This is a genomic window from Rhizobium sp. TAL182 (genome assembly GCF_002117725.1).
GTDB lineage: Bacteria > Pseudomonadota > Alphaproteobacteria > Rhizobiales > Rhizobiaceae > Rhizobium > Rhizobium esperanzae.
Window position 1 is genome coordinate 290,180 of sequence record NZ_CP021024.1, and the last position, 223,033, is coordinate 513,212.

223 protein-coding genes, 1 tRNA gene and 4 pseudogenes (2 of these 228 cut by a window edge) are annotated in these 223,033 nt (G+C 62.3%); 100 read left to right on the top strand and 128 right to left on the bottom strand.

Annotated elements, in window-relative coordinates:
* The 3 genes from Tal182_RS01455 to Tal182_RS01465 form a co-directional block, all read left to right on the top strand.
* On the top strand, positions 1-750 hold the 3' portion of the coding sequence (locus Tal182_RS01455) for a histone deacetylase family protein (protein ID WP_085857838.1). It extends 276 nt beyond the left edge of the window; 750 of the gene's 1,026 nt are visible here — the last part of the coding sequence; its start codon lies off the left edge, out of view; its stop codon occupies positions 748-750.
* A gap of 9 nt (positions 751-759) precedes the next feature.
* Complete coding sequence (gene recX / locus Tal182_RS01460) at positions 760-1,311, top strand: recombination regulator RecX (RefSeq protein ID WP_064800338.1); 552 nt, start codon at positions 760-762, stop codon at positions 1,309-1,311.
* A 93-nt stretch (positions 1,312-1,404) separates the two neighbouring features.
* Positions 1,405-2,295 (top strand): EamA family transporter, encoded by an 891-nt coding sequence (locus tag Tal182_RS01465; protein WP_085857839.1) that lies wholly within the window; start codon positions 1,405-1,407, stop codon positions 2,293-2,295.
* Between the two features lie 3 nt (positions 2,296-2,298).
* On the opposite strand, the gene Tal182_RS01470 is transcribed toward Tal182_RS01465, so the two are convergent.
* Positions 2,299-2,766 carry a truncated hemoglobin gene (locus tag Tal182_RS01470; RefSeq protein ID WP_064805834.1) on the bottom strand — a complete coding sequence of 156 codons (468 nt, stop codon included), beginning with the start codon at positions 2,764-2,766 and terminating at the stop codon, positions 2,299-2,301.
* A 171-nt stretch (positions 2,767-2,937) separates the two neighbouring features.
* On the opposite strand from Tal182_RS01470, the gene mbfA reads away from it, so the two are divergent.
* Complete coding sequence (gene mbfA / locus Tal182_RS01475; RefSeq protein WP_064800340.1) at positions 2,938-3,921, top strand: iron exporter MbfA; 984 nt, start codon at positions 2,938-2,940, stop codon at positions 3,919-3,921.
* A 493-nt stretch (positions 3,922-4,414) separates the two neighbouring features.
* Here the strand turns inward: mbfA and Tal182_RS01480 are convergent, their stop codons facing one another.
* Together Tal182_RS01480 and Tal182_RS01485 are read right to left on the bottom strand one after the other, a co-directional pair.
* Positions 4,415-5,014, bottom strand: a complete 600-nt coding sequence (locus tag Tal182_RS01480) for a transglutaminase-like cysteine peptidase (RefSeq protein WP_041678522.1) — start codon at positions 5,012-5,014, stop codon at positions 4,415-4,417.
* A gap of 146 nt (positions 5,015-5,160) precedes the next feature.
* Positions 5,161-5,976, bottom strand: coding sequence for an alpha/beta hydrolase (locus Tal182_RS01485; protein ID WP_085857840.1), 816 nt, complete (start codon positions 5,974-5,976; stop codon positions 5,161-5,163).
* Positions 5,977-6,154: 178 nt separating this feature from the next.
* On the opposite strand from Tal182_RS01485, the gene infC reads away from it, so the two are divergent.
* From infC to pheT, 5 genes are all read left to right on the top strand, one after another.
* Positions 6,155-6,691 carry a translation initiation factor IF-3 gene (gene infC / locus Tal182_RS01490; protein WP_082240342.1) on the top strand — a complete coding sequence of 179 codons (537 nt, stop codon included), beginning with the start codon at positions 6,155-6,157 and terminating at the stop codon, positions 6,689-6,691.
* Positions 6,692-7,057: 366 nt separating this feature from the next.
* Positions 7,058-7,261, top strand: coding sequence for a 50S ribosomal protein L35 (gene rpmI / locus Tal182_RS01495; RefSeq protein ID WP_011423646.1), 204 nt, complete (start codon positions 7,058-7,060; stop codon positions 7,259-7,261).
* Between the two features lie 39 nt (positions 7,262-7,300).
* Positions 7,301-7,705, top strand: coding sequence for a 50S ribosomal protein L20 (gene rplT, locus Tal182_RS01500; protein ID WP_064809305.1), 405 nt, complete (start codon positions 7,301-7,303; stop codon positions 7,703-7,705).
* Between the two features lie 151 nt (positions 7,706-7,856).
* Positions 7,857-8,939, top strand: a complete 1,083-nt coding sequence (pheS, locus tag Tal182_RS01505; RefSeq protein ID WP_064809306.1) for a phenylalanine--tRNA ligase subunit alpha — start codon at positions 7,857-7,859, stop codon at positions 8,937-8,939.
* 16 nt (positions 8,940-8,955) lie between these two features.
* The gene (gene pheT, locus Tal182_RS01510) at positions 8,956-11,379 is read left to right on the top strand and encodes a phenylalanine--tRNA ligase subunit beta (protein ID WP_085857841.1); all 2,424 of its coding nucleotides are present in this window, start codon (positions 8,956-8,958) and stop codon (positions 11,377-11,379) included.
* 51 nt (positions 11,380-11,430) lie between these two features.
* On the opposite strand, the gene Tal182_RS01515 is transcribed toward pheT, so the two are convergent.
* Together Tal182_RS01515 and Tal182_RS01520 are read right to left on the bottom strand one after the other, a co-directional pair.
* Positions 11,431-11,790, bottom strand: coding sequence for a nuclear transport factor 2 family protein (locus Tal182_RS01515; RefSeq protein ID WP_011423650.1), 360 nt, complete (start codon positions 11,788-11,790; stop codon positions 11,431-11,433).
* A 91-nt stretch (positions 11,791-11,881) separates the two neighbouring features.
* Positions 11,882-12,877, bottom strand: a complete 996-nt coding sequence (locus tag Tal182_RS01520; protein WP_085857842.1) for an aldo/keto reductase — start codon at positions 12,875-12,877, stop codon at positions 11,882-11,884.
* Positions 12,878-13,006: 129 nt separating this feature from the next.
* Between Tal182_RS01520 and Tal182_RS01525 the strand changes: the two genes are divergently transcribed.
* Entirely contained in the window at positions 13,007-13,915 is a 909-nt protein-coding gene (locus Tal182_RS01525; RefSeq protein ID WP_064800345.1) for a LysR family transcriptional regulator, read from the top strand.
* 28 nt (positions 13,916-13,943) lie between these two features.
* Here Tal182_RS01525 and Tal182_RS01530 read toward each other — a convergent pair whose 3' ends face one another.
* On the bottom strand, positions 13,944-14,441 hold the full coding sequence (locus Tal182_RS01530) for a ferritin-like domain-containing protein (RefSeq protein ID WP_064800346.1): 498 nt from the start codon (positions 14,439-14,441) through the stop codon (positions 13,944-13,946).
* 148 nt (positions 14,442-14,589) lie between these two features.
* Here Tal182_RS01530 and Tal182_RS01535 point away from each other — a divergent pair, with 148 nt between their 5' ends.
* Positions 14,590-15,207 (top strand): hypothetical protein, encoded by a 618-nt coding sequence (locus tag Tal182_RS01535; protein WP_170965892.1) that lies wholly within the window; start codon positions 14,590-14,592, stop codon positions 15,205-15,207.
* Here the strand turns inward: Tal182_RS01535 and Tal182_RS01540 are convergent.
* Both Tal182_RS01540 and Tal182_RS01545 read right to left on the bottom strand, forming a co-directional pair.
* Complete coding sequence (locus tag Tal182_RS01540) at positions 15,197-15,640, bottom strand: GNAT family N-acetyltransferase (protein WP_064800347.1); 444 nt, start codon at positions 15,638-15,640, stop codon at positions 15,197-15,199. The two genes, Tal182_RS01535 and Tal182_RS01540, sit on opposite strands and share 11 nt — an antisense overlap.
* On the bottom strand, positions 15,637-16,599 hold the full coding sequence (locus Tal182_RS01545; RefSeq protein WP_085857843.1) for an aldo/keto reductase: 963 nt from the start codon (positions 16,597-16,599) through the stop codon (positions 15,637-15,639). Before Tal182_RS01545 ends, Tal182_RS01540 begins: the two co-directional genes overlap by 4 nt.
* Before the next feature lie 187 nt (positions 16,600-16,786).
* Here Tal182_RS01545 and Tal182_RS01550 point away from each other — a divergent pair, with 187 nt between their 5' ends.
* Complete coding sequence (locus Tal182_RS01550) at positions 16,787-17,773, top strand: Gfo/Idh/MocA family oxidoreductase (protein WP_085857844.1); 987 nt, start codon at positions 16,787-16,789, stop codon at positions 17,771-17,773.
* A gap of 3 nt (positions 17,774-17,776) precedes the next feature.
* Here the strand turns inward: Tal182_RS01550 and Tal182_RS01555 are convergent, their stop codons facing one another.
* Together Tal182_RS01555 and Tal182_RS01560 are read right to left on the bottom strand one after the other, a co-directional pair.
* Positions 17,777-18,151, bottom strand: a complete 375-nt coding sequence (locus Tal182_RS01555; protein ID WP_085857845.1) for a GtrA family protein — start codon at positions 18,149-18,151, stop codon at positions 17,777-17,779.
* Positions 18,148-19,161, bottom strand: a complete 1,014-nt coding sequence (locus tag Tal182_RS01560) for a glycosyltransferase (RefSeq protein ID WP_085857846.1) — start codon at positions 19,159-19,161, stop codon at positions 18,148-18,150. Before Tal182_RS01560 ends, Tal182_RS01555 begins: the two co-directional genes overlap by 4 nt.
* Before the next feature lie 162 nt (positions 19,162-19,323).
* Between Tal182_RS01560 and Tal182_RS01565 the strand changes: the two genes are divergently transcribed.
* Positions 19,324-21,168, top strand: coding sequence for a hypothetical protein (locus Tal182_RS01565; RefSeq protein WP_085857847.1), 1,845 nt, complete (start codon positions 19,324-19,326; stop codon positions 21,166-21,168).
* 26 nt (positions 21,169-21,194) lie between these two features.
* On the opposite strand, the gene Tal182_RS01570 is transcribed toward Tal182_RS01565, so the two are convergent.
* Positions 21,195-21,437 (bottom strand): hypothetical protein, encoded by a 243-nt coding sequence (locus tag Tal182_RS01570; protein WP_064800352.1) that lies wholly within the window; start codon positions 21,435-21,437, stop codon positions 21,195-21,197.
* Positions 21,438-21,775: 338 nt separating this feature from the next.
* On the opposite strand from Tal182_RS01570, the gene xseA reads away from it, so the two are divergent.
* Together xseA and Tal182_RS01580 are read left to right on the top strand one after the other, a co-directional pair.
* The gene (gene xseA, locus Tal182_RS01575) at positions 21,776-23,356 is read left to right on the top strand and encodes an exodeoxyribonuclease VII large subunit (RefSeq protein ID WP_085857848.1); all 1,581 of its coding nucleotides are present in this window, start codon (positions 21,776-21,778) and stop codon (positions 23,354-23,356) included.
* A gap of 2 nt (positions 23,357-23,358) precedes the next feature.
* Positions 23,359-23,949: an NAD(P)H-dependent oxidoreductase gene (locus Tal182_RS01580; RefSeq protein ID WP_085857849.1), complete on the top strand. Its 591-nt coding sequence runs from the start codon at positions 23,359-23,361 to the stop codon at positions 23,947-23,949.
* On the opposite strand, the gene Tal182_RS01585 is transcribed toward Tal182_RS01580, so the two are convergent.
* Positions 23,950-24,447 carry a MarR family transcriptional regulator gene (locus Tal182_RS01585; RefSeq protein WP_085857850.1) on the bottom strand — a complete coding sequence of 166 codons (498 nt, stop codon included), beginning with the start codon at positions 24,445-24,447 and terminating at the stop codon, positions 23,950-23,952.
* A gap of 82 nt (positions 24,448-24,529) precedes the next feature.
* On the opposite strand from Tal182_RS01585, the gene Tal182_RS01590 reads away from it, so the two are divergent.
* Positions 24,530-25,441 carry an EamA family transporter gene (locus Tal182_RS01590; protein ID WP_085857851.1) on the top strand — a complete coding sequence of 304 codons (912 nt, stop codon included), beginning with the start codon at positions 24,530-24,532 and terminating at the stop codon, positions 25,439-25,441.
* Here the strand turns inward: Tal182_RS01590 and Tal182_RS01595 are convergent.
* Together Tal182_RS01595 and Tal182_RS01600 are read right to left on the bottom strand one after the other, a co-directional pair.
* Positions 25,389-26,642, bottom strand: a complete 1,254-nt coding sequence (locus Tal182_RS01595; protein WP_085857852.1) for an aminopeptidase — start codon at positions 26,640-26,642, stop codon at positions 25,389-25,391. The two genes, Tal182_RS01590 and Tal182_RS01595, sit on opposite strands and share 53 nt — an antisense overlap.
* 132 nt (positions 26,643-26,774) lie before the next feature.
* On the bottom strand, positions 26,775-27,458 hold the full coding sequence (locus Tal182_RS01600; protein ID WP_085857853.1) for a glutathione S-transferase family protein: 684 nt from the start codon (positions 27,456-27,458) through the stop codon (positions 26,775-26,777).
* Between the two features lie 81 nt (positions 27,459-27,539).
* Here Tal182_RS01600 and Tal182_RS01605 point away from each other — a divergent pair, with 81 nt between their 5' ends.
* Entirely contained in the window at positions 27,540-27,983 is a 444-nt protein-coding gene (locus Tal182_RS01605; protein WP_085857854.1) for a helix-turn-helix domain-containing protein, read from the top strand.
* Here the strand turns inward: Tal182_RS01605 and ybaK are convergent, their stop codons facing one another.
* The 3 genes from ybaK to Tal182_RS01620 form a co-directional block, all read right to left on the bottom strand.
* Complete coding sequence (gene ybaK / locus Tal182_RS01610; RefSeq protein ID WP_085857855.1) at positions 27,984-28,457, bottom strand: Cys-tRNA(Pro) deacylase; 474 nt, start codon at positions 28,455-28,457, stop codon at positions 27,984-27,986. It abuts the gene before it with no gap.
* 3 nt (positions 28,458-28,460) lie between these two features.
* Positions 28,461-28,811, bottom strand: coding sequence for an ArsC family reductase (locus Tal182_RS01615; RefSeq protein WP_064800360.1), 351 nt, complete (start codon positions 28,809-28,811; stop codon positions 28,461-28,463).
* Between the two features lie 90 nt (positions 28,812-28,901).
* Positions 28,902-29,963 (bottom strand): succinylglutamate desuccinylase/aspartoacylase family protein, encoded by a 1,062-nt coding sequence (locus Tal182_RS01620; protein WP_085857856.1) that lies wholly within the window; start codon positions 29,961-29,963, stop codon positions 28,902-28,904.
* Between Tal182_RS01620 and Tal182_RS01625 the strand changes: the two genes are divergently transcribed.
* Together Tal182_RS01625 and Tal182_RS01630 are read left to right on the top strand one after the other, a co-directional pair.
* On the top strand, positions 29,962-30,222 hold the full coding sequence (locus Tal182_RS01625; RefSeq protein WP_064800362.1) for a hypothetical protein: 261 nt from the start codon (positions 29,962-29,964) through the stop codon (positions 30,220-30,222). The genes Tal182_RS01620 and Tal182_RS01625 overlap by 2 nt on opposite strands.
* A gap of 55 nt (positions 30,223-30,277) precedes the next feature.
* On the top strand, positions 30,278-30,838 hold the full coding sequence (locus Tal182_RS01630; protein ID WP_085857857.1) for a methylated-DNA--[protein]-cysteine S-methyltransferase: 561 nt from the start codon (positions 30,278-30,280) through the stop codon (positions 30,836-30,838).
* Positions 30,839-30,854: 16 nt separating this feature from the next.
* Here the strand turns inward: Tal182_RS01630 and Tal182_RS01635 are convergent, their stop codons facing one another.
* Genes Tal182_RS01635 through Tal182_RS01645 form a run of 3 tightly spaced genes read right to left on the bottom strand, consistent with a single transcriptional unit; the run spans position 30,855 to position 32,897 of the window.
* Complete coding sequence (locus Tal182_RS01635) at positions 30,855-31,589, bottom strand: SDR family oxidoreductase (RefSeq protein ID WP_085857858.1); 735 nt, start codon at positions 31,587-31,589, stop codon at positions 30,855-30,857.
* 38 nt (positions 31,590-31,627) lie between these two features.
* The gene (locus tag Tal182_RS01640) at positions 31,628-32,479 is read right to left on the bottom strand and encodes an oxidoreductase (protein ID WP_170965891.1); all 852 of its coding nucleotides are present in this window, start codon (positions 32,477-32,479) and stop codon (positions 31,628-31,630) included.
* 43 nt (positions 32,480-32,522) lie between these two features.
* Complete coding sequence (locus Tal182_RS01645; protein WP_085857859.1) at positions 32,523-32,897, bottom strand: Atu4866 domain-containing protein; 375 nt, start codon at positions 32,895-32,897, stop codon at positions 32,523-32,525.
* A gap of 128 nt (positions 32,898-33,025) precedes the next feature.
* On the opposite strand from Tal182_RS01645, the gene Tal182_RS01650 reads away from it, so the two are divergent.
* From Tal182_RS01650 to Tal182_RS01660, 3 genes are all read left to right on the top strand, one after another.
* The gene (locus tag Tal182_RS01650; protein ID WP_064800364.1) at positions 33,026-33,922 is read left to right on the top strand and encodes a LysR family transcriptional regulator; all 897 of its coding nucleotides are present in this window, start codon (positions 33,026-33,028) and stop codon (positions 33,920-33,922) included.
* Positions 33,923-34,119: 197 nt separating this feature from the next.
* A complete protein-coding gene (locus tag Tal182_RS01655) occupies positions 34,120-34,971 on the top strand; it encodes a helix-turn-helix domain-containing protein (RefSeq protein WP_085857860.1) in 852 nt (283 codons plus the stop codon).
* Positions 34,972-35,012: 41 nt separating this feature from the next.
* Complete coding sequence (locus tag Tal182_RS01660; protein ID WP_085857861.1) at positions 35,013-35,558, top strand: YbhB/YbcL family Raf kinase inhibitor-like protein; 546 nt, start codon at positions 35,013-35,015, stop codon at positions 35,556-35,558.
* Positions 35,559-35,642: 84 nt separating this feature from the next.
* On the opposite strand, the gene Tal182_RS01665 is transcribed toward Tal182_RS01660, so the two are convergent.
* Both Tal182_RS01665 and Tal182_RS01670 read right to left on the bottom strand, forming a co-directional pair.
* The gene (locus Tal182_RS01665) at positions 35,643-36,134 is read right to left on the bottom strand and encodes a GNAT family protein (protein WP_170965890.1); all 492 of its coding nucleotides are present in this window, start codon (positions 36,132-36,134) and stop codon (positions 35,643-35,645) included.
* A 198-nt stretch (positions 36,135-36,332) separates the two neighbouring features.
* On the bottom strand, positions 36,333-36,863 hold the full coding sequence (locus Tal182_RS01670; protein ID WP_085857863.1) for a dihydrofolate reductase family protein: 531 nt from the start codon (positions 36,861-36,863) through the stop codon (positions 36,333-36,335).
* A 286-nt stretch (positions 36,864-37,149) separates the two neighbouring features.
* Here Tal182_RS01670 and Tal182_RS01675 point away from each other — a divergent pair, with 286 nt between their 5' ends.
* Positions 37,150-38,040: a hypothetical protein gene (locus tag Tal182_RS01675; protein WP_085857864.1), complete on the top strand. Its 891-nt coding sequence runs from the start codon at positions 37,150-37,152 to the stop codon at positions 38,038-38,040.
* 106 nt (positions 38,041-38,146) lie between these two features.
* On the opposite strand, the gene guaA is transcribed toward Tal182_RS01675, so the two are convergent.
* From guaA to Tal182_RS01690, 3 genes are all read right to left on the bottom strand, one after another.
* On the bottom strand, positions 38,147-39,709 hold the full coding sequence (guaA, locus tag Tal182_RS01680) for a glutamine-hydrolyzing GMP synthase (RefSeq protein WP_085857865.1): 1,563 nt from the start codon (positions 39,707-39,709) through the stop codon (positions 38,147-38,149).
* A gap of 115 nt (positions 39,710-39,824) precedes the next feature.
* Complete coding sequence (locus tag Tal182_RS01685) at positions 39,825-40,463, bottom strand: 5'-methylthioadenosine/S-adenosylhomocysteine nucleosidase (protein WP_004673906.1); 639 nt, start codon at positions 40,461-40,463, stop codon at positions 39,825-39,827.
* On the bottom strand, positions 40,460-40,909 hold the full coding sequence (locus Tal182_RS01690; protein ID WP_010028223.1) for a PaaI family thioesterase: 450 nt from the start codon (positions 40,907-40,909) through the stop codon (positions 40,460-40,462). Before Tal182_RS01690 ends, Tal182_RS01685 begins: the two co-directional genes overlap by 4 nt.
* Positions 40,910-41,141: 232 nt before the next feature.
* Between Tal182_RS01690 and Tal182_RS01695 the strand changes: the two genes are divergently transcribed.
* Positions 41,142-42,218, top strand: a complete 1,077-nt coding sequence (locus Tal182_RS01695) for a DUF2252 family protein (RefSeq protein ID WP_085857866.1) — start codon at positions 41,142-41,144, stop codon at positions 42,216-42,218.
* Here the strand turns inward: Tal182_RS01695 and Tal182_RS01700 are convergent.
* From Tal182_RS01700 to Tal182_RS01725, 6 genes are all read right to left on the bottom strand, one after another.
* A complete protein-coding gene (locus Tal182_RS01700; protein WP_012482350.1) occupies positions 42,200-43,297 on the bottom strand; it encodes a DUF1513 domain-containing protein in 1,098 nt (365 codons plus the stop codon). The genes Tal182_RS01695 and Tal182_RS01700 overlap by 19 nt on opposite strands.
* A 4-nt stretch (positions 43,298-43,301) precedes the next feature.
* Positions 43,302-44,402, bottom strand: a complete 1,101-nt coding sequence (locus tag Tal182_RS01705) for an imelysin family protein (protein ID WP_085857867.1) — start codon at positions 44,400-44,402, stop codon at positions 43,302-43,304.
* Positions 44,402-45,940 carry a di-heme oxidoredictase family protein gene (locus Tal182_RS01710; protein WP_085857868.1) on the bottom strand — a complete coding sequence of 513 codons (1,539 nt, stop codon included), beginning with the start codon at positions 45,938-45,940 and terminating at the stop codon, positions 44,402-44,404. The genes Tal182_RS01705 and Tal182_RS01710 overlap by 1 nt, the downstream gene beginning before the upstream one ends.
* Before the next feature lie 45 nt (positions 45,941-45,985).
* Positions 45,986-47,260: an imelysin family protein gene (locus Tal182_RS01715; RefSeq protein ID WP_085857869.1), complete on the bottom strand. Its 1,275-nt coding sequence runs from the start codon at positions 47,258-47,260 to the stop codon at positions 45,986-45,988.
* 202 nt (positions 47,261-47,462) lie between these two features.
* Positions 47,463-48,752, bottom strand: coding sequence for an RsmB/NOP family class I SAM-dependent RNA methyltransferase (locus Tal182_RS01720; RefSeq protein ID WP_085857870.1), 1,290 nt, complete (start codon positions 48,750-48,752; stop codon positions 47,463-47,465).
* 150 nt (positions 48,753-48,902) lie between these two features.
* Positions 48,903-49,265, bottom strand: a complete 363-nt coding sequence (locus Tal182_RS01725) for a septal ring lytic transglycosylase RlpA family protein (RefSeq protein ID WP_064800378.1) — start codon at positions 49,263-49,265, stop codon at positions 48,903-48,905.
* Here Tal182_RS01725 and Tal182_RS32070 point away from each other — a divergent pair.
* The gene (locus tag Tal182_RS32070) at positions 49,207-49,488 is read left to right on the top strand and encodes a hypothetical protein (protein WP_164517739.1); all 282 of its coding nucleotides are present in this window, start codon (positions 49,207-49,209) and stop codon (positions 49,486-49,488) included. The genes Tal182_RS01725 and Tal182_RS32070 overlap by 59 nt on opposite strands.
* A gap of 175 nt (positions 49,489-49,663) precedes the next feature.
* On the opposite strand, the gene Tal182_RS01730 is transcribed toward Tal182_RS32070, so the two are convergent.
* Genes Tal182_RS01730 through Tal182_RS01740 form a run of 3 tightly spaced genes read right to left on the bottom strand, consistent with a single transcriptional unit; the run spans position 49,664 to position 52,395 of the window.
* Positions 49,664-50,533 (bottom strand): SDR family oxidoreductase, encoded by an 870-nt coding sequence (locus Tal182_RS01730; RefSeq protein ID WP_085857871.1) that lies wholly within the window; start codon positions 50,531-50,533, stop codon positions 49,664-49,666.
* Positions 50,533-51,690, bottom strand: a complete 1,158-nt coding sequence (gene queG / locus Tal182_RS01735; protein ID WP_085857872.1) for a tRNA epoxyqueuosine(34) reductase QueG — start codon at positions 51,688-51,690, stop codon at positions 50,533-50,535. The genes Tal182_RS01730 and queG overlap by 1 nt, the downstream gene beginning before the upstream one ends.
* A 12-nt stretch (positions 51,691-51,702) precedes the next feature.
* Positions 51,703-52,395, bottom strand: a complete 693-nt coding sequence (locus tag Tal182_RS01740; RefSeq protein WP_064800381.1) for a glutathione S-transferase family protein — start codon at positions 52,393-52,395, stop codon at positions 51,703-51,705.
* 258 nt (positions 52,396-52,653) lie between these two features.
* On the opposite strand from Tal182_RS01740, the gene Tal182_RS01745 reads away from it, so the two are divergent.
* Positions 52,654-53,451, top strand: a complete 798-nt coding sequence (locus Tal182_RS01745; RefSeq protein WP_064800382.1) for an undecaprenyl-diphosphate phosphatase — start codon at positions 52,654-52,656, stop codon at positions 53,449-53,451.
* A 118-nt stretch (positions 53,452-53,569) separates the two neighbouring features.
* Here Tal182_RS01745 and Tal182_RS01750 read toward each other — a convergent pair.
* The 9 genes and pseudogenes from Tal182_RS01750 to dnaN form a co-directional block, all read right to left on the bottom strand.
* Positions 53,570-53,668: pseudogene (locus Tal182_RS01750) on the bottom strand (type II toxin-antitoxin system VapC family toxin); the annotation flags it as partial.
* Between the two features lie 44 nt (positions 53,669-53,712).
* Positions 53,713-53,958: a type II toxin-antitoxin system VapB family antitoxin gene (locus Tal182_RS01755; RefSeq protein WP_085857873.1), complete on the bottom strand. Its 246-nt coding sequence runs from the start codon at positions 53,956-53,958 to the stop codon at positions 53,713-53,715.
* 642 nt (positions 53,959-54,600) lie between these two features.
* Positions 54,601-55,581 carry a complex I NDUFA9 subunit family protein gene (locus Tal182_RS01760; RefSeq protein WP_085857874.1) on the bottom strand — a complete coding sequence of 327 codons (981 nt, stop codon included), beginning with the start codon at positions 55,579-55,581 and terminating at the stop codon, positions 54,601-54,603.
* Positions 55,582-55,691: 110 nt separating this feature from the next.
* Positions 55,692-55,979 (bottom strand): DUF1330 domain-containing protein, encoded by a 288-nt coding sequence (locus Tal182_RS01765; protein WP_064800384.1) that lies wholly within the window; start codon positions 55,977-55,979, stop codon positions 55,692-55,694.
* 25 nt (positions 55,980-56,004) lie between these two features.
* Positions 56,005-56,712 (bottom strand): orotidine-5'-phosphate decarboxylase, encoded by a 708-nt coding sequence (pyrF, locus tag Tal182_RS01770; RefSeq protein ID WP_085857875.1) that lies wholly within the window; start codon positions 56,710-56,712, stop codon positions 56,005-56,007.
* Between the two features lie 6 nt (positions 56,713-56,718).
* A complete protein-coding gene (locus Tal182_RS01775) occupies positions 56,719-57,300 on the bottom strand; it encodes a histidine phosphatase family protein (RefSeq protein WP_085857876.1) in 582 nt (193 codons plus the stop codon).
* A gap of 1 nt (position 57,301) precedes the next feature.
* The gene (gene pmtA, locus Tal182_RS01780) at positions 57,302-57,901 is read right to left on the bottom strand and encodes a phospholipid N-methyltransferase PmtA (RefSeq protein WP_064809338.1); all 600 of its coding nucleotides are present in this window, start codon (positions 57,899-57,901) and stop codon (positions 57,302-57,304) included.
* 95 nt (positions 57,902-57,996) lie between these two features.
* Entirely contained in the window at positions 57,997-58,902 is a 906-nt protein-coding gene (locus tag Tal182_RS01785; protein WP_085857877.1) for a DUF72 domain-containing protein, read from the bottom strand.
* A 54-nt stretch (positions 58,903-58,956) separates the two neighbouring features.
* Positions 58,957-60,075 carry a DNA polymerase III subunit beta gene (gene dnaN / locus Tal182_RS01790; RefSeq protein WP_085857878.1) on the bottom strand — a complete coding sequence of 373 codons (1,119 nt, stop codon included), beginning with the start codon at positions 60,073-60,075 and terminating at the stop codon, positions 58,957-58,959.
* Between the two features lie 259 nt (positions 60,076-60,334).
* Between dnaN and rsmI the strand changes: the two genes are divergently transcribed.
* The 10 genes and pseudogenes from rsmI (at position 60,335) to Tal182_RS01840 (ending at position 69,804) form a co-directional block, all read left to right on the top strand.
* Positions 60,335-61,252 carry a 16S rRNA (cytidine(1402)-2'-O)-methyltransferase gene (gene rsmI, locus Tal182_RS01800; RefSeq protein WP_085857879.1) on the top strand — a complete coding sequence of 306 codons (918 nt, stop codon included), beginning with the start codon at positions 60,335-60,337 and terminating at the stop codon, positions 61,250-61,252.
* A complete protein-coding gene (locus tag Tal182_RS01805; protein WP_085857880.1) occupies positions 61,242-61,610 on the top strand; it encodes a YraN family protein in 369 nt (122 codons plus the stop codon). Before rsmI ends, Tal182_RS01805 begins: the two co-directional genes overlap by 11 nt.
* 119 nt (positions 61,611-61,729) lie before the next feature.
* Positions 61,730-62,233 (top strand): cupin domain-containing protein, encoded by a 504-nt coding sequence (locus Tal182_RS01810; protein ID WP_085857881.1) that lies wholly within the window; start codon positions 61,730-61,732, stop codon positions 62,231-62,233.
* Between the two features lie 87 nt (positions 62,234-62,320).
* Positions 62,321-63,268 carry a glutathione synthase gene (gene gshB, locus Tal182_RS01815; RefSeq protein ID WP_064800393.1) on the top strand — a complete coding sequence of 316 codons (948 nt, stop codon included), beginning with the start codon at positions 62,321-62,323 and terminating at the stop codon, positions 63,266-63,268.
* Positions 63,269-63,422: 154 nt separating this feature from the next.
* Positions 63,423-64,955 (top strand): YifB family Mg chelatase-like AAA ATPase, encoded by a 1,533-nt coding sequence (locus tag Tal182_RS01820; RefSeq protein WP_085857882.1) that lies wholly within the window; start codon positions 63,423-63,425, stop codon positions 64,953-64,955.
* A gap of 30 nt (positions 64,956-64,985) precedes the next feature.
* Positions 64,986-65,485 (top strand): annotated as a pseudogene (locus Tal182_RS01825) (magnesium chelatase domain-containing protein); the annotation flags it as partial.
* Positions 65,486-65,614: 129 nt separating this feature from the next.
* Positions 65,615-66,889, top strand: a complete 1,275-nt coding sequence (locus Tal182_RS32075) for a hypothetical protein (RefSeq protein WP_164517740.1) — start codon at positions 65,615-65,617, stop codon at positions 66,887-66,889.
* Positions 66,890-67,990 (top strand): hypothetical protein, encoded by a 1,101-nt coding sequence (locus tag Tal182_RS01830; protein WP_085857883.1) that lies wholly within the window; start codon positions 66,890-66,892, stop codon positions 67,988-67,990. It begins immediately after the preceding gene.
* A gap of 207 nt (positions 67,991-68,197) precedes the next feature.
* Positions 68,198-68,908 (top strand): hypothetical protein, encoded by a 711-nt coding sequence (locus Tal182_RS01835; protein ID WP_085857884.1) that lies wholly within the window; start codon positions 68,198-68,200, stop codon positions 68,906-68,908.
* 128 nt (positions 68,909-69,036) lie between these two features.
* The gene (locus Tal182_RS01840) at positions 69,037-69,804 is read left to right on the top strand and encodes a hypothetical protein (RefSeq protein ID WP_125461452.1); all 768 of its coding nucleotides are present in this window, start codon (positions 69,037-69,039) and stop codon (positions 69,802-69,804) included.
* 332 nt (positions 69,805-70,136) lie between these two features.
* On the opposite strand, the gene cysK is transcribed toward Tal182_RS01840, so the two are convergent.
* From cysK to Tal182_RS01855, 3 genes are all read right to left on the bottom strand, one after another.
* Positions 70,137-71,099: a cysteine synthase A gene (gene cysK, locus Tal182_RS01845; protein ID WP_085857886.1), complete on the bottom strand. Its 963-nt coding sequence runs from the start codon at positions 71,097-71,099 to the stop codon at positions 70,137-70,139.
* A 145-nt stretch (positions 71,100-71,244) separates the two neighbouring features.
* Positions 71,245-71,862, bottom strand: a complete 618-nt coding sequence (locus Tal182_RS01850; RefSeq protein WP_064800396.1) for a LysE family translocator — start codon at positions 71,860-71,862, stop codon at positions 71,245-71,247.
* A 118-nt stretch (positions 71,863-71,980) separates the two neighbouring features.
* Positions 71,981-72,883, bottom strand: coding sequence for a DMT family transporter (locus Tal182_RS01855; RefSeq protein ID WP_085857887.1), 903 nt, complete (start codon positions 72,881-72,883; stop codon positions 71,981-71,983).
* A gap of 112 nt (positions 72,884-72,995) precedes the next feature.
* Here Tal182_RS01855 and Tal182_RS01860 point away from each other — a divergent pair, with 112 nt between their 5' ends.
* Positions 72,996-73,460, top strand: a complete 465-nt coding sequence (locus Tal182_RS01860) for an Lrp/AsnC family transcriptional regulator (RefSeq protein ID WP_085857888.1) — start codon at positions 72,996-72,998, stop codon at positions 73,458-73,460.
* Positions 73,461-73,539: 79 nt separating this feature from the next.
* Here Tal182_RS01860 and Tal182_RS01865 read toward each other — a convergent pair whose 3' ends face one another.
* Positions 73,540-74,310 carry a hypothetical protein gene (locus Tal182_RS01865; protein ID WP_085860769.1) on the bottom strand — a complete coding sequence of 257 codons (771 nt, stop codon included), beginning with the start codon at positions 74,308-74,310 and terminating at the stop codon, positions 73,540-73,542.
* 59 nt (positions 74,311-74,369) lie between these two features.
* Complete coding sequence (gene dut / locus Tal182_RS01870) at positions 74,370-74,840, bottom strand: dUTP diphosphatase (protein WP_085857889.1); 471 nt, start codon at positions 74,838-74,840, stop codon at positions 74,370-74,372.
* A 90-nt stretch (positions 74,841-74,930) separates the two neighbouring features.
* On the opposite strand from dut, the gene Tal182_RS01875 reads away from it, so the two are divergent.
* The gene (locus tag Tal182_RS01875; protein WP_085857890.1) at positions 74,931-76,514 is read left to right on the top strand and encodes a peptide chain release factor 3; all 1,584 of its coding nucleotides are present in this window, start codon (positions 74,931-74,933) and stop codon (positions 76,512-76,514) included.
* A 12-nt stretch (positions 76,515-76,526) separates the two neighbouring features.
* On the opposite strand, the gene Tal182_RS01880 is transcribed toward Tal182_RS01875, so the two are convergent.
* From Tal182_RS01880 to Tal182_RS01890, 3 genes are all read right to left on the bottom strand, one after another.
* Positions 76,527-77,861: an HlyD family type I secretion periplasmic adaptor subunit gene (locus Tal182_RS01880; RefSeq protein ID WP_085857891.1), complete on the bottom strand. Its 1,335-nt coding sequence runs from the start codon at positions 77,859-77,861 to the stop codon at positions 76,527-76,529.
* Entirely contained in the window at positions 77,858-79,603 is a 1,746-nt protein-coding gene (locus tag Tal182_RS01885; protein ID WP_085857892.1) for a type I secretion system permease/ATPase, read from the bottom strand. Before Tal182_RS01885 ends, Tal182_RS01880 begins: the two co-directional genes overlap by 4 nt.
* Positions 79,604-79,684: 81 nt before the next feature.
* A complete protein-coding gene (locus Tal182_RS01890) occupies positions 79,685-83,242 on the bottom strand; it encodes a DUF5801 repeats-in-toxin domain-containing protein (protein ID WP_085857893.1) in 3,558 nt (1,185 codons plus the stop codon).
* A gap of 679 nt (positions 83,243-83,921) precedes the next feature.
* On the opposite strand from Tal182_RS01890, the gene Tal182_RS01895 reads away from it, so the two are divergent.
* On the top strand, positions 83,922-84,209 hold the full coding sequence (locus Tal182_RS01895; protein WP_085857894.1) for a DUF1236 domain-containing protein: 288 nt from the start codon (positions 83,922-83,924) through the stop codon (positions 84,207-84,209).
* A 487-nt stretch (positions 84,210-84,696) separates the two neighbouring features.
* On the opposite strand, the gene Tal182_RS01905 is transcribed toward Tal182_RS01895, so the two are convergent.
* The 4 genes from Tal182_RS01905 to Tal182_RS01920 all read right to left on the bottom strand — a co-directional run bounded on the left by Tal182_RS01905 (position 84,697) and on the right by Tal182_RS01920 (position 88,693).
* Positions 84,697-85,098 carry a GFA family protein gene (locus tag Tal182_RS01905; RefSeq protein ID WP_085857896.1) on the bottom strand — a complete coding sequence of 134 codons (402 nt, stop codon included), beginning with the start codon at positions 85,096-85,098 and terminating at the stop codon, positions 84,697-84,699.
* Between the two features lie 10 nt (positions 85,099-85,108).
* A complete protein-coding gene (locus Tal182_RS01910) occupies positions 85,109-86,641 on the bottom strand; it encodes a carboxypeptidase (RefSeq protein ID WP_085857897.1) in 1,533 nt (510 codons plus the stop codon).
* 88 nt (positions 86,642-86,729) lie between these two features.
* The gene (locus Tal182_RS01915; protein ID WP_085857898.1) at positions 86,730-88,019 is read right to left on the bottom strand and encodes an MFS transporter; all 1,290 of its coding nucleotides are present in this window, start codon (positions 88,017-88,019) and stop codon (positions 86,730-86,732) included.
* On the bottom strand, positions 88,016-88,693 hold the full coding sequence (locus tag Tal182_RS01920; protein WP_085857899.1) for a FadR/GntR family transcriptional regulator: 678 nt from the start codon (positions 88,691-88,693) through the stop codon (positions 88,016-88,018). The genes Tal182_RS01915 and Tal182_RS01920 overlap by 4 nt, the downstream gene beginning before the upstream one ends.
* A gap of 507 nt (positions 88,694-89,200) precedes the next feature.
* On the opposite strand from Tal182_RS01920, the gene Tal182_RS01925 reads away from it, so the two are divergent.
* Positions 89,201-90,013, top strand: coding sequence for a class II glutamine amidotransferase (locus Tal182_RS01925; protein ID WP_085857900.1), 813 nt, complete (start codon positions 89,201-89,203; stop codon positions 90,011-90,013).
* Positions 90,014-90,048: 35 nt separating this feature from the next.
* Here Tal182_RS01925 and coaBC read toward each other — a convergent pair whose 3' ends face one another.
* Together coaBC and Tal182_RS01935 are read right to left on the bottom strand one after the other, a co-directional pair.
* The gene (coaBC, locus tag Tal182_RS01930) at positions 90,049-91,257 is read right to left on the bottom strand and encodes a bifunctional phosphopantothenoylcysteine decarboxylase/phosphopantothenate--cysteine ligase CoaBC (RefSeq protein ID WP_064800408.1); all 1,209 of its coding nucleotides are present in this window, start codon (positions 91,255-91,257) and stop codon (positions 90,049-90,051) included.
* Between the two features lie 330 nt (positions 91,258-91,587).
* Complete coding sequence (locus tag Tal182_RS01935) at positions 91,588-92,352, bottom strand: SDR family oxidoreductase (protein ID WP_085857901.1); 765 nt, start codon at positions 92,350-92,352, stop codon at positions 91,588-91,590.
* A gap of 125 nt (positions 92,353-92,477) precedes the next feature.
* On the opposite strand from Tal182_RS01935, the gene Tal182_RS01940 reads away from it, so the two are divergent.
* Both Tal182_RS01940 and Tal182_RS01945 read left to right on the top strand, forming a co-directional pair.
* Positions 92,478-93,404 (top strand): LysR family transcriptional regulator, encoded by a 927-nt coding sequence (locus tag Tal182_RS01940; protein ID WP_004673976.1) that lies wholly within the window; start codon positions 92,478-92,480, stop codon positions 93,402-93,404.
* A gap of 4 nt (positions 93,405-93,408) precedes the next feature.
* Positions 93,409-94,652: pseudogene (locus tag Tal182_RS01945) on the top strand (MFS transporter).
* Positions 94,653-94,668: 16 nt separating this feature from the next.
* Here Tal182_RS01945 and Tal182_RS01950 read toward each other — a convergent pair.
* The 10 genes from Tal182_RS01950 to ubiE form a co-directional block, all read right to left on the bottom strand.
* Complete coding sequence (locus Tal182_RS01950) at positions 94,669-95,061, bottom strand: type II toxin-antitoxin system VapC family toxin (protein ID WP_085857902.1); 393 nt, start codon at positions 95,059-95,061, stop codon at positions 94,669-94,671.
* Positions 95,058-95,300 (bottom strand): type II toxin-antitoxin system VapB family antitoxin, encoded by a 243-nt coding sequence (vapB, locus tag Tal182_RS01955; protein WP_085857903.1) that lies wholly within the window; start codon positions 95,298-95,300, stop codon positions 95,058-95,060. Before vapB ends, Tal182_RS01950 begins: the two co-directional genes overlap by 4 nt.
* 52 nt (positions 95,301-95,352) lie before the next feature.
* Positions 95,353-97,014 (bottom strand): urocanate hydratase, encoded by a 1,662-nt coding sequence (locus tag Tal182_RS01960; protein ID WP_085857904.1) that lies wholly within the window; start codon positions 97,012-97,014, stop codon positions 95,353-95,355.
* Positions 97,015-97,286: 272 nt separating this feature from the next.
* A complete protein-coding gene (locus Tal182_RS01965) occupies positions 97,287-97,616 on the bottom strand; it encodes a TfoX/Sxy family protein (RefSeq protein WP_064800414.1) in 330 nt (109 codons plus the stop codon).
* 3 nt (positions 97,617-97,619) lie between these two features.
* Positions 97,620-98,717: a DUF917 family protein gene (locus tag Tal182_RS01970; protein ID WP_085857905.1), complete on the bottom strand. Its 1,098-nt coding sequence runs from the start codon at positions 98,715-98,717 to the stop codon at positions 97,620-97,622.
* Positions 98,698-99,978 (bottom strand): Zn-dependent hydrolase, encoded by a 1,281-nt coding sequence (locus Tal182_RS01975; protein WP_085857906.1) that lies wholly within the window; start codon positions 99,976-99,978, stop codon positions 98,698-98,700. Before Tal182_RS01975 ends, Tal182_RS01970 begins: the two co-directional genes overlap by 20 nt.
* Positions 99,975-101,354, bottom strand: coding sequence for an amidohydrolase family protein (locus Tal182_RS01980; protein WP_085857907.1), 1,380 nt, complete (start codon positions 101,352-101,354; stop codon positions 99,975-99,977). Before Tal182_RS01980 ends, Tal182_RS01975 begins: the two co-directional genes overlap by 4 nt.
* A gap of 137 nt (positions 101,355-101,491) precedes the next feature.
* Complete coding sequence (locus Tal182_RS01985) at positions 101,492-103,060, bottom strand: aromatic amino acid lyase (protein WP_085857908.1); 1,569 nt, start codon at positions 103,058-103,060, stop codon at positions 101,492-101,494.
* Between the two features lie 88 nt (positions 103,061-103,148).
* Positions 103,149-104,723, bottom strand: a complete 1,575-nt coding sequence (gene ubiB, locus Tal182_RS01990; RefSeq protein ID WP_085860770.1) for a 2-polyprenylphenol 6-hydroxylase — start codon at positions 104,721-104,723, stop codon at positions 103,149-103,151.
* 48 nt (positions 104,724-104,771) lie between these two features.
* Entirely contained in the window at positions 104,772-105,548 is a 777-nt protein-coding gene (gene ubiE / locus Tal182_RS01995; protein ID WP_085860771.1) for a bifunctional demethylmenaquinone methyltransferase/2-methoxy-6-polyprenyl-1,4-benzoquinol methylase UbiE, read from the bottom strand.
* A 148-nt stretch (positions 105,549-105,696) separates the two neighbouring features.
* Here ubiE and mutM point away from each other — a divergent pair, with 148 nt between their 5' ends.
* The 5 genes from mutM to Tal182_RS02020 all read left to right on the top strand — a co-directional run bounded on the left by mutM (position 105,697) and on the right by Tal182_RS02020 (position 111,484).
* A complete protein-coding gene (gene mutM, locus Tal182_RS02000; RefSeq protein ID WP_085857909.1) occupies positions 105,697-106,587 on the top strand; it encodes a bifunctional DNA-formamidopyrimidine glycosylase/DNA-(apurinic or apyrimidinic site) lyase in 891 nt (296 codons plus the stop codon).
* A 20-nt stretch (positions 106,588-106,607) separates the two neighbouring features.
* Positions 106,608-107,381, top strand: a complete 774-nt coding sequence (locus Tal182_RS02005; protein ID WP_085857910.1) for an enoyl-CoA hydratase — start codon at positions 106,608-106,610, stop codon at positions 107,379-107,381.
* Positions 107,382-107,572: 191 nt separating this feature from the next.
* Complete coding sequence (gene rpsT / locus Tal182_RS02010) at positions 107,573-107,851, top strand: 30S ribosomal protein S20 (RefSeq protein ID WP_064800423.1); 279 nt, start codon at positions 107,573-107,575, stop codon at positions 107,849-107,851.
* A gap of 837 nt (positions 107,852-108,688) precedes the next feature.
* Positions 108,689-110,239, top strand: coding sequence for a chromosomal replication initiator protein DnaA (gene dnaA / locus Tal182_RS02015; RefSeq protein WP_085857911.1), 1,551 nt, complete (start codon positions 108,689-108,691; stop codon positions 110,237-110,239).
* Positions 110,240-110,401: 162 nt separating this feature from the next.
* On the top strand, positions 110,402-111,484 hold the full coding sequence (locus Tal182_RS02020) for a saccharopine dehydrogenase C-terminal domain-containing protein (RefSeq protein WP_085857912.1): 1,083 nt from the start codon (positions 110,402-110,404) through the stop codon (positions 111,482-111,484).
* 61 nt (positions 111,485-111,545) lie between these two features.
* Here Tal182_RS02020 and hemW read toward each other — a convergent pair whose 3' ends face one another.
* From hemW to rph, 4 genes are read right to left on the bottom strand one after another with little or no spacing between them, the layout of a single operon-like run.
* Positions 111,546-112,748: a radical SAM family heme chaperone HemW gene (hemW, locus tag Tal182_RS02025; protein ID WP_085857913.1), complete on the bottom strand. Its 1,203-nt coding sequence runs from the start codon at positions 112,746-112,748 to the stop codon at positions 111,546-111,548.
* A gap of 9 nt (positions 112,749-112,757) precedes the next feature.
* The gene (gene rdgB, locus Tal182_RS02030; RefSeq protein WP_064800426.1) at positions 112,758-113,402 is read right to left on the bottom strand and encodes an RdgB/HAM1 family non-canonical purine NTP pyrophosphatase; all 645 of its coding nucleotides are present in this window, start codon (positions 113,400-113,402) and stop codon (positions 112,758-112,760) included.
* A complete protein-coding gene (locus tag Tal182_RS02035; protein ID WP_085857914.1) occupies positions 113,403-113,828 on the bottom strand; it encodes a VOC family protein in 426 nt (141 codons plus the stop codon).
* On the bottom strand, positions 113,825-114,544 hold the full coding sequence (rph, locus tag Tal182_RS02040) for a ribonuclease PH (RefSeq protein ID WP_064809389.1): 720 nt from the start codon (positions 114,542-114,544) through the stop codon (positions 113,825-113,827). The genes Tal182_RS02035 and rph overlap by 4 nt, the downstream gene beginning before the upstream one ends.
* A 126-nt stretch (positions 114,545-114,670) precedes the next feature.
* On the opposite strand from rph, the gene hrcA reads away from it, so the two are divergent.
* Positions 114,671-115,759: a heat-inducible transcriptional repressor HrcA gene (hrcA, locus tag Tal182_RS02045; protein ID WP_064800429.1), complete on the top strand. Its 1,089-nt coding sequence runs from the start codon at positions 114,671-114,673 to the stop codon at positions 115,757-115,759.
* A gap of 111 nt (positions 115,760-115,870) precedes the next feature.
* Complete coding sequence (grpE, locus tag Tal182_RS02050; protein ID WP_064800430.1) at positions 115,871-116,506, top strand: nucleotide exchange factor GrpE; 636 nt, start codon at positions 115,871-115,873, stop codon at positions 116,504-116,506.
* Between the two features lie 38 nt (positions 116,507-116,544).
* On the opposite strand, the gene Tal182_RS02055 is transcribed toward grpE, so the two are convergent.
* Complete coding sequence (locus tag Tal182_RS02055; RefSeq protein ID WP_085860772.1) at positions 116,545-117,489, bottom strand: nucleoside hydrolase; 945 nt, start codon at positions 117,487-117,489, stop codon at positions 116,545-116,547.
* A gap of 280 nt (positions 117,490-117,769) precedes the next feature.
* On the opposite strand from Tal182_RS02055, the gene Tal182_RS02060 reads away from it, so the two are divergent.
* Both Tal182_RS02060 and Tal182_RS02065 read left to right on the top strand, forming a co-directional pair.
* Positions 117,770-118,195 (top strand): Hsp20 family protein, encoded by a 426-nt coding sequence (locus Tal182_RS02060; protein WP_010032703.1) that lies wholly within the window; start codon positions 117,770-117,772, stop codon positions 118,193-118,195.
* Between the two features lie 47 nt (positions 118,196-118,242).
* Positions 118,243-118,500, top strand: coding sequence for a DUF1150 family protein (locus tag Tal182_RS02065; protein ID WP_008524631.1), 258 nt, complete (start codon positions 118,243-118,245; stop codon positions 118,498-118,500).
* Between the two features lie 87 nt (positions 118,501-118,587).
* On the opposite strand, the gene Tal182_RS02070 is transcribed toward Tal182_RS02065, so the two are convergent.
* Complete coding sequence (locus Tal182_RS02070; protein ID WP_064800432.1) at positions 118,588-119,142, bottom strand: isoprenylcysteine carboxylmethyltransferase family protein; 555 nt, start codon at positions 119,140-119,142, stop codon at positions 118,588-118,590.
* A 213-nt stretch (positions 119,143-119,355) separates the two neighbouring features.
* On the opposite strand from Tal182_RS02070, the gene Tal182_RS02075 reads away from it, so the two are divergent.
* Entirely contained in the window at positions 119,356-120,234 is an 879-nt protein-coding gene (locus Tal182_RS02075; RefSeq protein ID WP_064800433.1) for an alpha/beta hydrolase, read from the top strand.
* A 293-nt stretch (positions 120,235-120,527) separates the two neighbouring features.
* Here the strand turns inward: Tal182_RS02075 and Tal182_RS02080 are convergent.
* From Tal182_RS02080 to Tal182_RS02160, 17 genes and pseudogenes are all read right to left on the bottom strand, one after another.
* Positions 120,528-120,789 (bottom strand): annotated as a pseudogene (locus tag Tal182_RS02080) (DUF2277 domain-containing protein).
* Positions 120,790-120,981: 192 nt separating this feature from the next.
* Complete coding sequence (locus tag Tal182_RS02085) at positions 120,982-121,683, bottom strand: tRNA (guanosine(46)-N(7))-methyltransferase TrmB (protein ID WP_085857915.1); 702 nt, start codon at positions 121,681-121,683, stop codon at positions 120,982-120,984.
* Complete coding sequence (gene metK, locus Tal182_RS02090) at positions 121,680-122,933, bottom strand: methionine adenosyltransferase (protein WP_064800435.1); 1,254 nt, start codon at positions 122,931-122,933, stop codon at positions 121,680-121,682. The genes Tal182_RS02085 and metK overlap by 4 nt, the downstream gene beginning before the upstream one ends.
* Before the next feature lie 178 nt (positions 122,934-123,111).
* Positions 123,112-123,531 carry a helix-turn-helix domain-containing protein gene (locus Tal182_RS02095; protein ID WP_011423753.1) on the bottom strand — a complete coding sequence of 140 codons (420 nt, stop codon included), beginning with the start codon at positions 123,529-123,531 and terminating at the stop codon, positions 123,112-123,114.
* Between the two features lie 147 nt (positions 123,532-123,678).
* The gene (lnt, locus tag Tal182_RS02100) at positions 123,679-125,283 is read right to left on the bottom strand and encodes an apolipoprotein N-acyltransferase (RefSeq protein ID WP_085857916.1); all 1,605 of its coding nucleotides are present in this window, start codon (positions 125,281-125,283) and stop codon (positions 123,679-123,681) included.
* A 110-nt stretch (positions 125,284-125,393) separates the two neighbouring features.
* Entirely contained in the window at positions 125,394-126,539 is a 1,146-nt protein-coding gene (locus tag Tal182_RS02105) for a hemolysin family protein (protein ID WP_085857917.1), read from the bottom strand.
* Positions 126,536-127,051, bottom strand: a complete 516-nt coding sequence (gene ybeY, locus Tal182_RS02110) for an rRNA maturation RNase YbeY (RefSeq protein ID WP_085857918.1) — start codon at positions 127,049-127,051, stop codon at positions 126,536-126,538. Before ybeY ends, Tal182_RS02105 begins: the two co-directional genes overlap by 4 nt.
* Entirely contained in the window at positions 127,051-128,103 is a 1,053-nt protein-coding gene (locus tag Tal182_RS02115) for a PhoH family protein (RefSeq protein WP_064800439.1), read from the bottom strand. The genes ybeY and Tal182_RS02115 overlap by 1 nt, the downstream gene beginning before the upstream one ends.
* A gap of 18 nt (positions 128,104-128,121) precedes the next feature.
* Complete coding sequence (gene miaB, locus Tal182_RS02120; protein WP_085860773.1) at positions 128,122-129,531, bottom strand: tRNA (N6-isopentenyl adenosine(37)-C2)-methylthiotransferase MiaB; 1,410 nt, start codon at positions 129,529-129,531, stop codon at positions 128,122-128,124.
* A gap of 149 nt (positions 129,532-129,680) precedes the next feature.
* Positions 129,681-130,478 (bottom strand): lysophospholipid acyltransferase family protein, encoded by a 798-nt coding sequence (locus tag Tal182_RS02125; RefSeq protein ID WP_085860774.1) that lies wholly within the window; start codon positions 130,476-130,478, stop codon positions 129,681-129,683.
* Positions 130,479-130,505: 27 nt separating this feature from the next.
* A complete protein-coding gene (locus Tal182_RS02130; RefSeq protein WP_085776722.1) occupies positions 130,506-130,934 on the bottom strand; it encodes a Fur family transcriptional regulator in 429 nt (142 codons plus the stop codon).
* A gap of 81 nt (positions 130,935-131,015) precedes the next feature.
* Positions 131,016-131,510, bottom strand: coding sequence for an N-acetyltransferase (locus Tal182_RS02135; RefSeq protein ID WP_085857919.1), 495 nt, complete (start codon positions 131,508-131,510; stop codon positions 131,016-131,018).
* Positions 131,511-131,512: 2 nt separating this feature from the next.
* Positions 131,513-132,175 carry a tRNA (adenosine(37)-N6)-threonylcarbamoyltransferase complex dimerization subunit type 1 TsaB gene (gene tsaB, locus Tal182_RS02140; protein WP_085857920.1) on the bottom strand — a complete coding sequence of 221 codons (663 nt, stop codon included), beginning with the start codon at positions 132,173-132,175 and terminating at the stop codon, positions 131,513-131,515.
* Positions 132,176-132,264: 89 nt separating this feature from the next.
* On the bottom strand, positions 132,265-132,831 hold the full coding sequence (locus Tal182_RS02145; protein WP_085857921.1) for a NifU family protein: 567 nt from the start codon (positions 132,829-132,831) through the stop codon (positions 132,265-132,267).
* Between the two features lie 109 nt (positions 132,832-132,940).
* Positions 132,941-133,432 carry a universal stress protein gene (locus Tal182_RS02150; protein ID WP_011423764.1) on the bottom strand — a complete coding sequence of 164 codons (492 nt, stop codon included), beginning with the start codon at positions 133,430-133,432 and terminating at the stop codon, positions 132,941-132,943.
* A gap of 111 nt (positions 133,433-133,543) precedes the next feature.
* Entirely contained in the window at positions 133,544-134,608 is a 1,065-nt protein-coding gene (gene trpS, locus Tal182_RS02155) for a tryptophan--tRNA ligase (RefSeq protein WP_085857922.1), read from the bottom strand.
* Between the two features lie 87 nt (positions 134,609-134,695).
* The gene (locus tag Tal182_RS02160) at positions 134,696-135,103 is read right to left on the bottom strand and encodes a VOC family protein (RefSeq protein WP_085857923.1); all 408 of its coding nucleotides are present in this window, start codon (positions 135,101-135,103) and stop codon (positions 134,696-134,698) included.
* A gap of 186 nt (positions 135,104-135,289) precedes the next feature.
* Here Tal182_RS02160 and Tal182_RS02165 point away from each other — a divergent pair, with 186 nt between their 5' ends.
* A complete protein-coding gene (locus tag Tal182_RS02165; RefSeq protein ID WP_085857924.1) occupies positions 135,290-135,718 on the top strand; it encodes a D-Ala-D-Ala carboxypeptidase family metallohydrolase in 429 nt (142 codons plus the stop codon).
* Positions 135,719-135,926: 208 nt separating this feature from the next.
* Here the strand turns inward: Tal182_RS02165 and murJ are convergent, their stop codons facing one another.
* From murJ to mutS, 4 genes are all read right to left on the bottom strand, one after another.
* Positions 135,927-137,507 carry a murein biosynthesis integral membrane protein MurJ gene (gene murJ / locus Tal182_RS02170; RefSeq protein ID WP_085857925.1) on the bottom strand — a complete coding sequence of 527 codons (1,581 nt, stop codon included), beginning with the start codon at positions 137,505-137,507 and terminating at the stop codon, positions 135,927-135,929.
* 10 nt (positions 137,508-137,517) lie between these two features.
* Complete coding sequence (locus tag Tal182_RS02175) at positions 137,518-140,421, bottom strand: [protein-PII] uridylyltransferase (protein ID WP_085857926.1); 2,904 nt, start codon at positions 140,419-140,421, stop codon at positions 137,518-137,520.
* Positions 140,422-140,556: 135 nt separating this feature from the next.
* On the bottom strand, positions 140,557-140,832 hold the full coding sequence (locus Tal182_RS02180) for a hypothetical protein (RefSeq protein WP_010013594.1): 276 nt from the start codon (positions 140,830-140,832) through the stop codon (positions 140,557-140,559).
* A gap of 11 nt (positions 140,833-140,843) precedes the next feature.
* Positions 140,844-143,570, bottom strand: a complete 2,727-nt coding sequence (mutS, locus tag Tal182_RS02185; RefSeq protein ID WP_085857927.1) for a DNA mismatch repair protein MutS — start codon at positions 143,568-143,570, stop codon at positions 140,844-140,846.
* A gap of 113 nt (positions 143,571-143,683) precedes the next feature.
* Between mutS and Tal182_RS02190 the strand changes: the two genes are divergently transcribed.
* The gene (locus Tal182_RS02190; RefSeq protein WP_085857928.1) at positions 143,684-145,966 is read left to right on the top strand and encodes an NADP-dependent malic enzyme; all 2,283 of its coding nucleotides are present in this window, start codon (positions 143,684-143,686) and stop codon (positions 145,964-145,966) included.
* A gap of 234 nt (positions 145,967-146,200) precedes the next feature.
* Here Tal182_RS02190 and Tal182_RS02195 read toward each other — a convergent pair whose 3' ends face one another.
* The 6 genes from Tal182_RS02195 to Tal182_RS02220 all read right to left on the bottom strand — a co-directional run bounded on the left by Tal182_RS02195 (position 146,201) and on the right by Tal182_RS02220 (position 152,702).
* The gene (locus Tal182_RS02195) at positions 146,201-147,076 is read right to left on the bottom strand and encodes a GNAT family N-acetyltransferase (RefSeq protein ID WP_064809412.1); all 876 of its coding nucleotides are present in this window, start codon (positions 147,074-147,076) and stop codon (positions 146,201-146,203) included.
* A gap of 110 nt (positions 147,077-147,186) precedes the next feature.
* Positions 147,187-149,469, bottom strand: a complete 2,283-nt coding sequence (locus Tal182_RS02200; protein ID WP_085857929.1) for an ATP-binding protein — start codon at positions 149,467-149,469, stop codon at positions 147,187-147,189.
* 55 nt (positions 149,470-149,524) lie between these two features.
* On the bottom strand, positions 149,525-150,028 hold the full coding sequence (gene lspA / locus Tal182_RS02205; RefSeq protein ID WP_064800454.1) for a signal peptidase II: 504 nt from the start codon (positions 150,026-150,028) through the stop codon (positions 149,525-149,527).
* Entirely contained in the window at positions 150,025-150,885 is an 861-nt protein-coding gene (locus Tal182_RS02210; RefSeq protein WP_064809416.1) for an RNA methyltransferase, read from the bottom strand. Before Tal182_RS02210 ends, lspA begins: the two co-directional genes overlap by 4 nt.
* Positions 150,882-151,976, bottom strand: coding sequence for a class I SAM-dependent methyltransferase (locus Tal182_RS02215; protein ID WP_064800456.1), 1,095 nt, complete (start codon positions 151,974-151,976; stop codon positions 150,882-150,884). Before Tal182_RS02215 ends, Tal182_RS02210 begins: the two co-directional genes overlap by 4 nt.
* A 126-nt stretch (positions 151,977-152,102) precedes the next feature.
* The gene (locus Tal182_RS02220) at positions 152,103-152,702 is read right to left on the bottom strand and encodes an NUDIX hydrolase (protein ID WP_123876168.1); all 600 of its coding nucleotides are present in this window, start codon (positions 152,700-152,702) and stop codon (positions 152,103-152,105) included.
* A gap of 106 nt (positions 152,703-152,808) precedes the next feature.
* Here Tal182_RS02220 and Tal182_RS02225 point away from each other — a divergent pair, with 106 nt between their 5' ends.
* Entirely contained in the window at positions 152,809-153,264 is a 456-nt protein-coding gene (locus Tal182_RS02225; protein ID WP_064800458.1) for a carbon monoxide dehydrogenase subunit G, read from the top strand.
* A 59-nt stretch (positions 153,265-153,323) separates the two neighbouring features.
* Positions 153,324-153,770, top strand: coding sequence for a GNAT family N-acetyltransferase (locus Tal182_RS02230; protein ID WP_064805854.1), 447 nt, complete (start codon positions 153,324-153,326; stop codon positions 153,768-153,770).
* Positions 153,771-153,777: 7 nt separating this feature from the next.
* Here Tal182_RS02230 and Tal182_RS02235 read toward each other — a convergent pair whose 3' ends face one another.
* The 3 genes from Tal182_RS02235 to sppA form a co-directional block, all read right to left on the bottom strand.
* Entirely contained in the window at positions 153,778-154,110 is a 333-nt protein-coding gene (locus tag Tal182_RS02235; protein WP_064800459.1) for a LapA family protein, read from the bottom strand.
* 129 nt (positions 154,111-154,239) lie between these two features.
* Positions 154,240-154,539 (bottom strand): integration host factor subunit beta, encoded by a 300-nt coding sequence (locus Tal182_RS02240; protein ID WP_003544934.1) that lies wholly within the window; start codon positions 154,537-154,539, stop codon positions 154,240-154,242.
* A 29-nt stretch (positions 154,540-154,568) separates the two neighbouring features.
* On the bottom strand, positions 154,569-155,519 hold the full coding sequence (sppA, locus tag Tal182_RS02245; protein ID WP_064800460.1) for a signal peptide peptidase SppA: 951 nt from the start codon (positions 155,517-155,519) through the stop codon (positions 154,569-154,571).
* Positions 155,520-155,742: 223 nt separating this feature from the next.
* Here sppA and lptC point away from each other — a divergent pair, with 223 nt between their 5' ends.
* The 7 genes from lptC to ptsN all read left to right on the top strand — a co-directional run bounded on the left by lptC (position 155,743) and on the right by ptsN (position 161,969).
* Entirely contained in the window at positions 155,743-156,408 is a 666-nt protein-coding gene (lptC, locus tag Tal182_RS02250; RefSeq protein WP_011423782.1) for an LPS export ABC transporter periplasmic protein LptC, read from the top strand.
* Between the two features lie 15 nt (positions 156,409-156,423).
* Positions 156,424-157,056 carry an LptA/OstA family protein gene (locus Tal182_RS02255; RefSeq protein WP_085857931.1) on the top strand — a complete coding sequence of 211 codons (633 nt, stop codon included), beginning with the start codon at positions 156,424-156,426 and terminating at the stop codon, positions 157,054-157,056.
* Positions 157,057-157,093: 37 nt separating this feature from the next.
* Complete coding sequence (gene lptB / locus Tal182_RS02260; RefSeq protein WP_064800463.1) at positions 157,094-157,870, top strand: LPS export ABC transporter ATP-binding protein; 777 nt, start codon at positions 157,094-157,096, stop codon at positions 157,868-157,870.
* Between the two features lie 141 nt (positions 157,871-158,011).
* A complete protein-coding gene (gene rpoN / locus Tal182_RS02265; RefSeq protein ID WP_085857932.1) occupies positions 158,012-159,571 on the top strand; it encodes an RNA polymerase factor sigma-54 in 1,560 nt (519 codons plus the stop codon).
* 82 nt (positions 159,572-159,653) lie between these two features.
* Entirely contained in the window at positions 159,654-160,565 is a 912-nt protein-coding gene (locus Tal182_RS02270) for an EamA family transporter (RefSeq protein WP_245344801.1), read from the top strand.
* 290 nt (positions 160,566-160,855) lie between these two features.
* Positions 160,856-161,431, top strand: a complete 576-nt coding sequence (gene raiA, locus Tal182_RS02275) for a ribosome-associated translation inhibitor RaiA (protein ID WP_064800465.1) — start codon at positions 160,856-160,858, stop codon at positions 161,429-161,431.
* A gap of 73 nt (positions 161,432-161,504) precedes the next feature.
* Entirely contained in the window at positions 161,505-161,969 is a 465-nt protein-coding gene (gene ptsN, locus Tal182_RS02280; protein WP_011423788.1) for a PTS IIA-like nitrogen regulatory protein PtsN, read from the top strand.
* A gap of 72 nt (positions 161,970-162,041) precedes the next feature.
* Here the strand turns inward: ptsN and Tal182_RS02285 are convergent, their stop codons facing one another.
* From Tal182_RS02285 to Tal182_RS02295, 3 genes are all read right to left on the bottom strand, one after another.
* A complete protein-coding gene (locus tag Tal182_RS02285; protein WP_085857934.1) occupies positions 162,042-164,396 on the bottom strand; it encodes a methyl-accepting chemotaxis protein in 2,355 nt (784 codons plus the stop codon).
* Positions 164,397-164,637: 241 nt separating this feature from the next.
* Positions 164,638-165,537 (bottom strand): ribokinase, encoded by a 900-nt coding sequence (locus tag Tal182_RS02290; RefSeq protein WP_085860775.1) that lies wholly within the window; start codon positions 165,535-165,537, stop codon positions 164,638-164,640.
* Positions 165,538-165,616: 79 nt separating this feature from the next.
* On the bottom strand, positions 165,617-166,840 hold the full coding sequence (locus Tal182_RS02295) for a DNA recombination protein RmuC (RefSeq protein ID WP_085857935.1): 1,224 nt from the start codon (positions 166,838-166,840) through the stop codon (positions 165,617-165,619).
* Between the two features lie 198 nt (positions 166,841-167,038).
* Between Tal182_RS02295 and Tal182_RS02300 the strand changes: the two genes are divergently transcribed.
* From Tal182_RS02300 to truA, 6 genes are all read left to right on the top strand, one after another.
* Positions 167,039-168,535, top strand: a complete 1,497-nt coding sequence (locus Tal182_RS02300) for a globin-coupled sensor protein (RefSeq protein ID WP_085857936.1) — start codon at positions 167,039-167,041, stop codon at positions 168,533-168,535.
* 452 nt (positions 168,536-168,987) lie between these two features.
* Positions 168,988-169,503: a peptide deformylase gene (def, locus tag Tal182_RS02310; protein ID WP_085860776.1), complete on the top strand. Its 516-nt coding sequence runs from the start codon at positions 168,988-168,990 to the stop codon at positions 169,501-169,503.
* A gap of 65 nt (positions 169,504-169,568) precedes the next feature.
* Complete coding sequence (locus Tal182_RS02315; RefSeq protein WP_085857937.1) at positions 169,569-169,853, top strand: plasmid stabilization protein; 285 nt, start codon at positions 169,569-169,571, stop codon at positions 169,851-169,853.
* Positions 169,850-170,272, top strand: a complete 423-nt coding sequence (locus Tal182_RS02320) for a type II toxin-antitoxin system VapC family toxin (protein WP_085857938.1) — start codon at positions 169,850-169,852, stop codon at positions 170,270-170,272. Before Tal182_RS02315 ends, Tal182_RS02320 begins: the two co-directional genes overlap by 4 nt.
* Before the next feature lie 20 nt (positions 170,273-170,292).
* Positions 170,293-171,228 (top strand): methionyl-tRNA formyltransferase, encoded by a 936-nt coding sequence (fmt, locus tag Tal182_RS02325; RefSeq protein ID WP_085857939.1) that lies wholly within the window; start codon positions 170,293-170,295, stop codon positions 171,226-171,228.
* A complete protein-coding gene (truA, locus tag Tal182_RS02330; protein ID WP_085857940.1) occupies positions 171,228-172,025 on the top strand; it encodes a tRNA pseudouridine(38-40) synthase TruA in 798 nt (265 codons plus the stop codon). Before fmt ends, truA begins: the two co-directional genes overlap by 1 nt.
* Before the next feature lie 20 nt (positions 172,026-172,045).
* Here truA and Tal182_RS02335 read toward each other — a convergent pair whose 3' ends face one another.
* From Tal182_RS02335 to dapD, 3 genes are all read right to left on the bottom strand, one after another.
* A complete protein-coding gene (locus tag Tal182_RS02335) occupies positions 172,046-172,642 on the bottom strand; it encodes a hypothetical protein (protein WP_085857941.1) in 597 nt (198 codons plus the stop codon).
* Complete coding sequence (gene dapE, locus Tal182_RS02340) at positions 172,629-173,822, bottom strand: succinyl-diaminopimelate desuccinylase (protein WP_085857942.1); 1,194 nt, start codon at positions 173,820-173,822, stop codon at positions 172,629-172,631. The genes Tal182_RS02335 and dapE overlap by 14 nt, the downstream gene beginning before the upstream one ends.
* 101 nt (positions 173,823-173,923) lie before the next feature.
* The gene (gene dapD, locus Tal182_RS02345; protein ID WP_064800473.1) at positions 173,924-174,784 is read right to left on the bottom strand and encodes a 2,3,4,5-tetrahydropyridine-2,6-dicarboxylate N-succinyltransferase; all 861 of its coding nucleotides are present in this window, start codon (positions 174,782-174,784) and stop codon (positions 173,924-173,926) included.
* A gap of 194 nt (positions 174,785-174,978) precedes the next feature.
* Between dapD and Tal182_RS02350 the strand changes: the two genes are divergently transcribed.
* On the top strand, positions 174,979-175,845 hold the full coding sequence (locus tag Tal182_RS02350; protein ID WP_064800474.1) for an LOG family protein: 867 nt from the start codon (positions 174,979-174,981) through the stop codon (positions 175,843-175,845).
* Positions 175,846-175,928: 83 nt separating this feature from the next.
* On the opposite strand, the gene Tal182_RS02355 is transcribed toward Tal182_RS02350, so the two are convergent.
* A complete protein-coding gene (locus Tal182_RS02355; RefSeq protein WP_085857943.1) occupies positions 175,929-176,558 on the bottom strand; it encodes an EF-hand domain-containing protein in 630 nt (209 codons plus the stop codon).
* Positions 176,559-176,666: 108 nt separating this feature from the next.
* A complete protein-coding gene (locus Tal182_RS02360) occupies positions 176,667-177,383 on the bottom strand; it encodes a pyrimidine 5'-nucleotidase (RefSeq protein ID WP_064800476.1) in 717 nt (238 codons plus the stop codon).
* A 103-nt stretch (positions 177,384-177,486) separates the two neighbouring features.
* On the opposite strand from Tal182_RS02360, the gene Tal182_RS02365 reads away from it, so the two are divergent.
* Together Tal182_RS02365 and Tal182_RS02370 are read left to right on the top strand one after the other, a co-directional pair.
* On the top strand, positions 177,487-178,560 hold the full coding sequence (locus tag Tal182_RS02365) for a trifunctional transcriptional activator/DNA repair protein Ada/methylated-DNA--[protein]-cysteine S-methyltransferase (RefSeq protein ID WP_085857944.1): 1,074 nt from the start codon (positions 177,487-177,489) through the stop codon (positions 178,558-178,560).
* Positions 178,557-179,327 carry an isocitrate lyase/phosphoenolpyruvate mutase family protein gene (locus Tal182_RS02370; protein WP_085857945.1) on the top strand — a complete coding sequence of 257 codons (771 nt, stop codon included), beginning with the start codon at positions 178,557-178,559 and terminating at the stop codon, positions 179,325-179,327. The genes Tal182_RS02365 and Tal182_RS02370 overlap by 4 nt, the downstream gene beginning before the upstream one ends.
* 66 nt (positions 179,328-179,393) lie before the next feature.
* Here Tal182_RS02370 and Tal182_RS02375 read toward each other — a convergent pair whose 3' ends face one another.
* Positions 179,394-180,542 (bottom strand): alpha-hydroxy acid oxidase, encoded by a 1,149-nt coding sequence (locus Tal182_RS02375; RefSeq protein ID WP_085857946.1) that lies wholly within the window; start codon positions 180,540-180,542, stop codon positions 179,394-179,396.
* Between the two features lie 349 nt (positions 180,543-180,891).
* Here Tal182_RS02375 and Tal182_RS02380 point away from each other — a divergent pair, with 349 nt between their 5' ends.
* Entirely contained in the window at positions 180,892-181,839 is a 948-nt protein-coding gene (locus tag Tal182_RS02380) for an IS110 family transposase (RefSeq protein WP_085857947.1), read from the top strand.
* Between the two features lie 179 nt (positions 181,840-182,018).
* On the opposite strand, the gene Tal182_RS02385 is transcribed toward Tal182_RS02380, so the two are convergent.
* Both Tal182_RS02385 and argB read right to left on the bottom strand, forming a co-directional pair.
* Positions 182,019-182,390: a VOC family protein gene (locus Tal182_RS02385; protein ID WP_085857948.1), complete on the bottom strand. Its 372-nt coding sequence runs from the start codon at positions 182,388-182,390 to the stop codon at positions 182,019-182,021.
* A 486-nt stretch (positions 182,391-182,876) separates the two neighbouring features.
* The gene (gene argB / locus Tal182_RS02395; protein ID WP_011423809.1) at positions 182,877-183,764 is read right to left on the bottom strand and encodes an acetylglutamate kinase; all 888 of its coding nucleotides are present in this window, start codon (positions 183,762-183,764) and stop codon (positions 182,877-182,879) included.
* Positions 183,765-183,909: 145 nt separating this feature from the next.
* Between argB and Tal182_RS02400 the strand changes: the two genes are divergently transcribed.
* The 3 genes from Tal182_RS02400 (at position 183,910) to Tal182_RS02410 (ending at position 185,829) form a co-directional block, all read left to right on the top strand.
* A complete protein-coding gene (locus Tal182_RS02400; protein ID WP_085857949.1) occupies positions 183,910-184,449 on the top strand; it encodes a sigma-70 family RNA polymerase sigma factor in 540 nt (179 codons plus the stop codon).
* On the top strand, positions 184,446-185,165 hold the full coding sequence (locus tag Tal182_RS02405) for an anti-sigma factor (RefSeq protein WP_064800482.1): 720 nt from the start codon (positions 184,446-184,448) through the stop codon (positions 185,163-185,165). The genes Tal182_RS02400 and Tal182_RS02405 overlap by 4 nt, the downstream gene beginning before the upstream one ends.
* Before the next feature lie 109 nt (positions 185,166-185,274).
* Positions 185,275-185,829, top strand: coding sequence for a fasciclin domain-containing protein (locus Tal182_RS02410; RefSeq protein WP_085860778.1), 555 nt, complete (start codon positions 185,275-185,277; stop codon positions 185,827-185,829).
* Between the two features lie 45 nt (positions 185,830-185,874).
* On the opposite strand, the gene yihA is transcribed toward Tal182_RS02410, so the two are convergent.
* From yihA to rpmH, 4 genes are all read right to left on the bottom strand, one after another.
* On the bottom strand, positions 185,875-186,528 hold the full coding sequence (yihA, locus tag Tal182_RS02415) for a ribosome biogenesis GTP-binding protein YihA/YsxC (RefSeq protein ID WP_064800483.1): 654 nt from the start codon (positions 186,526-186,528) through the stop codon (positions 185,875-185,877).
* A gap of 139 nt (positions 186,529-186,667) precedes the next feature.
* Positions 186,668-188,458: a membrane protein insertase YidC gene (yidC, locus tag Tal182_RS02420; RefSeq protein WP_085857950.1), complete on the bottom strand. Its 1,791-nt coding sequence runs from the start codon at positions 188,456-188,458 to the stop codon at positions 186,668-186,670.
* Positions 188,458-188,859, bottom strand: coding sequence for a ribonuclease P protein component (gene rnpA, locus Tal182_RS02425; RefSeq protein WP_004673114.1), 402 nt, complete (start codon positions 188,857-188,859; stop codon positions 188,458-188,460). The genes yidC and rnpA overlap by 1 nt, the downstream gene beginning before the upstream one ends.
* A gap of 21 nt (positions 188,860-188,880) precedes the next feature.
* Entirely contained in the window at positions 188,881-189,015 is a 135-nt protein-coding gene (gene rpmH, locus Tal182_RS02430) for a 50S ribosomal protein L34 (RefSeq protein ID WP_008524438.1), read from the bottom strand.
* 419 nt (positions 189,016-189,434) lie between these two features.
* Here rpmH and Tal182_RS02435 point away from each other — a divergent pair, with 419 nt between their 5' ends.
* The 4 genes from Tal182_RS02435 to Tal182_RS02455 all read left to right on the top strand — a co-directional run bounded on the left by Tal182_RS02435 (position 189,435) and on the right by Tal182_RS02455 (position 195,402).
* Positions 189,435-191,435, top strand: a complete 2,001-nt coding sequence (locus tag Tal182_RS02435) for a methyl-accepting chemotaxis protein (protein WP_085857951.1) — start codon at positions 189,435-189,437, stop codon at positions 191,433-191,435.
* Between the two features lie 356 nt (positions 191,436-191,791).
* Complete coding sequence (locus Tal182_RS02440; RefSeq protein ID WP_064805866.1) at positions 191,792-193,309, top strand: HAMP domain-containing sensor histidine kinase; 1,518 nt, start codon at positions 191,792-191,794, stop codon at positions 193,307-193,309.
* A 123-nt stretch (positions 193,310-193,432) separates the two neighbouring features.
* Positions 193,433-193,509, top strand: a tRNA-Arg gene (locus tag Tal182_RS02445).
* A 669-nt stretch (positions 193,510-194,178) separates the two neighbouring features.
* A complete protein-coding gene (locus Tal182_RS02455; RefSeq protein ID WP_097585771.1) occupies positions 194,179-195,402 on the top strand; it encodes an SH3 domain-containing protein in 1,224 nt (407 codons plus the stop codon).
* A 957-nt stretch (positions 195,403-196,359) separates the two neighbouring features.
* Here the strand turns inward: Tal182_RS02455 and Tal182_RS02460 are convergent.
* Both Tal182_RS02460 and Tal182_RS02465 read right to left on the bottom strand, forming a co-directional pair.
* Entirely contained in the window at positions 196,360-196,605 is a 246-nt protein-coding gene (locus Tal182_RS02460; protein WP_085857954.1) for a DUF982 domain-containing protein, read from the bottom strand.
* A gap of 217 nt (positions 196,606-196,822) precedes the next feature.
* Positions 196,823-197,239 carry a hypothetical protein gene (locus Tal182_RS02465; protein WP_064800488.1) on the bottom strand — a complete coding sequence of 139 codons (417 nt, stop codon included), beginning with the start codon at positions 197,237-197,239 and terminating at the stop codon, positions 196,823-196,825.
* 246 nt (positions 197,240-197,485) lie between these two features.
* Between Tal182_RS02465 and Tal182_RS02470 the strand changes: the two genes are divergently transcribed.
* From Tal182_RS02470 to Tal182_RS02510, 9 genes are all read left to right on the top strand, one after another.
* A complete protein-coding gene (locus Tal182_RS02470) occupies positions 197,486-198,073 on the top strand; it encodes a hypothetical protein (RefSeq protein WP_085857955.1) in 588 nt (195 codons plus the stop codon).
* Positions 198,074-198,295: 222 nt separating this feature from the next.
* On the top strand, positions 198,296-198,616 hold the full coding sequence (locus tag Tal182_RS02475) for a hypothetical protein (RefSeq protein ID WP_085857956.1): 321 nt from the start codon (positions 198,296-198,298) through the stop codon (positions 198,614-198,616).
* 191 nt (positions 198,617-198,807) lie between these two features.
* Complete coding sequence (locus Tal182_RS02480; protein WP_085857957.1) at positions 198,808-199,179, top strand: cell surface protein; 372 nt, start codon at positions 198,808-198,810, stop codon at positions 199,177-199,179.
* A 156-nt stretch (positions 199,180-199,335) separates the two neighbouring features.
* Positions 199,336-199,635 carry a hypothetical protein gene (locus Tal182_RS02485; protein ID WP_085857958.1) on the top strand — a complete coding sequence of 100 codons (300 nt, stop codon included), beginning with the start codon at positions 199,336-199,338 and terminating at the stop codon, positions 199,633-199,635.
* A gap of 220 nt (positions 199,636-199,855) precedes the next feature.
* Positions 199,856-200,524, top strand: coding sequence for a methyltransferase domain-containing protein (locus Tal182_RS02490; protein ID WP_004672365.1), 669 nt, complete (start codon positions 199,856-199,858; stop codon positions 200,522-200,524).
* Positions 200,525-200,771: 247 nt separating this feature from the next.
* Positions 200,772-201,653, top strand: coding sequence for an aldo/keto reductase (locus tag Tal182_RS02495; protein ID WP_004672366.1), 882 nt, complete (start codon positions 200,772-200,774; stop codon positions 201,651-201,653).
* A gap of 588 nt (positions 201,654-202,241) precedes the next feature.
* A complete protein-coding gene (locus Tal182_RS02500) occupies positions 202,242-203,519 on the top strand; it encodes an alpha/beta hydrolase (RefSeq protein WP_012482497.1) in 1,278 nt (425 codons plus the stop codon).
* 87 nt (positions 203,520-203,606) lie between these two features.
* Entirely contained in the window at positions 203,607-204,857 is a 1,251-nt protein-coding gene (locus Tal182_RS02505; protein WP_085857959.1) for an FAD-dependent oxidoreductase, read from the top strand.
* Positions 204,858-204,892: 35 nt separating this feature from the next.
* Positions 204,893-205,930 (top strand): proline racemase family protein, encoded by a 1,038-nt coding sequence (locus Tal182_RS02510; RefSeq protein ID WP_085857960.1) that lies wholly within the window; start codon positions 204,893-204,895, stop codon positions 205,928-205,930.
* Positions 205,931-205,967: 37 nt separating this feature from the next.
* On the opposite strand, the gene Tal182_RS02515 is transcribed toward Tal182_RS02510, so the two are convergent.
* The 4 genes from Tal182_RS02515 to Tal182_RS02530 all read right to left on the bottom strand — a co-directional run bounded on the left by Tal182_RS02515 (position 205,968) and on the right by Tal182_RS02530 (position 208,988).
* Positions 205,968-206,348, bottom strand: a complete 381-nt coding sequence (locus Tal182_RS02515; RefSeq protein WP_085857961.1) for a TfoX/Sxy family protein — start codon at positions 206,346-206,348, stop codon at positions 205,968-205,970.
* On the bottom strand, positions 206,341-206,703 hold the full coding sequence (locus Tal182_RS02520) for a nuclear transport factor 2 family protein (protein ID WP_085857962.1): 363 nt from the start codon (positions 206,701-206,703) through the stop codon (positions 206,341-206,343). The genes Tal182_RS02515 and Tal182_RS02520 overlap by 8 nt, the downstream gene beginning before the upstream one ends.
* Positions 206,700-207,281, bottom strand: a complete 582-nt coding sequence (locus tag Tal182_RS02525; RefSeq protein WP_085857963.1) for a TetR/AcrR family transcriptional regulator — start codon at positions 207,279-207,281, stop codon at positions 206,700-206,702. The genes Tal182_RS02520 and Tal182_RS02525 overlap by 4 nt, the downstream gene beginning before the upstream one ends.
* 174 nt (positions 207,282-207,455) lie before the next feature.
* Positions 207,456-208,988, bottom strand: a complete 1,533-nt coding sequence (locus Tal182_RS02530; protein WP_085857964.1) for a winged helix-turn-helix domain-containing protein — start codon at positions 208,986-208,988, stop codon at positions 207,456-207,458.
* A gap of 118 nt (positions 208,989-209,106) precedes the next feature.
* Between Tal182_RS02530 and Tal182_RS02535 the strand changes: the two genes are divergently transcribed.
* A complete protein-coding gene (locus Tal182_RS02535; RefSeq protein ID WP_085860779.1) occupies positions 209,107-209,541 on the top strand; it encodes a cupin domain-containing protein in 435 nt (144 codons plus the stop codon).
* A 65-nt stretch (positions 209,542-209,606) separates the two neighbouring features.
* The gene (locus Tal182_RS02540; protein WP_085857965.1) at positions 209,607-210,089 is read left to right on the top strand and encodes a RidA family protein; all 483 of its coding nucleotides are present in this window, start codon (positions 209,607-209,609) and stop codon (positions 210,087-210,089) included.
* A gap of 166 nt (positions 210,090-210,255) precedes the next feature.
* On the opposite strand, the gene Tal182_RS02545 is transcribed toward Tal182_RS02540, so the two are convergent.
* The gene (locus Tal182_RS02545) at positions 210,256-210,723 is read right to left on the bottom strand and encodes an RbsD/FucU domain-containing protein (protein ID WP_085857966.1); all 468 of its coding nucleotides are present in this window, start codon (positions 210,721-210,723) and stop codon (positions 210,256-210,258) included.
* Entirely contained in the window at positions 210,707-211,954 is a 1,248-nt protein-coding gene (locus Tal182_RS02550; RefSeq protein ID WP_085857967.1) for an ROK family transcriptional regulator, read from the bottom strand. Before Tal182_RS02550 ends, Tal182_RS02545 begins: the two co-directional genes overlap by 17 nt.
* A gap of 321 nt (positions 211,955-212,275) precedes the next feature.
* Here Tal182_RS02550 and Tal182_RS02555 point away from each other — a divergent pair, with 321 nt between their 5' ends.
* The 6 genes from Tal182_RS02555 to Tal182_RS02580 all read left to right on the top strand — a co-directional run bounded on the left by Tal182_RS02555 (position 212,276) and on the right by Tal182_RS02580 (position 218,468).
* A complete protein-coding gene (locus tag Tal182_RS02555) occupies positions 212,276-213,295 on the top strand; it encodes a sugar ABC transporter substrate-binding protein (protein ID WP_064800508.1) in 1,020 nt (339 codons plus the stop codon).
* A gap of 152 nt (positions 213,296-213,447) precedes the next feature.
* Positions 213,448-214,512, top strand: a complete 1,065-nt coding sequence (locus Tal182_RS02560) for an ABC transporter permease (protein WP_085857968.1) — start codon at positions 213,448-213,450, stop codon at positions 214,510-214,512.
* 2 nt (positions 214,513-214,514) lie between these two features.
* Positions 214,515-215,297: an ATP-binding cassette domain-containing protein gene (locus Tal182_RS02565; RefSeq protein WP_016734905.1), complete on the top strand. Its 783-nt coding sequence runs from the start codon at positions 214,515-214,517 to the stop codon at positions 215,295-215,297.
* Positions 215,294-215,926, top strand: coding sequence for a nucleoside triphosphate hydrolase (locus tag Tal182_RS02570; RefSeq protein ID WP_064817356.1), 633 nt, complete (start codon positions 215,294-215,296; stop codon positions 215,924-215,926). The genes Tal182_RS02565 and Tal182_RS02570 overlap by 4 nt, the downstream gene beginning before the upstream one ends.
* A 144-nt stretch (positions 215,927-216,070) precedes the next feature.
* On the top strand, positions 216,071-217,117 hold the full coding sequence (gene pyrC / locus Tal182_RS02575) for a dihydroorotase (protein WP_085857969.1): 1,047 nt from the start codon (positions 216,071-216,073) through the stop codon (positions 217,115-217,117).
* Between the two features lie 172 nt (positions 217,118-217,289).
* Positions 217,290-218,468, top strand: coding sequence for a GGDEF domain-containing protein (locus tag Tal182_RS02580; RefSeq protein ID WP_085857970.1), 1,179 nt, complete (start codon positions 217,290-217,292; stop codon positions 218,466-218,468).
* Positions 218,469-218,842: 374 nt separating this feature from the next.
* On the opposite strand, the gene Tal182_RS02585 is transcribed toward Tal182_RS02580, so the two are convergent.
* Positions 218,843-219,325, bottom strand: a complete 483-nt coding sequence (locus tag Tal182_RS02585) for an anthrone oxygenase family protein (RefSeq protein WP_064809479.1) — start codon at positions 219,323-219,325, stop codon at positions 218,843-218,845.
* 95 nt (positions 219,326-219,420) lie between these two features.
* On the opposite strand from Tal182_RS02585, the gene Tal182_RS02590 reads away from it, so the two are divergent.
* The 3 genes from Tal182_RS02590 to Tal182_RS02600 all read left to right on the top strand — a co-directional run bounded on the left by Tal182_RS02590 (position 219,421) and on the right by Tal182_RS02600 (position 221,822).
* A complete protein-coding gene (locus Tal182_RS02590; RefSeq protein ID WP_085857971.1) occupies positions 219,421-220,071 on the top strand; it encodes a TetR/AcrR family transcriptional regulator in 651 nt (216 codons plus the stop codon).
* A 74-nt stretch (positions 220,072-220,145) separates the two neighbouring features.
* Positions 220,146-220,835 (top strand): orotate phosphoribosyltransferase, encoded by a 690-nt coding sequence (locus Tal182_RS02595; RefSeq protein ID WP_085857972.1) that lies wholly within the window; start codon positions 220,146-220,148, stop codon positions 220,833-220,835.
* Positions 220,836-220,895: 60 nt separating this feature from the next.
* Positions 220,896-221,822, top strand: a complete 927-nt coding sequence (locus Tal182_RS02600) for a carbohydrate kinase (protein WP_085857973.1) — start codon at positions 220,896-220,898, stop codon at positions 221,820-221,822.
* 199 nt (positions 221,823-222,021) lie between these two features.
* On the opposite strand, the gene otsA is transcribed toward Tal182_RS02600, so the two are convergent.
* A protein-coding gene (otsA, locus tag Tal182_RS02605; RefSeq protein WP_085857974.1) for an alpha,alpha-trehalose-phosphate synthase (UDP-forming) crosses the window boundary here: on the bottom strand, positions 222,022-223,033 show its 3' portion. Its footprint extends 392 nt past the window's final position; only the last 1,012 of its 1,404 coding nucleotides appear in the window; its start codon lies beyond the right edge, outside the window; it ends in the stop codon at positions 222,022-222,024.

The following is a 223,033-nucleotide window of genomic DNA, read 5'->3' on the forward strand; positions in this document are numbered from 1 at the left end:
CCGGTCCGCCGCACCAGCCAGCGCGTGCCCGACAATATCGTCGGCGCGATCGGCCATTACGCCAATGCCGCCGACACCTCCATCACCAAAGGCTCCTACGAAGCGGCGATCGCCTCGATGCGTTGCGCCGTCACAGCCGCGGATTGGCTGAATGCCGGCAACCGTTTCGCCTTTGCGCTCTGCCGTCCGCCCGGCCATCATGCCGGCATCGATCTCTTCGGCGGCTATTGTTTCATCAACAATGCGGGCGTCGCGGCCCAGGGGCTCATCGATCACGGTGCGAAGAAGGTCGCCGTGCTCGATGTCGATTTCCACCATGGCAACGGCACGCAGGATCTCTTCTATCACAGAGGCGATGTCTTCACCGCCTCGCTGCATGGCGATCCCCTGTTCGCCTTTCCCTATTTCCTCGGTCATGCCGATGAGGAAGGGGAGGGGGAGGGCGCCGGTGCCAACCGCAACTATCCGATGCCGCCGCACACGCCCTGGCAGGTCTGGTCTTCGGCCCTTGCCGATGCTCTCGCTCGCATCAAGGCCTTCGGCGCCGAGGCGATCGTCGTGGCCCTCGGCGTCGATACCTTCGAGCGCGACCCGATTTCCTTCTTCCAGCTGAAATCCGAAGATTTCATTCGCATGGGAGAGATGATCTCCGCCGCCGGCCTGCCCGTCGTCACCTGCATGGAGGGCGGTTACGGCGTGCCGGAAATCGGCCTCAACGTCGCCAATGTCCTCAAGGGCCTGGAAGCCTGATCGCTTGATATGACCGACGAGACTGTCTCCTCCGATACACCGACACCACGCATGCTGAGCTGGGCGCGCAACTCCGCCATTTATCGCTTGGAGCGGCGGATGATGACCGAAAAGCAGCTGTTTGATGCCATCACTCGCAAGGCGAAAGAGAAGTTCGAGAATATCGGCGCGGCGCAACTCAAAGCCCTTGCCGATTTCGCCGTCAGGTTCGCCTATGACAACAAGGCGCTCGATGATGGCGCCTATGCCGAGATCAGCACGCGTTCCCAGCTGCGCGGCGGCAAATCGAAGCGCGCCATCGCCCGGAAACTTGCGGCCAAGGGCGTCTCCGGCGACAAGGTCGAGGCCGCCCTCGAGCAGGCTGACGATCTCTATGCCGCGACGATCTTCGCCCGCAAACGCGCCTTCGGCCCCTTCCGCCGCGTCGAGCTTGATGAAAAGCGAAAGGCCAAAGAGCTTTCGGCCTTCGCCCGCAACGGCTTCAGCTTCGACATCGGCAGGAAGGTGTTCGACATGAGTTTGGAGGATGCCGAAGACGTCATCCTGGTCGGCCATCTTTGATATCGCATAAGGCCTTTTGCTGGCCGGATCAGAAGTTTGAATTTGTCGCTCGCAAGCCGTCTTCGTAAGAAGAGCGCACAATCGGGGACGAGCATGGAAGAAAGAGCAAATGCCGGCGCGGGCACGCTGACCGCAGAGGCGTCAACAGCATTTGGCGGAGTAGCGACCGGTGGCCTGATGTGCCTCCTGTCCATGTCGTCGATCCAGTTCGGCGCCGCACTCTCATCCTCAGTCATCTCAACCTATGGACCGGCCGGCGCGAGCTGGCTGCGCCTGGCTTTTGCGGCCATCATTCTTGCCCTTGTCGTGCGGCCGCGCATCGTCAGCTACAACAGGGCGCAATGGACGAGCGCACTGGTTCTCGGCGCGACGACAGCGCTGATGACCATAAGCTTCTTCGCGTCGATCGAGCGCATTCCGCTCGGTCTTGCCGTGGCGATCGATTTTCTCGGTCCGCTGTCCGTAGCGACCATTGGCTATGGCCTCAGCCGGCGCCTCATCTGGCCGCTCATTGCGGCACTTGGCGTTCTGGCCCTCGCCCATGACGGTGAAGGCTGGGTGGGCGATATCGGGGGCATTCTCTTTGCGCTCGGCGCGGGAACCGGTTGGGCGATCTATATCGTCCTAACAAAAAAGATCGGCGCGAGCTTCAAGGGGCTGGAAGGGCTGTCCATGTCGTTGATGGTCGCCGCTCTTGTCGCGACACCCTTCGGCTTTGCCGGCGCCATGCCGAAGCTCGATGCTTACGGCCTGATTGAAATGGCGGGCCTTGCCATTCTTGTGCCGCTGCTGCCCTACACGCTGGAACTGATTGCCCTGCGGCGCATGCCGACAGCCTCCTTCGGCATTCTCATGAGCCTCGAGCCGGCCATTGCGGCACTCGCAGGTTTCGTCATTCTGGCGCAGCCGATGACGCTGCTGCAGATGGCCGGAACTGCCTTGGTGGTCGCCGCAAGTGCCGGCGCGACCTTTTCCGCAAGATAGTGATCAGCCCACCTTTTTCGCGGGATCGTCGAGAGCGGGATTGTAGAACAGCGACAGCGTCAGGCTTTTGGCGATCCGCTCGGCGGTTGCCATGAACCAGGCCTTGGCTTCCGGCGAGGGGGCGACATCGTCGAGCGTTGCGGCAAACAGCGACAGCCACTTCGGAAAAAGATCGGGCGTTACGTTCTGAACGCCCGTATGCGCCTGCACCGGCTTGCCGCCATAGGCGCCGGTGCGGAAGGCGACGGCCGACCAGAAGCTCTTCATCTTCTCCATATGCTCCGGCCAGCGGCCGGAAAGCCGCGCATCGAACACCGGCCCGAGATCGGGATGCTCCAGCACGCGCCCGTAAAACGTTTCGACCAGTCTGCCGATAAAGGCCTCGTCGACCCCCATCGCCCGCATCTCGGCCTCCGCCTTTTCGCGGATCGCCGCGACATGGGCAGGGCGGCCCTGAATGTCATTGTTCATCATAAACCCCGGCGCCGCTTGATGCGGCAGCCTCCATATAGGTCTTTACCTCAGCGAACCAAAGCCGCTCGTGCGGATTGCGGCAATCTGTCAGCCGGTCCGCCCCCGCCACTTGACCACCATCGCTTCCTTGCTTAGGTTTAGAATTATTCTAAATTGTTGGAGAAGTTTATGCTGGCGCGTTTTTTCAGGTCGCCGAAACGATCCTTTGACTCGCTCTCCGAGCAGGAGATTCTCGCCCTTGCGATTGCCTCCGAGGAAGATGACGCCCGCATCTATCTCGCCTATGCCGATAGGCTGCGCCCTGAATTTCCGGCTTCGGCCAAGGTCTTTGAAGATATGGCCGAGGTCGAGGACACGCACCGCAAATCGCTGTTCGAAATCCATCGCCAGCGTTTCGGCGAGCGTATTCCGCTGATCCGGCGCGAGCATGTGCAAGGTTTTTACGAGCGCAAGCCGGACTGGCTGAGAGCCAACCTGTCACTCGACGCGATGCGGCAGGAAACCGAGGCGATGGAGGAGCAGGCCTATCGTTTTTATGTCGAAGCGGCAAAGCGCACCACCGACGCCTCGACGCGTGAACTGCTCGGCGACCTTGCACTCGCCGAACAAGGGCACGAAGACATCGCCCGCATGCTTGGCGACAAACATACGCCTGAGGATATCAGGCGCGACGAGGACGAGACGGCGCACAGGCAATTCGTGCTGACCTATGTGCAGCCGGGTCTGGCCGGCTTGATGGATGGCTCGGTCTCGACGCTGGCGCCGATCTTTGCCGCCGCCTTCGCCACCCAGGATACATGGCAGACCTTCCTGGTCGGCCTTTCCGCCTCCGTCGGCGCCGGCATCTCGATGGGCTTCACCGAAGCCGCCCATGACGACGGCAAGATCTCGGGCCGGGGCTCGCCGGTCAAACGTGGCCTTGCCTGCGGCATCATGACGGCGCTCGGCGGCCTCGGCCACGCGCTGCCCTATCTGATCCCGCATTTCTGGACCGCGACGATCACCGCCGCCATCATCGTCTTCTTCGAACTCTGGGCAATCGCCTTCATCCAGAACCGCTACATGGAAACGCCGTTCCTGCGCGCCGCCTTCCAGGTCGTGCTCGGCGGCGGCCTGGTCCTCGCCGCCGGCATCCTGATCGGGAATGGGTGAGGAGCGGTCGGCGAAGCCGAGCAATCGATCCAGTGAATCGATTGCAGCGACGAACGCCCTGAGCCGAAGCGAAGGGCCGGGAAACGGTGCGGCATATTAACACCCCATCTCAGGCGGCACGCACCACGATCAGCCCTCATCCTTGTACCCCGCAAGGGCCCTCGAAGGACGAGGGCGGGTGGCTGAACGCCGCTCATCAGCATTTGCCGGGACCGGTGGCCAGCCCCGCCCTTCGAGGCTTCGCCTATGGGCAACGTACAAGGATGAGGCTGGAGAGAGGGCGTGCCGGCATTCTTGCCCCTCGCTCACGCTCAGTGGATTCGCTTCTATCATCCTCACTCCTCACTGCTCGTCAGGCCAGATGAGGGGGCGAGCAGCGCCAGCGACGAATACCTTGAGACCGCGAAAGGTATTGGCGACGCGTCCCCAATTTCCCCAAAAAGCAAAAGGCCGGCTTTCGCCGGCCTTTTCCCCCGCATCCCCTCGGAAATTCTTAGCGAAGAGCGCCGACCAGAAGGTCGCGGCCGTTCTCGATGGTGACCCAGCGGCCTGCATTGTAGCTCGACTGGCGCTTGACGAAAGTATAGGCCGTCGCAAACCAGGGCTTCACGTCGGCAGCGAGATTGTCGAGTACGAAATCGCCCCCGGCGGTGCGCAGCGTCAGCACGGCATGGCCTTCACCGTCGGGCTTGCGCACGACGGTCATCAGCAGGTCGGCGGCCGAAAAGCCGCGCTGAATCAGCATGCGGCGCTTTAAGAGCGCGAAATCCTCGCAGTCGCCGGCAGTCGTCGGATAGGCCCAGACCTCGTCCTTGCCGTAGATTTCCTTGTCGGTCATCGGCTTGATCGTGCTGTTGACCGTGGCGTTGACCGAACGGACCAGCGACCACTTCGCCGGCGTCATTTCGACCGGCCCCGCGTTGCGGTTGGCGCCGCATTCACTGCTGTGGATCTGACAGAAATCGTAATGGCCGATCGGTTGCGAGGTGGCATTGCCTGTTACCATGGAAGCATTTCTGCTTGGAGCTGGGATGGCGGCAGGCGCCATCGCAAACACGGCCATCATGGCCACAAAGATACCTTTGAATCGCACGCCCGCTCTTTCCTCGATCGCCCCTTAATTATTAACAAATTGTTAATGGAGAGGGCCGAGAAGAGTCAATCGTTACTTCTTGGGAGAGCCTTGCGACTCGCCGACATGGTTAAAATGCAACAGGATTCGCAGCCGGCTTCGGGAGATTATTGCCCGTTTGCGGATGCGCGGATGATGCCTTTGACGGCGCCGAGCAGAAGGGCGATATCGCCGGGGCGGGAAAGCCGGTGGTCGCCGTCGCGGATGAAGGTCAGCACCACGTCGTCGGCGGGAAGGTGCTCCAGAAGCTTCATCGCGTGCGCATGCGGCACGTCGGGATCCTTCATGCCCTGGAGGATATGCACCGGGCAACCCGTCTCGATCATGCCGTCGAGCACCCGGTTCCTGCGCCCGTCCTCGATCAGTGCCCGCGTATAAATGTTCGGTTCCGGGCTGTATTGCGAGCGCTCTTCGAAATAACCGCGCTCCGCCAGCGACTTGCGCTCCCTGGCCTTAAGGTTCGGCTCGATCAGTTCGGAGGTGAAATCGGGCGCCGGGGCAATCAGCACCATGCCGGCGAGCTTCGGACCACCTTGCCCTGCGAGTTCCTGCGCCAGCCGGAGCGCAATCCAGCCTCCCATCGACGAGCCGACGAGAATGATGCGCTCGGGCGCAACATGGCGGATGACGGCAAGCGCTTCCTCCAGCCAGCGCGAGATCGTGCCGTCGCGAAAACTGCCGCCGGAAAGCCCGTGGCCGGAATAGTCGAGGCGGATGCAGGCGACACCGAGTTCGGCCGCCAGCCCATCGATCTCCACCGCCTTGGTGCCGCTCATGTCGGAACGGTAGCCGGATAGCCAAACGAGCGATGGGGCAGCATTGCCGGCCTGCGCCGGACGCAGGAGCATGGCGATCTCCCGTGCCGCCTCGCCTTCGCCGACAGTCAGGAACTGCGGTAGGGCATTGCTGATCTGATCGGACATCGGCGAAACCTCCTGTTGTTTCGGCCTATAAAACAGATTCTTGGCAGGCTGACAGCTGGTGATTTTTCCGCTAAAGGATGATATTGACTCCGTTGCAGCGATAACGAGATAGGTTTGTGCACCCTGATTGGGCGTGCGCCGCTGCAACGTTCCGAAACAACGCGAGGAGAATACGACCATTCGCAGACCTTTTAAGACCGATGCGCCCGTGAAGGACGGACCGCGCTCGAATCGTGAAATCCGCATTCCCAAAATTCAGCTGATCGCGGCTGACGGACAGAATATGGGCGTCGTGCCTACCGACCAGGCCTTGAGAATGGCGGAAGAAGCCGGCCTCGATCTTGTCGAAATTTCCCCCAATGCTGAACCGCCGGTGTGCAAGATCCTCGATCTGGGCAAGCTGAAATATGCCAACCAGAAGAAGGCTGCCGAGGCGCGCAAGAAGCAGAAGATCGTCGAAGTCAAAGAAATCAAGATGCGCCCGAACATCGACACCCATGATTATGAGGTGAAGATGAAGGCGATGGGCCGCTTCTTCGACGAGGGCGACAAGGTCAAGGTGACGCTGAAATTCCGCGGCCGTGAGATGGCCCACCAGGAACTCGGCATGAAGCTTCTGCAGCAGGTCAAGGCCGATACGACCGAGATCGCCAAGGTGGAAGCCGAGCCCAAGCTCGAAGGCCGCCAGATGATGATGGTGCTGGCGCCGAAGTAAGCGCCAGACACTTTTTGCCCAAGGCCGTCCGCAAGGGCGGCTTTCGTGCTTTCGGCCACCGTATCTTCTGCCTTCGTTTTATGCATGTCGTTATCCCGGAACCGCCGCACACTTCCGGGCGACATGCATAGCCGAAGATTCCTCCGCGGCCCCGTTGCACTTTCGCGAGGCTGCGGTTATAAGCGCGCGTCCGAACTGACCGGCAGGGCATGCCGTGGCAGTTTCGAATGCTTGCGGAACGGTTCGTCGCCGACGCCGCAGATCAACAACAAACGCTCCCGCACCTTGTTGCGACGACCGGAGAACCGGACTTCGCAAGGAGGGCTTTTTGATGAAGCGCGCAGGGAGGACAGAAGGAGTAGCAAAATGCCCAAGATGAAGACGAAGTCCGCTGCCAAGAAGCGGTTCAAGATCACCGCATCCGGCAAGGTCAAGGCGGCTGCTGCTGGCAAGCGCCATGGCATGATCAAGCGCACGAACAAGTTCATTCGCGATGCACGCGGCACGATGGTTCTCGCAGAACCCGATGGCCGCAAGGTCGTGAAGAACTATCTGCCGAACGGTCTCTGAGACTATTCCGGTAACGCGTTAGATTAAGGAGATCATGATATGGCACGTGTAAAAAGAGGCGTCACCGCCCACGCCAAGCATAAGAAGGTTCTGAAGGCCGCGAAGGGCTTTTACGGCCGCCGCAAGAACACCATCCGGACCGCCAAGGCTGCTGTCGATCGTTCGAAGCAGTACGCCTACCGCGACCGCAAGGTCAACAAGCGCAACTTCCGTGCGCTCTGGATCCAGCGCATCAACGCTGCCGTCCGCGAATTCGGCCTGACCTATGGCCGCTTCATCGACGGCCTGAACAAGGCCGGCATCGAAGTCGACCGCAAGGTTCTCTCCGACATGGCGATCCACGAGCCGGAAGCATTCGGCGCCCTGGTGGCTGCCGCCAAGAAGGCCCTTGAATATCTCAAGGAAACCGGCACGGCTAACGAGTTTGAAGGCGCGGTTCGGTAACCAGCGCTTCCCAAGCTTGACGCTTTTTTGAATTTTGGGAAACCCGCGCTGGTTTGGGCTAGCGCGGGTTTTTCTTTCTTTATATTCCTTGCGCCCGTCGGCGCCGCCTGCCTCCCGATCCCCGCCTGATACTGGACGGAAAGAAGTGACAATGTCAGATATCGACCAGCTCAACTCATCGCTGCTCGCGGAAATCGCCGCCGCCAATGACGAGGCAGCCCTGGAAGCCGTGCGCGTGTCCGCGCTTGGCAAGAAGGGCTCTGTCTCCGAACTCCTGAAGACGCTCGGCGCCATGACGCCGGAGGAACGCCAGACCCGGGGGGCTGCGATCAACGCCCTGAAGAATGCGGTGACGGACGCCATTGCCGAGCGCAAGTCGGTCCTGAAGGTTGCGGCGGTCAATGCGCGGCTGAAGGCCGAGACGGTCGATGTCAGCCTGCCGGTGCGATCCTCGCCTGCCGAGCGCGGCCGCATCCATCCGATCAGCCAGATCGTCGACGAGATCACCGCGATCTTCGCCGACATGGGCTTCTCGATCGCCGAAGGTCCCGATATCGAGACCGACTACTACAATTTCACCGCGCTGAATTTCCCCGAAGGCCATCCGGCCCGCGAGATGCACGACACCTTCTTCTTCAATCCGGATGAGAATGGTGAGCGCAAGGTCCTGCGCACCCATACCTCGCCGGTGCAGGTGCGCACCATGGAAGCGCAGCAGCCGCCGATCCGCATCATCATTCCCGGCAAGACCTACCGACAGGATAGCGACGCCACGCATTCGCCGATGTTCCATCAGGTCGAGGGATTGGTCATCGACAAGAAGGCCAATGTCGCCAACATCCGCTGGGTGCTCGAGGAGTTCTGCAAGACCTTCTTCGAGGTCGACAGCGTGACGATGCGCTTTCGCCCGTCCTTCTTCCCCTTCACCGAGCCCTCCTTCGAGGTCGATATTCAGTGCGACCGCTCCGGTCCGATCGTCAAATTCGGCGAAGGCACCGACTGGATGGAGATCCTTGGCTGCGGCATGGTCCACCCGAACGTGCTGCGTTATGGCGGCCTCGATCCGGATGAATATCAGGGTTTTGCCTGGGGCATGGGCCTCGACCGCATCGCCATGCTGAAATACGGCATGCCCGACCTGCGCGACTTCTTCAACGCCGACGTCCGCTGGATGACGCATTACGGCTTCCGCCCGCTCGACATGCCGACGCTGTTCGGCGGTCTGAGCGCTTGAACGGAGATTTGGGACGATGAAATTCACGCTCTCCTGGCTGAAAGAGCATCTCGAAACGGATACCACGCTGGATGAAATCTGCGCCCGCCTCACCGAGATCGGGTTGGAAGTCGAAGATGTCGACGACAAGGCGGCGTTCAAGCCCTTCGTCATCGCGAGGGTTGTCTCGGCGGAAAAACATCCCCAGGCCGATCGCCTGAAGGTTCTGATGGTCGATACCGGATCCGGCGCGCCGGTCCAGGTCGTCTGTGGCGCCCCGAATGCGCGCGCCGGCCTCGTCGGTGCTTTCGCCGCTCCCGGAACCTATGTTCCCGGCATCGAGGTGACGCTGGCCGTCGGCAACATCCGCGGCGTCGAAAGCCGCGGAATGATGTGTTCCGAAAAGGAGCTTGAGATATCCGACAATCATGACGGCATCATCGATCTGCCCGCGGATGCACCGGTCGGCCAGAGCTATGCGGCCTACGCCCATCTCGACGATCCCGTCATCGAGATCAACCTGACGCCGAACCGGCCGGACTGCACCTCGATCCACGGCATCGCCCGTGATCTCGCCGCCTCCGGTCTCGGCACGCTGAAGACGCGGCCCGCGCCGTCCTACGCCATCGAAGGCGAAACGCCGGTGAAGCTGACGCTCGATCTCGATGATCCCAGGCTCTGCCCCGGCTTTGCCCTGCGTCTCGTGCGCGGCGTCAGGAACGGCCCGAGCCCGCGCTGGATGCAGCAGCGGCTCACCGCCATTGGCCTGCGTCCGATCAATGCGCTCGTTGATATCACCAATTACATGACCTTCGATCAGGGGCGGCCGATCCACGTCTTCGACGCCGCCAAGATCAAGGGCAGTCTCACCGTCCGCCGGGCGAGGGAAGGGGAGACCGTGCTGGCGCTCGACCAGCGCGAATACAAGCTCGGCCCGAACAATGTCGTCATAGCAGATGAACAAGGCATCGAATCGATCGGCGGCATCATGGGCGGCGAACATTCCGGTTGCGACGACGACACTGTCGACGTCCTGATCGAATCCGCTCTGTGGGATCCGATGAACATCGCCAAATCCGGCCGCAGTCTCGGCATCATTACCGATGCCCGCTATCGCTTCGAACGCGGCGTGGATCCGGAATATATGGTTCCGGGTCTCGAACGCACGACGGAACTGGTGCTGGAACTCTGCGGCGGCACCGCCGCCAGGGCAGAGATTGTCGGCTATCACGGCTACGAACCGAAGGTCGTCGATTTCCCCTATTCGGAGGTCAAGCGCCTGACCGGCCTCGACGTCTCGAATGAGGAAAGCAACACGATCCTGACGCGTCTCGGCTTCACGGTCTCCGGCTCCGGCGAGCGCGTCTCCGTTGCTGTTCCCTCCTGGCGCCCGGATGTCGACGGCAAGGCCGATCTTGTCGAGGAGGTCATGCGTATCCATGGCGTCGACAATATCAAGCCGGCGCCGCTCGAAAGCCATTCCGCCGTCAACGGCAAGATTCTGACGACTCTGCAGATCCGCACCCGTGCGGCCAAACGGGCGCTAGCCGCGCGCGGCATGCTGGAAGCTGTCACCTGGTCCTTCATTCCGGAGGAACATGCCAAGCTGTTCGGCGGCGGTTCGCCAGCCCTCAAGCTTGCCAATCCGATCGCTGCCGAAATGTCCGACATGCGCCCGTCGTTGCTGCCGGGTCTGCTCACCGCAGCTCAGCGCAATGCCGACAAGGGTTATGCCGACGTCGCCATCTTCGAGGTCTCGGGCACCTATGAAAACGACCGGCCGGAAGGCCAGCGCCGCGTCGCCGGCGGCATCCGCCGCGGCACGGCCTCGCTCGCCGGCGCCGGCCGCATGTGGTCCAATACAGCCAAGGGCGGCGGCAAGCCGGTCGACGTCTTCGATGCCAAGGCCGATGCGCTCGCCGTCATCGAAGCCTGCGGCCTGCCGATGGGCAATATCCAGATCGAGCAGGGCGGCCCCGAGTGGTATCACCCCGGCCGCTCCGGTACGATCAAGATAGGGCCGAAGATCGTGCTCGGCTATTTCGGCGAATTCCATCCGTTGATGCTGGAAGCCCTTGACGTCTCCGGCGCTCTCTGCGGCTTTGAAGTCTATCTCGATGCCATGGCGGAGCCGAAGAAGAAGGCGACCCGCACCAAGCCGGCGCTCGATCTGTCGCCCTTCCAGGCGGTCAAGCGCGACTTCGCCTTCGTCGTCGACAAGACGGTGGAATCAGGCGCGATCGTCAAGGCTGCGACCGGCGCCGACCGCAAGCTCATCACCGGCGTTACCGTCTTCGACATCTTCGAGGGCGCATCGGTCGGAGAGGGCAAGAAGTCTGTAGCGATTGAGGTTCAAATCCAGCCGGTCGATCGTACGCTGACGGACGAGGATTTCGAGGCGCTGACGCAGAGGATCGTGGCGAGCGTCACGAAATTCACCGGCGGCGTCCTCAGAAGCTGAGCCTCATCTGCCGAAGATAGATTGGACCGGTCGCGCAAGCGGCCGGTCTTTTCATGTGTGCAGATGATAGAGCTTGCTGACGATCACCCATCGGCCTTCGATCTTCAGCAGCGAAAGGTAGTCGGTGAAGCGCATTCCGGCGAAATCGTCGGTTACCTTCACGCTTGCAGCGTCGCCTTCGACATCGACGTTCTGGATGTCCATGAAAGGCTGCGTGCCGGGCGGGGCCGGCTCCTCGGCCAGGATCGCGGCGATGAATTCGTCCCGCGTCAGCCATTCGACGGCATTCTGGTAATAGCCGATGATCGAGCTTTTCGGGTGAAAGGCCTTCTTCAAGGCTGCCGCATTCGCGAAGGCCATACCTTCGACATAGAGATGAACCGTCTGTTCGACTGCCTGCCTGTCCGACATGTTTCCATCCCGTTCTCCGAGATGGCGTTAGATAGTTTCGCCGGCCGCGAAGGCAAGCCCGACCTGTGCGACCGGCCGGGCTTGTCCGTTTTCAAATGTTCGTCATGGCAAGCGAGGCATCCGAATAGCGCTTGCCGGCGACCTGTGCCGCTGGGATCGCTTCGCCGAGCTGACCGAGCTCCTCCGTGCTGAGCGTGATATCGGCAGCGGCGACGTTTTGTTCGAGGTGGTGAAGCTTGCGCGCGCCGGGGATTGGCACGATGTCGTCGCCCTGGTTCAGCACCCAGGCCAGCGCCAGCTGCGCCGCCGTCACGCCTTTTGCAGCCGCAAGTTTTTCGAGGGTTGCGACAAGCGCCACATTGGCATCGAAATTCTCGGCCTGGAATCGCGGCACCTGCCGGCGGAAATCGTCGGTGGCAAGGTCGTCGGCCTTGCGGATCGCTCCTGTCAGGAAACCGCGGCCGAGCGGGCTGTAGGGCACGAAGCCGATGCCGAGTTCGCGGCAGGTGGCAAGCACATCCTCTTCGGGATCACGCGTCCACAGTGAATATTCGCTCTGAAGCGCTGCAATTGGATGGACCGCATGCGCGCGGCGGATGGTGGCGCTGCCGGCTTCCGAGAGGCCGAGGGCGCGGACTTTCCCCTCCTTCACAAGCTTGGCCATGGCGCCGACCGTCTCCTCGATCGGCACGTTGGGGTCGACGCGGTGTTGGTAGAGCAGATCGATCGTCTCGATGCCCAAACGCTTGAGTGAGGCTTCGGCAACCGCACGCACATGTTCAGGACGGCTGTCGACGCCGGCGATGGCGGCAGCGCCGGCCTGGCTGGTATCGATCTTGAAGCCGAATTTGGTGGCGATCACTACGCGGTCGCGGAAGGGCTTCAGCGCTCTTCCGAGAAGAACCTCATTGGTGAAGGGGCCATAGACCTCGGCCGTGTCGAAAAAAGTGACGCCGAGATCGACGGCGCGGTGCAGTGTTCTCACCGATTCCGCTTCGTCGCTGGCGCCATAGGCAAAGCTCATGCCCATGCAGCCGAGGCCGACGGCAGAGACCGACAGATCGTTTCCGAGTTTTCTGGTTTTCATGATGCGCTCCTTTTCTGAGCTGGCGTCGAACCGCCTGGGAGATCATTGCGGTACGGGCAGACTATATCGGCACCATATCAATCAAAAAATGCATGCAGTTTCTAACAGCCTGTTCTATAATTTCGATCAATGAACAGAAGGCAACTCTCTCAACTCGCCGTTCTCGCTGCCGTCTCGGAACATCGCAGCTTCCGGGCCGCGGCCAAGGAACTGCTCATCGCGCCGTCGGCGGTCAGCCATGCCATATCGAGCCTGGAGGACAGTCTCGGCGTCAGGCTTCTGGCGCGCACGACCCGCAGTGTCGCGCCAACGGAGGAAGGCTCGCTGCTTCTCGAAAGGTTGCGTCCGGCGCTCGAAGAGATCGGCATCGCGTTGGAGGCGGTCAATGATACGCGCGGCAAACCGGCCGGAAACCTGCGCGTCACTGCGCCGCGCTTCGCCTCCGATATCCTGCTCGCACCGCGCCTTGGCGATTTTCTCAATCTCTATCCCGATATTACGCTGGAGATCGCCAATGAGGACGGCTTCACCGATATCGTCAAGGAGGGTTTCGACGCGGGCATCCGGCTGGAGGAGAGCCTGGAGGCCGATATGATCGCCGTCAGAATCTCGCCCAATCTGACGACGGTGATTGCGGCCTCGCCCGAATATTTCGAGCGCTATCCGAAGCCGCAGCACCCGCGCGATCTCGTCCATCATCGCTGCATCAAGCGACGCTTCACCAACGGCTCCATCTATCGCTGGGAATTCGAAAAGGACGGGCAGGAGCTGATCGTCGCGGTCGACGGGCCGCTTGTTGTCAGCGAGGACCGGCTGGCTCTTCTAGCCGCGCTGAATGGCGCCGGTCTTGCCTATCTCTTCGACATGCGGGTGCACACCGAGCTGTCGGCCGGCAGGCTCGTGCGGGTGCTGGAGGATTGGTGCGCGCCCTATCCCGGGCCGTTTGTCTATTATCCAAGCCGGCGGCAAATGCGGCCGGCGCTGCGCGCTTTCATCGATTTCTTCAGATATGTGGAGAGGGATGCGGGCGGCCGGTGAGGGCCGCCGCTCGTTTCCCTCGTTTTCGTCAGGCGGCTTTTGCCTTCTGGTTTGCCGCCGTCATGGCGAGCTTGGTAAGGATCTTGTCGGTGGCCGTTTCCTCCTGCAGCGTCTGGTCGAGCAGGGCGACGACATCCTTCAGGCCGAGCGTTGCGGCCCAGGTCTTCAGCGTGCCGTAACGGGCGATTTCATAGTGCTCGACCGCCTGGGCAGCGGAGATCAGCCCCGCATCCAGCGCCGGTGTACCCTTGAATTCTTCCATGATCTCTTCGCCCTCGGCGATAATGCCCTGGATCGCCTCGCAGGTCTTGCCCTGAGCGCGCTTGCCGATCTTTTCGAAAACCTGCTGCAGGCGCTCGACCTGGCCTTCGGTTTCCTCGAGATGCTTCTGGAAACCGGCCTTCAGTTCGGAGGACTGGGCGGCGCGCGCCATCTTCGGCAGGGCACGCAATATCTGCCGCTCGGCAAAATAGATGTCCTTGAGCGTGTCGTAGAAGAGATCTTCCAACGTCTTTTCCTTGGCCATTTTCTCGATCCTTGTTTTGGGAAAGGCCGCGAATGCGGCGACACACTAAGAAGCGAAGATCGCGCAATTTGTTCCCGACCGATTTCGGGTGGACTGGAAAACCGTGCCGGGCAATCATCCTGCCACCGATGGGGAGGACGAAAAGATCATGCGAAAGCCGGGTTCGATGAAGGGTCTGGAGGATCTTGGCCGCGTTCGGCTGTCGCAAAACTTCTTCTTCCGCGATTTCCTGCATTCGGAGATCGCCGATTTCTACCGCATTCCTAATATCCCCGAGGATCCCGATCTGGCGATCGAAGCCGGCAAAAGACTTTGCGAGGAACTGCTGGAGCCGCTGGAAGCGACGTTCGGGCGTCTGCACATCCGCTCCGGCTACCGCTCGCCCGAAGTCAACCGCTTCGGCAACGCGAACAATCTGAACTGTTCCACCAATGCCGCCACGGCTGCGCATCACATCTGGGATCTGAGGGACTTCGACGGCTGCATGGGCGCCGCCGTCTGCATTGCCGTGCCGTGGGTGATCGACCGCTATCGCGATGAAAGCGACTGGCAGCGGCTCGCCTGGTGGATCCACGACCACTTGCCCTACGCCTCGCTCTGCTTCTTTCCGAAGCTATGGGCTTTCAACATCCAGTGGCACGAACGGCCGAAGCGGGTGATCCAGAGCTATGTCAGGCCGCGCGGCATCCTGACCAAGCAGGGCATGGCGAACTGGGAGGGTGACCACGCTGCTTCCTATGAGGGATTTCCCCCACTCAGAAACTGATGCGATAACGGATGTGGCCGTCGCTTTCGACATAGCTGTCGTAGAGCGCGCGGGCCGTCTTGTTCTGCTCGCTCGTATGCCAATAGAGCCGCGACCAACCCTTCGCCTTGCAGAGCGCGACGAGATCGTCCAGCAGCGCCCGGCCGACGCCCTTGCCGCGCGCATCGGGATCGACGAAGAGGTCTTCGAGATAGCAGTCCCTGCCGCGGATCCAGGTGCCCTCATGCGTCAGGAAAAGAGCAAAGCCCATGATCCTGCCGTCGATCTCGGCGACGCGCATCGCGATTGCAGAGGCCGGATCGAAGACCCGGCGCCATGTCTGGTCGGTGATATCGGCATCGACGGTCACCTCGTAAAAGGCGAGATAGGCGGCCCAGAGTTCGCGCCAGCGGGCTTCATCCTCGGGGCGGGCATCACGTATCGTTGCGGTCATGGCTCTGTTCTTTCAGCGCCGGCTTCGTCGAGCAGCGCCATTGCGTCGTTGGAAAGGGAAAGTGTCGCCGACTTCACCAGGCTTTCGAGCTGTGACAGGCTGGTCGCGCTGGCGATCGGCGCCGTCACGCCTTTCTTGCGCAACAGCCAGGCAAGCGAGATTTCCGCCGGCTTGGCGCCGGTCTCGGCAGAAACCTTGTCGAGCGCGGCGAGAATGCGCAGTCCCTTGGCGTCAAGATATTGCGAAACACGGCCTTCGCGCGCCCGTCCCTGCGTGTCGGCCTTGCTGCGGTATTTGCCGGTGAGAAAGCCGGCGGCAAGGCCGAAATAGGTGATGACGCCGATATTCTGCCGGATGCAAAGATCGGCAAGCGGCCCTTCGAAGCTGGCGCGTTGGTAGAGATTATATTCCGGCTGCAGCACGTCGTATCGCGGCAGGCCGGCTTTCTCGGCTGCGTCGAAGGACGCCTGGAGCAGATCGGCATCATAGTTCGAGCAGCCGATGGCGCGGATCTTGCCCTGCTGCTTCAGCTTTGCAAAGGCGCCGAGTGTCTCCTCATGCGGCGTGTCGGCATCCGGCCAATGGGTGAGATAGAGATCGATATAGTCCGTCTGCAGCCGGCGCAGCGACGCCTCGACTGCCGTCAGAATGTAGCTCGCCTTGAGCGTCTTTCCCTGGCCCATGTCCGAGCCGACCTTGGTGACGATGACGATCTTGTCGCGGGAGATCCGCGCCTGTTTCAGCCAGCGTCCGATGATCGCCTCGGAATCGCCGCCCTTGTTGCCGGGAACCCATGCGGAATAGACGTCCGCCGTATCGATCGTGTTGAGCCCGGCATCGAAAAAGCCGTCGAGAATGGCGAAGGATGTTTTCTCGTCGGCCGTCCAGCCGAAGACATTGCCGCCGATCACGATTGGCGCGACCGAAAGGCCTGTTTTCCCAAGCCGGCGCATTTCCATGAGGCTCTCCAAAATGGGTGAAACATAAAAGGCTGTATTGAATCGCGGATACGGCAGAACGCCGTCTGGTCAAGTTAGCGCGATCCCGGCGGCAGGCAAACCCGGCTTCCGCAATTTCATGTCGCGCCATTGCGTCGCGGCGGAGGCCTGAATATGGTGCGCGACATTGGTTTTGGGAGGCTCGCACATGCTGCGTTTCGGTATCATTTCAACGGCGAAGATCGGCCGCGACAATGTCGTTCCCGCCATCCAGGACGCGGAAAATTGCGTCGTCACGGCGATTGCCAGCCGTGATCTGGCGCGGGCAAGGGAGATGGCCGATCGCTTCTCCGTGCCGCATGCCTTCGGCTCTTACGAGGAGATGCTGGCCTCCGACGTCATCGATGCCGTCTATATCCCGCTGCCGACGTCGCAGCACATCGAATGGTCGATCAAATCAGCCGATGCCGGCAAACATGTGCTCTGCGAAAAGCCGCTGGCCCTGAAGGCCAGCGATATCGACGCGGTGATCGCTGCCCGCGACCGCAATAAGGTGATGGTCACGGAAGCCTATATGATCACCTATTCGCCGGTCTGGCAGAAGGTGCGCTCGCTGATCGATGAGGGCGCGATCGGCTCGCTCCGGCATGTGCAGGGCGCCTTCACCTATTTCAATCGCGATGCATCCAATATGCGCAACATTCCCGAGCTGGGCGGTGGCGGCCTTCCCGATATCGGCGTCTACCCCGTCATGAGCACGCGCTTTTCCACCGGCAAGGAGCCGCTCCGGATCCAGGCGATTACCGAGCGCGATCCGGACTTCGGCACCGATATCTATTCGAGCGTCAAGGCCGATTTCGGCGATTTCGAGCTGAGTTTCTATGTCTCGACACAGATGGCCAACCGGCAGGTCATGGTCTTCCACGGCACCGAAGGCTATATCGAGGTCAAGTCGCCTTTCAACGCCAATCGCTGGGGACCGGAAGAGATCGAACTGGCCGATCGCGGCCACAATGAATCGCGCATCTTCCGCTTCCAGGACAGCCGCCAGTACAGGCGCGAGGTCGAGGCTTTCGCTCGGGCTGTAGAGAACGGCAAGGAAGAGATCGTTACGCTGGAAAATTCGAAGCTGAACCAGAAGGTCATCGATGCGATCTATCGCGCGAGCGAGAAGGACGGCTGGGAGGCGGTCTGATAATCACGCGCGGAAGACGAAGCGCGAATAACCGAAGAAGCTGAAGACCATTGCGGCGATACTGGCGACCACCATCGCCGCAAGCGGCTGAAGCCCCGGCAGCGAAAGCAGCAGTGCCGAGTAAAGCCCGTAATTGACGAGCGCCGCCGTGACGCCGACCGAGCCGTAGCGGAAGCCTTCCACGGCGAGCGAGCGCCCCGAGCGATCGAATGTGAAGTTCCGGTTGAAGACCCAGGTTGACGCCATTGCGAGGGCGATCGCGATGAGCCGCGCCACGAAGGGGCCGAGCGACGTCAGATCGAGTAGCGCCGACAGCACACCGGCGTCGACGAGAAAGCCGATGCCGCCGGCAATCGCAAAACGGATGAGCTTCTTCACGCGGCATCCGCCTTGCCGCGGCCCCGGCCCCGGCGCGACGCCGACGCTGGCTCGCGATCAAGCAGTTTGGCCGCACTTGGGGTCTCCAGGCTCATATAATGGATGCGAAGCTGCTCGGCCCGGGCCCGGGCCACCGAATCCAGGATGACGCCGGCGGTAAAAAGCATGAAGGAGATCATCATCAGCGCCATCGACAGCACCCAGGTCGGCATGCGGCTGACGAGGCCCGTGTCGAAATACTCCGCCAGCACCGGCGTCATGAAGCCGAGGCTCGTCAGCATGAAGACGGCGCTGATCGCGCTGAAGAAGGCGAAGGGCCGGGTTTCCTTCATCAGCATTGCGAACATCCAGAGGATTTTTCCGCCGTCGCGGAACGTCGAAAGCTTGGAATGCGAGCCTTCCGGGCGGCGGCCATAGTCGAGTTCCAGTTCGCTCACCGGCAGTTTCAGTCGGGAGGCATGCACCGACATCTCGGTTTCGATCTCGAAGCCGCCGGATACCGCCGGGAAGCTCTTGACGAAGCGGCGCGAGAAAGCGCGGTAGCCGGAAAAGATATCGGTGAAGTCAGGGCCGAAGATCGTCCGGTAGAGCAGATTGAAAAGCCGGTTGCCAAGCGCATGGCCCTGACGGCCGGCATCGTCGTGCACGCCGCGCCGGGTTCCCACAACCATGTCGGCACGCTCGGTGAGAAGCGTCCGCACCAGTTCCTCGGCATCGCCGGGTGCATAGGTTCCGTCGCCGTCGGCGATGATGTAGATGTCTGCCTCGATGTCGGCGAACATGCGGCGCACGACGTGTCCCTTGCCCTGGCGCCGCTCGCGCACGACATGCGCTCCGGCCAGCATCGCCTGCAGCGCGGTGCCGTCGGTGGAATTATTGTCGTAGACGTGGATCGCCGCATCCGGCAGCGTCGCCCGGAAGCCCTGCACCACAGCGCCGATCGTCGCAGCTTCATTATAGCAGGGAAGCAGGACGGCAATGTCCGGGTGATCGGTAAGCGTTCGGGCCATAACTCTACTCGTTACACTGAAAAGCCGTTACCAGCCTAAATCACGCAGCGTTAATAAGACGCTATGACGCAGGCAAAATCGGCTGCGATCGCAGACGGCTTTACACTTTCTTGATCGGCGCCCGCTAAGGTTCGGCCATCTGGAAACGAAGCGCTAACCACGATGAACGCCGTGCAGCCGATCGCTGATGCATCCGCCGTGACCGCCGCCCGCAGGAGCCGGCTCGGGGGCCTCATGACGCGTCTCTTGCCGGCTGTCATTGCCTATAGTGTTATCCTCGCCGCCGTTATCCTTGTTACCAAATTCTCCGGCGCCACCGATTATGTTGGTCCCGACAATGACGACGGCATGCGTCTCGTCGAGGTTCGCGATTTTCTTGCCGGCCAAGGCTGGTTCGATCTGATGCAATATCGTCTCGGCCTTGCCGGCGGTACGCTGATGCACTGGTCGAGGCTGATCGATCTGCCGATCGCTTCGCTGATCCGGTTTTTCGGGCTGTTTGCGCCGCGTGAAACCGCCGAGGCGCTGGCGCTCGCCGTCTGGCCCGTATCGCTCATCGTTCCTGCCATGCTCGCCATGGGCGTGGCGGGCCGGCGGATCGGCGGGGTTGCCGGCATGCATATCGCTCTCGGTCTCACCGCTCCGGCGATCTACACCGGAAACCGCTTCGCTCCGGGCGCCATCGATCATCACAATGCGCAGCTGGCGCTGGTCGCGACGATGGTGGCGATGCTCGTGGATCCCGAGCGTCGCGGTTGGAGCTACGCAGTCGCCGGCGTTGCGGCGGCTGTCGCCATCGCCATCGGCGCCGAGACCACCCCTTTCGTCGCTGTCGTCTGCCTCACGGTCGCCCTGCTCTGGGCATGGGAAGGCGAGAATTTCGCCATCCCCGCCCGGGCCTTCGGGCTGTCGCTGACGATTGCGATCAACATTCTTTTCTTCGCAACGGTGCCGCCCCGGCTCTATTCGATGGTCACCTGCGACAATCTCTCGCTCGGCTATTACAGTCTGGCGGCGATCGGCAGCGGCCTCCTGTTGTTTTCGGCCGTTTTCGCGAGCGGCTTGCGTCGGCCCTTGCGCTTTGCCGCACTCGCCTTTGTCGGCGCCGGCGTTTTCGGTGCGGCGATCGTCATCGCACCGCAATGCCTGAGCGATCCGTTGGGCGGTCTCGATCCGATGCTGGTCGAACTCTGGCTGCGGCATATTTCGGAAGCCCAATCGCTCCTGGCGCTGGCGCGCACCGATCCCGCCTCGGTCGGCGCCTTCTACGCGGCAGGTCTCTTCGGCATTGCCGTCTGCATCTTTCGCCTCATTCGGCGCGACCGCGTGCAGATCCACCTGGTCCTGCTCTTTCTGCTCGCCACGAGCTGGGCGATCGCGCTGGTCCAGGTGCGCGGCGCTACTTTCTCGAACCTGCTTTCGATCCTGCCGCTCGCCCTGCTGATCATCGATGTCAGGCGCATCTCCAACAGCGACAGCGAGAATGTCGCCGTCGCCTTCGTCTATGTGATGACCGTACTCGCAAGCGTTCCGGCGGTCTGGGCCGTCGGCGGCGGGCTTGTTTCAATGCAGATGGAGAACGATGCGCAGAAGGCGGCGGAGCCGACAAAGGCGCTTTCCTGCACATCGAAAGAGGCGCTGGCATCGCTTGCCGAACTCCCGCCCGGCCTGGTCTCCGCGCCATCGGAAATGGGTGTACCGATCCTCCGCTTCACGCAGAATCGGGTTCTCTCCGCCCCCTATCATCGCGATCAGGGCGGCATGCTGACGGAACTGCATATCGGCCTGGCAAAGCCGCAGGAGGCGGAAGCCTTCCTGAAGGGGGCCGGTGTCACGACGCTTGCCTTCTGCCCGAAGGACCTGCAGACGCGCGAACTCGCTAAACTGAAGCCGGATGGGCTCTATGCCGAACTCGGCAAGGGGAATATTCCGCCCTATCTGGAACCGCTGGCGAAGGTGCCGGATACGGGCGTCCAGTTCTTCCGTTACCGGCCGACGGTGAATTGACGCCGACAGCTGATGTTGCGCTGACGTCAGTGAGACGTGCGGACGGCCCGCAGACGGTCGCTGGCATAAAGCCCGAGCACGAAGAGGATAAGACCACCATTGTAGCCGAGAATGGCATAAACAAGCGCCAGAAGTGAAACCGGCCCCGGCGAGGTTATCGCCGCCAGCGTGAAGCTCATTCCGATCAGCGCGGCCACCAACGCGATGCTGGCGGCCGAGCGCATTAACCCGGCGCTGATGCCCAATGCTGCTGCTGTGAGAATAATCATTTCAGCACCTTCCCAGAGAGAACGAGGGGAAGCATAGGAAGCGCCAACTAACAAAGATTTACCGGCTCTCTGGGCTGAAAATCCTTTGTATTGCGGTGGTTAGCAATCCCTTTCGGGTAAAACGCGCTTTTTATCTATGCGTTCCCTGGCGAAGCGAATTTTCCCGTTTTTCTTGTCATTCTTGCTGCTGCAACGATCGCATGCACGCAACGCCTAGGGCATGAATCTTGATGGAACGGCGATGACTCTGCCACGCCAACGGTTCAGCAGTCGGGAAAACGGGTCTCTCCTGCGGTCGCGACCTTCCCGTTTCCCGCCAATGGAAATAGAAAGGAGGGATGAGCAACCTCTTCGACAGCGATTCGCCGACCAACCTTGCCGAATATTCGGTTTCGGAGCTTTCCGGCTCGATCAAGCGCACCGTCGAAACCGCTTTCGACCAGGTTCGCGTGCGCGGCGAAATATCCGGTTATCGCGGTCCGCACTCCTCCGGCCACGCTTATTTCGCGCTGAAGGACGATCGCGCCCGCATCGACGCCGTCATCTGGAAGACCACCTTTTCGCGGCTGAAATTCCGCCCGGAAGAGGGCATGGAAGTGATCGCCACCGGCAAGGTCACCACCTTTCCGGGCTCCTCGAAATATCAGATCGTCATCGAGACGCTGGAGCCGGCAGGGGCCGGCGCGCTGATGGCGCTGATCGAGGAGCGCAAACGCAGGCTCGGCGCCGAGGGCTTGTTCGATGCCGCTCGCAAGAAGCGGCTGCCCTTCATGCCGCATGTGATCGGCGTCGTCACCTCGCCGACCGGCGCCGTCATCCGCGATATCCTGCACCGGATCTCCGACCGGTTTCCCGTGCATGTTCTCGTCTGGCCGGTGAAGGTCCAGGGGGAGGGATCCGGCGAGGAGGTGGCGAACGCCATCCGCGGCTTCAATGCGCTGGAGCCCGCCGGCGCCATCCCCCGCCCGGATGTGCTGATCGTCGCGCGCGGCGGCGGCAGCCTGGAAGATCTCTGGAGTTTCAACGACGAAATCGTCGTGCGCGCAGCGGCCGAAAGCCGCATACCGCTGATCTCGGCCGTCGGCCACGAGACCGACTGGACGCTGATCGACTATGCCGCCGATGTCCGCGCTCCGACGCCGACCGGGGCGGCGGAAATGGCCGTGCCCGTCAAGGTGGAGCTCGAGGCGCAGGCTGCGGCGCTTGCCGCGCGCCTGCAGGGCTGTATGAACCGGCAGATGGATCAGCGCCGCCAGTCCGTCCGTAGTTTGATGCGGGCTTTGCCCTCGCTCGATCAGCTTCTCGCCTTGCCGCGCCGCCGCTTCGACGAGGCGGCGGCCAGCCTCGGCCGCGGACTGGAGCTCAATACGATCAACAAGCGCCGCGGCTTCGAGCGCGTCGCCACGCATCTGCGCCCGGACCTTCTTTCCGGCCGCCTTGCCGAGCGCCGCCAGATGTTGAACGAGCGGATGGTGCGGGCCGAGCGCATGGTCGAGCGGCTGATCGACCGCTCGACATCGCGTGTCGAGCGCGCCGAGGCGATCCTTGCTTCGCTGCCGGCACGGTTGAAAGCGCAAACCGACCGCTCCCGCGAACGTCTCGGCAATCTTTCCCGCCATGCCGATACGGCGATCCGCCACCAGCTGACGCGCGCCCGCGCCGAGCTCTCGGCGCAGGATCGCGTGCTGCAGTCGCTCTCCTACAAGAACGTGCTGAAGCGCGGCTACGCCGTCATTCGCGATGAGGACAACAGGCCGGTCTCGCAAGCGGCCGCACTCTCCGCCGGCATGGGCATCGCCATCGAATTTGCCGACGGCCGTATTGGGGCTATGACCACGGAAGGCGGCACCCCGCCTGGCGGCACCAAGAAGCGCAGCACAAAACCGGCGGAGCCGACGAAGCAGGGAAGCCTGTTCTAACGATGCGGATCCTGCTGGTGCTTGCCCATCCGCTGCCGGAAAGTTTTGCCGCCTCGGTGGCGCGCACGGCTCGCGAAGCCCTGGAAGCCTCCGGCCATGCCGTCGACCTCGTCGATCTCTACGCTCAGAATTTCGATCCATGCCTCTCCGAAGCCGAGCGCCGTGCTTACTTCGAGATGCCCTACGGCACCTCTGATGTCGCCGATATGGTTGCCCGGCTGAAGGCGGCCGATGGTCTCGTCCTCGTCTTTCCGCAGTGGTGGTTCAATTTCCCAGCCATCCTGAAAGGCTTCTTCGATCGCGTCTTCGCGCCAGGTGTGGCCTTCACGCATGATGCCGCCGGCGGCCGGATCGTGCCGGAGCTCACCAATATCAGGCTGCTCTATGCGCTGACGACGACAGGCTCGCCCTGGTGGCTGGTGCATTTCTATATGGGCAATCCCGTCCGCCGCCTGCTGAAGCGCGGTATCGCCAGCTTCTGTTCGAAAAAGCTCGTCTTCCGCATGCTGAGCCTGCATGACATGGACCGCACCACGGAAGCCAGGCGCAAGGCGCATCTGGAGCGTGTCCGCAAGGCGCTCGCCGCCATTTGACTATTCGAAATCCGCGAGGAACTTCTTCAGCAGCCGGTCAAATTCGGCCCTGTCCCCGGCCGTCAGGTTGCGCGTCAGCCGCTGCTGATTGGCGACATGGGCGCCGACCGCCTCTTCGACGGTCGCAAGCCCCTTTTCGGTCAGCGCGATCAGCACGCTGCGCCGATCCTGCGGATTGACGATGCGCTCGACCAGGCCCGCCTTCTCCAACTGGTCGATCCGGTTCGTCATTGTGCCGGAGCTGACCATCGTCATCTCAAGGAGCTCGCCCGGCGAAAGCCGATGAGGTGCGCCGGAGCGGCGAAGTGTGGCCAGCACGTCGAAAGCAGAGGTGGAAAGCCCGTGCTGCATGAGCACGGCCTCGATTTCGCGGCCGAGATGGGTGCCGAGGCGCTTCAGCCGTCCGAGAATACCCATCGGTTCGACGTCGAGGTCCGGCCGCTCGCGCCGCCATTGCGCCAGAACCCGGTCGACATGATCTTGCTTCGCTTCACCCATGGGGGATGGATACCATCGCATATCTTGACGTCAAGATAAATTGCGCTATGTTCGAATTTATCTTGAAGTAGAGATTCTTTGGATGAAGACAAATTCGCGCTATCTCACCGACGTGCTGACGACCGCTATCGCCCCCGCCATCTGGGGCAGCACCTATTTCGTCACCACATCCTTCCTGCCCCAGGGCTATCCGTTGACGGTTGCTCTGCTGCGCGCCCTGCCGGCGGGCCTGCTTCTGCTGCTGATTGTTCGGAAGCTGCCGACGGGCGTCTGGTGGGGCCGCGCCTTCCTTCTCGGTGCGTTGAACTTCTCGTTCTTCTGGGCGATGCTGTTCGTCTCCGCCTACCGGCTGCCGGGCGGCGTTGCCGCAACCGTCGGTGCCGTTCAGCCGCTGATCGTCGTTGCCCTGTCGCGGCTTTTCCTCGGCAAGCCGGTCCGGCCGCTTGCCGTCCTGGCCGGTCTCGCCGGTATGGTCGGCGTCGGACTGCTGGTGTTGACGCCCAAGGCGAGCCTCGATCTCGTGGGTGTCGCAGCCGGTCTCGCCGGCGCCGTCTCGATGGCGTTCGGCACCGTGCTGTCACGGCGCTGGGCGCCGCCGGTTTCGAACCTCACCTTCACCGCTTGGCAACTGACGGCAGGCGGCATTCTCTTGGTGCCCTTTGCGCTCTTCCTCGAACCAGCGCTGCCGGCGCCGAGCATCGCAAACATCGTCGGCATTGCCTATCTGGGTCTGATCGGCGCAGCCTTCACCTATCTGCTCTGGTTCCGCGGTCTGTCGCGCATCGAGCCTTCGGCGGTCTCCTCGCTAGGCTTTCTGAGCCCTGTGGTCGCGACCCTGCTCGGCTGGCTGGCGCTCGGCCAGAGTCTGACGCCGCTGCAGATCGCCGGTTTCGCCCTGGTGCTTGCCGGCGTCTGGCTCAGTCAGCGCACGATGATGCCGCTCAGGCCCATTCGCCCTGCCGCATCACCGGAACCCGCGAGCCGTCCGGTGTGATGCCGTCGATATCGACCTTATCGGAGCCGATCATCCAGTCGATGTGGATCAGGCTGGAATTGCCGCCCTGCGCCTTGATCTGCTCCTGGCTCAGGGTCGCGCCGTTGAGGAAGCACTTGGAATAGCACTGGCCGAGCGCGATGTGGCACGAGGCGTTTTCGTCGAACAGCGTGTTGTAGAACAGGATGCCGCTCGCCGAGATCGGCGAGGAATGCGGCACGAGCGCCACTTCGCCGAGCCGGCGCGCACCCTCGTCGGTATCGAGCACCTTGTTCAAGACTTCTTCGCCGCGTGTCGCCTTGGCTTCGACGATCCGCCCACCTTCGAAGCGCACCTGGATATTGTCGATCAGCGTGCCCTGGTGCGACAGCGGTTTGGTGCTCGAGACATGACCTTCGACCCGCAATGCATGCGGCGTGGTGAACACCTCTTCGGTCGGAATATTCGGATTGCAGGTAATGCCGTTCTTCGCGGTGGAGGCGCCGCCGTGCCATTCATGTCCGTCGGCGAGGCCGACCGTCAGATCGGTGCCCGGCCCCTTGAAATGCAGCGAGGCGAAGCGCTCGCCGTTCAGCCAGGCGGAGCGCTTGGCGAGATTGGCATTGTGCTCCGCCCAGGCGGCGACGGGGTCGCTGACATCGACACGCGAGGCGGCAAAGATCGCCTTGGCGAGCTTGGCGATCGCGATCGGCTCCGGGTCGTCGGGGAAGACCACCTTGGCCCAGGAGGGGTTGGGATAGGACACGATGTTCCAGTTGATGTCGAAATTCGAGATCTTTTCCAGCGCCGGCTTATAGGCGGTTGATGTGGCGCGATTGGCGCGGCCGACCTTGCCGGCATCCTGTTCGGAAAGCAGCATCGGATTGTCGCCGGCGACCGCCAGACGGGCCGCTCCGTTGGCATAGGCCTTGGCCATGCCCTCGTAGAGCCAGTCGGAGGCGCGGTCGAAGTTCTCGTCGCTGCCATATTGGAAGCGCGCCAGCGTCGTTTCCTCGTCGGAGTAGAAGGCGCTCACCAGCCCGGCGCCGGCCTGATAAGCGTGTTTGGTGATGAGGCGCACAAGCGGCAGCGCCACAACAGGCGCGGTGATCACCAGGTCCTGGCCCTTCTGCAGCTGCAAACCGACCTTGACGGCGACTTCCGCGAGCTTCTCCAGCTTGACGGGATCAACGGTGTTCTGGCTCTGGGGCATGAAAGTCATGGTTCAACCTGCCTTCTGTCATCGACGCTAAGAGGCTGAAAGACTTAGACCCGTTTGCGGCGAAAATGAAGCACAGAGCTACCGATTTGAAAGCGGCCGGGCGAGATGCCCGACCAGTTTCAGCCTGATGTCTCAGGCGGCGGCAGGCAGCCTGAGCAGGATCGAATTGTGCTTGTCGAGGAACTCCGTCAGCCGCTGCGGATAATCTTCGCCGACGGCGACCTGCACGCTCCGGCGTTCGCGGAGCGCGCTCCGCCAGCGCGTCACCCGCTCGAGCCCCTCGAAGATGCCGCTATCTCCCAGCCTGTCGAAAACATCGAAATACCGAAAGATCGGCGCGAAGACGGCATCGACGAGGCTGAAGCTGCTACCGGAAAAATAAGGTCCATCTGCGAGTGCTCCTTCTAGCGTCGTGAACTTGGCGATGAGCGCCTTGCGCTTGGCCTCCAGCTGTTCCACCTCCGTGGCCGTTTCATAGCCCCAGAGATCGGAAAGCACGGACGAGCCGAATTCCATCCAGCCGCGATGGCGGGCGCGGGCAAGCGGATCGGCAGGATGCAGGGCAGATCCCGCCTGCGTCTCCTCCAGATATTCGCAGATGACGCTGCTTTCGAAGAGGATGGCCTCGCCGCCATCCTGTTCCTCGATTCTGAGCAGCGGCACCTTGCCGAGCGGCGAGATCTCAAGGAACCAGTCCGGCTTGTTCGCAAGGTCGATGTTGATGCGCTCGAAGGGAACACCCTTTTCGCGAAGTGCGATCGCGGCGCGTTGCACATAGGGGCAGAGATGATGGCTGATGAGGGTAAGCTTGCTCATGAACGTCTCCTCGCTGTATAATAGATGCATTTGCATATAATAGCGCTTGCGGCTTTGCGCAAGATAAATGTATCTGCATCTATGATGGAAAAGACACCGAAGCCGAGCGAAACCGCCACCTCTGCCTGGACCAGCATCATGCGCGCTCGCGAACGGCTGCTCGCCGCAATCGAAGCCGATCTGAAAGCGGCAGGCATGCCGCCGCTTGCCTGGTATGACGTGCTGTGGGAACTGGCGCGCTCGAAGGACGGCAAGCTGCGGCCCTACGAGATCGAGGAGCGGACCCTGCTGGCGCAGTATAATCTTTCGCGGCTGATCGACCGGCTGGAAAGAGAGGGCCTGGTCCGGCGCGAAGTCTTCGCTGGGGACGGCCGCGGGCGCTGGGTTCTGATTACCGATGACGGCCGAACCCTTCGCGCGCGGATGTGGACTGTCTATGCCGCAGCGATCGAGACCCATGTCGGCAGCAAGCTTGCCGAAGACGAGGCGAAGGCGATTTCCGGTCTGCTCGCCCGTTTCCTCTGATCAGGCGATCAATGACTCACCGACCGCTTTCAACGCCTTCAGTGCATCCTTCGGATCGAGCCGCACCTGCAGCCCGCGCTGTCCGCCATTGATATAGACCAACGGTTCGGCGAGGGCGGTTTCCTCGATCGCCGTCGGCACGGCCTTCCTCTGGCCGAAGGGGCTGATGCCGCCGACATGGTAGCCGGTCAGCCGCTCGGCATCGGCCGGCTTCATCATATTGGCCGACTTGCCGTGAAAGGCGCTGGCGAGCTTCTTCATGCTGACTTCGCGATCCGACGGCACGACAACGCAGACCGGCTTGCCGTCCACCTCGGCCATCAGCGTCTTCAGCACCCGCTGCGGCGCCTCACCCAGGGCTTCCGCCGCCTGCAGCCCGACGCGCTCCGCGCCCGGGTCATAATCATAGGTGTGGATGGTGAAGGCGACGCCTGCCTGGGAAAGAACCTGTGTCGCGCGCGTGGTCTTGGACATTGCTCAGCGCCCGAACATATCCGCGTAATTCTCCGGCTTGAAGCCGATCGCCAGCTTGCCTTCCGTCTCCAGCACCGGCCGCTTGATCATCGACGGCTGGTCGAGCATCAGCGAGATCGCCTTTTCCCGGCTCAGATTCTCGCGCTCGGCATCGGGCAGTTTGCGAAAGGTGGTGCCGGCGCGGTTGAGCACCGTATCGAGGCCGGCCTCGTCGATCCAGGCTTCGAGATGGGCGCGGTCGATGCCGAACGCCTTATAATCGTGAAACTCATAGGCGACGCCGTGTTCTTCCAGCCAGCTGCGGGCTTTCTTCATCGTGTCGCAATTCTTGATCCCATAAATGGTGACGGCCATGCCCGATCGGTCTCCCTGTGATGGCAGCGGGATAGCATGCGCCAGAGCCGGCGCAAATGCCGCCCGGCATTTATCCCGGGCAGTGCTTGCTCAACTCTCCAGCGTGCCGGCCTTGCGTGCGGACTTGCTCGGCCCGGCGCAGACGATCTTCATCAGGTCGCCGCGCCGGCGCACCAGCCGATCCGAGGTTCGGGTCAGGATCAGCCCGTCTTGCGGCGCATGCAGGTCGATGCTGCCGTCAGGCTGACCGGGCCGGGTGACGATCGTTGCCAGAAGTTCGCCCTCCGCGACCCTGTCGCCGATCGTGCGATGGAAGAGCACGGCGCCGCCCTCGGGAGCGCGAATGATCTCGACATTGTCGAGCGGCACGGCGGGACCGGCAAACACGGCCGGCGCCATTCTGTCGTCGCTGACGATCCCCCGTGCGGCGAGGAAACGCCAGAGCCCCTCAGCATCCCGCTTCGCCGTCAGCGGATCGACGTCGCGCCTGCCGCGCAGCTCGACCGTGACCGAAAGCTTGCCCGGCAGCCGGGATTGTCGTTCACCGGGAATTGCATATTTCCATGCGAATCCGACGGCCTCCTCGAAGGCCGAGCTTTCGCCATCCGAAAGCAGCACCGCCTCCATGTCGAGCGCGGCAGCAAGATCGGCTGCCTCCGGCCAGAAGGCCTCATCGATATAGGCATATTGCAGCGATTCGTCGTCGCAGTGCAGATCGAGGACGAGATCGGCGCCGAGCGCCATGTCCAGGAGTTGCCGCTTCAGTTGGTCGGTAGCCGGATAATCATTGAGATCTTCCGCCAGCATTGCGCGATCGGTGGCGCTGATCAGCGGAAAATCCCGGTTGAAATTGGTGCGGGAACCGAGATCGAAACGGCCCTGCAATTCGCCGAAATGCGATTGCGCCGCGCCGATCGGGTTGGCCTGCGGCACGACGGTGATGTCGCCGGCGACCGCGCCTTCGCTTTCCGCTCGCCGCAGACGTTCGCAAAGGAAATGCAGGAGCGCCGTTCCCGGCAGCTCGCCGGCGTGAAGCGCCGCCTGGATATAGGCCTTCGGAGCCTTCGGATCACGGCCCGTAAAACGCAGCACCGGCAGCCGCCACTCCGTTCCCGGCGTATCGCCCGGGATAATGATCTCCGAAACGTCCATGTTTTTGTCTCGCTTGCAATCGAACAGCTTTTCCGAGTTTTATGCGCGGAAATCCGGCTCGCGCAAGCCACGGTCGGTGGACATCGTTGCGATCAGTCCGCCCCAGCGGACTTTGGCCATAGCCGAAATCGAAGGAAAACAGGTTCATGAGCTGTCAGGTCGTCATGACCACCTCATCGTTTCAAGAGCAATGAACGATATTCCGGCAAAATGGAAGATCAAGAACGAAAAAAGAACATACGCGCAAGAAACGGGTTGAAACAGCGGTCGCTCCGTACGATTTTGGTGTTAATCGAAAACGCGGAGGCCGTGTCATGGCCGAGACGATACATCACTATCTCATCTTCGAAACCGCCGGCGGCTTCTGCGGCATCGCCTGGAGCGACGCCGGCATCGCCCGTTTCCAATTGCCGACGAAAATCGCGGAAGCGACCGAACGGCTGCTGCTGCGCCGCCTGCCGGATGCCCAACCCGGCGCCCCGACGCCTGAGGTGCTGGAGACGGTCGCGGCCGTAAAGCGCTATTTCCAAGGCGAGGAAACAGATTTTTCCGGAGTCGAACTCGATCTTGCCGGTCAGGATGCCTTCTTCCGGGATATCTACGCGGCGGCAAGGCGTGTCGGCTGGGGCAGCACGACCACATACGGCGCGCTGGCGAAGGAGCTTGGGGTCGGGCCGGAAGCGGCCCGCGATGTCGGGCAGGCGATGGCGAAAAACCCGGTTGCGCTGATCATTCCCTGCCACAGGGTGCTGGCCGCCGGCGGCAAGATCGGCGGCTTCTCCGCTCCCGGCGGTTCGTCATCGAAGGCCCGCATGTTGGAGCTCGAAGGCGTCAGCCTCGCCCCGCCGCCCGCCCAGCAATCGCTGGGTTTTTAGGCGAGATGCCGGCAGCTCAATGCGGGCTGGCCGTCGGCCGGATGATGATCTCGCTGACATCGACGTCATCGGGCTGGCTGATGGCGTAGAGGATCGCATTGGCGACGGCTTCCGGGCTGATGGTGATGGCCCTGAAAGCCTTCATCGCATCCCGCGCGGTCGGATCGGTGATCGTCTCGGCCAGTTCCGAGGTCGTCGTGCCGGGAGAAATGACGGTGACGCGGATGCGATTTGTCTCCTGTCGCAGTCCATCCGAGATTGCCCGTACCGCGTATTTCGTCGCGCAATAGACGGCGGCCGTCGGCGAGACGCTGTGGCCGCCGATCGAGGACAGGTTGATGATCTGCCCCGATCCCTGTGCCTTCATGATCGGAAGAGCGGCCGCGATGCCGTAGAGGACGCCCTTGATGTTGACGTCGACCATCCGGTCCCACTCCTCGACCTTGATCGCGTCGAGCGGCGAAAGCGGCATGACACCGGCATTGTTGACGATGACATCAAGCCGGCCGAACTCGGATCTGGCAAAGTCGGCAAATGCTTCGACTTGGGAACGGTCGGTGACGTCAAGCTTTCGCAGGCGCACCGTCCCGCCCTTGATTTCGATTTCGCCGGCGAGCGCCTCCAGGCGGTCGCTGCGGCGTGCGCCGATCACGATCTGCGCGCCGGCAGCGGCCAGCACTTTTGCCGTGGCCTCTCCGATGCCGCTGCTGGCTCCGGTGATGGCAATGACTTTTCCGTCGATATCAGACATTTGAAGCTCCATGAGCAGGTTGAGGATTTTCGAGGCGATCAGTTCGGAAAATCGGCGCTGAGCGTTGTCTCCGCCCAGGCATCGAAATTGGCGCGCAGCGTATCGAGCCGATCGCGGGCGATCTTCAGGGAAGCTGCCCCGAGCAGCAGGCGCAGCGGCGGTTCGCCCGCCTCGAAGGCCGATATGATTGCGCTTGCCGCGCGCGCGGGATCGCCCGGCTGCTTGCCGGAGATTGAGCGGGTGGCCTGGCGCCGCGTGCCGGCGGTCTCGGCATAGTCTTCGATGATTGTTCTGGATTCGACCATCGAGCGGCCGGCCCAATCCGTGCGGAAGCCGCCGGGCTCCAGGATCGTCACGCGGATGCCAAGCGGCCCGACCTCATGAGCCAGCGATTCCGACAGGGCTTCGACCGCAAACTTGGTGGCGTGGTAGTAGCCGGTAGCGGCGAAGGCGACGAGCCCCCCAAGCGAGGAGACGTTGAAGATATGCCCCTGCCGGCGTAAGCGCATGCCGGGCAGAACCTCTTTGGTAACGGCGATCAAGCCGAAGACATTGGTCTCGAACTGAGCGCGGATCTCGGCATCCTCGCCCTCCTCGATTGCCGAGAGATATCCGTAGCCGGCGTTGTTGACGAGGACATCGATGGCGCCGAAATGCGCCTCGGCGTCGCGGACCGCAGCAGCGACGGAGCGGCCATCCGTCACGTCGAGGGCGAGGGCCAGCGCCCGCTCCCCATGCGCTGCCGTGAGATCGCCGAGCGTATCGAGCCTGCGCGCCGTAATGGCAGCGCGCCAACCGCGTGCCAGGACCGCTTCGGCGAGTGCCCGGCCGAGGCCGGATGATGCACCGGTGATGAACCAGATGGGTGTGGTGGAAGACATGGTCGTCATCCTTTCCGGCCGTCCTATGCGGCCTTTTCGGTGTGCGGGCGGGTCATTTGCGGCGAAGCACCATGCCGCCATGATGGAGCGTGTTGTCGTCGACGAAATCGCCGTCGGCGGTGAAGCCCGTATCGTCCCAGTATTCGATATGTGTTCCGGTGACTTCGTAGCGTCCGCGATAGGCGCTCTCCCGGCTTCCGCGGGCCTCGTCGTAACGATTGTCGGGCAGGAGTTCGTGTCGGACGCTGCCGTCGTCGGTGACCCACATTCCGACATAGGGATGCTGCTGCATGGTGTTCTCGCTTGGCTGTTGGAACTTGGATTTTCGCTCGTTCGAGGCGTCGGCCGACCACGCCGGCATCGCCGTGCCGGTCATAATGATGGCGGTGAAGAGATGCAGAACTGGGCTGCTGGAAAACTTTCGCATCGCTCTTCCTTTCGAAGCAGGGCAGCACTTGGGGCTAGGCCATGCCTCGACCTCGACTGGAAGATAATCTTGGCGAGCCGCGCGATTAAGTTGCCAATGCCGGATGACTTGGTTAGCATTGCTAACCAATGGCCGATGATCTCGAAGGCATTTCAGTCTTTCTCGCCGTAGCGGAGGCGCGGAATTTCCGGCTCGCCGGCGAGCGTCTCGGCGTGACCCGCTCCGCCGTCAGCCAGGCCCTGCAGCGTCTTGAGGACCGGCTTGGCGCACCGCTGGTTCAGCGCACGACGCGCAGCGTCAGCCTGACCGAGGCCGGCGAAGTCTTCCTTGAGGCGGTTCGCCCCTCGATGCGCCAGGTCAGGGATGCGATGCAGACGGTGCGCGACATGCAGGCGCGTCCGAGCGGGCTGCTGCGGATCACCGTTTCCTCCATTGCCGAGCGCTTCCTGTCCGGGACTTTGCTGACAGGATTCCTGCAGGCCTGCCCCGGCATCAAGCTCGATATCACCATCACCGACGACGAATTCGACATCGTCGAAGCCGGCTTCGACGCTGGTGTGAGACTGGGCGAGGTGATCGAGCAGGACATGATCGCGATTTCGGTTTCGTCTCCACAGAGACAATGCGCCGCCGCATCGGCAGGCTATCTCGAGCGTCACGGTTCGCCTCGCCATCCCCGCGACCTGCAGAACCACGCCTGCATCGGATGGCGGCCGCGCCCGGATACCGCGCCCTATCGCTGGGAGTTCACGGAGAACGACCGCGACTTCGACGTCGCCGTCGATCCCGTGGTGACGACCAATGACATGGGAGTGATGATCCGCATGGCCCGCGCCGGGGCCGGAATTACGTTTGGGATGATGGAAACCTTTGCGCCCTATGTCGATCGCGGCGAGCTCATGCCGCTGTTGGAGGATTTCTGCCCGCCCTTTCCGGGTTTCTATCTCTACTATCCCAGGCGCGAGCGGCAACCGCTGAAGCTGCGGGCGCTGGTTGAGCATATCAAGAGGTCCGGCAAGCGGTAGGCGATCCATCGCCACGGCGGATCTTCACCAAGCAAATTCGGCGGTTGCCAACTGGTCGCTGCGCCCCGCTAAGATTGCCCCTGTCACGCGCTTTTGCTAATTCCGGTTCCTGAGCGAGCGGAAGCGGCCAGCGGCGTCCCGTATTGAGGTGCGCGTAATCCCTTCCGCTCCCAATGGCTTATGCTGCCGGAGACCATATGCTGGACGACGTCTTTCACATTCCAACCAGGGCCCTGATCCGCCAGGGTGGGCGGGCCTGCTTTTTTCGTCTCGTCAATACGAGCCCCCTGTTGATCCAGGTGCAGTCGGGAACGAAGATCGTCATGGCGGATGACAAGGCTTTGCGTCTTGAGGCGGGCGCTTATGCCCTGCTGCCCGACTATCGGCCGTTGACGATGGAGAACATTCCAAAGGCGCCGCAGAAGTATCAGACCCTGGCGCTGCCTGTTCCAAGACAGCTCTTCGAGGATGCCTATATCGCCATGGGTTCGATCGCCGTCCCCTCGCGGCCGCTCCCGGCAAGTACCTCGAACCTGCCGGAGGAAGCGGCGGCATTGTTTGCCTATTGCTGTCAGCCCGGCAACCTGACGAGGCTTCCCGGCGCCATTGCCAAGGCGCGTTTGATGGAGCTGATCACCTGGTTCGCGCTCTGCGGCGCGGTGCTGGGCCAATGCGAAAGTCCTCGGCTCGAGGATCGACTGAGGCAGATGATTGAAGGTGATACGGCGTTCGATTGGACGCTGGGGCACGCGGCGCGCGCCTTAAACATGAGCGAAGCGACGCTCCGGCGTAAGCTCGCCGCCGAAAAGACAAGTTTCAGCGAGATATTGAGCGACACAAGGATGAATCGCGCCCTCGCCCTCATCCAAACCACAACCCTGCCGATGGCACAGGTGGCGCTCGAAGTCGGTTACGATTCGCCGTCGCAATTTTCGGCACGGTTCAAAGAGCGCTTCGGCGTCAATCCGCGCCATGTGCGGGGCGGAGCTGAGCGTTTTGAGCGGATCGGGGCAGAAGTTGAGCATAGCGGGGCAGATGCGCTGCCGTGACAACGGTAGTTTTCCCGCATCATCAACCGCAGGAAAACAACATGCGTCTTATAACAGCAGCACTTCTGGCCGCGTCCGTCTGTGGCGCCACGGCCGCCCATGCCGAAATGAAGCTCACCTCGAAGGATCTGACATCAGGCAAGGCCATGGCCGATGCGCAGGTCTTCAACAGCTTCGGCTGCTCGGGCAAGAACATCTCGCCGGAACTGGCCTGGTCGGGCGCGCCAGAGGGAACCAAGAGCTTCGCCGTCATGGTCTACGACCCGGATGCTCCGACCGGTTCGGGCTGGTGGCATTGGTCGGTGTTCAACATTCCGGCAGACGCCTCGAAGATTGCCACCGGCGCCAGCGGTGACAAAAAGCTTCCGGCAGGGGCCGTGGAAGGCCGCACGGATTTCGGTACATCAGGCTATGGCGGCGCATGCCCGCCAGTCGGCGATGCGCCGCACCACTACCAGTTCACCGTCTACGCGCTGTCGGTGGACAAGCTGCCGCTTCCCGAGACGGCACCGGGCGCGATGGTTGGCTACTATGTCCGGGCAAATACGCTCGACAAGGCCTCGATCGAGGTCACCTACGGCCGCTGATGCCGTCGGACAGCCATTGTCGCTGCAGAACGCGGCCGGCCAAGGAAACCTTGGCCGGCCATGCCTGCTCGTCCTCCAGGCAAACTAACCCGTCACGGCTTCCCAGCAAATCAACGGACCGTCTTCGGCATCGATGCGCTCGCCGGTGCGGGTGAACCCGTTGCGCTCGAGAACACGTTGCGACGCGATGTTCCCGATCCCTGTCTCCGCAGAGAGCAGCGCCACGCGAGGATCGCTCCGTCCCCATGCCAGCAACTGCCCTATGGCCCGGGTCGTGCATCCACGGCCCTGGCGGGAAGGCGCAATGCCATAGCCGATGTGGATGTTTCCATCTCGTGGCGTTCTAACGATGGAGCAGAGACCGACGATCTCATCCTCCTCCACGATCATCCAGGCCGACGGCGAGAATGCCGCGCCGATGTCGGCCGCAAGGCGGCTCAGCATCTCCAACACCTCGGGAGGCGCAATCGCGCTGTCGGGGACAAGGCGCAGGTTAAGAGGCGCGCTGCCCTTCAGCAGCGCGTCAAAATCAATAGGCGTTAGTTCGATGATCATGTTCTTCTCGACATTAGACATGCACCCGTATGGGCGCGCCAAGGCCGGGCAATAGTGGAGATCAGCTCTCGGCCGATATGCCGAGCGCCTCTATCCCTACCGCCGCAGCCGGTGAGTTCTGGATCGTTGCGACGGCAAACAAAGGCCTTCTCCTACAAACGAAAGTGCGAACAAGAAGTCCGCGAGCATCCTAGCACGCGTCTTTCCCCCTTCGGGAAATTAAGCTGGAACGTAGACCAACCGGATCACATTCTCGTCAATACGGTCATTAGCAATAAGGCGCAGCGGCGGTCGTGGTCCGGCAAAATAGGGCGTGCCGTGACCGAGCACAACGGGATGCAGATAGATAATATACTCGTCGATCAGGCCAAGATCGGTGAGGCTTCGCGCCAGGTCCGGGCCCGCCACTTCGATCTCCCCGTCGCCATCGGCTTTCAGCTTGCGGATCGCGCTCTCAAGATCGCCCTCGACCAAGCTGGCGTTGGGACCGACCGATTTCAACGAACGCGAGACGACCCATTTCGGCTGGTTTCGCCAGGCGGCCGCGAAGTCGCGTTCGTCTGCGTTCCATTCAGAATGATCGTCATCCCAGTAACGCATGATCTCATACATTTGCCGACCGTACACGCTGCCCGCTTGCCTCCGCGTCGACTCGACGAAGTGACGAAAGAGCGTGGGGCTTGGCCCGAACGCCATGTGATCGACATAGCCGTCCAGGGACTGGTTCATTCCGAACACGAGCTTGGCCATGCTCACTTCCTTTCCTTCAAGGGTTCATCGCCGGGAGTCGGATGGCGTTGCGTGATCGCTCAAAGCCTAGATGGACTGATGTTAATTTGCAACCGGTTTTTCACAGACCAGTGTGGGCAACTCGCAAAAGAGCGCCATTGGGAACTACCAATCTCGCCTCAGTACGAAAAGGAGTGCGCAGGCAACCCTCTGCGAGAGGATTCGCCGTGACCACTATTGGCGTCACGGAAGCGATCTGCAATTGTGACGCGGTCATTCTACTCGTTCGGGGATCCAAGCATCGCATATGTATCAGTACTATAAAGATATCCTCGACCGCATTGCAGAACAGCCGACATGGTTCGACGACTACGGCGTTCCCCGCTTTGGAGATTTCTCGCCGGAAGACCTAGGGAATATTTACGCCTCCGAAGCGGCGCTCGCCGAGGTTTCGTGCCAAGGGTGCGGACGCATGTTCAAGGTCGCGCTAACTGAAGTCTTCGCTAGCAAAAGTTTGAGCTTGAATGATGAGATCCGCCTCAGTCGGGTGGATTACGGGGATCCGCCAAACGTTTATTGCTGCGGTGCTGGGCCCACCATGAGCAGCGTTATGCACCGGATTCTAGAGTATTGGTCTCGGGACTATGAGGCCAGCATGAACTGGCAGCGGGATACAACTTTTGAGGGGCCGATCGCAGGGGAGCCGGTTGATCCACCAGACACGATGGCAGACGTGCTTGCCGCGGTCGGATCAGGCGTACAGTCAATCCGCATCATGTGCACGAGCCGCAGGAACCGCTGCGACCTCGCTGGCCGGATTACGGCGGAGATGGTAAGAACCGGACGCGTGCTTGTTACCTATCACGAAAGCTACGTGAGCATTGCTCACCAGATGATCGAAGGCCTCGTGCCGAGCGCGGATGTCGGCCATTGGAAAGAAGAGCGCAAGGTAACCCTGGTTGATTTCTCGCATCTCAAGGACATTCTCCTGTCTACGATCAGCTGCGTCATCATTCTGGCGGGACCGGGTCCGATGGACGACGCTATGCAAAAGATTTGTAAGCGACTCTCGGCAGAGGCTGGCGACAAAGTTCAGATCGAGTTCGTGCTGGCGCATTCGTGCGCTATGACTGCCAGCGCCGACCTCGTCATCGACGCCAGCCGCAATGTGACGTCGAGCCGAGCTCCTCCCCTGTAGTTTCATGAGGCCTCGCTTTCACCATCCCGGAGGCGGCGAAAGCAATTTTCAGAACACTGTCAAAAATTTGCTGGTCGGGATGGCGTTCCCGGGCACCCTACAACCTTCACTCCCACTCGATCGTGCCGGGCGGCTTCGAGGTGACGTCATAGACCACGCGGTTGATGCCGCGCACTTCGTTGATGATGCGCGTTGCGGCGCGGCCGAGGAATTCCATGTCGTAGTGGTAGAAATCCGCGGTCATGCCGTCGACGGAGGTGACGGCGCGCAGCGCGCAGACGAACTCATAGGTGCGCCCGTCGCCCATGACGCCGACGGTCTGGACGGGCAGCAGCACGGCGAAGGCCTGCCAGATGGCATCGTAGAGGCCGGCCTTGCGGATTTCGTCGAGATAGATCGCATCGGCCTCGCGCAGGATCTCCAGCTTCTCGCGGGTGATGCCGCCAGGGCAGCGGATCGCAAGGCCGGGCCCGGGGAAGGGGTGGCGGCCGATGAAGCTGTCGGGCAGGCCGAGCTCGCGGCCGAGCGCGCGCACCTCGTCCTTGAAGAGTTCGCGCAGCGGCTCGACGAGTTGCATGTTCATGCGCTCCGGCAGGCCGCCGACATTGTGGTGCGACTTGATCGTCACCGACGGGCCGCCGGTGAAGGAAACGCTCTCGATCACGTCGGGATAGAGCGTGCCCTGGCCGAGGAAATCGGCGCCGCCGAGTTTCTTTGCCTCTTCCTCGAAGGTTTCGATGAACAGCCGGCCGATGATCTTGCGCTTCGTTTCAGGGTCGCTGACGCCCTCGAGTTCGCCGATGAAACGGTCCGAAGCGTCGACATGCAGCAGATGCAGATTGTAATGCTCGCGGAACATGGCGACAACGTTGGCCGCCTCGTCCTTGCGCATCAGGCCGTGGTCGACGAGGATGCAGGTCAGTTGGTCGCCGACGGCCTCGTGGATCAGGAGCGCTGCGACGGAGCTGTCGACGCCGCCCGAAAGCGCGCAGATGACGCGCTTGTCGCCCACCTGCTTGCGGATATCTTCGACCGCCTTTTGGCGATACGCCGACATCGACCAGTCGCCCTTGATGCCGGCGACATTGTGAATGAAGTTGCCGATCAGCTTGGCGCCGTCAGGCGTATGGACGACCTCGGGGTGGAATTGCACGCCGTAATATTTGCGCTTCTCGTCGGCGATGAAGGCGAAGGGCGCATTGGAAGAGGTGGCGACCACCTTGAAACCATCGGGCAGCGCCGTGACGCGGTCGCCATGGCTCATCCACACCTGATGGCGCGAGCCGGAGGACCAGAGGCCTTCGAACAGCTGGCAATCCTTGTCGACATCCAGAAAGGCGCGGCCGAATTCGCGGTGATGGCCGCTTTCGACCTTGCCGCCGAGCTGCATGCACATCGTCTGCTGGCCATAACAGATGCCGAAGACCGGCAGACCGCTGTCGAAGATGATCTGCGGCGCCCGCGGCGATCCTTCGTCGACCGTCGAAGCCGGGCTGCCGGACAGGATCACGGCTTTCGGCTGCAGGCGCTTGAAGCCCTCTTCGGCCGATTGGAAGGGAACGATTTCGCAATAGACGCCGGCCTCGCGCACGCGTCGTGCGATGAGCTGGGTCACCTGGCTGCCGAAATCGACGATGAGAACGGAGTCGGGATGTGCTGTGTGGGTCATGGCGAGGCTTTAAAGAAAAGCGCTTCGCCTTGCAATCCGGGAAATCGGCGGCATCGGGTTTTTATTGTTCCGATTGTCCCTCGCGCGTCGGGAAAGGCGTGCGGTTTTTCAGGGCCTAGAACCAGAAAACCCCGTCCTCCAGCGCCGTGAACAGGCTGTCGACGCCGTAGGACAGCTTGCGGTCGACGATGTGCAGATACTCGGTCCAGCCGGAAATATGCTGCAGCTCGACCGCGCCGTCGGAAATGCCGCGAAGGCCGATCAGCGGCAGCTTGTAGCCCTGGCAGGCGCGCAGCACCGCATAGGTCTCCATATCGACCATGTCGGCGTCGATGTCGCTATAGGCGGCACCCGAAATGACGTTGCCGCCCGTGGAAAGACTTGCCTCGGCAATACCAGGAATGCGCAGCGGCAGCTCGAGCGTCGCCGGCAGGTCGAGGAAGGGCGTCCGGCCCTTTTCGAAGCCGAGCGGCGAAGCGTCCATGTCGCGGTAGGAAACCGAGGTTACCTGATAGATTTCCGTCTGTTCCAGTTTTGCCGAACCGGCCGAGCCGAGCGAAACGACGAGATCTGGCAGATCATCGGCAGCGTCGAGCCGCGCCAGCGTCTTGGTCAGCGCCACCGCTGCCTCGACCGGACCGACGCCGGTCATCAAGGGTTCGATGCGCGACCGCAGAAACGGGCCGTATTCGGCCTCCGCCGCCATGACGAACAGCATGGATTTTCCGGCGACCGATTTCAATTCGAACTTCATCCTGTAATTCCTTCTCTGCCGCGGATGACCATCATCGTTCCGGTCATGGAGGCGATGAGTTTCGCCGGCCCGTCGCTGATCGCGTAGCCTCGCCCGTCGGCGACGATGATGGTGGAGCCCGGCTTGGTGATCTCGCCGCGAAACAGGAAGCGCTCGCCGCGCCCCGGCGACATGAGATTGACCTTGAACTCGATCGTCAGGATCGAGGCTTCCGGGTCGATGACGCTGTAGGCGGCAAAGCCGCAGGCTGAATCGAGCGCGGCGGAAATGATGCCCGCATGCAGAATGCCGTGCTGCTGCGTCAGTTTGATGTCGAAGGGAAGCTCGATCTCGACGACGCCGTGCTCGACGCGCGTCAGCTCCGCGCCGATCGTCTGCATCGCCGCCTGGCGCGCAAAGTTGCGGCGGATTCGCGCGCGGAAATCGCCCCTGTCAGTCTCACTCATGGCTACCCCTCTCGAAGCCGGGAAAGTGGCATGGCGGGCCGGATTCGACAAGCTGGACATTGCTGAAATCGAACCGGTGGGCGATGGAAACCTCAAGCCGTGTCGCCAGCGCAACCTTTCGCCGTGCCGTCGTTGCGCAAACCGTTGCCGGCCTCCTGCGAAGACGATTGCAGCTTCGCGCGCAGCGGGTATTCTCCGGCGTCCTGTCTCGAAATAGGGGAGCGCCGGCGCTATGACGACGATATCGCAATCGGTTCGAAATTTCGAGACTTGGCTGGCCGGGGAGCTCGGCGGCGATCTCGTCAAGGACGATCTCCTGGAAAAGCACGATAAGATGCGCAGCGACGATTTCGTCTTCCTGCGTGCCACCTATTGGCGCTGGTGCGAGATCATCCTCGATATCTGCCCGGAGCTCGGCCGTGCGCCCGAGGTGCTGGCGATCGGCGATACGCATCTGGAGAATTTCGGCACTTGGCGCGATAGCGAGGGCCGGCTCGTCTGGGGCGTCAATGATTTCGACGATGCGGCGGTGATGCCCTATGCGCTGGATCTCGTTCGTCTTGCGGCAAGCGCCATCCTGGCGCGCGGGGAGGACGGTCCCTCGGTTCGCATGATCGGTGAACTGATCCTCGGCGGTTACCGCAGAGGCCTTGAAAATCCGCTGCCGGTCATCCTCGAACGCGATCACAAATGGCTGCGCAAGGCGCTGATGCTGCCGAATTCGGAACGGCGGGAATTCTGGGAAAAATACGAGATGTTGGCTCCGGACAAGACGAAGGCGCCGGCCGCCTATATCCAGGCCCTTGCCGACGCATTGCCATCGGGATCGGGACCTTTCACGGCCAAGCCGCGCAGCGCCGGCACCGGCAGCCTCGGCCGCCCGCGCTTCGTCGCCTATGCCGAATGGCAGGGTGGGCCGGTCTTGCGCGAGGCGAAGGCGCTGGTGTCCTCGGTCTGGTCGCTTCACCAACGGCCGCTTGATGGGACGATCCGTGCGGGTGAAATCGCCGCCGGCCGGGCGCGCGCGGCCGATCCTCATTATCGCGTCTGCGACCGCATCCTCGTGCGCCGGCTCTCGCCGAACAGCCGCAAGATCGAAATCGACAAGCATCCGGAGATCCTGCTTTCGCCGACAATGCTCGAACTGATGGGTTCCGAGATCGCCAATTGCCATTCCAACGATGCGGCCGCCGCAGCAGCGATCCTGCAGGATTTACAGGCCCGGGGATCCGAATGGCTGCATGAGGCGGCGAGGGCCGCGGCGTCGAGCGTCAGCGCCGAGCAGAAGGCCTATGCGCGCGCCCGCTGAGAGATCCGGACAATGTGCTGATCCCAGGCGACATCGCTGCGGGTCGCCAGGAAATCGCCGTCATAGGAGGAGACGGCAAAGCCATCTCTTGCCGGCGCGATGCCGGCGGCCTCCGGAACGGCGCTCTCGGCCAGCACCTTGCCCGTTTTTGCGTCGATGGTCACCGAGGTGCCGCCCTTCGGCGAGGTGATGCCGACGAGACCTTCGCTGCGGTTGACGGCGATCGCTCCGACATAGTTGGCAAGCCTGCGCGTCGTCTCCTCCGGCAGCGCGACGAAGGAAAGATCCTCACCTTTGGCGAAATGGCCGACGAGCGGCGGCAGATCCTTGCGGTGGCCTTCGTACTGGCAGGCGAACCAGATGCGGCCCTCGCCGTCGAGGTCGACGTGGCGGGTCGACAACTGCGACCATTCGGCCGGCAGCACGTGTTTTTCGATCAAGGCGCCCGTTGCCGCATCGATCAGCGCCAGCGACGGCTGCATCGCCCCGAGATTGAGTTTGGTGCGGCCGAAATCCGGATGCGTCTCGATGCCGCCATTGGCGACGATGAGCAGACGTCCGTCATCGGAAACCGTCATGTCATGCGGACCGATGCCATAGGTCTCGTATTCGCCGATGCGAGCAAAGCGGTTGGTGGCGTCGTAGAGACCGATCATGCCGCGATTGCCGTCGAAATCATTCTCGCTGGCGTAGAGGATCCGGCCATCGGGCGAGAAGACGCCATGCCCGTAAAAATGGCGGTCTTCCCTGGAACTGATGACGATCGGCTCGCCCTTATTTCGTGGATCGAAGATCATCGCATAGGTGCCTGGCCGGCGCGCGAAGGCGACGGTCTTGCCGGTGGCGGCGCTGAAGGCCATGCCGTGGGCACGGGCGGGAAGCGCCACCTGATCAATGATCTCGCCGTGCTCGGTCACGGTCGCAATCGCAAAGGAACCGTTTGCCGTGCGAATGCCCGAGGCGTAGACCGCATCGGCCCGTTCAAGCGCCAACAGCGACCTCGGCGCCAAGCTTGCAAGGAAGCCGATTCCTGCCGCCTTGACAAAACTGCGTCGATTGATCAAGGCGCTCCGCATCATCGCTTCAGTCTCCGTCCGAAAAGGAAAAGCCGGCCGAAAGTCCGATGGCCGCGCCATAGTCGTCGCCGATCCGGGTGATCAGAGCACGGCTTTCGGCCAAAAGCGTGTCGAGCTTGGCCTTTTCCGCATCGCTGGTGGCGGCGTCTATATCGGGGTTGAGTTTCGGCACGCTGTCGAGCAGCGATTTGAAGTCTTCGTCGATCGAAGCGGCAATCGACCGTTTGTCCGGCGGCAGAAGCTCGGCCATGCCGGCCTTCTGCCAGAGCGTGCGCAGGCCCTCCAGATTGGCGGCCATCGACTTCCAGGTATTTTTCGAACGCCAGTAGATCGCCATGCGCGGCCGCGGCGCGTTATCCTTGCCCTTGTAGAACTGTTCCAGCCGCTGATCGCGGACATTCTCGGCGCCGTGGACGAGAATGCCGAGCAGCGCGGTCACGGCCTCCTTGTTGTCCATGAAATCATTGCTCTGCGGGCCAGGATGTTTCCAGCTCGCCTGTACCCCGTCCGGCTTTTCCCAGGCGGCGACGACTTCGCCGGCCTCGCGCTGGATATTGCCGGCGACGGCGGCGCCGTAAAGGCAGCGGAAGCCGCCCTTCTGCCCGACGAGATTTTCCGAGCCGTTGCCGTAAAGCACGTATTCCAGTGCCGTCAGGCCCTGCAGCGCCACGCTCTTGCCGGCGATCGCATCGACCGTCGCATCCTTCGGATCAGCCTTGGCGATCAGCGCCTGCACCTGCTTCAGGCCGACACCCTTGCGATCGGGATAAAACAGAATGTGCTCGAAGAGATTGTCCTGGATGACGGGGCCGGTCTGGACGATCTCGATGATCGACCAGTAGCGGATCGTATCGTCGAAGGCCGATTTCGCCTTGTCGAGCGTTTGCTGCGTGCCGGCGTCGCAGAGATCCTTCATCGCCGTCGTCAACCGGGCGGCCGATTGCTGCATATTGCGATAGCCCGGGCGGATCACCTCGTCGACGGCGCGCTGCATGACGGCGGGAACGGCATCCTCGTTCAGCCCTGCCGGAGGAGCGGCGGTCTCAGCGGCCGCCGATGTGGCGAGGCTGATCAGAGTGAGGCAGAGCAGGGGGTGCCAAAGGCGCATCAAAGTGACTCCAGGAATGTAATCAGGGCCTCCCTGTCGTCTTTGGACAGGGAGGAGAACGCGTTACGGGCTTTTTCAGCTTCGCCGCCATGCCAGAGAATCGCCTCGGTGACGTTTCGCGCACGGCCGTCATGCAGAAAAAAGGTGTGTCCGCTGACCGTCCGGGTCAGTCCTATACCCCATAGCGGTGGTGTGCGCCATTCACGTCCGCTTGCAAGCCCGACCTGTTGCCCGTCGGCCAGACCCTCGCCCATGTCGTGCAGGAGAAAGTCGGAATAGGGCCAGATCAGCTGGAAGGATTGCGCCTTGTTCACCCTATCCCGGCGGGTGACGAATTTCGGTACATGGCAGGAAATGCAGCCGGTTTCGTAGAAAATCCGCTTGCCCCGCAGCGTCTCGGAAAAGCTCGCTTTGCGCCGCGCCGGAACGGCCAGGTTTTCCGAATAGAAGGTCACGAGATCGAGAATAGGCCCCGGCGCTTCTTCTGCGCCCAGCCGTTTCTGCACCCCGGTCGGCATTGCCTTACATTTCTTTTCCGCCTCGGTGCAGTCGCCATACGCGTCCGGGTGGTCGGGCGTCGAAATACCGATATCATTGGCGAAGGCGTCGGCATTCTGGTCGCGCACCGTAGCATTCTGCGCCTTCCAACCGAACCGGCCGAGCGAAATCTTGCCGCTGCGGTGGTCGCGCACGATCGCCACCTTGCCTGATATGCCATCGCCATCGGCATCGTCGGGATCGGCATGGGCAAGGATATCGGCCTCGGGGATCGCCTCGATCAGTCCGAGGCCGATCATGGCGGGAGCGACACGTGCCGAGATCGTTGTCGAAGCATCGAGCGGTCCATAGGCCAGGTTGGTCGCCGCGTAATGCGGCCGGCGCAGCGATACGGTCTCGCCGTCGCCAAGCGTTACCGTCTCCTCATCATAGCGGATTGTCATCCGGCCTTCGGCGGCAAGGCCGGGAACGGCAAGATCCTGCAGCTGATGGCCATAAACCGGATCGGGGAAATTGAGGATGTCAGCGTTCGCGATCGCCTTTTCCTCTTCCGGCGTCCTGGCTGCGCGGGAAAGCCGCAGGAACATTGACACGGCGCTTGGGCCTCCCTCCGGCGGTTTGCCGCGGCCGTCATTGACATGGCAGCTCATGCAGGAGCGGGCGTTGAAGAGCGGCCCGAGCCCATCGGAGGCCTGCGTCGAGGAGGGCGAGGAAACCCAGAGCTTGCGGAAAAGCGCATTACCGAGCTTGAAATTCTGCTCTTCCTCGAAGGGGATATTGGCCGAAATATGCGAGAAGCTGTCTTCGGTGACGGGGTCGATCGAGGTCGCCGCGCCCGCCTGCATCGCTTCATATTGTTCAGCCTTGGAAAAATCCTTGGTTGACTGCGTGACCTCGGTCACGCGTTTGAGATCGGCCTCGGAAAGATCGGTCCGTTTCACCGGCAGATCAAAACCGGCGGCGATGGCTGTGGAAAAGCCGGCAAGCGTGGCGCAGAGCGCTGCGCTGGCGATCAATCTGCGGGCCGGGGCATGCGACATTTCAGAGTCTGGGCCGCTCCGTCATCGAAGCGGCCCGCCTTTTGCTTATTTGAAGACGGCGTTAGGATTATCCAAGCTGTCGGAACCTTCAAGCTGAACCGTGCCGAGATCGAGTGCGGCAATAACGCGCTGGATTGATTTCGTCTGGTCGATCAGCCCGTCGATGGCGGCTTGGACGACGGCGTTACCGTCCTTGTTGCCTTCGGCGATCATCTGGTCGTACTTCTCGACCGTCTCGCCGCGCTTGGCCATGGCGTTCATCGCATCGAGCGTCTTGTTGAGCTTGCCTTCCAGCTCCGCATCGAGCGCCTTGTCCTTGGCGGCCACGAGGTCGTGCAGCGACGGGCCGCTGAGCTTGGTGCCGTCGACGCGCGTATAGTTGCCGGTATAGGCGGCGGCGATGCCGATGGCGTCGTTGAGGTGCGAATTGTAGGTATTGTCGGAGAAGCAATCATGCTCTTCTTCCGGATCGTGCAGCAGCAGGCCGAGCTTCATGCGCTCGCCGGCAAGCTCGCCGTAGGAGAGCGAACCCATGCCGGTCAGGATCGCGACGAGGCCGGCCTTCGGATCGGCTTCGACGTTCTTCGTTGCAGCCCCGTCCGGCTTCCAGTTGTCGGTCATTTCCTGCAGGTCGGACACCAGGAGCGTCGAGGCGGACTTCAGATATTCGGCGCGCCGGTCACAATTGCCGTGCGTGCAATTCTTGAGATCGTAATCAGTGGCCGGGCGGTTGCCGGCGCCGGGTCCCGTGCCGTTCAGATCCTGGCCCCAGAGCAGGAATTCGATGGCGTGGTAGCCGGTCGCGACATTGGCTTCGATGCCGCCGGCCTCGGCGAGCGTGCCGGAGAGGAATTCCGGCGTCAGCTTGGAGGCGTCGACATCCTTGCCGTCGATCTTGATCGTCTTGTTGGCGATGACATTGGCCACATAGAGGGAGTTTTCGTCGCTCTCGCTGCCGTAGGAGGGATCGACATAGTCGATCAGGCCTTCGTCGAGCGGCCAGGCGTTGACCTTGCCTTCCCACTCGTCGACAACAGGATTGCCGAAACGATAGACTTCGGTCTGCTGGTAGGGCACGCGCGCCTTGATCCAGGCGTCCCGGGCGGCCTTGAGCGTTTCGTCGGTAGGCGCCTTCAGAAAGGCGTCGATCGCGGCGTCGAGCGCCTTTGCCGTCGTCAGCGAGTCTTCGTATTTCGCATGCGCCACGTCGGCATAATGTTTCACCACGGCGGCAGCATCGGTGGCGGCCTGCGCGGGAAGGGCGAGCAGGGCTGCGGGGGCGATCGCCAGCACGGCTGCGCGGAGTTTGTTGAGCTTCATGATCCTCTCCTGTGACGGATCTTCCGTCTAATCGGGCCCCGTCTCTTCGCGCAAAAGCAAACTGGTGTCAAACGCTCTAGTTTGGAATGATTTTAAGGACCGAGACGGGTATACGCGGCCTCTTTCAGACGCTTGTGCCTGAAAGATCAGCGCGCTGTCCTGCTGCCGCGCGGCAGGCTGGTGTCCATGCCTGCCGGCCGCGTCAGCCTTTGCGCTGCAGGCGGCAGAAGAAGAAGCCGTCCGTGTCGGTGGAAGCCGGCGTCAGCGTGACCGTCAGGCCGTCTGACGAGTGCGGCCGCGGGGCATCCTTGCCGAACAGCGCGTCCCAGGCGGGCAGGGCGCTGACGATCTGGAAATCGGGATTGTCGGCCGCGAAGCGGCGCACCTGTTCCTCGTTTTCCTGAGGCAGAACCGAGCAGGTGACATAGATCAGTTCGCCGCCCGGTTTGACGAAGCCGCTCGCCTGCGCCAGCGCGTCCTGTTGCTGGGCGGTGCGCTCGTCGAGGTTCTTCGCCGTCAGGCGCCATTTCGTATCGGGGCGGCGGCGCCATGTGCCGGTGCCGGTGCAGGGCGCATCGACCAGCACCTTGTCGCAGCGCCCGGCAAGGGCCGAAAGCCCTCTGGGATCGTCATGCACCTGGACATTGCGCGTGCCCGCCCGCTTCAGCCGTTCGATGATCGGCGCCAGCCGTTTGCGGTCGGCGTCGTAGGCGTGAACCTGTCCCTTGTTCTGCATGGCCGCCGCCATGGCGAGCGTCTTGCCGCCGCCGCCGGCACAATAGTCGAGAATCTGTTCGCCATCCTTGGCGAGCACCAGATCGGCGACGATCTGCGAACCTTCGTCCTGAACTTCGAACCAGCCTTTCTGGAACGAAAGCTCGGCGGTCACGTTGGGAAGGCGCGAGGCGCCTTCGCCGGCGGCAATCCGGATGCCGTAGCGGGCGATCTTCGCCGCATGTGCGCCAGCGCGTTCGAGCGCCTTGACGGCCTTGTCGCGGGAGGCCTTCAGGATGTTGGCGCGCAGATCCAGTGTCGGGCGCGCCGCGAGCGCCTGCGCCTCGGCGAGCCAGCCGGTGCCGAAGGCCTGTTCGAAGGAGGGTTGGATCCATTCGGGAATATCGCCACGGATATGCGGCGGCGCATCGTCGAGCGAGCGGCTTGCAAAGGCGGCGAGCGCATCAGCTGCAAGCGGCGGCGGTGCAAACTTGTCGTCCGCCAGTTCGGCGGCGAGGCGATCGGGCGTGAAGCCCCATTGACGGAACATGACGGCGTGGGCAATGGCCGCAGCGCTGTCGTCATCCATCAGCCAGGCATGCGAAAGCCGCATGCGCAAGGCGTCGTAGACGATGTTGCCGATCGCCGCACGATCGCCGGAACCGGCGAAGCGGTGCGCGAGGCCCCAGTCCTTCAGCGCGTCGGCGACAGGCCGCTTGCGGGCATCGATGTCCGCGAGCACAGAAATCGCCCCTTCGAGGCGGCCGCCCAGACGCATTCACAAGTCTCCTGTTGCCATGCCTGCGAAGGATCCTGTCAGCCGCGACAGTCGCGGGGTGGATTGTTCACAAGTCTCAACCGCGTGGTAACCGCGATTGACGGCAAGAGCAAGCGCCGCTGACGGCGCAGGCGGTTGCAAGCTCCGGGCTTAGCTGATCACCTGGTAGCAGACCTTCGCCGTGCCGGAGCTCACCATGCCGATATTCTGTGCGGCGGCGCGCGACAGATCGAGCACACGGCCGCGGATGAACGGACCGCGATCATTGATGCGGACGACGACGGTGCGGCCATTGTTGCGGTTGGTGACCTTCACTTTGGTGCCGAATGCGAGCGAACGATGCGCGGCAGTCAAGACGGCGGGGTTCATACGTTCTCCGGAAGCAGTTTTGGAGTGAAGAGCGTACCATGAAGCACCGCCGCAGCCATTTGCAGCAAAACCTTCCGCCGGAAGCATGGAAGAGAAGGCTGCAATAGTTGCGGCAGCGATAATAGAACGGCTGATTTTCTTCAAAACGGAGTATCCCTCAACTATTGAACGCGCGCCCTTGCAGGCGGCGGGGCTTAAATCCGTCGAAAAATGGCAAAAAAGTGCCGCATGTGATCACGGAATGTTACAGTGCGTAACATTTGTGATGCTATTGATAAAATTTCGGAATTTGCCTCGTGCGGCAGCACGTAGAAAAAACCCAATGGAATCAGCTAAAATTCAAATGAATTTTCCGACGAAGTTTTAGGTCGCGCGGTTCTCACGGAAATCACGAAATTTTTTTTCTGCCTTCGCCATATTTGCTGCCACATTTGAGCAAATTCAAAGGCTGTTAACCATAATATGCGGCGAGAATTGTTCGTAGAGTTGCAGAAAGTAGGAATTTCCTACTCATTTTGGGTGGTGACTCTGACCGCCCGGATCTAACCGCGCCAGCGTCCGTCCTGCCACAATTGTGCAAGTGACATCGGGTAGTTCGGGAAGGAGAATTCGAAACCGGCCGCCTTCAGTTTCGCATTGGAAACCCGCTTGTTCTCGCCGTAGAAGGAGCGCGCCATCGGGGTCAGTTCGGCGGTTTCGAAAGCCTGTTCCGGCGGCGGTTCGACGCCCATCAGCCGTGCCGCCTCGACGATCACGTCCTGCGGCGGCCCCGGCCGGTCGTCGGTGACATTATAGATGCCGCCGAGGCCGCGCTCCGACAGGAAGCGCGCCGCCGCGCCGATGTCCTCGACGCGGATGCGGTTGAAGACCTGGTCCTTCTTGATCAGCCGCCGCGCCGTGCCCTTTTCGAGATTGCAGAAGGCGTTGCGCCCCGGCCCGTAGATGCCGGAAAGACGCAGCACCGCCGCCGGAACGCCACGCTCGCGGCCCATTGCCAGCCAGCCTTCTTCCGCCTCGAGCCGCTCCTTCGAGCGTCCGGAGACAGGCACGCAAGGTGTTTCCTCGTTGATCCATGCGCCCTGGTGATCGCCATAGACGCCGACGGTGGAGAGATAGCCGATCCATTCGAGCCTCGGCAGCAGGCCGGCGCCGTCCTTATCGAGCAGTCGCAACAGCGGATCGGCCTTTCCCGGCGAGATCGACTGCACCAGATGAGTAACATCGGCCAAAGCCCGGACAAGTTCCTCTTCCATGGTCTCACCATCGAACAGGAATGCCTCGATGCCGGCGCGGCGGAGCGCTTTCATCTTCTCTGCCGAACGGGTCGTTCCGGAGACGCGCACGCCGTCGCCGGCGAAGGCCTTGGCAATCGCCGTGCCGGAAAAACCGCAGCCAAAGATCATCACATGCATCAGCCCACTCCCGCCAGTCGCCATTCGTTCAGTACGTCGTCGTCGCTCTCATCAGCCCTTTGTGCGGCAAAGGCCGAGAATTCGCCAGCCGCCATCAGCCTTGAAAGCGCCCAGACCGCCATCCCCCGCACCACCGGCGAGGCATCGTCGGCGAGCAGGCGGCATTGCGGGATGAGCGCCCTCTCGCCGGAATTGCCGGCAGCGATCAGCACGTTGCGGACGAAACGGTCACGGCCGATCCGCTTCACCGGCGAGCCGCTGAAAAAGGCACGGAAGGCGGTGTCGTCGAGTGTCAGCAGAAAGGCGATCGACGGCTCCTTCAGCTCTTCCCGCGCCTGCAGCTTCATTTCGGAGGCGGAGCTTGCGAACTTGTTCCAGGGGCAGGCGGCGAGACAGTCGTCGCAGCCGTAAATGCGGTTGCCGATCAGCACCCGCAGATCGGGGTTGATCGGACCCTTGTGTTCGATGGTGAGATAGGAGATGCAGCGCCGCGCGTCGATCTGGTAAGGCGCCGGAAAGGCGGCGGTCGGACAGACGTCGAGACAGGCGCGGCAGGAGCCGCAATGATCGATCTCCGGCGCATCGACGGCAAGATCGGCGGTGGTGAACATCGTGCCGAGAAACAGCCACGAACCATGTGTGCGGCTGACGAGATTGGTGTGTTTGCCCTGCCAGCCGAGACCGGCCGCCGCCGCCAGCGGCTTTTCCATGACCGGCGCGGTATCGACGAACACTTTCACGTCGGCACCGGCCCGCGCCGCAAAGCGCGTGGCGATCTCCTTCAACCGGCCCTTGATGAGGTCATGATAGTCGCGGTTGCGGGCATAGACGGAGATCGCCGCTTTGTCCGGCTTGTCGAGGATGCCGCGCGGATCTTCTTCCGGGGCGTAGTTGAGGCCGAAGACGACGACGGATCGCACGTCGCTCCAGAGGGTCAGCGGATCGCCGCGCCGCTCGCGCGTTTCCGCCATCCACTCCATCGTGCCGTGCCGCCTGGCATCGATGAACTCACCGAGACGCTGTTTGGCTTCGGGGATCGCGTCAGGGCGCGTGATGCGGCAGAGATCGAAGCCCTTGGCCGCAGATTCCGCCCGAACGAAGTCGGTCAAATTGTCGCGGCGCCGCCGCTCTTTGTCGTCTCTATAGGCTTCGGGCATGAAGAGCCCTCGTCAGAAATCCAGATCGGCATAGTGTGAAACGGGGGTCAGGCCGCGCACGCGCTCGGTCAGCATCGGCCGGAAAGACGGGCGGGACTTCAGCCGCTGATACCACTCCTTCACGACGGGGGCTTCGGCCCACTCGATCTCGCCGAGATAATCGAGGATCGACACCGAGGCGGCGGCGGCAAGATCCGCATAGCTCATTCGCTCCCCCGCCAGCCATTGGCGCGAGCCGGCAAGCCAGGTGAGATAACGCATATGCTGGCGGATATTCGCGCGGGCCGTGCGCAAAATCTTCGAATCCGGCGCTCCGCCACCCTGATCTGATGTCATCTGCAACTTGTAGACACGCTCACGTGCGAGCGGCTTCGTCACGTCGTTTTCCATTTTCTGCATGAACCATTCGGTCAGCCGACGGATTTCCGCCCGCTGGAAAGGATCCTCGGCGAGCAGCCGCCGGTCGCGCTTCAAGACCCCGTGCGTTTCGTCGAGATATTCGGAAATGACGCTCGCGCCACAAAGCGCACGCATGCTGTCGTCGACATAGACCGGCAACGTACCGGCCGGATTGAGCGCCAGGAAATCCCGGCGCTTCTCCCATGTCTGCTCTTCGATCAGATCCGTCTGATAGCCGTATTCCGCCAGGATCAGCCGGACGAAGCGAGATGCGGAGGACATGGGATGATGATAAAGCGTGGGCATCGATACTCGGGCTTTATGATTGCTGTTACAGGACTGTGTGGCAGCTCGTTTATAGCGCCTTAGTCATGACTCATTGGTTGAAGCTATAGGAGCTTGGCCCGGCCAATACAAGCGAATCGGCTTTCACGCCATCTGACAAGGGACAAAACACACGTCTTGCCTATGAGGATAACGGCTGCCTGATCGGCTCAGACGCAGCTCTGAGCATTTCCTGCAGGAGATGCTCGGTCCGAACGACCTTTAAACCGGAGACAATTTATGGACTATATCAATGCCGCCATTCTCGGTGTCATCGAGGGGATCACCGAGTTTCTGCCGATCTCCAGCACCGGCCATCTCATCATTGCAGAGCAATGGCTCGGCCACCGGTCGGACATGTTCAACATCGTCATTCAGGCGGGCGCCATCCTTGCCGTCACCATCATCTACTGGCGCCGCCTGCTGGATCTGGTGCTCGGCTGGCGCGAACCTGAGAATAGGGACTATGCCGCCAAACTGATCGTCGCATTTCTCATCACCGCAATCCTCGGGCTCGTCGTCAAGAAGCTCGGCTTTGAACTTCCCGAGACCGCGACGCCGATCGCCTGGGCGCTCATCATCGGCGGCGTCTGGATGATCTTTGCCGAATGGGCCGCCGCGCGCCGGCCGCCGCATAAGCAGATCACCTGGCTTGTCGCCATCCTGGTCGGCATCGCCCAGATCGTTGCCGGCGTCTTTCCGGGTACGTCACGCTCCGGCGCCACGATTTTCGTCGCCCTGTTGGCCGGCACCGGCAATCGCGCCGCAGCGACCGAATTTGCCTTTCTCGTCGGCATCCCCACAATGTACGCCGCAAGCGGCTATGAACTGCTGAAGACCTTCAAGGACGGCGGCGCGGCAGGTGAAGACTGGACGGCGCTCGCCATCGCCTTCGTAGTCTCCACGATCGTCGCTTTCATCGCCGTCAAATGGCTGCTCGCCTATATCAGAAGCAACCGCTTCACGCTGTTTGCCATCTACCGCATCATTCTCGGCGTCTTGCTGCTCGGCATGGCCGCGACTGGCCTGATCGCCTGAGGCATCCCCACCCGCAACGCATTCGCGCAACTCCCGGCGCGGATGCGATGCACCTATCGCGGCTGCTGATCCTGCGAAGCTGCCGGTGCCGTTTGATCACGGGGCGACATCCATGCGATCAATGCCATGGTTCGATGTCGGTATGGGCGAAGTCGTCGCCCTTGAAGAGGAGGGGCAGAGATAGGCTCTTCGCCAGCGCGTAGGCGGCACAATCGGCTTCTTTCTCGAAGATGGCGATCAGCGCAGACGTGTCGATGACGATCATACTGCGTTCAAGTCGTCGATGATCTCTTGCGGGCTGCGCGGATCGAGCACGGGCATGGCTGCAATCCTCTCCCCGAAGGCGAGCATCTCTTCCACTGTCATCCGGTGCTTCGGCTTATCGAGCACTCCGAAGGTGATGGCTTCACGCTTGATCGCGATGCGAACGACGTCTTCGGCGCTTCGCCCCGTACGGTCGGCGACTAGCCGCGCAAGGCGTTCGGTCTCTTGTGGCACCTGCAACATCTTTTCAACCTCTCAAAAGCCTTCCGACCACAGCTATTGAAAGTGTATTACAAGAGACGGTTTGCAATGACCTACCACGTCGGCTCGAAAACCGGCTTCGATTTTCGCAGGTCGATGCGTAATTTTCGGAGTGTTGGAGCATCCTTTGCGCGTCTGGCAAGACGCCCGGTCGTCAGTGGCTGATCGAAGCCGTCGAGCAAGGATCGACGCCGTAGGCCGGCGAGCAGTCGCCTTTGACCGCCGCGACCGAACCGGGCGCAACGAAGGAACCTGCCATGATAATCAGCGCCGCACACGCAAAAAGGAGCGCGATTGACTTGCCCATCGAGAAATGCCTTTCACAGTGATTGCCGCACGCCTTCGCAGACATTGAGTCCGTTGGAAGACGCGGGGTTTGGTAGTCAGTGGAATGACAAATAGCAATAAACGTTCCTGCTAAATTTGGTGTTAATTCCACAAAATTTCCGCTGCGCCTTTTATGCAACGCTGCTCGCTATAGCCGGCAGGAAAACAGGCCGAGCTTGCGCCGGCATGGCGGCGTCGCACACCGTTCAGGACGCCGCAACGGTTAAGGTGCTGCGGCAAAGCAAAACGCCGCCCGCAGGACCGGCGGACGGCGTTCTCGTTCCTCGGGAAAGATGGTCAGGCGGCCTTGCCGGAGCCGGTATACTGGCCGTGCGGACGGTACTGCACGAGGTAGGAGCCGAGCACCGAGGCCGGCATGGTCGGCGTAATGCCGAGGCCCTTCAATGTGCGGCCTTCCGCCTCGGCTTCTGGGGATACGACGTTGTCGCGCTTGAGCAGGCGCACCTGGTCCGGCGTGATCGGCGGTGTCACGAAGGGGATCAGCGAGGCGATGCTGCCGATCAGCGAAGCCAGACCGAAGGGCAGGGACACCAGCGGGTTCTTGCGGCTCGTCACCTTCAGCATCATCTCGAGACATTCGCGGAAGCTCAGCACCTCGGGTCCGCCGAGTTCATAGATCTTGCCGCCGGCAACCTTGCCGTCGACGGCGCGGGCGACCGCCTCGGCGACGTCCTCGACATAAACGGGCTGGAATTTCGTCTTGCCGCCGCCGACCAGCGGCAGGACAGGCGACATACGGGCCATGTCGGCAAACTTGTTGAAAAAGCTGTCCTCCGGTCCGAAGACGATCGACGGACGAAAGATCACCGCATCGGGCTTGATGGAGAGAATGGCCGCTTCCGCGCGGCCTTTGGTGCGGCCATAACCCGAGTCGGAATCGGCGTGGGCGCCGATGGCCGAAATATGGGTGAGGGTCGCGCCGGCATTGCGCGTCGCTTCGGCAACGGCACGTCCGCCGAATTCCTGCACCGCGTCGAAAGTGTTGCGGCCGGTCTGGTGCAGGATGCCGACGCAGTTGATGACGTGGCTGGCGCCCTCGACGGCACGGTCGATCGAGTTGCGATAGCGCAGGTTCGCCTGCACGAAGGAAATCTGGCCGACATTGCCGAGCGGCTGCAGGAAGCCGGCGAGATCGGGCCGGCGCACGGCGACGCGGATGCGGTAGCCGCGCTTGGCGAGCGCCCGCACCACATGCCTGCCCACGAAGCCGGAGCCTCCGAACACGGTGACGAGCGGCGGCAGGTTGGCAAGGGTCATGGCAGGCTCCTCGAAAGGCTGTGCGGGATGCTGTATCGGCTCCGTCTTAGCCGAATCCCGGCGCGACGGGAAGGCCTATCGCGCTGCGAGTTTTGCGGATGCGAAGGGACTCAGACGCCTTCGACGACCACCATTTCCGCATCCGCCACTTCCTGGCGGATTTTCGCGGCGATCTGGTATTCCGGCGAGTTGTAGCAGTCGACCGCATGCTGCATCGACGGGAATTCGATCACGACGTTGCGGGCGCGCGCCTTGCCCTCGAGCTCGGTGATGGCGCCGCCGCGCGCCAGGAAATTCGCGCCGTATTTTTCGAAGGCCGGTTTGGCCGCAGCCACGTAATCCTTGTAGCGCTCGGCGTCACGAACGTCGACGCGGGCGATCCAATATGCCTTGGCCATGATCTTCTCCCTTGTGCTTTTGAATTCAGCGGTTTGCCGGCCAGAGCGCGCTCACCATCTCATCGAGGAGGGCGCGGGCCGCCTCTTTCGGATCGGGCGCCTTGACGATCGGCCGGCCGACGACGAGATGGGTTGATCCTGCTTTCAGCGCGTCGAAAGGCGTCATCACCCGCTTCTGGTCGCCCTTGTCGCTGCCGGTCGGGCGAATGCCGGGCGTGACGATCGCCATGTCGGGACCGACGATCTCCCGCACTTCGGTCGCCTCCGCCGCCGAGCAGACGATGCCGCCCATGCCGGCGGCGCGGGCCTGCCCGGCGCGGCTGAGCACCAGGCTGTGCGGGTCCTGGCTATAGCCGGCCTCGGCAAGGTCCTCGGCATCCATCGAGGTCAGCACGGTGACGCCGAGCAGGCAGAGGCCGGAGCCGGCCGCCGCCTCCACTGCCGCTCTCATCGCCTTCGGATAGGCATGCAGCGTCAGCATCGACATGCCCATCTTGGCGATATTCTCGACGCCTGACGCGACTGTGTTGTCGATGTCGAGCAGCTTCATGTCGAGAAAGATCTTCTTGCCGCCGGCGGCAAGGTCGCGGGCGAATTCGAGACCGCCGGCAAAGACCAGCTGATAGCCGATCTTATAAAAGAGAATGTCGTCGCCGAGCGTGGAAACCAATCTTTCCGCCTCGCCGATCGTTGGTACATCCAGGCCGACGATCAACCGCTCGCGTGCGTCCATGTGAAGTCACCCCCGCCAGTCTTCGATGGGCGTCCAGTCGCATGTTAGGCCGAGATCCGCAAGGCCGAAAGCATAGAGATTGCCGCCGCCGGCCGGTTGGTCGCGGTCGCGGGCGATCGGCCGGCCCGCCAGATGGCATTTGAGCAGCGTGCCGACGCCGCCATGGCCGACGAAGGCGATCGGTGCGACCGGATCATGCGTGGCGAGAACGGCCTTGACCGCCGCGACGATGCGGGCCTGCGCGTCGACGGCGCGCTCCCAACCTTTGAAGCTTTGTTCCGGATGGGCAAAGAACCAGTTGGCCGCCTCTTCGAATTGCGGCGGCGGCAGGAAACCGGTGGCCGAACGGTCGTTCTCGTGCATGTCATGGACGATCTCGACGCTGATGCCGGAGGCTGCCGCCAGGATTTCGGCCGTTTCGATCGCCTTCGTCTCGTCGCTGGAGACGATGCGCGTCAGCCGTTTGGTCCAGTCGCTCTCGGCAGCTCTGCGGGCGCGCGCGGCGCCGACATCGGAAAGGCCCCATTTCGGCACGGGAACATTCGCATCGATCCTGACTTGCGGATGGGTGACATAGAGCCCGAACATCTCAACCGCGCCGGTAGATCCACAGCTGCGCCGGCGGGATGTTGCGCATGACGAAGTCGAAGTGCTGTATGTGATAACGATCGGGATTGGCGGCGATCGGCGAAATCGCGCCGTAGGAAATCTGCACCACAGGCCGGCCGGCAGGCAGGCGGTCGAGCAGGCTTTCGAGCAGCGAGACGCGCATCGCCATTGGAAAATTCAAGAGCGGAATGCAGGAGATGACGCAATCGAACGTCCGGTCGCCGTAGTCGCCGAGCGTGGTCTTGAGATCGAAGGCATCGCCGTTGATGAAGTGCACGCCGGGATAGGTTCGCAGCAGATGCTGGTGGAAATCCGTCGAATATTCGATTGCCACGAGATTTTCCGGTTTCACGCCCCGGCCGAGGATCGCCTTGGTGATGGCCCCCGTGCCCGGGCCGAGTTCCAGCACCGGCAGCCCCGAATGCATATCGATGACGCTGGCCATGCGCTTGGCCGTAATCGAAGAGGTCGGCACGATCGAGCCCACCGTCTTTGGCCCCTGCATCATGCCCCGGAAGAAGCGGATTTCCTCATCAAATCTCTTCCCGAGGTGTTCCTTCACCTTGACCCGTAAGCGCATTCTCCACCCATCCGCACGTTGATCGACTGTCTTAATATGCTGCTCGTCGTTCCCGGGACAAGGATTTTCGCAACGAGGACATCGGCATCAACAGCTCATGCAGCCTTTCGCTGGGAATGAGGCATGAGGTCGGCAAGTCTTTCGCTCAAATGGCCGGCGTCGACAGGCGCGCGAAGTTTCTTATCGGTGTTGTCGAAATAAAGATAGACGTCGCGACCCCTGGCTCTCGCCGGCAGCGGTGCAACTATCCGCGTCGCATTCTCTGGTTCTCCGCCCTGTGCCCAGGCGCGGATGCGCTCGGCCCATAGATCGAGCGCTTCGTCTTCATAGCCGCTGACATAGAGCTGTTCGGATCCATGCAGGCGGCAATAGATGAAGTCGGCAGTGATATCCATCAGCAGCGGCCATTTCCCCGTATCGGCGCAGACCAGCGCCGCCTTGTGCCGCCGGAGCATCTCGATGAACTCGGCTGAGCGGAAGCTGTCGTTACGGATTTCGAACGCATGGCGGATCGGCTGGTGTCCGTCGCTTTTGAGCCAGGGCTGTTTGAGGCGATCGTCATGCCGCTTGGCAAGCGTGATCGCCGCATCATGATCATGCGGCAGCAACGACAGGAAATTTTTGAAACGATCCGGATCGAAGACCATGTTGGCTGGGAATTGCCAGAGGATCGGCCCGAGCTTGGGGCCGAGCCTGAGCAGGCCCGAGGCGAAGAAATTGGCAAGCGGCGCCTCGATATCCTTCAGTCGCCGCACATGGGTGAGGAAGCGCGGTCCCTTGACCGCAAAGACGAAATCATCAGGCGTTTCGTCCCGCCAGCGGCCGAAACTTTCGGGCTTCTGCAATCCGTAGAAGGTGCCGTTGATCTCGATCGAACGGAAGTGACAGGCGGCGTAGGAAAGCTCCTGCTTCTGCGGCAGGCCTTCCGGATAGAATTGCCCGCGCCAGGGCGCATAGGTCCAGCCGGAAATGCCGATGCGCACCGCTCCCGTCTTTTTCATCCTGAAACCTCCTGTTTGACAGGAGGAAAACCGAAAGCGGCCGCCTTCGTTCCGTCAGACGCGCATCGGCATCAAGACGTAGAGCGCGTCGTCACCGGCGGTGTCGCGGATCAGCGTCGGCGAGCCGGCATCCGCCAGCAGGAAGATCGCTTCCTCGCCGGAAAGCTGCGCGGTGATGTCGAGCAGATATTTGGCATTGAAGCCGATTTCCATCGCATCCGTGTCGTAGCCGACGGCAACTTCTTCCGCAGCGCTGCCGGAATCCGGATTGTTGACGGTCAGCATCAGCTGCCCTTCGGAAAGCGCCAGCTTCACGGCGCGCCCGCGCTCGGAGGAGATCGTCGAGACGCGGTCGACGGCCTGGGCGAAGGTCGTGCAATCGACGCGCATTTCCTTGTCGTTGCCGGTGGGGATGACGCGCTGGTAATCGGGGAAGGTGCCGTCGATCAATTTCGAAGTCATGACGATCGAGCCGATCGTCATGCGGATCTTGGCGTCTGAAACTTCGACGGTGACGATCGCTTCCGGATTGTCGACCAGCTTCTGCAGTTCCCCGACCGTCTTGCGCGGAATGATGATGCCGGGCATGCCCTCGGAGCCCGACGGCGCGTCGACATCGGCGCGGGCCAGCCGGTGGCCGTCGGTCGCGACCGCCCTGAGCTTCAGCTCACCATTGCTCTCGATCGTGTGGAAGAAGATGCCGTTCAGATAATAACGCGTCTCTTCCGTCGAGATCGCGAACTGGGTGCGGTCGATCAGCATCTTCAGATCGGTCGCCTTCAGCTTGAAGGAATGCGTGAAGGTGCCGGCGGTCAGATCCGGGAAATCGGATTCCGGCAGGCACTGCAGCGAGAATTTCGAGCGGCCGGACTGGACGGTCATCGAGCCGCCGTCGGTGCTGGTCGCCAGCAGCACTTCGGCGCCATCGGAAAGCTTGCGCACGATATCGTAGAGAAGGTGGGCGGGAACGGTGGTGGCGCCAGGCTGCTCGACGCTTGCCGGCGTCGCCTCGGTGATTTCGAGGTCGAGGTCGGTCGCCTTCATGTCGAGGTTCTGGCCATCGGCCTTGAGCAGTACGTTGGACAGGATCGGGATCGTGTTGCGACGTTCGACCACACGGTGGACGTGGTTCAGCGATTTCAGAAGGTTTGACCGCTCAATAGTAATACGCATGGGATGCTACCGCTTTCGACCGTGACTGCCCGGGCGCATCGAAGGCCCGAAGAATGCTTTCCCGATTTAGGTCGGGGGAGTGGACGGGCAAAATGGCAGACTTCAGCATTGGATGGCAAGAGGCATGGACGGCTGAGCCCCCGCATTTCAGGTTTTCCGGAGCAATCCTCACAGAAATCCCAACCCTTGCCGAAGCGGCGCCGCTCGCCCATAAAGGCCCGATGAGGGGCGAAGGGCCGTCGGGACGAAGGCAAATGGCATGAACGAGCAAACCACAGCGGAGGGCGCCGGCCGGCGAAGCTTCCGCCTGCACAACATGGCGGTGCCGGCGCGGCCGCTGGAACCGGCGCTCTATCTGGTCGCGACCCCCATCGGCAATCTCGGCGACATCACGCTGCGCGCACTGGAGACGCTGGCCGGCGCCGACGTGCTCGCCTGCGAGGATACGCGTGTCACCCGCGTTCTGCTCGACCGCTACGGCATCCAGAACCGTCCCTTCGCCTACCACGAGCACAATGCCGACGAAGCCGGTCCGCGGCTCATCCAGGCGCTGGAAGCCGGCCGCTCGGTGGCGCTGGTGTCCGATGCCGGCACGCCGCTCGTCTCCGATCCCGGCTACCGGCTGGCCCGGCAGGCAATTGCCGCCGGTTACCGCGTCATTCCCATTCCAGGCGCCTCGGCGCCACTCGCCGCCCTGGTCGGTTCCGGCCTGCCGAACGACGCCTTCCTCTTTGCCGGCTTTCTGCCGGCCAAGGACAAGGCCCGCCGCGATCGTCTCGGCGAACTGGCTGCAGCCCCGGCGACGCTGATCTTTTTTGAATCGCCCCATCGCATCGGTGCGACGCTTCTTGCCGCCGCCGATGTGCTCGGCCCGGCCCGGACGGCTTGCGTCTGCCGCGAATTGACCAAGACCTATGAAGAATTCCGCCGCGGCACGCTGGCCGAACTCGCCGCCCATTATCAGCAGGTGGAAAATGTCAGGGGCGAGATCGTCCTCGTCGTCGGTCCGCCGCAGCCGGCCGAAACGTCCGAGGCCGATGTCGACGCCGTGCTTGCGGACCTGTCTATGTCGATGCCCACGGCAAAGGCAGCGACCGAGGCCGCCCGTCTCACCGGCCTGCCGCGCAAGGCGCTCTACCAGCGCCTGCTGGAGATGAAGAGCGGCAATGGGCGATAAAGACCTCACCGCCACCAAACGGAAAGCGCTGCGCCGCGGCCGCATGTCGGAATATGTCGCCGCCGCCTTCCTGATGCTGAAGGGCTACCGCATCCTGGCGCTGCGCCACCGCACCAGGCTCGGCGAGATCGATATCGTCGCCCGCAAGGGCGATCTCGCCGTCTTCGTCGAGGTCAAGGCCCGCCATGGCGAGGCTGCGGCCATCGACGCCGTCTCCATTGGCGCTCAGAAGCGGATCCGGGCGGCAAGCGATCTCTGGCTTGCCCGCCAGGCGGATCAAGCTCGCCTTTCCCAGCGCTACGACATTGTCGCGGTCATGCCCGGCCGGCTGCCGCGGCACTTTCCCGACGCCTTCTGAGGACTTGCGGCGCTGTCGAGTTGCCGGATTGTTAAAATTTTAGTCCCGCGTTGAACGAGCTCCTTACCTCTCTCTGCTACCCACCGCCGCGGTAGGGATTAAGAATCGGGGGTTGTTGCATGGCCTGGAAGATGATGCTTGCAAGTGCGGTCGGCATGGCTGCGCGCTCGGTGCCTTATATCGCGCTGAAGCCGGCCGGGAAATCCTTCGTCGCGCATGCGAGCGGCCACCTGCCGCTGAAATCGACGCCGATCAATCCCGACTGGATCATCAGCGGCAATCCTGAAGCCCGCACCGCCGAACATTCGCGCGGCCATGACGAGGCGTCGCTGACGGCGATCTGGGACTGCACGGCGGGCGAATTCCGCTGGTATTTCGGCTGGGACGAGACCGTGATGATCCTCGAAGGCGAGGTCCACATCATCGCCGAGGATGGCACGGAACGGACCCTGTGCACCGGCGACGTCGCCTTTTTCGCAGGTGGAACCTGGGCGAGCTGGCGGGTCGACACTTACGTCCGCAAGGTCGCCTTCCTGCGCAAGCCTTTCCCGAAGCCTTTGGCGATCGCCTACCGGCTGCGCAACATGCTGCGCAACGGCGGCAGCCAGGGCATCGCCGCCTGAAAATTGCGACCGCCGCAAGCCTTCGATGACCGTTGCGTTTGATGCCGGGCCGACCTACATCTGTCCGGCATTCAGCGAGGGACGGAAATGGCCAAGATCACCAATGTAGCGGTCCAGATGGATCATGTCGCCGGCATCAATATCGCAGGTGACTCCACCTTCGCCATGAGCCTGGAAGCGCAATCGCGCGGCTACAGGCTCTTCCATTACACCCCCGAGCGCCTGAGCTTCCGCGATGGCAAGCTCTTTGCCAGCGTCGAGCCGATGGTGCTGCGCGACGTCAAGGGTGATCACTTCGAGCTTGGCGCGCCCGAGCGCGTCGATCTCTCGACCATGGACGTGGTGCTGCTGCGCCAGGATCCGCCCTTCGACATGGCTTACATCACCTCGACGCATCTGCTCGAGCGCATCCACCCGAAGACGCTCGTCGTCAACGATCCGGCCTGGGTGCGCAATTCGCCGGAGAAGATCTTCGTCACCGAATTCTCCGACCTGATGCCGAAGACGCTGATCACCAAGGATCCCGCCGAAATCCGCCGCTTCCGCGACGAGATGGGCGACATCATCCTGAAGCCGCTCTACGGCAATGGCGGCGCCGGCGTCTTCCATTCCACCCGCGACGACCGCAATCTCTCTTCGCTCTTGGAAATGTTCGGCCAGCTTTTCCGCGAGCCCTTCATCGCCCAGCAATATCTGCCCGACGTGCGCAAGGGCGACAAGCGCATCATCCTCGTCGACGGCGAATTTGCCGGCGCCATCAATCGCGTGCCGGCCGAGCATGACAGCCGCTCCAACATGCATGTCGGCGGCCGTGCTGAGGCGACCGAACTGACGGCGCGCGAAAAGGAAATCTGCGAGCGCATCGGCCCGGCGCTCAGGGAACGTGGCTTCCTGCTCGTCGGCATCGACGTGATCGGCGATTACATGACCGAGATCAACGTCACTTCGCCCACAGGCATCCGCGAGGTCCGGAAGTTCGGTGGCGCCGATATCGCGGCCCTGCTCTGGGACGCGATCGAGCGCAAGCGTGGCTGAGGCTGCGATCGGGTACAACCGCGCTCACTGCTGATTATCTGCCTGCGTTCTTTTATTGTTCTTGTTTTAGTCCTGCGTCCGTGCCAGATTGCAACCGCTGGCTTTCAACGGCCACGGGGCGGTCTCTAAGAGTTTGCGGGACAAGGGTGGGCATATGGTCGCGCGTGTCAGTACGGTAGCATTCCAGGGCATCGAAGGCGTGCCGGTCGAGGTCCAGGTCATGATCGCGCCTGGCAAGGTCGGCATGCAGATCGTCGGCCTGCCCGACAAGGCGGTGGCCGAAAGCCGCGAGCGCGTGCAGGCCGCTCTTCATGCCTCCGGCCTGGCGCTGCCGGGCAAACGGGTGACCGTCAACCTGGCGCCGGCCGATCTGCCGAAGGAAGGCTCGCATTTCGATCTGCCGATCGCGCTGGCCCTGATGGCTGCCCTCGGCGCCATTCCTGCCGATGCGCTCTCGGATTATGTCGTCGTCGGCGAACTCAATCTCGACGGCACGATCGCCGCAATCGCAGGCGCGCTGCCGGCCGCCATCGGCGCCAATGCGCTCGGCAAGGGGCTGATCTGCCCGGCCGAAAGCGGCGCCGAAGCCGCCTGGGCCGGCGCCGAGGTCGATATTCTCGCACCGCGCAGCCTGATTGCCCTTGCCAATCATTTCCGCGGCACGCAGGTGCTCTCCCGGCCGGAGCCGTCGATCCGCGCCAATGCCGCCAACCTGCCGGATCTTGCCGAGATCAAGGGCCAGGAAAGCGCCAAGCGCGCGCTCGAGGTTGCGGCCGCCGGCGGCCACAACCTGCTGATGGTCGGGCCTCCCGGCTCCGGCAAGTCGATGCTGGCGGCAAGGCTGCCCTCGATCCTGCCGCCGCTCTCGCCCGCCGAATTGCTGGAAGTGTCGATGGTCCATTCGATCGCCGGCCAGCTCACCGGCGGCAAGCTGTCCGATCGCCGGCCTTTCCGCACCCCGCATCATTCCGCCACCATGGCCGCGCTCGTCGGCGGCGGCATCCGCGCCCGTCCGGGCGAGGCCTCGCTCGCCCATCATGGCGTGCTGTTCCTCGACGAGTTTCCCGAGTTCACGCCGCAGGCGCTCGATGCGTTGCGCCAGCCGCTCGAAGGCGGCGAATGCGTCATTGCCCGTGCCAATCACCGCGTCTCCTATCCCGCCAAATTCCAGCTGATCGCGGCGATGAACCCCTGCCGCTGCGGCATGGCCGGTGAGCCCGGCCACACCTGCGCCCGCGGCCCGCGCTGCATGAGCGATTACCAGGCCCGCATCTCCGGCCCGCTGATGGACCGCATCGATATCCGCATTGACGTGCCCGCCGTCTCAGCCGCCGACCTCATCCGCCCGATGGCGGCCGAGGCCAGCGCCGACGTCGCCCGCCGCGTCACCCGCGCCCGCGAACTCCAGCAACAGCGCTTCGAAGCCGCCGGCGCCAAGGGCATCGGCACCAATGCCCGCTGCTCCACCGCGATGATCGAAAAACTCGCCGAACCCGACGCCGCCGGCTTGCAGCTCTTGCGCGACGCCGCCGAAAAAATGAAATTCTCCGCCCGCGGCTACCACCGCGTCCTCAAGGTCGCGCGCACGCTCGCCGACCTCGACGACAAACCGACAGTCGGCCGTTTGCATCTCGCCGAAGCGATTTCCTATCGCATTGCTGGGGAGAGGCTGACGGCGGCAGCGTAAGAAGAAAGGACCTTCTGACAAGGCGGTGGCCGCGAGCGGGTGCAGGCGGCCCTTCATGCCTCCGGCCTCGTTGCCGGCAAAGCGGGTGACCGTCAATCTGGCCCCGGCCGATCTGCCGAAAGAGGGCTCGCATTTCGATCTGCCAATTGCGCTCGCTTTGATAGCGGCGCTGGGCGCCATTCCCGCCGATGTGCTGTCGGAATATCTCGTCGCTGGCGAAGTCAACCTCGACGGCACGATTGCTGCCATTGCAGGCGGGCTGCCGGCCGCGATCGGCGCCAATGCGCTCGGTAAGGGGCTGATCTGCCCGGCCGAAAGTAGCGCCGAAGCCGCCTGGCCGGCGCCGAGGTCGATGTTCTCGCACCGCGCAGCCTGGTTGCGCTTGCCAATCATTTCCGCGGCACCCAGGTGCTGTCGAGGCCGGAGCCGTCATCCGCGCCAATGCCGCCAACCTGGCGGATCTTGCCGAGATCAAGAGCCAGGAAAGCGCCAAGCGTGCGCTCGAAGTGGCGGCGGCCGGTGGCCATAATTCCTCGCGATATAAACGAAAGACCTACGAGCGATATCCAATGAATTTCATCGGGGACGGCACGAAAAACGGCTGTTACAAGCATTTTACGCAAGCTACGATAGAGCAAAATCACAGGAACTCTCGCGCGATGGCAGACAAGCCCACCCTAATGGATGCAAAGGTAACCGGATCTTGGCTGGTCCATCACACCAATAAACTCCAGCATTTCAGCGGAGCGTCGGGCTTTGACCGCATTTTGAGCGCGGGCAAGGCTACGAAACTCCTCTCGGCCCTTTCTGCAACCCAGCAGAACGTCGTCGATATGCCTCGGGTAGAAGTGCTTGCCACAGCCGCGAATATGACCCCATTCGAGCTTCAGGGCGCTCTCTGGGCGCTGGAACAGCAACAACTGCTTCAACGGAGCGCCTCGGGTGTTGAGGTGTACGGCGTCACGAGTGCGACTGTTTTGCAGCGAGGCGCTGAAGTTTTTGCTGCACTCTCGCCACGCCCGGAAGAGTTGGCCGCAATTTCCCTCGCGGAGCTAGCTTCGTCGGAGCCGGTTGAGAAAAAAGAGGCGACGCGCCGGATCTCCGAGACCTTCGAAATGACCGCTGCGGCAACCGACGAATTTCTGCTGCAGACCGAACGTACTCGTCTAGTTGACTGGGAAAAGCATGATGCGGGAGCCGTCGTTTATTTCAACGGAAACCTATTCAAGGGCGGGGATATCAAAAAGGTCTCCGCCATCCTGAGCCACCTGAACCCGAGGGAACGTGCTCTCCTGACCGAGGTCGAGGATCGATTGCGAAAGCAGGGCTGCCTAGCCGTCACCGAAATCGAAAAGGTAATCGGCGCGCAACTGTTCGAGAGGCTCAACTCGATAGGCTTCTTCGATGTCAATCTGGTGAGCAATCGGACAGAAAGTGTTTCCTTCGCAACGCGCCCTGCGGCGTTCGGGAAGTATGCCAACGGCAATATCGATGAAGGTCTTGACCTTGCAAAGGCATTTGTAAGTTCGCTGACTTATGGCATCACGCGACGGCACCCCAATCAGGGCAGGATACGCCGTATCGAAGACCTCCTCGGTCGGCTTCTCAGAGGCGAATGGACCGCGGCTGCGACCGCTATTGGCGAGGATTACGTGGCCTTGGAGCTTCGAGGGGTTGTCGAGCTACGCAGGGGACCATCTTATGGTCACCAGATGCGGTTGAGGAAACACGACGTTGGGCAAATGGCTCTACAGGTTTTGCAGTCCGGGGACGCGAGCGACATGCCGTTGCTGAAAGAGATACCCTCTGCTCAGGTCACTGGCTATACCGGACCGGAGGAAACCCGTACGCTGGTACGAAAACAGCAGCTACCGGAAAGCCAAAGGGTGGTCCGAAATATGCTGGAAGTTCTGCGGACTGGGGGCGGACGATAGATGACTGTCTCGTTAGATAAGGGCATGTCGATGGAGGAGCGCGTACGAAGCTACTTCATCAGAAGCGGATACTACACCCTCAGGGGTGTCCCATTCACCTACGGAAAATTTGATGTCACCGATGTGGACCTATGGCTTTACGATCGGCCTTCTCCGGTCTCTCGGCACAGAATTGTCGTGGACATCAAGAACAAAAAGACGCCTCAAGCCATTGAGCGAATTTTTTGGGCAAAGGGACTGGCTGCGACGCTCGACCTCGATCAGGCGATCGTTGCGACCACCGACAAGCGGCCCGATGTGGCCGAGTTTGGAAGGCAGCACGGGGTCGTTGTGCTGGATGGAAATTTCCTAAGTCGCCTCGCAAACCTTTCTCCGTCCGACCGGATGTCGGAGGAGGATTTTGTAGGCACTATTGATGCCTTCGCAGATCAAAAGGTTGCCGGCGATTGGAAGGGTCGGCTCAGATCCTCTAAGTCTCGCGTTCTTAACGGTTTAGGCTATAACGAGGTCAATGCATGGCTCACGGACGCGAGGTTTTTCGCGGAGCAGAGCCTCATAGTTCCATTGCACAAGGCAACTGCTTGCCGATTACTGTACGTTGTTTCATCTTTGGTTGCCGTGGGAATCGACTTCGTCCTAAGGGATCTCGCTTTCGCAGAGCAGGATGCGAAGGTCGACGAACTCAATAATGGACTTCAATTTGGGTCATCGGGCGCAAAAGGCGCCGCTCACGTCATCGACATAGCTATCGGCTTGGTCGATCAGTACGCCCCTGAGATGCGAGGACTGGGTAGCAAAATTCGCCGAGGGGTCGAAAGCGACCTTGAGGCAGTTCAAACTCACATTCCAGCAGAGTACTTCGGCCGTCCCAGTACGGCGCAGAGCCTCTACAACATCGCTCGGGAACTCGAGAATGCGGCGTTTTTGACTAGTTTCAGGAGCCCCAATGATCTCAGCGTTGATGCCAAAAGTATGCTCTCGGTGCTGCTCGATTTTTGGGGAATGGACCGGTCATGCTTTTTCTTGAACCTGAAGGGCGCAGAACCTAGCAGAGGACCCCGTCAACCCGAATCGCCACCGCAATCGAATCGGCTCCTCTAAGCGCCGAAAATTGGCTCAAAAATCTGAGGGGTCGATCTCGATTGATGCGGAGGCTGCTCCCCCCGCCGCCCATGGCGTTGAGATCACAGGAGAAGCAGGGCGACATCCACTAGTTAACGGCTGCCGCTACCAGGCCGCAAGACGACTGTCTGGAACGCAAGCGCCCCCCAGACGCGTCTCGCAACGACACCAAGAAGGAATAATATCATGCCGTTAAACGCAGAGTTGCGCGACAAGGTTTTGTCGTACAGCGACCAGTACCTTCCATCCGCGGAGCAGGTGGGCAGGTACTTCGATTTCATCGACAAGATAGAGCTGCGAGCCATGTTGGCGTCGGAGTTTTTGGCGGCGCGATATATTTATAAGCTTGGAGAAGCCCTGAATGTTTCAGATCAGAAACTCGCTGCACACGCAAAATTCCAGATAGTTCAGTACGCTTCGATATACGAAGCGGTTATCGTCTATATTCTTTGGAGCAAGTTTGCAAGTTCAGACGAAGTAACAGCCATTGAATACTATTCTGCATTTCGGAAGGCGACCTCTGTTCCAAAGGATATCTCAATTACAACGGCAAATGACGAGGAAGTCTTTCTTTGTATCGAGACCCGCCGAAAAAATACTCAGCACTCGATCAAGTTTGACGACAAGGTTGATGCTGCGGTTTCAATTGGATTCGTGGATCAGAAACTCGGCGAGGAAATTAAGGAATTCTATCGTTTGAGAAACGGCATACATATCGAAAACGCTCTAAAAAATGAGATAAACTATGAGCTGCAGCAATCACTCTTGGCCTATCGGCGCATAAAGCCCTTCACGATTGGCGTAAGAGAGTTTCTGCGCTCGGGGACCCTGCCGGAAGAGGCTCGCCCTAAGTCTATTCAGGAGTCCGAACCTGATGACTTAGGACTTGGGGAGTGAGCCGAGGATCCTTTCATAGGCGACGGGAAGCTCGCCATTCAAGCTTCAGCAGCCGCGCGCAATCCACCGTTATTACGTTACGCGCAATCCACTTCAGTCTGGCCCTCTAAATTCGGATCGTCTTCAATATGGATAACTCCAAGGTAGAAGGCTTCGGAATGCCTTCAGATCGAGTAACCGAGCCATGCCTCACATATATGGCACGCATTATGGACCTGCGAAGGTTCATTCACTTCTACTACGGGTTCGTCCAGACGTCGGCCGCCCTTGCGGAAGTCATCCCACCGCAGGAGAAAACCAACCTGTCAGGTCAGCAGCAAAGCTTACTGGCTTATAACTATTCCGACCAGCGGCCATTGGTTAACGAGATCATGCTATCGCGCGCCGTCGAGAGCTTTGATCTGTACCTAACTACTGTACTCCGCGACATTTTCCGCGCTCGGCCAGAAGTGTTGAAATCTGAGGGCACGATTGAAGTTGCGGCAATCATTGATGCCGGAAACTACGACGCTTTGATTTGGCAGATCGTCGAGCGAAAGGTCCATGACCTAGCTTACAAGCCGCTGTCGGAGCTGCGGAAATTTATTCACACCCGCACAGGTGTTGACCTGTTTGACACGAGTGAGGCGTTCGAACTCACCATTTTGGTATCGGAGATAAGAAACCTGATCGCGCACAACGACTGCATCATCAACGACCACTTCAAGAGACGAACCATGAGCGTCCGGATGCTCGTAGACGTCTCTGAAACAGGCAGAGTGAAGATCGAGGACGATTGGCTACGCGACGCGTGCTATCAGCTGGACGACATCGTATTCAGGTTTGACGAGCGGGTAGCCAAGAAATTCGATCTAAGATCGTTAAACCGAATGACCTCGTTCATTTTGCGGAGTTAGCGGGAAAATCATTCCGGCATGTCGTTGTGTAAGTGCTACGCCCGAAATGGGATTGCGGAGGGGTCTATCTCAACATCCTTGTAGCCACATGCCAGCAACTTCTGTTGTTGCGTTCGTTCGCCCCTCTGTGGTCTGCATTCGGACGTCCGAACTTCTGGACATGATCCAATCGGATAGTTCGGAAAGTCCCATTACCCTTGACCTTGCCTCTTAAATCTTATCCAAATTTTAAGTTCGCTCCAGCCGACCAGATCAGCAAGAGCAAGGGGCGCCGCAGCGCCCCAATATTTTCCCGAAGATTAAGAATGGGAAAGCGGAGCTAAAGCTCTACGTCAGCTCCCCAGCCCCTCAAACAGCGCCGTCGAAAGATACCGCTCGGCAAATGACGGTATGATCACGACAATGTTCTTGCCCGCGTTCTCCGGACGGCTGCCGACCTTGATCGCCGCCGTCAGCGCCGCGCCCGAGGAAATGCCGACCGGGACGCCTTCCAGCCGGGCGACTAGGCGCGCCTGTTCGAAGGCTTCGTCGTTGGTGACGGTGACGACCTCGTCGTAGATGCCGGTGTCGAGGATCTTCGGGGCGAAGCCGGCGCCGATGCCCTGGATCTTGTGCGGGCCGGGATTGCCGCCGGAGAGAATGGGGGAATCGGCGGGCTCGACGGCGATGATCTGGATTTCGGGTTTATGGCTTTTCAGCACCTGACCGACGCCGGTGATCGTGCCGCCGGTGCCGATGCCGGAGACGACGATGTCGACGGTGCCGTTGGTGTCGTTCCAGATTTCCTCGGCCGTCGTCTTGCGGTGGATTTCAGGATTGGCGGGATTTTCGAATTGCTGCGGAATGATGGCGTCGGGCAGCGACTCCGCCAGTTCCTCCGCTTTGGCGATCGCGCCCTTCATGCCCTTGGCCCCTTCGGTCAGCACCAGCTCGGCGCCGAGCAGCGCCAGCATCTTACGGCGCTCGACAGACATGGTTTCGGGCATGGTGAGGATCAGCCGATAGCCCTTGGCAGCGGCGGCAAAGGCGAGCGCGATGCCGGTATTGCCGGAGGTCGGTTCGATCAGCACGGACTTGCCGGGGGTGATCCGCCCTTGCGCTTCGAGGCTTTCGATCATCGCCACGCCGATGCGGTCCTTGACCGAGGCGATTGGGTTGAAGAATTCGAGCTTGCCGATCAGGTTGGCCACGACGCCTTTTTCCCGCGCCAGCTTGTCGAAGCGCACGAGCGGCGTGTCGCCGATGGTCTCGGTGATCGAGGAATAGATGCGGCCGCGGCCGGGCTTGTGCGACATGGTGTGCTCTCCCTTGAAATTCCGTTTCTGAAATCGAGGAGGAGAATAGGGTCAAAGGCCGCAGGAGGCCAGAGCGCGTTCGCTTCCGGCGCGCGGACGGGAGAGAAAATAAGCTTTGAAAACCGTTTCCTTGCGGATGTTTATTTCAGGCCGCCCGCGTGGCGATGAAGGCGGCCGTGCCGGCCAGAATGCCGGCCGCAACCCGGTTCAGCGCCTGCAGGGCGCGCGGCTGTTTCAGCATCGTGCGTGCCCGCGAGGCCAGCAGCATATAGGGCACCAGCACTGATATCAGCACGACGAAGGTGACGGCGAGCAGAAGCGCATAGTCGCGCAAACCGATATTGCCGATATCGATCAGCGTCGGCGCCAGCGCGACATAAAACAGCATCGTCTTCGGATTGCCGAGCGTCACCAGCAGACCGGAAAGGAAGGACAGGCCGATATTGCTGGATTTCTTCGCCGCAATATCCTGCGGCAGCAGCCCCGCCGTCCAGAGTTTCCAGGCGATGTAGCCGAGATAGAGGGCGCCGGCGATCTTGATGATGAGGAAGACTTCCGTGAAAGTCTGTGCCACGAAGGCAAGGCCGAGAATGACTGCGGTGAGATAAGTCATGTCGCCGAGCACTAGGCCGAGCCCCATGAAGAAGGTCTCGCGGAAATTCGAGCCGAGCGCGCGGGCGACGATTGCGGTAATCCCCGGCCCGGGAATGGCGGCTGCAATGAACAGCGCTCCGGCATAGGCAAGCAAGGCGGCAAGGCTCATGTGTGGGCTCCCTCTTGCCAGCTGTTTTATATCCGCCAAGCCGTACCAATCAATCCGCCTGAATTGATGGGTCCATCACCAGAAGAAATGCCTGCCGACCTTGTGCCTACCCCTGTCCTCAGCCTTGAAGTGCCCGAGGTCGCAGCCAGCGCGGCGTCCAGCCGAGGTTCATGCCGGCGGCAGCCAAGAGGATGATGGCGGCGCCTGCAATCTGCATCGGCTGCAGCGCGTGGCCGAAGGCCAGCCGGTCGACGAGAATGGCGGCAATCGGATAGAGGAAGGACAAGGCCCCGGTCAGATGGGTCGGCAGCCGCTGGATGGCGCCGTAGAGCAGCACATACATCAGCCCGGTATGGACGACGCCGATCGAAACCAGGATTGCCCAGCTTCCGGCATCCTGAGGGGACTGCGAAAAATCGGTCATCGGCGCCAGCATCAACATGCCGGTCGCGACCTGGATCAGTGCGATCAAATGCGGCGGCGTGCCTTTCAGCCATTTCGCGGCAAGCGCTGCCAGCGCGTAGAAGAAAGCCGCGCCCAGCGCCATCAGGATGCCGAGGCCGTAGCTCTCGAACGTATCGCCGCTTCCGCCCGGTTTTGCCTGGACGATCGCTATCATGCCGGCAAAAGCGAGCGTCAGCCAGAACAGCTTGGCGGCGGTGATCTTCTCGCCGAGAAACAGCGCGCCGAGCACCAGCAGCATGAAGGGCTGGGTGTTGTAGACGGTGGTGGCGATCGAGATCGTCGCATGCGAGTAGGAGGCGAAGAGCAGCAGCCAGTTAACGACGATGGCGATGCCGCCGAAGACGGCGATGGCGAAGGTGCGCAGCGTGAGGATGCCTGGCCGCAGCAGCCCGAGAGCGCCGCAGATGACAAGCAGGGTGAGCGCGCCGAACAGGCAGCGCCAGAAAACCACGCCGCTGACCGGCTGGCCCGACATGACGACGAACCAGCCGATCGTCCCCGAGATCAGCATCGCTGCCGTCATTTCCGCCGTGCCCCTTTTGATGTCGCCGCTCATGATCGCCTCCGTTTTTGCTGGGGTGATAATATTGCGGGAACACCCGAAATTATATAATGATAAAAATACAGTTCGCCGGTGCGACCTAATAATAAAAGGAAAATTCATCACCATGCCTAACGATGCCCAGCCGCTTGACGAAATCGATCAGGCCATTCTCGAAGCGCTGGCCGGCAATGCCCGCATCTCGCTGAAGGAGTTGGCACAGCAGGTGGGGCTTTCCTCGCCGAGTGCCGCCGAGCGTCTGCGCCGGCTGGAAGAGCGCGGCGTCATCAAGGCCTTCACCATCGATCTCGATCCTGCCGCCGTCGGCTATCCCCTGCAGGCGATCGTCCGCGTGCGGCCGCTGCCGGGACAGCTGCATATCGTCGAGCGCCTCATTCAGGAAATTCCCGAAATCGTCGAATGCGACAAGGTGACGGGCGAGGATTGTTTTATCGCTCGCCTGGTCATCCGCTCGATGGCGGAACTTGACGGCCTCCTGGACAGGGTCGCCGAACGCGCCGAGACCAACACCGCGATGATCAAGGCCTCGCCCGTCAAGCGCCGCCTGCCGCCGCTTTCGCGCAAAGGGTAAGGTCAGCCGGGAAGCTCAAAAATCGCGATCGGTGACGATCCCGAGCTTGAATATGTGGAGGAGTTGCTTGATGCGATCCTTACTTGTCGGCATCAAGAGCCTCTCTCAGGCATTTTTCAAACTGATCTTTTTTATCGATGAGAAATCGGCACTCATGAACGGCATATGCCGCCGCCATTTCAGCGTTGATCCGGAAGCCGGGAATCCTGCCCGGAGTGAAAGTCGCGGCAGCACCGCCAAAAAAATCTCTAAGTCCGACCGATTGCCTTATCACTGCGTAAAGGCAGCCTACTGGATTGATATCACGGTCGACGACGACGTTGATAGCAGGAAATCCTTTTCGACGTTCGTGATAGCATTCCAACGTGTCCGGCTTGCTTCGAAGTGTATCTACATCATGAACTGCTATTTGGCCCAATTTTGCGAGCTTGAGCGCATCACGATCAACAAATACATCGACAGTTTGGGTATTTGAAGGTCGGTTCTGATCGCCGAAAGGGGCATATGGCGTTCCGACTGAATAATCTATCGATTGGCTGGCGTTAAAATTGATACGAATGTCCGCATACGCCATGACCGCAGAAAACGCGCGCAAAAACTCGATCTGCAAAGCTTGAATATCGCTCCTCTCCATGCCTTTCGTATTGAGGACGATGTTCATCTCGATGGTTTTGTCGATGTCGAGAATCGGCACCGTCGATTTCGCCATGGCAAATGCGACGATCTGTTCCGCAGATAAGGATGAGCGAATCGACTGGAGCTTTGTTGAATCGATCGCAAGCGCCGGCGCCCCAATCAGCGCTGCTGCTAGACCCATAACCACGCCCCATGGCGCCCTCTTGAATAGCATGAGCGCCCCCACAAACGCTGCTCACCAATCGTTCGGTTGCTTCACTGTTCGAGCCGTCATCACACACCGGTGGAGCCGAAGCCGCCGGCGCCCCGCGCGGTTTCGCTTGCCGCTGTGATCTCGGCCACCCGTGCCTGGGTCACCGGCGCAATCACCATCTGGGCGATGCGCATGCCGCGCTCGATGACGAAGGGTTCTTCGCCGAGATTGGCGAGCAGCACCTTCACTTCGCCGCGATAGTCGCTGTCGACGGTGCCGGGTGAGTTGAGGCAGGTGATGCCGTGCTTGAAGGCAAGGCCGGAGCGCGGCCGCACCTGGCCTTCGAAACCCTCGGGGATCTCGAAAATGAAGCCGGTCGGCACCAGCGCCCGCTTGCCGGGCAGCAGCGTCAGCGGCGCATCCGCATCGACGGCGGCGCGCAGGTCCATGCCGGCCGCTCCCTTGCTTTCATAGGCGGGCAGGTCGAGGCCTTCGCCATTGGCCAGGCGGATGAGGTTCAGCGTCGGGCTGAGGTCGGGATGAATGGTCATGGCTCATTACTTTGCGCCGCGAGCGCCGAGGTCAATTGCAAAGCCGGGCTTTAATCGTTAGATACGCCGCAATTCCACAGGATTCACATCATGGCCGAAAGTCTCGCCGAGGCGGTCTCCCGCCGCCGCACCTTCGCTATTATCGCCCACCCGGACGCGGGCAAGACGACGCTCACCGAAAAGCTGCTGCTGTTCGGCGGCGCCATTCAGCTTGCCGGCGAAGTCAAGGCGAAGAAGGACCGCATGCAGACGCGCTCCGACTGGATGAAGATCGAGCGCGAGCGCGGCATCTCCGTCGTCACCTCGGTGATGACCTTCGAATATAACGACAATGTCTTCAACATCCTCGACACGCCGGGCCACGAGGATTTCGCCGATGACACCTATCGCACGCTGACGGCCGTCGACGCCGCCGTCATGGTCATCGATGCCGCCAAGGGCATCGAGCCGCGCACGCTGAAGCTCTTCGAAGTCTGCCGCATGCGCGATATCCCGATCATCACCTTCATCAACAAGATGGACCGCGAAAGCCGTGACCCCTTCGAGATCCTCGACGAGGTCGAAGAGAAGCTGGCGCTGGATACTGCGCCGATCACCTGGCCGATCGGCCGCTCGAAGACCTTCTGCGGCTCCTATCATCTGGCCAACAGCACCGCCCGCGGTTCCGACACCGAAGTCGAGACGACGCCGGTTAACGGCCCGCAGGCCGTTGCCGGTCGGCTGCCGGAAAACGAACGCCAGGCCTTCATCGACGAGACCGAGCTCGCCATCGAGGCCTGCCGCCCCTTCGATCGCGACTCCTTCCTCGAAGGCCATATGACGCCGGTGTTCTTCGGCTCGGCGCTGCGCAATTTCGGCGTGCGCGATCTGATCAACGCGCTCGGCGAATTCGCCCCGTCGCCGCGTGACCAGGTCGCCGATACCAGGACGGTTCATGCGACCGATGACAAGATGACGGCCTTCGTCTTCAAGATCCAGGCCAACATGGATCCCAACCACCGCGACCGCATCGCCTTTGCGCGCATCTGCTCCGGCAAGCTCGAACGTGGCATGAAGGCGAGGCTCGCCCGCACCGGCAAGCAGCTCGGCCTGACGGCACCGCAATTCTTCTTCGCCTCGCAGCGCCAGCTGGCCGACACCGCCTATGCCGGTGATGTCGTCGGCATTCCCAATCACGGGACGCTGCGCATCGGCGATACGCTGACCGAAGGCGAAGCCCTGGTCTTCCAGGGTGTTCCCAACTTCTCGCCTGAAATTCTGCGCCGCGTGCGTCTCGAAGACGCGATGAAGGCGAAGAAACTCAAGGAAGCCCTGCAGCAGATGGCTGAAGAAGGCGTCGTCCAGCTGTTTTCGCCGGAAGACGGCTCGCCGGCAATCGTCGGCGTCGTCGGCGCCCTGCAGCTCGACGTCCTGAAGGAACGGCTGATGGCCGAATACGGCCTGCCGGTCTCCTTCGAAATGTCGCGTTTCTCCGTGTGCCGCTGGATTTCGGCCGATCAGCCGGCCGATCTCGAGAAATTCCTCACCGTCAAACGCGGCGATATCGCCCGCGATCTCGACGGCGATCCCGTCTTCCTCGCCCAGGACGCCTTCTCGCTGCGTTACGAGGCCGAGCGTTACCCGGCAATCAAGATGGTCGCCATCAAGGAATATCACGCCACCAAGGCGGCGTGATCTAGCTCGCGGCTATTTTTCCCGCATTGCGCGGCGGAAGTTCTGGGTGATCGGCTCGGCCAGATAGGACAGCACGGTGCGGGCGCCCGTCCGGATCATCGCCTCGCTCGACATGCCGGGCATGAGCTTGCGGCCTTCCAGCTTGGCGAGTTCGCTCTTGTCGATCAGCACGGTTGCGGCGAAATAGGGTGCCCCGCTGCGTTCTTCCAACATCCTGTCGGCCGAGACGATCCCTACGACGCCCTCGAGCGGCGGCAGGTTGTAGCGGGCAAAGGCCGGGAAGCTGACGCGTGCGCGCTGCCCGGGCGCGATCGTCTCGACATCCTCCGGCCGGACCATGGCCTCGACCACGAGCTGCTGTCCGAGCGGCACGACCGTCATCAGGGTCTCGCCGGGTTTGACGACGCCGCCTGTTGTGTGGACCTTCAGGTCCATGACGATGCCGTCAACCGGTGCGACGACATCGGTGCGGGCAAGCACGTCCTTGGCGGACCGCTCCTCCTGCCTGAGATCGACCAGTTCCGCCTCGACCTTGCTCAGCTCTTCGACCGCTTCGTTCAGCCGCAACGTGCTGAGATTGAGGATTTGCATGTCGATCTCGGCCATGGCGCTCTTGGCGCGGGCAATGGCCGCGACATTGGTCGCGCGATCGCCCTCGACCTCCCGCTGTTGCCGGGTGAGCAGCAGGCCGCGCTCGCGGGTGACCAGGCCACGCTTGAGCAGGTTTTCAAGATCCTTGGTTTCACCCTCGAAGACCTCGATCTGCTTGTCCTCGGTGACGATCAGCTCCTGCAGTCCGGTGATCTCTTCCTGGGTCTGGTGCCGGCGCTGGCTGAGAATTTCCCGCTCGTCCTGCAGATTGTGGTGCTTCGCCGCAAAGACATCGCGCTGAGCGGCCACCGCGTCCTTAGCCGACGTTGTGGGGTTTGCCAGCAAGGCTGGATCGAACTCAATCTCGGCCTTGTCGTCGCGCTCGGCGCGCAGCCGCGCGGCCAGCGCCTCGCGCGTTGCGATCCGGTTCTGGACCAGATCGAGCTTCGACCTCGCCTGCGTGCTGTCGAGCTGGATGAGCACCTTGCCCGCCTTGACGATATCGCCATCGGCGGCGTTCAGATCGGCGATGATGCCGCCCTCCAGGTGCTGGATAAGCTTGCGGTCGCCGACCACTTTGATAACACCCGGCGCCACTGCGGCGCTGTCCAGCGGCGCAAGTGTCGCCCAGCCTCCGGCCATGCCGAAGAACAGGAATATGATCGCGAAGCCCGTGACCGTTACGCCTGTGAGACGCAGGGGGATTGGCGCAGCGGGCGGCGAAACCGGTAACGGGACGACCTTCATATCCGTCATGGCTGTTTCGGTCCTTGCTGCTTCGCCACGATCGTCGGCATCTGCGCGACCTTGCGGACACGTGCGGCGAGTTCATTGAAGACATGGTCGCGCGGACCGAACAGGTCCTGCTGGCCCCGGTTGAGAACCAGTATCTTGTCGACGGTTTCCATGATGTTCGGCCGGTGTGCGATCAGGATGACGGTCGTGCCCGCCGCCTTGACCGTGCCGAGCGCCGCGATCAAGGCCTCCTCGCCCTCCCGGTCGAGATTCGAATTGGGCTCGTCCAGGATGATGAGCGCCGGATCGCCGTAGAGCGCCCGCGCCAGGCCGATGCGCTGGCGCTGTCCGCCCGACAGCACCGCGCCGGATTCACCGATCTCGGTCAAGTAACCCTTCGGCAGCCCTTTGATCAGTTCGTGGACGCCGGCCAGCTGCGCTGCCTTGACCGCCTTGTCGAAGACCACGGGACTGACCGTGGCGAAGCGGCAGATATTTTCGCAGACATTGCCTGCGAAAAGCTCGATGTCCTGCGGCAGGTAGCCGACATGATGACCGCGGTCCTCCGCCGCCCATTGGGCGACATCCATGCCATCGAGCAAAGCCCGCCCGCCGGAAGGGCGCCAGGCGCCGGCCAGGATGCGTGCCAGGCTCGTCTTGCCGGCCCCGCTCTGGCCGATCAACGCCATGGATTCACCCGGCTCGAGACGGAAGTTGATCCCTTTGAGAATATGTTCGCCGCCCTGTCGGGCAAGCACGATATTGTCGGCCTCGAACCGGCCTGTCGGCCGCGGCATTGCCGGAACCGGCGTGGCCTCTGGGTGCTCGCCGGCGACGGCGGTGAGGCGCCGGTAGGCGGCGCGCGCGCCGACCGTCGCCTTCCACGTGCCGATCGCCTGCTCGACCGGCGATAGCGCGCGGCCCATCAGGATGGAGGCGGAGACCATGATGCCCGGGGAAGCCTCGTTGCGCAGGACGAGATAGGCTCCGAGGCCCAATATTCCCATTTGCAGAGCCAGCCGGTGGCAGCGCGCGATCGCCGAGACGATGCCGCCGCGGTTGGCGGCGAGAACCTGGCCTCTGTTTGCCTCGTCCTGCTGCACCTTCCAGCCCTCCAGCAAAGGCTTCAGCATGCCCATCGCCTGGACGACCTCGGCGTTGCGGATCGCCGCCTCGGCCTGAGTGTAGGCCCGCGACTGTGCGCTGGTGGCCTCGGTCAACGGCTTGCGCGTCAGCCATTCGTTGAGCAAGGCCAGTGCAAACAGCACCCCGCCGCCCGACAGCGCCAGCCAGCCCAGCCAGGGATGCATGAAGAAGATGGCGGCGAAAAACAGCGGCGCCCAAGGCGCATCGAGAATCGGGAAGATGCTCGGGCTGGTGAAGAAATTCCGGACCTGGTCGAGGTCGCGCAGTGGGCGGGCGTTGGCCTGGCCGGGTTTTGCGGCGGCATATTCCACCGATGCCGTCAGCAGAACGGGCGCCAGCCGCGCGTTCATCCACGATCCGACAGTTGCCAGAAGGCGCCCGCGCACCACCTCCAGCCCCGCCATTGCCGCAAGTGCGGCTGCCGCCATCAGCGACAACATCAGCAAGGTCTCGAGACTGTGGCTGGACAGCACGCGGTGATAGACCTGCAGCATGTAAAGCGCCCCGGTCAGCATCAGGATGTTGATGGCGCCGCTGAACCAGATAAGCGGCCGGATGGCCCGTCTGGCTTCTTTCATCACCACCTGAAGCGCCGGGGGCGGCTGTTTGGTTTTCATCTTTTCTAGCTCTGTACTCGAGATGACACCTTGCGCGATGGATCACGGGGGCAGCGAATGCTGCCCCCGTTTGGTCAGTTGTCAGGCGACGTCGACAAGGATGTGCTGCATCGCTGTCTGATCGCCATCGGCGTCCACCACATTGAAGGCGAAGTCGAGATTGGCGTTCGGCGTCTGCGTCACGGTCGAGGTGAAGCCGATATCGGTGATCTTCAGCACGTCGTTATCGGTGGCATCGAAGCCGACCAGACTTGACGTCGCATTGCTGCCGCCATTGGCGCCGGTCACGCTGTTGAGGTCGATCGCCGCAGCGGTGCCGGTGATCCCATTGCCCGACTGCATGATTTGCGCACCCTGCAACACGTAGTCTTCGCCGGCGGCGTTGTAGTCGTTCTGCTCGACAATCACGAGGCCGTCATTATTGTCGAGCGTGAACTCGGTATTATAAGGCGCCGGAACCTGGCCGGTCTTGTAGATATCGGCGTTCGACACATACATCGCCCGGGTGATCGTCGAGTTGTCGTCCGCGTTGCCGGCGATGTTGTCGGCGCCGTTCTTGTCGATCAGGTTGAGGATTAGCATCAGATCCTCGCTGCTGCCGATGCCATCGAACTTGATGGCCATCGCGCCGGCGGTCGCCGTCGGGGTCGTGACTTCGTTGGCGATGCCGACATTGCTGTTGAAGAACCGCAAGGTGAGCAGTTCGTCTTTCTGGATCGTGTCGCCGGCGACACCGTTGGTGCTCTGCGTCGCCGACACCCAGGTTTCGTTGGTGTTGCTGACCATCTCGTGCCCGCCGGGGGTGAAGACGGTATCACTGGATGACCCCTCGCCATTGCTCGTGAGGCTGAACGGGTGGGATTTGTCGATCAGGTTGCCGGTGAACTGTACGTAGAAGTCTTCGTCCGCCGTTGTGTTCGGATCATCCGCCTGCAGTTTTTCCACCACGATCTCAGGATGGCCGGTATTGCCCGTCGGCTCCTTGGACAAGAGTTCGCTGGTGTGGAGCACGTCGAAGCTGAAGCCTTCGAGCGGATCCGTCAGCTGGATCGTGTAGGTGTCGGCGACCTTGTCGAAGACCAGGGTGCCGCCTGCCGTTCCGACCTGGTTGCCGGACGCCGGGTCCTTGTCATAGGTGAAGGTGAAGTTGAACGTCGCGGAAGTCAGGCTCTCCGAGGCGAGCGTTACATTCGAACTGAGAAGACTGCCGCCGCCGCCGCCGGTGATCGTGCCGGTCAGTCCGATCTGGACGCCGGCTGTCTGGGTGTCCTGGTCGACGAAGTCGGAGCCGCCATTCGTATAGAACGCGGCCGGATGAATGTCCGCACCGATATCATAGCCGAAGGCGCCGCTCGCCGATGCGTTGAGTACATTGGCCAGGGTCTCATGCTCGATAGCCAGGGTAGCCGGGTTACCGTCGAACGGCTTGGTGATCGTCGGCCCGTCATCCTCGAAGTTGAGGTTCTGGCCGATATTGCGGCTGGCCGAGGCCTGATCGCCGTCACGGTCGGTGATGGTGGCGGTCAGGGTGACGAGGTTGGCGGCCGCCAGGGTGGTGCTGTCATCCGGGTCGCTGGCATTGGCATGGACGATTGCCCTTTGCTGGTCCAGGGTGACGACGCCTGCAGTGCTGACGCTGACGGTGAAGACGACCGCGCCGGCGGCGGATCCGGCGCGTCCGACGACATTGCCGCCTTCGAGGTAGAGCAGCACGGACTGGCCGGTTGCGGTGTCGGTGAGGCCGCTGGCACTGCCGGCCTGGCTGATGCCGAGTGCATAGGTGGTGGCAGCGGCGCCATCGGCCCCCGCATTCGAGGTGAAGGAGGTTGAGAAGTCACCGGTGGCGTTGGTCGTCAGGACGGTCTCGTCGACTGTCACCTGCGGTGGAGTGCCGCTTGCCGTAATACTAGGCCCGTCATCTTTGAAGTTGAGGTTCTGGCCGATATTGTGGGTGGCCGGGGCGTGATCGCCGTCACGATCGGTGATGGTGGCGGTCAGGGTGACGAGGTTGGCGGCCGCCAGGGTTCGGCTGTCATCCGGGTCGCTGGCATTGGCATGGACGATTGCCCTTTGCTGGTCCAGGGTGACGACGCCGGCAGCGCTGACGCTGACGGTGAAGACGATTGCGCCGGCGGCGGATCCGGCGCGTCCGACGACATTGCCGCCTTCGAGGAAGAGCAGCACGGACTGGCCGGTTGCGGTGTCGGTGAGGCCGCTGGCACTTCCGGCCTGGCTGATGCCGAGCGCATAAGTGATAGCGGTTGCGGCGCCGCCATCGGCCCCCGCATTCGAGGTGAAGAAGGTCGAGAAGTCGGCGCTGGCGTTGGTCGCCAGGACGGTCTCGTCCACTGTCAGTTGCGGCGGGGTGCCGGTTGCCGTGATGCTAGGCCCGTCATCGTCGAAGTTGATGAATGACCCAACTTCTTCATTGTAGGCGTTGCCCACAGCACCGCTGAAGTGCACCTCCTTCACATCGAAGAAGTCTTTCTCGGTGTCGATATTCTTGATGGTAAATCGGTCGAAGGTTCCGCCAGCTCCGCCCGCGGTCGTGAAATCGACCGTCACGCCCTCTCCGACATTCTCAAGGATCAGTCCGGTGCCGGTGAGGTTGACCGTGATACCGAGCTCCGCGGCCGTTTTTGTGACGCCGTTCAGCTTGAATGTCACGCCGGTGATGTTGATCTCGGTATCGTTATCGTCTGTGGGGAAGGCAGCGCCTTCGACATTGTCGTCATTGTTATAAGCGTGGATCTCGATGTCGGCGACGGTGCCGGTCGGTGTCGACTGTGAGACCGAGAAGCCGGCGCTGAAGACGTTCTCGATGTGAGAGCCGTAGTCGGGCGCGGTTGGCGTGTTGGTGAAATCCTTGCCCGCGCTCTGGGTGCCGCCGGTGATCAGGTCGATCTGGAGCTCGCGGCCGAAGCGAACGTCCTGGGATGCGACACCGAGGCCCTGCGTGCTGACGTTGACTTCCGCCTGCACGCCATTGTCGTGAGCGGTGACGAGGATCTTCTGCGGGCTGGCTGCGTCGGCGTCGAGAATATACCAGTTGTTATGCCCGGACGGAGCGTCGCCAAGCTGGCTGAAGTTGACCACCGAGGTTGCCGTAACCGACGCAAACACCTTGTTGGTCAGATCGATGCGGTCGTCGGCGTTGTTCGGATCGAGATGGAACAACGGCACGTACTGGACGGTGTAGAGGTCGGCAGTGGCGCCGGTGCCGACCAGCGCCAGCGAGAAGGCGAGCGGCCCGGTCTCGGCCGGCTCGGTGGCCGCGTTGGTGGTTCCGATGACGCCGATTACGACGTTTGGATGCGTCGCATCCTGAAACAGCCAGATGTAATTGCCGTCGACCGTGCGAAGGCCGCTGTTGACGCCGTCCGTGGTGGAGTACGGGGTCCCGGAAGAGTTCTGGGTGAGAACGACCGCGCTGATGGTTTCCCCGGCGCTCGCCGAGGCCACGACGAAATTGCTCTGGTAGGCGACCTCCGGCGTGGTCAGCCCACCGGCAGCGTCGAGGCTCAACAGATATTGCACCGTCGCATTGTTATGTGGCGCAATCGCTGGGTTGACGTCGTCGTCCTGCAAACTGGGGGTTTCGTCGATGATGAGATCTTGAGTTGTGATATCGAGTGCCATGGAGCTTCTCCCTCGGCTAGCTCGCAGAGGGTCACAGAGCCCGGATGCCGAACTGCATCCCCGGACCCACCCTCTTGCGTATTGAACCTAGAGCTCTCGATCGACTGCGATTGTGGTCGATCGAGAGGACTAGCTCATTCACAGTTGGAGGGTATTAGGACTAAAGTCCCTATACGCGTTACGACTATAGTCCCAATCTAAGGCCGTCGTAATAGAGTCTCTGAAGATTACGTCCGCAAAATACAATACAAGGCCGTAAAATTCAGCAGAATTCCGTTGAGTATTGCGGTAGCCCGTCGCGACGTATGCGCGATTCTCCCCTCGAATTATATATACTATAAATTGATCTTGAATGCACTTAGTCAGTTCGAGCTAAAATTAGAGCAATATTAGCGGGTTCTCTTTGGTGTTCGCGTCACGATCGGAATCACACCGCTCGGTTCTGGGAAGGCCTGTAGAAGTCGCGAGCGGCGCGCCAAGAGTGCGGTCTTTGGCTTACGCTTTCGCCGCAGGCGGCTCACCACCGCGATGGTCCCGCAACTCGGCATGCTGACCAAGTGGCTGATAACCGCGTCCCGCCTACGCTCGGAGCGACATGCCCGCAGGCATTCCGTGTGGCCGAGGAACCATATCTTATCGCTAGCGTTTTGTCGGGGCACTCAGGATCCTGGAGGATAACATGAAAATACTGGTCATCTCTGCCGTATCGCTGTTTCTATCGCTCGGGGGAATTGCGGTCGCGCAGACTACGACGGTCGTCGTTCCTGGCGAGGTCAAAACCTATGTCCAAACACAGGAAACGCCATCCGTCACGTTTGAAGGTGACGTTGCAGTCGGAACGACCCTTCCAGACACAGTCGAGATCCACACGATCCCCGATCAACCTGATTACGGCTATGTTGTCGTCAACAAAAAGCGTGTGCTCGTCAATCCGAAGACCCGCGCGGTGATCGAGGTCATCGAATAACTGCAAAGGATCGCGGGCCCGCCTCAAAGGCCCGCGATTCCTTTATCATTCCGCCTTCATGCGCATTAAGTTCCTGTTCGCTCGGAACGCAAGAGCTGAACCCAGCTTGGCATCTAGCGAAGTCAGCCGCATCTCGCGCTGAGATCAACTCGATTGATAACCTCAGGCCCAGCGTTCCTGAAGGTGCTTAAGCGGCGGCTAATTGGCCACATCGTCATCGCCCAGGTATCGAAAGGATTCATCAGGTCGGAGGGATCCGGCTCGTGGGGCATCCAGCGCTCATGATCCTTCCTATGGAGAATGACTGCCATGCGATCCCGCGTCGACACCATCGGGCTATAACTGACCGCCGCCGAAATCTCTAAGACGGCCATCTGCGGTAAATTGCTGAATTCATCGCGGTACCTGTCGGAGCCGGGATTTTGGCCAGGAGACCGTTATCCTTTCTGCCGCCTATAATTGGGGCGTCGCAACCTCCTCTGCCTGGCTAGTCCTCGCCATCAAACCGCGGCAGCGGCTGAATATTTTCCGTCCAGGGCAGAGCCGACCGGCACCATATCTGTTTCTTTGGCGTCAGCTCCCGCCGCTGGTCGATGCCGCCGAGACGGATGCCGATCGCACCGCCTTCGCCATCCGTACGATAGAGCGGCGATCCGCAATTCGGACAGAAGAATTGCCGGCTGAGGGCGCCGCTGTCGCCATGCTTCGCATAGCTGCGCGGTTCGCCCGAAATAAGCGTGAAGCTTTGCGGTTGCGCCGGCGCGGTGACGCGATAGGCCGAGCCCGTCAATCGCTGGCAATCGGTGCAGTGGCAGATCGTGACCCGCTCCGGATCGATTTCCGCCTGATAACGGATCGCCCCGCAATGACATCCTCCCGTTATATGCATCGGCAACTCCTCAATCCGCCGGTTGTGCGGCCGGGCGTGCGGCATAGAAGGCCTTGGCATCCGCCGTGAAGGCGGCCCGTTGATCGGCTTGCGTGTAGAACATATGGCCGCCATGATAGAGCTTCAGCCCAACGCGGCCATCGGCGAGCGACGGCGGCAGGTGGTCGACCACATAGCGGCTGACGCTGTAAGGCGTCACCAGATCGCTGTAGCCATGCGCGATCAGCAGATGGAAGGCCGTGTTCGAGGCGAGCAGCTGCCTGATGTCGTCGCTCGCGCTCGCCTGGAAGCGTGATCCGCCGCCGCGGCCGCCGCCCCATTCCCAGCGCCGGCTGATATCGCTGTCGAGTAGCGAATAGGTCATTTCGGTTTTGAAGCCGAGCTCGTTGCGGGCATAGTCGGCAAAGGCGCCGCCATAGGCGCGGGCGAAGCCGTCGAGGATGGCGTCGTCGCCGCGGTCGTAATCCGACTCCGGATAGGGGTCGGGCGCTGCAAAGGACGCGTCGTAGGGGCTCATCAGCTCGCCGCTGCCGCCGTTCGAGTGCTTGACGAAGGAATTGCCTGGGAAACCGCGGTTGCGGGCGATGATATCCTGCGGGATGCCGGTTAGCCCGGCGATCCTGCCATAGAAGGCTGCAGCATCGGCGCCCGTCGGCGGCGGGCCGGCGAGCGTCGTCAAATAATCGCCGAGCGCGAAACGCTCCGCTTGCCTCTGCTTCTCCTCGGTAAAGCCATTTTGCCGGTCGAGCTCGGCCGCGGCCAGCGACGGCAGCTCGAGCGCCGCGCCGAGCGCGAACTGGTCGGCATCGAACATCAGCTGCCCTTCGAGCAGCGGCGAGAGCATCACGGCGCCGGCGACGACAATGCCCTGGCTTTCCTGCAGGGTGGAAGCGACTTTGGCGGCGCGGAAACCGCCATAGCTTTCGCCGAGCAGATATTTCGGCGAGTTGGAGCGGTTGTTATGCGCGATATAGAGCGCGATCGCCTTGGCGATGCTCTGGGCATCCGAGTTGACATTGTAATAGTTGGAGGCGTCGTCGGCCTTCGCCGTCCGGCTCCAGCCGGTGCCGATCGGATCGATCAGCACGAGATCGGTAAAGTCGAGCCAGCTATGCTCGTTATCGACGAGTTTCGCATGGGCGCCGTCGCGTGCCTGAGGCCCGAAATCGAGCACTTTGGGCCCAACCAGCCCGAGATGCAGAAAGGCGGAGGCGGCGCCTGGTCCGCCGTTGAAGACAAAGGTCAGCGGCCGATCCGGCCCGCCACCCTTGGCGACATAGGCGGTGTAGAAGATCGCGCCGGTCTGCGCTCCGTCCTGGCCGAAGAGATCAAGAGTACCGGCGGTCGCGGTATAGGCGATCTTCCGGCCGTCGACCGTCAGCTCGTGCTCCGTGACGGAGTCGGCTGGCAGCAGCTTCAGCACGCCGTCGCGCGCGCTGCGCTCGACATTTGCCTGGCGCCCGCCGCGATCCTGCGCCGGCGAAAGGGCAGGCCCCAGCGATGCCATCAACGCGGTGAGCAGAAACAGGGTTCGTATGCGCACGACTTGTCCTCCAGCGGATGCAGGCTGAGATAGCGTAGCATCCGCGCCTGGCGACCGGCATCAAGAGATGGTGATGGGGCCGATGAGCCTAGACTTTCTCGACCGCATGCACATTCACCTCCAGCGCCCGGCCGGCCCTCCAGCCGTTGATCGCGGCCCCGAGCCCGAGCGCGATGAAGAGAACCGCACACCAGGAAAAGCTTCCGGTCCAGCCGCGGATGAGGCCGACGATCAGCGGGCCGATTGCGGCGAGCAGATAGCCGACGCATTGCGCCATGCCGGAGAGATGGGCGGCAACATCGGGATCGCGCGAACGCAGCACGATCGTCGTCATGGCGGCCGCGATCAGTCCGCCCTGGCCGATGCCTTGCAGCACCGCCCACAGCCAGACGCTCGAAAGCGGCGCAAAGAGCAGTCCAAGCAGAGCCATGACGGCGACGCCGCAGAGGCCGGCATTGATCAATCGCTGATCCCGGCCGCGCACGGCGATATGCGGCACGACGAGGCAGGAGGCCGCCTGCACCATCACCGAGAGCGATACGATCGCCCCGGCCGTGACGCCGTCAAGCCCGCGTTCGCGCAGGATGGGAACGAGCCAGCCGAAGACGCAGTAGGCAAGTGCCGATTGCAGCCCCATGAACAGCGTAACCTGCCAGGCCAGCCGGTCCCGCCAGAGCCCGTCGACGCGAAAGCCGTTTCGCCTTGCTCCAGCACTGCTGCGAAGAACCTGCGGCAGCCAAATCAGACCGACGGCGAGCGCCGGCAGTGCCCAGGCGGCGAGCGCGCCGCCGAGAGAGCCGCCGAGCGCATGTTCGATCGGCAGCGTCAGCCCGGCCGCGCCGGCAGCGCCTGCGCAGAGCGCCATCGTATAGAAGCCGGTCATCAGCGCGGCGCGCGTGGGGAAGTCCCGTTTCACCAGTCCCGGCAGCAGCACGTTGCCGACGGCGATGCAGGCACCGGCAAGGGCCGTGCCGATAAAGAGCAGCGGCACAGAGAAAAGCCCGCGCAAGGCTGTGCCGAGCGCAAGCAGCAGGAGAACGCCAAGCAGTGTGCGTTCGGTTCCAATGCGTTGGGCAAGACGCGGCGCAAGCGGCGAGAAGACGCCGAGGCAAACGACCGGAAGCGTCGTCAGCAGGCTGGCGCCGAGCGCGCTCAGCCCGAGTTCGGAGCGGATCTCCGGCAGGAGCGCCGAGGCGCTCGAAAAGACCGGGCGCAGGTTGAAGGCGATCAGCACGAGGCTCGCGCCGAGCAGCAAACTGGCTGCACCATTCCGCACCGGCGTTGCCTGCGCGGCGGGAAGACTGCCCGCCTCCGCATCGGTCAGCAATTCGTCGGCCACATCAAGCGTGATGGCGGCAGCGTTGGAAGGTGTATTCATGACAGGATCATCCGGTCGAGTGCGGCAAGAACGGGCGCCATGAAGCGGCGCACCGCGGCATCCGCCTGGTCGGGATCGCCGGTGTCAATCGCATCGACGATATCGACATGCGCCTGCATGTCGGGTTCGGGAATATCCTTGCCGAGCGTCGCCGCAATGGTGTCGGCGATCGAGGCCGAAAAGAAAGCGTAGATTTCGATCATCGCCCGGTTACCGGAAGCAGCGATGACCGCCTTGTGGAAGGCGAGGTCCCGTTCGATGAAGGCGGCTTCATCGCCGCCGGCGTAACTGCCGCGTTCATTCAGCAGCCGGCGCAGCTCGGCAACCGTCTCCGACGTCTTGCGCATCGCCGTCAGGCGTGCCGCCTCGACATCGAGTGCTAAGCGCGCTTCGAACTGATCGCGCAAGCTGGCGCGCCGCGCCATGGTCAGCGGCCGACCGGCATCGCTGGTCGAACGCACATAGGTGCCCGACCCCTGCCGGGTTTCGAGATAACCCTGGGAGACAAGCACCCGCACCGCCTCGCGCACCGTGCCGCGGCTGACGGAGAGCATGGCCGACAGCGAGGCCTCGTTCGGCAGCTTGTCGCCGACTGCCCAACGCTTGCCGACAATGTCGCTGCGGATTGCCTCGATCGCCTCATCGGCGAGATTGGTCTTGCTGACCGCCTGCATCTTCTACTCATAAAGTCATCTGATGACTTTATGAGTAGAAGAATCCCGATCGTCCGTCAATGTCGGAAATTCAGGCAATAAAAAAGGGCCGCCTCGGCGACCCTTTCCATGAGTTTGGCACTCGAACTGGCCTGGACTGTCAAAGCAGCCCCAGGAAGGCGGGTTTTAGAGCGAGGGCTGCCTCGCTTTCATCACCACTTCCATGCCCGATACGAGGTCCGAAATCTCATTAGACATTGGATCACCTTCCTTTCGTTCTGTTGCTGATAGGGAAAAGGTAGGACGATTCGCGCCGGATGCAAGAAGAAATTGCACTCGAGGCATCCCTCTGGGTCGGAGCCGCCTTCACAAAAGAAGACAGGCTTTCGCCGAATTTGAAGTTCCACCCGGTCACCAAACCGTCATGATCGGTCTACAAATCGGTCGCGCGTTAAGCTGTTATTAGCCGTGACGTTCGACAATTTAGAGCATGCCCGCCGATGTCGCGGGTTCCGGAGCAAAAGAGCCATGTGTCGCTGGGCAGCCTATCGCGGAGACCCTCTCTACCTCGAGGAGCTGGTATCTTCGCCGGCCCATTCGCTGATCGAGCAGTCCCATTGCGCCACCCGTGCCAAGACCGCGACCAATGGCGACGGCTTCGGCATCGCCTGGTATGGCGACCGGCCCGAACCCGGCCGCTACCGCGACATCCTGCCGGCCTGGTCGGATTGCAATCTGAAGAGCCTGGCGCGGCAGATCCGCTCGCCCCTCTTCCTCGCCCATGTCCGTGCCGCCACCGGTGGCGGCACGCGCCGGGACAATTGCCATCCCTTCACCCATGATACCTGGTCGTTCATGCACAACGGCCAGATATCGGGCTTCGAGCGCCTGCGCCGGCCGATGGAGGCGATGCTTGACGACGAGCTGTTCAATGCCCGCAGCGGCACGACCGATTCCGAGCTGATGTTTCTGCTGGCGCTGCAGTTCGGCCTGCGCGAGGCGCCGATCGCTGCGATGGCTGATATGGTCGGCTTCGTCGAAGATCTCGCCGAACGCACCATCGGCTCGATCTTGCTGCGCTTCACCGCCGCCTTCTCCGACGGCAAGTCGCTCTATGCGATCCGCTATGCCACGGATCGCAAGGCGCCGACGCTCTACGCCTCGCCCGTCGGTGCCGGCTATTGCCTCGTCTCCGAACCCTTGAACGATGATGTCGACGCCTGGGCGGAGATTCCGGATGGCAGCGCCGTCATCGTCGGCAAAAACGGTATCGATGTCGCGGAATTCCGGCCGGAAAAGCCGAGCGCCGCCAAATCACAGCGCCTGGCGATCTCGGCATAATCCTTTCCGGAAAACGTGATCGATTTTCGAGGCGGCTATGCGCGGAAGCGTTTGGCGATCAGCGCCGCTAGCCTTTCGGCGACCTGTTCCTTCGTCAGGTCTGGCCATTGCTCGACGCCGTCGTGGCGAATGAGTTTGACGCTGTTGCGGCTGCCGCCCATGATGCCCGTCGCAGGAGAAACGTCATTGGCGACGATCAGGTCGGCGCCCTTCCGCTCGAGCTTCGCCCTGGCATTGCTTTCCACGTCCTGGGTCTCGGCGGCAAAGCCGATCACCAGCCTCGGCCGCATCGTGTGATGTCCCAGGGTCTTCAATATGTCGGGGTTCTCGGTCAGCGCCAGCGTCGGAATGGATTCACCCGGATGTTTCTTCAGTTTCTGGTCGGCGGCCGAGGCCACCCGCCAGTCCGCCACCGCCGCCACCATCACGGCGATATCGGCCGGCAGCGCCGCCAGCACGGCATCGCGCATTTCCTCGGCCCGCTCGACGTGGATGACGTTGACGCCAACCGGATCAGCGATCGTCACCGGCCCGGAGACCAGCGTCACGTCGGCCCCGAGCTTCGCCAGCGCTGCGGCGATCGCGTGCCCCTGCCGGCCGGAGGAGCGGTTGGCGATGTAGCGCACCGGATCGATCGGCTCATGGGTCGGCCCTGACGTGACGATCGCCTTGCGTCCCTTCAGCGGCTTTTCCCCCTCGTCGAGCATGGTTTCGGCGGCCGCGACGATATCCAGGGGCTCCGCCATCCGACCGATCCCCGCCTCCTGGCTTTCCGCCATCTCACCGGCCATCGGCCCGACGAAGCGCACGCCGTCTTCCCTGAGCCTCGCCGCATTGCGCCGTGTTGCCGGATGCGCCCACATTCTGGGGTTCATCGCCGGTGCGGCCAGCACAGGCCTGTCCGTCGCCAGAAGCACGGTCGAGGCGAGGTCATCGGCAAGGCCGTTCGCCATCTTCGCCATCAGATCGGCGCTGGCGGGGGCAATCAGCACAAGATCGCAGTCGCGCGCCAGCCTGATATGGCCGACATCCTGTTCGTCCTGCCGCGAAAACAGATCGACAAAGACATGGTCTGCCGCCAGCGCGCCGACCGCAAGCGGCGTGACGAATTCCTGCGCACCCTTGGTCATGACCGGGCGCACGCTGGCACCGCGCTCGCGCAGCCGGCGGATCAGATCCAGGCTCTTATAGGCGGCAATGCCGCCCGAGATGATGAGGAGGATGCGTTTGCCGCTGAGAGCCATGGCCTTCTACCCGTTGCCTTTTCTGACCTGCCCCGACCCTAAGCCTTTGGCGGAGAACATGCAATCGCGCGGACGACAGGTATCGGATCTGCTCGAGACGGGCGACCGGTGCGTCGGTGAACGACCCCTCCCCAACCCGTCCCCACAAGGGGGAGGGGCTTGGATGCCGCGCCGCCCATATCCCTTCCATCGTCTCATCCGCAGAAACGTTGATATTTGTCGTGGGGGTGGCGCCGCGCGTCAGCCCCTCCCCCTTGTGGGGAGGGGTTGGGGAGGGGTCTTTCAGCCCTTGGCTGGGACCCCCGGTGGATGGCGGCAGCTCCCGCCGTCTCAACTACGGGTGATCGAAATGCCGCCGTCGACCAGCGAAGCCGTGCCGGTGACGAAGCTTGCATCGTCGGAGGCGAGGTAGAGAACCGAGCGGGCGATTTCATCAGGTGTCGCGACGCGTTTCAGCGCGTGCATATTGGTGATGGCAGCCTGTTTCTCCGCCGTATCGTTCACATCGCGGTACATATCGGTATCGACGGCGCCCGGCAGGATGGCGTTGACGCGCACGCCCTGCGGTCCGAATTCGGCGGCCAGCGCCTGCGTCAGGCCGATCAGGCCGGATTTGCTGGCGGCATAAGCGGCAACGCCGGGAAAGGCGAAGCTGTAGCCGACGAAGGTCGAGGTGAAGATCACCGAACCGCCGCCACTGTCGGTCATCGCGCCGATCTGGTGCTTGGCAGCGAGAAAGGAGGCGGTTAGATTGACGGCCAGTGCGTCGCTGAATCCCGCTTCGGAGACACCGGTGCTCGGACCCGCTTCGCCGATGATGCCGGCATTGTTGAAGGCGATGTCGAGCTTGCCGTAATGGGTCACGGCGGCCGCGACAAGCGCCTGGTGATATTCTTCCGACCGGACGTCGCCGGCAACGGCCACGGCGTCGCCGCCCTCGGCCTTAATCTCCGCCACCAGGCTGTCGAGTTCGGCTTGACGTCGGGCGCCGACAATGACCTTGGCGCCTTCGGCGGCAAAAAGCTTTGCCGTGACGCGGCCGATGCCGGAGCTTGCGCCGGTGACGATTGCGACCTTGTTGTTCAAGCGGTTCATGGTTCCATCTCCTGTGTTGAAGTGAGGCGGCCACTGCCGTCCCTTCCGTTGAATGGAAGATGGCATTTTCCTTTCGTTCGGATTAGTCTCCAGATCGGGGAATTCGAATTCGGAAAGACCGAACAATGATCAGGGTCGAAGGCATTGCCGCTTTCGTTGCTGTCGTCGAGGCCGGCTCGGTCAGCGAGGCGGCCCGGCGGCTGCGCCTCTCCAAATCCGTCGTCAGCGAAAGGCTGGCAGAACTGGAGAAGGCGCTTGGCGGCACGCTGCTGCACCGTACGACGCGGAAGCTCACCCTGACGGAAGACGGTGCGGTCTTCCTGGAACGAGCCGGGCGCATCGTGCGCGAGATCGAGGAGGCCGCCGCCGACATGGCCGAGCGGCGCGGCGCGCTGTCCGGCCCGATCCGTATTGCTGCACCCGTCACCTTCGGCCGCATGCATCTCGGTCCGGCGCTCTATCCCTTTCTCGCCCAACATCCCGACATCCACCTGACGCTCGATATCGACGACCGCCGTGTCGATGCCGCCTCGGACGGTTATGACGCCATCATCCGCAACGGCCCGCTCGCCGACAGCCGGCTGGTGGCCTGGAAGCTTGCGCCGAGCCGCCGGCTTCTCTGCGCGGCGCCGGATTATCTCGCCCGCCAGGGAATGCCGACCTCGCTCGCCGACCTCAACAATCATCGCGGTATCTTCTACACCAATCGCGGTGTCGCCGACTGGCGCTTCCAGACGCCGGAGGGGGCGATCCTCGTCCGGGCAAAACCGGCGCTCGGCATCAACAACGGCGATATGCTCCGCGACGCCGCCATCGCCGGCCTCGGCATTGCGCTGCTGCCCGCCTTCATTGCCGGCCCGGCCATCCGCGAGGGCCTGCTTGCCGAAATCGATGTCGGTCACAGGCCGGAGGCCGAATTCATCTATATGGCTCATCCCGCCGGCCGGAACCCCTCGGCCAAGCTGCGCGCCATCGCCGATCACCTGAAGAAGAGTTTTGGCGATCCGCCCTATTGGGATATTGCGGATGAACTCGAAGGTTCGTCAGGATGAAGATATGCCGCCCTCAGTGCACGCGGTGAAGACCGTGCCCACAGGAGAAAAGCACTATTTGACACGCGGCACCGGCGCCTATCGCCGCGCCAGCCTGGCGCTTTTCCTCTCCGGCTTTTCCACCTTCTCGCTGCTCTAGACTATTGCGTGCAGCCGCTGCTGCCGATCTTTTCGCAGGAATTTTCCGTCAGCCCGGCGGAAAGCTCGCTGTCGTTGTCGCTCTCCACTGGCTTTCTCGCCCTCGCCATCGTCTGTGCCGCCGCCGTCTCCGAAGGCCTTGGTCGCCGCAGCCTGATGTCGATATCGCTGGTCGGTGCGGCCTTGCTGACGGTCGCCACGGCTTTTGCGCCGAACTGGCACCTGCTGCTCGTCATACGCGCCGTTCAGGGTCTCGTTCTCGGCGGCGTGCCCGCCGTCGCCATGGCCTATCTCGCCGAGGAGATCGATCCGCGCGGCCTTGGCGCCACCATGGGCCTTTATGTCGGCGGCACGGCCTTCGGCGGTATGTCCGGCCGCGTGCTGACCGGCATCTTCGCCGAATATCTCGGCTGGCGGCCGGCGCTGTTCCTCATCGGCGCCATCGGCCTTGCCGCGGCGCTCGGCTTCATCGCCCTGCTGCCGCCATCGCGGAATTTCGTCCGCCAGCCGGGCTTCGACCCGCGCTTTCATGCCAAGGCCTGGCGCGGCCATCTCGCCAATCCGGCGCTGCCCTTCATCTTCGCCATAGCCTTCCTGGCAATGGGTTCCTTCGTCACCATCTACAATTACGCCGGCTTCCGTCTCGTGGCGCCGCCCTATGGCCTCAACCAGACCGAACTCGGCCTGATCTTCACCGTCTATCTCTTCGGCATCGGCGCCGCCTCGATCGGCGGCCTCATCGGAGATCGGATCGGGCATTTTCGCGTGCTGCTATTCGCTCTGGTGCTGACGGCCGCCGGTAGCGTGCTGACGCTCTCCGCCGCGCTGCCATCAATCATCCTCGGGATTGTTGTGCTGACGGCCGGTTTCTTCATGAGCCATTCCATCGCCAGCGGCCTCGTTGGCAAGCTGGCGCGCGGTACCAAGGGCCACGCCTCGTCGCTCTATATGCTGGCTTATTACGTCGGCTCCAGCCTCATGGGGTCGGCGGGTGGCTGGTTCTTCGCAATCGACGGCTGGGCCGGCGTCGTCGCCTTCACCCTTGTCACGCTGACCCTCGCCTTTATCTCCGCCTGTGTCGCCCAGCACTTTGCGAGGGACGCCCGATAGTTTTGGGGTGCCGAACCTAGCCTTCCCAATTCTCGGCCTGCAAACCTGCCGCGCGTTCGAACTCCCTGAGGTTGCGGGTAATCAGAATGAGGCCGCGGGCGACGGCCTGCCCGGCAATCAGCACGTCATAAGGTCCAATCGGCGTTCCCGACGCTTGCAGTGCAGCCCGGATTTCCCCCGCCTTTTGCGCATCGTTCCGGTCGAATTCCAGGACGGCGAATTGCAGCCCGTCGATCCGTGCCAGATTCTCTTCGATGCGGAGGCTTTTGTAAGCACCGTAGAAGAGTTCGTGCGCGACGATTGCCGGGATGGCGAAATCCTGCGGCCTGTGTCTGCGCAGTCCGGCGATCAGCCTCTCGTTACCCTTCATCAAGGCGATGACGGCATTCGTATCGAGGAGATACGTCATTTGAAGAAGTCGAGCTCGGGTCGCTCTTGCGGGGCGGGCTGCTCTTCCGCTGCCGCTGCAAAGTCGGGATCGACAGGACCGATCACGTCGGCTAGCCACTCCCAATCGTCGGAAATCGGCTCAAGAATGATCGCACGCCCCTGCCGCCGAATGGCGACACTGTCACCATCGAAACGAAATTCCTTGGGCAGCCGGACGGCTTGGGAACGTCCCGACCAGAAAATCTTTGCTGTTTCCATGTCAAAACCTCAATGAGATATGACTATGATATATAGCATGTCGTGGTTCATTTCAACCAAGCCGGATATAGGGCACATCCTTCTTCGCCACTTCATCAAGCGCCTCCTCATAACCGGCATCGGCATACCGCATGACGCCGAGGGCGGTGTCGTTGGTCAGCGCGTGGTCGAGCCGTTCGTCGGCGGCATCGGTGCCGTCGGCGATGACGGTGACGCCGCAGCTCGTCATGTAGCCGGCATAACCGCCGCCGCCGGAATGGACGACGACGAGATCGGCCATCGACGAGCAGAGCATCATCGCATCGATCAGCGGCCAGTCGGCGATCGCATCCGAACCGTCCTTCATCCCCTCGGTCATGATGTTGGGATGCGCCATGGCGCCGGCATCGAGATGGTCGCGGGAAAAGGCGACCGGGCCTTTGAGTTCGCCGCCTGCGACCAGCGCATTGACGCGCCGCGCCAGCATCGTGCGTTCGCCGTGGCCGAGCCAGGCGATGCGTGCCGGCAGCCCCTCGAAGGGGACGTGCTCGCGCGCCAGCCGGATCCAGTTGGTGATGATCTTGTTGTCGGGGAAGAGTTCGAGCAGCAGATCGTCGATGCGGGCGATATCGCTCTCCTCGCCCGACAGCGCCATCCAGCGGAACGGGCCGATCGCCCGGGCAAAGAGCGGCCTCAGATAGGCTTCGGTGAAGATCGGAATGTCGAAGGCATGGGTGACGCCGCCCTCTTTCGCCTGGGTACGGATCAGGTTGCCGTTGTCGAAGACTTCGGAGCCGCGCTTCTGGAAGTCCAGCATTGCGCTGACATGCTCGACGATCGAGGCGCGGCTTGCCGCCATCAACTGCCCCTGGCCATCGTCGCGCAAGCCTTTGACCTGATCGAGGCTCATGCCCTTCGGCACGTAGCCATAGACGAGGTCATGCGCCGAGGTCTGATCGGTGACGATATCGGGCACGATGCCGCGCCGGGCAATCTCGGGATAAACCTCCGCCGCATTGCCGACGAGCCCGACGGAGAGCGCCCGCTTGTCCTTCACCGCCCTATCGATCATTTGAAGGGCGGTATCGAGATCCGGCGCGATCTCCTGGAGATAGCCGATCTGCTGGCGTTTGCGCGCCCGCTCCGGATCGATGTCGACGCAGAGGATCGCCGCGCCCGCCATGCGGCCGGCGAGCGGCTGTGCCCCGCCCATGCCGCCAAGGCCGGCCGTCAGCACGAAGCGGCCTTGGAGATCGCCGCCGAAGCGACGTTCGGCAATGCGCATGAAAATCTCGTAGGTGCCCTGGATGACGCCCTGACTGCCGATATATTGCCAGGCCCCGGCCGTCAGCCCGCCCCAGCAGATCAGCCCTTTGCGCTGCAGCTCGTAGAAGACTTCGGCCTTTGCCCATTGCCCGACGATGTTGCAGTTCGCCATGATGACAAGGGGCGCCCTGGCATGGGTCTTTACGAGCCCGATCGGCTTGCCGGACTGGATGAGCAGCGTCTGGTCCTCATCCATCTCCGTCAGCGCCTTGACAATGCCCTTGTGCGCCGCCCAGTTGCGGGCGGCCTTGCCGAGCGCGGCATAGACGATCAGATTGTCGGGATCCTCGCCGACGGCGAGCACGTTTTCGAGCAGCCGCAGCAGCGCCTCCTGCCGCCAGCCCTTGGCGCGCAACTCCGGCCCGCCGGGAATCGGAAATTTCGGATGACGTGGATTGGCCTTCGGCATCGTGGGTTCCTCGCTTGGTTCTCTGCTTTTTCCCTTCTCCCCAGCGGGGGTCCGAAGGACGGGTCGAGACCTGTGGCTCGACCCCGGTCGGTGGCCCGAAGGGTCGGATGAGGGGGCCGCACGGCACGCCCTCCATTGTTCTTCGCTTGCGCTCAGCGCATTCGCTCCTAGCGTCGCTCACCCCCTCATCTGTCCTTCGGACATCTGACCGGGGTCTAGCTGCAGGTCTCGACCCGTCCTTCGGACCCCCACTGGGGAGAAGGGAAATGGCGTCACTTGCCCGGCAGCGATTCCACATAAGCAAGCGCCGCATCGAGCAGACGCCGTCTCAGGGCATCGTCGCCGTAAGCCTCGGCGGAGGCGCGCAGCCAGCCGTGCATGACTCGCTCGCCCATCAGCATCCGGATTACGCCCGGCAGCGCCAGCGCCCAATCATCGTTGCCCTTGCCGAGACGGATCAGCATGCCGTCACTGCGGGCGCCGCAGAGAAGATTGCCGTTCAGCAGGAAGGCGCGGCCGCCGAACATGGATTTTTCGCTGAGCCCAGGACGATCGCCGAGTTCCTCACGCAGCAGTTCTTCAAGGCCGGGATCGCGTGCCATGGCTCAGGCCTTCGCCGCCAGTGCATAACGCGCGATCTCGATTCCCATCGCCTTTTCGACGACGGGATAAACTGTCGGATCGAGTACGCTAGCCGATAGCGGAATGATATCCATCGGCACATGCAGGATGAAGATTTGCATGCCTTCCTGTAACTGCCCGACGCTCAGCGGCTCGCCCTCAGGCGACAGCGTGGTGATCACGGCAGGGAAGGTGGCAAGCCGCCCGCCACCCGCATCGTCCACGGCCATGTATTCGTTCATCACATGCAGCGTCACCGATTTATTGCCCGAGCCGACGGTGATGGTGCCGATGTCGAAGGCCTCCCTGGTGTAGACGACGTCCTTCCGGCTGATGACTCCTTCGGCGAGGATATGCCCGCCCGTCGTCTTGCAGATCGCATCGATGACCGCTGGCCCGCCACGCTTCTCCGCCGCAATGATCGCTTCGCCGAGCGCAAGCGCCATCGAGATGCCGCCAAGTGCGGCATGGCTGCGCACGTAAGAAGCCCGGAGCGGATTGCGGCAGCTGGCGATGAAGCCGCCGGACTGATCGGCCGCGGCGCGCAGCACCGGCGAGATCTTGGCCGTCGCACCCTTCACCACCAGCTCGATGTAGCGGTTCTCGGCCCTGTTGCCGCCGACGGCGGTCTGGATCATCGGCTCGGGTGAGGCGGCCATGCCGATCGAGCCCATGTCGCCGGTCGGGTGGGCGCGGATATCGCCGACGGCATCGACCACCTTGGTGCCGAGAATCGCCGATGGCAGCCAGCCGTTCAGCGTCGACGATTTGCCGTTCTGGCCGATGATCAGCCCGGAAAGCCTTTCGCCGAGCGCCTCCTGAAGCAATTGCACCGCCTTCACATAATCGACGCCCTGCATTTCCCAGGGCGTGGTGGAGGCCGGCGCGCCGATCGCCGCCGCCGTGGCAATCCAGTCGTCATCCTTCAATTCGTCGACCGATACCAGCTCCGGCTTGCCGATGGTGACGGCCGCAAGCCCGAGCATCCGGCCGTGATCGGCCCAGCCGCCGCCGCCGGCGGCATAGACGGAGCCGCCTTTGACAGCCGCCTCGACGTCCTTCTCAACCAGTATGCGTCCCATCGGCCTTCTCCCGCTTCAAATCCTTGTCCATCTCGCGCACCGCCTCGAAAAGCACGGCTGCGCCGAGCGCAATATCCTCATTGTCGGCCCATTCGTCGGAGCAATGGCTGCGACCTCCCCGGCAGGGCACGAAGATCATTGCCGCCGGCGCCACCTTGGCGATCCAGGCCGTATCGTGCCCGGCGCCGGAGGCCATGCGCCGGTATTTTGCGCCGACGCGTTCGCAGGCGGTCTCCAGCGTCGAAAGGAGCGCGACATCACTGGGCGTTGGCAGATTGTCGGAAACCCGGTTCGGCGCCTCGATCGTCACGCCGTAAGCGGTCGCCAGCTTTTCGACATGGCCGTCGAGCCAGCGGCAGAAGGCTTCCATGTCGGGGCGGATTTCCGCGCGCCCGTCGATCAGCAGCACGACCTTCGAGGGGACGACATTGGCTGCGTTCGGCTCGATCCTGAACTCACCGACCGTTGCCGCGAAATGTCCCGGCGTCCTGGCAAGCTCGGCGGCAGCATTGCGGATGTCGAGCACCAGCTGCGATGCCGCCACCAACGCATCCGCCCGCCTGTCCATCGGCGTCGTGCCGGCATGGTCAGCCCGTCCTTCGACGGTGATCTCGATGCGGGTGATGCCCGATATTGCCGTGACGATGCCGATATCCTCCCTTTCGGCTTCGAGCACCGGCCCCTGCTCGATATGGAGCTCCAGGAAGCCTGCCAGATCGGGCCGCTTCTGCTGTCCCAGCACGCCGGGCTCGCCGCCCACCCGGGCGATGCCGCCGGCAAGATCGAGGCCGCCGCTTGCCCGCGACAGCCAGGCTTCCGGCAACTGCCCGGTCATGCCGCGGCTGCCGATGCAGGAGACGCCGAAGATGCTGACCTCCTCGGCAAGGAAATCGACGATCTCCAGATCGTGGTCCAGTTCCAGGCCTTGGTCATGCAGCGCCCGCGCCACCTCGAGCGCCGCAATCACCCCGGCAACGCCGTCGAAGCGGCCGCCGTCGGGCACCGTGTCGGAATGCGAACCGAGCATGATCGTGCCGAGCCACGGTTTGTGGCCGGTGCGCCGGCCGATCAGATTGCCGGCCGCGTCGATCCGCGTTTCCAGTCCGGCCGCCTTCATCCGCTCTTCGAGATAGGCCCGGCCTTCGAGAAAGAGCGGCGAGAAGGCCCGCCGCGTCCAGGGGTGCCCCGGCTCGGTGATTTCGGCCAGCGCCACGATATCCTCAGCGATCCGGCTGGCATTGACGGGAAGATTGCGATTCATGCACTGGCCCCCGCAATGAGGTGGCGCGGCGGCGGCCGGACGAACCGGCCGGTGCCGGGCTTGGCCAGCACCTTGCCGCCTTCGGCGATCTTTTCGCCGCGCAGATAGGTAGCCGTAACCGTCCACGGCAGACGGATGCCGTTATAGGGGCTCCAGCCGACGACATTGTTGCCGCTGGCCGATGCATCATAGACGCTTTCCCGCGGTTCCAGCACGGCGATATCGGCGTCCTTGCCCGGCGTCAGCGCCCCCTTGATATGGTCGAGCCGGAAATGCTTGGCCGGATTCTCGGCCATCAGCCGGGCCGCCCAAGTCAGCGGAATGCCGCGGTCGATGGCGCCTTTGACGAAAAGCGGTACCATGACCTCGAGACCCGGCACGCCGGATGCGTTGGCGAGCATGTCGGGATTGGTCTTGCGATTCTCCGACCAGCTGACGTGATCGGTCGAAACCAGCCAGACATCGCCCTCGGCCACCTTCCGCCAGAGCTTCTCCACCTCGGCGCGCGGCCGCAGCGGCGGATTGATCTTCGCCTTGCCGCCGAGGCGCTTCACGTCATTCTCTTCGTCGAGCGTCAGATAATGGATGCAGCATTCGGCGGTCGCCGCAAAGCCGTCACGCCGATAGGCGCGGGCGATATCGTAGCCGCGCCCGAGCGAGCAATGCACCACATGCGCCGGGCAGCCGGTGGCCGCACCCGTCTCGAAGATCGTGTGCATCGCCAGAAGTTCGGTGATCGGTGGCCGTGACAGGCCGTGCGCCCGCCAGTCGGTGATGCCGCTCGCCTTTACCTGCTCCATGTAGCTGCGCACCGCCTCGTCGTCCTCATTGTGCACGCCTGATGTCAGTCCCGTCGGCGCGATCGCCGCAAAGCAGGCGTCGAGCAGGGCCGGCGGAATGCGCGGAAAGCGCTTGGGGTCGGTGCCGAAAGTGGAAAACTTGAAGGCGGCGACGCCCGCCTCGACCATCTCGCCGATCCGCGCCGGGCCTTCTTCCGGGTCGACGGTGCCGTAAAGCGCGAAGTCGACACGCGCCTGCTGCCCGGCATGGTCGATCTTGCGTTTGACCGCCGCCGCCGAGCAGACGAGATCGCCCTCGTCATAGGGCATGTCGACGATCGTCGTGACGCCGCCGGCCGCCGCCGAACGCGTCGACCAGATGAAGTCTTCCTGGTCTTTCTGCGAAAGCGAGTGCACCTGGGCGTCGATCGCACCGGGCAGGATCAGTGCTTTGCCGAGCAGATGCCTTTCACGCGCTGAAGGTGGTACGCCGAGGCCGACCTCGGCGATCCTGCCGTCGCGGGCGGCGACATAGCCTTCGTCGAGAATGCGATGCGGCAGCACCACCGTGCCCTGCAGAACGAGATCGAAGTCCATGCCGCTTCCTCCTAGACTGAAGTCACCGTTGCCGGCCGGGGCAGAACGCCAAAAGCGCGAGCGTCTTTCGCACGGCCCCGACCGGTTAATGTAGAACAGGATCCAGATTTTCAGTCCCTGGCCGGACATCGTCCTGTTCAGCTGGCCAGCCGCTCCTCGATGGGCTCCGGCGAACCGAGTGCGAAAAAATCGTCGAAGGAGGCGATCGGAACCTGTTCGGTCAGCTTCGCGAGAAAGGTGTCCGATCCGAGTTCTTCCTCGATCGCCTCCACCTCAGCCGAAAGCGGCCGGTCGACGGTATAGAAGGCCGCATGTTTGCGCACGACCTCATAGAGCATACCGGCCACGCCCTTCGGTTCATCGCCGAGAATGTCGATCGCCTGGGCAGACAAGAGCGCCTCGAGTGCCGCGAGGCGCTTCAACGCCTGCATCTGCCGCTCGAAGCGCTCGATGACCAGCGGCAGGAAGGCGGCCTCGTCCTCCAGCCCGGCCGCAACGACAAGCGACTGCGCCGAAACGGGACCTGACATCGACAGGACGCGCGAGAAGATTTCGCCGGCAAGCTTGATGATCGGCCCGAAGCCGGTGGCAATCCGGCCCGGCGGCACGAGGTTGACCGGCAGGTCGCGCCGTTGACCGTTGCCGAGAATGACGCAGCGGTTGAAGGCGTTGCGCGCCGCATGCGCCATGCAGAGTGCGGCCGATTCGAGCAGGATCGTCACATCGAGCGGAAGCGAACCGCCTGATGTCATCACCCGGCCCTCGACAACTACCGGATTGTCGTCCGAGCGTCCGGTGGCGGCAAGGATCTTGTGGCCGGTCGAAAGCAGATTTTCGATGACGGCGCCGAACACCTGGGCGATCATGCGCAGGCTGAGCGGATCCTGCACATGCGTTGCAACCGGCCAGTCCCATTCGTCCGAGGCGTTGCAGAGCCAGGCGCCGATCAGCGCCTCGCGCGCCGTGCCGACGTGGCGGACTGCCTTCCACGGATCGCGGGAGGCGCCGAGCGCACCTGATGCCATCATCCCGGTGGCGAGCAGAATACGGATCGAGGCCGCGGCATTGCGCGTCGTTTCCGCCGCCGCCGCAAAGCTCACCGCGTTGACACTCAGCGAAGCGAGGCTGTCGCGCGGCGCCATCCGCACCGGTTCCAGTCCCGCCGCCCGGAAAGCGTCGGCCGCCTGCATCCGGTTGCCGCGATAGACCGCTTCACCGACACCGGTCAGCACCGCGCCGATCTGCCCCATCAGGCCGATATCGGCGCAGCCGATCGAGCCGGTGCGGCGCACGACCGGGATGAGATCGGCCTCCAGCATCCTGATATAGGCCTCGATCAGCTCCGGCGTGCAGCCGACCTGGCCGGTCAGCGCCGTGTTGACGCGGATCGCCATGGCATTGCGCACGACATTGCAGGAAAACGGCGTGCCGGTGCCGAAGTGATGGGCACGCACCAGGCCGAGATTGAAGGTGTCGAGTTCGTCGGCCGACCACTCCACGTCCTTCATGGCGCCGACGCCAGTCGTCGATCCGTAGACGGGCGTGCCGGCGGCAATCGCGTCCTCGACGATCTCGCGGGCAATCGCGATGCGGGCCATGCCGGTCGGTGAAGCCGAAATCCTCGCCTTGCCGGCACCAATCGTCACCATCTCGGCAAAACCGAGCGGTCGTCCGGAAAGTTCGATGCCGGGGCGTTCGTGCTGCATGTGCCTTATCTCCTAAACTGCGAGACTAAGCGAGCCCTCCGTCACATGGGATATCCTAAATGCCGAACACAGCATGTTATCGGAGCGGTCAGCTCAGCATCCAGGCAATATAGAGAAGCGTCAATGCGATCACCCAGAGCGCGATCCTGGCCGAGCGGTTGTGACGCGCCTCGGCCTTGCCGATCGCCTCGGCCGTCTGGTCGTCGAAACGCAGGCCGTGTTCGCTCATATGCAGCAGCTGATGGTGGAATTTCTCGGTTTTCGCCGCGATCTCGGGCGCGGCTTCGGCGAGCTTGACCGCCGCCTTCAGCCCGTCCTTGAGGTCGGTGACGATCCGCTTCGGGCCGAGATTGGTGCGGATCCAGTCGCCGACGACGGGCTCGGAAGCCTTCCACATATTGAAACGCGGGTTGAGCATGCGCGACACGCCTTCGACCACGACCATGGTCTTCTGCAGCATCACAAGCTCCGGCCGTGTCGCCATGTCGAAGAGTTCGGTCACTTCGAACAGCAGCGTCAGGAGCTTGCCCATCGAGATGGTTTCGGCGGGCTGCCCGTGGATCGGCTCGCCGATTGCCCGGATCGCCTGGGCGAAGCTTTCGACATTGTGGTGGCCGGGCACGTAGCCGGCCTCGAAATGCACCTCTGCGACACGGATGTAATCGCGGGTGATGAAGCCATAGAGGATCTCGGCCAGGAACCGTCGCTCCTTCTTGCCGAGCCGCCCGACAATGCCCATGTCGACGGCGACGATCATGCCCCCGGCATCGACGAAGAGATTGCCGGGATGCATGTCGGCATGGAAGAAACCGTCGCGCAGCGTATGGCGCAGGAAGGACTGGATCAGCGTATCGGCGAGCAGGTTGAGGTCGTGGCCGGCAGCGCGTAAGCCCTCGACGTCGGACATTCTCGTGCCGTCGATCCATTCCATGGTGATGACGTCGCGGCCCGTGCGCTCCCAGTCGACCTTCGGCACGCGAAAACCGGGATCGCTGTCGGTGTTTTCGGCAATCTCCGAAAGCGCTGCCGCCTCCAGGCGAAGATCCATCTCCACCTTCGTCGTCTGTTCCAGCGTCTTCGTCACCTCGATCGGCCGCAGCCGCCGGCTGGACGGCATGAACCGCTCCTGCATGTGGGCGACCAGATACATTGCCTCGATGTCATGGACAAAACGCTGGCGCACGCCCGGTCGGACGACCTTGACGGCGACCTTCGTTCGGCCTTCTGCCGTTTCGACTTCGGCCGGATGCACTTGCGCGATCGAGGCGGCGGCGATGGGCTCGCCGAAGCTCACATAGAGTTCCTCGATCGGCCGGCCGAGCGATCCTTCGATATTCGCCTTTGCGGCAGCCGAGGGGAAGAAGGCCATCCGGTCCTGAAGCTGCGACAGGTCGTTGGCGAATTCGACGCCGACGACGTCGGGCCGTGTCGCCAGGAACTGGCCGATCTTGACATAGGAGGGGCCGAGCCGCTCGACCGCCTGCGCCAGCCGATCGCTGCGCTTCTGATGCCGCGCCCTGCTGCGCTCGAAAATCGTGACGAAGGATTTGGCAAGCGCGACCGAAGGCGGCAGACCTTCGGACGGCAGGGCCGATACGACACCCTCACGCACGAGCACCCAACCGACACGGCAGAGGCGGAAATAGGCTCCGAAAGTGCTCATGCTGAAGTGCCCCATCGAGGGAGGTTCGTCTTTTTTTCCTTCATTCCCTCAGAGCTTCCAGCCGGAATGCAGCGCGGCGATGCCGCCGGTATAATTGGTATAAGTGACGCGCGAAAATCCGGCTTGACGGATCATCGCCGCGAAATTCTCCTGATTCGGGAACTTGCGGATCGATTCCACCAGATACTGGTAGGGTTCGGCATCGCCGGTGATCGCCTTGCCGAATTGCGGAATGGCGTTGAAAGACCAGGCGTCATAGATCTTGTCGAGAAGCGGCATATCGACTTCCGAAAACTCCAGGACCAGCAGCCGTCCGCCGCGTTTCAACACGCGATAGGCCTCGGACAGCGCCTTGTCGATCCTCGGCACGTTGCGAATGCCGAAGGCGATCGTATAGGCATCGAAGCTCCCCGCCTCGAAAGGCAGTTCCTCGGCATTCGCCTCGACGAAGGTGAGATTGTCGGAAAGCTTCTTCTTTGCCGCCCGCTCGGCGCCGACGCCGAGCATCGAGCCGTTGATGTCGAGCACGGTCGCGCGCGCCTGCCGGCCCGAAGCCTCGACAATGCGGAAGGCGATGTCGCCCGTGCCGCCGGCAACATCGAGCACCTTGTAGCCCGGCTCCTTGCGCGGATTGAGGGCGGCGATCATCGCATCCTTCCAGACGCGGTGCATGCCCATCGACATGACGTCGTTCATGATGTCGTAGCGTTTGGCGACCTTGTGGAACACCTGGTTGACCAGACCCTGCTTCTCGCCGCCCGGCACCTCGCGAAAGCCGTAGGAGGTCTCCATGCCGCCATCGGCGGAAGTGCGGCTTTCTGACATCAGGCTGCTCCGTTCCTTGAAGATCGGCGCGGCGACCATAGCGAAAGGCCGCGCGCGACGTTATCACTGGACCGCGCTCTCCGCGGCACACTGGCGCTATAGCGCACATCGTCCTCGGTTGAAACACGTTCGATAGAGATGGGTTAAGATGCCGGAATTGCCAGAAGTCGAAACGGTCAAACGCGGCCTGGCGCCGGCGATGGAAGGCGCTCGCATTGCCAGGCTGGAACTGCGGCGCAGGGATCTGCGCTTCCCCTTTCCCGATGCCTTGGCCGACAAGGTTTCCGGCCGCACCATCATCGGGCTTGGCCGCCGCGCCAAATATCTGCTGGTCGATCTCGACGACGGCAATACGCTGATTTCCCATCTCGGCATGTCCGGTTCCTTCCGTATCGAGGAGGGTGCGGTCTCGGCGATGCCGGGACAATTCCATCATGCCCGCACCAAGGACGAGAAGCACGATCACGTCGTCTTTCATCTTGAGGGTCCGGGCGGCCCGCGCCGCGTCGTCTATAACGACCCGCGCCGTTTCGGCTTCATGGATATGGTAAGACGTGCCGATCTTGCCGCTCACCCCTTCTTCCGCGATCTCGGCCCGGAGCCGACGGGCAACGATCTCGGCGCCGCCTATCTCGCCGAACGGTTCCGCGATAAGGCGCAGCCCTTGAAGAGCGCGCTTCTCGACCAGAAGAACATCGCCGGTCTCGGCAATATATATGTCTGCGAAGCGCTGTGGCGTTCCCATCTTTCGCCCATCCGCGCCTCCGGCACGCTGGTGACGCCGGGCGGCAAGCCGAAGGAAAAGCTCGGCCTGCTGGTCGCCTCGATCCGCGACGTCATCGCCGATGCGATCGCCGCTGGCGGATCGTCGCTGCGCGACCATATCCAGACGGACGGATCGCTCGGCTATTTCCAGCATTCCTTCTCCGTCTATGATCGCGAAGGTCAGGCTTGCGGCACGCCCGGCTGCGGCGGTACGGTCGCCCGTATCGTACAGGCGGGTCGCTCCACCTTCTATTGCGCCGCCTGCCAGAAATAATAGAGAACCGGGAGACCAGCATGGCTTACGAGACCCTGATCGTCGAAACCCGAGGCACTGTCGGCCTCGTCACGCTGAACCGCCCGCAGGCGCTGAACGCGCTGAACTCCACCGTGCTGAGGGAACTGAAGCAGGCCTATGCCGCTTTCCATGAAGATGATGCCGTAGGTGCGATCGTGCTCACCGGCTCCGAACGCGCCTTTGCCGCCGGCGCCGACATCAAGGAGATGCAGTCGCTTCAGTTCGCCGATATCTATAAGAGTGATTTCATCAGCGGCTGGGATGACGTCGCCAAGGCGCGCAAGCCGGTGATCGCTGCCGTCAGCGGTTTTGCCCTCGGCGGTGGCTGCGAGCTCGCCATGATGTGCGATTTCATTATCGCCTCGGAGACCGCGAAGTTCGGCCAGCCGGAGATCACCCTCGGCGTCATCCCCGGCATGGGCGGCTCGCAGCGGCTGACGCGCGCCGTCGGCAAGGCGAAGGCGATGGATCTTGTCCTGACCGGCCGGATGATGGATGCGGCGGAAGCCGAACGATCCGGACTCGTTTCGCGTGTGGTGGCGCCCGAGCGCCTCATCGACGAGGCTTTGGCCGCGGCCGAAAAGATCGCCTCGCTTTCGCAGCCCTCGGTCATGATGGCCAAGGAGGCGGTCAACCGCGCCTTTGAGACGACGCTGGAGGAAGGGTTGCGGTTCGAACGCCGCCTGTTTCATAGTCTCTTTGCCACGGACGATCAGAAAGAAGGCATGACCGCCTTCATCGAGAAGCGCAAACCTGCCTTTAAGCACCGTTGAATGCTTTTCGGCGCTTGCCGCCGGAAAGCTTGAAAATCCGCGTTGACGTGGGCCGGCTTTAGGGTTATATGCCCGCCCACGGTTCGGAAAGCCGCTCTGGTTTTCCGCGATTGCTCCCGTATTGCTGGATTTGGTGGCCGCAGGGCCCGCGGTAATGGCGGAGTTTGTTCGAATTCTTGAGAGAGGCATCCATGGCCAATACAACTTCGGCGAAAAAAGCGACCCGCAAGATCGCCCGCCGTACCGACGTCAATAAGGCTCGTCGCTCGCGCGTTCGTACTTTCGTTCGCCAGGTCGAAGAGGCCATCGCATCCGGTGACGCCGACAAGGCGAAGGCAGCTTTCCTGGCCGCTCAGCCGGAACTCGCCCGCGCCGCCAGCAAGGGCGTGCTGCACTCCAACACGGCATCGCGCAAGGTCTCTCGCCTGGCCGCTCGTGTGAAGGCTCTGTCGGTCTCCACGACCGCGTAATAATCCATTAACGACCTCCTCGTTATGATTAGCCCGGTAATTTTACCGGGCTTTTTCGATTCTGCCGAACGACCTCTGCATGGTGAATCTCACGACTGTTTCGTGTCAGCGCCATGACAGGAAAAGTCGTTTAAAAACAATGGCTTGCGCAAGGATGCTTTCCCATTGCGCGACTCTGGCCAAACCTTTGCGGATCACGGGCGAGTCAAGCAGATTTTTATTTTTTTTCTTTCTTTGCGTGTCAAAATAGCCCGAACGGGGAATCTCTTTGATTCAACTGCGATTCTTTTTTGACGCTGGTGTGACGCCCGAAAAGGGCGGCCGGAGTCAATGGTCGCATCTTAATTTTGCGTAAAATTCATCGTTGATCTTGCCATTTGATCCTGCCTAAATGGCGTCCAACAGAGGGCGCGGACATCACCTGCAGAGTTCGGTCTTAACTGCCACGTCGGCAGGGCGATACGTTTGTGCCATCTGTTACGGAGCCTTGCGCTTCCGTTTTTTCAAGCACTTGACGGATTTGGGCCGTAACGTGGCTGTTACGGGCAGGGATGTTTTGTGCCTATGGCAACCACACGTTTAACGTGAGGATGCTGGATAGGGATAGTAATATTGCGTTCGGGCTGGTCGGCCGAAAACGAGGATTGACCGACAAGCCTGGCACCGAAAGCCGATGAAGGCGCCGCATGAATGCGGTACCTGCAACGAGCTTCCGTGCCGTGTTTGAGTGAACCGGCAGGCGAGTGGCTTCATGAGGATGCCGCCAGCCCGTCAAAGCGGGGAATGATCGGGCGGCTGTTTAGCGGAGGCCGCCCGGTGGAATTGAAAGGCGGCGTTATGCAGATGAATACGATGATGGCGGGCGGGCTCGACAATGGGGATGCGGCACCGCAGGCGTTCGGCTCCATTCGCCAGGAAGTGGGGGAAGCAAAGGCGGAAATGAAGCAGAGCATTTTGTTTGAGCGCGTCAGCGCGCGCTTGAAGGCCCAGGTCGGTCCTGACGTCTATGCCAGCTGGTTTGCCAGGTTGAAGCTGCATTCAGTATCGAAGAGCGTTGTTCGCCTTTCGGTTCCCACGACCTTCCTGAAGTCGTGGATCAACAATCGTTATCTCGACCTTATCACCGGTCTGTTCCAGGCCGAAGATCCGGAAATCATGAAGATCGAAATCCTCGTGCGCACGGCAACGCGCAGCGGCATGAAGGCCGCCGACGAGGTGGTCCAGCCTGAGCCCGCTGCTCCCGCGCAGATGCGCCGTCCGCCGAGCGCCCAGCCGGCTGGCCAGGCCGTCCAGCAGGCGGTTTCGGCCGTTGCCTCCGCAAGACCCGCAAGCCTCGGCACACCGCTGTTCGGCTCGCCGCTCGACAGCCGCTTCACCTTCGATACCTTCGTGGAAGGCAGCTCGAACCGCGTCGCGCTTGCGGCTGCCAAGACGATTGCGGAGGTCGGCTCCGGCGCCGTACGTTTCAATCCGCTCTTCGTCCATTCGACGGTCGGGCTCGGCAAGACCCACCTGCTGCAGGCGATCGCCAATGCGGCGGTGCAGAACCCGCGGGCCCTGCGCGTTGTTTATCTGACGGCCGAATATTTCATGTGGCGCTTCGCCACGGCGATCCGCGACAACGACGCGCTGACGCTGAAGGATTCATTGCGCAACATCGATCTCCTGATCATCGACGACATGCAGTTCCTGCAGGGCAAGATGATCCAGCATGAATTCTGCCATCTCCTGAATATGCTGCTCGACAGCGCCAAGCAGGTCGTCGTCGCCGCCGACCGCGCGCCATGGGAGCTGGAGTCTCTCGATCCGCGCGTCCGCTCGCGCCTGCAGGGCGGCGTTGCGATCGAACTCGACGCGCCGGATTACGAAATGCGCCTCGAAATCCTCAAGCGGCGTCTGGCCGCGGCCCGGCTTGAGGATCCGTCGCTCGAAATTCCGGCAGATCTGCTGCAGCATGTCGCCCGCAACATCACGGCCAGCGGACGCGAACTCGAAGGCGCCTTTAACCAGCTGATCTTCCGCCGCTCCTTCGAGCCGAACCTGTCGATCGAGCGCGTCGACGAATTGCTCGCCCATCTCGTCGGTTCGGGCGAGCCGCGCCGCGTGCGCATCGAAGACATCCAGCGCATCGTCGCCAGGCACTACAACGTCTCGCGCCAGGAACTGGTCTCCAACCGCCGCACCCGCGTCATCGTCAAGCCGCGCCAGATCGCCATGTATCTGTCGAAGACGCTGACGCCGCGCTCCTTCCCCGAGATCGGCCGCCGTTTCGGCGGGCGTGATCACACGACCGTGCTGCACGCCGTGCGCAAGATCGAAGAGCTGATATCAGGAGACACCAAGCTTTCGCACGAAATCGAGCTGCTGAAGCGGCTGATCAACGAATAATTGGTGGATTTTCGAGGGAATTCGACGGCCGGGAGCGATTTCGGCCGTTTTCCTTTATAAGCTTTTTATTCTATACCTCCGGCCATCCGTGCATGTCCGATTTGGAGCGACGCGCATCGGATAAAAACGAAAGCGCCGAAGCGGGCGCGTGGGAGGATATGCATGAGTTTTAAAAAGGTTGCCGTTCTCGGCCTGGGCAAGGTCGGACGGCTGGCGGCGACGCTGTTGCATGAAGGCGGCTTCGAGGTCATCGGTGTCGACGCGCAATTGCCGCTGGGTGAGGTCCCGTTCAAGTGCCGCACCGGCGATATTTCCGACGCTCAGGTGATTGGCGAACTGCTCTCCTCCGTCGAGGCGGTACTCTCCTGCCTTCCCTACCACCTCAATATCGAACTGGCCCGCGCCGCCCATCTTGCCGGCATCCACTATTTCGATCTGACCGAAGACGTTCCGACCACCAATTTCATCATCGAACTGTCGAAGACCGCCCGCGGCCTGATGGCGCCGCAATGCGGACTGGCGCCGGGTTTCGTCGGCATCGTCGGCGCAAGCCTTGCCGACGGCTTCGAGCGCTGCCGCTCGATCCGCATGCGCGTCGGCGCCCTGCCGCAGCATCCCACAGGCCTTCTCGGTTATGCCTTCAACTGGTCGCCGGAGGGCGTCGTCAACGAATATCTGAACGATTGCGAGGTCATCGAGGGCGGTGTGCGCAAGTTGGTCTCGCCGATGGAATGGCATGAGACGGTCTATGTCGGCGGCGTCAAGCTCGAAGCCTTCACGACCTCGGGCGGCCTCGGCACCATGTGCGACACCATGCTCGGCAAGATCGACAATCTCGACTACAAGACCATGCGTTATCCCGGCCATATGGAGCTGATGAACTTCTTCTTCCATGAGCTCCTGATGCGCGACAAGCGCAAACTCGCCGGCGAGATCCTGACCAATGCCAAGCCGCCTGTCGAAGACGATGTCGTCTATGTCCATGTCGCGGCCGAGGGAACGGAGAATGGCAGCCTGCGCCGCAAGGAATTCGTGCGCGCCTATTATCCGATCGAGATTGCCGGCGCGCGCCGCACGGCAATTGCCTGGACGACCTCGGCCTCCGTTGTCGCCGTCATCGAGATGGTCCGCGACGGCCTCCTGCCGGCGACGGGCTTCCTGCACCAGGAGCACATTCCGCTGGAGACGTTCCTGAAGACGCCGACCGGTAGCCTGTTCAAGGCGGGCGCGACCAGCCACGGCTGAGACATGTTTTCCGGCGCGGACGGCGATGTCGCTGCCGCGCCCGGATCAACCTCGTTGGATGTCAGCAGGCGAGATCGGCAACGACGGAATCGAGGATCAGCATGCCCGATGGCGTGCAGCGCAGGCGCGAATTGCCGATCCGCTCGACGAATTTGTGTTCGAGCAGGAATTCCTCGCGCTTCGGGTCGAGCTCACGGCCCGAAAGCTGCTGCCAGCGGGCGAGATCGACGCCTTCCCTCAGCCGCAGTCCCATCAGCAGCAGTTCGTCCGACTGTTCCTCGAAACCGAGCCGCTCCTGGTCGAGAATACCGTGGCCGTCGCGCTCGACCATCTCGAGCCAAGCTTCCGGCTTGCGCTCGGTCGCCGTCGCAAGCTTCTCATGCCCATGCGTCAGCCGGCCGTGCGCGCCCGGACCGATGCCGGCATAATCGCCGTAACGCCAATAGGTCAGATTATGTCGGCTTTCGGCACCCGGCCGGGCATGATTGGAGACCTCGTAGGCGGGCATGCCCTCACGCGCCGTGATCTCCTGCGTCGCCTCGTAGAGCAGGGCCGATTGCTCGCCGTCCGGCACGATCAGCTTGCCTGATTTGTGCAGACCGAAGAAGGGCGTGCCTTCCTCGATGGTCAGCTGATAGAGCGACAGATGGTCGACGGCATAGGAGATCGCTTCCTTAAGTTCCTTCTCCCATTCCTCGACCGTCTGGTCCGGCCGGGCATAGATGAGGTCGAAGGACATGCGCGGGAAGATCTCGCGCGCCAGCCGGATCGCCCTCAGGGCGTCGGCGACGTCATGCAGCCGGCCGAGGAATTTCAGATCGCGATCATCAAGCGCCTGCACGCCGAGCGAGACGCGGTTGATGCCGGCCGCCCGGTAGCCGCGAAACCGTTCAGCCTCGACGCTCGACGGGTTGGCTTCCATGGTGATTTCAATGCCGGCGGGCACATGCCAGTGCCGCGCGATGCCGTCGAGAATGGCATCGACCGTCTCCGGCTTCATCAGCGACGGCGTGCCGCCGCCGAGGAAGATGCTTGTCACCGTCTTCGGACCGCTCATCGCCCGGACTGCCGCCATCTCCTTCAGAAAGGCTGATGCAAAGCGCTCCTGATCCACCGGCTGATGGCGCACATGACTGTTGAAGTCGCAGTAGGGGCACTTCGCCGCGCAGAAGGGCCAATGCACATAGACGCCGAAGCCGGGCTCGCCGGTATCGGGCAGCAGCGCGGCGTCGCGCGAGAGGCTTGGCGTATCGAAATTGCCCACGAACAGATCTTATGCCTCCAGGCAGGTTTCGACGAAAAGTTTGAAGGCACGGGCCCGATGCGACAGCGCCTGCGGCTTGCCGACATTCCAGCCGTGTTTCTCCTCGCCGCTCATTTCTCCGAAGGTGACGGCATAACCCTCGGGCTGGAAAACCGGATCATAGCCGAAGCCTTGGGTGCCGCGCGGCGGCCAGACGACATGGCCTTCCACCTCGCCGCGGAAAAGCTCGGTATGCCCGTCCGGCCAGGCAAGGCAGAGCACGCTGACGAAACGCGCCCCGCGCTGTTCCGGCGTCGTAGCGCCGGCGTCCTGCAGCGCCTTTTCCACCTTGGCCATCGCCATGTCGAAGTCGCGCGTGCCGTCTGCCCTTTCCGCCCAGTTGGCGGTGTAGACGCCGGGATCGCCGCCGAGCGCGTCGACCACCAGGCCGGAATCATCCGAAAGCGCCGGCATGCCGGCGGCATGGGCCGAGGCGACCGCCTTGATCGTCGCATTCTCCTCGAAGCTCGTGCCGGTTTCGTCAGGTTCGACGAAATTCAGTTCGGCGGCCGATTTGGCGGTGAAGCCGAGCGGTCCGATCAACTCCTGTATCTCGCGGATCTTGCCGGCATTGTGGCTGGCGACGACGATGGTTTTGGTTTCGAGCTTGCGCATTCAAATATCCTGTTCGATGCCCCAGATTTTAGCCTCCGCGCATTCCAGGCTGTTGCCGGCAGGGTCGCGGAAATAGATCGAGCGGCCGCCATTTGGCCAATGCACCTCGGATTCGATCGCAACGCCAGCTGCTTTCAGCTGTTCGGCCATCGCATCTATGTTGCGGCTAGATACCCGGAAACAGGCATGGCCTTGCCCGGTCATGCCGTGTGGCGGCACCTGCAGCGCGTCGGGTGCCGGCGGCTTTATCGTTTCCTCGGGGTTGAAGATGAGCAGAACGCCTGGCCCACAGCGGAAGAAGACATGACGGTTGCCGGCGCGGGTGATCTTTTCAAGCCCGAGAACGCCCTCGTAGAACGTCTCGGCCTGATCGAGATCGCGCGCATAGAGCGCCGTTTCCAACATGCCTTCCAGCATGGCGTTCATCCCGCAATCGCCTCTTTCTGCAGGGCGACGAGTTCGCCGATGCCGTTCTTGGCAAGCCGCATCAGCGAGCTGAATTCCTCTTCGCTGAACGGCGTGCCTTCGGCAGTTCCCTGGATCTCGACGATGCCGCCGGCGCCGGTCATGACGAAGTTCGCATCGGTCTCGGCCGAGGAATCCTCGAGATAATCGAGGTCGATGACCGGCTGGCTGGCGAAAACGCCGCAGGAGATGGCTGCGACGTGATCCTTCAGGACCCGGTCGACCTTGATCATGTTGCGGCTTTCCATCCATTTCAGGCAGTCGTAAAGCGCGATCCAGCCGCCGGTGATGGAGGCCGTCCGTGTGCCGCCATCGGCCTGGATGACGTCGCAATCGAGCGTGATCTGCTTTTCGCCGAGCGCCTGCAGGTCGACGACGGCGCGCAGCGACCGGCCGATCAGCCGTTGGATTTCCTGGGTGCGGCCGCCCTGCTTGCCGGCGGCGGCCTCGCGCTTCATGCGCTCGCCGGTCGCCCGCGGCAGCATGCCGTATTCGGCCGTCACCCAGCCCTTGCCGGTGTTGCGCAGCCATGGCGGCGTCTTTTCCTCGAGGCTTGCGGTGCAAAGCACGTGCGTATCGCCGAATTTCACCAGGCAGGAGCCTTCCGCATGCTTGGAAAAATTGCGCTCGAACGAGACCTTGCGCATCTGGTCGGTTTTTCTGCCTGAAGGCCGCATTCTCATCTCCTGGAGTTGTTGACCGCTTCTACGATTGGCGGCGCCCATTTGCAAATTCCCTTTTGCCACGGGTGCGAGTTTGACTATATTTTCGGGAGCATCATCAGCGCGGGTTTGAAAAGGTTCATGGGCATCAGGTCGACGTCGGTTTCGGATGCCGTTGCTGCACTGGACGAGCGCTCCAGGGAAATTTTTCGCCGCATCGTCGAAGGTTATCTCGAAAGCGGCGAGCCGCTCGGCTCGCGCAATCTGTCGCGCCTGCTGCCGATGTCGCTGTCGCCGGCCTCGGTGCGCAACGTCATGAGCGATCTCGAAGAGCTCGGTCTCATCTATTCCCCGCATGTCAGCGCCGGCCGGCTGCCGACCCAGATCGGGCTGCGCTTCTTCGTCGATGCATTCATGCAGATCGGCGATCTCTCCGCCGAGGAGCGCGCCAATATCGATCGCCAGGTGCGGGCCGAAAGCGGCGGCAATCCGGTGGAATCGATGATGAACGAAGCGAGCCGCATGCTTTCGGGCATCTCGCGCGGGGCCGGTCTCGTCATCACCTCGAAAAGCGATCCGGTGCTGAAACATGTCGAGTTCATCCGGCTTGAACCGACAAAGGCGCTCGCTGTGCTCGTCGGCGATCATGACCAGGTGGAAAACCGCATCATCGAACTGCCGGCGGGCGTCACCTCCTCGCAGCTGACGGAGGCGGCGAATTTCCTCAACGCGCACATGTCCGGCCAGACGCTGCCGGAGCTGCGCAAACAGTTAAGCCGGCTGAAGGATGATGTCCGTCACGAACTCGATGCGCTCTCGCGCGATCTTGTCGAGCGCGGCATCGCCGTCTGGGCCGGCAGCCCGGACGAGGGAAAGCCTGCTCAGCTGATCATCCGCGGCCGCGCCAACCTGCTCGAAGGCCTCGCCGGCGCCGAAGATCTCGACCGGCTGCGCATGCTGTTCGACGATCTCGAAAAGAAGGACAGCCTGATCGAGCTTCTCAACCTCGCCGAAAGCGGTTCGGGCGTGCGCATCTTCATCGGCTCGGAAAACAAGCTCTTCTCGCTGTCCGGCTCGTCGCTCATCGTCGCGCCCTATCGCGACGACGACGACCGGATCGTCGGCGCCGTTGGCGTCATCGGCCCGACGCGGCTCAATTATTCCCGTATCGTGCCGATGGTGGATTATACCGCCCAGCTCGTCTCCCGCCTGTCGCGCAATCCGCTTTGATGTCATCACTGACGAAGCCGCGGAATTTTCGCTTCTTCGTCACGCAGACTTGATTTTTTCCGGTCAAACCTCGATATCGGGCGCATCTGAAAATACCAACCGGAGACCGTCATGACCGATGAAACGACGAAAAACGGACCTGACGCAACTGCGGCCAACGCCGCAGCCGACGCTGCCGTCAACGTCGAGACTGCCACTGTCGGGCAGGAGGAGGCAAACCAGCCGGATCCGCTCGACCTCCTGAAGGCCGAGAATGCCGAGCTGCGTGACCGCTATCTGCGCCTTGCCGCCGAGATGGATAATCTGCGCCGCCGCACCGAGCGCGAGGTCAAGGATGCGAAATCCTATTCCGTCGCCGGTTTCGCCCGGGACATGCTCGCCGTCTCGGACAATTTGCGCCGGGCGCTGGACGCCATCTCTCCGGAGACCAAGGCCACGGCCGATGCCGGCCTCACCACGCTGATCGAAGGTGTGGAGATGACCGAGCGCTCGATGCTCTCGGCGCTGGAGCGCCACGGCGTTCGCAAGCTGGAGCCGGTTGGCCAGAAATTCGATCCGAATTTCCATCAGGCGATGTTCGAGGTGCCGAACTCCGAAGTGCCGAACAATACCGTCGTCCAGGTCGTGCAGGCCGGCTTCACCATCGGCGAACGCGTCCTGCGCCCGGCCATGGTCGGCGTTGCCAAGGGGGGCCCGAAGCCGGTCGAGGCCGAAATCAATTCCGTCTTCGACGAGAAGGACGCCTGAGGTCGTTTTCCTTCTCCGCCTCGGAGAAGGAAGAAAATTCAGATGCGGGCGAAGCGTTCGATCAGCAGATCGAAGAAGCCGTCCGCATCGACGGTGCGCATGACCTTGGCATTGCGCTTGCGCTCGGTCACATGCCACCAGTCGACGACAGTCATCCCGACGGTGAGTTCGGACTGGACCTCGATTTCGACATTGCAGTCGCGGCCCTGAAAAAGCTCTGGTTTCAGCAGATAGGCGACAACCGTTGGGTCGTGCAGCGGCCCGCCGTCGGAACCGTATTTTTCGATGTCGAAGCGCTCGAAGAATTCCAACATTTCGACCATGGCCTTTGCCGGCGCCGTGCCGATCTCGGCCATGCGCTTGACCCGGTCCTTGCGGGTCAGCAGCTGGTGCGTCACGTCGAGCGGCATCATCACGATCGGAACGCCCGAGCGGAAAACGATGTCGGCCGCCTCGGGATCGACATAGATGTTGAATTCGGCGGCCGGCGTAATATTGCCGCCCTCGAAAAAGCCACCGCCCATCATCACCAGTTCGCGGATGCGGGGGATGATGTCGGGCGCCTTCTCAAAGGCCATGCCGATATTGGTGAGCGGCCCGAGCGTGCAGAGCGTCACCGCGCCTTCCGGCTCGCGACGCAGCGTCTCGATGATGAAATCGACGGAATGGCCGGGCTGCAGCGCCATAGTCGGTTCATCGAGAACTGGGCCGTCGAGGCCGGTCTTGCCGTGGACATGTTCTGCCGTCACCAGCTTGCGGGCGATCGGCTTGTCGGCGCCGGCGAAAACCTTCACATCCGTGCGGCCGCAGAGCTCGCAGACGATGCGCGCGTTGCGGCTGGTGAATGACAGCGGCACGTTGCCGGCGACCGTCGTGATCCCCAGCAGCTCGAGCTCATCGGGGCTGCCGAAAGCCAGCATGATGGCGGCCGCGTCATCCTGGCCGGGATCGGTGTCGATGATGATCTTTCTCGCGCTTGCCATTTCAATCATCCCGTTCTCACCATGCCGCTTGTCCCGGCAGACACCATCTCTTCATTTCCCGTCACAAATCGGCACATTCCGCGCGGGCATGTTTTGATGCGAGGCAGCAGGTCCTTTGTCAAGCAAGGAGGCAGGCGCCGCCGTTCGAAATTGACAGATGTTTAAATCGCGGAGGATCGGCGCGCCTTGCAGCGCCGTGATCATGCCCCCATATTAGCGGCATCCGGATGCTGCACTTTTAGGTCCGGGATGGTCGCTTGCATCAAGGACTTGAAAAGAGATGAGCCGCATTACCCCTTTCGCCAGCCCTTTGCTTCTGGGCTTCGACGCTATGGAAAAGACGCTGGAGCGCATTTCCAAGGCGAGCGACGGATACCCGCCTTACAATATCGAACGTATCGCCGCCGACAGCGGCGCGCCCGAGCGTCTGCGCATCACCCTTGCCGTTGCCGGTTTCAGCGAGGAGGAGCTTGATGTCTCCACCGAGGAGAATCAGCTTGTCATCCGCGGCCGCCAGGTGGAGCAGGGCGAGCGGGATTATCTTTATCGCGGCATCGCCGCTCGCCAGTTCCAGCGCACCTTCGTGCTGGCCGACGGCATGCAGGTCCTTGGCGCCGGCCTGAAAAACGGTCTGCTCTCCGTCGATCTAATTCGACCCGAACCCGCCCGCATGGTCAAGAAAATTAACATTTCGGTCTCACAGTAGCACAACGGTTTCCAAAACCGTTGGTCCCTTCTTCCGGAGGAACAGGAATGTTGATGAAAGAAGCCACGTCTCACTTGACCAAATCCGAGCTTGCCCACATCGGCAACGGCGAGGTCGCCTACATCAGAAAGATGCGCACCGAAGAGGTCGCCAAGTGCTTTCCAGAGGCGCCGGATATCGATCCGAACGTCGATCTCTGGGCACTCTTCGGCGCCGACGGCACGCCGATTCTGCTGACGGACAACCGTTCCAGCACGTTCTTCAAAGCGGCCGAGGACGAATTGAAGACGGTCAGCCTGCACTGACCGTCAAGACCGTCTGCTACGTTTCACTGCTTGCGGTGCACGGTCGCTCTATTCGTTTTCGCTGCGGTCGGGACGGATGTCGCGACATTATCGCCAATCGAACCACGGCGTCAGCAAGCCCGTCTTGCGCCGATAGGCTTCATATTCGGATGCCAGCGGTGATAGGGCGAATTTCCTCTCCTCGTTGCGGGCTGCAATCACGTAGACAACCGTAAAAAATAAGACCGGCAGGATCGACCATATCGACCAAGATGCCAGCGCCCACCCCGACCAGAAGAGCAGGTAGGACGTGTAAAAAGGGTGCCGCAGGTAGCGATAGGGACCGTCGGTGACAAGACTATCTGGGTGATCGAGGGTGAACACAAAGCGCAACCTGGCCTCTCGCGACGCCGACACCGCCCACCAGAACAAGCCCGCCGACCCGATTTCAAATCCCAGTCCGACTACCTGTACCCATAGCATCTGCGTCCCGGACCAAACCAGGTACAGGAAAAACGCCGTCGTCGCGATGACGACGACGGTGATCAGCTTTGCTCCGGCTTCCATCTTCGGCGAGTTGAAGTGGCCTCGCAACGACCACGCGTAGAACCCGACGACACTCAGGCTGGTGATCGAAATAACAAAGTCCAGAAGAAATTGCATCGTGATGTCCACCTTGAAAGGTTGGTTGCAATTGCTGCTGCGACAGACCTAACCCGTATACAACGCCAAGGCAAATGATTGTGTATTGATGCATAACCGCACCGAAACGTGTCGTGATTGCACGACCTGGTTCAGATCTGGTTTACGATGATCATGCACCTGCCATAGATATTTTCGTGCAAGACTTTGGCTGCGCGTTAGGGGTCGCAGTTTATGGACATATTTCACTGTACAATCGACACCAGCCACGGCGCTGTGCGCATCAGTGACACTATTGATGGCGCTGCACCACTGGTTATGATACACGGTTCGGGCAGCTCACGGACGGTCTTTTCACAGCAACTACACAGCCATTTGTCCCGGAATTGGCGTCTGATTGCGCTCGATCTTCCGGGACATGGCGAATCGAGCGACGCTCGAGATCCGCAGTCAACTTACACCGTCACCGGTCTTGCCGACTGCATAGGAGAGGTGGCAGCCCGCCTGGGACTTCATCGCTTTCCCGTGCTGGGATGGTCGCTTGGCGGTCACGTCGCGATTCAGATGGCGGGCAGCAGCAACGGCATTTCGGGCCTGATGTTGTGCGGCACGCCACCGATCCACAGCGGTCTCCTCGGAATGCTGCGGGGATTCCATCCATCATTTGATATTCTTCTGGCATCAAAAGAGAACTTTACATCGCGTGATGTGGAGCGGTTTCAGTCTCTTTGCTTTGGAGACACGAGTAACCCCTCCTTTCGCGATGCCATAGCGCGCGCGGACGGGAGACTAAGGAGCGTTTTTTCTCGCGCAATGTTGCGGGGGCAGGGGGTGGATCAGCGCCGCACCGTCGAACAGGCTGATATACCCATTGCTTTTGTGAATGGATTTTATGACCCCTTTGTCAAACTCAGCTATTTTTCGGGCCTGAACATCCAGTTGCTCTTCGAAGGCAAAGCGCATGTAATAGAAGGGGCTGGACACGCGCCCTTCTGGGAGAAGCCGGAGAGCTTCAACTCGATGCTCGACCGGTTCCTGAACACAGTCGCCGCTCATGAAGCCAATACCGATCTGAAAAATCAACACTGTCGCCGCAGTGGAAGCCAGATATAGGATCATCAACGATGAAACCAAGGCTTTGGCCATCACCTATTGGCGGCGACTCTCTCCGCCGGATTGTCGTGTCGGAAACGTGACCCTCTCGCGCTGATAGGCTTCTGATGCATAGCAGCCTGGTTCAGATTGCGGATTTGGCAAACGGTGTCGATCGGCGGGCCGCCCATGTCCGCTTGTGGGCGCATAGCGGTCGTCCACCTGAAATGAACTGATAGTCCGCTTCGGACCGAAAGCCGTCAGGTAGGCCACTTGAGGCTTGATTGAGATCTCCCGTGCGTGACGGAGCTCTCTTACGCGAACCGGACCGCTGATCGCGCGCGCCTTTGCCGCAACCTCTTCGCGATCACGAGGAGGTTGAGACGTTTCCAGCGAATCGAGCAGCTCGCGGGCACAGGCCGTGATCGAACTGACCGCGTGCTCGAATGCGAGCTCATTGCGCTTCGACGGTTTGGTCGTTCCGCTCACCTTGCGCACGAACTGGAGCGCGGCATCGTGGACCTCGTCGTCCGTCGCTGGCGGATCGAAATTGAAAAGGGGTTTATATTTCGGCACATGACATGCTCCCGGTCATTTTCTCCCTTCCATTTGAGCGGAGGGTGGCCAGCACGGAAATAGTCGCGTCAGCGGCAATTGCAACCGTTCCACGGCGGAACTCTACGCGCCACAAGTGAGAGCGTAGCGCGTTCAGTTCGGTTTGTTGTCGTCGTCGGTTTTAGAGCCGGATGCCGGAAATTGCCGACCGCCTCAGATCTTCGCGAAGGTCAGATACGCCGAAGACCGGCCCTCGCGCCGCGCCTTGGCCTCATAACGTGTGCTCGGCCAGCCCTCGTAGGGCGTCAGCCAGTCGGCCGCATTGTCGGCGATCCAGTCGAAGCCGCCATGGTCGCGGCATTTGATCAGCGTCCAGTTCACATAGGTGTCGATATCGGAGGCGAAGCAGAACAGGCCGCCGGGCTTCAGCACGCGGTGAAAGCGGTCGAGATTGGTCTTCGAGACGAAGCGGCGTTTCCAGTGCTTCCGCTTCGGCCAGGGATCGGGATAGAGCAGATCGATCTGGTCGAGCGACGCGTCCGGCAGCCAGTCGAGCAGCTGCGTCGCATCGTCGTTGTAGACACGGATATTGCGCGCGCCCGTCTCGCCGATACGCGACAACAGCTTCTGCATGGAGTTGACGAAGGGCTCGACGCCGATGAAGCCGGTCGAAGGCCTTTCCAGGGCACGGCGCATCAGATGCTCGCCGCCGCCGAAACCGATTTCCAGCCGCAACGTTTCGACAGGAACCGGAAAGAGAGAGGTCAGCGGCTCCGGAGGAGCCGCCGAGAGGTCGACGAGGAATGCCGGGAGCAGGCTGTTTAGCGTCTCGGCCTGCTGCTCGCGCAGGGCCTTGCCCTTGCGGCGACCGAAAAAGGCTTCGGTCGCCCGTCCCCGGCGTTCCATATCCGTCATGCAGCGACCTTGGTCTTGACGGCTTCCTTCAGCGCCTTGACGAGGTCGGTGCGCTCCCAGGAGAACGAGCCGTCACGGCCGGCCTTGCGGCCGAAATGACCGTAGGCCGAGGTCTTGGCGTAGATGGGCTTGTTGAGGTCGAGGTGACGACGGATGCCCGACGGCGACAGGTCCATATTCTGGCGGATCGCCGCTTCGACCTGGTCTTCCGACACACCCCTGCCGGTGCCGTGCAGGTCGACGTAGATCGACAGTGGCTGCGCGACGCCGATGGCGTAGGAGAGCTGGATCGTGCAGCGGTCGGCGAGGCCGGCGGCCACGACGTTCTTGGCGAGGTAGCGGGCGGCATAGGCGGCCGAACGGTCGACTTTGGTCGTGTCCTTGCCGGAGAATGCGCCGCCGCCATGCGGAGCCGCACCGCCATAGGTGTCGACGATGATCTTGCGGCCGGTCAGGCCCGCATCGCCGTCCGGTCCGCCGATGACGAACTTGCCGGTCGGATTGATGTACCACTTGCAATCCTCGGCGATCTTCAGTTCGCCGAGCGCTTCGCGGATATAGGGTTCGACGACGGCGCGGACCTTCTTGGAATCCCAGCTCTCGTCGAGATGCTGGGTCGAAAGCACGATCGAGGTTGCTTCCGACGGCTTGCCGTCGACGTAACGCACGGTTACCTGGCTCTTGGCGTCGGGGCCGAGCTTGGCGACTTCACCGTCGCCCTTCTTGCGGGCGGCCGCCAGCAGCTGCAGGATCCTGTGGGAATAATAGATCGGCGCCGGCATCAGGTCCGGCGTTTCCTTGCAGGCGTAACCGAACATGATGCCCTGGTCGCCGGCGCCTTCGTCGCCCTGCTGGTCGGCGGCGCTGTCGACGCCCTGGGCAATATCGGCCGACTGCGAGTGCAGGAGCACGTCGATCTTTGCCTTCTTCCAGTGGAAGCCGTCCTGTTCGTAGCCGATATCCTTGATGGCGCGGCGAGCAGCGGCCTTGAACTTCGAGGGATTGATGACGTCCTTGCCGTCCTTGTCCTTCTTCATCAGGCTCGGCGGAAGGCGGACTTCGCCGGCGATGACGACACGGTTGGTCGTTGCCAGCGTTTCGCAGGCAATGCGCACACCCCACGGATTGACGCCGGTCTTGGCCGCTTCGCGGTACACCAGATCAACGATCTCGTCGGAGATGCGGTCACACACTTTGTCCGGATGACCTTCGGCAACAGATTCGCTGGTAAAGAGATAATTCGCGCGCATTCCGGGATTCCCCTCAAAGAATAAAAGCCAGCTAGTAGGTACTCAGTTCGAGCGCCGATGACAAGCGCACAAGGACATAAATATATCTTTATATCTGCGGCGAAGTGACAAATTTTGCCGCAAAAACACAAAAAAAGCGGTCTTTCGACCGCCTTTCTATTTCGCAATAAGAGCTGGATCAGTCAGCGTCGGCTTCGGCAGCGAGCGCCTTGACCAGTTCCACGACCTTGCGGCGAACCTTGGGATCGGAAATCTTGACGAAGGCGCGGTTGAGCTGCAGGCCCTCCGAGGAGGAGAGGAAGTCTACGACGTAATTCGAGCTGGAGGCTTCGGCCATGCCGCCGGCGGCGCCGGCATGTTCGCCGGGCGCATCCTCGAAGAAGAAGGAGACCGGAACATTGAGGATGCTCGAGATGTTCTGCAGACGGCTTGCGCCGACACGGTTGGTGCCCTTCTCATATTTCTGGATCTGCTGGAAGGTGATGCCGAGGCTTTCGCCAAGCTTTTCCTGGCTCATGCCCAACATCGTTCGGCGAAGGCGAATGCGGCTGCCAACATGGATGTCGATCGGATTCGGTTTCTTCTTATTTTCAATCATGGTCGTGCCCTAGCTACGAATTTCTGTTTCCAACCGGCATGCCCCTGATCCATCCCAAAACGCCACGTTGTAAGCGGCGGGAACCCGCCGATAAACATACGTTAAGAACGCCGATTGACACCACTATGCAATTTTAGGGGTTTTTGGTCAATTCAACCCTAAAATAAAACCTCCGCGTGAAATTAGCGCAATCAATATCAAGAGTGCTTCGGTCAACCAGAAGTATGCCTGAAGGGGGTATGAGGTTCCGAACCCATTGCCGAACCCATCAACAGTTGCATCAATAAAGCCGGTCTCACCAAGATCGAGGCCTGCGATGATTTCCCCGTGCGCGTTCACGAGTGCCGATATGCCGTTGTTGGCGTCGCGAATCAGCGGCAGGCCGGTCTCGACTGCCCGCACCCGCGCCTGCTGAAAATGCTGGTAGGGTCCGGGCGTGATGCCGAACCAGGCATCGTTGGTGAGGTTGAGGAGCGCGTTGGCATCCACGATGTCGCCGGTCATTTCGCCCGGAAAGATGATCTCGTAGCAGATCAGCGGATAAAGATTGAGGCCGCCCGGCAGCGCCAGCAGGTGCCGACTTGCGGCGGCCGAAAAGCCGCCCGGTATCTCGACGACATTCTGGATGCCGAGTTCGGTGAGGATGTCCTCGAAGGGCAGATATTCGCCGAAAGGCACGAGATGCACCTTGTCGGAGGCGGCGATGATCTGGCCGCGGCCGTCGATCACATAGATGGAATTGTAGTAGCGCACCGGGGTGCCGGGCCCCATCTCCTCGGCGCGCACCGCGCCGGCGATCAGGATCTGGTCGTCGTCGAGCGTATCGGCGATCCGCGTCAGGGCATCCTGGTTGTCGGTGAGGATGAAGGGGATCGAGGTTTCCGGCCAGACGATGATGTTGGGTTTGCGGCCGCCATTCCTGGGCGCCTCGGCGGAAAGCTTCAGATGCGTCTCGAAGATCGCATTGCGATCGGCGTCGTTATCCATCTTCGCCGCCTGGTCGATATCAGGCTGCACCAGCCGCACCACGGGCCGCTTGTCCTCAGGCAACGGCGCGGGCCGCTGCGCCAGATAGAGAGCGTAGACGCCGTAGCCGAGATGGGCGGCAAATAGCAGGGTGGCGAGCGCAATTCCAGGCTTCGCGCCCTGTCGCGTCCCGATCAGCGCCGGGGCGGAAAAGACGAAGACGGCAAGTGTCGTCACCCCCATCGCGCCGATCACATGCGCCGACTGCATCATCAGCGGAACGGGCATCAGGCCATAACCGATGGCATTCCAGGGAAAGCCGGTGAGGATCGTGCTTCGAAGCCATTCCATCAGGCCGAAGCCGGCCGCAAGTGCGGCGATCCGTCCCATGCCGTCGGACCAGACGGTCCGGGCAAGTGCAGTCGCCAGCCCGTAGAAGACCGCAAGGCCGGCCGGCAGTCCGAGGACTGCCAGGGGCAGTGCCCAGGCAAATTCCTCCGAATCGACCAGCAAGGCGTGACCGATCCACCAGAGGCCGGCGACGAAATAACCGAAGCCGAACAGCCAGCCGATGGCAAAGGCCGGCCATAGCCTGCCGATCAGGCCGCTTTCAGGAGAAGCCGCCGTCCCGTCGATCAGCCAGACGAGCAGCGTGAAGGAGAAAAACATCGCCGCGAAAAAGCCGAAAGGCGGCAGCGCCAGCGCGGCGAATGCTCCAGCGGCGACGGCCAGCAACGACCGTTTTACCCCCCAGACGAGGATAACCCTGTCCGCAAGCCGCTCCATGCGCACTCCCATCAAACCGCGAATCAACCCATTCGCAGTCTTTCAAAAAAGCGGCTCTTTGTCCTGTTCCGCATCGGCCCGAAAGGTGATTCCGATTTCCGTACAGATGCCTAGTTGGTGGTCGATTCGGCCGGCCGGTCGTCGCCGGTCTCGGATCCGGGTGTGATGTCGCCAGCCTCCTTGACGCGGCGGCGGATCGCGTGGCGCTTACGGGTGATGCGCAGCCGCTTGATGCGGCGCGGATCTGCGTCGAGGATGTGGAATTCGAAGTTCGGCAGGGCCTGAACGACTTCGCCGCGGACGGGGATGCGGCCGAGCGCGGAGAAGATCAACCCGCCCAGCGTGTCGACCTCGTCGACCTGTTCGCTGATGTCGAAATCCGGTCCGATCGCTTCGGCGATCTCTTCCAGCTCGACACGGGCGTCGGCGACGAAGACGTCTTCGGCGACGCGCTTGAACATCACCTCTTCGTCGTCATGTTCGTCGTCGATGTCGCCGACCACCATCTCGACGATGTCCTCATGCGAGGCGAGCCCGTCGGTGCCGCCATATTCGTCGATGACGAGCGCCATCTGCGTACGGTTCACCTGCATCCGGCGCAAGAGGTCGGAGGCCAGCATCGACGGCGGCACGAACAGGATCTTGCGGATGATGCCGGCTTCGGCCAGCGTCTTCTGCAGATCGACCCGGGCAAGATCGAAATTCGGCTTGGTCGAGCGCGGCGGCTTTTGAATGTTCTCCGGCGCGACCTCGATCGCCGGCGCTGCAGCGGCCGGCTTTGCCGGGCCGCGGCGCTTGTTGCGCGCCTGCTTGGCGACATAGGAGAGCAGGTCGCGGATATGCACCATGCCGCGCGGGTCGTCGAGCGTATCGGCATAAACAGGCATGCGCGAGCGGCCGGATTCCTCGAAAAGGATCATCAGCTCGCCAATGGTGATGTTCTGGTCCACCGCCTCGATATCGGCGCGCGGCACCATCACGTCGGCGACGCGCACCTCGCGAAAGCGCAGGATATTGTGCAGCATCGCCCGTTCGTCGGGCGAAAAAGCGTCGTCGCCGGCCGCATCGGTCATCAGCGCATCGGCAAGATCCTCGCGCAGTCGCGAGCCCTGCTGCGGGCGGAGAATGCGGGCGGCGCGCGACCAGAAGGATTGGGATCGGCCGGATGGCCGACTACTACTGCCGACCTCATCCGAAGAAGAGGATGATTCGGAGTCCTTGGCGTCTGCCGCCGGCTTCGTCGTAAAGTCGCTCATGGTTCCATTTTAAGGTCTTGACCCTCGTAGGGATCAGATAGGCCGAGCTGCGCCAAAATGCGAGTCTCCAGCGCCTCCATAATTTCGGCTTCGGCATTATTCATATGGTCGTAGCCGAGAAGATGCAAGAAACCGTGCACCAGCAGATGGGTCAGGTGGTCGTCGAAGCTCTTTTCGAGTTCCTGGGCTTCCCGCTCCACCGTCTCCCGGGCGATGATGATGTCGCCGAGCATCGGCCCGGGCAGCTTGCCCCGCTGAACCGGAAAGGCCGGGAAGGAGAGCACATTGGTCGCCTTGTCCTTGCCGCGCCATTCGGCGTTGATGTCCTGGATCGAGGCGTCGTCGGTAAAGACCAGCGAAACCTCGGGCGGCATCGTCGGAAAGGGCTGCTTCTCATTGTCGCGCAGATAGACCGCGGCAGCTCCGAGCACGCGCTCGCAAAAAACCAGCAGCGTTTCCTCGCCGGGCCAGCCGATGTCCTCGATGCTGATCTGGATATCGAGTTCGGCCATCAGCCCTGCCGACCGACGTCTTCGGCTTCGACAAGATAGGTGGCGTCATAGGCTCTGACGATGCGGCCGACCAGCGGATGACGCACGACGTCGGTGTCCTTGAAGCGCACGATCGAGATGCCCTCGACGCCGTTCAGCAGCTCCAGGGCCTCGACGAGGCCGGATTTGACGCCGCGCGGCAGGTCGATCTGGCTCGGGTCGCCGGTGACGATCATGCGGGCATTTTCGCCGAGGCGCGTCAGGAACATCTTCATCTGCATCGACGTCGTGTTCTGCGCTTCGTCGAGGATGATGGCGGCGTTGGCGAGCGTGCGGCCGCGCATGAAGGCGAGCGGGGCGATTTCAATGACGCCGGCGGTGATCGCCCGATCGACCTTGTCGGCCGGGATCATATCGTAGAGCGCATCATAGAGCGGGCGAAGATAGGGGTCGACCTTTTCCTTCATATCGCCGGGCAGGAAGCCGAGGCGCTCGCCGGCCTCGACGGCCGGGCGCGACAGGATGATCTTTTCGACCGCGCCGCGCTCCAGCATCTGGGCGGCATGGGCGACGGCGAGATAGGTCTTGCCGGTGCCGGCCGGGCCGACGCCGAAGACAAGCTCGGCGCGCTCCAGCGCCCTGATATAGGCGTCCTGCGTCGGCGTGCGAGCGATGATCGTCTTCTTGCGCGTCGAAATCTGCGCCATTGTCAGCTTGGCCTTGCGCTCCATGGTGGGAAGGCTGAGCTGATCGTCGGCGGCGACCGCCATGCGGATTGCGCCCTCGACGTCGGATCGTTCCACGCTGCCGCCTTTCTGAAGCTTTTCATAGAGATAATCGAGCGTGCGCCGCGCCTGATTGGTGGTCACGACATCGCCCGATATGACGACGGAATTGCCGCGCGCCCGCGCATCGATGTTCAGCCGCTCCTCGAGCAGCTTGAGGTTTTGGTCGAACTGGCCGAAGAGTTCGCTGGCGAACCGATTGTTCTCGAACGTCAGGACGAAGTGATTGGTGTCGCTCGGCGTGCGGGGGTGGCGCGGTGAAGAAGAAACCAATTCTTGTCCGTTCAAGCGGTCGGGCTCCTTGGGTTAAACCGCAGCCTCTGCGCGTTCGGCAAACAGGCTGTTCGTTCCGGTTCCGGTGATTCGCACTTTGATAATGTCACCGATTTGCGATGCTTTTGCATCAACATTCACGGATTGAAGCCAGGGAGAACGTCCGATCAGCTGGCCCGGCATGCGGCCCGGCTTTTCGAGCAGCAGATCGATCTCCTTGCCGATGCAGGATTCGGCAAATTCCTGCTGCTGCTTCAAAAGAAGCGCTTGCAGGCGTTCCAGCCGTTCTGCCTTGATTTCTTCCGGCACCTGGTCCTTCAGTTCCGCGCCGGGGGTGCCCGGCCGTGTCGAGTATTTGAACGAGAAGGCCTGCGCGTAGCGCACCTCCTCCACAAGCCTCAGTGTATCCTCAAAATCCGCGTCTGTCTCCCCCGGAAAGCCGGTGATGAAATCGCCCGACAGCGCGATGTCGGGCCGCACGGTGCGGATGCGGTCGATCAGACTGAGATATTCGGCGGCCGTGTGGCGCCGGTTCATCGCTTTCAGAATGCGGTCGGAGCCCGACTGCACCGGCAGGTGCAGATAGGGCATCAGCGCCCGGAGGTCGCGATGCGCCTCGATCAGCCGGTCGTCCATGTCGCGCGGATGGCTGGTGGTGTAGCGCAGTCGGGCAAGGCCGGGGATTTCGGCAAGACGGTACAGCAGGTCGCCGAGGCTCCATGCCTCGCCCCGCGGTCCGGCGCCGTGCCAGGCATTGACGTTCTGGCCGAGCAGGGTGATTTCGCGCACCCCGGCTTCGACCAGCTTTTCGGCTTCCTCGACGATCTGGGAAACCGGCCGCGACACTTCCGAGCCGCGTGTGTAGGGCACGACGCAGAAGGTGCAGAACTTGTCACAGCCCTCCTGCACCGTCAGGAAGGCGGTAACGCCGCGGGCGCGGATCTTGCGGCTCTCGGCAATCGGCAGATGTTCGAACTTGTCCTCGATCGCATATTCGGTGTCGACGACGCGCTGGCCCTCTTTGGCCCGGCGCAGTGCTTCCGGCAGGCGATGATAGGTCTGCGGGCCGATGACGACGTCGACGGCGGGCGCCCGGCGCAGGATCTCCTCGCCTTCGGCCTGGGCGACGCAACCGGTGACGCCGATCATCATCTCCTGGCCGTCTGCTGCCTTCTTCTTCTTCATCTCGCGCAGCCTGCCGAGTGCGGAATAGACCTTCTCGGCCGCCTTTTCGCGGATATGGCAGGTGTTGAGAAGGACGAGGTCGGCCTCTTCCATGTCTTCCGTCGGCTCGTAGCCGTCGCGGGCGAGCGCATCGCTCATGCGCGTGGAATCATAGACGTTCATCTGGCAGCCATAGGTCTTGATGAAAACCTTGCGGCTGTTGGAGCCGTCACGGAGCATCGGCTCCGGGGCCTGGAGAAGGGCGCTGTCCTGTGTCATGGCGGCTATGTAGTGGTTTTTGCCGTCCGAGAAAATCAAAATCTTGTTTTAGCAGCCGCGCAAAAGTGTGCAGCGACACTGCGGCAGCGACATGCGCGAAAACCAGGAGCGCAAGCGCAAGGGGCGCATCTCAAAGATCGCGGTGCGCTTCAGGAAATTTCCCGCCCGCGCAGGCGGCTGTTCAGGAGGTTGCGGATGCGCGAGGCGATCGTCGCGCTCACCACCTTGCGGTTGGTGTCGGCGCGGTATTCTACCGCTTCGCCGAAGGAAACCTCCGCGTCGAGAGCGCCGCATCTGACGATGTCGATCAGGTGCGGCAAGAGCTCGATATCGCCCGGCCACGCGGCGAGCGGCCTGTGATAGCGTCCCATGGGGATTCCGTGCACCCTTGTATAGGCGATCGCCACCGGCTGCACCACGACTGTTCCCGTCGGCGAGGCGGGCACCGCCATCGCGGCGGCGCCGAACAGCGAGGATTTGACCTCCAGCAGCCGGTTGCCGTCCGAGGTCGTGCCCTCGGGAAAGAGCACGACGATTTCGCCGTCGGCCATGCGGCCGGCGATCTCATTAGCCTGATGGCCGGTTTTGCGCCTCTCCTCGCGCACGACGAAGACGCTTTTCTGCAGCTTGGCGAGCGTGCCGAAGATCGGCCAGTCGGCCACCTCGATCTTGGCGATGAAGGCGACGTCGGCCACGGCCGACATCACCATGATATCCATCCAGGACGAATGGTTGGAGCAGAGCATCAGCGGCCGACGGTCTTCCAGTCTGCCCGTCACCCGGACGCTGATGCCAAGACAATAACAGATGATACGGTGCCAGACGCGCGGAAGTCTGCGGCGCAGCCGCCAGTCGAAACGCAGGGCCAACACCTGCAGCGGCATGAGCACGATGCTGACGGCAAGGATCACGACCGCAGCGAAGGCAATGCGCAGCCAGGCGATCAAATGCGGCACTCCCGGGCTGCCATCGCTTCAGAGATCTTCCTTCTTCAACGGAATGCCGTAGAGCTCCAGGCGGTGGTCGACCAGCTGGAAGCCGTGCTCGCGGGCGATGCGCTCCTGCAGCGCCTCGATCTCCGGCGAACGGAATTCGATGACCGTGCCGGTCTTCAGGTCGATGAGGTGGTCATGATGCTCTTCCGGCACCGTTTCGTAGCGCGAGCGCCCGTCGCGGAAGTCGTGGCGGGCGATGATGCCGGCGTCCTCGAACAGTTTGACGGTGCGATAGACCGTCGAGATCGAGATCTTCGCATCGACCTTCACCGAACGGCGGTAAAGCTCTTCGACGTCAGGATGGTCTTCCGACTCTTCGAGGATGCGTGCGATCACGCGGCGCTGCTCGGTCATGCGCATGCCGCGTTCGGCGCAAAGCTCCTCAAGGGTCTTGGCTACATCGGTCATGGCCGCCTCTAGAGATATTCGTCTTTCGACATGCCTGCACGGCGTTCGTGCCGGTGCGGATGTCATCTTTCTGCCACGGAACTATCGAAGAACGCGCTTCATGACAAGCGCCGTGGAGCGGGCGCCGTTTTCCTGCTTGTAGTAGCCTTGGCGCTCGCCGACCTTTTCAAAGCCGAGCTTGCGGTAGAGGCCGAGCGCGGCCGTATTGCCGCTGTCGACCTCGAGAAACATGCTCTCGCCGCCACGCGCGCGCGCCTCGCGCATCGCCGCCTGCATCAGCCGCCAGCCGAGGCCTGAGCGGGCGACCTTCGCCTGCACGGCGATCGTCAGGATCTCCGCCTCGCCGGCGACCTCACGCGCAAGGATAAAGCCGGGAAGCGGTTTTTTCAGGATGGCATTGGTCTGGCGCGCGACGAAGCCGAAAACAGTCTCCTGCGACAGCAGGCTGTGGAATTCGCCGTCGCCCCAGGGCCGGGCGAAACGCTCGCCATGCAGGACGGCGACGTCACGGCAATCCTCGCGCTCCATGGCGATGATCTCGAATTCCGGCTTCAGCGTCAGATAGGCTTCCAGCATCGTCACACTCGTCGCGCAATCGCATATCCGGCCTGCGGCTTGGCATCCGGTCCGCGCAGATAAAGGGGTTTGGGCTTTCCGGCATCGGCAGGGGCGGCAGCCCCCAGACGCGCGACAATCGAAATCGGAAAGACGTTGGGGTGATCGCCACGGGTGCCGGCCTTCAGGAGCGGCGTTGCCGAACCGGTGATTTCACCATCGAAGCCGGCGGCGAAAGCCTGGGCCTCGGCGAGACTTGCCGCCCGCGGCTGATCGAGCGGGGAACCATCGGCTGCGAAGGACTGGAGATAGATTTCGTCCCGCTTGGCGTCCATCGCCGCCAGCACGGCGCGGCCGGGCGTCTTCTCACGCTGCGCGGCGGCCATCACCTCGAGCGTGGTGACGCCGACGACGGGCACATTGAGGGAAAGCGCAAAACCGCGGGCTGCGGCAACGCCGACGCGGATACCGGTAAAGGAGCCGGGGCCGATGGTGACGGCAAGGCGGTCGATCTGAGAAAGTGTCACTCCCGCCTGATCCAGCGCGCGATCGACGATACCGATCAGATGTTCAGCATGCCCCTTGCCGATCATGTCCGATGCCTCCCCCAGCACCGTATTCCTGCCGCTGTCATAAACGGCGGCAGCGCAATCCACACCTGCCGTGTCGAGCGCCAGAACGATCATGCCATCAATTTCCGAATAAACTGTTTGTCGCCTAACCATAAACCGTCCAACCGAACCTGAGATGAACGGCCGGAGCGAATTCAAAATTCTTAAGCGGCAATGACTTCCTGCACTTCGGGAACAAAATGGCGCAGCAGGTTCTGGACGCCGTGCTTCAGCGTCGCCGTCGAAGACGGACAGCCGGAGCAGGAGCCTTTCATGTTCAGATAGACCTTGCCGTCCTTGAAGCCACGGAAGGTGATGTCGCCGCCGTCCTGGGCGACGGCCGGGCGCACGCGGGTCTCCAGAAGCTCCTTGATGGTCAGCACGATCGCTTCGTCGCCTTCGTCAAAGAACTCGTCGCCGGCATCGGCATCCTCGGAAAGGATGGAAGCATCCCCCATGACCGGCTTGCCGGACATGAAATGCTCCATGATCGAGCCAAGGATAGCCGGCTTAAGATGCTGCCATTCGGCGTTGTCCTTGGAGACGGAAATGAAATCATAACCGAAATAGACGCCGGTAACGCCAGGGATTTCGAACAGCCGGGCGGCGAGCGGCGAGGCTTCAGCCTCTTCGGCGCTGCGGAATTCGGCGGTGCCGTTTTCCATGACGACCTTACCCGGCAGGAACTTCTGTGTGGCGGGGTTCGGCGTGGCTTCGGTCTGAATGAACATCTGGCTCTCCATGTGACAGGCTCGAGACCTCGGCCGTCTTTAGAATTCTTCAAAAGAAGATAAGCCCATTGCCTGGCCTAATCAAGAGACTTGTACTCAAGAAATAGGCTCAGCAGAGGGCGTCGATTTCCTCGTTGGTCAGCGTATCCGGCAGGACGGTGACGGGGATCGGAAACGCCGCCGCGCGTCCGGCGACCGACGAAACCAGTGGTCCCGGGCCTTCTTTCGCCGAGCCGGCGGCAAGAACGAGGATCGCCACATCGCGGTCTTCCTCGATCACGGCGTTGATCTGCTCGGCCGCACTGCCTTCACGGATGACGACCTCAGGCTCGATGCCGATCGTCTCGCGCACGATCTGGGCGATCTTTGCGACGGTTGCCTCGGCTTCCTCGCGCGCCTCGGCCCGCATGATCTCTTCGACGCCGAGCCACTGCTGGAAATCGCCGTTGGGGATCACATAGAGCAGCACCAGGCCGCCATTGGAGTTCTTCGCGCGCCGGCCGGCATAATGAACGGCGCGCTGGCATTCGGGTGTCCCGTCGATCACCGCCATGAATTTGCGCCGGTGACCTTCGAGCCGTGAGAGTCGCTTCGATACCATGGCGCGGACTCTGACACCCGAAGCGGAAAAATTGCAAGTGCAGTTTTTTGGCGCCTCGCGCTCGGAAGGAGATCCCCTTCTCCCCCAGAAGGGCAGAAGAGGAGATCTGCCTCAGTAGAGGAAGCCGATGACGTCGCGCACTTGGCTCATCGTCACTTCAGCGCGGGCTCTCGCCCGTTCGCTGCCCTTGCGCAGGATCGCGTCGATATGGCTGGTATCGTCCATCAGCCGCCGCATCTCGCCGGTGATCGGCGCCAGCACATGGATGGCGAGATCGACCAGCGCCGGCTTGAAGACGGAGAATTGCTGGCCGCCGAACTCGGCCAGCACCTCGGCCTTCGATTTGTCGGCGAGCGCGGCATAGATCGCCACCAGATTGTCGGCTTCCGGCCGGCCCTGCAGCCCGTCGACCTCGCTCGGCAAACCGTCCGGATCGGTCTTGGCCTTGCGGATCTTCTTGGAGATTGCCTCCTCGTCGTCCATCAGATTGATGCGCGAAAGATCGGAGGGATCGGATTTCGACATTTTCTTGGTGCCGTCGCGCAGCGACATGACGCGCGGCGCCGGCCCGCCGATCAGCGGCTCGACCATCGGGAAATAAGCATGCACCGGCTCGTCGCCGACGGTGATGTCGATGCCGTAGCCGCTCTTGCGAATATGCTCGGCATAATCGAGGTTGAACTTCATCGCGATGTCGCGGGCAAGCTCCAGATGCTGCTTCTGGTCCTCGCCAACGGGCACATGGGTGGCGCGGTAGACGAGAATGTCGGCGGCCATCAGGCTCGGATAGGCGTAGAGCCCGAGCGAAGCCTGCTCGCGGTCCTTGCCGGCCTTGTCCTTGAACTGCGTCATGCGGTTCATCCAGCCGATCCGGGCGACGCAGTTGAAGATCCAGGCGAGTTCCGCATGTTGCGGCACGGCCGATTGATTGAAGACGATGTGCTTTTCCGGATCGATGCCTGCGGCGATGAAGGCGGCGGCGATCGAGCGCGTCTGGCTCGGCATATCCTCGTGCACCAGCTGGGCGGTGAGCGCATGCATGTCGACGACGCAGTAGATGCAGTCATTGCCTTCCTGCAGCGCCACGAAGCGGCGGATCGCGCCGAGATAATTGCCGAGATGCAGATTGCCGGTCGGCTGTACGCCGGAGAATACGAGTTTCTTGAATTCGCTCATGTCGTCCTCAATAGGCTGGTGGAGGGCCCCAAGGCTTCTCGCCTGTGTTGCTAACGCCGCGGCTTATGCACGGGCGGCCGGTCGCAATCAAGAGGTTCGGGCTGCGGCATGCTGGATCAGGTCGAAGGTGTTGCCGTAAGGATCCCCAAAGACGGCAACCGTGCCGTAAACCTCATGTCTGGGCTCCTCCAGGAAGCACACGCCGGCGCCGATCATCGCGGCATAATCGCGGGCGAAATCGTCGGTCTTCAGGAAGAAGCCGACGCGGCCGCCCGTCTGGTTGCCGATCGCCGCGCGCTGCGTCTCGTTTGCCGCTTGCGCCAGCAGAAAGGCGGCGCCATCTCCGCCTTTCGGCTTCACCACCACCCAGCGTTTGCCCTCAGGCTGCTTTTCGTCTTGAAGGCAATCGAAACCGAGGGTGCCGCAATAAAAGCGCTTGGCGCGGTCGTAATCGTCGACGACCAGAGTGACGAGAAAAAGAGACTGGACGGTCATGTGATCTCCTGCATTTGGATGTTTATTCCACCTAGAACGCGAAGGATGCTCATTTTTAAGCCGAATTGATCAGCCTTCTTAGTTCAAATTGAGTATAAAATTTCACAGAAAAGCTTTTATTGAACTGAAAATCCTCGGCCGTGCTGGCCAGTCCATTGATCGCCAGCCTAACCGCCCGGAGGGACCATGCAGAACGTCAGTTTGCTCGCCATGGCAGGCCTTTTCGCCCTACAATCCGCAACCGACGCCGCCGGTCAAGACAGCAAGAGACCGGTCATTCATCTTCCCAAGCATGAGGCGCGTCTCGCCTATGCGGTCCAGACCGTCAGCGTGCGCGCCGGCTGTTTTCCAGTGCGCCTGCGAGCGATCCTCTCGCATATCGCCGCAAAGACCGGACGCCGCCCGATCGTCACCTCCGGCCTCCGGCCGCATCCCCGCCGTCATGGCTCCCTGCATGGAAAATGCCTGGCGGCCGATATCAGGGTGCCGGGCCTCTCGGAACGAACAATCATTGCTGCCGCCAGGACAGCTCCTGGCATCGGCGGCATCGGCAGCTATTGCAACGGCATCATTCATGTCGATGTCGGGCCGCAACGGCGATGGGTCGATTGTTAAGCGACCGAGGAAAATGTGCAGGGGTTTGTGCATTTGCGATGGTGGCTTTTGCCCCTCACCCTAACCCTCTCGCGTAACGGGGCGAGGGGACATGCCCTACGAGAGTCTTGAGAGAGGCATGACGGTGCGGCAAGTCCCTTCTCCCCGTCAGAACGCGAGAAGGTGGCGGCAGCCGGATGAGGGGCTGGTATTGGCAATTACCCTGGTTTCACGCATCCTTCGCCGGCACCGGCTTGCGGTTCAGATTGCGCCGGATCATGCCGAGGTCCGCCCCGCCGATCAGGAAAGCGGCGGCGAAATAGATGAGCATGGCGATTGCGATCAGCAGCCCCAGCGTACCAACCTTGCTCAGAAGCGGCGCGCCGGAGGCGAGCCATGGCGCCCAATATTGCTTGAGGAAGACGATCGCCGCGCCCATGACGGCCGAGGCGACGATCAGCAGGGCGGCGCGTTTTGCCAACGCCCATTCCCATGTCAGATGGCCGCGGCGCAGAAGCGTGGTGAACAGCAGAAGCGTGCTGATCCAGCCGGCGGTGGCTTCGGCGACGGCGATGCCAGGCGCGCCCATAAAGGGAAAGAGGGTCAGCGCCGTCGCGCAGTTGGTCCCCACTGCGATCGCCGAGAAGCGCATCGGCGTCTTGGTGTCCTCGCGGGCATAAAAGCCCGGCTGCAGCGCCTTGATCAGCACGAAAGCCGGCAGGCCGATGCCGTAGATCGCCAGGATCGAGCCGACCACTGCGGTGTTTTCCTGATGGAAGGCGCCGCGCTCATAGAGCACGCGGATGATCTCGTCGGAAAGGATCCAGAGCGCGAAAGCGGCGGGGATGGTCAGGAACAGCACGAATTCGATCGAGCGGTTCTGCAGGTTTGCCGCTTCGCGCAGCGCCCCGCCCTTCAGTGCCCGGGCAAGCTCCGGCAGCAGCACGACGCCGACGGCGACGCCGACGACGCCGAGCGGAAGCTGGTAGATGCGGTCGGCATATTGCAAGGCGGCGATCGCGCCGTCGCGGGAGGAGGCGATCGCCTGGCCGATCAGCTGGTTGATCTGGGTGATGCCGCCGGTGACGGCGGCCGGCACGGCCAGAATTAGCAGCCGCTTGACGTTGGGCGTCATTTTCGGGAAGCGCAAGCCGATGCTCATGCCGGCCGCCAGCACGCCGATATAGACGACGGCGAGCTGCAGCACCCCGGCGGCAAGAACGCCCCAGGAGAGATACCAGGCTGTCGCGAGCGGATCGGCGCCGGTATAGAGCGAATAAAACAGCGCCCCGATCATCACCACGTTGAGGAAGACGGGGGCGATGGCGGCGGCGAAGAAATGATGCAGCGAATTCAGCATGCCGCTCATCATCGCCGTCAGCGACATGCACATCAGATAGGGAAACATCACGGCCGCCATGCGGATCGTGATCGAGAACTTGTCGGGATCGTCGGCAAAACCCGGCGCGATGATGAAGCGCACCAAGAGCGGCATGGCAAGCTCCATCACGATGGTGATGAGGAGCAGCACCGAAAACAAGACGCCGAAGACTTCTTCCGAAAAGCGCTTGGCGCCGTCCGTGCCGTTCGCCTCGATTTCCTTGGCAAAGAGCGGCACGAAGGCGGCATTGAAGGCCCCTTCGGCAAACAGCCGGCGGAAGAGGTTCGGAAAACGGAAGGCGGCGTAGAAGACGTCGGCCATCGGCCCGGTGCCGAGCGCCGCCGCCATCAGCGTTTCACGGGCGAAACCGAAAACCCGGCTGCCGAGAGTGGCGCCGCCGACGGTCGCGAATTTCTTGACGAGGCTCATGCTTTGGGGCTCATGCGGGGGAATCGGCTTTCTTTTCGGCTGCGGGCGATGTTCGGGTGGCGGCGGGCGCGATGATGCCGGAGGGCATGCGCTCGCGCAGCTCGTCCTGCTCCTCCGCCATCACGGCCTTCATGCGGGCGGTGATATTGGCGCGCTTGCTGTCGCCCGATATCTTCTGACCCACGAGGTCGGTGACGTAGAAGGTGTCGATCACCTTCTCGCCGAAGGTGGTGATGCGCGCCGACTGGATGTCGAGCGACAGATCGGAGAGCACGGCGGTGATCTCGGACAGGAGGCCCGGTCGGTCGAGGCATTCGACCTCGATGACCGTGAATTTGTTCGACAGGCTGTTGGTGATGTTGACCGAAGGCGGAATGTCGAAAGCCTTGCTTTTCTTGCGGTTGCGCGTGCGCGTGGCGATGACCTCGGGCAGGCGCTTGCGGCCGGCCAGTACATTCTCGATCATCCGCCCGATCGTGCCGGCGCGGCGCAGCTCGTCGGCATCGTCGGCAAATTCGCGGCTGACATGGATCGTATCGAGCGCCCGTCCGTCCGAGGTCGTGAAGATCTGTGCGTCGACGATGTTGGCGCCGGCCGCAGCACAGGCGCCGGCAATGACGGCGAGAAGGCGCGGATGGTCGGGCGACAGCACAGTGATTTCAGTGATGGCGTGGAAACTGTCGGTGCGCACCATGGTGGCGAGCGCCTGGCCCGCCTTGTCGGCCTGGCGGATGAAATCGGCGTGGCGGAGCTGGTCTTCCAACGGCACGGAGAGCAGGTAGGGCTGGTAATGCAGCTTCGTATAGGTGTTGCGGTCCTTCTGGCTCCAGTCGGAAAGGGCGCCGCGCAGCGCCTCGGCGGCGGCATTGGCCCGCTCCTTGCGGGAGACCTCCGAAAAGCCGCCGGCCAGCAGCAGCTCGGTTTCGTAATAGAGCGTGCGCAGCAGCTGGCCCTTCCAGCCGTTCCAGACGCCGGGGCCGACGGCGCGAATATCGCAGATCGTCAGGATCAGAAGCATCTTCAGCCGGTCGAGCGACTGCACGCGGTCGGCAAAGTCGATAATGGTCTTGCGATCGGTGAGGTCGCGGGTCTGCGCCACCATCGACATCGTCAGATGTTCCTCGATCAGCCAGACGACGAGTTCCGTCTGCTTCTGCGACAGTCCGAAGCGGGCGCAGAGCTTGCGGGCGACGCGGGCGCCGGCGATCGAATGATCCTCCTGGCGGCCCTTCGCGATGTCATGGAGGAGAACGGCGAGATAGAGCGCCTCGCGATCCTCGATTCCCGAGATCAGCTTGTTGGCGAGCGGATGCAGATCCTCCGAGCGCGACTTGTCGATCTCCGAGAGAACCTCGACGGTGCGGATCAGATGCTCGTCGACCGTATAATGGTGATACATGTTGAACTGCATCATCGCGACGATCTTGCCGAAATCGGGGATGAAGCGGCCGAGCACGCCGGCCTCGTTCATGCGGCGCAGGACCAGCGCCGGGTCGCGCTTCGACGTCAGGATCGACATGAAGAGGCGGTTGGCCTCGTCGTTTTCCCGTAAGCTGTTGTCGATCAGCGCGAGTGAACGGGTGACGCGTTTCAGCGCGTCGGGATGGAATTCCAGCCCGTTGATGTCGGCGACGTGAAAGAGCCGCAGGATGCTGACCGGGTCGCGCTTGAAGACATCGGCGTCGGCGAGAGCGATGCGGCCGCGGTCTTCGACAAATTCGACGCTGCCGGCGATTTTGCGGGTGCGATGGGTAAAGCGGCTGATGACGCCGGTGAGACCCGGGATCGATTTCGCCTGCTGGTCTTCGAGTGCGGCGCAGAGGATGCGTGTGAGATCGCCGACATCCTTGGCCACGAGGAAATAGTGCTTCATGAAGCGCTCGACCGCCGAGAGGCCGGGGCGGGTGTGATAACCGAAGGCCTCGGCGATCTCGCGCTGGATGTCGAAGGACAGACGCTCCTCGGCCTTGCCTGTCAGGAAGTGCATATGGCAGCGCACCGCCCAGAGAAAATCGTCGGCTTTCTGTAGCAGGCGATATTCGTGTTTCGACAAGACGCCGAGCTTGATCAGCTCCGCCTGGTCGCGCACGTGGTAGTAATATTTCGAGATCCAGAACAGCGTGTGCAGGTCTCGAAGCCCGCCCTTGCCTTCCTTGACGTTCGGCTCGACCAGGTAACGCGTGTCGCCTGCCTTGCGGTGGCGCTCGTCGCGCTCCGCCAGCTTGGCGGCGATGAATTCGGGGCCGGTTCCGGTGACGATCTCCTTGTCGAAGCGGGCCTCGAGCTCTGTTTCCAGCCGCTGCAGGCCGCAGATATAGCGCATCTCGAGGATCGCGGTACGGATCGTCATGTCGGACTTGGACAGCGCGATGCATTCCTCCACCGTGCGGGTGGCGTGGCCGACCTTGAAGCCCATGTCCCAGAGCACGTAGAGCATGAATTCGACCGCCTTGTGCGTCTCCTCCGCCGGCCTCGGCGGGAAGAGGAAGAGCAGGTCGATATCGGAGCCCGGCGCCAACGTGTCGCGGCCGTAGCCGCCGACGGCGGTCACCGCGAATTTGTCCTTCTGCAGCGGAAAGATATGGGCAGTGGCGAAATTATAGAGGACGGTGATGATCTGGTCCTGCAGCCAGGAAATCCGGTAGGCGCAATTCAACCCGCTGCCGTCGGCGGCAAGCGCGGCGCGCGCCTTCTGCCGGCCCTCGGTGCTCGCCTTTTTCAGGACGGCGAGGAGATCGCTGCGCGTGACGTCGGGCCGGTTTCGGTTGGCCTCGGCAACGGCATCGCACTGGTTCTGCAGCAGTTCGGTGTCGAGAATCGTGGAGAAATCGAGGTCGCGCATTGCTTTCGCCGGAGTGGCGTCCTGTTCATGCCGGGCTGCCGGTTCGCGGCCTGCCGCTGGTTTCGTCTGCATGCGCTATAGCCTCTTTGCCCGGCGATTGACACGGGCTTTCATACTGCAAGAACCTTTAAATTTGGCGAAATGGTGTTGGTCCGCTGCTGGATGCGGGGACGCTTTGACGCAAGCAGCGGACTTTCCCGAAAAGCCTCAGCTCGCGAACTCGGCCTGCAGCGAATACAAGACCTGCCGTGTCTCGCTCAGGATCTCCTCGAGTGTCTGGCGGTCGCATTCGCGATAGCCTGCCTTGGCGATCGAAGTGGCGAGTTCCGAGATTGTAGCGCAACTGCGCGTCATTTTCAGCAGGCCGATCGGCGAGGTCCAGCCGCGTGCATTGCGGTCCCGGTCGGCGCGTCGCATGGTGTCGAGCAGGGAGCAGATCAGCGACAGGCGCTCGGTTTCGCGAACCAGTTTTTCCATGAACATTGGCCGCGCTCCTATTTCAGCTTCTTCTTGAGATTGTAAAGCGCATCCATCGCCTCGCGCGGCGTCATGTCGTCGAGGCTCATCGCCTTCAAAGCCTCCTCGACCTTGGACGGGCCGCGGGCCGCGTCCTCGCGGCGCACCGCCACCTGGAAGAGCGGCAGGTCGTCGATCAGCTGGCTCGCCGGGTTCTTGCGGTCGGCATCCTCGAGGCGGGTGAGCACGTCGCGTGCCCGCGCCACGACCGAGGCCGGAAGTCCGGCGAGGCGGGCGACCTGAATGCCGTAGGACCGGTCGGCCGCACCGGGCCCGACCTCATGCAGGAAGATGACGTCGCCATCCCATTCCTTGACGCGCATCGTGGCGTTCGATAGCCGGCCAAGTTTCTCCGACAGCACGGTCAGCTCGTGGAAATGCGTGGCGAACAGACCGCGGCAGCGATTGGCCTCATGCAGGTGCTCGACGGCGGCCCAGGCGATCGACAGCCCGTCGAAAGTGGCGGTGCCGCGGCCGATTTCGTCGAGAATGACGAGCGAGCGGTCGCTCGCCTGGTTGAGGATCGCAGCCGTCTCGACCATCTCGACCATGAAGGTCGAGCGCCCGCGCGCCAGGTCGTCGGAGGCGCCGACGCGCGAGAACAGCCGGTCGACGATGCCGATATGGGCGGATGTCGCCGGCACGAAGGAGCCCATCTGGGCCAGGATCGCGATCAGCGCGTTCTGGCGCAGAAAGGTCGATTTACCGCCCATGTTCGGGCCGGTCAGCAGCCAGATGGCGCCGTCCTTGGCGCCGTCCTTCGGCGAAAGATCGCAATGGTTGGCGACGAAGGGGCCACCCGCCTGCCGCCGCAGTGCCTGCTCGACAACAGGATGACGGCCGCCCTCGATGGCAAACATCTTCGAGCCGTCGACCTGCGGCCGGCAATAGGCCTGCTCTTCGGCGAGCAGCGCGAGACCCGCGGCGACGTCGATGACGGCGAGCGCCCGGGCGCCTGATTTGATCGCCTCGGCTTCCGCCACGACGGCCGCCGTCATCTTGTCGAAGGCTTCGAGTTCGATCGAAAGCGCCCGGTCGGCGGCATTGGCGATGCGGCTTTCGAGATCGGCAAGCTCGGTCGTGGTGAAGCGCATCGCGCTCGCCATCGTCTGGCGGTGGATGAAGCGGGCCTTGGCTTCCGCCGTATCGGTCATCGGGCCGGCATTGCCGGCGGTGACCTCGATGAAATAGCCGAGAATATTGTTGTGCTTGATCTTCAGCGAGCGGATGCCGGTTTCCTCGGCATATTGCAGCTGCAGCCCGGCGATGACGCGGCGCGATTGGTCGCGCAGCGCCCGGACCTCGTCGAGTTCGCCGCTGGCGCCGTCGCGCAGGAAACCGCCGTCGCGCTTGAGCAGCGGCAGTTCGTAGGCGAGCGTCTCGGCAAGCAGCGTTTCCAGGCTCGCGGGAAGCGCTTTCAGTCCGGACAGTGCCTCGCCGAGTTCTTCCGGCAGCATGGCGGTGGCGAGCAGATCCGCGAGGCCGCTTGCGGCCTGCAGGCCCTGGCGGATGGCCGCGAGATCACGCGGGCCGCCGCGGTCGAGCGCCAGGCGCGAGAGCGCCCGCGGCATGTCGGGCACATGTTTCAGCGTATCGCGCAGCCTGCCGCAGAGCGAGGGCTCATCGATCAAGAAACCGATCGAATCGAGCCGGGCATTGATGCGGGCGGGGTCGGTGAGCGGCGACATCAACCGTTCGGCGAGAAGCCTGGCGCCGCCGCCGGTGACGGTGCGGTCGATCGCCTTCAGGAGCGAACCGTTGCGATCGCCCGACAGCGTGCGGGCAAGTTCGAGATTGGCGCGGGTGGCCGGGTCGATGAACAGCGTCGAGGCGGCACTTTCCCGCTCGGGCTGCCCGAGCGGCGGACGCTCGGCGATCTGCGTCTTCTCGACATAGGCGACGGCGGCTGCGGCCGCCGCAAGCTCGGCGCGCGAGAAGCTGCCGAAGCCGTCCAGCGTCGAAACCCCGAAATAGCGGGCGATCCGGCCTTCGGCGCTGGCGCTATCGAAGAGCACCGCCGGCTGCGGCACCGCCGTGCGGCCGAGCACGTCAAAGACGGGTTTCAGCTCGGGATCGTGGAAAATCGTATCGGGCAGGATCAGCTCGCGCGGATCGATGCGCAGGATGTCGGCGAGCAGGCGCGAACTTTCCGTCTCCGCCAGCCGGAAGACGCCGGTGGAAATATCGATCCAGGCAAGTGCCAGCGCCGGTTCGGCCCCGCCGCGAATGCGGGCGAGCGCCATCAGATAGTTGGATTCCGAAGGCGATAGCAGCTTTTCCTCGGTGATCGTGCCCGGCGTGACCAGCCGCACGACATCACGCTTGACGACGGATTTGCCGCCCCGTTTCTTTGCTTCGGCCGGATCCTCGACCTGCTCGCAGACGGCGACGCGGAAACCGAGCGAAATCAGCTTCTGCAGATAATCGTCGGCGGCATGCACCGGCACGCCGCACATCGGGATATCCTGGCCCATATGCTGGCCGCGCTTCGTCAGCGTGATGCCCAGCGCGCGCGAAGCCTCCAGCGCATCCTCGAAGAACAGCTCGTAGAAGTCGCCCATGCGATAGAAGAGCAGCGAACCCGGATTGTTCGCCTTGATCTCGATATATTGCTCCATCATCGGCGTCGCCGAGGCACGGCTTTCCGCCGTGGCAAGCTCGGCAGCCGAAAAGGCTTCATTTCCTGTGTCTATTCGTGCGTTCACGGAGGTGCAGTTTTTCCCAAAAAAACAGGTGCCAACCCTATCCGCGCGCCGCTATAGATGACAACAGCATTTGAGGAAGAGCAAAGCGTCGCCCACAGGACGTTGGAGGATTTATGCCCGATATCGATAAGAAGGACCGGCCGACGACATCAGTGACCGACCAGGAGGCGCTCGATTTTCATGCGATGGGCCGGCCCGGCAAGCTGGAGATCAATCCGACCAAGCCGATGGCAACGCAGCGCGACCTGTCGCTGGCCTATTCCCCGGGTGTCGCCGTCCCCGTCAAGGCGATCGCCGCCGATCCGCAGACGGCCTACGACTACACGGCGCGCGGCAACATGGTCGCGGTTATCTCCAACGGCACCGCCATTCTCGGCCTCGGCAATCTCGGCGCGCTCGCCTCCAAGCCGGTCATGGAAGGCAAGTCGGTGCTGTTCAAGCGCTTCGCCGACGTTGATTCCATCGACCTCGAGATCGATACCGAAAATGTCGACGAGTTCATCAATTGCGTGCGCTTCCTCGGCCCCTCATTCGGTGGCATCAACCTTGAGGACATCAAGGCGCCGGATTGCTTCGTGATCGAAAGCCGGCTGCGCGAGCTGATGGACATTCCGGTGTTTCACGACGATCAGCATGGTACGGCGATCATCGCCGCCGCCGGCCTGATCAACGCGCTGGAGCTGACCGGCCGCGACCTGAAGACGACGAAGCTCGTCTGCAACGGCGCGGGCGCGGCGGCGATCGCCTGCGTCGAGCTGGTCAAGGCCATGGGTTTTGCCCCCGAAAACATCATTCTCTGCGATACCAAGGGCGTCATCTACCAGGGCCGCACCGAGGGCATGAACCAGTGGAAATCGGCGCATGCGGCAAAGACCGACGCCCGCACGCTGGAAGAGGCGATGAAGGGTGCCGACGTCATTTTCGGCCTGTCGCAGAAGGGCGCCTTCTCGGCCAAGATGATCCGCTCGATGGCGGACCGGCCGATCATCTTCGCCATGGCCAATCCCGATCCCGAAATCACCCCGGAAGAGGTGGCCCGCATCCGCGACGACGCCATCATGGCGACGGGCCGCTCGGACTATCCGAACCAGGTCAACAACGTCCTCGGCTTCCCCTATATCTTCCGCGGCGCGCTCGACGTGCGCGCCTCGACGATCAACGACGCCATGAAGATCGCCGCCGTCAACGCGCTGGCCAATCTTGCCCGCGAGGACGTGCCCGATGATGTGGTCGCCGCCTATCAGGGCAACCGGCCGCGTTTCGGGGCGCAATACATCATCCCGGTTCCCTTCGATCCGCGGCTGATCTCGGCCATCCCGGTCGCGGTCGCGCAGGCCGCAATCGAGACCGGCGTTGCCCGCAAGGTCATCACCGATATGGCCGGTTACGCCCGCGAGCTTTCGGCCCGCCGCGATCCGATCGCCTCGACGCTCGCCAGCCTCTACGAGCGGGTGCGCCGCCGCCCGAAGCGGATCGTCTTTGCCGAAGCCGAGGAAGAGCAGGTCCTGCGTGCAGCATTGTCCTATGCCAATCAGCAGCTCGGCACCGCTTTGCTGCTCGGCCGCGAAGACCTGATCCGGGCGACGGCGGAGCGCGCCGGCGTCGATCTCAACCGCCCCGGCCTGGAGATCGTCAACGCCCGTATCTCCACCCGCGTCGAGGCCTATATCGATTATCTCTATGCCAGGCTGCAGCGGAAGGGTTACCTTCACCGCGATGCCCAGCGGCTGATCCACAACGACCGCAACCATTTCGCCGCCACCATGGTAGCGCTTGGCGACGCCGATGGCATGGTGACGGGCATCACCCGCAACTATTCGACCGCGCTCGAGGATGTGCGCCGCTGCATCGACGAGAAGCCCGGCCACCGCGTTATCGGTGTGTCGCTGGCGCTCTGCCGTGGCCGCACCGTCTTCGTTGCCGACACCGCGGTGCACGACATGCCGAGCGCCGAAGAGCTTGCCGATATCGCCGAAGAGGCTGCCGGTCTCGCACGGCGCATGGGTTATCAGCCGCGCGTGGCCTTGCTCGCCTATTCCACCTTCGGCCATCCCTCCGGCGAACGCTCCGAGCGGGTGCGCGAAGCGGTGAAGATCCTCGACCGGCGGCGCGTCGATTTCGAATATGACGGCGAGATGGCCGCCGATGTGGCGCTGAACCGCAAGGTGATGGAGCAATATCCCTTCTGCCGGCTTTCCGGCCCCGCCAACGTCCTTGTCATGCCGGCCTTCCACTCGGCCTCGATCTCGACGAAGATGCTGCAGGAACTCGGTGGCTCCACCGTCATTGGCCCGATCCTCGTCGGCCTCGACAAGCCGGTGCAGATCACCTCGATGGGCGCCAAGGACAGCGACATCGTCAACATGGCGGCGATCGCCGCCTATGGCGGTTCATAAGGCCATCTGCCCGCATAGCGAGCTATTTTAGTGACAGGGGAGATCGGCGAGATCAGCCTCTCATCCGCCTGCCGGCACCTTCTCCCCGCTTGCGGCGCGAAGGGGGCGTGCCGCGACCTCTCAGTTTCTCGCAGATCTCTCATAGGGCACGTCCTCTCTCCCCGTCAATTACGGGGAGAGAGTTAGGATGAGGGGCAGCCATTGACCCTACCAGACGGCAGTGCGACGAAGCGATCAGCTGGCGAAACGGCCGGCGTCGGCGCCGTAGTAGTTCAGGTAGCGGTCGGAAATGCTGGAGATCGGCAGCACGATCAGCACGTCGGTCGTGTTGAAGGCGTGGTCGATGACCGCGCTGGAGCCGACCATCGCGCCGAGGCGCAGATAGCCCTTGATCAGCGGCGGCAGGGCCATCAGCGCCCGCTTCGGGTTGACGGCCTCGGCCGGCATCAGGTCCATGTTGCGAGCGAGATGCGGCAGTGCGCCGACGGTCCATTCGTCCTTCGCCAGCACATTGTGGTAGAGGAAGGACAGCGCCAGTGCGTGGCTTTCGAGGTAGACGCCGGGGAACGAGGCGCAGCCGAACATCGCGCTCATGCCGTGCTTCAGCGCATAAGCCCAGTTGCCCTGCCAGAGAAGCTCGACGGTGCGTTTGGTGCGGTATTCCGGCAGCACGCAGGAGCGTCCGAGTTCCATGAAACGCTTGTCCGGATGCCTGGCGAGCAGGCTCTCGATTTCGAATTCGGAAGCCGAGTAAAAACCGCCATTGGCGATCGCGACATCCTGGCGCAGCAGCCGGTAGGTGCCGACGATCTGGTCTTCCGGATCACCTTCGAGCGAGCGGTCGAGAACGAGAAGATGGTCGCAGAAAGCGTCATAAGCATCGAAATCCCGTTCGCGCCGCATGGCTTCCGGCGGAAGCTGCGCCTTCATTTCGTCGACGAAGACGCGGTAGCGCACGGCCTGGGCCGCATCGATCTCACGTGCCGTGCGGGCAAGGCGGGTTTCGAGATTGCCGATCCGGCCGAGGATGTCGCCGTCTTGCTGCGCAGCCGTCGACGGCCGTGCAGCCTCCGTGGTAACGTCACGATTCAGGATGTCGATGGAGGACATGGCGATTCTCCCGTTGCCGGCTTATCGACGCCATAAAACACTTCTGTGCGACAGGAAAGTGACATATTGAATTTCCCGGCGCAAGCAGCCTGCGCAGTCAATTCAGCGACCTACCGCGCCTCTGCCCGGCGGGCGGAAAGCGCGGCGACCGCCTGAACTTCCGTCAGCAGCCGCACCGGGTCGACCGGTTTCACCATGACGCGGTTGGCGCCATTGAGCAAGACCTGGCGGCGCGATTCGTCGCTCTTGTCGGCGGTGAGCACGATCACCGGCACCGGGTCGAGATCGAGCCGCCTTTCGTGGCCGCGCAGCCGCCCCAGCATGTCGATGCCGTTGCCGCCGGGCATCGACAGATCGCTGATGATGATGTCGGGCCGAGCGTTCGCCTCGCCGAGGGCGCAATCGAGGAGCGTCTCGAAATCCTCGACATGGTGCACCTTGTGTCCGCCCTTTTCGAGCATGACGCGCACCAGCATCGCATTGATCGGATCGTCCTCTCCGAGCAGGATGCGCAGCCCGTGTGCGGCAACCACGGTGTCGGTCATCGGCAGGCCGAAGCCCGGTTGGTTGTCGTTCAGCGCGTCGCGCTTCTCCATGCCGCGCATGCGCCCGCGCAGCACATCGATCAGCGACTGTTCGCGCAGCGGCCGGATGAGCCAGGCATCGAACAGGTCGAGCGGGTGGGCGCTGCGCTCTTCCGGGTTGACGAGCAGGACCTTGCGCAGGCCAAGTGCAGCGATTTCGGCGCGATCGGCGAGGTGCGCTGAAAATTCCGCCGACATGCGATGATCGACGATGATATCGGTCGGCCGGCGGCCGCCGCTCGCCATTCCGAGCAGCCTCGCGCGCGCAGCCTCGCCGGTGTCGACGAGATGGCAAATGCCGCCGAGCGCGGTGATCGTTTCGGCAATGGCGGAGCGGGCAGCCCCCGCCGGCGCCAGCAGCACGACGCTGTTGCCGGAAAGCAGCGTGTTTCGCCGCTCGGAGCGCTCGCTATCGAGTTCAATCGGGAAGCGGATGGTGAACGTGCTGCCTTTGCCCTTTTCGCTGGTGACCGTCAGGGCGCCGTCGAATTCGCGCATGATGCGGGCGGAGATGGCAAGGCCGAGCCCGGTGCCGCCGCTCTTGTCGGCAACGTTTCCACCCTGCTCGAACTCGCCGAAGACACGCGCCTGCTCCTCCGCCGTCATGCCCGGACCGGTGTCGGTGACGGTGATCAGGAGGTTGCCGGCATCCAGCGATACGCGGATGAAAACGCCGCCGGCCTGGGTGAATTTGACGGCATTGCCGATGACGTTGAACAGAACCTGGCGCAGGCGCGCCGCATCGAAACTCATTTTCTCCGGAACGTCTGATGACACGGTGGCGCCGATCTCGATGCCCTTTTCATGCGCCCGGTGGGCGAGCATTTCGACAACGCTTTCCAGGAGCTTCCGCAGCGATTCCGAGCGCGGGTGAAGCTCGAATCGGCCGACCTCGATGGTGGAAAAATCGAGCAGATCCTCGACAAGCTGCGTCAAGGCGTGGCCGGACTGGCGGATGTTGGCCAGATAATTCTGCTGCTCCTGCGTCAGCCGGGTTTCCGCGAGCAGGTGCGTCATGCCGAGAATGCCGGAAAGCGGCGTGCGCACCTCGTGGCTGACGGTTGCAAGCAGTCGGGATTTCGCGGCGCTGTTATACTCGGCCTTCTGGCGGGCGGACTCGCGGCCCTGCGCGACGAGCCGTTCCTCCGTCACATCACGGGCAACACTTTGCAGCAGCAGGTGACCGCTGCCCGGATCGCGGGTGACGACGTCGCGCCACAGGAAAATACGCTGGCCTTCCGGCGTCGATATCTCGACGTCGTAGCAGTGCGGGATCGGGCCGGGGCGGAAGGCAAGTCCGATCTCTTCGCAGGTCCGCCCTTCCGGGCGCAGCCGGCCGGTCACCCGGCGAAACGTGTCGTTGGCCGAGATGATGCGCCGGTCCATGGCGCGGGTGAGGGTGATGTCGCCGAGCACATCATGCACCTCGGCGAAGAGCTTCGCGCCATCATCGCCGTTCGGAGTGGATCGACCGGCCGGCTGCCCGCTTCTCTGCCGGCGAACCATCAGCACTGCATAGCCGGCGATGACGGCAAGGCCGAGAGCGACGAGACCGCCCGAAAGGAGCAGCGGCTCGCCGGCATGGGCGAGCAGCGTCAGGATCATCGCGGCCAGAAAACCGGCGCCGCTTAGCCAGTAGAACAGCAGGCGCCGCGTCGCTGCAGGCCCCGACAGGGGAGTAGTACCCGTGCGCGCTGGCGATGCGCCGGGACGCGGAGAGGGTTCCTCCGTCCGCTCCTGATGCGGCTTGACGGCGGCTCCGCCGAAGGCGGCGGACAATCTTTCCTGCAACTGTCCCAGACTCTGCATGGTATCTGGATAACATGAGGCTTGTTCCGAATGCCTTCAGGAATTCGATACAATTTTAGCGGCCGGCCTTTTTCGGCAGCAGCAGTTCCTCGAGAATGACGCAGCCGGCGCCGATGGTGATGAAACTGTCGGCGAGATTGAACACCGCAAACGACCAGCTTTCGGTGTAGAAGAGGATGTAGTCGATCACATGCCCATAGGCGAAGCGGTCGACAAGATTGCCGATCGCCCCGGCAATGATCAGCGCATAGCCGAGATGGGCGAGCCAGCGGTCTTTTGCCGTGCGGTACCACAGCCAGATGACGAAGGCGACGATGACGAGCCGCATGCCGACGATAAACCAGCCGTCCATGCCTTCCAGCATCGAAAAGGCGACGCCGAGATTATAGGTGCGGTAGAGCGCCAGCATCGGAATGACGGGCACGGCTTCCTGCAGCGGCAGGTAATGATCGACGGCGACCTTGACGACCTGGTCGATCAGAACGGCGAAGAGGATGAAGAAGAGGATCGGCGCCGGGCGCGAAAACAGTGCGGGGCGTGCATGCGTCGGTTCGGTCATTTGCCCTCGGCAAGTGAGAGGAGATGGCGGCGCGCCTCGAAAAGCATGACGGCGGTGGCGACGGCGAGGTTGAGGGAATCGGCGCGGCCCTGCTGCGGGATGCGGGCAAGCGCATCGGCTTCCCGGGCGAGCTGGTCCGGCAGGCCGGATTGTTCGTTGCCCATCAGCAGTACGGTGGGCTTCCTCCGGTAGTCGATCGTGCGATAATCGACCGCGCCGGCCAGATGGGTGGCGACGATGGAAACGCCGGCCGACTTCCGCCAGGCCAAGAACTCCTCCGGCGTCGCCCGCGCGACCGGAACGGCGAAGACCGAGCCCATGGTTGCTCGCACAGTCTCCAGCGAGAAGGGATCGGTCGTCTCGCCGATCAGAATAATGCCGGACGCGCCGGCGGCATCGGCCGTCCGGATGATGGTGCCGAGATTGCCCGGATCGCGCACCCGGTCGAGCGCCACCCACGTCTCACCCTCCTGCGGCCGGATGCCCTTAAGCGGCGTCCAGCGCTGCTCGAAAATGCCGACGACCATTTGCGGGTTGTCGCGCCGGGTGATCGCGGCAATCACCTTTTCGCTGACTTCGAGCACCAGCCCGCCCGCGGCGACGGTCCTTGCCGCCATCTGCTCGACCAGCGGCTTGCCCTTGGCGGCCTTGGCATAGACCAGCGTGCGGATCGTCCAGCCGAGCTCGATCGCATCGATGACGAGCTTCAGACCTTCGGCGAGGAAAGTCCCGCTTTCCTCCCGCGACTTCTTGTTGGTCAGCGCCTTGATGTCCTTGATGATCGGATTGGCGAGCGAGGTGACTTCCTTCACCTGCCCGACCCTGCGCGGCCCCTGATCGTGGAAGTCCTTGCTCATTGCGGCACCCAGCGGGAAAAGAGGGAGGTGGAAAGCGCGCGGCCCGGCGTTTTGCCGTCGAGGCCTGCCTCGCGAATCACCAGCTCGCCGGATTCGACCGCGCCGCCGGCGCCGCGCATCGTTTCGCGCATCAGCTCGTGGATCGAATAGAAGCTGGCGCGGATCGAATAGGCCGTCAGCACCAGGCCGACCGCCTTCGGCGACAGGATTTCGCGGCAGACATCGAGCATCAATGGCAGATGCTCGAAAAGATGCCAGACTTCGCCATTGGGGCCGCGGCCGAATTTCGGCGGATCGGTCAGGATGATGTCGTACTGGCTGCCGCGGCGTTCCTCGCGCAGGATGAATTTCATCGCATCCTCGCAGATCCAGCGGATCGGCAGCTTCTCCATGCGCCCGAGCGCCTGGTTTTCGCGCGCCCAGCCAATCGCCTTCTTCGACGCGTCGACATGGGTGACCTCGGCGCCGGCAGCGGCGGCGACCAGCGAGGCGACGCCGGTATAACCGAAGAGGTTCAGCACCTTCAGCGGCCGGCCGGCCTTTTCAACCTGCTCTTTCATCCAGCTCCAGTGCACGATCTGCTCGGGAAAGACGCCGACGTGACGGAACGAGGTGAAGCGGCCGAGAAAATCGACGCCGAGCAGGTTGAGCGGCCAGGTCTCGCCGAGTGCGGCCTTCGGAAAGCGCCAGCGGCCGGTGCCTTCCTCGTCGGTATCGCCGGTGAAGACGGCATCGACCTTTTCCCAGATTTGCGGCGCCAGCGAAGGCCGCCACAGCGCCTGGGCCTCCGGGCGGATGATGCGATAGGGGCCATATTGCTCGAGCTTCTGGCCGTCGCCGCTGTCGATCAGGTGGAAATCGCCGGCGCCGAGCGATTCGAGAATGACAGGCACGCGCTCCGCCGGCCGACCGCCGCTGCGTGCCATGAGCGGGCGCGAAACCGCGGCCGCCGCAGTCTCGCGAACTGTATCGCGTGTGGCCGCGGGGCGCACCACGGGCTTCAGTGATCGGCCGGCCCGATCGTCCCTGCGGCTTTCACCGGCGGGACCTGATGTCTTCTTCTGGCCCGGCCGGCGTTCTCTTTGTTTCAACGTGCTCTTCCGCGTCTCTGTCGGGGTGTCTTGCAGGCTATGCAGTAGCCCAGAAGACCGTGCCGGATCAACTGCGCGCTGGTCGGCCCCGGCGAGAGGGCAGCTTCTGCGGGCACAGCGCCTATTTCAAGCCCTCGGACGCGCCCCTCTCCGAAGCCAGCTTTCTGCCGCATAAAGTGCAGCGACATGCATCGACTGCATGATGACGGCGCCGGATTGCAGGTCGCCGAGGATGGCGGCAAGATCGGTAAACAGCAGCTCGACCTTCTCGCCGGGGTCGAAACGCGGTTCGCCGGCCCGGCTCAGACCGAGCGCCAGCCAGCTCGTCACCGTGTTGCTGTGGCTGGCCGCATTCGGATAGGAGGTGAGCAGCTTGACGAAGGTCGAGGCTTCATAGCCGGTCTCTTCCCGCAGTTCGCGCTGTGCCGCCGCCAACGCCGCATCGCCGCTCTTGCCGTCGCCAGTCTTGCCATCGTCTGCTTCGACACCGCCGGCGACGAGGCCGAGCACGATCTCGCCGCGGCCGTGCCGGTATTCCCGCGTCAGCAGCACCCGCCCGTCGGGCATGACTGGGATGACGTTGATCCAGTCGGGATAATCGAGCACATGGAATGGCGCGATGACGATTCCGTCGGCGGTGACGCAATCGTCGCTCCGCACCCTGATCCAGCGGTCTTCATAGGTGATGCGGCTTGCCGTCACGCTCCAGGGCTTCAGCTCGTTCATCGGCCAATTCCTCGCTCGGGATCGTAACGCAGATAACATTCCCCTCCGCCTTGGCAAAGCGCTTTCCCGCTGGATAAGTTGAGCGAATCGAAGATGGGGCTGCCGAATGGATTTCACCGGCGAAGAACGTATCGCCGCGCCGCGGGACATCGTCTGGGCAGCGCTCAACGATCCGGAGATCATGCGTGGCTGCATTCCCGGCTGCCAGGGCATCGAGCGGATATCGCCAAGCGCGTTCGAGGCGACGATCAAGGTCAAGCTCAGCCTGTTCTCCGCCACCTTCCATGGGTTGCTGACGCTTTCCAATATCGATGCGCCGGAAAGCTATACGTTGTCGGCGGAAGGCAAGGGCGGCCTGGCCGGCTTCGCCAGGGGCAGCGCCGATGTCGTACTCGAGGCGAGGGGCGAGGAGACGATCCTGCACTATCGGGCCAAGGCCGAACTCGGCGGCAGGCTCGCTCAGCTCGGCGCACGCCTGCTCGATTCGACCTCGCAGCGGCTGGCCGAGGGCTTCTTCTCGGATTTCAATACTGCGGTCGTTGCAAAAATGGCTGCGGATTGAGCGTCGAAGGCTTTCGCTGCGGGCTTGGCGCGGACCTGCGCCTGAGCTATTCCGACATGATGACATGGACCATCAGGCCGCCGCGGGCGGAAGACCAGGAAATGCTCGCGGACATCTATCTTTCCGTGCGCCGCCAGACATTCGTCTGGGTCGATCCCGGCAAGTTTCACCGCGAGGATTTCTCCGCTCATACCAATGGTGAGACGATCTTCGTCTGCGAGCATGTCGATGGCAGCCTTGCCGGCTTCCTGTCGCTCTGGCCGGAGGACGATTTCATTCACATGCTTTATATAAGGCCCGAGTTTCAGGGTCTTGGCGCCGGCACGGCGCTGCTCCGGGCGCTGCCGGAGTGGCCGCGACATAAGTACCGTCTGAAATGCCTGGTGAACAACCGACGGGCGAAGGCCTTCTACCTTTCCCACGGTTTTGCCGTGACCGGCAATGGCGCGTCGCCGGAAGGCGATTATGAGGAGCTGAGCTTTTCTCCGGTTTGGCTCGGGCGGTGAGCCGATCTCACCGCGACGGCAGCTGGCCGGCGATGTCCTCCGCGCGGGTCCTGTGGCGGTCGGCCTCGCCCTGCCAGCGAATGGCTTCCTTGGCCTCGGTGCGGGCGCGCTTGCGGTGTTTGCCCTGGCTGAACCAGGTGGCGGCCGAGCCGATCAGCATGCCTGCTATCAGCGCGATGAACAGGAAGACGAAGAAGGGCGCGGAAACAGCAAGCACCGGATCGTCGGGCCTGAAGGGATTGAAGGCGAGCGTGACGCTCTGCCGGTTGGCGACGCAGAAGACGATGAGGATGACGCCGAGCGGCAGCAAAATCAGCAGGTTGACAATCTTCTTGGCCATTTGAACTCTCCATGCGCCTTATATGCATCGGCCCGAAAATCGATTCCGACTTTCGGGCCGATGCGCTAGCAGAATAGGAAAACGGTGTTCAAGTTCAAGTGCGGTTTCGCCGCAGGCGGCTCGCGCCGCTCAATCCTCTTCGTCGGCCTGGCCGGGATTGAGCCGCTCGCGCAGTTCCTTGCCTGTTTTGAAGAAGGGAACCCACTTTTCCTCGACGAAGACGGTATCGCCGGTGCGCGGGTTGCGGCCGGAGCGGGAAGGGCGGTTCTTGACCGAAAACGCGCCGAAGCCGCGCAATTCGACGCGGTTGCCCGCAGCCAGTGCATCGGTGATCTCGTCGAGAACCGCGTTGACGATATTTTCGACGTCGCGATGATAGAGATGCGGGTTGCGTGCCGCAACAATCTGCACCAATTCGGACTTGATCACAGTCGCCCCCTTAAATTATTGATTTCTTATCAATCGCGGCCAACCTGCCAAACTGAAAGCAGCCCGTCAAGAAGCAACTTTGGGGGTAGGATTCCATTGATATCCTGGCCCCTGACGAGATCATCATAACCCAGGATAGTAACCAGCCGCGAAACAGCTCCAGCGAGCAGAAAAGGCGTGTTGCTCTTCTTGTCCCAATCCACCATCGGCAGATCAACGTCGACGCCACGCGATTTGAGATAGGCGCGGATTTCCGCCTCGCCGCCGATCGTATCGACGAGCTTCGCCTGGAGCGCCTGCCGGCCGGTATAGATCGTCCCGTCGGCGAGTTTCAGCACCTCCTCGCGGGGCAGCTTGCGCCGGTCGGCCACCAGGTCGACGAACCAGTTGTAGCTGTCGATCACCATGTTGCGGATCATCGCCTTGGCTTCCTCGCTCGCCTCGTGGAAGGGCGAAGGCTCGGCCTTCAGCGGCGAGGACTTGATCTCCTGCAGCGACACGCCGATCTTGTCGAGCAGCGGCTGGATCTGCGGGTACTGGAAGATGACGCCGATCGAGCCGGTGATCGAGCTGTCGCCGGCAATGATCGTGTCGCCGGCGGTGGCGACCATATAGCCGGCGGAAGCGGCCAGCGTGCGCACGTCGGAGACGACGGGCTTCTTCGCTGATATCGCCCGGATCGCCTTGAAGATTTTTTCGCCGCCATAGGTCGTGCCGCCGGGCGAGGAGATCGAAATCACCGCGGCCTTCACCTGATCGCTGGTCTCGACCTTCTTTAGCCGCTCCAGCAGCTCGTCATCATCGACGATCAGCCCCGATATCGTCACATGGGCGATATGCGGACTTGCCGTGCCGGCCTCGCCGACGGCGAAGCGGTAAAAGGCAAAACCGAGCGCCACGATGAGGGCGACCGCGACGATGCGCCAGAAGCCGAGCTTGCGGCGCAGCCGCCGGCGATCCGCGATGATCGAACTGTCCATGAGATACCTCCAGCGCTGGCCCGGGTCGGCATGGCGCCGATGAACCCGGTGAAATGGGTGCGACGGCGCGTATGAATGCCACTTTTGTATGTTTTTCCGTTTTGTTGCTTGTTGCAGAAAAAATTCCATATTGGCAAGCCAATGTAATAATGCGAAACGAACTGTGATTGCCGGCCGGCTTTGTTACGCAGGCGAGGCAATCACCGCACATGGAACGAGACCTATGCTCGATACCCTGAAGAACAACGGACATGCCGCTTATGCGGGCTCCGGCAGGAGCCCCTATGGCGATGCGTTGTTCCATTCCGCCCGCGTGCGGCGGCTGAAGATCTTGCTGCCGTTGGCCGCCCTTATCGTCGCCGGCGCGCTTGCGACGGTGGCCTTGGTGAGCCTGTACCTGCCCGAAAACGTCAAGTTCGAAGGCGCCAAGATCGAGAACGGCAAGGTCGTGATGGAAAAGCCGGCAATTGCCGGACGCAACTCCGACGGCGTCAATTATTCCATGCTTGCCGAAAGGGCGCTGCAGGATATCCGCAATCCCGATCTCATCACCCTCGAGACCATCAAGGCCGCCGTGCCGATGAATGATGGGCTGATTGCCCGCGTCATCGCTTCGACTGCCGATTATAATCGCGCCACCGATAACCTGCATATGACGGCTCCCTTCACCCTGGTGCTGAGCAGCGGCCTCAACGCGCAATTCCAGTCCGCCCGGCTCGACATCAAGGGCGGCAACATGCGCAGCGACGACCCCGTCACCATCACAAAGGACAATGCTTCCATTGTTGCGAAGACGCTGGAGATAACCGATAAGGGGCGCGTGATCACATTCGAGGGGAATGTTCGCATGAATGTCGATCCATCCACCATTCATAAACAGGGCACTTAACCAGCCGGGTCACCCATGACAAAAGATTGTCGCATTTCAGCTTGCAAGACGGGCATCGCATTCGTTGCCGGCGCATTTGCCCTTATTCTGACGGTCTCGGGCGCGGGGGCGCAGTCGACCACCATGTCGGGCATGAAGCTTTCCAACGACCAGCCGATCCAGATCGAAAGCGACAAGCTGGAGATCCATGACCAGGAGCACACGGCGCTCTTCACCGGCAACGTCAAGGTCGTCCAGGGCACGACGACGATGCAGTCCGGCAAGATGACCGTCTATTACAAGGACAAGACGGCAAAGTCGGGCGCCGGCGCGCCGGCTCAACCCGAGGCGAAGCCCGAGCAGTCGGCCTCGCTGGCGTCGGGAAGTGCGGACATCGACAAGATCCTGGTGACGGACAAGGTCTACCTGGTCTCGGGCACGCAGACGGCGACTGCCGACGACGGCAATTTCGACATGGCCTCGCAGACATTCATCCTGACCGCGGATCAGGGAAACAAGGTCATTCTGTCGGACGGTCCGAACGTCTTCACCGGCTGCAAGCTGACCGTTCACATGCAAACCGGCCAGGCGGAGCTTGAAAGCTGCGGCGGTCGTGTCCAGATTCAGCTCGATCCGAAATCGCAGCCGAACGCGCAGAAGCAGAACTGAACCGGCCTCCCACGTGAAATTATCATCGCTATCAACCATGTTCGGCAGGCCTGAGCCGCACGCTGCGGGTGCCGCCGACAAGAGCCGCTATCAGGGAACGCTGATCGCCCGTGGTCTGACCAAGACCTATGCGACGCGCCGTGTCGTCAACGGCGTCTCCCTGGTGGTGCGTCGCGGCGAAGCCGTCGGCCTGCTCGGCCCGAACGGCGCCGGCAAGACGACCTGCTTTTACATGATCACCGGCCTGGTGCCGGTGGATGAAGGCACGATCGAGATCGACGGAAACGATGTCACGACCATGCCGATGTACCGCCGCTCGCGCCTCGGCGTCGGTTACCTGCCGCAGGAGGCCTCGATCTTTCGCGGACTGACGGTGGAAGAAAATATCCGCGCCGTCCTCGAAGTGCATGTGAAGGACAAGGCCGAGCGCGAGCAGAAGCTGAACGAGCTGCTTGAGGAATTTCATATCCAGAAGCTGCGCAAGAGCGCGGCCGTCGCCCTTTCCGGCGGCGAACGCCGCCGTCTTGAAATCGCACGAGCGCTTGCAACCGACCCGACTTTCATGTTGCTCGACGAGCCCTTCGCCGGTGTCGACCCGATTTCGGTCGCCGATATCCAGAACCTCGTCCACCACCTGACGGCCCGCGGCATCGGCGTTCTCATTACCGACCACAATGTGCGTGAGACGCTTGGCCTCATCGACCGCGCCTATATCATCCATGCCGGTGAAGTGCTGACCCACGGCCGGGCCAACGACATCGTCAACAATCCGGAAGTGCGCCGGCTCTATCTCGGCGATAATTTCAGCCTCTGATCCCGCGCCGATTCACCTTGCCGCGTAGTTCCGCTTGACCAAATGAGATAAAAAAGCAATTTTTGGGCCAACTCGGATTTCCGTGGCCTGAAGCGTGGATCGGGCGCGGTTTCCTGGAGTCGAGGGAGTTTCGCGTCCGTCATGGCACTGTCCGCCAATCTATTTCTGCGCCAGAGCCAGTCCCTGGTCATGACGCCGCAACTGATGCAATCCATCCAGTTGCTGCAGATGACCCATTTCGAGCTCACTCAGTTCATCGCTCAGGAAGTGGAGAAGAACCCGCTGCTCGAATTTCCGTCGAATGACGGCGAGGCGGGCGACGAACGGCCGGCAGGCGAGGACGAGCAGTTCGGTCATTCGCCGGAGGACGCCGGCTCGGACGACGGCGCCGACAATCGCGCCGAGGCGCTGTCGAGTGACTGGTACGACAATGGCGGCAGCGAAAGCAGCAGCCGGCTGAACGACGAGCTCGACGCCAATTACACCAATGTCTTTCCCGATGACGGTGGTCCGCAGCGCCTCGACGCACCGGAACTCGTCGGTCAGTGGAAGTCGATGCCGGGCAGCGCCGACGGCGCCGATTACGATCTCGACGATTTTGTCGCCGGCCAGGTGTCGCTGCGCGATCATCTCGCTCAGCAGATCCCCTTCGTGCTGCCCGATATGAGCGACCGGCTGATCGCGCAGAATTTTATCGATCAGCTCGACGATGCCGGTTACATCCAGGTCGATCTGGTCGAGACCGGCGAGCGGCTCGGCACCAGTCTCACGCAGGTCGAACACGTGCTCGCCGCCCTCCAGACGCTTGATCCGCCGGGTGTTTTTGCCCGCAGCCTCGCCGAATGCCTGGCGATCCAGCTCAGGCAGAAGGACCGTTACGACCCTGCCATGCAGGCGCTGGTCGAAAATCTCGAGCTCCTGGCCCGGCGCGACTTCGCCACGCTGAAGCGGCTCTGTGGCGTTGACGAGGAAGATCTTCTCGACATGCTCGGCGAGATCCGCCAGCTCAATCCGAAGCCCGGCAGCGGTTTCGAGACGGGTGTTTCCGAAGCGATCATGCCCGATGTCGTCGTCAGGCCCTCCGCGGAAGGTGGCTGGCTGGTCGAGCTCAATCCGGATACGCTGCCGCGCGTGCTTGTTAATCAGTCCTATTTTTCCCGCGTGACCCGGAACGGCGAGGATCATGCCTTCCTTTCCGAGTGCCTGCAGAGCGCCAACTGGCTGACCCGCAGCCTCGACCAGCGGGCAAAGACCATCATGAAGGTGGCAAGCGAGATTGTCCGCCAGCAGGACGCCTTCCTGCTGCACGGTGTCGACCATTTGCGGCCGCTGAACCTGAAAACGGTGGCCGAGGCGATCAAGATGCATGAATCCACCGTCAGCCGCGTCACCTCGAACAAATATATGCTGACGCCGCGCGGCCTCTTCGAACTCAAATATTTCTTCACCGTGTCGATCGGCGCGGTCGAGGGCGGCGACAGCCATTCGGCCGAGGCCGTGCGCCACAAGATCCGCGCGCTGATCATGCAGGAGAGCCCCGACGCGGTGCTCTCCGATGACGATATCGTCGACATGCTGAAGAAGGGCGGCATCGATCTCGCCCGCCGCACGGTGGCGAAATACCGGGAAGCGATGAACATCGCTTCCTCGGTCCAGCGCCGCCGCGAGAAACGGGCACTCGCCAAGGTCGCGGGCTTCTGAGGCAGCAGGACGCTTCGACCGTGATCGAAGCATCCACTTCGCAAATTGGCCTATTTCTCCCGTGTCTTAAACGAATATCGATGTGCCCATGACGCCGCAAAATCCGAAGCTTGCCAGAGAACTTGTCCTGCTTTTGGTGCTGGCGACCCTCTGGGGTTCTTCCTACACCTTTATCAAGATCGGGGTCGAAACGATCCCGCCGGTGACCTTGATCGCGGTGCGCACACTGATCGCCGGCGCCATTCTGCTGGCGGTGCTTCGCCATCGGCATGTCCGCCTGCCGCGCGACCGCGCGACATGGCGCCTGTTCGTCGTCCAGGCCTGCCTGAACAGCGTCATTCCTTTCACGCTGATCGCCTGGGCGGAACAGTCCGTCGATGCCGGACTGGCGGTGATCCTGAATTCGGCGACGCCGATCTTCACCTTCCTGCTGACCGTGTCGATAACCCGCCATGAGCAGGCGACGGCGCGGAAGCTTTTCGGCGTCGTCTCCGGGCTTGCCGGCATCTGCCTCGTCATCGGCGTCGAAGCGCTCGGCGGTCTTGGCGAAAGCCTGATGGCGCAGCTTGCCATCATCCTGGCGACCATCTGTTATGCCGGAGCCGCGATTTTCAGCAAGAACTTCAGAGGCCTTGATCCCGCCGTGCCGGCGGCCGGTTCGCTGATCTCAGGCGCGGTCATTCTGATACCCGTGAGCCTGATCGTCGATCGGCCGTGGGGGCTCGATCCCTCGGCCGCATCGGTGCTGGCGCTGCTTGCCCTTTCCGCCTTTTCGACGGCGCTTGCCTTTACGATCTATTTCCGCCTCGTTCAGACGCTGGGTTCGGTCGGAACCACGTCGCAAGCCTATCTCCGCGTGCCGATCGGTGTCGCGACCGGTATCGTCTTCCTCGGTGAAAGCCTGAGCCCGACGGCCTGGATCGGGCTCACCTGCGTCATTCTCGGTGTCATCGCCATGACGATGCCGCGCACAACGCAGGCGCGAAGCGCGTGAGCTCATGAAAGGAAGTTGCTGGAAGGCTCCTTCCGCAGGAGATTTGCTACAGCTTCTGCGAGCGCGCCCGGGGCTGATTCGGCGTCCTATTGACTTTCTGGTAACCTCTGGCTAGAAGCCCGCCGCAATCGGCGCCGTGAACGGCGTTTTGAAGTTATCCCCATCATCCCAAGGGCACCGAGGGCCCACAGGCCTGCGCCGATCTTGCTTGAGATTGCGCGAAGTGCTTGGATGAACCCGAGGCTTGGCGTAAACTGATACCCGCAAACGACCATAAGAAGGGAAACTCCATGAGTGTGCGTGTATCCGGGAAACATATGGAAATTGGTGAATCCTTCCGTCAAAAGATCGAGGACCAAATTGCTACGGCCATCACGAAATACTTCGATGGGGGGTATTCCGGCCAGGTGACCGTCGAAAAGGCGAGTTCTCGTTTCTCGGCAGACTGCAAGCTTCATCTCGACAGCGGGGTGGTGCTTCATGCCGCCGGCGAAGCCACGGATCCGCAGCTTGCTTTCGACGCCGCTTCCGAGCGCATCGAGAAACGCCTGCGCCGTTACAAGCGCAAGCTGAAGGACCATCATGCCGGAAACCACCTGAATGGCTTTGCAGAAGTCTCCTACACGGTCATGGACTCCGTTCCTGATCACGAGGATGAAATTCCCGACGATTTCGCCCCGGCAATCGTCGCTGAAAGCACGAAGCAGTTGAAGACCATGTCCGTCGCCACCGCCGTGATGGCGCTCGACATGACCGATGAGCCGCTTCTCCTGTTCCGCAGTCCCGGCAAGGAACATCTGAATATCGTTTATCGTCGGCACGACGGAAATATTGGCTGGATCGATTCGGCCAATATCAAAGGCTGAGATCAGGGCGGTGAGCGGCGGTATCGCCGCCGCTCCTCGCATCATCTGATCCCGGCGACAGAAGGAAAAAGAAATGGCATTGGCAGATTTGCTCCATCAGGATGCGATCATTCCCGCCCTCAGAGTAAATTCCAAGAAACAGTTGCTTCAGGAATTGGCGGCAAGAGCCGCGAGGATCACCGGGCTCTCCGAACGGGAGATTTTCGACGTCATCCTGCAGCGCGAACGCCTCGGCTCGACCGGCGTCGGCAACGGTATCGCCATTCCCCACGGCAAGCTGGTGAACATTCATTCCATCGTCGGCATCTTCGCCCGGCTGGAGCAGCCTGTCGATTTCGAAGCGCTGGACGACCAGCCCGTCGATCTCGTCTTCCTGCTGCTGGCACCGGAGGGCGCTGGCGCCGATCATCTCAAAGCCCTGTCGCGCATCGCCCGCGTCCTGCGCGATCAAGACTTGGTTGCAAAGCTGCGGGCCACCGATTCCGCCTCGGCGATCTACGCCTTCCTCAACGAGGAGCAGACGTCGAACGCTGCTTGAGCTGCATAATCCCTAAATGAAAAAAGGCGCCTGATTTCGCAGGCGCCTTTTTTCTTATGCAGGGCTGAACGGTCAGAACTCTTCCCAGTTATCCCGAGCCACGGCAGCCGAGCCATGCGATTGAGGCGTGGTGCGGCGGGTCGCCGGGGCGTGGCGGACCGCGGGAGCGGCCGCGAAATGCGAGTGGGCTGCAGCCGGCGCACGCATCTGCCTTGCCACGGAGGCGAGTGCAGTCGCGTTGGCGGAGCCGGAGACGCTGAAGCGCGTGGCGAGCGCCTTCAGCGTCTGCGCCTCGTCGTTGAGCGCCACGCTGGCGGCGGTCGCTTCCTCCACCATCGCCGCATTCTGCTGCGTCACCTGATCCATCTGGTTCATGGCCTGGTTGATTTCCTTCAGCCCGACCGCCTGTTCGCTCGCCGATGCCGAGATCTGCCGGATGAGGCTGTTGATGCCCATCACCTGTTCGGCGATCTTGTGCAGCGTGCCGCCGGCGCGCCCGACGAGATCGACGCCTTCCTTGACCTGGACGGCCGACGTGTTGATCAGCGTCTTGATCTCCTTGGCAGCATTGGCCGAACGCTGCGCGAGTTCACGCACTTCCTGGGCGACGACGGCAAAACCCTTGCCGGCTTCGCCGGCGCGGGCCGCTTCGACGCCGGCATTCAGCGCCAGCAGGTTCGTCTGGAAGGCGATTTCGTCGATGACGCCGATAATCCGCGAAACCTCCGTCGAAGACTGCTCGATCCCATGCATAGAGGCGATGGCTTTCTGCACCACTTCGCCTGATTTCTCGGCATCCTGGCAGGCGAGGTTGACGTTGTCGGCAGCCGTGCGGGCATTCTCGGCACTGGAATCGACCTGGGCGGTAAGCTCATTGAGCGCTGCCGCCGTCTCTTCCAGGCTTGCCGCCTGCTGCTCGGTGCGTTTGGCGAGGTCGGAAGCGCTGTTGCTGATCTCGCCGGTGCCGGCGCCGATATTGACGACGCTGAGATTCATCGTGTTGATGGTCTCTTCGAGGCTCGCAAGCGCGGCGTTGAAGTCCTGCTTCAGTTTGCCGTATTCGCCGGGGAATTCCTCGGTGATGCGGTGACCCAGATTGCCCTGGGACAGTTCGGAAAGGCCGGCGCCGACGATCGAGACGATATGACGCTGCAGCGACACCGATTGTTGCCGTTCCGATTCCGAACGGCTGCGCTCGGTCTCGGCGGCCTGTCGCTGGTGGGTGGCCTCGTCTTCGAGTCGCCTGGAGTCGGCGAGTTTGAAGCGGAAGCCTTCGAGCGCCTTGGCGACCGAACCGACTTCGTCGGTACGGTCCTGGGCAGCGATGGGTTCGGCATATTCGCCGTCGCTGAGCGTTTTGACGCTAGCGACAAGGCTGCCGAGCGGCCGCTGTACGAGCGAGCGGACGGCGAAATAGAGCGCGAGCATCACCGCACCGAGCACGATCAGGCCGGTGGCGATCATCATGTAGGTCTGGTCCTGCACCGGCGCGTTGATCGCCGTGTGCGGGACATCGACAAGCACGACCCAGGTGGCGTTGACGCCGGGGACTTCGAACGGATAGACGACGCGGTCGAAGGGGTCGAGGCCGTCATAAGTGAGATTCCTGACAAGGCCGGGCTGCTTGTTCGACAGCGCCGCCTTGACGACGTCGGCGCCTTCGCCGTCATATTGTTTCGTCATCAGGTCGGGGATCGGCGCGACGATCCAGTTGCCGGCCTGCGACAGCAGCGTCACGCGCCCCGAGCCGAAGGGAAGCAGCGCCTGCAGCTTGTCGGTCAGCGACTTCAGCGAGATGTCGACACCGCCGACACCGATCATCTTGCCGCCCGCTATGACGGGATAGGCAATTGATGTCAGCAGCGTCGGTACATCTGTTCCCTGGGCGAGATAGGGGGTTGTGATCGCGCCCTTGCCGCTGTCGGCAGCAAGCTTCCACCATTCGGCGGTATAGTCATTGTCGAAGGTGGAGTATTGAATGCTACCGTCCTTGGTCTTCGACCAATAGGGCGTGAACGCGCCGTTCTTGTTCGTGCCTTCGTCATTATTGTTGGCGATCTCGGTGGTCTTGCCGTCGAGCGCGCCGAGCTGCTCGCAGAACCAGCTGCCGAAGGCAAAGGCGTTCTGTTCGAGATTGGCCTTCAGCACGTTGATCATGCCCTTGCGATCGAGCGACTTGCCGTCGTGGGCGCGGCCGAGGACGCCCATCATGCTGCGCGCGGCACTGGCGAGCTCGCCGACATTGGCGGCGATTTCATTGGCGATCGATTTTGCTTCGAGGTTGGCCTGATCCATCGTCAGCGTCTGGACGCGATCCCGGGTCTGGCCGATGAGGAAGAAATTCGAAACGATGAGAACAAGCGCGATGGCGATGCCGGTGATGACGATAAGCTTCGCCGCAAGCGATTTCATGCGAAAGATGAACATGGGGTCCTCGGGCAAGGATGCGCCGAAGGGGCATTCTTCGGCACAGGAGCGAAGGCATGGCTCCGTCATGGAGCAGCCGCATGAGCCGCGGATCCGCAAGCGCGAAGACCCGGCGATCACTGGGAAGATCGCCGGAGACCTCTTAAATTTGAGTGAAACTTTAGGGGTTTATATGAGGAAAGCCGCAGAAATCCCCTCAAAATCGAAGGGAGGTCCGGCCACCTTTCGCAAGGAGGCCAGCCTATATTCTGTCTGCGACTTCCTCGCTCAAAGGAATCGACGGTTGCGCGCCTGATTTGAGGCATGCGAGTGAACCGGCGACCGCCGCGCGGCGCAGCGCCGTCGGAAAATCCACGCCGTCATCGAGGCTGGCGGCGAAATAGCCGCAGAAGGTGTCTCCCGCTCCGACCGTGTCGACAGGATCGATCGCCAACCCTTGCGCCCGTGAAATGACCCCGTCGCGGATGGCGATGACGCCGTCACCGCCTAGCGTCACGATCAGCGTCTGGCCGGTCTCCTGATGCAGGCGGACAAGCGCTGCCTCGCGCTCTTGCGTGTCCATGCCGTTCTGTCCGGCGAGCCGCTCGAACTCGGTCTCATTGGCAATGACGATATCGGCCAGGCGACCGAGACGCGGTGCATCGGGGATCAAGGGGGCGAGGTTGAGGATGCTGGTGATGCCCTGGGCGCGCGCGGCCGAGAGCGCGCGTTCGACGGCCGCGACAGGCACCTCGAGCTGCAACATCAGCATGTCGCCTTCGTTCATGCGGCCGATCGCGATTTCCGCATCCGCAGGCGTGACCAAGCCGTTGGCGCCCGGAACCACGGCGATCATGTTCTCGCCGTCGCCGCCGACGAGGATCAGCGCCGTGCCTGTGGGGCCGTCGACATGCTTGACGAGGGAGAGGTCGGTTCCGGCCTCATCGAGCAGGGCGAGAGCATCGGCGGCAAAAGCATCCTTGCCGACGGCGCCGGCCATGTGCACATAGCGGCCGGCGCGACGGGCTGCCAGCGCCTGGTTGGCGCCCTTGCCGCCGGCGGCCGTGGCAAAACCGTTGCCGGCCACCGTCTCGCCGGGCTTTGGCAGTCGCTCGGTCGTGGCGATGAGATCCATGTTGATGGATCCGAAAACTGTGATCATCAGGCTGTCCCGTCTTTTGGAGCATGCGAATGACATCATGCTCCTGCTATTTCATGGGGCGAGACACTGCCCGAAGCGATCACTCCTCGTCAACCACCCGAAGCTTGAGAAGGCCGGTACGGCTTTCCACGGATTTGGCCGGAGTCTCGTCGCGGCGGGCGGGCTTGGCGTCGCCGCCTGCCTCGAATTCCAGCGCCTCGATCTTGGCGCCGCGCCTGGTGAGCTTGTCGGCCGACGTGACCACCATGTCGATATCTTTCTGCGCCAGGGCGAAATGGCCCTGCAGCTTGCGCACCCGCTCGTCGAGGCGGCTGAGATCGTCCATCAGCAACGCCACCTCGCCCTGGATCAGATGCGCCTGCGCCCGCATGCGCTGGTCCTTCAGCACCGCCTGGATGACCTGGATCGACAGCATCAGCAGTGATGGCGAGACGATGACGATGCGCGCCCGGTGCGCCTTCTGCACCAGGGCCTCGAAGTTCTCGTGGATCTCCGCGAAAATCGATTCTGACGGCACGAAGAGAAAGGCCGTCTCCTGGGTTTCCCCCTGAATCAGATATTTCTCCGAAATATCCCGGATATGGATCTCCATGTCGCGGCGGAACTGCTGGCCGGCGATCTTGGCGGCCTCGGGGCTGCCGGCGTCGCGGATGGCGTTCCAGGCTTCGAGCGGGAACTTCGCATCGATGACGAGCGGCGGCGCGCCGTTCGGCATGTGGATCGTGCAATCCGGCCGCGAGCCGTTCGAAAGCGTCTGCTGGAAGGCATAAGCGCCCATCGGCAGGCCGTCCGCGACGATCGTCTCCATCCGCGACTGGCCGAAGGCGCCGCGCGTCTGCTTGTTCGAGAGAATCGCCTGCAGTCCGACGACGTCCTTGGCGAGCGTCTGGATATTGTTCTGCGCCGCATCGATGACCGCCAGCCGCTCCTGCAGCCGCTGCAGATTCTCATGCGTCGATTTCGTCTGTTCGGTGATCGTCGAGCTGACGCGCTGTGACATGCCGTCGAGACGCTGGCTGATTGCCTGGTTGAGCTCGCTCTGACGCGCGCCGAAAACCTCGGCCATGGCCGTGATGCGGCCCTGCATCTCCGCCTGGATCTTCAAAAGCTCGGCCATGCGCGCCTCGCCTTCCCTGGCGCGCAGCTCCGCTTCCTCCGCCTGTTCGCGGCGAAGGCTGCCGGCGCGCAGGAAAAGGACGATAACCAGGACGACGAGGGCCGCGAGAAGCCCGCCGGCAAGCGCCAGCATGGCCGGGCTGATCGAGGCAAGCGAAAGGGCGAGCGATTCGGAATGGACGGTCATCCCGCAACCATAACAGAAGAAACGGCGATATGAAGATCAAAACGTGAACGAAATTGGCCATACTCACTATCTTCGCGAGCGCGCTTCCGCTCATGGAAGAGAAATCGCAGCGCGACTTAACGATTGCTCAACCATATTCGCCAAAACCTGCATGGTAGAAATTCCCTCCCGCGCGTCGCGCCAAATACAGAGATTTCCATGACATCCCAGCAGACCGACAATGCCCTCAGGCAGCGCCTCGATTTCATCGAACTGGACGAGGCGGCGCGCAAGTCGATGCGGGATCTGCGCCCTGTCATTACAGAGCTGATCGGCGGCGCCCTCGATAAATTCTACGCCAAGATCGCCAAGACCCCCGCCGTCTCGGGCTTCTTTGCCGATAAGAACCATGTCGGCCATGCCAAGAAGCGCCAGCAGGATCATTGGGCCAATCTCGCCAGCGGCGCCTACGACGAGAGCTATGTCGATGGCGTGACCGCGATCGGCCGCACCCATGCCCGCATCGGGCTGGAGCCGCGCTGGTATGTCGGCGGCTATGCCCTCGTCATGTCCGAACTCGTCAAGGGCATCATGGAGAAGCAGTGGCCGTCGGTCTTCGCGCGCCAGCAGGGTAAACTGCTCGCCGAGAAGCTGTCGGCGGTCATCAAGGCGGGCATGCTCGACATGGATTATTCCATCTCGGTCTATCTCGAGACGCTTGAAGCCAAGCGTCAGGCTCTGGAAGAGCAGCGCGCCCAAGCCGAGGCTGATCAGACGATGGCGCTGGAGCAGCTGCGCCGCGGTCTGGAGGCGCTGTCGAGCGGGGATCTCGAGGCCACCCTGCCATCCGACCTGCCGGGCAATTTCCGACAGATGGCCGAGGATTACAATCGTGCCGTCAAGGCTCTTCGCCAGTCCTTCGCATCGGTGCGCGACACGTCGGGCCATATCATGAACGGCGCCGACGTCATCTCCAATGCGACCAATGACCTGGCGTTGCGCACTGCCCAGCAGGCGGCCGGCGTCGAGGAAAGCTCGGCGGCCCTGCAGCAGCTTTCCGTCAGCGTCGGCCAGACCGCCGCCAATGCCGAGAAGGCTTCGGACGCCGTACGCGAGACGCAGCAGAAGGCGAAGAATTCGGGTGAACTCGTCACCAGCGCCGTCTCGGCGATGGCCGGCATCGAAAAATCCTCGACGGAGATTTCCAAGATCATCGGCGTCATCGACGAGATCGCCTTCCAGACCAATCTGCTGGCGCTGAACGCCGGCGTCGAGGCAGCGCGCGCCGGCGATGCCGGTAAGGGTTTTGCCGTCGTCGCCCAGGAAGTGCGCCAGCTGGCCCAGCGCACGGCCGAAGCCGCCAAGGAGATCAAGAACCTGATCTCGCAGAGCTCGACCCAGGTCAATGAGGGTGTCGGCATCGTCTCCAGCACCGGCGAGGCGCTGAACGACATGATCGGCCGCATCGACATCATCAACCGCTTCGTCGCCGATATCGCCGCTGCCGCCCGCGATCAGGCGACCGGCGTCAACGAGGTCAGTGTGGCGATCCGCAGCATGGGCGAGATCACCCAGCAGAATTCCGGCATGGTCGAGCGCACCTCGGCGGAAACCGGCCGCCTCAAGGACGAGGTGGACCAGCTGATCGAGCTGCTGCGCCGCTTCCGCGCCCGGCCGGAAGGCCATGCTGCCATCACCGCTCGCCGGGCGGCCTGACTCGAATAGAGCCTTCCCTGGTCAGATTGCAGCATTCTGTTGGCTCAAACGGAGTCGGATGGTCGACCGGCGGGCGCGCGTCGTAGCCCGGCTCTACGGCCAAGCCGGCCGGTCGATCAGCCGGCCCGTTTCAGCCAACCCTCCCGCAGATTTGCCTGGCAAATCTGCAAGACTTTGGAATCGCCGGACGCACTTATCGCTTCGCCACGGCGAAGCGGTGCGGCCGGTGGGCCGGGCATCTCTAGCCAGGATCAAAGGCGATCGGCTCGGACGTACCTTGGGGTATGCCGGTCGCCAATCGCCTTTGCCCCGACGAAAACCTGCTCCGGCAGAATGCTGCAATCTGGCCAGGGAAGGCTCTATGGCGAAAATGCGGGCGGGGATGCAAAAAAGCGTCTTCGCCGCTCGTCGGATAATTCCATAGCGGGAAAAGATGGGTTATGGGAACGCCCATGACCATCAAGCCACTCATCATCCTTCCCGACCCCGTTCTCCGTCAGCTCTCCAAGCCGATAGAGCGTGTGGATACCGACCTGCAGCGCCTTGCCGACGATATGCTGGAAACCATGTACGACGCGCCGGGCATCGGCCTTGCTGCAATCCAGATCGGCGTGCCGCGCCGCATGCTGGTTATCGACGTCTCCCGCGAGGGCGAGGAAAAGCAGCCGCAGGTCTTCATCAATCCCGAGATCGTCAAATCCTCCGACGAGCGCTCGGTCTATGAGGAAGGTTGCCTGTCGATTCCTGACTATTATGCCGAGGTCGAGCGCCCGGCTGCCGTCTCGGTCAAATATCTCGATCGCAACGGCAAGGAACAGATGGTGGAAGCCGATGGGCTGCTCGCCACCTGCCTGCAGCACGAGATCGACCACCTGAACGGCGTGCTCTTCATCGACCACATCTCGCGGCTGAAGCGGGAGATGGTGATCAAGAAGTTCACCAAGGCGGCGAAATCGAAGGCGCTCTGAGCGTTGCATTGAAAATGCGCCAGCGAAGCCCTATGATATCACCGATATCATGATGGAGGTGCCGCATGGGTGATTTTCTGATTAGAAATATCTCCGAAGCAATGAAGCGAGACATTGCGGAAGCGGCGCAGCGGAGCGGAAACAGTCTTTCCGACGAGGCCAAGGAGCTTTTGCGGGAGGCGCTTCAAAGAAAAAACGCAGCAAAGCCCGAAACCGGGTCGGCCTATGCCGCCATACGCGCCGCTTTCGAAAGAGAAGACGCAGTAGACGACGAATTCGTTGCGATCATGGGAGAAATCGAGGCCGCGCGTAAAAAGGACTTTGGCCGGCCGTTCGAGGACCTTGAATGATCGTACTTGATACCAATGTGGTTTCCGAATTCGCCAGGTCGTTGCCGAATGAACAGGTGAAAGCCTGGATGTTGCGGCAGGACAGCGCGAGAATCTGGCTTTGCACCGTCGGCTTGATGGAGCAGATTTATGGGGCCGAAAGAGTTCGCCTGAAGACGGGATCGGATCGCTTCTTTCGTGCCATCGAGAATTTGGTGAAAGGCCAATTCCGTGACCGTATCGTCGGTTGGGATTTGCAAGCGGCCATGGCAACCGGCCGCCTGCGGGCAAAGCGCGAAAGCCTAGGGCGGCCGATTTCGGTCCAGGACGCGATGATCGCCGCCATCTGCCTTGCAAACGGCGCCACGCTCGCCACCCGCAACATCCGAGATTTCGAGGGGCTTGATCTCAAGCTCGTAAACCCGTTTGAAGACGGCTGATCCTCAATTGGCGAGATAAAATGTCTCTTAGCATTATCTTCATGGGAACCCCGGAGTTCTCGGTTCCGACCCTGCGCCTGCTCGTTGATGCCGGCCACAGGATCGTCGCCGTCTATACGCAGCCGCCGCGGCCGGGCGGCCGGCGCGGGCTCGATCTGCAGAAATCGCCGGTGCATCAGGCGGCCGAACTGCTTGGTCTGCCGGTCTTCACGCCGGTCAATTTCAAGGATGCGCGGGAGCGTGAGAGGTTTGCCGCCTTCAAGGCCGATGTCGGCGTCGTTGTCGCCTATGGGCTGTTGCTGCCGGAAGCGATTTTGAACGGCACCCGCGAGGGCTGCTACAACGGTCATGCCTCACTGCTGCCGCGCTGGCGCGGTGCTGCGCCCATCCAGCGGGCGATCATGGCGGGTGACGAAAAGACCGGCATGATGGTGATGAAGATGGACAAGGGGCTCGACACCGGCGCTGTCGCGCTGACCCGCGAAGTCGAGATTGGCCCGAACATGACGGCTGGCGAACTGCACGACCGGCTGATGAAGGTCGGCGCCAAGGCGATGGCGGAAGCCATGGTGAAGCTCGAGATGAACGACCTGCCGCTGACGCCGCAGCGGGAGGAGGGCGTGCTGTACGCCGCCAAGATCGACAAGGCCGAGACGCGCATCGATTTTGCAAGAAATGCCAGTGATGTGCACAACCATATCCGCGGCCTGGCGCCATTTCCCGGCGCCTGGTTCGAGCTTGAGATCGGCGGCAGGCCGGAGCGGGTCAAGGTACTGGGATCCGAACTGGCCGAGGGGCAGGGCGCTGCCGGGCAGCTGCTGACCGACGATCTCGTCATCGCCTGTGCTTCCGGCGCCGTGCGGCTGACACGGCTGCAGAAGGCCGGCGGTAAGCCGCTGACCGCAGCGGATTTCCTCCGCGGTACGCCGCTTGCCGCCGGCACGAGGCTTTCCTGATGCCGCGTTTCCGCATGACTGTCGAATATGACGGCGGCCCCTATGTCGGCTGGCAGCGGCAGGAGAACGGCCCCTCGGTGCAGGGGGCGATCGAGGCGGCGGTGTTGTCGCTGACCGGCGAGACAGTGTCGATCCGCGGCGCCGGTCGCACCGATTCCGGCGTTCACGCCATGGGACAGGTGATCCATGCCGACCTTTCCAAGGACTGGTCGCCCTACAAGCTGCAAAATGCCCTGAACGCGCATCTGAGGCTTGCCGGCGAGCGTGTCTCCATTCTCGACGTCGAGGCGGTTCCCGATTTTTTCGATGCCCGCTTTTCCGCACTGCGGCGCCATTATCTCTACCGCATCGTCAGCCGCCGGGCACCGCTGGCGCTCGAAGCCGGCAAGGCCTGGTGGGTGCCGAAGACGCTCGATCACGAGGTCATGCACGCCGCCGCCCAGAGGCTGGTCGGGCGGCATGATTTCTCCACTTTCCGCTCCGCCCATTGCCAGGCGAACAGCCCGGTGCGCACGCTCGACCGTCTTGACGTGACGCGAAACGGCGAATTGATCGAGATCCGCGCCACGGCGCAGAGCTTCCTCCACAACCAGATCCGTTCCTTCGCCGGCACGCTGAAGCTTGCCGGCGAAGGCAAATGGACCCCTGGAGATGTGCAGGCAGCGCTCGAGGCGCAGGACCGCAAGGCCTGCGGCCCGGTGGCGCCGCCCGAAGGGCTCTATTTCCTGCAGGTGGATTATCCCGAGGTGATCACTGACCGCCGCAGGCCCGCCGACGAAAACGACGACGATCTCTGATGCTCATGCGATACCGCGGGTCAGGCCGGGTAGATGCCGAGGAAGTGCTGCAGATATTCCGAAAGGATCATCGATGGCACGAGCAGCACCAGCGTCAGCGCCCCGACCATCAGCGCGTGATCGTGGCAGATCATCCTGAGAATGCGGGCCAGGGCGAAGATCTGCGCCAGCATGAAGGCGAGCAGCAGCAGCGAGACGAGGCCGACGGTGCTGGGCAGGAAGAACACCAGCGCCAATAGCAGACCGTTGATATAGGAGAGCGGCACGCCGAGCCAGTTGACGCTGACGACGACGGGGGCGAAGCGCTCGCCCATGCGGAAGGCAAGCAGCAGCAGCCCGGCAAAGACCAGCGGCACGAACCAGTTGGCGACCTCGACGAGGGCGAGCCTGATGTAGAAGGCAAGATCGACATCGGCCTCGGGCGGCATCGACCGCAGGAAGGCCTGTCGCCACCAGAGCCAGGAAATGCCCATCGGCGGCAGGCACCAGGCCATCGCCCAGAACGAGCGGTTGACGCCGCGCTCCGATAGATCGAGGAAGCGGAAGCCGCGCGGATCCATCCGGATCAGCAGCCAGAGGCCGGCCAGATAATACTGGACTTCCCTAAGACCCGGCATGAGCGAACCAGCGGTCGATGAAGGTTTCGTAGATCGCCGTCAGCGTCTCCAGATCGGCAACGGCGACACGCTCGTCGACCATGTGCATCGTCTGACCGACCAGGCCGAACTCGACGACCGGACAATAATCCTTGATGAAGCGGGCGTCCGACGTGCCGCCCGTGGTCGAAAGCTTCGGCGAGCGGCCGATCGCGCTCTCGATGGCCGAAGACAGCGAGGCGATCAGGGCGTTGTTGCGGGTCAGGAAGACATGGCTCGGCCGGTCGGCCCAGACGATATCGTATTTCACCGGCTCCCGGCCCGGCCGCAGCTGGCCGTTGCCGGCAGCGGCCTCGAGCCGCCGCAGGATTTCCGCACGCAGCGTGTCGACGGTCCAGCTGTCGTTGAAGCGGATGTTGAAGCTTGCCGATGCCTTGGCCGGAATGACGTTGGTGGCCGGATTGCCGACATCGACCGTCGTCACTTCGAGGTTCGACGGCTGGAAATCGTCGGTGCCACCGTCGAAGGGCGGATCCATCAGCGCCTGCGTCAGTTGCAGCACGCCGCGCACCGGATTGTCGGCGAGGTGCGGGTAGGCGGCATGGCCCTGAACCCCGTGTACGATGATCCTGCCTGACAGCGAGCCGCGCCGGCCGATCTTGATCATGTCGCCGAGCCGGTCCGGATTGGTCGGTTCTCCCACAAGGCAGGCGTCCCAGCGTTCGCCTCGCTCCGCCGCCCATTGCAGCAGTTTGATCGTGCCGTTGATCGCCGGGCCTTCTTCGTCGCCGGTGATGAGGAAAGAGATCGAGCCGGCCGGCGGCCCGTTTTTTTCGATATGACGGGCGACGGCGGCGACGAAACAGGCGATGCCGCCCTTCATGTCGACGGCGCCGCGTCCGAAGAGCTCGCCCTTTGATATCTCCGCGGCAAAAGGCGGGTGCGTCCAGGCGGCTTCATCGCCAACCGGCACGACATCGGTATGGCCGGCAAACATCAAGTGCGGACCCTCGCCGCCGAGGCGGGCATAGAGGTTCTCGATATCGGGTGTTCCCTCTTCGCTCGCTCTCACTTTGTCGACTTTGAAGCCGAGCGGTGTAAGCATCGCTTCCAGCGCCGTCAGCGCGCCGCCTTCGGCTGGTGTGACGGAGGGGCAGCGAATCAGCGTCTGCAGATTGGCGACGGGATCGGTAGCGGTCATGGCGGTCGAACTATCCGGCGGGAATGGCAAAGACATGGCAAGGCGAGGCCGCCTCGCTCAAAGAGACGTCGCCTGTTTACCGGATCAATGCCCCGGTGTCATCAATCTCTGAGCAGCTCGTTGATGCCGGTCTTCGAACGGGTCTGTTCGTCGACGCGCTTGACGATGACGGCGCAGTAGAGGTGCGGCGCCGGCTGGCCGTTTGCCATCGTCGCATTGGCCGAGGCCATCGAGCCGGCGACGACGACGGAATAGGGCGGCACTTCGCCGTACATCACCTCGCCGGTGGCGCGGTCGACGATCTTGGTCGACTTGCCGATGTAAACACCCATGCCGAGCACGGAGCCTTCACGGATGATGCAGCCCTCGACCACTTCGGAACGGGCGCCGATGAAGCAATTGTCCTCGATGATCGTCGGGCCGGCCTGCATCGGCTCCAGCACGCCGCCGATGCCGACGCCGCCGGACAGATGCACATGTTTGCCGATCTGCGCGCAGGAACCGACCGTCGCCCAGGTGTCGACCATCGTGCCTTCGCCGACATAGGCGCCGAGATTGACGAAGGAGGGCATGAGGATGGCGTTCGGCGCGATATAGGCCGAGCGGCGCACGACGCAGTTGGGAACGGCGCGGAAACCCGCGGCGCGGAACTGGTTCTCGCCCCAGTTCTCGAATTTCGAGGGAACCTTGTCCCACCAGGTGGAATTGCCGGAGCCGCCCTTGACCACTTCCATGTCGTTGAGGCGGAAGGACAAGAGCACCGCCTTCTTCAGCCACTGATTGACCGTCCAGGCGCCGTCGGCGCCGCGGGTCGCCACGCGGGCTTTGCCGGAATCGAGCAGATCGAGCGCCGCTTCGACCGCATCACGGACCTCGCCCTTCGTCGACATGTTCACATTGTCGCGATTGTCGAAGGCGGCTTCGATGGTCTTTTCCAGGGATGCGAGGTCGGTGGCGCTCATGAGAATTCCTTAAACTTCGATCTTTATCGTGGAGACGGCGGAGTCTCCGGACATGCGATCGGCGTGGGTTTGTCCTGCTCTACAGCATGCACCCGTAGAACGGAATGATTTTTCGAACAAGATCATACCTGGATTCAAGGCGTTATAGCGACATATCCGGTTTCACGGACGGCAATACTGAAAGGCATTTCGACATGGCGAAGGGACGAAACGGCGGTTCGCGGCGCAAGGATGGCGTATGGGACCCGTTGAAGAGCAGCTCGACCGACAGGCAGCGCGCCGAGGCCGTGCCGAAGACGCCGCAGACGTTATCGCCGGCCTATCGCCTAGCCTATGTCGACGAGGATTTCCTCTGCCGCGAGGAATTGCGGCCGATCCGGCTGCAGCTGGAACTCTTGAAGACCGAGATGATGCTGACCGAACGCGGCATCCGCTCGACCGTCGTCATGTTCGGCGGCGCCCGCATTCCCGCCCCCGGCCAGAGCGCCTGGGCGGCGCGCAACGAGATCCAGCGCGCCAATCTGGAGGCGGCCTCCGTCTATTATGACGAGGCGCGCAAATTTGCCCGTCTCTGCTCGAAATATTCGGCGGGCTTCGACTTTCAGGAATATGTCATCGTCACCGGCGGCGGCCCCGGCGTCATGGAGGCGGGCAATCGCGGCGCAGCCGATGAGGGCGCGCCGTCGATCGGTCTCAACATCGTGCTGCCGCACGAACAGGCTCCGAACACCTATGTGACGCCGGAGCTCAGCTTCAACTTCCACTATTTCGCCATTCGCAAGATGCATTTCATGGTGCGCGCCAAGGCGATCGCGGTCTTTCCCGGCGGCTTCGGAACGCTCGACGAATTCTTCGAATGCCTGACGCTGATCCAGACCGGCCGCATGGAACGTCTGCCGCTGATCCTTTTCGGGGAAGCCTTCTGGCGCAGCATCATCAATTTCGAAGCCTTGGCCGAATTCGGCACGATCGCGCCCGACGATGTCAAGCTGATCAGCTTCGTTGATACGGCCGACGCCGCGTGGAAGATCGTCCAGGATTTCTACGAACATCGCGAGTAGGGGGCCGAGCGCAGCGTCTCGATTGCAACGCGTATCTCCTTCCCCGCCGGGGCGGGGAAGGAGTATGCAATGGTTCACCGCCCTTACAGTAGCGGCCGGTCCGGCATGTCGTCGATCGAGATGACCCCATCCTTGTTGCTGTCCATCCGCGCAAACAGCTTGTCGAGGGCGGCGGAGGCTTCCTGTTTGGAGATCTGGCCGTTCTCGTCGGTATCGACGCGGCGCATCATCATCGAGGCGCGCATGAAATTGCCGCCATGGCGCATCCAGTGACGTCCGTCGCGGCCTTCATGATCTTCGCGCGGCGGCCGTCCCTGATCGTCATTGTCCAGCAGGTCGGGCACGGCATTGACGTCGTCATTCTCGCCGACCTCCTGCTTGCGCTCATCCTTCATCGCCTTCATCTGCGTTTCCCGGTACTGGCGGATTTCGCCGGGTGTCAACGAACCGTCATTATCGGTGTCGATCGCAGCAAAGATCTTGTCGAGACCGGCGGTTGCCTCTTCCTTGGAGATCTGACCGTCCTTGTTGGTGTCGAACTGCTTGAGCATTCTGACATAGGTGACTTCGCGGAAGCCAGCCGGACCCGGGCGGTCCATGCCGGCATGATGCGGGCGCGGCCCGTCGCCCGGTGCGGCAAAGCTTGCCCCGGCTGCGGCGCCGAAGATAAGGACGGAGGAGAGCGCTGCCAGTATCAGCTTGTTGCGGTACATCGTGTTTCCCTTTCGTAAGGTGTCCCCTCACGAAAGAAGCTACGGCAGCAGGCCTCATTGACCCAGTTAAACATCGGTAAGCTGGGTGAAACTTTCGTAACCTGGCGGTCAGCCGCCGGATCTGGTCACCTTGCCGAGAAATGCAACGAGGTCATCGGTGACGAAATCGATGTGATCCTCGTCGCCGCTGGTCTTTTCCCACCATTCGACGACGGTCTCTTCCAGATTGCGCGGCACCAGCAGCACGGTCTGCATGCCGAGGGCCTTCGGCACCGTCAGATTGCGCGGCAGATCCTCGAACATCGCCGCCTTGTTCGTTTCGACGCGCTTCAGCACCGCAAACTTGTCGTAGGTCGCCTGCGCCGGCTTCGGCACGTAATCGGCGGCGACGATGTCGAAGATATCGTCGAAATGCTCGAGAATGCCGAGCGCTCCGGCGGTCATTTCGGCATGTTTGACGCTGCCGTTGGTGAAGATGAATTTGCGCCCCGGCAGCTTCTTGATCGCTTCGCCGAGTTCCGGCTGCGGCGTCAGCGCCGAATAGTCGATCGCATGCGCCTTTTCGAGGAAATCGTTCGGGTCGATGCCGTGATGGATCATCAGGCCCTGCAGCGTCGTGCCGTGGTCGAGATAATACTGCTTCTGCAGCTTGCGCGCTTCTTCCCGCTCCATCTGTAACAGCGCCGCGACATAGGCGGTCATGTTCTTGTCGATCTGCGCGAAAAGATTGATGTGATGCGGGTAGAGGGTGTTGTCGAGGTCGAACACCCAGTCTGTCACGTGTTCGAAATCGGCTTTTTCAGGCGTACGGTCGATCTTGGTCATGGCCGCCCTTATGGCACGGCTGCTCGCCCAAGGAAATCGACAAGAAAAAATAGACGCCCGATTTTCGGCGGACGCGGCAGGCGTTGGATGTTAGAAAGCGCACATGCTTTTCGAACGCCCCGACGATGATACGCTCTATGACGCCCTGGTCGCGCGCAGCGCCGATTACGAGGGCCAGGCCTATGTTTGCGTGAAGACGACGGGCATCTTCTGCCGTCTGACCTGCCCGGCGCGCAAGCCGAAGCGGGAAAACACGCTGTTCTTCGAGACGATCGCCGCCTGCATGCATTCCGGGTTCCGCCCTTGCCGGCGCTGCAGGCCGCTGGAGCAGCCGGGGAGGGAGCCGATCGTCGATCTGTTGCTTGCCGCGCTCGACGGCGAGCAGGATGTTCGCTGGAGCGAAGACGAGCTCGTGCGCCGCGGCCATGATCCCTCGACCGTGCGACGCGCCTTCAATCGGGCGCTCGGCATGACCTTCCATGACATCGTCCGTTATATCAGGCTCGGAGAAGCGGCCCGGCAGCTGGCGGATGGGGCGCGTGTCATCGATGCCCAGATCGACGCCGGATACGAATCTCCGAGCGGCTTCCGGTCGGCGTTCCAGCGGATGGTCGGCAAGGCGCCGGCGCTCTCGCAGAACCGCGAGCTGCTCTTTGCCGATTGGTTCGACACGCCGCTCGGACCGATGATCGCGGTCGCCGACAAGACACATCTGCATCTGCTCGAATTTCACGATCGCAAGGCGCTACCGAGCGAACTCGAAGCGCTGCAGAAGCGCGTCCGCTCCTCCGTCGCGATCGGCCGCACCCCCGCGATCGATCAGATCGAGGCGGAGATCCGCGATTATTTCGAAGGCCGGCTGACCACCTTCAGGACGCCCCTGGCGCTTGGCGGCACGCCCTTCGAAAAGCATGTCTGGGCAAGGCTGATGGAGATCCCGATCGGGCAGACGCGCGCCTATGGCGATCTCGCCAGGGAGATGGAAAGACCGGAGGTCGTGCGTGCGGTCGGCCGCGCCAATGGCGCCAACCAGCTTGCCATCGTCGTGCCCTGCCACCGCATCCTCGGCGCCGATGGCTCTCTGACCGGTTACGGCGGCGGGCTCTGGCGCAAGCAGTGGCTGCTGCGCCATGAAGAGAAAATCAGCACAGAGACAAGGATGGAGGAGACAGCATGAACCAGACTGAAAAGGCCAAGGCATTCGGCGCGCTTCACCGGAAGGGCGACCCGATCGTCCTTTACAATATCTGGGATGCGGGGACGGCAAAGGCCGTCGCCGATGCCGGCGCCAAGGCGCTTGCGACGGGAAGCTGGTCGGTTGCCGCCGCCCATGGCTTTGCCGACGGCGAAAAGCTGCCGATGTCGGTGCTGGTGGAGACGGCAAAATCCATCACCGATGCCGTCGACCTGCCGCTTTCGGTCGATTTCGAAGGGGCGTATTCCGCCGATCCTCAGGGGGCGGCCGCCAATGTCGCCAGGCTGATGAATGTGGGGGTCATCGGCATTAATTTCGAGGATCGCGTGGTCGCCGGCGAGGGGCTTTATCCCGTCGAAAGCCAAGCGGCCCGCATCCGCGCCATTCGCGCCATGACCGATAGCAAAGGAATGCCTTTCTTCATCAACGCCCGCACCGACCTGTTCCTGGCCGAGAGCGACCTTTCAAAACATGGCGGTCTGGTGGACGAGGCGATCGAGCGGGGCAGGGCCTATGCCGCGGCTGGCGGCAGTGGCTTCTTCGTTCCCGGCCTGGTCGATCCCGTCTTGATCGAAAAGATCTGCGCGGCCTCGTCGCTGCCCGTCAACGTGATGATGCGGGCAGGCGCGCCTGACGTGAAAACATTGGCAAAGCTCGGCGTCGGCCGCATCAGCTATGGCCCGGGGCCCTACCGGTCGATGATGGAAAAGCTGAAACAGGAGGCGGCGGCGATTTATAGCCTGCTTTGACGCCGCTGTGGGCGAGGGCCGCATCCGTATGTTGGGCTGCGGCCCTTAAATGACATCCTGCTCGGCTCAGGAGCGGAAGCGCAGGTTGCGCCGCGTCAGCTGGTCGACCGAGGTGCAGCCCATCAGCTTCATGTCGCGTTCGATCTCGGTGCGGATCGTCTCCAGCGCCCGTTCGACGCCGGGCTGTCCGGCGGCGGCCAGCGGGAAGAGATAGTAGCGGCCGAGCCCGACCGCCTTTGCCCCCAGCGACAGCGCTTTCAGAACATGTGTTCCCCGCTGCACGCCGCCATCCATCATCACGTCGATTCGGTCGCCGACGGCATCGACGATCTCGGCCAACTGGTCGAAAGCGCTGCGCGAACCGTCGAGCTGGCGGCCGCCGTGGTTGGACAGCACGATGCCGGTGCAGCCGATCTCGACCGCGCGCTTGGCGTCCTCCACCGACATGATGCCCTTCAGGCAAAATTGCCCGCCCCAGGCCTGCACCATCTCGGCCACGTCGGTCCACGACATCGAGGGGTCGAGCATTTCGGTGAAGTAGCGGCTGATCGACAGCGCACCGCCGTCCATCTTGACGTGGTTTTCGAGCTGCGGCAGCCGGAACGCCTCATGCGTCATCCAGCCGATCGCCCAGGACGGCTTGATCGCGAACTGCATCATGCCGGCGAGATTGAGCTTGAAGGGAATGGCAAAGCCCGTGCGCTTGTCGCGCTCGCGGTTGCCGCCGGTGATGCTGTCGACCGTCAGCATCATCGCCTGCACGCCCGCCGTTTTCGCCCGCGCCATCATTTCGTGGTTCAGCCCGCGGTCCTTATGGAAATAGAACTGATAGACCTGAGGCCCGTCGCTGATCTGCCTGGCCTCCTCCAGGCTGATCGTGCCGAGTGAGGAGACGCCGAACATCGTGCCGTGTTTTGCCGCTGCCGCCGCGACCGCCCGTTCCCCCTGGTGGTGAAACAGCCGCTGCAGCGCCGTCGGCGAGCAATAGACCGGCATGGCGAGCTTCTGCCCCATGACCGTCACCGACATATCGACCTCGGCCACGCCCTTGAGAACGTCTGGCACCAGATCACAATTTTCGAAGGCCGCGGTATTGCGCCGATACGTCACCTCGTCATCGGCGGCACCATCGATATAGTCGAAGATCGGCCCGGGAAGACGCTGTTTGGCCATGCGCCGGAAATCGTGGAAGTTATAGCAGTCTGTAAGGCGCATCTTTTGCTCGACCCGTTGAGTTTTCGGGCCGCAACCTAAAGCACGATTCGAAATCTTGCCAAGGCTTCATTATACGATTTGCGACCTCTCGGAAGGATTCGTCACTTGGGGGCGATGGATCCGCGCGAAGATCGACAGCCACGGTATCTTCCAACACCTCTATTCCGGCGCCGCATCCACCGACCTCCCTCATCCTTGTACGTTGCCGTTGCTGTATAGTGGGGTTGCGCGACGGGGATGCGTTTCATCCCTGGGTTTTGAACTCGTGCCTCAGCGAGCATCTCCGTCGCCATGTCTTCGCTCGAACGGTTGATTGGGCCTTGAGCCCGCGTTGCAAGGAGGAGCACCCATGCGTATCCCGCAAGCTTTCATGGTCGGCATCGATGTCTCGAAAGCCCATTTCGACGTGGCCGTCGAGGGCAAAAGCGCCGTTGGCCGCTTTGACAACGACGCGCCGGGCCGGACCGCGCTGGCGACGGCGATAGCCGGCGCCGAGCTGGTCGTCGTCGAAGCCACCGGCGGTTATGAGATGGCGCTCGTCAGGACGCTGATGGCCGCCGGCATTGCCGTCGCCGTCGTCAATCCCCGCCAAGTGCGCGATTTCGCCAGGGCCAGCGGGCGGCTGGCCAAGACCGATCAGGTCGACGCCCGCGTCATTCTCCACTTCGCCAGAGCGATGCGGCCGGCACAGATCCCCCATATCGACGACGGCCGCATCGCGCTTGCTGCCCTCGTCGCCCGCCGCCGGCAGCTCATCGACATGGCGGTCGCCGAGAAGAACCGCCTCGAACATGCCCCGCAAGCCGTCGCCGCGCTGATTGGCGAGACCCTCGCCGCCCTCAAGAGCCAGCTCGCCCGCGTCGATGCCGCCATCGCGCTTGCCATCGAGGCCGAGCCCGACATGGCCGCACGCCGCGACCTGCTGCTGACCGTGCCAGGCATCGGCGAGGTCGGCGCCGCCGTGCTCATCGCCGAACTGCCCGAACTCGGCGCCATCGACGACAAGAAGCTCGCAGCCCTCGTCGGCGTCGCCCCGGTCGCCCACGACAGCGGCACCTGGCGTGGCCAGCGCCACATCGCCGGCGGCCGCGCCACCGTCCGATGCGCTCTCTACATGGCAACGCTCTCGGCCATCCGTTGCAGCCCGGCCATCAAGGCCTTCCACAAAAGACTGCGCGATGCCGGCAAACCACCCAAGGTCGCCCTCGTCGCTGCCATGCGGAAATTCATCGTCATGATCAACACGATTATCAAAAGACGAACCCCATGGAGCGAACCCCAACAACACGGTTGCTGAGGCGCGCAGGCCGAAGGCCGGAGCCTCGAAGGACACGCTCCAACTCCGCTCCTCGTATCCACCCGCCTACCAGCGCACCCGCCCGCCCTTCGAGGCCCCTGCGGGGCACCTCAGGGTGAGGCTCTCTTGGGCCTCGGCGCGCCTTCCTCCAACACACCTCGTCCCGAAGCCGAGCCACCTCATCCCACACGCCACGGCGGGTCGACGCGGTTGGATCCGGCGAAATAAAGAACGACGCGGTTACCGCCGGGATCGAACAGCTCCGCCTCACGCCAGAGCCAGCTCTTGTCCTCCGGCCCGCTCGCGAACCGAAGTCCGGCTGCGCTAAGCCTGGCGACCGTTTCGTCCAGATCCTCGCACTCGAAATAAACCGTCGTCCCGCCGCCGCCTTTCTCTCCCTGGTGCAGCGAAAAAGTGCTGTCCCCATCGGGGCAGACGAAACGCGCATACCGGGGACGCGCATCGACGATGGGACGAAGACCGAGGGCGCAGTAGAAATGCCAACCCGCATCGAGGTCGGGCATCGTAACGGTCACCTGATTGAGGCGCATGATCCATATCCTCTGCGGAGACCCATAGCCCGGCGCACCCGCTTCGCGCCCTTCAATGCCTGTTATCGCATGGACTGCGGTCCTCCAACATCCCTACTCCGGCGCGGCATCCTCCAACCTCCATCCGGCTGCCGCCACAGGCCGAGGGCCGGAGCCTCGAAGGACATGCGCCAACGCCGCTCCTTGCATTCATCAAACGTCCGAGCACCCGCCCCGCCCTTCGAGGCCCCTGCGGGGCGCCTCAGGGTGAGGCTCTCCTGAATATCGGCGCTACATCCTCTTACTCCCCGCTGGCGCGCCAAAGTTGCGCTTGGGCGCCGCATCCTTCAACCGTCGCCCATCCCAAGGCGCGCGCTTGAGCACCCGGCAAATCTCATGCCGCCGGGGTCGTCGGATAATGGAGCACGGGAGCAGGAAAGAGTTGGGCGGGCGATGCGCCGGCGTGAGAAAGATGCACTCCTCGTGCGTTGAAGAGCGCAGCCTTGATCAGGGAACGATCAGCGTTCCGATGCCGTGCTCGGTGAAGATCTCGAGCAGGACGGAATGGGCGGTCTTGCCGTTCAGGATGACGACGCCCTGCACGCCGGCCTTGATCGCATCGATGCAGGTCTCGACCTTGGGGATCATGCCGCCCGAGATCGTGCCGTCGGCGATCAGCGCATGCGCTTCGGCGACGGAAAGCTCCTTGATCAGCTGCCCTTTCTTGTCGAGCACGCCGGGAACGTCGGTCAAAAACAGCAGGCGGGTGGCGTTCAGCGCGCCGGCAATGGCGCCGGCGAAAGTGTCGGCGTTGATATTATAGGTCGCGCCGTCGCGGCCCGGCGCCACCGGCGCGATGACCGGGATCATCTCGGAGCGAGCGAGCAGATCGAGCAGCGTGCGGTCGACTTCGACCACTTCGCCGACGAAGCCGAGATCAAGCACCCGCTCGATGTTGGAATCCGGATCTTTGATGGTCTTGCGCGCCTTTTCGGCGAAGACCATGTTGCCGTCCTTGCCGCAAAGGCCGATCGCCCATTCGCCGGTCTGGTTGATCAGTGCGACGATCTCCTTGTTGATCGAGCCGGCGAGCACCATCTCGACGATCTCGACCGTCTTCTGGTCGGTGACGCGAAGGCCGCCTTCGAATTTCGATTCGATGCCCATCTTGGTCAGCATGGCGCCGATCTGCGGACCGCCGCCGTGAACGACGATCGGGTTGACGCCGGACTGCTTCAAAAGCGCGATGTCGCTGGCAAAGGCCTTGCCGAGCTCGGGATTGCCCATCGCATGGCCGCCGTACTTCACCACGATCGTCTTGTTTTCATAACGCTGCATGAAGGGCAGCGCCTGGGCGAGAAGACGTGCCTGGATTTCGCTTTCGGACTCGTTCATGGGAACCCCGCAGAATTGATCGCGGCCTTTTATCGCAAGTTTCTGACAGAGGGAATAATCCAGAACGCAATAGTTTTTCGTATGTGGCATGAAGCCGGAGGAGTTGGACCCGCTGGCTGAGCGAGGCACGATAGAGGGGAACGGCATGCAGGGGGATGAGATCAAGGACTTGATCGGCCGCGTCGCGCTCGGCGACCGCATGGCCTTCGCTGCCCTCTACAACCAGACCGCACCGAAACTTTTCGCAATCTGCCTGCGTATCTTGAAGGACCGCACGGAGGCCGAGGAGGCCCTGCAGGAAGTCTATATCAGCATCTGGCAACGCGCTCGAAGCTTCCAGGCAGCCTCGGGACCGTCCCCGGCATGGCTGGCCGCAATTGCCCGCAACCGGTCGATCGATCTGCTGCGTGCGCGCAAGCCCGTCGCCGACGAACTCGACAGCGTTTACGATCTTGCCGATTCCGAACCCGACCCGGAAAGACAGACGGTGACGAAGGATGAAGGAAGGCGGATTGACACCTGCATGGAAGAGTTGGAAGCTGATCGTGCGGTCGCCGTGAAACGGGCTTATGTCGAAGGGCTGAGCTATCAGGAACTGGCGGATCAGTTCGGCGTTCCGCTGAACACGATGCGGACCTGGCTCAGGCGCAGCCTCTTGAAACTGAGAGAGTGCATGGAACGATGACATCGCCCGACAAAAGCAAGGGAAACCGCTCCCGCGACGAGGTCCTCGCCGGTGAATATGTTTTGGGCGTCCTGTCGCTGCAGGATCGCCGGGTGGTGGAAGAGCGAATGCGCCACGATCGGATATTTGCGGCGATCGTCAGCCGTTGGGAAACCAACCTCTCCGCCTTCAACGACGAATATGACGGCGTCGCGCCGAGCCGAGAAACCTTCAAGCAGATCGAGTCCCGGCTGTTCGGCGATGCCGGAAAACCCGCATCCTTTTCGCAGGGGCTGTGGAATTCGGCGGTTTTCTGGCGCTCATTGGCGTTCGCCTGCATCGTCGTCGCCGTCAGTGCCGTCATCTTCGCCTCGGGCCTTGTGCCGCAGCCGCAGGGACCGGCACCGCTGGTGGCCGAACTTGCGGGTCAAAACAACGCGATCAATCTCCGCGCCTCCTACGAGATCCAGAGCGGCCGGCTGAAGATCGTGCCGGTCGCCGCCGGCAAGCCGGAGGAGAAATCGCTGGAACTCTGGCTGGTGCCGGGCAGCGGCGCGCCGAAATCGCTCGGCATCTTCCAGCCCGGCGAAAGCGGCGAACTCGTCATTCCGGCGGATTTGCGCAACAATGTCGCCGATGGCGCAACGCTTGCCGTCAGCCTCGAGCCTTTCGGCGGCTCGCCGAGCGGGCAGGTGACCGGTCCGGTGATTGCGAGCGGCACCGTACAGCGGCCATAATCAATTTCTCTCCTCTGAAACTCTTCGGCGCATCACTTCGTAGTTGGCATTGCCCGGACGACGCTCAGGCATGATGCCGGCGAAGAATATCCGGCCAGAGGAGAAGATCATGATCAAGTCCTTATTGCGCGGCTTTGCACTTGCCGCCGCCCTGTCCGCTGTCGCCTTTGCTGCGGCGAAGAACCCGGTCGTCGGCGGCGCTGCGATGTTCGAAAGCAAGAACATCATCGAGAACGCCATGAATTCCAAGGATCACACGACCCTGGTCGCCGCCGTCAAGGCGGCCGGTCTCGTCGGCACGCTTGAGAGCAAAGGGCCTTTTACGGTCTTTGCGCCGACCAACGAGGCCTTCGCCGCCCTGCCCAAGGGCACCGTCGATACGTTGCTGAAGCCGGAAAACAAGGCGACGCTGACCAAGGTTCTGACCTGCCACGTGGTGGCCGCGGACGCTATGGCCAAAACCGTGGCCAAGATGATCAAGGATGATGGCGGCGAGCACGACATCAAGACCGTCGGCGGCTGCGTGATCAAGGCCAGGGAGAGCATGGGCAAGATCACGCTGACCGACGAAAACGGCGACATTGCCCATGTGACCATCGCCGACGTCAAGCAGTCGAACGGCGTCATTCATGTGGTCGACAAAGTGCTGCTGCCGAAAATGTAAATCACCGGTATCGGCGGGCAGAGGGGCGCTCTTCGAGGCGCCCCTCTATTTCCAGGTTGCGATGCCGACGGTTTCGGCGATCGCCTGGCGCAGATCGTCGAGCCCGTCACCTTTTTCGGATGAAGTGGACAGCAGATAGGGATAGGCGGCCGGGCGCTTGCGGATCTTGTCCGCCGTGTCGGCCAGCAGCTTGGGCACGGCCGGCGCCTTGATCTTGTCGGTCTTGGTCAGCACTACCTGGTAGGAGACGGCCGCCTTGTCGAGCAGATCAAGCACCTCCTCGTCGTTCTTCTTGATGCCGTGGCGGCTGTCGATCAGCACGTAGACGCGCTTCAGCGTCGCGCGGCCGCGCAGATAATCGAAAACCAGCTTGGTCCATTTGTCGACCTGCTCCTTCGGCGCCTGCGCATAGCCGTAGCCCGGCATGTCGACGATCGCCATCGGCGGCAGGTCGCCCGCCTCGCCGGAATATCCGTCCGGGACGAAATAGTTGAGCTCCTGCGTGCGCCCCGGCGTGTTCGACGTGCGCGCCAGGCCCTTCTGGCCGACCAGCGCATTGATCAACGACGACTTGCCGACATTGGAGCGTCCGGCGAAGGCGACTTCAGCCGGTCCTTCCGGCGGCAGGAAGTTGAGCGACGGGACGCCGCGGATGAAGATCCATGGGTGGCCGAAGAGCGGCTTTGCGGTTTCAGGCATGCGGGCTCGGCAATCTCCGGATTAGGTCTACTGTCGGCTTCGTGGTTTTACGAGCGGATGTCAAGCTTTCAGGCGGCCAGCGTCTTGCGCGCGGGGCGGCCGGAAATGAAAAGCCCCGCCGAAGCGGGGCTTGCGGGCATCATTTCGAAGGCGCCGTCTTTCGTCGGAACAGACCCCTCAGATTGTCGAAGAGTTCGATCTTCACGCCGTGCCGCTTCATGATCACCGACTGCTGGATCACCGAGAGCGTGTTGTTCCAGGCCCAGTAGATGACGAGGCCGGCCGGGAAGCTTGCCAGCATGAACATGAACACCAGCGGCATCCAGTTGAAGATCATCGCCTGCGTCGGATCGGGCGGCGTCGGGTTCATGCGCATCTGCAGGAACATGGTGACGCCCATGATCAGCGGCCAGACGCCGAGATGCAGGAATGTCGGCGCCGTGAAGGGCAGCAGGCCGAACAGGTTGACGATCGTCGTCGGATCGGGCGCCGAAAGGTCCTGGATCCAGCCGAAGAAAGGCGCATGGCGCATTTCGATGGTGATGTAGATCACCTTGTAGAGCGAGAAGAAGATCGGGATCTGCAGCGCCACCGGCCAGCAGCCGGCGATCGGATTGATCTTCTCTTCCTTGTAGAGCTGCATCGTCGCCTGTTGGAGCCCCATGCGGTCGTCGCCGAATTTCGCCTTCAGTTCCTCCATCTTCGGCTGCATGCGCTTCATGTTCGCCATCGACGCATACTGCTTGCTGGCGAGCGGGAAGAACAGCGCCTTGACGACGATGGTGGTGCACAGGATCGCGACACCGAAATTGCCGAAGAAGCGGAAGAAGAAGTCCATCAGCTTGAACATCGGCTTGGTGATGAAATAGAACCAGCCCCAGTCGATCAGGCGGTCGAACTTCGGGATCGAATAGCTGGCCTCATAGCCGTCGATGACGGGCACTTCCTTGGCGCCGGCGAAGACCAGGTTCTTGAGCTCGATCGACTGGCCGGGCGCAACGGTAAAGGCATCGTCCTTGTAGTCGGCCTGATAGCGCGGCTGACCGTCGGCAAAATGCGAGAAACGCGCCTCGTAGGCTGACGTCTGTGGCGGAACGATCGTTGCAGCCCAGTATTTGTCGGTAATGCCGAGCCAGCCGCCGGTGGATTTTGCCGGCGTTACGGCTTCCTTCTCGGCCGCCGTGTATTTGGTTTCAATCAGGCCGTCGTCGCCGATGACGCCGATGAAACCTTCATGCAGGACATAGGCCGATGGCGTCGTCGGCTTGTTGTACCGTGTCACGCGGCCGTAGGAGGAGAGCGAGACGGGCGCCTGGCCGGTATTTGCGACCTTGTCGGCGATCGTGAACATGTAGCGTTCGTCGACGGAAATCGTGCGGGTAAAGGTCAGGCCCTTGTCGTTGGTATAGCTGAGCGTCACCGGCGTCTTCTCGGTGAGCTTGGCGCCCTCCGGCGCCGTCCACAGCGTCGAGGCGCCGGGAACGCTGCCGGTGGCATCGCTGCCGATATAGCCGAGCTCGGTGAAGTAGCCGTCCTTGGTTTCGGCCGGGCTGAACAGGGTGATGATCGGGCTCGAATCGTCGACGGTCTCGTGGTAGCCCTTGAGCTTCAGGTCGTCGAGCCGGGCGCCGGCAAGGTTGATCGAGCCGGAAAGGGCAGGAGTGTCGATGACAACACGCGGGGTCTTTGCGAGCGCCTGCTCAAGGGTCGCCGTTGCGACGGCCTGGCCGGAAGGGGCTGCACCGCTGGTCGGAGCCGGCGTCGCGCCGGCGGTAGGCTGCTGGACCTGCTCGGTCTGCTGCTGCGCCTTCTGGGCTTCCTGCGCCTTGCGCTGGGCCTCGATGCGCGGATTCATATAGAGAAACTGCCAGCCGAGGACGATCAGCACCGAGAGAGCGATCGCAATGAAATAATTGCGGTTGTTTTCCATCATACGTTCCTGGGGCGTCCGTCTCCGGAGCGCCGGTGTTTCGGCCTGGTTTCCACGCGAAGCTTCAGCTCCGCGGCCAATTCCTGGAAGGACGCATCAAGCACGTCCCTGCGCGCGACAACCACATAGTCGTGTCCGGGCTGCATTGCAAATCCCGCATGAAGCCGCACCGCCTCTTTCAGGCGGCGGCGCATGCGGTTCCGTTCGACCGCGTTGCCATGTTTTTTGGTGACTGTAAAACCGACGCGGGCTTGGCTGTCGGGTTCCTTCCGGTCGAGGACTTCGAGCAGGAAGAGACCGCCGCGGCGTTTTTCGCCCTCGCGCACGGCAAGAAACTGCGGGCGGCTCTTCAGCCGCCCGACAGCATATTTCTTCTCACTGGTCGTCAATTCGCCCGCCATCTCTTACCGGGCAACCCGGCCTTAAGCCGAAAGACGCTTGCGGCCCTGCGCGCGGCGGGCAGCGATGACCTTGCGGCCACCCTTCGTGGACATGCGCGCACGGAAGCCGTGGCGACGCTTGCGAACAAGCTTGGATGGTTGGTAAGTACGCTTCATTTATTTAAACACCGCGGAGTGCGGCCCTTCTTGAATTTGCATTATGCAAGGAGCGTTGTTTTTCGAACGGGCGGGCCATGAAAGGCTTGAGTGACCGGACGTGCGGCGGCTTATACGGATGAAGCCCGGCAAAGTCAATTATATCGGCTCATTTGAACTGCGCGGCCATCGGCGACCGCGGTTTTCGCATTGTGGTGTTAATAAATTCGAACCGCGCCGAGAAGTTGTACTTTGGCGCCGCATCGGGCCGATCGCTTGAAATTGCAATGGCTTGAATGGAAGGGCGAGGGTCGGATCGGCAATGTTCTGTACTCTTAATCGTAAATATTAGAAATCTAACTTTAATCAATTTCGCTGATATTCAGCGCATCGGCTGGGGGAGTTGTTTCCAGGCTGTGGTGTAGCTAGGAGGCATTGCATTGAAGATCCGCGGGAAAATTAATCTGCTGGTTTGCGTGATGGGCGCGGTGGCGCTTCTGATCGGCGCAACAGCATTATCCGCCATGCGTGAATACAGCCGCAATCTGACGGCTTACGAGCAGGCCGCCGCCCGCGCCTATGCCGGCGAACGCCTCAACCGTTTCGTCACCGCCGTTGTCATGGAATCGCGCGGTATCTATGCCGCAAAATCGATCAAGGATACGCCGAACTTCGCCAAGGGCCTGATGGCCGGCCTCGACGAAATCGATAAGGTCATTGCCGGCTGGGCGCCGCTCGTACCCGAAGGCGAAAAGGACAATTTCGCCAAGCTGGTGGCGCGCGCCGCCGAATTTCGCACTTTCCGCACGGAAACGGCTCGGCTCGGCACCGAAGTCGGTCCCGAGGCTGCCAGCGCCCAGGGCAACAATGAGGCCAACCGCGCCAATCGCAAGGCGTTCCAGGCCGAGATCGACGCGGTGGTCGCCACCGACAAGGCAGCGCTTCAGGCGGTCGATGATGAGATCGAGAGCTTCCGTTCCTGGGTGCTGATGCTCGTCCTCAGCATCACCGGCATCGGCATCGCGGCCGGTGTTGGCATGGGCTTTTATATCGGCACCAGCCATCTTAGCCGCCCGATCAAGCGCGTCACCCATGCAATCAAGGAGGTCGCCGACGGCAATTTCGACGCCGAGGTTCCGTTTGCCGGCCGCAAGGACGAAATCGGCGAGATGGCCGCCGCAGTCGCCGTCTTCAAGGAGAACGGCCTGGCCATCAAGCGTCTGAACGCCCAGGAAGCGGCGATGCGTGCCAAGAGCGACGACCTGCAATCGAGCATGTCCGTCGTCGTCGCCGCGGCTGCGGCCGGCGATTTCAGCCATCGGATCGACAAGGATTATCAGGACGAAAATCTCAACCAGTTCGCCGACAACATCAACACGCTGCTGTCGAGCGTCGACGCCGGCATCGGCGAGACCCGCCGCGTCATCGCAAGCCTTGCCGAAGGCGATCTCACCCAGACGATGAATGGCAGCTTCCAGGGCGCCTTCGCCGAGCTGCAGCAGAACGTCAACAACAGCTTGGTTACGCTGCAGGCGACGATGCGCGAAGTGCGCGAGACGACGGAAGCGATGAACGGCAACACCGCCGAGCTGCGCAATGCCAGCGACGACCTGTCGAAGCGCACCGAACAGCAGGCAGCCGCCCTCGAACAGACGTCCGCCGCGCTCGACCAAATCACCGCCGTCGTCCAGAACTCCACCGAGCGGGCGCATGAAGCCACCGTCATGGTGTCGGAGGCCAAGGAAAATGCCGGCCGCTCCGGCGTCGTCGTGCGCAATGCCGTCGAGGCCATGGGCCGCATCGAGCAGGCCTCGCGCGAGATCAGCCAGATCATCAACGTTATCGACGAGATCGCCTTCCAGACCAATCTTCTGGCGCTGAACGCCGGAGTCGAAGCGGCGCGCGCTGGTGAGGCCGGCAAGGGTTTTGCCGTGGTCGCCCAGGAAGTGCGCGAACTTGCCCAGCGCTCGGCAACGGCCGCCAAGGACATCAAGGCGCTGATCACCAAGTCGGGCGACGAGGTGCAGGTCGGCGTCAAGCTCGTCCAGGCGACCGGCGAGGCGCTTTCCGAAATCGGCACCCGCGTCATCGCCATCAACGACCATATCCATTCGATCGCCACCGCCGCGGTCGAACAGTCGACCGGCCTCAAGGAGGTCAACACCGCCGTCAACCAGATGGATCAGGTGACCCAGCAGAACGCCGCGATGGTGGAGGAAACCTCCGCCGCCACCCACAGGCTTTCGGCCGAAGCCAACGGGCTGGTGCACCTCATCGCCCGCTTCAAGCTTTCGGATGGCGCAGCACCCGTGGCGCTCGTTCGCAACGAGCCGCACCGGCAGCCGGTCGCCTCCCCCGCCCGCCGGGCGATCGCCAAGGTCGCCCGCGCCTTCGGCGGCGGCAATGCGGCCGCAGCCGAGCAGAGCTGGGAAGAGTTCTGATCGCCACTGATCAGGCGCCTTTTAACGCCGCCTCCGGGCGGCGTTGGTTTTTTCTGCCCGGTCCGCGCCGGGCAAAGACCCCGCCCCAAACCCCTCCCCACAAGGGGAGGGGCTCAACCTGTAGCAACGGCACTTCCCACTTCGCCCTTTCATCCGCGGAAAGGCTGCTATTTGCTGTGCGGCTGCCGCAAATTAGTCCCTCCCCCTTGTAGGGAAGGGTTGGGGAGGGGGCTTCCTCCGCACGTTTTGTTGTGACGAAGCGACGCTGCTCGCAAAGATTTGAAAGCGGAGCGTCTTGGTCTAATATAGAACCCATCGGTGAGGGCGGCGAGCGCTGCCGATCGGGCGAGATGACCATGCCGGTTCGAGACCAGGGCAAAGATCCTTCGGCTGACATCCCGGCAGCCGGCGAGGCTGCCAAGGGGCGGTGCCCGTCCGGCTTGTTCGGCGGGCTTTCGGGCAAGCTGCTCTGGCTCACCGTCGTCTTCATCATGCTCGCCGAGATCCTGATTTTCTTTCCCTCCGTCGCCAGCATGCGGATGCGCTGGCTGCAGGACAGGCTGAACACGGCCGCCGCCGCCGCCATCGTCATCGACGGGCTGCAGCCGATCGAGCTGCCGCGCGCCCTGCAGAAGGAGACGCTGGAAGCGACCGGCACCAAGGCGATCGTGCTGCGCAAGGAAGGCACTTCGCGGCTGCTGGCAACGACCGACATGCCGACCTCCGTCGACGAATCCTACGACCTCACCGACGTGCCGCCGCTGACGGCGATCCGCGACGCTCTCGACACCTTGATTTTCGGCGGCAGCAGGATGATCCGCGTCTACGGCCCGGTCGGTGAAAACAAGGTCGGCGTCGAGGTGGTGATGAAGGATCGGCCGCTGCGCACGGCGATGTTCGCCTATTCCCGCAACGTGCTGCTGCTTTCGGTACTGATCTCGCTCTTCACGGCGACGCTGATCTTCTTTGCGATCAACCGCATTCTGATCGGCCCGATTCGCCGGCTGACCGGCAGCATGCAGCAATTCTCCTCCGATCCCGAGAATCCGGCCCATATCTATATCGGTGACGGCGGCCGTGACGAGCTGGCGGTGGCCGGCCGCAATCTCACCTCGATGCAGATGGAGCTGCAGAAGACGCTGAAGCAGCAAAAAAACCTTGCCGCTCTTGGCCTCGCCGTTTCCAAGATTAATCACGATATGCGCAACATATTGGCTTCCGCGCAGCTGATGTCGGACCGGCTCGTCGATGTCGATGATCCGATGGTCAAGAGCTTCGCGCCGAAGCTGCTGCGCACCATCGACCGCGCCGTCGGTTATACGACGGAGGTGCTGTCCTACGGCAAGGCGAGCGAATCGGCGCCGCGCCGCCGCCATGTTCGGCTGCTGGGACTGACTCAGGACGTCAAGGATATGCTGGCGATCGATCCGCAAAGTGGCATCGAGTTTGTCGAACAGTTCGCTGCCGATCTCGAGGTCGATGCCGATGGCGAGCAGCTGTTCCGGGTCATTCACAATCTTTGCCGCAACGCCCTGCAGGCGCTGACTTCACCGGGCGAGGGCGGCCCCGGGACCATCCGGCGCATCACCGTCTCCGCCCAGCGTGTCGGCAGCGTCGTCAGCATCACGGTGGACGATACCGGCCCCGGCATGCCGCTGAAGGCGCGCCAGAACCTCTTTGCCGCCTTCCGCGGCTCGGCCCGTTCCGGCGGCACCGGCCTCGGCCTGACCATCGCCCGCGAACTGGTGCTCGCCCATGGCGGGACGATTGCGCTGGTGGAAAAGCCGACGGTCGGCACCCAGTTCCGCATCGAGATCCCCGATCGTCCGGTTTCGCTGGACGATTACCGCAATCGGACGCAGGGTGAGAAGTGACGCGATTTCGCCGGAGCGCGGCCCTTACAGGCAAAGACGCGATTTTTTCAGAAATGCTCTTGCAATGTCCGAAAGGACCCTTTAGAGGATCGCCCACGCAAGCGGCACCGCCGCTTCTGCCACGCACCCGTAGCTCAGCTGGATAGAGCACCAGACTACGAATCTGGGGGTCAGGAGTTCGAATCTCTTCGGGTGCGCCATTCCTTTCCTAATGCATTGAACCTGAAAAGCATCTAGGTTTCAAACCTTAGCGACAGCCGGCTAGTACACAGCGGTATCGCACAAGGGTGGACACTCGATGGCAGGGCTCAGCTACATGCAGAGACGGACTTCAGGCATCTATGAGTTTCGCAAGCGGCTTCCTCAGGAGTTTGCCGGAAAGCCAGCGCCCAAGAATGTTCCCGCTGTCTTCTCAGAACTCATCAATCCCGACCAGGGCGCTTCAAGCGAGAGCTTACAGTCTCTCTGAAGACGACAAATTTTAGCGATGCCAAGCGCAAGGATATGAGCGAGGACCTGGCCCGAGATGCCGGTCTATCGGAAGAGCTTCATGACGCCTTAACGAGCCATACGGGCGGCGGCGGGGTGGGCCGTAGTTATGACTCTGGATTTGGTTTACGGGCGCTGGGTGAGGCTATGGCGAAGATCGGCGTGGCAGGTCCGATCAGAAAGTTGGCTCCGTGGCAAACCGATGCCGCCCAAAGCTAAGTCAGTCAGCTTGGAGTCGAAGACATGAGCGAGGGATGGGCATATCGCGGTTGCGTGCTTGGTTCGCGCTTAACGATCATTCCAATTGGTTAGTACACCCACCTTGTGGAATGCGTGCCAATGTCCCACTATGCTTGGGGGCAGTTGGGGTCTTGCGTGCTATGCTGAGTTTGCGTTGGGCGAAATACAAAGGCGCCGCGTGGGTCGCAGTGCTTGGCTTGTTGACGTTAAGCGCTAATACCGCGTTGGCGGCACTATCTTACACGGCCCAGGTGACCGACAACGGCCTCCGCTACCTCGTTGTGAACGGTGAGTTTGAGACCACGGATGACCTTTCCAAGTTCGTCGCCTCGATCCAAATCAGCAACACGCAGGCCGTAACGTTCAACTCTCCCGGCGGAAGCGTGGTGAAAGCAATGGAGCTTGGTCGGCTCATTCGATCTTTGCGCCTCGACACCATACAGATACGCAACATGGAATGCGCGTCGGCCTGTTCGCTTGCCTTTATGGGGGGCATATTGCGTTTGGCTCAGCCGGGTTCCATCGGGGTGCATAAATCCTCGTTTTCTGAGGACCCCACACTTAATGTTGCCGATGCGGTTTCGGCCATCCAACAAATGACAGCTATTGTGATAGCCTACATGACGGAGATGGGCGTCGATCCAGCTCTACTTCAGCTTGCTCTTACGTATAACAGCGATGACATTCGATACCTTTCCGGTAGCGAGATGGAGAAATACCATCTGACTATGACGGGTACGCAGCCTAGTGCAGGCCAAGACCCTCAAAGGGCCTCCATGCCCCCTCCGAACATATCACCGCCAGTTCTGCCCCCAACCGCGCCTCAGCCTCCAGGCGCGCAAGCAAGCTTGCCACCACCCGCTGTAGAGCCGCCGCCGTCGTTCACTATCCCCACCGCTAAGAACGGTCGCGTCCAGAATTACAACGGACAGGCTCCCCTCAAGGCCGCCCCCTCCTCGGCGTCGCGAACCCTTGTGACTTTCATGAACGGCAGCCCACTGACCATTCTTGACGACACAGGTAAATGGTTCCACGTCAAGGTCGGCAATAGGGTCGGCTACATGTTCCACTCTTGGGTTTGGGTCGCGGAATACGGCGCTGGCCCGTACGGCACGCAGTTTGTACAGGTGAAGAGTTTCGATAACTACGCGCAAACCGAGCAATATGTTCGCGGCTCTCCGTTACCGCTTACGGCCTTTCTTGCAAGCAACGGCTGGTTTGCTATCACGTTGGACCGAACGTTCGATCCCGATGGAGCCGAAGCGCTGTTGACCAAACTAAAGGCCAGCGGATCAATTCCAGATGATGCCATTGCTACCTGGGGCAACGCTTTCGTTCGCAGGGTCTGTTGCACGGGACGATGAGGGGTTAGCGCTGGGGGGCGAGCCGCTGCGGCTGTGCAAAATAAGAGCGCGCTCATGCAATATTACCGAGCTGCGTGCCATCATCAGTCAATCATGTCTCGACGCCTCGTAGCCGCTGCAAATCGCGTACTAGAAAGCGTCCTTATCGTCGCTCTCCTGCCATCCCGGCGCACAAAGCACGATCCTATGGAATTTAGCGTTACACAACATGATTGGCGAGTAGGCGCGGATCGTCCATGAACCATGGCCTAAGGTCTTTGCTTCGGGTCCACTTCGGGACGGCTTTCCCACTCGGCGTCGCCTCCGGTTTCGCTCAAAGCCCCACCGCGCAGGATTTCCAGTTGGAGAGCACAGTGAGATCGGGGACCATTCACAATGAGCGGCTGAAACTGCTTGCGACCTTCCTGAACGGCATCGGTGTTTGCGGTCGGCGGCCTGGCCCCTGTCTTTTCCAGCCTGTATAATTCCGGCGGCCCGACCCTTTTCCTGATGCTGGTCAGCATCGTTTGTTTTTTGACCGCATGTACATTACATTACTCGGCAAGCACGGTTCTCAAAAGGATGAAGCCATGACGACGATGGAAATGATTTCGCTGCTGCTGATGCCCGTCGCCGGATTGATCATCGCCGGAACAGCGGTCTATCTCGTCAACCATCACAAACTTTGATCGGCTTCCGCGCATCGACGCAACAGAAACCTCCCGAAAGGGCTTGCGGGCCTGTCCAGTGCGAAAGTGCCTGGCAGGCCTAAATCATTTCAGCCGCACCCACGTGCTTTTCACGACCCGGCCAAGCCGAGGAATTGCTCTGCTGGCCTGATCCCGTCGCAGTTCATCGGCGCGCTGCAGTAGTGGACATTGACCATCTGTTGCGCGTGCGCTTCGGCGGCCTTTCCGGGAATGCGCTCGAAGCGGCGGGAAGGTTGGCCGCGGGAATGCTAGACCGGGGCGCGTCGCCTCATTCCTTAATAGGGATCCCGGCTTCGATCGCAGCTTCGATGAACGCCTGCCGCGCCTCTTCCCGGCTCCGTTTCCCAGATATGACATCGGCGCAAACCGCACACGCTCTGTCGAGCGCAGGGCCCACTTCGGTCGGCCAGTCTTCGATCAGCGCCCATGTTGCGGCCTGGGTCGTCTGGATGACCACCCACTGATCCGGGCCTTCAAGGGCCAGCGTCACCGGCTTCTTCCATAGGGTTTGCATGATTGCAGGATCTCCACTGCGTATTCTCCGCCGCCTGCTCACATAAGACAATTCATTCGGCATGGCGAGGTGGCCGCCTGAACACGATGTTTTATCGAGCAGTGAGCTGCTTATGAAACATCGGCATATTCGGCTCGCCTATTTTCCGGCAGCCGCTTCTATTCGCCGCTAGATTCTCAATCCCAATGCAGGAAAGCAAAAAGTATCGAAAGATCACCTAGTTGAACTCTTTCTCAAAGTCCTCCCGGTCTTTCTTTCCGGACATGGATGAGTAATAGCCGCTGCAAATCAGATAGGAGCACTCATCCGGGTCGCCCATGTCCCATCCTGGCAGGCAGAGCACGACGCGTTGAAACTTGGCGTTGCAGAGTCCGTGGTTTGCCAGCAGCCGCGGCTCGTTTCCGAAATACGCGCTTATAGCTTTCTGACGAGTCCATGCAGGCACGGCTTTCCAATCAGCCTGACCACCCTCGTCGCTCACATTGGCGATCGCACAGAGCGACCAATTCGATATCATAATTGGCTGATCGCAGGGAAAAGCCTGGACGGCGCTTCCCAGCAAGATTGAAATCAATGCCATCAGCCGCTGGCCGTAGACCATCGCGCCCATCTCCCTCATGCCGCTCTTTCGCATTCTGGCCTCCACGCAATTACCCGTCGTCAGGTGATCTCAAAACCGCCTAAGATTATTTTCCTAGTTCATGAAACGTTCTTACGCTAGATTGCTCACCGTTGCAACCATGGAATGTTGAATGTCGAAGAATTTTGCAGTGATTGGTGATGTGGGTGCTTGGGTGGGGCTTTCCCTCCGCACGCCTGAAAAAACGAGTTCTTCTGTCGTTTCTCGGAAGGACGTGCTGGCAGCCGAGGCGAGGGGCTGATGGCGGAATTCAATCCTCGCGACAAGAGCCGAACCCGTGCCGGCAAGACGCGATCGCTTGTGCGCAAACATACCGCGCCGCCAAGCGGGAGCGACGACAGCAGCCTTCGCTGGCAATGGCTGACGATTCAGCTGCTGGAATCGGCGGCGTTCACGTCGCTGAGCGCGAATGCCAGCCGCGCCTTCTTCCGCATCATCATCGAGCATACCGCCCACGCCGCCCTGGCAAATGGCAGGCTTGTCGTGACCCATCCGCAGTTCGTCTCCTACGGAGTCACCGGCGAATACGTGGCAGATGCCCTCGACGAGCTGGACTATAAGGGCCTCATCAAGGTTCGCCGCGGCCGGGCGGGCAGCGGTGTCGCGCATCCGAACCTCTTCACGCTGACCTTTGTCGGTGACCATGAAGGCGCACCGCCCACGAACGATTGGCGGCGGTGCACGGCGGAGAGGTGCCGGAAGTGGTCGGAGATCGACCGCAAGCTTGCCGCCGACAAACGCGGGCGGGTCGGCAGGAAGAAAAAAACGCCACTTCGGGATCCCGAAATTCCCCCGCTTCGGGATCCCGAAATTCGCCGCGCCTCGTGAGCGCTCGGGGCGAGGGAAGAGGCAATGATTTCAATGCCGCAACCAATTTCGGGATTCCGCAGTGCTATATAGATTCTGGTGGGGAATTCCTCATGAGCCCGCAAGATCGGATCAGAAGCCAGCAGAGCAGGTGCCTGCTGCCGGCATGCCTAGTTTCGGGCAACCTTGCTGGTGTATCCGCCAGCGTGATGATGTTTGACGCGCTTTCGGCCGGAGGAATGCATGGCGATGGGAATTTTTCGGGCTGTCGGCGCCGTGGCCTTGATGGCGGCTCTTGCCGGCTGCATCGACCATGCCAACGAGCCGGTGCTGCTGGCCGTCGGCGTGCCGGTCAATCCGCCGGCCGTTGCACACAGCCTGTGCATGACCGACGGCAATGCCATGTATGACGAGGCGAAGCGCCAGTACGAGCTGCGCGCCCAGCTGACCGGATATGCTGAGGCCGATGCGCTGGAAGCGGAAACGATTGCTCGCGCTGCCGCCCATCGCCAATATGTCGCCTGCCTCTCCGGCCAGGGCTACCGCACATTATACGCGAATTGAGAACAGAGAATTCATGATTCCTGGCCGGCCCCGTCGGCGCCCTTCGCCTGATTGCGGCTTTTCACATTTTTTCGCCATAAGGTCACGCCGGATCGCCTGCAATCACGAGTTTCGGAAGCCGCGCGTGATCGCGGAACCCCACCCGTCACAAAGGCATTTTCGCAGGGTAAATCCACGAAGGAGGGTTTATCATGAAGATATTCAGCCTTGCCCCTTTGACCGCCGCCCTCGGCACCCTTGTCGCCCTCGCGGCGATCGCTCCGGCTGCGGCCGCGCCCGTGCCGACACTTCGGCCGCCCATCGTCTCGGAGGCGAAAACGGTACAATATAAGGCACATGCCGGCACCTGGCACGGCTATCGGGGCTTTGCCACGGAACGTCCCGGCACCCGCCGCCATTCCGATGGCTATTGGTATCCGCTGGCCGCTTTCGGCGTCGAACCCGGCACGACCGGCTCGATCATCCGCCAGCCCGTGAATAGGCCGGCGGCTCCGACAATGTGCAACCCTACGTTTTCGGGCTCGATCGGTCCCGGCAGCATGCCCTGCGATAACGGCTATTGAGCCGGCAAAGGAAAGAGGCGGCGACGAGCCGCCTCTTTCTCGATCAGGGCGCCCGCTCACCTATTCGTGACCCTTGTTGCAGTGCGGTAGTATGTGACAGATCCGCTTCCTAACTCCTCGGCGTAAATTCCCTGAAATGTTCCCAAGGAGACGATCATGATCACGACGTTCAAGAGCGGCCTGGCGGCTGCGGTCATCGGCGCAATGCTCGGCCTTTCCTCGTTCTCGGCCGAAGCGGCTCCCCTCCAGTCGAGTGCGACACAGCAGGGCGCGGTCAAGCAGCCGGTTGCCCAGCAAGAAACCCAGGTGCAGCACGACCGGCGCACCACCGGTTCGATCGGCGAGCGCCGCCCCGATACCATGGCTTCACCTTACATGATGAATCCGAAGAAGCCGATGAACATGGATTGCAAGCTCGGCTTCAACCCGACAAGCAGCTCCGGCTGCAACTATTGAGACCCTGCGATCGGGAAAAGGGGCGGCTTCCGGGCCGCCCCTTTTCTATGAGGACGCTGGCCGGAGATAGTCATGGATGGGGAAACGGGCCGGGCGCCGATGGAAAAATCGTCGCAGACGCCGGCATACACAGGCGATTGACGTCTCTGCCTTGGAATTGCCATGCTGGCCGCGATGGTCGCATTGATACTCAATTGAATTTCAGACAGGTGGGACAGTCATGACCGCAAAGGCTGCATGCTCCGATTTCCTGCATTTTTTCCGCTCCTGGATCAGCAACCCGCTTCGGGTGGCGGCGATCGCGCCGTCGGGGGATTCCCTGGCCAGGATCATGACCAGCGAAATTGCCGCACTGGATGGGCCGATCATCGAGCTCGGCCCGGGCACAGGCGTCTTCACCCGGGCGCTGCTCGCCCGCGGCGTCAGCGAGGCCGATCTCACCCTGATCGAATATGGGCCTGAGTTTATTGACGCGCTGCAGGCGCGGTTCCCGGCGGCGCGTGTATTGCAGATGGATGCCGCCCACCTTGCCCAGGCCGATATTTTCGAGGACGAACCGGTCGGCGCCGTCATCAGCGGCCTGCCGCTTCTGTCCATGTCGCCGCGCAAAATCGCCTCGATCCTTGCCGGCGTCTTCACCTATATGCGGCCGGGCGGGGCGGTCTATCAGTTCACCTATGGCCCGCGCTGCCCGGTGCCGCGGCCGATCCTCGACCGCCTCGGCCTGAAGGCCGTGCGCATCGGCGGCACGGTCCGTAACCTGCCGCCTGCCTCCGTCTACCGCATTTCCCGCCGCAAGCCGCTCGAACTCTCGCGTGAGCGCCTGCGATATCGGGACAGCGACGCCGACATCGACGTCGCCGCCTTTTCCGGCGAAACAGGCGGCTGACCAGCAGGCGAAACGCAAGCGCCGCCGGCATTCCTATCGCCGCTCCGGCGCCATCCCTGTTATCTCCATGGCGCCGTCCTATATCTCAAGCGTCCCAGCGGCCGCTTGCCGCTGCTGCTGCGGCCAGCTCGTTTCCATTGGCCTCGCCAGGGCGGGCAGACATGCGCGTTTGCGGCGACTGGATCCAGGCGGCTTTCGGCCTTCCCGCTGACGTTCAACCATTCCATTGACCAAGAGAGGAAAGATCATGGCCAGTCACAACGCAGCCAAGTCAGGCACTTTCAGGATCGGCGGCGAGATCGAGGTCAATCGTCTCGGTTTCGGTGCAATGCGCGTCACCGGCAAGGGCATCTGGGGCGAGCCTGAAGATCACGCCGAATCCATCCGCACACTGAAGCGCCTGCCGGAGCTCGGCGTCAATTTCATTGATACGGCCGATTCCTACGGCCCCGACGTTTCCGAATGGCTGATCAAGGAGGCGCTGCATCCTTATGGCGGCAAGTCCGTGGTCGCCACCAAGGGCGGCCTGACCCGCCACGGCCCCGATATCTGGCTGCCGGTCGGCCGTCCCGAATATCTGATCCAGCAGGCGCATAAGAGCCTGCGCAATCTCGGGGTCGAGCAGATCGATCTCTGGCAGCTGCACCGCATCGATGCGAAAGTGCCGGCCAGGGAGCAGTTCGATGCGATCAAGTCGCTGCTCGATGCCGGCCTCATCCGCCATGCCGGCTTGAGCGAAGTCTCCGTCGCCGAGATCGAGGCGGCCTCGAAGCACTTCAAGGTCGCCACCGTCCAGAACCGCTATAATCTCGTCGATCGCACCAGCGAGGACGTGCTCGATTACTGCGCCAAGCACAATATCGGCTTCATCCCCTGGTATCCGCTGGCCGCCGGCGACCTCGCCAAATCAGGCTCGCTGCTCGACACGATCGCCAAAAAGCACAATGCCGCCCCCAGCCAGATCGCGCTCGCCTGGGTGCTGAAGCGCAGCCCTGTCATGCTGCCGATCCCCGGCACCTCCAAGGTCAAGCACCTGGAAGAAAACGTCGCGGCCGTCGACATCGCGCTGTCGGATGATGAGTTCTCGGCGCTGGATGCCGAAGGCCGGAAGCTGTTCAAGGCGGCTTAAGGGGGCGACGGCAGCCAGTGAGAGTGCGCTTGGCTTGCCCCTCACCCTAACCCTCTCCCCGTAAAACGGGGCGAGGGGACGTGCCATGCAGGACGTTGGCGGGGGACGGCGAGGTCGCGCCGTGTCCCTTCTCCCCGCGAGCGGGGGTCCGAAGGACGGGTCGAGACCAGTGGCTCGACCCCGGCGGTGGCGGCAGCCGGATGAGGGGCGACCCGGCCTTATTTTTCAGCAGAATTTGACCATCCGGTCAAAGATGCCGCAAAATGAGGCGGCGATCTGGTGTTTTGAGGGCAAGCATTGCGCTGGACGCATTGCTGCATTGCGGAATTTTCGCTATTCCCGATCAAATGGATGGGCTATCTATATCTCCGTAAGCAGCGCACTCCTCCTCCCAGCGCTCTTACATCGGACTGACAACACTCCTCCTCCCAGTTGTCAGTCAGGATCAAGAGCCTGGCGCACCTCCTCCCGCGCCAGGCTCTTTTCTTTTTCCCAGCAGCGCCACGCGCGGTTTGACTCGGCAAGCATCGTCGGACTAATTGAACGGGCGCCCCTCTGTCCGGTGCGCGCACCGGTTGGAGTTTGGTCATGATCGGCAAATGGCGCGCCCCGCATGCGGCCCTGACAGGTCTTCTGGTTGCAACGCTTGTGCTCGCCGGCTGCGGCGGCAGGCCGGTCGGCGTCATGCAGGCGGCCGGCACGGTGCCGCCCGGCACCTCGAAGGTCGATCTCTTGGTGGCGACGACGCGGGCTGCCGACGACAATCCCGCCGTGCTTTTCTCCGGCGAACGCGGCACCGGGCTCACCGTCAATGCCGTCGATGTCTCCATTCCGCCGGATGCCAATCGCAAGGTCGGCCAAGTGCAATGGCCAAAGCGGTTGCCGGCCGATCCCTTGCGCGATTTCGTCACCGTCTCCGTCGATCCGCTCGAAGGCGAGCGGGCGGGCGAGCGCTGGCTGAAGGGCCATATGCCGAAAAGCCGCCGCGTGCTAGTCTTCGTGCATGGTTTCAACAATCGGTATGAGGACGCCGTCTACCGCTTCGCGCAGATCGTCCATGATTCACATGCCGACGTCGCACCCGTCGTCTTCACCTGGCCCTCGCGCGCCAGCATCTTCGATTACAATTACGACAAGGAAAGCACCAATTATTCCCGCGACGCACTGGAAGAACTGCTGACCCGGACCGCCGCCAATCCCGCCGTCGGCGACATCACCATCATGGCGCATTCGATGGGCACCTGGCTCACCGTCGAAGCGCTCAGGCAGATGGCGATCCGCAACGGCCAGGTGGCCGGCAAGATCAACAATGTCATCCTCGCCTCGCCGGATCTCGATGTCGACGTCTTCGGCCGCCAGTTCGCAAGCCTCGGCAAGGACAAGCCGCATTTCACCATCTTCGTCTCGCAGGACGATCGCGCCTTGGCGCTGTCGCGGCGCATCTCCGGCAATATCGATCGCCTCGGCCAGATCGACCCCTCGGCCGAGCCTTATCGCAGCAAGCTCGAAGCGGCCGGCATCACCGTGCTCGATCTCACCAAGCTCAAGGGCGGCGACCGGCTGAACCACGGCAAATTCGCCGAAAGCCCCGAAGTGGTGAAGCTGATCGGCGACCGGCTGATCGCCGGTCAGACGATCACCGATTCCAATGTCGGCCTCGGCGAGGCCGTCGGCGCCGTGGCGATGGGCGCTGCCCAGACCGCCGGAAGTGCCGTCGGCGTCGCCGTCAGCACGCCGATCGCCATCTTCGATCCGCGCACAAGGCGCAATTACGACGCCCAGCTGAAGCGTCTCGGCCAGTCGGTGGATAATACCGTCGGTTCGGTCGGCGACAGTGTTGGCGCCGGCCTGCCTGAAACCCAGTGAAAATTCCGTAGGCAATCAACGCCGATCTGATATATCAGGTTGGCGAAGCGGCGCTCTTGTCTGCCGTGCGGTTGGGTTGATGGCATCATGGCTGAAGAAACGAAGAAGAGGGTTGTTGTCGTCGGCGCGGGGGTGATCGGCGCCTCCATTGCTTTCGATTTGCAGCGGCGTGGCTATCAGGTGACGCTGGTCGACAAGGGCGAGCCGGGACGCGGCACCTCCTTCGGCAATATGGCGAGCATCGCGCTCGATTTTGCCGCCGGGTCCGGTCCTTCGACCTGGAAGAAAATGCCCGGCTGGCTGCTCGATCCCGAAGGTCCGGTCTGGCTGCGGCCCTCCTATGCAGCAAAAATGCTGCCCTGGTTCCTGCGCTTCCTCGCCGCCGGCCGCCCGTCGCGCCTCCGACAAATCGAAGATGCCGGCATGAGCCTGTCTGAGCGTGCGCTCGGCGATTTCAGGCAGATGCTGCAGGCGATCGGCGCCTCCGAGCTGATGACGGAGGAGGGCTGTCTGGCGATTTACGAGACGGAAGCGGAATTTGCCGCCGACCGCGGCCACCTCGCCATGATGCAGCGCTATGGCCTCGAATTCGAAGTCTTGAGCAACGGCGCCATCCAATATTATGAGCCGGCCCTTTCGCCTGCCATCGCCAAGGCGGTGCTGCTGCCCGACAACAAGTCGATCCGCGATCCCTATCGACTGGTGGTCAAGCTGGCCGAGGCGGCCAAGGCCGCAGGCGCGATCTTTGTCTCCGGCGCTGTCAGGAACATCGAGCGCAAGGGCGATGGCGCCGTCGTCGTCCTCCTGGAAGATGGCGGCCGCCGGGAGGCCGATTCCGTGGTGCTCGCCGCCGGCGTCCACACCCGTTTTCTGGCCGAAAAGCTCGGCGAGCCAATCCCGCTCGAAACCGAGCGCGGCTATCACACCCAGATCATGAAGCCGGGCATCTCCATGCGCTATTCGATGATCTGGCCGGCGCGCGCCTTTATGGTGACGCCGACGGCGGGCGGCATTCGTGTCGGTGGCAATGTCGAACTCGCCGGTCTCGATGCCGCGCCGGACTTCCGCCGCCCGCGGGTGCTGGTGCGCCACGCCCAGCGGGCGCTGCCCGGGCTGAAGCTCGAGGAGGCGACGGACTGGATGGGCCACCGCCCGGCGCTGCCCGATACGATCCCGATCATTTCGCCGTCGTCGAAAATGCCGGGCGTCTACTATGCGACCGGCCACGGCCATCTTGGCCTGACCTATGCACCGACGACAGCGCGGCTGATCGGCGATATGGTGAGCGGCACTGAGCCGCCGATCGACATGCGCCCGTTCCGCATCGACCGATACTGAATGAGAGCCGTTGCTTCAGAACCGGAGGTTTCGACATGAGATGGAAACGCACGATCCAGCTGCTGGATGTCCATGCCGAGGGCGAGATCGGCCGCGTCGCGATCGGCGGCGTGCCGAAAATCCCGGGCGATACCATCGCCGCCCAGCTGCATTGGCTGAACACCGATCCGAAGGGCGACGAGCTTCGCCGCTTCCTCTGCCTCGAGCCGCGCGGCGCTCCGATCGGCTCGGTCAACCTGCTGCTGCCGGCGCGTCATCCGGAAGCGGACGTCGCCTTCACCATCCTGCAGCCCGACCAGGCGCATGCGAGCTCCGGCTCGAACTCGATCTGCGTGACGACGGCGTTGCTCGAAGCCGGCATTGTCGAGATGCAGGAGCCGGAAACGATCGTCACGCTCGAAACCGCAGCCGGCCTCGTCAAGGCGACCGCGACCTGCCGCGACGGCCGCTGCGAAAAGGTCCGGCTCACCATGGTGCCGTCCTTCGTGCATGAGCTTGATGTCACAATCGACACGCCGCATTGGGGCAAGATCAAAGCCGATCTCTGCTACGGCGGTATCTTCTATGCCCTCGTCGATGTCGGCCAGATCGGTCTGACGATCGAGAAGGCCAATGCGGCCGGCCTCGTCCAGGCCGGCATGATCCTGAAAGAGCTGATCAACCGCGACATCAAGGTCGTCCATCCCGAAATTCCGGCAATTTCGGGCGTCGCCTATGTCATGTTCCGCGATACCGAAGCCGACGGCACGGTGCGCACCTGCACCACCATGTGGCCGGGCCGGGCCGACCGCTCGCCCTGCGGTACCGGCAATTCCGCCAATCTCGCCGCGCTCCATGCCCGCGGCAGGGCGAAAATCGGCGACATCTTCACCTCGAAATCGATCATCGGCTCGCAGTTCGAGGTCGGGCTGCAGGCGGTGACCGAGGTTGCCGGCCGCCCGGCGGTCATCCCCACCATCACCGGCCGCGGCTTCACCTTCGGCCTGACCCAGGTGGCGCTCGACCCCTTCGACCCTCATCCCTTAGGCTTCGCGCTGACGGACGTCTGGGGGCCGTCGGCGGGGGAGATTTGAAGGTTCTAAACACGAGGGGCCGGGGTGGATATCGGCATCAGCCACACGGGGTGACGGCGGGGGTCGTGTTTGAGCGTTTGCGGGCGGGCAGCGGGGTCGCATGCAATGCTCGCTCCGAGCATGTGCGCAGCAGCGAGGGATCGTCGATCACATGCGCCGGCACTGCGTAATAGCGGCGAACCGTCACATCCCTTCCAGCAGCGCGGTAGCTGAACGGTTCCGAGCCATCCGCCTCGAACTCCGCGCGCATCGCGGCGTCGACGCGCAGATACAATATGCCTTTCATGACGAACCCGAACTGGGCGCCGTTTCGGACGAGGGCGGATCCACCGAAGAACCGCCGGACATCGATGGCGCCCGGTGGGGCGATCTGGCTCGCAAATTCGAGCGCTAGGCTGCGTGTCGCCTCGCTACACATGGTGCTGCCCTGCCAGAGGATCGAAGAAGCCGGTGATCGCGCTGAGCCGGCCATCGGACATCGCCGCGAAGCTTGTCCCCGTTTGCAGGACGGTCTCGTCCTCGTGGCGCAGTTCCCAGCGTGCCAGCGAACGTTCATTGTGATGGAGGACACTCAATATTATGAACCGGCCTGCCGGTACGCTCTCCTTGAAGCCGGCCATGTAAGCCGAGAGGCCGGCTCGCCCCGCGATCGCTCCATTCGGATCGCAATAGGTCACATCGTCGGCGAGGCATGCCAGCATTTCCGGCTCGCGTGCGTCAGCGTCCAGCGACCAGATGGCCGCATATCGATTCCATAGCGTCTCAGGCGTCATAACAGTGTCTCCAGTTGATTGAATTCGTCTTCGATCGCCTGCCGCAGGCTCGCCTTGTCTTCGCCGCCGCGAATGAGCACGAGCAGGCCTTGATAGAAGGCAAGGAGGCGGACAGCTGTCCTGTCGGCCTTGGTTCTGTCCGTGTCTCGGGCCAAGCTCGGCGGCTCGCCGAGTCTCGAACGGAACGTGCTGCGAAGAAGACCGAGCGCTGCCTCGACACGGGGATGCGTTTTGACGTCACCGCCGAACTCCACAGCCATGTTGGTGATCAGGCAGCCCAGGGAGCCATTGTCGGGCTCATGCAGCAGTGAAAGGAACAGTTCGCGCAAGCCTTTAAGGCCGCTCCCCGGCGGCGCAAATCGCTCGAGCCGCCCCTCCAGGACCGCCCGATTGTAATGTCTGAACGCCGCGTCGAAGAGCCCGGCCTTGTCGCCGAAGGCGTGATAGATGCTTCCGCCTTTGAGGCCTGTCGCCTCTTCGAGGTCTCGGATCGACGCACCTTGATATCCGTGTTTGCGAAAGACGTGCATCGCTCCCTTCAGCACTGCCTCCTCATCGAATTCCCGCGTTCTGCCCACACTCGCCTCGATTCTTTATTGATCGTTCTAGAATGACTGATAAAGAATTCGAGTGCAACCGCCTTTCGTCGGTTCTCCGAAAATTCGCATCCGGTCGCATTTGCTCAGCAGAAGTCCTGGCCGGACGAGGTCGCCCGTAGCCCGTTGGCAAGACTGACGGTGGCAGAGGCGGTGTTAAAGTTCGGCCTCACGCAGCAACTGCTCAAGACGGGCCGCCCATTCCGTGTTGCTCTCTCTGAACGGCCCAAGCGCATCGCCAGCGGCTTCCGGCAGGCCGCTGGCAGCAGCGGCAAATCGGCGAGCCTGCTCAATATGTCCAAGCGCCATATGGCAGCATGCGTGTATGCGCAGCAGCGCCGGCCAGTCGGGCCGCGCCTTTAACGCCGCACGCCCCACGTCGAGCGCCCCTTCGACGTCGCCCGAAAAGTACTGTGCAAGCATCAGCAGGCTGAACCAGACGCCATTCTGCGGATCATGCGGATTGAGTTCGAGGCCGCGCGACAAAGGCTTGCGTGCGCCGGCCGCATCACCGGAAAAGAGCCGCGCCATGCCAAGGACGAGATGCCCGAGGGCGAAGCTCGAGCCGAGCTCGATCGACCGTTCCGCCGCGAGCATCGCCTGGTCGGCTCGGCCCGTATAGGCCGACACGATCGCCAGCGCATAGTGCGAATACGGGTTTCGCGCGTCGAGATAGATCGCTCGCAGGGCGGCAGTTAACCCTTCCTGGCCATCCGCGGCGGGATCATCCGTCCAGCCGTAGGCGATGAGGCCGGCATTGACCCGCGCCCGCCAGATCTGCGCCTCCGGAAGCATGGGGTCGAGCTCGGCGGCCTCGCGGAAAAATCGCCTTGCCAGAAGGTGGGTCGGCCGTGAGACCTTGTGGAAATTGAACGTCCCTTGCCGGACAAGGTCCCAGGCCGTGATGTTGCCGGTGTGGGGAGCGACCGCAAGCCCGTGGCGCAACAGCAGCTCCGGTTCGACCGCAGCGGCGATCCGCTCGGCGATCGCGTCTTGCACCGCGAATATCTCGGCCAGCTGAAGATCGTAATGTTCGGACCATACGGTCGCGCCCTTGCCCGCCTCGGCGAGGTGCACCGATATCCGGATCCGGTCGCCGGTATACCGGATAGCTCCATCCACCAGAAAATTGACACCGAGTTCGAGCCCGACGGCGCGCGGATCCCTGGAGCCGGCCCTGTCTTTGAAACTCGCCCCGCGTGAGGCGACGCGGAGCCATCTGAACCGGGTGAGCGCTGTGATCAGGTCGTCGGCGATACCGTCGGCCAGATATTGCTTCTCGGCATCGCCGCCCAGATTGTCGAACGGCAGCACCGCGATTCCCAGCTTCGATCCGGCTTGCGCATGCGACCCGCTGTCGGTCCCCTCGCTTGCGCTCTCCACCCGGCCGGAAAACCTGTAGCCGACTCGTGGGACGGTGATGATCCATTCGCCGCCGTCCGGTGCGGGGCCGAGCAGCTTGCGAAGGGCAGCAATCTGAACGGAAAGATTACTTTCCTCGACGGCCAATCCCGGCCAAACGGCATCCATCAGCGCCGATTTGGCGACGACGCCCCCTTGTGCCGCCAGCAGAACGGCAAGCAGCGACGCCCCGCGGGCGCCAATGGCGACAGGCCGATCGTCACGAAGCAGGCATCCGTTCTCGGCGCTGAACTCGAAGCGGCCGAATGCGAGGTGCGGGGTGTTCATGGCCGGCTATGATACGCCGGTTTCGCCGTTTTTCGGAATTTTTCGGCCGCTCTTCAGGACTTGCGGCGGCCGAGCACGCAGAGTCTGCTCCCATCCAACGGTCGAAATGGTGAGCGCGATGACGAACCAGGCAACGCAACCGAAAAATCCCTATGCAGGAACCGCTAAAGTCGTGAGCGGCAGCGGCAGCCATGTCGCCCAGCAGGGATCCGTTTACCGGTCGGGCGTCTCGGCGCAGAGCGTCGGATCGACGATGCTGTGGCTCGGGACGATTTCGCTGCCCGCAGGCAGGCGAACCAGCGCCCATCGCCACGAGGGACACGAAACCGCCATTCTCATGACCGGCGGCCAGGAGATCGAAATCTGGTCAGGGTCGAAGCTCGAACGCTGCGAATTGGTCCGCCCCGGTGACTACCTGTTCATTCCGGCCGGCGTTCCGCACGTGGCCGTCAATCGCAGCCCGGAAGACGCCGAATTCCTCGGCGCCCGCAACGATCCGGCGGCGAACGAGAGCGTCGTTCTGATGCCGGAGCTGGACGAGATCGTGCCGTAAGGCGCGTGTCGCTATCGCAAAACCGCTGTCCGCTTTGCGCGATCTAATCGCATGGGAGGTGCATTATGGCCATCATCGAACAACGTCTGGCCGAAATGGGTCTGCAATTGCCCGAACCCTTGAAGGTTCGCGACGGACTGAAACTGCCCTTTGCCTGGGTACGGGTGCGCGGCACCCGCGCGTATATCTCGGGTCATGTCGCCTGCAATCCGGATGGGACCTTGGCAAAACCGCTGGGCAAGGTCGGCGCCGAGGTTTCTCCGGAGCAGGGTTACGCATCGGCGCGCCTCGTTGCCCTGGCCCATCTCGCAAGCCTCAAGCGGGCTCTCGGAGATCTCGACCGGGTCACGGCCTGGCTGCGCGTCTTCGCCATGGTGAATGTTGCGCCAGGGTTCAATGAGACGCCGCTGGTCACAAACGGCTATTCCGACCTGATCCTGGCGCTCTATGGTCCAGACGTCGGCGCGCACGCCCGCTCGTCCATCGGCATGGCCATCCCACTGAATGCACCGGTAAACTGCGAAGCGGAAGTCGAAATCGACGGTTGAGTCCCGGCAAGCTCTCGCTGCTGTCGGCGTCGATGGCTGCCCATCACCCTAACCCTTGCTGGGGTCGAGACCCGTGGCTCGACCCCGGTCGGTGGCGGCAGCCGGATGAGGGACGGGCGGCGATCGCACATTCTTCTCGACCGTGTGAGCGATCTCGACCCGAGTCTCAGTAGACGAAGGGATCGACCTCGGCCTGGCCGCCTTCCCTCGGATAGATCACCCCCTTGCGCAGGATGATGTTGGCATAAAGCCTGGGTTCGCTGGTCTGGATCAGCGCATGGGCGGCCTTCACCCGGCCGTAAAAATCCTGGCCGACGAGCGGCACCACCTGCCGGTGCGGCTCGTGGCGGGCGCAGCAGTCGATCATCTCCTCATGCACCGGATCGAGCTTGTCGCGCTCGGCCTTGACGGTCGAGCGGAAGATCGCCTCGGGCACGAAATCGTCGATCGGCAATACGCTGAGCACGGCGTTGAGCACCGGAATGAGGCGATGGCCGTCGAGCCGGATCAGCCGGCGGGCATGTTCGACACCGGGATAATTGCCGTCGACAATGGCGATTTCGTCGCCGTGGCCCATGGCGCGCAGCGTGAAAAGCAATTCCGGGCTCAGAAGCGGATCAAGTCCCTTCAGCATGGTCTATCTCCTTGAAGAGTACGTTCTGGTCTGTGAGGTAACGCGAAAAGATCGGCAGGCTGGCGCCGCCGATGGCGCGCGCCTGCGCGCCGACCGCGCCCTCGATGATTTCGGGCATGACGACGCCCTGCAGGTCGAGCTTGGCGGCCTCGTCGATCGTCGCCTGCACCATGCGGCTGCGCACCCAATCGGGAAAGCCGCCGTCGATGACGGCGGCGCTGAAATCGACGATCGAGGCAGCCGCCACGATCGCCTGCGCCAGCGCCTTGGCGCTATCCTGGATCCAGACTTCCATCGGCTCGCCGAAATCCACCCAATCGTTGGCCGAATACCAGAGCGGCTCGGGATCGATGCCGCGTTCGCGCAGCATGTTTTCCAAAACGAAGATCGAGGCGATCTCGAGCAACTGCTTGGTTTCGCCGTTCCTGTCGCGCACGGGCAGCGGCCCGATCGCGCCCGCCGTGCCGGTGCGGCCGGAAAAGATCGCCGAATTGAGCACGATGCCGCCGCCGATGAAGGAGCCGATGAAGAAATAGACGAAGTCGGGATAGGAGGGGCCGACGCCGAAGACAAGTTCGGCGCCGCAGGCGCTGGTCGCGTCGTTCTGCAGGAAAACAGGATGGGAGACACGGGCGGCGATATCGGCCTGCAGGTCGACATCCCGCCAGACCTCCATGGCGCCCGGTGGCGCGCCGACTTCTTCGGCCCAATTCCAGAGCTCGAACGGAGCGGCGATGCCGAGGCCGGCAATGCGGCTGCGCTGCTTGTCGTCGAGCCGGCTTTCGATCTCCTCGATGCCCGAGGTGACGAAGGAGAGAATTTCGTCCGGCAGCGGATAGGCATAGGTCTGGTGCAGCTGCATGCGGATGCGGCCGACGAAATCCATCAGCACCAGATCGGCGCTGCGCCGGCCTATCTTGAGTCCGAAGGAATAGACGGCGTCGGGATTGAGATGCATCGGGATCGACGGCTGGCCGACACGGCCGCGCACCGGCGCCCCGCGCGACAGCAGCCCTTCCTTTTCCAGGACCCGCATGATGACCGAGACGGTCTGCGCCGACAGCCCGCTGCGGCGCGCGATATCGGCCTTCGACAGCGCGCCGTAGAGGCGCACCAGCGACAGCACGAGCCGTTCGTTATAGGCGCGCACCCTGACCTGGTTCGCGCCCCCGGCCGGATTGAGAATGGGCGGCGGGACCGGCGTGTGTTCCGGCCCATCCAAAGACGACATGGCCGCTCCTCCCGAGCGTTGGCCTCTTGCATGGTCCCTCGGTTCGGGTTCGATCCAAGGGTGGATAGCGCAGCAGCTTAAAGCGGTAGGGCGGCCGTCTCTGCGTTTAAAAACGCGTCGGCGTCGAACACCCTAATTCGATGGAGCATGCCACATCGAATTAATAATTCAATTGGATTTATTTATTGACAAGCCGATTTCTTTCGCTCTTAATTGCCAGCGTCAAGGGCACGGGCGGCTTCGGCAGCGACCGAAGCGAAGTGTCACATCTCGAAAATTCCGGCCCGCACGGGCGGCGCCGGCAAACTCTGGGAGGAGTTCATGAAGAAATCAGTTCTCGCTTTCGGCGCGCTCGCGCTCGGCGTCGCTTTTTCTGCACCTGTTATGGCGGCTGACGTTTCCGCCTGCCTGATCACCAAGACCGACACCAATCCCTTCTTCGTCAAGATGAAGGAAGGCGCGACGGCCAAGGCCAAGGAACTCGGCGTTTCGTTGAAGTCCTATGCCGGCAAGGTCGACGGTGACAGCGAAAGCCAGGTTGCGGCGATCGAAAGCTGCATCGCCGACGGCGCCAAGGGCATTCTGCTGACCGCCTCGGACACCAAGGGCATCGTCTCTTCGGTCAAGAAGGCGCGTGATGCCGGCGTGCTGGTCATCGCGCTCGATACGCCGCTCGAGCCGGCCGATGCCGCCGATGCCACCTTCGCCACCGACAACCTGCTCGCCGGCAAACTGATCGGCCAGTGGGCCAAGGAAACGCTCGGCGACAAGGCCAAGGACGCCAAGGTCGGCTTCCTCGACCTGACGCCGTCGCAACCGACAGTCGACGTTCTGCGCGACCAGGGCTTCATGATGGGCTTCGGCATCGACCCGAAGAACCCGGACAAGATCGGCGACGAAGACGACAAGCGCATCGTCGGCCATGACGTGACCAACGGCAACGAGGAAGGCGGCCGCAAGGCCATGGAAAACCTTCTGCAGAAGGATCCGAGCATCAACGTCATCCACACGATCAACGAGCCGGCCGCTGTCGGCGCCTATCAGGCGCTGAAGGCCGTCGGCATGGAAAAGAACGTGCTGATCGTCTCGGTTGACGGCGGCTGCCCGGGTGTCAAGTCGGTCAAGGAAGGTGTCATCGGCGCCACCTCGCAGCAATATCCGCTGCTGATGGCGTCGCTCGGCATCGAGGCGATCAAGAAGTTCGCCGATAGCGGTGAGAAGCCGAAGCCGACCGAAGGCAAGTCCTTCTTCGACACCGGCGTCTCACTCGTCACCGACAAGCCGGTTTCCGGCGTCAAGTCGATCGACACCAAGGAAGGCACCGACAAGTGCTGGGGCTGAGCCCGATCCATTGAAAGAGAAAGTGGCCGGGGCTTGATCCCCGGCCGTTTTGGACGGACGATGTGCCGTCACCCCACCGGCTAAGCAACGAACGGATGACAATGGGTGGCGGCCTCCGCGCGGGTTCGGCGCGCGGATGCGGAGGAGGAACCATGACCGGAGCACAGGAATTCGAACGCGTCCTCGACGGCAGCGACAAGAACGTCGCCTCCTTCGAGCACCAGGGCGTCCCGCTGATCAAGCGTGCGCAGCATTTTCTGCACTCGACGCCGGCCGCCGTGCCGCTCATCGTGCTGGTGCTGGCGATCATCATCTTCGGGATAGCGCTCGGCGGACGGTTTTTCTCGTCCTACACCCTGACACTGATCCTGCAGCAGATCGCCATCGTCGGCATTCTCGGCGCCGCCCAGACGCTGGTCATCCTGACGGCCGGCATCGATCTTTCGATCGGCGTCATCATGGTGATCTCGGCCGTCATCATGGGCAACGTCGCCATCTCCTACGGCATACCGACGCCGATTGCGGTCATCGGAGGCCTGCTGGTCGGCGGTCTCTGCGGCTTGCTGAACGGCTTCCTCGTCGCCTTCATGAAGCTGCCGCCGTTCATCGTCACGCTCGGCACCTGGAATATCGTCATGGCGACGAATTTCATCTATTCCGCCAATGAGACGATCCGCGACGCCGATGTCGACGCCCAGGCGCCGTTGCTGCATCTCTTCGCCGCAAGCTTCAGGCTCGGCACCGCCGTGCTCACCCTCGGTGTCATCGCCATGGTGCTGCTCGTCCTGCTGCTCTGGTATGTGCTCAATCACACCGCCTGGGGCCGGCATGTCTATGCGGTCGGCGACGATCCGGAAGCGGCCAAGCTGTCCGGCATCCAGACCAAGAAGGTGCTGCTCACCGTCTACACCATATCGGGCGTCATCGCCGCCTTCGCCGCCTGGGTCTCGATCGGCCGCAACGGCTCGATCTCGCCGTCCTCGGCCGTCACCGATTATAACCTCCAGGCGATCACCGCGACCGTGATCGGCGGCATTTCGCTCTTCGGCGGCCGCGGCTCCATCCTCGGCACCCTCTTCGGCGCCATGATCGTCGGCGTCGTGTCGATGGGCCTCAACATGCTCGGCGCCGACCCGCAATGGAAAGTTCTTTTGACGGGCGTGCTGATCATCGCCGCCGTCGCCATCGACCAGTGGATCAGAAAGGTTTCGGTGTAATCATGGCTCACGAACCCATTCTCACTGCCCGCGGACTCGTCAAGCGCTATGGACGCGTGACCGCGCTCGACAATGCCGATTTCGACCTCTACCCGGGTGAAATCCTTGCCGTCATCGGCGACAACGGCGCCGGCAAATCCTCGCTGATCAAGGCGATTTCAGGCGCCGTCACGCCCGACGAAGGCGTGATCACGCTCGAAGGCCGGCAGGTGCAGTTCCGCTCACCGATGGAAGCGCGCGAAGCCGGCATCGAGACTGTCTACCAGAACCTTGCCCTGTCGCCGGCGCTCTCGATCGCCGACAACATGTTCCTCGGTCGCGAGATCCGCAAAAAAGGCCCGCTCGGCTCACTGTTCCGCATGCTTGACCGGCCGGCGATGGAAAAGCTGGCGCGCAACAAACTTTCCGAACTCGGCCTGATGACCATCCAGAACATCAATCAGGCGGTGGAGACGCTGTCGGGCGGTCAGCGCCAAGGTGTCGCCGTCGCCCGCGCCGCCGCCTTCGGCTCGAAGGTCATCATCATGGATGAGCCGACCGCGGCGCTCGGCGTCAAGGAGAGCCGCAAGGTGCTGGAACTGATCCTCGATGTGCGCGCCCGCGGCCTGCCGATCGTGCTGATCTCGCACAACATGCCGCATGTCTTCGAAGTGGCCGACCGCATCCATATCCATCGCCTCGGCCGGCGCCTGACGGTGATCAATCCGAAGGAATACACCATGTCGGATGCCGTCGCCTTCATGACCGGCGCCAAGGCGGTGCCGACGGAGCCTGTTGCGGCATGAGTGCACGCATCGACGAAATCGCCGGCGAGGTTCTTGGCCGCGCCGGCGATGCCAGACGTTTCCTGATCGGCATTGCCGGGCCGCCGGGTTCGGGAAAATCGACCATGGCCGACAATCTGGCGGCGGCGCTGAAAGCCAAGGGCGAAAGCGCCGCGGTCCTGCCGATGGACGGCTTTCACATGGACAATGCCATCCTGATCGAACGCGGCCTTCTGGCCCGCAAGGGCATTCCCGAAACTTTCGACGTCCGTGGCTTCCTCGATATCGTCCGCGCCGTCAGGCCGGCCGACCAGGAGGTTCTGGTGCCGGTCTTCGATCGCGCGCGTGAACTCGCCATCGCCTCGGCCCGGCCGATCGATCCCAAGGACCGGTTCATCATCGTCGAAGGCAATTATCTGCTGTTCACACAGGGAAAATGGGCCGAACTCGACGGCATCTTCGATTTCACCATCATGCTGGCGCCGCCGATCGAGGTGCTCGAGGAACGCCTTTGGGACCGCTGGCGCGGCTATAATCTCAGCGAAGAGGCGGCCAGCGCCAAGGTCTATGGCAACGACCTGCCGAACGGCAGGCTGATCCTCGAAAACCGCCGCCCGGCCGATGTGACGCTGGAGATCGCGCTGGCGTAATGCATGTCATCAGGAAGTGTACCGCGGTTCCGGGAGAACGACATGCATCAAAACAAAGAGCGAAAGCGCGGCGCATGAATCGATTTCAATGCGGCCCGCTTTAGTGCTATCGAGGCCGCAGACGCATCGCTTCGGAGGCCTGCCATGCAATCGATCACCATCCGCCGTCCTGACGACTGGCACCTGCATCTGCGCGACGGCGCCATGCTGGAGGGCGTGATCGCCGATACGAGCCGCACCTTCGCACGCGCCATCATCATGCCCAATCTGGTGCCGCCGGTTGTCACCACATCGGATGCCACCGCCTATCGCGAGCGCATCCTCAAGGCCCTGCCGGCCGGCCATCGCTTCCAGCCGCTGATGACGCTTTATCTCACCGAACACACCAGCCCCGACGATGTCGAGGCGGGGGCGGAAAGCGGCCTCATCACCGCCGTCAAGCTTTACCCCGCCGGCGCCACCACCAATTCGCATGGTGGCGTGCGCGACATGGAAAAGGCGATGCCGGTACTGGAGCGCATGGCGAAGATCGGCCTGCCGCTCTGCGTCCACGGCGAAGTGACGACGCCTGATGTCGATATTTTCGACCGCGAGGCCGTCTTCCTCGACACCGTGCTCGATCCGCTGCGCCGGCGCCTGCCGGAGCTGAAGGTGACGATGGAGCATGTGACCACAGCAGACGGCATCGATTACATCAAGGCGGCCAAGGGCAATCTCGCCGGCTCGATCACCACTCACCATCTGATCATCAACCGCAACGCCATCCTCGTCGGCGGCATCCGCCCGCATTATTACTGCTTGCCGGTCGCCAAGCGCGAGAACCACCGCCTGGCTTTGCGCGCCGCCGCCGTGAGCGGTGATCCGCGCTTCTTCCTCGGCACCGATTCTGCCCCGCATGTCGATCCCTTGAAGGAATGCGCCTGCGGCTGCGCCGGCATTTATACCTCGATCAACACGATGAGCTGCCTTGCTCACGTCTTCGAGGAGGAGGGTGCCCTCGACAAGCTCGAAGCCTTCGCCTCGCTGAACGGGCCGGCCTGGTATGGGCTTCAGCCGAACGAGGAACGCATCACCCTGGCAAAGCAGGCCGAGCCCGTCGTCTTTCCCGCGAAGATTGAAACCGGCGCCGGACCAGTTACCGTCTTCGATCCGATGTTTCCCTTGCACTGGCAAGTGGTGCCGCAGGCGTAACAGCCAGGATTTCAATTTTAAATCGAAAATTCATCTAAAATTTCAGCGCGACGTTAAACGCGTAACATTTGCATTGTGCGGTGCATCATTTGTTAACGGATGCGTAAGACAGTCCTCGTCGCGGACCCCATGAGTTGCCGATATTCCGGCGCAGCTGCGGAGACTGAAGAGCATGACGCTTGACTATAACTCCCTGCTGCTGGCGCTCGGTGTCTCCGCAGCATGCCTTGCCGTGACCCTGATGGGCAGCTGGCTGGTGCGCCGGGCCGAAACCGTCCTGCTGACCGCTACGATCGGCCTCGTCCTCGTCGTCAGCGGAATCTTCGTCTACAGCGCCTATGTCAACCGGCCGGAAGCAGCCTTCGCCATTGGCAGCTTCGTGCTGTTCCATGCCGGTTTTTCCACCATCTGGGGCGCCGGCAAACAGTTCCTCACCGGTTGCCTGTCGATCCCGGCCATTGCCATCCGCGCGCTGGCCGCGATGATCTCTTCCACCGTGCCGATGCTGGCGGGCTATGACGGCCTGGCCTTCATCGCAGACAATCTTGCCATCGCGCTGCTGCTCTTTGCCACCGCCCGGCAATATTGGCTCGCCCGCGCCGAAGCCCCGGCGCCGATCCTCGGCATTGCCGCGCTCTATACCGCCACGGCGATCTCCTTCGTGCTCTGCGCCGCCGTGCTGATTGCCGACGGCAAGCTGGTGCTCGGCGCTGCGCCCAGCAATTGGGCCGAGGATCTGAGCCTTGCCGTCTGCATCGCCGGCATGACCGGGATCGGCGCCTTGTCGCTGGCGCTGCATCAGTGGCGTCTTGCCGCCCGCCATCGCCTGGAGGCGATCACCGATCCGCTGACCGGCCTGCTCAACCGCCGTGCCGTCTTCGACGAATATGGCACGCGTCCCATGGGAACGACCACCGCCGTCATCGTCTTCGACATCGACCATTTCAAATCCGTCAACGACCGTTATGGTCATGCCGCCGGCGACCGCGTGATCACCGTCTTCGCCGAGGAACTCCAGGCCCATTGCAGCGCCGGCGACACCGCCGCCCGGCTCGGCGGCGAGGAGTTCGCGCTGGTGCTGAAAGAGATCATGCCCGGCCGGGCCGAACTGGTCGCCGAACGCATCCGCCGGGCCTTCGAGGCGCGCGAGATCGACGTCGACGGCCAGATGCTGAGATGCACGGTCAGCGTCGGCGTCGCCCCCGGCCGCTCGCAGATGCCGGATTTCGACACCATGCTGAGTGCCGCCGACAAGGCGCTCTACGCCGCCAAGCGGGGCGGGCGCAACCGCGTCGAGCTGGCCGCCCACCTCAGAGCGGTTCCGGCCGAGGTATCGCGCACCGCGTCTTGATTCCGGACGCATCCCCTCATAACTGCGCCTTCGGCCGGATGCAGCCAGCCGCCCCGCGACGCCGCACGTTTGAAAGTTCGGCGTTAGCTGGCGGCGAGTTTGGCGAGAACGCCGACCACTCTCTCCGTCATCCCAGGCCTTGAGCCTGGGATCCATGCGACGGCTGCTGCTGTTGAATGCGGTGTGGATGCTCGGCTCAAGGCCGAGCATGACGGAGGGTGGGATGGGCAGGGGAGACCCATTCGGACGCCGGAATACCCGCCTCGTCCTTCGCAAAACAAGCCGCGGCACCCTCCGACGTCCCTCTTCCTGAGGCGCGGAAGCCGTAGGGTGGAGCCTCGAAGGACGCGCCGCAACGCTGCTCCTTGCATGTCTCAAACGATCATCAACGCCCTGACGAAAGCGACCGAAGCCAGCAGCGAGGCCACCGTCCTCACATGGTTCCACCAGGTCCAGTCCTTGAGATAGGTGCTCCACAGCGCAACCGCTTCCGGCCCGTTGCCGCTCACCTTTTCCAGCGCATCGTTCATTGGCACGTTGAAGATGATGGTCGAAAGGAAGGAGGCGACGACATAGAGTGCGGCTCCCGCCAGCATCAGCGCCGACGCCCCGCCGCGCCAGTTGATCACCGCCAGCACTGTTATGACGAGACAGAGGATCGCCGTCGGTACGAACAGTGCCATGAAGGGCGAGCGGACGATCGTCACGTTGATCGAGTTCATCGCCGCAATGCCCTGTTCCGCCGGGATGCGCGAAAAGGCGGTCATGATGAAGGTCGAGAAGGCAAAGAAGATACCGGCGACAAGGCCGCTGCCGAGCGCCGCGGCGACGAGGGAAAGGATAAGGACGATCTGCATGTCGAAACTCCTTCCGAGAAAATAAGAGAAACTCTCTCATTTGCGAAATGAGATAAACTCTCTTATTTTGCTTGTCAACCGTGAAGGAGAGAGCATTGTCGGAACAGGCCGTCGCGCCGCGCAGGCGTCAGCAGCATACGGGGCAGCCGCGCCGGATCCCCAGCCAGCAGCGCGGCCGCGAACGCTTCGAAAAGATCCTTGCCGCCGCCGCCGAGCTGATCGAAAGCAAGGGCAGCGACGGCCTGAAGATGAGCGAGATCGTCGAGACGGCCGGCATCTCTTTCGGGGCGCTCTACCAGTATTTCCCCGATAAGAGCGCGATCATCCGGACCTTGGCCGAACGCTTCAACGACGAGGGCAGGCGCTGTGTCGCGGCGGAATTGGCAAAGGTCGCCGACGCCGCTGCCCTGCAAGGCGCGCTCGCCAATATCGTCGACGAATATTACGCCTTTTTCCGCCGCGAGCCCGTCATGCGCGATCTCTGGCATGCGACCCATACCGACAAGCTGCTGCAGCAGATCGATGCCGAGGACATGGAATTCCACGCCCAGGCGTTTCTCGCCGTGCTCGTCCGCCTGTGGCCCGATCGCGACCACGGCGAGCTTCTGGCGATTGCCCGGCTGACGATGCAGCTGCTGGCCGCTGCCGTGCGTTACGCTGTATCGCTGGATGCGGAGGAGGGCGCCCGGGCGATCGCTCTGTTCAAGACGATGCAGCTCGTCGATTTCAGCCGGCTGCTGCGCTGATACAACCGTGTTGCGTCTGGAAACTCGGGGCTCTTGCTGCTATTGCCGGAGACGCAAAGCTGAAGGAGAGCCGCATGATCCAGACGACATTTCCCGACCGCGCCGTAATGGCCGAACTGGTGGCCAAGATGCTCTGGGAGATCAAGGCGGTGCATTTCAACGCCGCTCAGCCTTACAAGCTCTCCTCCGGCATGGCGAGCCCGGTCTATATCGATTGCCGCAAGCTGCTCTCCTATCCGCGCATCCGCTCGACCGTGATGGATTTCGCGGCCAGCACGCTGACGCGTGACGCCGGTTTCGAGCAGTTCGACTGCATCGCCGGCGGCGAGACCGCCGGCATTCCTTTCGCCGCCCTGCTCGCCGACCGGCTCGGCCTGCCGATGATCTATGTCCGCAAGCAGCCGAAAGGCCATGGCCGCAATGCCCAGATCGAAGGCAATATGCCGGAAGGCTCGCGTGTGCTCGTCATTGAGGACCTGACGACGGCCGGCGGCAGCATGTTCAAGTTCATTGATGCCGTGCGCGCCGCCGGCGGCGTCGTCGATCACGGCATCGCGCTGTTTTTCTACGATATCTTCGGCCAACAGCGCTTTACCGACGGCAAGGTCCGGCTGCATCATATCGCCACCTGGCGCAATGTTCTGGCCGTCGCCAGGGCGCAGAAGCTGTTCGACGACAAGACGCTCGAAGAAGTCGAGGCCTTCCTCGATGCGCCGCTCGCCTGGTCGGGAAGGAATGGTGGCGTCAGTGAGCTTTCGCTCTAGCCTTTTGACAAAAGCTCGCTTAAATCGATTGAAGAATGTAGGCCCTGTGGGAGGAATTCGATGATTTTGTGCTGCGGCGAAGCCTTGATCGACATGCTGCCGAGGGACACGACCCTGGGTGAAAAGGGTTTTGCGCCCTATGCCGGCGGGGCGATCTTCAACACCGCGATCGCGCTCGGCCGCCTCGGCATCCCGACCGCCTTCTTCACCGGCATTGCCGACGACATGATGGGCGAAATCCTGCTGGCGACGCTGAAGGCCGCCAATGTCGATTACAGCCACTGCGCCATCACGCAGCGCCCGTCGACCATCGCCTTCGTCAAGCTCGTCAACGGCCAGGCGACCTATGCCTTTTACGACGAGGGCACCGCCGGCCGCATGATCACCGAGGCCGACCTGCCTACCCTCGGCGACGATTGCGAAGCGCTGCATTTCGGCGCGATCAGCCTGATCCCGAGCCCTTGCGGGGAAACCTACGAAGCGCTGCTCGACCGCGAAGCCGAAAAGCGCGTCATCTCGCTCGATCCCAACATCCGCCCCGGCTTCATCAAGGACGTGCCGGCGCATATGGCCCGCATCAAGCGCATGGCGGCCAAAGCCGACATCGTCAAATTCTCCGACGAAGACCTCGACTGGTTCGGCCTTGAAGGCGACCACGACGCACTCGCCGCCCACTGGCTTGCCCACGGCGCCAAGCTTGTCGTGATCACCAAGGGTGCCGAAGGCGCTTCCGGCTATACCAGGGAGCGCAAGGTGACGGTGCCGAGCGAGCGCGTCGCAGTCGTCGACACGGTCGGCGCCGGCGACACCTTCGATGCCGGCGTGCTGGCCTCGCTGAAGAGGGATGGCCTGCTGACCAAGGCGCAGGTCGCCTCGCTCGACGAACAGGCGGTGCGCAACGCCCTGACACTCGGCGCCAAAGCCGCCGCCGTCACCGTCTCCCGCGCCGGCGCCAATCCGCCCTGGGCGCATGAGATCGGACTTTAAGGCTTAAGCCAGCGTCGGCCCCTCACCGCCTGCCGGCACCTTCTCTCCGTAAACGGGGTGAAGGAGGAATGCCGCGACGTCTCGGTTCCCTCTTCTCCCCGCGGGGAGAAGGGGATATGCCGCAACGCCTACGCTCCATTTCGTGCCAACCAGCACTGATTTGCCAGAGATTTTATTCTTAGCGCGCTAGCTAAAGAGCCTATCGCTGAACCACGCTCCGATCGGAGCTCGGAGCGGTCACCAGGTCCCGCAGGAAATCTTTGCACCACAGCGACACGTCGTGCGAGAGCAGATGTTCCATCATCATACTCCAACGGTCACGGCGCTCCTCAAGCGACATGGCAAGCCCTCGCGCAATCGCATTGCCCGTGCCTTCGACATCATAGGGGTTGACCAGCAGCGCCCCCTTCAGCTCGCGTGCGGCGCCGGCGAAGCGTGACAGCACCAGGACACCAGGGCGATCCGGGTCCTGGGCGGCGACATATTCCTTGGCGACGAGGTTCATGCCGTCGCGCAAGGGTGTGACCAGCCCGATTGTCGCCAGCCGGAAGAGCCCGGCGAGCACGTTGCGGCTGATCGATCGGTTGACATAACGGATCGGCACCCAGTCGACCGTTCCGATGGCGCCGTTGACGCGGCCGGCCTGTTCGGCGACCATCTTCTGCATCTGCTCGTATTCGGGCACTTCCGATCGCGATTTCGGCGTGACCTGCAGAAAGGTCACCTTGTTCTGGTAGGCCGGATTACAGGTGATGAAACGCTCGAAAGCTTCCAGCCGCTGAATGATGCCCTTCGAATAATCGAGACGATCGACCCCGATGATCATGTCGCGGCCTTCGATGCTGCGCCGGGTCTTCTGGACCATCACGTTGTTTGCCGCCTTCTCGGCGAATTCGGCAAAGGCTGCGGTCTCGATGCCGATCGGATAGGCGCCGGCCTTGAAGATCCGCCCGTGCGAATCGAACAATCCGTTGCCGAGGTCGTCGCCGATGCCCTCCCGTCTGAGATAGCCGGCGAAATTCTGGAGATCATAGTCGGTCTGAAAGCCGACGAGATCGTAATGCGAGAGCCCACGCATGATCTCCTCGTGGACCGGCATGGTGACGAGAATGTCGGCCGGCGGCCAGGGAATGTGCAGAAAGAAGCCGATCCGGTTCTTCAGCCCCATCTGGCGCAGTTCGGCGGCGAGCGGAATGAGATGGTAATCGTGA

Bases quoted from the DNA above. Each gene is read 5' to 3' on its own strand.
- recX (WP_064800338.1), top strand. From the start codon at position 760: ATGACCGACGAGACTGTCTCCTCCGATACACCGACACCACGCATGCTG.
- Tal182_RS01465 (WP_085857839.1), top strand. From the start codon at position 1,405: ATGGAAGAAAGAGCAAATGCCGGCGCGGGCACGCTGACCGCAGAGGCG.
- Tal182_RS01470 (WP_064805834.1), bottom strand. From the start codon at position 2,766: ATGAACAATGACATTCAGGGCCGCCCTGCCCATGTCGCGGCGATCCGC.
- mbfA (WP_064800340.1), top strand. From the start codon at position 2,938: ATGCTGGCGCGTTTTTTCAGGTCGCCGAAACGATCCTTTGACTCGCTC.
- Tal182_RS01485 (WP_085857840.1), bottom strand. From the start codon at position 5,976: ATGTCCGATCAGATCAGCAATGCCCTACCGCAGTTCCTGACTGTCGGC.
- rpmI (WP_011423646.1), top strand. From the start codon at position 7,058: ATGCCCAAGATGAAGACGAAGTCCGCTGCCAAGAAGCGGTTCAAGATC.
- rplT (WP_064809305.1), top strand. From the start codon at position 7,301: ATGGCACGTGTAAAAAGAGGCGTCACCGCCCACGCCAAGCATAAGAAG.
- pheS (WP_064809306.1), top strand. From the start codon at position 7,857: ATGTCAGATATCGACCAGCTCAACTCATCGCTGCTCGCGGAAATCGCC.
- pheT (WP_085857841.1), top strand. From the start codon at position 8,956: ATGAAATTCACGCTCTCCTGGCTGAAAGAGCATCTCGAAACGGATACC.
- Tal182_RS01515 (WP_011423650.1), bottom strand. From the start codon at position 11,790: ATGTCGGACAGGCAGGCAGTCGAACAGACGGTTCATCTCTATGTCGAA.
- Tal182_RS01520 (WP_085857842.1), bottom strand. From the start codon at position 12,877: ATGAAAACCAGAAAACTCGGAAACGATCTGTCGGTCTCTGCCGTCGGC.
- Tal182_RS01525 (WP_064800345.1), top strand. From the start codon at position 13,007: ATGAACAGAAGGCAACTCTCTCAACTCGCCGTTCTCGCTGCCGTCTCG.
- Tal182_RS01530 (WP_064800346.1), bottom strand. From the start codon at position 14,441: ATGGCCAAGGAAAAGACGTTGGAAGATCTCTTCTACGACACGCTCAAG.
- Tal182_RS01535 (WP_170965892.1), top strand. From the start codon at position 14,590: ATGCGAAAGCCGGGTTCGATGAAGGGTCTGGAGGATCTTGGCCGCGTT.
- Tal182_RS01540 (WP_064800347.1), bottom strand. From the start codon at position 15,640: ATGACCGCAACGATACGTGATGCCCGCCCCGAGGATGAAGCCCGCTGG.
- Tal182_RS01545 (WP_085857843.1), bottom strand. From the start codon at position 16,599: ATGGAAATGCGCCGGCTTGGGAAAACAGGCCTTTCGGTCGCGCCAATC.
- Tal182_RS01550 (WP_085857844.1), top strand. From the start codon at position 16,787: ATGCTGCGTTTCGGTATCATTTCAACGGCGAAGATCGGCCGCGACAAT.
- Tal182_RS01560 (WP_085857846.1), bottom strand. From the start codon at position 19,161: ATGGCCCGAACGCTTACCGATCACCCGGACATTGCCGTCCTGCTTCCC.
- Tal182_RS01565 (WP_085857847.1), top strand. From the start codon at position 19,324: ATGAACGCCGTGCAGCCGATCGCTGATGCATCCGCCGTGACCGCCGCC.
- Tal182_RS01570 (WP_064800352.1), bottom strand. From the start codon at position 21,437: ATGATTATTCTCACAGCAGCAGCATTGGGCATCAGCGCCGGGTTAATG.
- xseA (WP_085857848.1), top strand. From the start codon at position 21,776: ATGAGCAACCTCTTCGACAGCGATTCGCCGACCAACCTTGCCGAATAT.
- Tal182_RS01580 (WP_085857849.1), top strand. From the start codon at position 23,359: ATGCGGATCCTGCTGGTGCTTGCCCATCCGCTGCCGGAAAGTTTTGCC.
- Tal182_RS01585 (WP_085857850.1), bottom strand. From the start codon at position 24,447: ATGGGTGAAGCGAAGCAAGATCATGTCGACCGGGTTCTGGCGCAATGG.
- Tal182_RS01590 (WP_085857851.1), top strand. From the start codon at position 24,530: ATGAAGACAAATTCGCGCTATCTCACCGACGTGCTGACGACCGCTATC.
- Tal182_RS01595 (WP_085857852.1), bottom strand. From the start codon at position 26,642: ATGACTTTCATGCCCCAGAGCCAGAACACCGTTGATCCCGTCAAGCTG.
- Tal182_RS01600 (WP_085857853.1), bottom strand. From the start codon at position 27,458: ATGAGCAAGCTTACCCTCATCAGCCATCATCTCTGCCCCTATGTGCAA.
- Tal182_RS01605 (WP_085857854.1), top strand. From the start codon at position 27,540: ATGATGGAAAAGACACCGAAGCCGAGCGAAACCGCCACCTCTGCCTGG.
- ybaK (WP_085857855.1), bottom strand. From the start codon at position 28,457: ATGTCCAAGACCACGCGCGCGACACAGGTTCTTTCCCAGGCAGGCGTC.
- Tal182_RS01615 (WP_064800360.1), bottom strand. From the start codon at position 28,811: ATGGCCGTCACCATTTATGGGATCAAGAATTGCGACACGATGAAGAAA.
- Tal182_RS01625 (WP_064800362.1), top strand. From the start codon at position 29,962: ATGTTTTTGTCTCGCTTGCAATCGAACAGCTTTTCCGAGTTTTATGCG.
- Tal182_RS01620 (WP_085857856.1), bottom strand. From the start codon at position 29,963: ATGGACGTTTCGGAGATCATTATCCCGGGCGATACGCCGGGAACGGAG.
- Tal182_RS01630 (WP_085857857.1), top strand. From the start codon at position 30,278: ATGGCCGAGACGATACATCACTATCTCATCTTCGAAACCGCCGGCGGC.
- Tal182_RS01635 (WP_085857858.1), bottom strand. From the start codon at position 31,589: ATGTCTGATATCGACGGAAAAGTCATTGCCATCACCGGAGCCAGCAGC.
- Tal182_RS01640 (WP_170965891.1), bottom strand. From the start codon at position 32,479: ATGACGACCATGTCTTCCACCACACCCATCTGGTTCATCACCGGTGCA.
- Tal182_RS01645 (WP_085857859.1), bottom strand. From the start codon at position 32,897: ATGCGAAAGTTTTCCAGCAGCCCAGTTCTGCATCTCTTCACCGCCATC.
- Tal182_RS01650 (WP_064800364.1), top strand. From the start codon at position 33,026: ATGGCCGATGATCTCGAAGGCATTTCAGTCTTTCTCGCCGTAGCGGAG.
- Tal182_RS01655 (WP_085857860.1), top strand. From the start codon at position 34,120: ATGCTGGACGACGTCTTTCACATTCCAACCAGGGCCCTGATCCGCCAG.
- Tal182_RS01660 (WP_085857861.1), top strand. From the start codon at position 35,013: ATGCGTCTTATAACAGCAGCACTTCTGGCCGCGTCCGTCTGTGGCGCC.
- Tal182_RS01665 (WP_170965890.1), bottom strand. From the start codon at position 36,134: ATGTCTAATGTCGAGAAGAACATGATCATCGAACTAACGCCTATTGAT.
- Tal182_RS01670 (WP_085857863.1), bottom strand. From the start codon at position 36,863: ATGGCCAAGCTCGTGTTCGGAATGAACCAGTCCCTGGACGGCTATGTC.
- Tal182_RS01675 (WP_085857864.1), top strand. From the start codon at position 37,150: ATGTATCAGTACTATAAAGATATCCTCGACCGCATTGCAGAACAGCCG.
- guaA (WP_085857865.1), bottom strand. From the start codon at position 39,709: ATGACCCACACAGCACATCCCGACTCCGTTCTCATCGTCGATTTCGGC.
- Tal182_RS01685 (WP_004673906.1), bottom strand. From the start codon at position 40,463: ATGAAGTTCGAATTGAAATCGGTCGCCGGAAAATCCATGCTGTTCGTC.
- Tal182_RS01690 (WP_010028223.1), bottom strand. From the start codon at position 40,909: ATGAGTGAGACTGACAGGGGCGATTTCCGCGCGCGAATCCGCCGCAAC.
- Tal182_RS01695 (WP_085857866.1), top strand. From the start codon at position 41,142: ATGACGACGATATCGCAATCGGTTCGAAATTTCGAGACTTGGCTGGCC.
- Tal182_RS01700 (WP_012482350.1), bottom strand. From the start codon at position 43,297: ATGATGCGGAGCGCCTTGATCAATCGACGCAGTTTTGTCAAGGCGGCA.
- Tal182_RS01705 (WP_085857867.1), bottom strand. From the start codon at position 44,402: ATGCGCCTTTGGCACCCCCTGCTCTGCCTCACTCTGATCAGCCTCGCC.
- Tal182_RS01710 (WP_085857868.1), bottom strand. From the start codon at position 45,940: ATGTCGCATGCCCCGGCCCGCAGATTGATCGCCAGCGCAGCGCTCTGC.
- Tal182_RS01715 (WP_085857869.1), bottom strand. From the start codon at position 47,260: ATGAAGCTCAACAAACTCCGCGCAGCCGTGCTGGCGATCGCCCCCGCA.
- Tal182_RS01720 (WP_085857870.1), bottom strand. From the start codon at position 48,752: ATGCGTCTGGGCGGCCGCCTCGAAGGGGCGATTTCTGTGCTCGCGGAC.
- Tal182_RS32070 (WP_164517739.1), top strand. From the start codon at position 49,207: ATGGAAGAGAAGGCTGCAATAGTTGCGGCAGCGATAATAGAACGGCTG.
- Tal182_RS01730 (WP_085857871.1), bottom strand. From the start codon at position 50,533: ATGCATGTGATGATCTTTGGCTGCGGTTTTTCCGGCACGGCGATTGCC.
- queG (WP_085857872.1), bottom strand. From the start codon at position 51,690: ATGCCCGAAGCCTATAGAGACGACAAAGAGCGGCGGCGCCGCGACAAT.
- Tal182_RS01740 (WP_064800381.1), bottom strand. From the start codon at position 52,395: ATGCCCACGCTTTATCATCATCCCATGTCCTCCGCATCTCGCTTCGTC.
- Tal182_RS01745 (WP_064800382.1), top strand. From the start codon at position 52,654: ATGGACTATATCAATGCCGCCATTCTCGGTGTCATCGAGGGGATCACC.
- Tal182_RS01755 (WP_085857873.1), bottom strand. From the start codon at position 53,958: ATGTTGCAGGTGCCACAAGAGACCGAACGCCTTGCGCGGCTAGTCGCC.
- Tal182_RS01760 (WP_085857874.1), bottom strand. From the start codon at position 55,581: ATGACCCTTGCCAACCTGCCGCCGCTCGTCACCGTGTTCGGAGGCTCC.
- Tal182_RS01765 (WP_064800384.1), bottom strand. From the start codon at position 55,979: ATGGCCAAGGCATATTGGATCGCCCGCGTCGACGTTCGTGACGCCGAG.
- pyrF (WP_085857875.1), bottom strand. From the start codon at position 56,712: ATGGACGCACGCGAGCGGTTGATCGTCGGCCTGGATGTACCAACGATC.
- Tal182_RS01775 (WP_085857876.1), bottom strand. From the start codon at position 57,300: ATGTTCGGGCTCTATGTCACCCATCCGCAAGTCAGGATCGATGCGAAT.
- pmtA (WP_064809338.1), bottom strand. From the start codon at position 57,901: ATGCGCTTACGGGTCAAGGTGAAGGAACACCTCGGGAAGAGATTTGAT.
- Tal182_RS01785 (WP_085857877.1), bottom strand. From the start codon at position 58,902: ATGAAAAAGACGGGAGCGGTGCGCATCGGCATTTCCGGCTGGACCTAT.
- dnaN (WP_085857878.1), bottom strand. From the start codon at position 60,075: ATGCGTATTACTATTGAGCGGTCAAACCTTCTGAAATCGCTGAACCAC.
- rsmI (WP_085857879.1), top strand. From the start codon at position 60,335: ATGAACGAGCAAACCACAGCGGAGGGCGCCGGCCGGCGAAGCTTCCGC.
- Tal182_RS01805 (WP_085857880.1), top strand. From the start codon at position 61,242: ATGGGCGATAAAGACCTCACCGCCACCAAACGGAAAGCGCTGCGCCGC.
- Tal182_RS01810 (WP_085857881.1), top strand. From the start codon at position 61,730: ATGGCCTGGAAGATGATGCTTGCAAGTGCGGTCGGCATGGCTGCGCGC.
- gshB (WP_064800393.1), top strand. From the start codon at position 62,321: ATGGCCAAGATCACCAATGTAGCGGTCCAGATGGATCATGTCGCCGGC.
- Tal182_RS01820 (WP_085857882.1), top strand. From the start codon at position 63,423: ATGGTCGCGCGTGTCAGTACGGTAGCATTCCAGGGCATCGAAGGCGTG.
- Tal182_RS32075 (WP_164517740.1), top strand. From the start codon at position 65,615: ATGGCAGACAAGCCCACCCTAATGGATGCAAAGGTAACCGGATCTTGG.
- Tal182_RS01830 (WP_085857883.1), top strand. From the start codon at position 66,890: ATGACTGTCTCGTTAGATAAGGGCATGTCGATGGAGGAGCGCGTACGA.
- Tal182_RS01835 (WP_085857884.1), top strand. From the start codon at position 68,198: ATGCCGTTAAACGCAGAGTTGCGCGACAAGGTTTTGTCGTACAGCGAC.
- Tal182_RS01840 (WP_125461452.1), top strand. From the start codon at position 69,037: ATGGATAACTCCAAGGTAGAAGGCTTCGGAATGCCTTCAGATCGAGTA.
- cysK (WP_085857886.1), bottom strand. From the start codon at position 71,099: ATGTCGCACAAGCCCGGCCGCGGCCGCATCTATTCCTCGATCACCGAG.
- Tal182_RS01850 (WP_064800396.1), bottom strand. From the start codon at position 71,862: ATGAGCCTTGCCGCCTTGCTTGCCTATGCCGGAGCGCTGTTCATTGCA.
- Tal182_RS01855 (WP_085857887.1), bottom strand. From the start codon at position 72,883: ATGAGCGGCGACATCAAAAGGGGCACGGCGGAAATGACGGCAGCGATG.
- Tal182_RS01860 (WP_085857888.1), top strand. From the start codon at position 72,996: ATGCCTAACGATGCCCAGCCGCTTGACGAAATCGATCAGGCCATTCTC.
- Tal182_RS01865 (WP_085860769.1), bottom strand. From the start codon at position 74,310: ATGCTATTCAAGAGGGCGCCATGGGGCGTGGTTATGGGTCTAGCAGCA.
- dut (WP_085857889.1), bottom strand. From the start codon at position 74,840: ATGACCATTCATCCCGACCTCAGCCCGACGCTGAACCTCATCCGCCTG.
- Tal182_RS01875 (WP_085857890.1), top strand. From the start codon at position 74,931: ATGGCCGAAAGTCTCGCCGAGGCGGTCTCCCGCCGCCGCACCTTCGCT.
- Tal182_RS01880 (WP_085857891.1), bottom strand. From the start codon at position 77,861: ATGACGGATATGAAGGTCGTCCCGTTACCGGTTTCGCCGCCCGCTGCG.
- Tal182_RS01885 (WP_085857892.1), bottom strand. From the start codon at position 79,603: ATGAAAACCAAACAGCCGCCCCCGGCGCTTCAGGTGGTGATGAAAGAA.
- Tal182_RS01890 (WP_085857893.1), bottom strand. From the start codon at position 83,242: ATGGCACTCGATATCACAACTCAAGATCTCATCATCGACGAAACCCCC.
- Tal182_RS01895 (WP_085857894.1), top strand. From the start codon at position 83,922: ATGAAAATACTGGTCATCTCTGCCGTATCGCTGTTTCTATCGCTCGGG.
- Tal182_RS01905 (WP_085857896.1), bottom strand. From the start codon at position 85,098: ATGCATATAACGGGAGGATGTCATTGCGGGGCGATCCGTTATCAGGCG.
- Tal182_RS01915 (WP_085857898.1), bottom strand. From the start codon at position 88,019: ATGAATACACCTTCCAACGCTGCCGCCATCACGCTTGATGTGGCCGAC.
- Tal182_RS01920 (WP_085857899.1), bottom strand. From the start codon at position 88,693: ATGCAGGCGGTCAGCAAGACCAATCTCGCCGATGAGGCGATCGAGGCA.
- Tal182_RS01925 (WP_085857900.1), top strand. From the start codon at position 89,201: ATGTGTCGCTGGGCAGCCTATCGCGGAGACCCTCTCTACCTCGAGGAG.
- coaBC (WP_064800408.1), bottom strand. From the start codon at position 91,257: ATGGCTCTCAGCGGCAAACGCATCCTCCTCATCATCTCGGGCGGCATT.
- Tal182_RS01935 (WP_085857901.1), bottom strand. From the start codon at position 92,352: ATGAACCGCTTGAACAACAAGGTCGCAATCGTCACCGGCGCAAGCTCC.
- Tal182_RS01940 (WP_004673976.1), top strand. From the start codon at position 92,478: ATGATCAGGGTCGAAGGCATTGCCGCTTTCGTTGCTGTCGTCGAGGCC.
- Tal182_RS01950 (WP_085857902.1), bottom strand. From the start codon at position 95,061: ATGACGTATCTCCTCGATACGAATGCCGTCATCGCCTTGATGAAGGGT.
- vapB (WP_085857903.1), bottom strand. From the start codon at position 95,300: ATGGAAACAGCAAAGATTTTCTGGTCGGGACGTTCCCAAGCCGTCCGG.
- Tal182_RS01960 (WP_085857904.1), bottom strand. From the start codon at position 97,014: ATGCCGAAGGCCAATCCACGTCATCCGAAATTTCCGATTCCCGGCGGG.
- Tal182_RS01965 (WP_064800414.1), bottom strand. From the start codon at position 97,616: ATGGCACGCGATCCCGGCCTTGAAGAACTGCTGCGTGAGGAACTCGGC.
- Tal182_RS01970 (WP_085857905.1), bottom strand. From the start codon at position 98,717: ATGGGACGCATACTGGTTGAGAAGGACGTCGAGGCGGCTGTCAAAGGC.
- Tal182_RS01975 (WP_085857906.1), bottom strand. From the start codon at position 99,978: ATGAATCGCAATCTTCCCGTCAATGCCAGCCGGATCGCTGAGGATATC.
- Tal182_RS01980 (WP_085857907.1), bottom strand. From the start codon at position 101,354: ATGGACTTCGATCTCGTTCTGCAGGGCACGGTGGTGCTGCCGCATCGC.
- Tal182_RS01985 (WP_085857908.1), bottom strand. From the start codon at position 103,060: ATGCAGCACGAACGCCCCGGCATCGAACTTTCCGGACGACCGCTCGGT.
- ubiB (WP_085860770.1), bottom strand. From the start codon at position 104,723: ATGAGCACTTTCGGAGCCTATTTCCGCCTCTGCCGTGTCGGTTGGGTG.
- ubiE (WP_085860771.1), bottom strand. From the start codon at position 105,548: ATGTCAGAAAGCCGCACTTCCGCCGATGGCGGCATGGAGACCTCCTAC.
- mutM (WP_085857909.1), top strand. From the start codon at position 105,697: ATGCCGGAATTGCCAGAAGTCGAAACGGTCAAACGCGGCCTGGCGCCG.
- Tal182_RS02005 (WP_085857910.1), top strand. From the start codon at position 106,608: ATGGCTTACGAGACCCTGATCGTCGAAACCCGAGGCACTGTCGGCCTC.
- rpsT (WP_064800423.1), top strand. From the start codon at position 107,573: ATGGCCAATACAACTTCGGCGAAAAAAGCGACCCGCAAGATCGCCCGC.
- dnaA (WP_085857911.1), top strand. From the start codon at position 108,689: ATGCAGATGAATACGATGATGGCGGGCGGGCTCGACAATGGGGATGCG.
- Tal182_RS02020 (WP_085857912.1), top strand. From the start codon at position 110,402: ATGAGTTTTAAAAAGGTTGCCGTTCTCGGCCTGGGCAAGGTCGGACGG.
- rdgB (WP_064800426.1), bottom strand. From the start codon at position 113,402: ATGCGCAAGCTCGAAACCAAAACCATCGTCGTCGCCAGCCACAATGCC.
- Tal182_RS02035 (WP_085857914.1), bottom strand. From the start codon at position 113,828: ATGAACGCCATGCTGGAAGGCATGTTGGAAACGGCGCTCTATGCGCGC.
- rph (WP_064809389.1), bottom strand. From the start codon at position 114,544: ATGCGGCCTTCAGGCAGAAAAACCGACCAGATGCGCAAGGTCTCGTTC.
- hrcA (WP_064800429.1), top strand. From the start codon at position 114,671: ATGGGCATCAGGTCGACGTCGGTTTCGGATGCCGTTGCTGCACTGGAC.
- grpE (WP_064800430.1), top strand. From the start codon at position 115,871: ATGACCGATGAAACGACGAAAAACGGACCTGACGCAACTGCGGCCAAC.
- Tal182_RS02055 (WP_085860772.1), bottom strand. From the start codon at position 117,489: ATGGCAAGCGCGAGAAAGATCATCATCGACACCGATCCCGGCCAGGAT.
- Tal182_RS02060 (WP_010032703.1), top strand. From the start codon at position 117,770: ATGAGCCGCATTACCCCTTTCGCCAGCCCTTTGCTTCTGGGCTTCGAC.
- Tal182_RS02065 (WP_008524631.1), top strand. From the start codon at position 118,243: ATGTTGATGAAAGAAGCCACGTCTCACTTGACCAAATCCGAGCTTGCC.
- Tal182_RS02070 (WP_064800432.1), bottom strand. From the start codon at position 119,142: ATGCAATTTCTTCTGGACTTTGTTATTTCGATCACCAGCCTGAGTGTC.
- Tal182_RS02075 (WP_064800433.1), top strand. From the start codon at position 119,356: ATGGACATATTTCACTGTACAATCGACACCAGCCACGGCGCTGTGCGC.
- Tal182_RS02085 (WP_085857915.1), bottom strand. From the start codon at position 121,683: ATGACGGATATGGAACGCCGGGGACGGGCGACCGAAGCCTTTTTCGGT.
- metK (WP_064800435.1), bottom strand. From the start codon at position 122,933: ATGCGCGCGAATTATCTCTTTACCAGCGAATCTGTTGCCGAAGGTCAT.
- Tal182_RS02095 (WP_011423753.1), bottom strand. From the start codon at position 123,531: ATGATTGAAAATAAGAAGAAACCGAATCCGATCGACATCCATGTTGGC.
- lnt (WP_085857916.1), bottom strand. From the start codon at position 125,283: ATGGAGCGGCTTGCGGACAGGGTTATCCTCGTCTGGGGGGTAAAACGG.
- Tal182_RS02105 (WP_085857917.1), bottom strand. From the start codon at position 126,539: ATGAGCGACTTTACGACGAAGCCGGCGGCAGACGCCAAGGACTCCGAA.
- ybeY (WP_085857918.1), bottom strand. From the start codon at position 127,051: ATGGCCGAACTCGATATCCAGATCAGCATCGAGGACATCGGCTGGCCC.
- miaB (WP_085860773.1), bottom strand. From the start codon at position 129,531: ATGACACAGGACAGCGCCCTTCTCCAGGCCCCGGAGCCGATGCTCCGT.
- Tal182_RS02130 (WP_085776722.1), bottom strand. From the start codon at position 130,934: ATGACCGATGTAGCCAAGACCCTTGAGGAGCTTTGCGCCGAACGCGGC.
- Tal182_RS02135 (WP_085857919.1), bottom strand. From the start codon at position 131,510: ATGCTGGAAGCCTATCTGACGCTGAAGCCGGAATTCGAGATCATCGCC.
- tsaB (WP_085857920.1), bottom strand. From the start codon at position 132,175: ATGATCGTTCTGGCGCTCGACACGGCAGGTGTGGATTGCGCTGCCGCC.
- Tal182_RS02145 (WP_085857921.1), bottom strand. From the start codon at position 132,831: ATGTTCATTCAGACCGAAGCCACGCCGAACCCCGCCACACAGAAGTTC.
- Tal182_RS02150 (WP_011423764.1), bottom strand. From the start codon at position 133,432: ATGGTATCGAAGCGACTCTCACGGCTCGAAGGTCACCGGCGCAAATTC.
- trpS (WP_085857922.1), bottom strand. From the start codon at position 134,608: ATGAGCGAATTCAAGAAACTCGTATTCTCCGGCGTACAGCCGACCGGC.
- Tal182_RS02160 (WP_085857923.1), bottom strand. From the start codon at position 135,103: ATGACCGTCCAGTCTCTTTTTCTCGTCACTCTGGTCGTCGACGATTAC.
- Tal182_RS02165 (WP_085857924.1), top strand. From the start codon at position 135,290: ATGCAGAACGTCAGTTTGCTCGCCATGGCAGGCCTTTTCGCCCTACAA.
- murJ (WP_085857925.1), bottom strand. From the start codon at position 137,507: ATGAGCCTCGTCAAGAAATTCGCGACCGTCGGCGGCGCCACTCTCGGC.
- Tal182_RS02175 (WP_085857926.1), bottom strand. From the start codon at position 140,421: ATGCAGACGAAACCAGCGGCAGGCCGCGAACCGGCAGCCCGGCATGAA.
- Tal182_RS02180 (WP_010013594.1), bottom strand. From the start codon at position 140,832: ATGTTCATGGAAAAACTGGTTCGCGAAACCGAGCGCCTGTCGCTGATC.
- Tal182_RS02190 (WP_085857928.1), top strand. From the start codon at position 143,684: ATGCCCGATATCGATAAGAAGGACCGGCCGACGACATCAGTGACCGAC.
- Tal182_RS02195 (WP_064809412.1), bottom strand. From the start codon at position 147,076: ATGTCCTCCATCGACATCCTGAATCGTGACGTTACCACGGAGGCTGCA.
- Tal182_RS02200 (WP_085857929.1), bottom strand. From the start codon at position 149,469: ATGCAGAGTCTGGGACAGTTGCAGGAAAGATTGTCCGCCGCCTTCGGC.
- lspA (WP_064800454.1), bottom strand. From the start codon at position 150,028: ATGACCGAACCGACGCATGCACGCCCCGCACTGTTTTCGCGCCCGGCG.
- Tal182_RS02210 (WP_064809416.1), bottom strand. From the start codon at position 150,885: ATGAGCAAGGACTTCCACGATCAGGGGCCGCGCAGGGTCGGGCAGGTG.
- Tal182_RS02220 (WP_123876168.1), bottom strand. From the start codon at position 152,702: ATGAACGAGCTGAAGCCCTGGAGCGTGACGGCAAGCCGCATCACCTAT.
- Tal182_RS02225 (WP_064800458.1), top strand. From the start codon at position 152,809: ATGGATTTCACCGGCGAAGAACGTATCGCCGCGCCGCGGGACATCGTC.
- Tal182_RS02230 (WP_064805854.1), top strand. From the start codon at position 153,324: ATGACATGGACCATCAGGCCGCCGCGGGCGGAAGACCAGGAAATGCTC.
- Tal182_RS02235 (WP_064800459.1), bottom strand. From the start codon at position 154,110: ATGGCCAAGAAGATTGTCAACCTGCTGATTTTGCTGCCGCTCGGCGTC.
- sppA (WP_064800460.1), bottom strand. From the start codon at position 155,519: ATGGACAGTTCGATCATCGCGGATCGCCGGCGGCTGCGCCGCAAGCTC.
- lptC (WP_011423782.1), top strand. From the start codon at position 155,743: ATGCTCGATACCCTGAAGAACAACGGACATGCCGCTTATGCGGGCTCC.
- Tal182_RS02255 (WP_085857931.1), top strand. From the start codon at position 156,424: ATGACAAAAGATTGTCGCATTTCAGCTTGCAAGACGGGCATCGCATTC.
- lptB (WP_064800463.1), top strand. From the start codon at position 157,094: ATGTTCGGCAGGCCTGAGCCGCACGCTGCGGGTGCCGCCGACAAGAGC.
- rpoN (WP_085857932.1), top strand. From the start codon at position 158,012: ATGGCACTGTCCGCCAATCTATTTCTGCGCCAGAGCCAGTCCCTGGTC.
- raiA (WP_064800465.1), top strand. From the start codon at position 160,856: ATGAGTGTGCGTGTATCCGGGAAACATATGGAAATTGGTGAATCCTTC.
- ptsN (WP_011423788.1), top strand. From the start codon at position 161,505: ATGGCATTGGCAGATTTGCTCCATCAGGATGCGATCATTCCCGCCCTC.
- Tal182_RS02285 (WP_085857934.1), bottom strand. From the start codon at position 164,396: ATGTTCATCTTTCGCATGAAATCGCTTGCGGCGAAGCTTATCGTCATC.
- Tal182_RS02290 (WP_085860775.1), bottom strand. From the start codon at position 165,537: ATGATCACAGTTTTCGGATCCATCAACATGGATCTCATCGCCACGACC.
- Tal182_RS02295 (WP_085857935.1), bottom strand. From the start codon at position 166,840: ATGACCGTCCATTCCGAATCGCTCGCCCTTTCGCTTGCCTCGATCAGC.
- Tal182_RS02300 (WP_085857936.1), top strand. From the start codon at position 167,039: ATGACATCCCAGCAGACCGACAATGCCCTCAGGCAGCGCCTCGATTTC.
- def (WP_085860776.1), top strand. From the start codon at position 168,988: ATGACCATCAAGCCACTCATCATCCTTCCCGACCCCGTTCTCCGTCAG.
- Tal182_RS02315 (WP_085857937.1), top strand. From the start codon at position 169,569: ATGGGTGATTTTCTGATTAGAAATATCTCCGAAGCAATGAAGCGAGAC.
- Tal182_RS02320 (WP_085857938.1), top strand. From the start codon at position 169,850: ATGATCGTACTTGATACCAATGTGGTTTCCGAATTCGCCAGGTCGTTG.
- fmt (WP_085857939.1), top strand. From the start codon at position 170,293: ATGTCTCTTAGCATTATCTTCATGGGAACCCCGGAGTTCTCGGTTCCG.
- truA (WP_085857940.1), top strand. From the start codon at position 171,228: ATGCCGCGTTTCCGCATGACTGTCGAATATGACGGCGGCCCCTATGTC.
- Tal182_RS02335 (WP_085857941.1), bottom strand. From the start codon at position 172,642: ATGCCGGGTCTTAGGGAAGTCCAGTATTATCTGGCCGGCCTCTGGCTG.
- dapE (WP_085857942.1), bottom strand. From the start codon at position 173,822: ATGACCGCTACCGATCCCGTCGCCAATCTGCAGACGCTGATTCGCTGC.
- dapD (WP_064800473.1), bottom strand. From the start codon at position 174,784: ATGAGCGCCACCGACCTCGCATCCCTGGAAAAGACCATCGAAGCCGCC.
- Tal182_RS02350 (WP_064800474.1), top strand. From the start codon at position 174,979: ATGGCGAAGGGACGAAACGGCGGTTCGCGGCGCAAGGATGGCGTATGG.
- Tal182_RS02355 (WP_085857943.1), bottom strand. From the start codon at position 176,558: ATGTACCGCAACAAGCTGATACTGGCAGCGCTCTCCTCCGTCCTTATC.
- Tal182_RS02360 (WP_064800476.1), bottom strand. From the start codon at position 177,383: ATGACCAAGATCGACCGTACGCCTGAAAAAGCCGATTTCGAACACGTG.
- Tal182_RS02365 (WP_085857944.1), top strand. From the start codon at position 177,487: ATGCTTTTCGAACGCCCCGACGATGATACGCTCTATGACGCCCTGGTC.
- Tal182_RS02370 (WP_085857945.1), top strand. From the start codon at position 178,557: ATGAACCAGACTGAAAAGGCCAAGGCATTCGGCGCGCTTCACCGGAAG.
- Tal182_RS02375 (WP_085857946.1), bottom strand. From the start codon at position 180,542: ATGCGCCTTACAGACTGCTATAACTTCCACGATTTCCGGCGCATGGCC.
- Tal182_RS02380 (WP_085857947.1), top strand. From the start codon at position 180,892: ATGCGTATCCCGCAAGCTTTCATGGTCGGCATCGATGTCTCGAAAGCC.
- Tal182_RS02385 (WP_085857948.1), bottom strand. From the start codon at position 182,390: ATGCGCCTCAATCAGGTGACCGTTACGATGCCCGACCTCGATGCGGGT.
- argB (WP_011423809.1), bottom strand. From the start codon at position 183,764: ATGAACGAGTCCGAAAGCGAAATCCAGGCACGTCTTCTCGCCCAGGCG.
- Tal182_RS02400 (WP_085857949.1), top strand. From the start codon at position 183,910: ATGCAGGGGGATGAGATCAAGGACTTGATCGGCCGCGTCGCGCTCGGC.
- Tal182_RS02405 (WP_064800482.1), top strand. From the start codon at position 184,446: ATGACATCGCCCGACAAAAGCAAGGGAAACCGCTCCCGCGACGAGGTC.
- Tal182_RS02410 (WP_085860778.1), top strand. From the start codon at position 185,275: ATGATCAAGTCCTTATTGCGCGGCTTTGCACTTGCCGCCGCCCTGTCC.
- yihA (WP_064800483.1), bottom strand. From the start codon at position 186,528: ATGCCTGAAACCGCAAAGCCGCTCTTCGGCCACCCATGGATCTTCATC.
- yidC (WP_085857950.1), bottom strand. From the start codon at position 188,458: ATGGAAAACAACCGCAATTATTTCATTGCGATCGCTCTCTCGGTGCTG.
- rnpA (WP_004673114.1), bottom strand. From the start codon at position 188,859: ATGGCGGGCGAATTGACGACCAGTGAGAAGAAATATGCTGTCGGGCGG.
- rpmH (WP_008524438.1), bottom strand. From the start codon at position 189,015: ATGAAGCGTACTTACCAACCATCCAAGCTTGTTCGCAAGCGTCGCCAC.
- Tal182_RS02440 (WP_064805866.1), top strand. From the start codon at position 191,792: ATGCCGGTTCGAGACCAGGGCAAAGATCCTTCGGCTGACATCCCGGCA.
- Tal182_RS02455 (WP_097585771.1), top strand. From the start codon at position 194,179: ATGCTGAGTTTGCGTTGGGCGAAATACAAAGGCGCCGCGTGGGTCGCA.
- Tal182_RS02460 (WP_085857954.1), bottom strand. From the start codon at position 196,605: ATGCAAACCCTATGGAAGAAGCCGGTGACGCTGGCCCTTGAAGGCCCG.
- Tal182_RS02465 (WP_064800488.1), bottom strand. From the start codon at position 197,239: ATGCGAAAGAGCGGCATGAGGGAGATGGGCGCGATGGTCTACGGCCAG.
- Tal182_RS02470 (WP_085857955.1), top strand. From the start codon at position 197,486: ATGGCGGAATTCAATCCTCGCGACAAGAGCCGAACCCGTGCCGGCAAG.
- Tal182_RS02475 (WP_085857956.1), top strand. From the start codon at position 198,296: ATGGCGATGGGAATTTTTCGGGCTGTCGGCGCCGTGGCCTTGATGGCG.
- Tal182_RS02480 (WP_085857957.1), top strand. From the start codon at position 198,808: ATGAAGATATTCAGCCTTGCCCCTTTGACCGCCGCCCTCGGCACCCTT.
- Tal182_RS02485 (WP_085857958.1), top strand. From the start codon at position 199,336: ATGATCACGACGTTCAAGAGCGGCCTGGCGGCTGCGGTCATCGGCGCA.
- Tal182_RS02490 (WP_004672365.1), top strand. From the start codon at position 199,856: ATGACCGCAAAGGCTGCATGCTCCGATTTCCTGCATTTTTTCCGCTCC.
- Tal182_RS02495 (WP_004672366.1), top strand. From the start codon at position 200,772: ATGGCCAGTCACAACGCAGCCAAGTCAGGCACTTTCAGGATCGGCGGC.
- Tal182_RS02500 (WP_012482497.1), top strand. From the start codon at position 202,242: ATGATCGGCAAATGGCGCGCCCCGCATGCGGCCCTGACAGGTCTTCTG.
- Tal182_RS02505 (WP_085857959.1), top strand. From the start codon at position 203,607: ATGGCTGAAGAAACGAAGAAGAGGGTTGTTGTCGTCGGCGCGGGGGTG.
- Tal182_RS02510 (WP_085857960.1), top strand. From the start codon at position 204,893: ATGAGATGGAAACGCACGATCCAGCTGCTGGATGTCCATGCCGAGGGC.
- Tal182_RS02515 (WP_085857961.1), bottom strand. From the start codon at position 206,348: ATGTGTAGCGAGGCGACACGCAGCCTAGCGCTCGAATTTGCGAGCCAG.
- Tal182_RS02520 (WP_085857962.1), bottom strand. From the start codon at position 206,703: ATGACGCCTGAGACGCTATGGAATCGATATGCGGCCATCTGGTCGCTG.
- Tal182_RS02530 (WP_085857964.1), bottom strand. From the start codon at position 208,988: ATGAACACCCCGCACCTCGCATTCGGCCGCTTCGAGTTCAGCGCCGAG.
- Tal182_RS02535 (WP_085860779.1), top strand. From the start codon at position 209,107: ATGACGAACCAGGCAACGCAACCGAAAAATCCCTATGCAGGAACCGCT.
- Tal182_RS02540 (WP_085857965.1), top strand. From the start codon at position 209,607: ATGGCCATCATCGAACAACGTCTGGCCGAAATGGGTCTGCAATTGCCC.
- Tal182_RS02545 (WP_085857966.1), bottom strand. From the start codon at position 210,723: ATGCTGAAGGGACTTGATCCGCTTCTGAGCCCGGAATTGCTTTTCACG.
- Tal182_RS02550 (WP_085857967.1), bottom strand. From the start codon at position 211,954: ATGTCGTCTTTGGATGGGCCGGAACACACGCCGGTCCCGCCGCCCATT.
- Tal182_RS02555 (WP_064800508.1), top strand. From the start codon at position 212,276: ATGAAGAAATCAGTTCTCGCTTTCGGCGCGCTCGCGCTCGGCGTCGCT.
- Tal182_RS02560 (WP_085857968.1), top strand. From the start codon at position 213,448: ATGACCGGAGCACAGGAATTCGAACGCGTCCTCGACGGCAGCGACAAG.
- Tal182_RS02565 (WP_016734905.1), top strand. From the start codon at position 214,515: ATGGCTCACGAACCCATTCTCACTGCCCGCGGACTCGTCAAGCGCTAT.
- Tal182_RS02570 (WP_064817356.1), top strand. From the start codon at position 215,294: ATGAGTGCACGCATCGACGAAATCGCCGGCGAGGTTCTTGGCCGCGCC.
- pyrC (WP_085857969.1), top strand. From the start codon at position 216,071: ATGCAATCGATCACCATCCGCCGTCCTGACGACTGGCACCTGCATCTG.
- Tal182_RS02580 (WP_085857970.1), top strand. From the start codon at position 217,290: ATGACGCTTGACTATAACTCCCTGCTGCTGGCGCTCGGTGTCTCCGCA.
- Tal182_RS02585 (WP_064809479.1), bottom strand. From the start codon at position 219,325: ATGCAGATCGTCCTTATCCTTTCCCTCGTCGCCGCGGCGCTCGGCAGC.
- Tal182_RS02595 (WP_085857972.1), top strand. From the start codon at position 220,146: ATGATCCAGACGACATTTCCCGACCGCGCCGTAATGGCCGAACTGGTG.
- Tal182_RS02600 (WP_085857973.1), top strand. From the start codon at position 220,896: ATGATTTTGTGCTGCGGCGAAGCCTTGATCGACATGCTGCCGAGGGAC.